The following is a 230,686-nucleotide window of genomic DNA, read 5'->3' as shown; positions in this document are numbered from 1 at the left end:
AACGTTTTAAATTTTTCTTGGTCTTTCTCATCTTCAGATTTAGCTAAGCCATCAAGCAAAGTGAGTACACGGCGTGCGTTACCTTCACGGATTGTCTTAACATCACGGCTTTCTTGCAACAACTCACGGCTGACATTAAGCGGTAAATCAGCGCTGTCCACGACACCTTGTACAAAGCGTAAATAGTTTGGAATTAGATTGTCCGCATCATCCATAATAAATACGCGTTTTACATACAGCTTAATTCCTGCTTTTGCTTCACGTGTAAAAATGTCATGAGGTGCTTTACTTGGAATATAAAGTAACTGGGTATATTCCGTACTACCTTCTACACGGTTATGTGCCCATGCAAGCGGAGCTTCAAAATCGTGAGTTAAGTTTTTATAGAACTCAACATATTGCTCTTCAGTCACTTCACTCTTGTTACGTGTCCATAGTGCACTTGCCGAGTTAATTGCTTCCCACTCATCTGTTTTGACCATTTGGCCGCCTTTAGGCTCCTCACCTTCAGCAACCTCTTCTTCTTGCCAAACTTCTTTTTGCATTTCAATTGGCAAGCTAATGTGGTCAGAATATTTATTAACGATTTGCTTAACTTTATAAGACTCTAAATAATCAAGCGCATCATCACGTAAGTGAAGAATAATGTCAGTACCGCGTGAAGCTTTATCAATTTGCTGAACTTCAAACTCACCTGTGCCACCACTAATCCAACGCACCCCTTCAGAAGCATCTAGACCTGCGCGACGTGATTCAACTGTAATTTTATCAGCAACAATAAAACCTGAGTAGAAACCAACACCAAACTGACCAATTAACTGAGCATCCGCTTTCTGGTCACCCGTCAATTTTGACATGAAATCTTTAGTACCTGATTTTGCAATGGTACCCAAGTTATCAATGGCTTCTTGTTGGCTTAAACCAATACCGTTATCAGAAATCGTTAAAGTTTTATCTTCTTTATTTAAGCTGATTCGTACATGTAAATTAGGATCATTTTCATAATATTCAGGATGATTAATTCCTTCGAAACGCAATTTATCACAAGCATCTGATGCATTAGAGATAAGTTCACGTAAGAAAATTTCAGGGTTTGAATAGAGAGAATGCGTCACTAAATGTAAAAGCTGTGCTACTTCCGCTTGGAAACTATAATTTTGTGATGCTTGTTCACTCATAAATCACTCCTTAAATTTTGAAGTCTGTTTGTTCTAGAATGCTTTATGAATGGAGTACTTCTAGAATTTTTCAATCCTGAATATTAAAAAATTTTTCTCTAATTAAAATGGTCCATGGCTTAAGACCCTATCTTGTAAAATAGTGTCTAGTTGTTTTTGTCTTTGTTGATATGCCTTAGAAATACAACTCACATTAGCTGCACAAGCATTTCTTTTTTTCAGCCATTGCTGCTGTGTATCTTTTTGATTATCACGTCCACCCATTGGTAGTGCATGTAAAACAATTTGATATGTCGTTGCCATTTTGACATCGGCATCATTTAAAGATCGGTTCTTACAAATACTGAGTTCAGTCTTTGTTTTTGCAGCATTGCAAGAGAAACTAGCAGCTTGCAAACTATGCGTAAAAGCTAAACCACTAAAAAGTGCTAGCCCCATGGCAAATTTTCTATTCATCATGTTATTCCTTTAAAAATGTATAAAAAATAGTTTAGAAATAAAGAGCGGTAAAATATGTATAAAACTGTCTATTTTATGCGTTTTTTAGTGAGAACCATGAAATAAAAAACCTCACATAAAAAGCTATGTGAGGTGCCTGAATCTAGGTTTATTATTATATTCTTTCTATTTATTATTATGCTTAGAATTTATAGCTATAACCTAAAGTGTAAACAAACGGGTTAATATCTAAGTCAAATTTAGCACCATTTGTTAAAGTAACTTCTGGACTAATATCTGCATAACGAACATCTACAAATACTCCCCAATTTTTAGCATCAGCAGGTTGGAAATTAAAACCAACTTGGCCAGCTACACCAAAATCTTCTTTTACTTTGTCAGCTACGCCTTGTTCATCCCAAGGAATAAATGCTGTTGCCCCGATACCAATATACGGTGTAAAACGAGTCGAGTTTTTAAAATGATATTTCGCGGTAATTGTTGGTGGCAATTGTTTAATACGCGCTACTTTCTGACCATCTAATAAAACATCATGATTAACCGGCGTTGCTAATAATAATTCTGCCGAAAATGGAGTTTGACCAAAAAAGTATTCTACTGATGGAGTAAATGCATATTCATGGTCTGCCTTTACCACACCTAAAGCAGTTGTTGTGTCTTCCGATGGAGCAATAACGCTACCCCCAAATTTTACTTGCCAATTACCAGCAAAAGTAAATGAAGACACCCCCATTAATGCAACAACTAATACTTTCTTGAACACTTTAATATCTCCAACCTTATTTATATTTATAATAAACATTTATTTTAAATTGATGCAACACCCATTATAAAATTATTTTTATATTTATTTTTAAATAACTGTTTTAAATAAAATTATATATTAACCAACTATTTTAATTGGTTTTTATTCCAACCTAATTAATCAGAATTGTTTTATATAACCAACCTTTTTAATAAACTTTAAATCCCGAGTATTTTAATATAGTTTATTCCAAATACATGTTTTGTTTATACCATAAAAAAACCTCCTTAATTATTATCTCTAGATAAAAACTAAGGAGGTCTTTATTTAATATTTTATAAAAATTATAAAACCATGGCTGCAATCCAACCAAAAATTAATAGCGGAATATTAAAGTGAATAAATGTTGGTATCACAGTATCCCAAATATGGTCATGTTGCCCATCTACACCTAAACCTGCTGTTGGTCCTAAGGTAGAATCAGAAGCCGGAGATCCAGCATCACCTAAAGCAGCAGCTGTCCCGATAAGTGCAATTGTCGCTAACGGTGAGAAACCGAACTGGACACATAAAGGTACATAAATAACAGCTAATACAGGAACACTTGAGAAAGATGAACCTATACCAATCGTGACAAATAGGCCAATACAAAGCATTAAAAATGCAGCAAGCGCACGGTTATCACCAATGATTTCTACCACGCCTTTAACCAATTGGTTAATATCTCCGGTATGAGTCATAACCGAAGCAAAACCGGCAGCAGAGATCATAATAAAGCCGACTAGAGCCATCATTCTCATGCCTTGTACAAAGACATCATCTGCATCTTGCCATTTAAAAATGCCTGCCGTAGAAAGCACTGCAAAGCCCACTAAACCACCCAAGATCATTGAGCCGGAATAAAGCTGCGCAACTAAAGTGAGTCCAATAGCCAGTAAAGCCATAAAAATTGTTTTTTTAGCAATAACAGGGCCTTGCTCTGCCTCATGTTTAAGTTCTTCTGCGTCTGCTTTTAAGTCTGCTGTTTCATCTTGTGCAGTTGCACGAAGAGGTTTATCTAAATCAATTGTAGTTACAGGGCTTATCGAACGGTCAGCATAAATTCGTGGCTTACGGTAACTGATAAATACCGCAACCAAGGTGCCTAGAACCATTCCCAAAACTGGAATTGCCATACCAATAGGCATCATGCCACGTTCTACATGTAAACCATAAGCAGCACCAATTTTGTTGATATTTCCCATCAAAATCTGTTCAAGGAAAATCGCACCAAAGCCAACAGGTAAGAAAATATATGTCCCAACCAAGCCTAAAGTAAGAACACAAGCTGCGGCGCGGCGGTCTAATTTTAAATGGTTCATTACCCGTAATAGAGGGGGAACCAATACGGGAATAAAGGCAATATGAACTGGGATAAGGTTCTGAGAGAAAATAGCTGCGATCAGTAAAATACCTAATAGTAAATATTTCACTTTAGTTTCTCGGCTTTTCCCCGCTTCCATTCCCAATAAACCAATCAGTTTATGGGCAAGTAAATCGGGTAATCCAGATTTTGAAAGTGCCAGAGCAAATGCCCCTAACACTGCATAGGCAAGTGCAACCTCAGCACCATCACCAAGACCAGCGTTAAAGGCTTCAACAGTTTGAGAAAGGCTTAAACCCGCTACGAGGCCGCCCACAATGGCAGAAACCACTAAAGTCAGTACGACAGAAACGCGCGCCAGTGATAATAAGAACATCACTGCAATCGCAATAACGACAGCATTCATGAATAAGTTCAGAGCAAAACAAAAGGCGATATTCTACCAGATTCACCTCTATGAAGCCGAAAATATCGCCGAATTACCAGTTTTGTATATTAAACAGTCACTTATTAGCTCTGCGAGTTAATAAACTGGCGAATATGAGCTGCCACTTTTTCAGCCTGACTCAAAATCGCCCAATGATTTGCTTCAAGCTCAACATATTCGAAGTTTTCAACCCATTTTGGCATCGCTTCTGTAATATATTCTGGGCTGACAAAAGTGTCATACTTTAAAATAATTGCTTTAACTGGACATTGCGCATAACGCTGACGAGGACGAGTTAAACGTGGAATAAAATTCGCACGATATAAGTTAATACCGTATTTCCCATCTGAGGAAATATTACTATTTAAAGGCAAATTATCTTTTCGCTCTAAGTCATTTAAGATCTTACCCCACTTCTCTGGACTAAACAGCGACCATACAGTTGGAGCAATTAGCGGTAAATGGAATGCTCCGATATACCATGATTTTGTGAGTATTTTTAGGATCTGTGCAGGTGATGTTTTAAACTTCTCTCTTAAGAAAAGTGCCGCATGATCCAAACATGGACCGGAAATTGTTGTATAAGAGAGTAAACGGCCTTTAAATTTAGGTTCTGTTGCAGATTCCCAAGACTGAATTGAACCCCAATCATGCGCAGCCATATGGAACTGTCGATTTGGGATTACCTCATCTACGACTTCCTGCAAATCTAAAGATAAACGTTCTAAACGGTAATCTCGTATCCGTTTAGGAATAGAGGATAAGCCTGCCCCACGGACATCATAAGTCACAATATAAAAATCATTGATTAAATGCTCAATGACCGATTCCCATACTTCCTGATTATCTGGATAACCATGCACTAACACTAATGGAGTATTTTTCTCATCACCCCAAGCTTTGGCACACAAGGTTTGTTGATCACTTGTCGTTACGGCATAAATCTTTGGCTGCATAATCATTTCCTATTTTGTTTTTCAATCGATCATGTCGTTAATCGGATAAAGCATTGCCATCAATATAAAAAAGATGATACTTATCTAGTATGACCAGTGTTGCAATAAAAAAAATTGACTATTATGGCTATTTTAAAAAAACTTCAGAACATTCCTTCAATTTCCAAATTCTTATTTAACCATTACCCACCTTACCGTGGAGCTGGAATTCATATTGAAGTCATGAATTTAGAGCTCTGTCATGTTCGGGTAAAAATGCCACTTACTTGGAAAAATCAAAATCTGGTAGGCACTCACTTTGGCGGAAGCCTTTATTCAATGGTTGACCCGTTTTATATGTTGATTCTTATGCATCATCTCGGATCAAAATATATTGTTTGGGATAAAGCAGCTGAAATTAATTTTTTATCACCTGGCCGAAGTACCGTTTATGCTGACATTCGAGTTGATTTAGCAGAAATCGAACAAATTCGTGAACTTGCCGAAAACTATGCTCCTGTTCTTAGAACATATCATTTAAATATTTTCGATGAATCAGGTGTGAGAATTGCTGAAGTCCAAAAGACACTTTATATCCGACGTAAAAAAGCAAAGCCTTCTACTAATAAAATAAGCGCCTGAAGGCGCTTATTTTTCATTTCACTTATTTTTATTTCTTTTCTTCAATCGCAGCACCAGCACCGCCGCCGATTGCGCCACCAATTGCAGCACCTGTATCACCACCTATGATTGCTTTACCAACGACCGAACCAATACCTGCACCAATCGCACTCTTGGTTGTAGTTTGTTTACTGCCACCTTGAGTATTAGAACCCACACCTGCACCTACCGCAGCACCTAAGCCTGCACCGATACCACCACCAACATGGTTACCAAGACCGCCACCCAATGCACCACCCGCTGCTGCTGCACCAATACGCTGGTCAGACGGACTCATATTTTGACAGCCGGTGAACATAACTGTAGATAATATGACAGTAGATATTAAACCAATTTTTTTATTCATGACCGTACTCACTCCTTTGGGCTTTAATCAAAGCATAGTCTTCTTTTATGGGGAATTTGATCAGTTTGTGTTATTGCACTGTCGTAATTAATAGATATTTTGTAAAGCCAATTTATGCACAGTGATGAGTTAAATTTTCATCTTTTAAAAACAGATAAAAAAGAAGCTCTTAATGAAATAAGAGCTTCTTTTTTAATATAGTTAGAGGTAGTTTTAGTACTTACCTTTTTTCTCTTCATAGGCTGCACCAGCACTACCACCGAGTGCTCCACCTGCAGCAGCACCAGCGTCACCACCAATCACTGCACCCCCTAAGATTGCCCCAACACCTGCACCAATCGCACTATTACGTACTGTTTTACTGCTAGAGCCTTTAGCATTAGCGGCAACACCAGCACCAAGCGCTGCTCCTAAACCTGCACCAATATTACCGCCTATATGTTTACCTACGGCACCACCTGCACCACCACCGATAGCTGCCGAACCAATACGTTTGCTTTCTGGGCTAGCATTTTGGCAACCTACAAATAGAGTAGTTGACATTAAACCAACACCTGCAATCATCATCATTTTTTTCATTAAAAGCTACTCCTCTACTCAGTTGCGCCTAGAATAGTATGCTTTCATGGAGGGTTTTCCCCCATTAAGTAATAAATTAAGAGTGCTTTAATAGACTTTTTGTAAAAATGGCTTATTTTTTCCACAAAAAAGGCGCCCTAAGGCGCCTTTTTAATGCAAGTTTAAGCTTAGAATTGTTCTGAGTTTAAAGCTTGGCTAAATGCTTGGTCTACTTCGCTGAAGTCATTGTGAAGAGCATGTTCTGCTGCTTCCGCTTCTTGACGACGACGCTCTAAGTGGTATGCAAGACCAGTACCAGCTGGAATCAAGCGACCCACTACAACGTTTTCTTTCAAGCCACGTAAATCATCTTCTTTACCTGTTACAGCCGCTTCAGTTAACACACGAGTTGTTTCCTGGAACGATGCAGCAGAGATGAATGAGTCAGTAGAAAGCGATGCTTTCGTAATACCCATCAATTGACGTTCAAACTTCGCAGGGAACTTGTTCTGCGCCAAGACAGCTTGGTTCTCTTGAACAACACGGATGTAATCCACTTGTTCACCTTTGATGAAGCTTGTATCACCACCATCGATGATATCAACTTTACGCAACATTTGACGTACGATAACTTCAATGTGCTTATCGTTGATTTTTACACCTTGGAGACGGTAAACGTCTTGAACTTCGTTCACGATGTAGTTAGTTAAAGCAACTTCACCTTTCAAGCGTAAGATGTCATGTGGATTTTGTGGACCATCAGAAATGGTTTCACCACGGTTCACATGTTCACCTTCAAACACGTTGATTTGACGCCATTTTGGAATCAACTCTTCGTAAATTTCAGAACCGTCATCTGGAGTAATCACTAAACGGTTCTTACCTTTGGTCTCTTTACCGAAGCTTACGATACCAGACACTTCTGCCAAGATCGCATGTTCTTTCGGCTTACGTGCTTCGAACAAGTCAGCAACACGCGGAAGACCACCGGTAATATCACGAGTACGTGAAGATTCTTGTGGTACACGACCGATAACGTCACCCACACCAATTGTTTCGCCGTCGCGAACAGTCACAATTGTGTTTTGTGGTAAGAAGTAGAACTGTTCACCGCCATCAGTTGTATCTAATACGATTGCTGGACGTAAATCTTTACCAGAAGCAGGACGTGCTGTTACAGGCAAGATTTCAACAGTTGTCATACCAGTTGCATCATCAGTTTTAGATGTTGCAGTTACACCATCAGCAATTTGGCTGAAACGTGCTTTACCAGCAACTTCTGTTACCAATGGATGCGTATGCGGATCCCATGTCGCAACGATACCACCAGCCTCAACAAGCTCACCATCTTTCAACAAGATGCTCGCACCGTAAGGAAGTTTGTAGCGTTCACGCTCACGGCCTAACTCATCGGCAATACCAATTTCACCTGAACGTGAAACTGAAACCAAGTGGCCTTTCGCATGTTGTACAGTTTTTACGTTATGGAAACGTACAGTACCTTTGTTACGTACTTGAACACTGTTTGCAGCAGAAGTTCGGCTTGCAGCACCACCCACGTGGAACGTACGCATTGTTAACTGTGTACCTGGTTCACCGATTGACTGTGCAGCCATTACACCTACTGACTCACCTGGGTTTACCAAGTGACCACGAGCAAGGTCACGACCATAACATTTCGCACATACACCGAATGTTGATTCACATGCGATTACAGAACGTACTTTAACTTCATCGACACCAGCCTCTTCAAGCTGAGCCGCGATTTTCTCGTCAATTAACGTACCACGAGGTAATACAACTTCATCATCAGATGCACGACGTACATCTTCAGCAGTTACACGACCTAATACGCGGTCACGTAATGGCTCGATGACATCACCACCTTGAATGAATGGAGTCATCACTAGACCACCACTTGTACCACAATCTGGCTCAGTAATTACTAAGTCTTGTGCTACGTCTACAAGACGACGAGTCAAGTAACCAGAGTTCGCAGTTTTCAATGCAGTATCGGCCAAACCTTTACGCGCACCGTGTGTTGAAATGAAGTACTGGAGTACTGTCAAACCTTCACGGAAGTTCGCTTTAATTGGAGTCTCAATAATCGAGCCATCCGGTTTTGCCATCAAACCACGCATACCTGCAAGCTGACGAATCTGAGCCGCACTACCACGGGCACCAGAGTCAGACATCATATAGATACTGTTGAATGATTTTTGCTTCTCGTCTTCACCTTGTTTGTTTTTCACAAGTGTATAAGACAAGTTATCCATCATTGCTTTAGCAACTTGGTCGTTTGTACGCGCCCAAATATCGACAACTTTGTTATAACGTTCACCAGCAGTTACGAAACCTTGTTCGAACTGTTGTTCGATTTCACGAACTTCTGTTTCCGCTTTGTCAATAATTGTGTGTTTCGTAGGTGGAATTAACATGTCTTCCATACCTACAGATACACCTGAACGAGTCGCTTGACGGAAGCCCAAGTACATTAATTGGTCAGCGAAGATAACTGTATCTTTCAAACCAAGTTTACGGTAGCAAGAGTTGATTAACTTAGAGATGTTCTTTTTAGTCATCTCAAGGTTGATCATGTCAAAGCTTAAGCCTTCTGGAACAACTTCCCAAAGTAAGCAACGACCTGGTGTTGTATCAACAATAATAGTTTGCTGTTCACGCTCACCATTTTCATTGATAACCGTTTGATGCACACGTACTTTAACACGAGCATGGATCGCAACTTGACCAGTTGCAAGTGCACGGTTTACTTCGTGAGTATCCGCAAACACCATGCCTTCACCTTTCGCGTTTACTGCATCACGAGTGATGTAGTAAAGACCCAAGACAACGTCCTGAGAAGGAACGATGATTGGCTCACCGTTTGCTGGTGACAAGATGTTGTTTGTTGACATCATCAATGCACGAGCTTCTAACTGTGCTTCAAGTGTCAATGGAACGTGTACCGCCATTTGGTCACCGTCGAAGTCGGCGTTGAACGCAGCACAGACGAGTGGGTGAAGACGGATTGCCTTACCTTCAATAAGAATAGGTTCAAATGCTTGAAGACCTAAACGGTGAAGTGTTGGCGCACGGTTCAACATTACTGGATGTTGACGAATTACAGATGCAAGAACGTCCCAAACTTCCGGGGTCTCACGCTCAACCATTTTCTTCGCAGCTTTAATGGTTGTTGCCTGACCTGAAGCTTGTAATTTCGCGAAAATGAATGGCTTGAATAATTCAAGTGCCATTTTCTTCGGAAGACCACATTGGTGAAGACGTAAAGTAGGACCTACAGTAATTACCGAACGACCAGAGTAGTCAACACGCTTACCTAACAAGTTCTGACGGAAACGACCTTGTTTACCTTTGATCATATCTGCCAAAGATTTTAATGGGCGTTTGTTAGAACCAGTAATTGCACGACCACGACGACCGTTATCAAGCAACGCATCTACAGACTCTTGTAACATACGTTTTTCGTTACGTACGATGATGTCCGGCGCTGCAAGGTCAAGAAGACGCTTCAAACGGTTGTTACGGTTAATTACACGACGATATAAGTCGTTCAAGTCAGAAGTCGCGAAACGACCACCTTCAAGTGGAACTAATGGACGTAAATCTGGTGGAAGTACCGGAAGTACATTCATTACCATCCATTCTGGCTTGTTGTTTGAGTCTTTGAATGCTTCCATCAATTTCAAGCGCTTAGACGCTTTTTTCAACTTCGTTTCAGAAGTTGTTTGAGGAATTTCTTCACGTAAACGTGAAATTTCAGCTTCAAGGTCGATGTCTTTCAACAAGTCTTGAACTGCTTCTGCACCCATTTTTGCAACAAATTCGTCGCCGTGCTCTTCTAGAGCAGTAAAGTATTCTTCATCATTAAGAAGTTGATACTTTTCAAATGGTGTCATACCAGGATCAGTAACAACGTATGATTCGAAATACAATACACGTTCGATATCACGAAGTGTCATATCAAGTAATAAACCGATACGGGATGGTAACGATTTTAAGAACCAGATATGTGCAACTGGAGAAGCAAGCTCAATGTGACCCATACGTTCACGACGAACTTTTGCTGTAGTTACTTCAACGCCACATTTTTCACAAATGACGCCTTTGTATTTCATACGCTTGTATTTACCACACAAGCATTCGTAATCTTTTACTGGACCAAAGATTTTGGCACAGAACAAACCATCACGTTCTGGTTTGAACGTACGATAGTTGATTGTCTCAGGTTTTTTAACTTCACCATGAGACCATGACTTAATCATTTCTGGTGACGCAAGACCAATACGGATACGGTCGAACTCAACTGGTGCATGACCATCTGAGTCCGTTTTCTTACGCATGATATCGAGCAAGTCTTTCAATTTTTTTCTCCGTGTGTCGGGAAGCCTCGCTTACCCGACTGGGTCACAAATATTGTTTTTACCTAAAAAATCGTGAGTCTTACGACTTAGTCACCATTTTTTAGTTCAATGTTGATACCTAAAGAACGGATCTCTTTGGTCAATACGTTGAACGATTCAGGCATACCCGGATCCATATAATGGTTACCATCTACAATATTCTTATAGATGCGAGTACGGCCTTCAACGTCATCCGACTTCACTGTAAGCATTTCTTGGAGTGTATATGCTGCACCGTATGCTTCAAGTGCCCATACTTCCATCTCACCGAAACGCTGACCACCGAATTGTGCTTTACCACCAAGCGGTTGTTGTGTAACAAGTGAGTAAGAACCAGTTGAACGCGCATGCATCTTGTCATCAACCAAGTGGTTCAATTTAAGCATGTACATGTAACCAACAGTTACTGGACGGTCAAACTGTTCACCTGTACGTCCGTCAAACAATACTGTTTGACCAGTACGTGAAATGTCAGCCAATTCAAGTAAGTCTTTAATTTGACTTTCTTCAGCACCATCAAATACAGGAGTAGCTAAAGGCACACCCGCACGCAAGTTACCTGCAAGCGCTAGAATTTCTTCATCAGTCAAGCTATCAAGATCTTCTTGCTCACCGCCGACTTTGTTATAAATCTTGTCTAAGAATTCGCGCAGTTCTAAAACTGTACGTTGTTCTTTCAACATTTTTTCGATTTTGTCACCAAGCCCTTTAGCCGCCATACCCAAGTGAGTCTCTAGAATCTGACCCACGTTCATACGAGATGGTACACCCAGCGGGTTCAATACGATATCTACCGGCACACCGTTAGCATCATGTGGCATGTCTTCAACAGGTAAGATGTTAGATACAACACCTTTGTTACCGTGACGACCAGCCATCTTATCACCAGGCTGAATACGACGTTTAACAGCTAAGTAAACTTTAACAACTTTCAATACACCAGTTGTTAATTCATCACCTGTTGCAAGCTTACGTTTCTTCTCAGCGAATTTCTCATCGATTTCTGCGCTCTTCTCTTTCAAGAACACTTGAATTTGAGTTAAACGCTCAGCGATTGCTTCATCTGCTGGTTGAATTTCAAGTAAGTCAACAAGCTCTAAACCAGATAATAAATCTTCAGAAAGTTTATCACCACGTTTAGTTGAACCACCGCCATTAGACTCTTGGCCTTTAAGCAAACGAATTACACGCTCACGAGCCGCTTCTTCGAAGATCTTGTATTCTTCTTTCAAGTCTTTACGATAAGAATCAAGCTGTGCTTTTTCAATTGCTAAAGCACGGTCATCTTTCTCTAAGCCATCACGAGTGAAGACTTGAACGTCAATAACTGTACCTTTAGTACCAGATGGAACACGTAAAGATGAGTCTTTAACGTCAGCTGCTTTCTCACCAAAAATTGCACGAAGCAGTTTTTCTTCAGGAGTTAACTGAGTTTCACCTTTAGGCGTTACTTTACCAACTAAGATGTCACCAGCAGTAACTTCAGCACCGATATAAACGATACCTGATTCATCAAGTTTAGAAAGCGCAGCTTCACCTACGTTAGGAATATCGGCAGTAATTTCTTCTGCACCTAACTTAGTATCACGTGCTACACATGACAATTCTTGAATGTGAATAGAGGTTAAACGGTCTTCTTGAAGTACACGCTCAGATAACAAGATCGAGTCTTCGTAGTTGTAACCATTCCATGTCATGAACGCTACACGCATGTTTTGACCAAGCGCAAGTTCACCCATGTCTGTTGACGGACCGTCTGCCAAGATGTCACCACGAGCAACTTTGTCGCCCAAGTTCACGATAACATTTTGGTTAATACAAGTATTTTGGTTTGAACGCGTATATTTGATGAGGTTATAGATATCTACACCTGCCTCACCTGCAACCATTTCATCTTCGTTTACACGAATAACGATACGAGAAGCATCTACATATTCAATTACACCGCCACGGTTTGCGATTACACACACACCAGAGTCACGTGCAACGTTCGCTTCCATACCTGTACCTACAAGCGGTTTATCCGCACGTAAAGTAGGAACTGCCTGACGTTGCATGTTTGAACCCATGAGCGCACGGTTTGCGTCATCGTGTTCAAGGAATGGAATAAGTGATGCAGCAACAGATACTACCTGCTGTGCAGAAACGTCCATATGCGTTACTTTTTCAGGCGGCATACGTACGAATTCACCTTGATGACGAACAGAAACGAATTCTTCTGTTAAGTTGCCATCTTTATCTACAGCAGAGTCGGCCTGTGCAATAACAGTACCTACTTCTTCAATTGCAGATAAATATTCAACATCATCAGTTACACGACCATCTACAACTTTGCGGTATGGTGTTTCCAAGAAACCGAAGTCATTCGCTTTTGCGTATACAGAAAGCGAGTTGATCAAACCAATGTTTGGACCTTCAGGAGTTTCAATTGGACAAACACGACCATAGTGAGTTTGGTGTACGTCACGTACTTCGAAGCCTGCACGTTCACGTGTTAAACCACCAGGACCAAGCGCAGATACACGACGTTTATGTGTAATCTCAGATAATGGGTTGTTTTGGTCCATAAACTGAGATAACTGGCTTGAACCAAAGAATTCTTTGATTGCAGCAGCAACTGGTTTTGCATTAATCAAATCTTGTGGAGACAAGTTATCTGTTTCTGCTTGGCTTAAACGCTCTTTAACAGCACGCTCAACACGAACTAAACCTACACGGAATTGGTTCTCTGTCATTTCACCAACAGAACGTACACGACGGTTACCTAAGTGGTCGATATCGTCGACTTCACCTTTACCGTTACGGATTTCAACCAATGTACGTAATACATCGATAATATCTTCGTGCGATAAAATACCTTCAACTTCGCGTGACTTCTGATCAGTACCAACTTCGTAAGGACGACCTAAACGACGGTTGAACTTCATACGACCTACTGGAGATAAGTCATAGCGTTCAGAAGAGAAGAACAAGTTATTGAATAAGTTTTCAGCAGCTTCTTTTGTTGGTGGCTCGCCTGGACGCATTACTTTGTAGATTTCTACTAATGCTTCTTCACGATCACGCGTCAAGTCAGCACGTAATGTATCAGCTACGAATGAACCACGGTCAATATCGTTAGTGAACAAGATATTAAATTGCTTAACACCACCTTCTGCCAACTTCACCATTACTTCATGGCTTAACAGAGTATTTGCAGCAATTACTTCACCATCACGTAGAGTAATATCTTCAGCAGTGATACGCTCATATAAGTATTCATCAGGAACTGAAAGCTTAGTTAAACCTGCAGCTTCCATTTGACGTACATGACGAGCATTAATACGTTTACCTTGCTCAACAATGACTTTACCTTCATTGTCAGTAATATCAAATTGAGCCATTTCACCACGTAAACGCTCAGGTACGAGGTCAATTTGATAGCTACCCATGTCAAGATACACAGGTACTTTTTCATAGAACAAATTCAAGATCTGTTCATTGTTATAACCTAGTGCACGTAACACAACTGTAGCAAGTAATTTACGACGACGGTCGATACGTACGTAAACTAAGTCTTTTGCATCAAATTCGAAGTCTAACCATGAACCACGGTAAGGAATGATACGTGCTGAATACAACACTTTACCACTTGAGTGGGTCTTACCTTTATCATGGTCAAAGAATACGCCTGGCGAACGGTGTAATTGAGATACGATTACACGCTCAGTACCGTTGATAACAAAGGTACCATTTTCAGTCATGAGTGGAATTTCACCCATATAGACTTCTTGTTCGCGTACGTCTTTAATTGATTTAGTTTCGCGATCTTTAATAATCAAACGAATTTTAACGCGCATTGGTGCCGCATAAGTCGAGCCACGAAGAATACATTCGCGTACATCGAACTCAGGTTTACCAAGGCTATACTCAACAAATTCTAAAGCAGCATTGCCAGAATAACTTTCGATAGGAAAAACTGAACGAAATGCGGCTTGGAGACCGATATCTTCGCGGTTTTTTGGTGATTTGCCATCTTGCAAGAATGTTCTGTACGAATCGACCTGAATCGATAATAAGTACGGTGCATCCATTACTTGGGGCAATTTACCAAAATTCTTACGGATCCGTTTCTTTTCGGTATATGAGTATGCCATCTGGAGTCCTCGGAAAGTAAACCAAGCCCGCCTGCAGAACGGGCTCAGAAGGAATTACGCAGGCCGATATGGCCACCACTGTTTACAAATGCTGCAATTTTTAGTGGTATAAAAACGCTTAACAATATTTTTAAAAATGAAAAATATTGGTAAGCATTTGAATTTATTTATTTTATTTAGGCTTTCTCTAAAAACCAAACAAAACTAACAAAAATCGAGCCGATTATTGTAACGCAAAAAGGCTGATGACCCAAGAGCCATCAGCCATTTTATGGAGCCGATTTAAAAACCGACTCCTTTTACAATTACTTAAGTGTAACTGTAGCACCAGCTTCTTCAAGTTTCTTCTTAAGTTCTTCGCCTTCTTCTTTAGAAACGCCTTCTTTAAGAACTTGAGGAGCGCCTTCAACTAAGTCTTTAGCTTCTTTAAGACCAAGACCAGTTGCTTCACGAACAGCTTTAATTACAGCTACTTTGTTAGCACCGAAAGAAGTCAACTCAACGTTGAATTCAGATTGTTCTTCAGCAGCAGCAGCAGCGCCACCAGCTGGAGCAGCAACAGCTACAGCAGCTGCAGATACGTTGAATTTCTCTTCGAAAGCAGAAATTAATTCAACAAGTTCAAGAACAGTTTTTTCAGCAACTGCATTTAAGATTTCTTCGTTAGTTAAAGCCATGAGAATAACTCCAAATGGATATTGAATGGTGTGTAAAATTGATTAAGCAGCTTCTGACTCGTTTTTCTCTTTGAGTGCTGTAATGAGGCGACCCAATTTCGAAATAGGAGCTTGAAGGACAGAGGCAAGCATAGTAAGCGCTTTCTCTTGGTTCGGAAGATTAGCAATAACGCTAACATCAGCACCTTGATAAACTTTGCCGTCAAATGCAGCAGCTTTTAATTCAAATGCTTTGTTAGTTTTAGCAAATTCTTCGAACAAGCGTGCAGCTGCACCCATGTCATCTTCAGAAGTTGAAAAACCTAGAATTGTTGGACCAACAAGGTTGTCGTTCAAGATATCAAACTGAGTACCTTGAAATGCGCGTTTAGCCAAAGTGTTACGTACAATACGTGTAGTTACACCTAACTTACGAGCTTCAACACGAAGTGTTGTTAATTGCTCTACGCTTAAACCTTGATAGTCAGCAACAACGGCTGCAAACGCTTTAGAAGCAACTTCACTTACTTCTGCAACGATCTGTTTTTTGTCTTCAATAAGAAGAGCCATTGTAAAACCTCCTAAGGTGATTTATGTACCCAATGGGCACACTCCCAGTTCGTAAGTCTTTCGACTTACACGCGGAGGAGGAACAAATCACACCACCGCGTCTACGCAGGCTGGTTTATTAAGAAAATCGCTATTCGAAAATAACGTCTTTTCGCCTGAGGTCTTTGACGCTGATAAATTCTCATTTATCAATTCAAAGTCCGCCTGATAAGTAATAGATAAAGCTTTACTCTACCGAAGCAAAAGCAGAAATAACTTTTCTGTTTTATGCTTAATCCTCATCAGGACTTTAAAATTCTTTACTTAACCAAGTTAAAACTTAGTTAGAAACGTTGTTTACATCAACAGTAAGACCAGGACCCATAGTTGAGCTCAAAGTGATCTTCTTGATGTATACACCTTTAGAAGTTGCAGGTTTTAACTTTTTCAAGTCAGCAACTAAAGTTTCAACGTTTTGACGGATTGCAGCAGCATCAAAGCCAACTTGACCAATCGCAGCGTGAATAATACCCGCTTTGTCTACACGGTAACGTGCCTGACCAGATTTAGCGTTTTTAACAGCGCCAGCAACGTCAGGAGTTACAGTACCAACTTTAGGGTTTGGCATTAAACCACGTGGACCAAGAATTGTACCGAGCTTACCAACAACACGCATAGCGTCAGGAGCAGCGATTACAACATCAAAGTCAAGGTTTCCACCTTGGATGCTTTCAGCAAGGTCATCAAAACCTACAACATCAGCACCAGCTTCTTTCGCAGCTTCTGCTTGCGCGCCTTGAGCAAATACAGCTACACGTACAGTTTTACCAGTACCTGCAGGTAATGTAGTCGCACCACGAACAACCTGATCAGATTTACGTGGATCTACGCCAAGGTTTACAGAGATGTCTAAAGATTCTTTGAACTTTGCAGCAGGCAAGCTGTTAAGAACCTGTACTGCTTCTTCCAAAGTGTAAACTTTGTTCGCTTCAACAGCAGCAGCAATGGCTTTTTGACGTTTAGTTAACTTTGCCATGTCTTATAGCTCCACTTCCAAGCCCATAGAACGTGCAGAACCAGCGATGGTACGAACACGCGCGTCTAAGTCAGCACCAGTTAAGTCTGGTTCTTTAGTAGTCGCGATTTCTTCTAATTGAGCACGAGTCAACTTACCAACTTTAGTTTTGTTAGGTACAGATGAACCCTTTTGGATACCAGCAGCTTTCTTAAGAAGAATAGAAGCTGGAGGAGTTTTCATGATGAATGTGAACGACTTGTCGTTGTACACAGTAATCACTACAGGGATTGGAAGACCTGGTTCAACTTTTTGTGTAGCAGCATTGAATTCTTTACAGAATGCCATGATGTTTACACCACGTTGACCTAGTGCAGGACCAATCGGTGGAGATGGATTTGCTTTACCAGCTGGAACTTGCAGCTTGATATAGCCGTCAATCTTCTTAGCCATTTTAAATACCTCTGGGTACAAACGCCGTTAGGCTCCCCAATTTCTACGTAACAATACTGTTACAACAACAATGCCCGATAAAATCGGGCGCTTTTCAACCAATTAAGATTAAATCGTTTTTTCGACTTGGCGAAATTCGAGTTCAACCTGAGTTGGTCGATTAAACACGTTAATCGTCAACGTTAAACGTGACTTATCGTATTGAACCTCTTCCACCACACCTTTAAAGTCTGTGAATGGACCGTCAATAACAAGTAATTCTTCACCTGGCTCAAACATCGTCTTAGGACGTGGGGCTTCACCAGTATTACGTACACGCGCAAGAATCGCATCTGCTTCACGTTGAGTGATTGGCGCAGGTTTTTCAGGTGTACCACCAATAAAACCTAATACTTTTGGACACTCTTTAACAATGTGCCAAGTATCGTCATTCATTTCCATTTCAACTAACACATAGCCAGGAAAGAATTTACGCTCAGATTTACGCTTCTTACCATCCTTCATTTCTACCACTTCTTCGGTAGGAACAAGGACATCACCAAAGCTATCGGCAACAGCGCTACGCTGGATTCGTTCTTTAAGTGAACGCATCACTTGTTTTTCATAACCAGAATAGGCATGAATAATGTACCAACGTTTCATAGCTCTTTTACCCGATAATCAACTTAATTAACCAACCCAAACCATAGTCAAAACACCATAAAACTAATGATGCAACAACTACAACCAATAGAACCTGCCACGATGTTGTGACTGTTTCTTGTTTTGTTGGCCAAGTTACTCGACGCAATTCGACTCGTGCATCTTTCAGCAAACGAACGAAGCCTTTACCTTGATGGGTGGCGTATAATAAACCTAAAGCCACAACGATACAAGCAAAAATTACCCCAACGCGCACCCAAACATCATTTGCAGGGGCCCAATACGCTGGTAAATGCTGATTCACCATGGTAGCCGAGAGCAATAATGCAATTGCTATCACCCATAGAACGATATCTAAAGGCGAACCAGAACGAACAACTTCAGCAGAATTATTTCTTTGAGGAATTGGCGCGTCGCTCAATGCGTCACGCGATTTATCATTCGACATTTTTGTACTCGTCGTAGAACTCGCGACTTATTATATGAACAACTAAGCCAGCATCAAGCTTTTTATTTCAAAATATGGCAGGTCAGGAGGGACTCGAACCCCCAACATTCGGTTTTGGAGACCGACGCTCTACCAATTGAACTACTGACCTATAAAGCAAGTTGAGAGCCAAAGCTCTCAACTTGAGACGTAATTCGTCACTATATTATGCTTATGCAGTTACTTTAGCAACAACACCAGCACCTACAGTACGACCACCTTCACGGATCGCAAAACGTAGACCTGGGTCCATTGCGATTGGGTGGATTAATTCTACTGACATTTCAACGTTGTCACCTGGCATTACCATTTCAACGCCTTCTTTCAACTGGATCGCACCAGTTACGTCAGTTGTACGGAAGTAGAACTGTGGACGGTAACCATTTAAGAATGGAGTGTGACGACCACCTTCTTCTTTAGAAAGTACGTATACTTCTGCGTCGAATTTAGTGTGCGGCTTGATTGTACCTGGTTTAGCAAGTACTTGACCACGTTGTACTTCTTCACGCTTAGTACCACGAAGTAAGATACCACAGTTCTCACCTGCACGGCCTTCGTCAAGAAGTTTACGGAACATTTCTACGCCAGTTACAGTTGTTTTAACTGTATCTTTAATACCAACGATCTCTACTTCTTCACCAACTTTGATGATACCAGCTTCAACACGGCCTGTTACTACTGTACCACGACCAGAAATTGAGAATACGTCTTCGATTGGCATCAAGAATGCTTTGTCGATTGCACGCTCTGGCTCTGGGATATAAGAGTCAAGTGCTGCTACAAGAGCAAGAACTGATTCTTCACCGTAAGGACCAGCTTCACCGTTAAGCGCTGCAAGAGCTGAACCACGGATTACTGGAGTGTCATCACCTGGGAAGTCATAAGTAGAAAGAAGTTCACGTACTTCCATTTCTACTAATTCAAGTAATTCTTCGTCATCCACAAGGTCGCATTTGTTTAAGAATACGATGATGTAAGGTACACCTACCTGACGAGAAAGAAGGATGTGCTCACGAGTTTGTGGCATTGGACCGTCAGTTGCAGCACATACAAGGATCGCGCCGTCCATCTGAGCAGCACCAGTGATCATGTTTTTAACGTAGTCGGCGTGGCCTGGGCAGTCAACGTGTGCGTAGTGACGAGTTGGAGAATCGTATTCTACGTGTGATGTATTAATTGTAATACCACGTGCTTTTTCTTCAGGTGCTGAGTCGATTTGTGAGTAATCTTTCGCTTCACCGCCGTAAGTTTTTGCACAAATTGTTGCAATCGCAGCAGTTAAAGTTGTTTTACCATGGTCAACGTGACCGATTGTACCCACGTTTACGTGTGGTTTATTACGTTCAAACTTGGCTTTAGCCATGATGATCTTCCTCGTTTACGTCGAACCACCTACAAATGGCGCTGAGCTAACTCAGTTTATCGACATATCGCCTAAAAAAAACTAGACACCTAATACTTGAAAAGCAGACTATATAGCCTGCTTTTTGAAAACTTTGTGGAAATCCACATTAAACTTTAATATCTGGAGCTCTTATCGAGATTTGAACTCGAGACCTCTCCCTTACCAAGGGAGTGCTCTACCACTGAGCTATAAGAGCGACTATCCTTCGATGGAGCGGGAGACGAGGATCGAACTCGCGACATGCAGCTTGGAAGGCTGCCGCTCTACCAACTGAGCTACTCCCGCAACGTTGGTAATAACCACTTCACTCGAAGTTTAGAGATGGTGGTGAGAGAAGGATTCGAACCTTCGAAGCTTTCGCAACAGAGTTACAGTCTGCCCCCTTTGGCCGCTCGGGAATCTCACCAATATCGCACTTATCTACAGTGCCGTTCTTTACTCAATCAACTCAACACTTTAAAATGGTGCCGGCACACGGATTCGAACTGTGGACCTACTGATTACAAGTCAGTTGCTCTACCAACTGAGCTATGCCGGCGTTTCTTAGTGTTTCGTACGTTTCGTATCGGAACGGTGTGCAGTTTAGCAAAACTTCCAAACGATGCAAGCGGTTTTTTAAAAAAAAACCGCTAAAAACTCATAAAATCAATCCGTTTGATGATAATTCAACCGCTTTGATCACTGCGCGAGCTTTTATTTGGGTTTCATTCCACTCAGATTCTGGATTTGAGTCAGCAACTAGCCCTGCACCAGCCTGTACATACACCTTTTTATCACGGATAACACAAGTACGGATTGCAATCGACATATCCATTTCACCATGCCATCCCAAATAACCAACAGCCCCGCCAAAAACTCCCCTTTTCACAGGTTCTACTTCATCAATAATTTCCATTGCACGAATTTTTGGGGCACCTGATAACGTTCCTGCTGGAAAGGTGGCTTTAAATACATCAAGTGCATCGATATCATCACGCACTTCACCTTGTACATTTGAAACAATATGCATGACATGTGAATAACGCTCGATCACCATTTGATCCGTGACTTGGACTTTACCTATTTTCGATACACGCCCTACATCGTTTCGCCCAAGATCAATCAGCATTAAATGTTCAGCAATCTCTTTTTCATCAGACAGCAAATCTTTTTCTAATGCTATATCTTCTTCTTTAGTTTTACCGCGCGGTCTAGTTCCTGCCAAAGGTCGAACTGTAGCAATACCATTTTCTAAACGAGATAAAATTTCCGGTGATGAGCCAACAATATGAAATGGTTTTTTATCAGTAATCGTTTGCCCTTGAACCAAGAATAGATAAGGTGATGGATTTAAATGACGTAATGCACGGTAAACCTGTAAAGCTTCTCCATCAAAATCAGAAACCATACGCTGCCCAGGTACAACCTGCATCACATCGCCTGCACGGATATACTCCTTAACCTTCTCTACCGTCTCTAAGAATTTTGCTTTACCAGTAATTGATTCAAAATGCGGAGGCGTATGTGGTCGCGCTTGCAAACTAACTGGAGTCGCCAACAACTGTTCTAATTGATCTAATTTTTGTTGAGCGTCTTCATAAGCATTACTCTGCTCTGTATCCGCATGCACAATTAAAAATAGCGTATCTTTAAGATTATCAAAAACAATGACTGTCTTTGAGAGCATCAACCATAAATCTGGTAGCGTAATCGGATCAGCCGCAGGTACATTCTTTAAACGTGGCTCGATGTAGCGGACAGCATCGTAGCCCAAATAACCCACCAAACCGCCCGTAAAGCTTGGTAAGTCCGGTAAGAGTTTAGCCGCAGGAACTTTAAATTGTTTTTGGAATTCACGGATATATTGGAATGGGTCTAGACAATTTTGCTGTGTTACTGATCCGTCAGCATGTTGTATAGATAAAACACCAGCGTTACAGGAAAAAACTGTTGATTCGCCTAAACCAATCATAGAGTAGCGCGCCCAGTTTTCACCCCCTTCAACAGACTCAAATAAGTAAGCCTGTGTTTGATCCTTAAAACGAGCAAAAACAGATAATGGGGTTTCTGTATCCGCTAAACGTTGACGATAAACAGGAATAGTATTGTAACCAGCAGCCTTAAGTTGCTCGAATTGCGCTAATGTTGTCATGAATCTTCTCTAATATGGTTTCGATTTAAAAGTGTGTTTTTCTAGATTCGGTTTAGACACGCCATCGAAAAACCATACGCTTATTCATTCTTATCTCCATTTTCTTCATTAGACAATTAACTCAGCAAGACTATCAACAACTTGCTGAGGTTGGCAATCATAGATATTCTCTCCATGATTATAGCCATAGCTAACCACAATACAATCAATTCCAGCACGACGTGCAGCTTCAATATCATTACTTGAGTCACCAATCATCAATGATTGTGAAGCAGATATTTTTAGGCTTTCCATGCAATGCAATAATGGTAGTGGGTGCGGCTTTCTTTCAGGTAAGCTATCTCCTCCAAGTACAACTTGAAAATAAGAAGAAAGCTCTAGCTCATCCAGTAACCCTTGAGCAAGTTTGACAGGCTTATTAGTCACACATGCCATTTTGATATTCAAAGTTTGGCAATGTTTTAAAAACTCAGGTACGCCTGGGTAAATTTGAGTATTCACACACAGCTCCGCACCATATACCTCTACAAATTTCTGTAATAAAACTTTATGTTGTTCAACATCTAATTTTCCAAATACATGAAGCAGAACACTCTCACAAAGTTTTGAAGCCCCTTTACCTACCCATTCCCGTATTTGTGCTTCTGTTACCAATGGCCAACTGAGTGATTGCAGACTTAAGTTCATAGACCGATATAAATCGGCAGCGGAGTCAACCAACGTTCCATCTAGATCAAATAAAATTAAATCGCGCTTACTTAGTTGTGCAACAGACATTTTCTTCTACTCAAAATTAAAAAGGCATGCGTTTAGCATGCCTTGATTGTAAAAGCACCAACGAATTATTTAAAGAATAACCACGCCAATACAGCTAAAATCACTAAAATAATAATGGTCACTAGACCAATAGATGCATTCTTTTGCTGCTCTTTCTCTTCAGTAACCCGAGAAACTGGCTCCTCAATAGCAACAGGAGTTTGTTCTGGCTGAGCATGAATATCCACCCCTTCAGGAATCGGTGCTGGTTTTGGCACAGAAACGCGCTGAGGCATTCCATCACGACTCACTTCAGTTTCTGCTGCACGCTCCGCAATACTTGGCATACCTTGATCGCTTAAATCTTGTGTCGGTGCAGTTTGTACTGGCTCCACCTCAATTTCAGGTAAATCAGTATTTTCTTGTGCAGGGGCGAAAACTGAAAATTTTAAACTTGCGAATTGAACAATATCACCATCATGCAACTGTTTTTCTTGCTCAATACGAATATCGTTCACAAACGTACCATTCGATGAATTAAGGTCTTGCACCCATAGCGCTTGATCTTTTAACAGCAATGCTGCATGGCGTCGTGAAATTTCAGCAGCCTGTAGTAATAAATCGGCATCTTGATGACGTCCCACCAACATATCACGATCAACATTAATTTCTTGGCCAGTAAATTCACCAGTAATTGCTTGTAATTTCCAAGTCATGCCTATGTCCTATTCATTTTTTATTAATCATAACATGCTACTACGGCGCTGTGCTTGGACGCAGTGTCGTTGTTGTTACTGTATTTTTAGTACGATTAATTTCAGGATCAGGCAACTGTAGGGTTTGCTTTTGGACGGTAGGTTCTACAGCTACCGGCGTAGTTATGGTCGAACTTTTACCACCTGATGGAACCTGTTGGTAATTTTTTGGCTTGGAGGCAATACTCGGCGGGGTCATTTTTTGGTTATAAATATCATCAACTTGCTCAGGTAATTTTGCAAAGTTGCCATTTTTATCCATAGCCAATTGCAAGCTATAAAGTTGATTATAGCGCTGCTGAGATAAACGGCGTACATCATTTGCATCGCCCACAATTGTTGGGTGAATAAAAACGAGAAGGTTACGTTTTACATTGCTTCTGTTATCTGATCGGAACAATCGCCCAACATAAGGAATACTACTTAAACCAGGTATACCTTGTCTTGAAAGCGAAGTGTCATCCGACACCAAACCACCTAGCACCACAGTCTGCCCATGCTCGGCTAAAACAGCTGTTTTAATAGCGCGTTTACTTGTCACCAAGTCAGCTGCTTGCCCACGGCTATCTTGAACAGCAGAAACTTCTTGCTCTACTTCTAAACGAACAGTACCCCCTTCACCGATATGTGGAACAACTTTCAAGGTCACACCGACATCTTTACGCTCAACAGTTGTATAGGGATTGATACCTGTACTATTGGTAGTAACCGACCCTGTGACAAATGGAACGTTCTGACCTACAACAATATAAGCTTCTTCATTATCCATCGTCACAATGGACGGTGTCGAAAGTAAGTTTGATTTAGTATTGGTTTTGAGAGCCTGAATTAGTGCACCATATGCCTTACGAGAATTATCAAAATTGCCCAATCCTAAAGTTGCACCATTACCTTTATTAGCTCCATTAGCGATAGCAGATGCAGCTCCAGCCGAACCACCCGATAAATAACCAGCAGCGATAGAAGATAAACTCGCCCCTACATTACTAAAGCTAAGTAAACCAATCCCACTAGATAAATCACCGAGTGCCCATTGAATTCCAAGTTGATCTGCATCATCTCCAGAGACTTCAATAATTGCGGCCTCAATAAGCACTTGTTGACGACGAACATCTAGTTGTTGAATCGCTGATTCAATTTCACGCATTAATTGGGGATCAGCTTTAACTACTAATGAGTTCTGAGCATTATCTGCAATAATACTCACACCGTTTTGATTAAAGCTGGTGATATTATTCTGATTACTACTGTTCGAATTACCGTTTAGGTTAATTGCAGGAGTTGAAATTGAGGCACCATTTGAACCCGATGTATTTGAACCAGAATTCTGGTTATTACCAATTAAACTATTAATCGGATTCGATGAGTTAGATGAATTATTACTATTATTCGATGAAGATACTGCCTGTCCTGTGACTAAGCCTTGCAAAATTTCAGACAAGTTTTTAGCACTGGCATACTTCAAACGGAAAACTTTTAAGCCACCTAAACGATCTGCCGAAGGTACATCCAGCATCTCAATCATATGACGAATACGTTTACGTGTTTGCGGATCACCTTTTATTAAAATACGGTTTGTCCGATTATCAGCAATAATACGAATACGGGCACCACTAAAATCTTTAGATGCGCCTGTTGCGCTCATCGCTTCAAGCTGGGTAATAATTTCTTCTGCTTGGCTCGACTGAAGCGTGATCGCTTCAATATCATTTTGCCCAGTTCCATCCAAGTTACGAATAATATTTTCAAGTTGATAAATATTCGCAGCTCTATCAGAAACAATAAGTGCATTGGTTCCTGCAATTGCCGCCATATGTGCAAATTGTGGCATTAAGGGACGGAGTGCTGGAATTAAGTCATTTGGATTAGTATTTTCCAGCCAAATCACACGTGTAACGATTTGATCACCACGGACCCTATTTCTAGAATCATAAGGAATTCCCGAGTTTTTAACATTGCTATCCGGTACAAGCTTAATGGTATTACCAGAAGGAATTGCAACCACCCCGTTTACATTTAAGACCCCAAGAAATAGGTCATAAACTTCATCTTTATTTAATGGCTTATTAGAAATAACCGTGACATTACCACGTACTCTCGGATCTACAGCGAAGTTCTTTCCTGTAATGTCTGCAACTTCATTAATAAAGGCAGTTAAGTCAGCATCACGTAAATTGATCTTCCATGTTTGGGCATAGGCACTGCTACTTACTGTCGCAATCAATGGGGCTGCTGCAAGTAATGCCCAAAGTGGACGTTGATGATTCAATAAAGCCATAACTCGCGATATTTCCTAACTCTTATGGTGACGTGTTATCACTAAAAATTTTGTTGTATGGTCATCACTTGATCACCACGTTTTATTTCTATTTTTACTTGCCCTGCTCGACGAGCCTGCTCAAGTAATTGCACATCCGTTTGCCCTTGCCCAACCGTTTGACCATTCAAAGAGACAATTCGATCGCCAGGCCTTAAACCTAACTTATTTCTAAGTGCAGTCGGTGTACGTTCTGTAACTTCATAGCCTTCACCTGAGTTACCACTTACCCCCATATCTCGGAGGTATTGCTCTCGGTTACCTTGCATCTGCTGGATCGCTTGTCCCAATGCCTGTTGGGCCGTATTCATAGGCTCTGTAGATTGAGATGGTGTAGCACTTTGTTGTGAAGCATCCGGAGTCATTGGTTGATATAAACCATTTGGCAAACCTTTGAACTGAAGTTCACGGGTACTGCCATTTCCTTGACTCAACACAACACGATCCCAATACACCTCTGCCAATTGGTAAGAAGTTGAACCAATGGTTTCACCAACTCGATAACGCTCAGCAGTATTATCAATTTTAATAACAGCAGAGGAAAACCGGTTTGGATAGCCGACCATTACACCCTGCAATTCTAAATTCACGCTTTCTTGAGCCGCATTGGCAGAAGGTTCGTTAAAAAGTGAAAAAGTACTAATATTTGGTATTTGTGGTTGTTGAGAACCGAGTTCTACCCGATCAAATTGCATCAGTTGAGGAGGCGCAATCACCAACCAAAAAAATGAAGCGAGTTTCCAGCATAACCATAAAATTAAAATGGCAAGGACCACTACACTCAGTCGATCTAATTTTTGCCATTGCAATTGCTGTAATTTATCAATCCATACTTTCATTAGTTACCACCTTGTAATAATGGTTGGCGAGAACTAATGACAAAAGTATCCAAACCAGCTTTACCGTCATATGATGGAACATTGAGTAATAAACGCTGTGTGAGCTGAACATCCAGCATCATATTGGCATCTAGTAAAAGATTGGCCATTTTTTGATTACGCTGATCACGGATGTCCACTTGTAGCTGTCCGTTCTGGTCAGTTAATTGCCCACTTAAAGAAGGCATATTCATACGATCTTGACGATCACCAATATTATAAATGAGCGCTCCACCACCCCAATGCAATTGCCCATCAACTGCCGCAAAGCCTTGCTCTTTTTTATAATTAAATTGGATATCTTTAAGTTGAATACTATTTACAGGCCATTGCCAATTTACAATTTGCTTCAGTGTTTCTGGAGCAATCTGGCCATTCATATCCCTTACAATAACTTTTTTTCCAAAACCATACGCCATAATCCCCGTTAATTGCGTATTACCACTATGAATATCAACATCTGCAGCAAAGCGTAATAAAAGTAAGTCTAGCGGTCTCGTTTTCCAGTGGATAGTGCCTCGTAACGCTCCACGGTGCCAGTCTGCCTGCCCCTGCCAGATATTGCCACTTACATTATGGACAGTTTGATTATTCTTTGAAAATTTAGAGATAAGCCAAGTCGCCGGAATCTGTAAAATAATAAAAATTAAAAATGCAATGAGGGCAAAAAACCACCACTTCCATTGCTTAGACTTTTTCTTCATTCAGCCTTACCAACATGCAAATTATCATCCTTATATGAGAGTTCCTCTCTAGTCTGACATTATGCATACTTTTTCAACATCGCCAATTCACTTCATATAAAAAAACCAAGCAATCGGGCTTGGCGTCTCGCTAAAGACTATAAGTTGAACGTATGACAAAATCATGAAATTTACGATTGATCTTGCTAAATGAAAATTTAGTCTCAACAATGCTCTTAATTAGGAATTCAAGCACCTTATCGAATATTCATATTTAAAATTAAATTTTTTTAATTCTTTTTAAAAATAAAAAAGCCAAGCAGAATCGCTTGGCTTTTTAAGAGACAATACAATTAGATTAAGAAATCTTCAAGTTTTGCACCTTTTTCAATTTCAGCAACTAACCAACGTGGTTGTTTACCGCGACCCGTCCAAGTCTCTTCAGCATTGTTTTTGTTACGGTAACGTGGTTCTACAGATTTACGTGTTGTTTTCTTACGTTTTTGAGCGCCAAATTCTAGAAGTTGTTCAACACTAAAACCTACATTTTCAGCAATCTCGATAATTTGATTATAAGCATCTTCGATTGCTTGATCTTTTTTGCTTGCAATTAAAGCTTCTGCTTCTTCTTGTAAGCGTTTTAACTCTTCAACAGATAATTCACTAATATCCGGTTTCATTAATAAATACTCCAGTCTTACTGACAATTCAAATAATACAGACAAAATTTAAAAACATTAAATCATAACCAATAGTATTTATAATCTATTCAATAAGCAATAGTTTGAAAGTCAAGTTCATCAGAATAACGCTATAAATTTACTTTTTAATTACATTAGTAATTATAATTGTAATATATTTTCTTAATATTTATTTAAGCTAAATGTATTAAATCATGCCCAACTGATTTTTCTAATTCAATAATTTTACTTTTTACTTCACTTGGTATTTCACATTTTAATCCTGTCATTTTATTCACACAAACCATAACTGCTTCACCTGTAGCAACGATTTGCTGCTGAGATTCACTCCATAATATATAAGCCATACGGAACGCGCTCTTACGTAGCTCTTCTACACGAACCCCTACTTTCAATACATCTGGATAAAACACAGGTTTTAAATATTTGCACTGACTTGAAGCAACAACAGTATATATATTTGGAGTCAATATATTTACATTTTCCATATATAAAATACGTGAGCTTTCAATATATCTATAATATTGCACATTATTGACATGACCAAAAGCATCCATATCTCCCCATGCTACTTTCTGGTCGTATATTACAGGGTAGACAGACAGTTCTTTCATTTTTACCTCAGATTTTAAATTTTAAAAAATTCGCATCATTTTCAAAGATTAGGTTTAACTGTTTGATTAACTCATCATCTTCTTTTAAGGTTGATTTAATACGTAAATAGCTCATTAAAATATTATCAGGGTATAAACTTAATAATATTTCTGCTTCAGCTTGACGACCTGTTGCCATGTAAACATGCCATTTTGCAAATGTTAAAACTGGCAAATTCATATATTGAGATTCAAATTGATTAATCTTTTCTTCAACATCGGCATAGTCAGGAACCTGCTTAAGCAATTGTTGCTGAAACCATAAGTAAAATACGTCCGGATCGAATTGCTCTTTGAGTAAATGCAAGGTTAATACTTCATGCTGAATACTCATTTCTGGCATACGGGCCAAAAGTTTTAACCATAACAATTTACTGCTATAAGGTCTGGTTTGAATTTCTGACTCTAAATCCAGATAGCGCTGTTGCAGTGCTTGTAAATCATCTATTGAAGCTTGATCAAACTGTTGAAGAAGTTGTTGTAGCCATAAATCACGATGTTCAGCGTCCAACAAACCATATTTCATAGAACGCAAGTATACCCATGGTTGTTGTAAAGCAAGCTGGCCCCAAAGCGCTGTTAAACGTTGTTGATATGCTGTCTCAATCTCTTCAAGCCATGGCGATAACTGATGCTGATATAAAAACTCAAGATGGGTTAAGGCACGTTCAGCTTCGTTTTGTGCCAAGAATATTTCAATACGCTGTAATTCTGCTAACTCAAAAGCCATTGGGGGGGATTGATCCAAGGCCTCTAAAGCTTTTTGGTAATCTCCACTTAAAACTAGAAATTTGGCATCAATAATATTTTTTAGAAGGCCTGATTGAGTAAAAACACGTTCGATAAATACCCGTTGATCTTCAGCAGCCTCTAATAACCAGACAATACCTAATTGTTCATACGGATGAAGGTTTTTAAACTGAAAAATATTCTCTCTCTTTCTTTGTTCCCGAGAAGAATAACGCTTAATCCAAAGCCATATCACCTGAGCAATAAAGCTCATCACAACAAACGTAAAGACTAATCCCCATACATTTGTTTGCAATTGCAATTGCCGCCAGTAAATATAAACATATCCCATACCATAGCCATAACTTAATAAAGCCAAGGCTGCGAAAAGGACTAAGCTAATTAAAAAGTAAACCCACAGGAGATGCTTCATGTGTCCTCCTTATGAGCCGATTAGACCAAGTGTCGATAATTTAGGAACAGGCACTACTGATAAATGTGCCACTTTAGCAATACGGTTTTTGAGTTGTTGGCTAGTCGCATCGGGTAATTCATTTAGTTTTTGCATTACTGTCTGCAACTCATTTTGATATTCAGCCATTTTTCCTTGGTTTAAAGCTTGCTCAGCAATTAATAGCCTTAATTGCACTTCTTTAAGCACTACACTTCGGTTCATTAAATTAATAGACGGCGTTTCTACTTTCTCAATACGGAACCATTTTTTCCACCATGACACAGCCTCGGATTGGTCCATCTCAAATTTAGGCTGTTGTAAGGCTTGCTGAATATTTTTATCAATATTCTGGAGTAAATCATCAATGAGTTGATGTCGCTGATTTTGAGCAAGTACAAACTGTTGAATCGCCTGCTTATCTTGCTCAAGAGCCTGATTTAAGCTGTGTTGTAATGCAGGAGCAATTCCATATTGTGGTAGGGTTTGCTGTAGTTGGGTTAGATGATCTACAGCATAAATAAATTGCTGTTGGTCAATTGCAAACTGGATTAACTCTAATTTTTGTTTAATTAATACGGTCGGTGCAATTCCGGTTTGAACAACTTCTGTCGTTGCTAAAGGCGTTGTTTTAGAATTATGACTTGGTTGATTTTGAATTTGTCTTTGCAAAGCAACCAATTGATCATTCAAATTGGCATATTGCTGTTCAGATTGCAGCAAGCTTTGCTGAAGTTCAGGGACGGTACGAGAAATTTGCCACATATCGTAGCTGAGCTTAGCCACCCAAGCGATGCCCAGCAAAATGATGATAGAAACAAGTTTTCTCATACGAATCCTTATAATGCCTGAATGTGATGAATCATCCCCGAAGGCGATAAATTTTCAAGTTGAATAATGTGAAAATGAGCTTGTTGCTGATCGCGATAGTCTTTAACAAGTTGAAAAAGGCGTGGTCCTAAAACTAAATATACGCAATCAGGTTGTGCCTTATTTTTTAAACAAAGCTCTAACCAGTATTTCCAGCTCGCCTCACTGGTAATTAAGACGAGCCATTTATCTAAATTATAATTTGAATTCTGTGTCAGATGTTTGAATGTCGAATATGAAGCTTGCGGACACTGCCGGCGATATAGAACAAAATTTAAAATCTGAATTCCTTGCTGTTGCAAAGTTTCCATCATAAATTGACGGCCGCCTTCCCCTCTCCAAAAAGCCACACTACCTGATTTTTGCATATGATGAAGAAGAGGCAAGTTAAGCATTCCCTCGGAAGTTTCAACCTCAGGAACATGCGCTTCAATCCCATAGTCGTGAAGACGATTAGCCGTCGCCTGCCCCACCGCAATCCATTGAATATGTTTTAGCTCATCTATTTTTAAACCACTTTGTGTTAAATACTGCATCCCCACATCAACAGCAGTGGGACTAACCACTACAATCGCTTGTGCGCCAGTTAACTGCTGATAGAGTTGAGAGAGTGATTCTGAAAAAGGTTGAGCAACCAGTTCTAAAAGAGGTAAAGACTCGACCTGAAACCCCTTATTCTGCAAAGCATGAGTTAATTCAGCCGCACGCGAGTCAGGTCGGGTATTAATAAACAACATAGCGTTAGTAGAGGGCCTTTAATAAATCACCAGCGCCTTGATCAAGTAAGTTCCGAGCAAGGTTTTCACCTAATTGCTGAGCATTATTCGCTTCATCTGTAAGCTCAGCCCGTAATAATGTTTGCCCATCAACACTCCCTACACGGCCTTCAATATGAATTTTTCCATCTTGGAGTGTTGCATAACCTGCAATCGGCACCTGACAACCACCTTCAAGATACGCATTGAATGCTCGCTCAGCACGTACACATACATCTGTCTCTGGGTGTAGAAGTGGCTGAATTAAAGTCAACACTTCTTGGTCATCTGCGCGGCATTCCAAACCAAGAGCGCCCTGACCAACCGCAGGCAAACTTACACTTGGCTCGATACAGTGGCGAATGCGTTCTGCCAATCCTAAACGTTTTAAACCAGCACTCGCCAAGATAATAGCATCATATTGACCATCGTCTAGCTTCGCTAAGCGGGTACCGACATTACCACGTAAATCAATAATTTGTAGATCTGGACGTTGTTTTAAAATTTGTGATTTACGACGTAAACTTGAGGTGCCAACTTTTGCTCCTTGCGGCAAATCAGCAAATTTTTCAAATTGATTCGAAACAAAAGCATCTAACGGATCTTCACGTTCGCAAATTACGGCCAAAGTTAAACCTTCTGGTAATGCCATTGGAACATCTTTCATTGAATGTACAGCAAGGTCCGCACGACCATCTAAAAGTGCTGCTTCCAATTCTTTAACGAACAACCCTTTGCCACCAATTTTTGCTAAAGGTGTATCTAAAATTTTATCGCCCTGCGTGACAAACTTAACCAACTCCACCGTTAAATCTGGGTGAAGCTCCTGTAAACGGGCACGAATATGTTCTGCCTGCCAAAGAGCAAGTGGGCTTTGTCGTGTAGCAATTTTCAAGGTTTTCATAAATTCAAGCATGGGCTGGTCAAACAATACACCCTAAACTTAACTTGATCCCTTAAAATTGCAAGTAAAATCTCACAAGCAAAAATAAGATGAATACAGGTTAAAGTTGGTGTATCCGTTCTCTAAGGGTAGATAAATGACGGCGGCTTACGGAAAGTCTTTCATCTAAGCCACGTAAGCGAACCTGATATTGGCCCGAACTTACTAGCTCCAAACCATCTAAATAAGCAATCGAGACCAATGCATTACGGTGAATACGGATGAACTGATCTGCGAACTCAGTTTCAAGTTCTTTAAGTGTTTCGTCAATCAATACGCTGCCATTTTTATGACGTACCGTGACATATTTCTGATCTGCTAAAAAGTAATAGATATTTTCAACAGGAATTAGCTCAACCCCACGATAGGTTTTAGCAGCAATTTGATGACGTTGTGTTTTTAAATCCTGTAAAAGCTCAGGTTTAGGCAAAGCGCTGAGCTGCGCTTGCGTTAGCTGGGTTAATTGCTTAAATGTCTGCTCCAGCTCTTGAGGATCAATGGGCTTAAGAAGATAAGCTTGTGCTTGTGACTTAAATGCCTCCAATGCATGCTGATCATAAGCTGTGCAAAACACTATGGCAGGTCGAGGATTAAGTTGGCTTAATTGCTCCGCACAGACGAGACCATTCATACCCGGCATCTGGATATCAAGTAAAATCACATCTGGGTGATGAAGCCGTGCCTGTTCCAAGGCATCTTGGCCATGATGAGCTGTTGCGACAACCTCATGTCCCATCTTTGAAACTAAACGTGACAATCGTTCCACTGCAAGTGGTTCGTCATCACAAATTAGCACCTTCATTCATCCTCCTTGTCACCGTTAACTTGGTCCATTTTTTTATGGTTAACTCTGACTGACTTATTATTTTGATTGGTATTGATAGCTCATAATAGTGGTATATAAAGCCTCACCCTTATATACCTGGAATCTCACTGAATTCCCATAATACGCTTTTAAGCGCTGTTTAACATTTTCAAGAGCGATTCCATGCCCTTTCCGTGAATTTATTGTATCGTGTGTATAAGGGTTGGTAATGACTATACTGACCTGATTTTGCAATATTTCAACCAATACCCCAATGGTTGCTTTACCCATCATTGGCTCTACCCCATGAAAAATACTATTCTCTAATAAAGGTTGTAATGTCAATAAAGGAATAGTGACCTGTTTTAATTGCAAAGGTTCAATTTCCACTTTCCATTCGACTTTTAAACGCTCGCCCAAACGTATTTGCTCAATCATTAAATATTGCTTACTAAGCTCAATTTCTTCATGCAAGCTCACTAATTTTAATTCTTGAAAACTCGCCCGAAACAGTCGTGACAGGCTAATTAACATACTTTCTGCTTTATCTGGATCTATCGTTATTAAACTCACCACATTATTTAGACTATTAAATAAAAAATGAGGATGAATGCGAGCCTGCATTGCCTGAATACGGGCATTTAATTCTGCATATTGTTGGTGTAACCATTGTTCTCGAACATATAAATAACGCAGACAAAAGGCCCCTAATAATATTCCATAACTTAAATATAAAGGGACATTGGTAAAATAAATGCTCCAGTCCTGCGCTATAACAGATGTTTTTTTCAAAACTCCAAACTGAAAAAAATTGCTTATTATGGTGGTTACCACAACTATCGCTTGCAGCATAACAAAGCCAATTACCAAAGCATATTTTTGCTGTAGCTGACTAAAAAAATCCTGAAAATGTTCAACCAAGGCAAAAAAAGACAAAATCACCCAGTTAATAAAAACGATATATTGTAAAAGACGTGAGCCGTTTAATGCATGCCAAGACTGCGCTTCAGCCAAAGCTAAAACCAGAGCTAAAACATTACTTGCGATAATTAATTCTAATAAATGTTGCCAACGATCAATTTTCGTAAAAAAATAGGAGGAATTTTGATTTCGATATGCTGTAGAAAACAACTTTGTTTGTTGAGCTTCGGCAAGTGATATACTCTTTTTTATTTTACTGAGCCACCATGACCACATCTTCAAATCCCCCTAATTCAGCAGCCCCAAACCAAACCTCAGGTATGTGGGGTGGTCGTTTTTCTGAAGCGACGGATGCTTTTGTAGCCGAATTTACCGCCTCTGTTCAATTTGACCAGCGTTTTTATAAGCAAGACATCGCTGGTTCTATTGCGCATGCTACCATGCTTGCGAAAGTTGGCGTACTGACAGAAGCAGAACGAGACGACATTATTGAAGGTTTAAGCACCATTCGTGCAGAAATTGAAGCTGGAACTTTTGAATGGCGTATCGATCTTGAAGATGTTCACATGAACATTGAATCACGTTTGACTCAACGTATCGGTATTACAGGTAAAAAACTTCACACTGGCCGTAGCCGTAACGACCAAGTTGCAACTGATATCCGTCTTTATCTCCGCGACGAAATTGACGACATTTTAGGCTTATTAGAGCGTTTACAAAAAGGTTTGTTGGGCTTGGCTGCCAAAAATGTAAATACTATTATGCCTGGCTTTACACACTTACAAACAGCTCAACCGGTAACTTTCGGCCATCACTTGTTGGCATGGTTTGAAATGTTAGTTCGTGATACTGAACGTCTTCAAGACTGCCGTAAGCGTGTTAACCGTATGCCACTTGGTTCTGCGGCTCTCGCTGGTACAACTTACCCGATTGACCGTGCTTATACAGCAGAGTTACTAGGCTTTGAAGCTGTATCTGAGAACTCTCTTGATGCTGTATCTGACCGTGATTTTGCTATCGAATTTAATGCAGCAGCATCTTTAATCATGATGCATTTATCGCGTATGTCTGAAGAACTTATTCTTTGGACTTCTGCACAGTTTAAATTCGTAAATATTCCTGATCGCTTCTGTACTGGTTCTTCAATCATGCCGCAGAAGAAAAACCCTGATGTTCCAGAACTCATCCGTGGTAAATCTGGCCGCGTATTTGGTGACTTAATTAGCTTACTTACGCTTATGAAAGGTCAACCACTGGCTTACAACAAAGACAACCAAGAAGATAAAGAACCTTTATTTGATGCCATTGATACCGTCCGTGGTTCACTCATGGCGTTTGCTGACATGATCCCTGCATTGGTTCCAAATGTTGAAATCATGCGTGAAGCTGCTCTTCGCGGATTCTCTACAGCAACTGATCTTGCTGACTACTTAGTGAAAAAAGGCGTTGCGTTCCGTGATGCGCATGAAATTGTAGGTAAAGCTGTTGCATTAGGTGTTGCTGAAGAAAAAGATTTATCTGAGTTAACACTTGAGCAATTACAACAATTCTCTGACCTAATTACAGCAGATGTATTTGATAAAGCTTTGACACTAGAAGCTTCGGTAAATGCACGTGATCATATTGGCGGAACTTCACCAAAACAGGTTGAAGCTGCGATTGCACGTGCCCATAAACGTCTAGAACAGTTATACGCTTAAGGATACAAAATGAGTCGACAAGTATTTTGCCGTAAATACCAAAAGGAAATGGAAGGATTGGACTTTGCTCCGTTTCCTGGTGCCAAAGGCCAAGAATTTTTTGAAAATGTTTCTAAGCAAGCATGGCAAGAATGGTTACAGCACCAAACTACGCTAATTAATGAAAAACGTTTAAACGTGTTTGAACCAGAAGCGAAAAAATTCCTTGAAGAGCAACGTGAGAAGTTCTTCAATAATGATGAGAGCGTTGAAAAAGCGGAAGGCTGGAAACCAGAATAACAGGTTATTCCAAGCCCATCATTTTAAAAAAGGCAGGTTTATATACATAGACCTGCCTTTTTTTACGTGAAACTTACACAAACATATAAAGCCTTACATAGAGCGCACAGGACTCTACATGACATGAAATGGCTGAAACTTTAATATCAATTCATAGCAAGTAAGACACGATCCCTGTCGTGTTTTTTCTTAATGCACTTGATTTTCTGTCCTGAACTTCCCCCCAAAGTTCGGGACATTTTTTTATCTATTATTTTAAAAAAATAAAAAAGCCTTGTCTGAAACAAGGCCTTTAAATATTTCAGCTCACATATTACTTTTCGTGTACTTTTGCTTCAATTTCTTCAATTTTGGTATGGCGTGCATCAAAGCCTTTTGCCATGTAAATGACTTGTTCAGCAATATTACGAGCGTGGTCACCAATACGCTCTAAAGAACGTAAAACCCACATGACATTAATCACACGAGCAATATGACGCGGGTCTTCAATCATATAAGTCATTAAAGTACGCGTTGCCGACTGATATTCACGGTCGATGTCAGCATCGGCTAAAAGTACACGTAATGCTTGATCTGCATCTAAACGTGCAAAAGCATCAAGTGCGTCATGAATCATGACCCGTACTTGGTTACCAATATGACGTGTTTCCATGTAGCCACGAGGAGAACCGCCCTCTTCACATAGATTTTGCGCAATACGGGCAATTTTTGCAGCTTCATCCCCAATACGCTCTAGGTCAGTATTGGCTTTACTCATGGCAATTACCATACGCAAGTCAATTGCTGCCGGATGACGACGTGCCAAAATCAGCGTCAGCCCTTCATCAATATCACGTTCGTATTGATTGACTGCATTATCTTTAAATTGGACATCAATTGCTAAGTTCGCATCTGTATCAAGCAAAGAATGAATTGCATTGGCAACCTGTTGTTCGACCAAGCCACCCATGGTCATAAACTTTGTGTTCACATCTTGCAAATCTTCATTAAATTGAGAAGAAATATGATGGCTTAACACCGGATTACTCGGACTCAAGGGAAGCCTCCAACATGATGGCGCAGGGATAAAATGATTGAGCATTAAAACACATCAATCATTAAATTTTTATGACAAAATTAAATTTCAGATAAAAGCATTTTTTATTACTGATACGTTAACCAGCTGTTTAATTCAACTAGATCTTTTTCCCCTAGCTGACCTACAGCCGCTTTTAAACGTAATACATTTAATAAATAGTCATACTGAGCATTAAGATAATCCTGTTTTGCTGAAAAAGCATTACGCTGCGCCAATAAAACATCGACCATACTTTTTAAGCCTTCGTTATAACTTGCTTTTGAAGCTTGAGAAACAAGTGCTGAAGAGTCCATTGCTGCCTTTCTTGCTTCAAGTTTTGCTCGGTCAGTATCTACCTGCATAAAAGCACTTTTCACATCGACATTGGCACGGCGAATGGCCGCATCAAGTTGGGCTTGCGCTTTATTTAACTCCACACTGGCTTTTTTAATAGAAGTTCGAGTCCGGCCTCCATTAAATAAGTTCCAGTTCATCTCTACCCCGACCTGATCAAACTTCCCATCAGTCGAAATCAGCGTTTCGGGCGTTTGTTTAGTATAACCATAACTCGCCACTGCATCTATCTGTGGATAAAGTGCAGCTTTTTCCACACGACGTTGATCTTCAGCATATCGCTTTTGTAAACGTGCTTGCTGAATCTTTAAATTTTGTTGTTGGGCTAATCCTAACCACTCATCGAGCTGTGCCGGATAAGGTTTTTGAAAGATAAAATCACTTCTCAATACAGCAAGCTTATCTTGATACGGACCAATATATTCAGATAGTTGCTCTTGAGCCAATAGAAGCTGCACATTGGTAGCAATACGGTTGGCTCGGGCATTTTGATATTGGGCATTTGCTTCACTCACATCACTACGTGCTACCAACCCTTCTTTAAGCTTGGCGCTCATCATATTGAGCTGTTCAAGCAAGGCTTTTTCTTCTTGTAAATATGCAGCGGTAAGTGCCTGCTGACGCAATACATTAAAATAGGCTTCAGCTACATTTAAAACATGATCTTGTTTTTGCAGTCTTAAAGTAATTTCACTAAGGGCAACCGAAGTTTTAACCTGTTTATAACCTTCCCATGCATCCATACGAAAAAGAGGCTGACGGGCAGATAAAGTAGCCTGTTTGGTAGTCGATGTATTACTTACCAAAGCATCGGAAAGTCCTTCCTGATCAACACCAGGAAAATTTGAACGCTTTACCGTTTGTCGATTACGGGTAATATTTCCAGATAATGTAACTGTTGGTAGTAACGCGCCTGTTGCTAAGCCTAAATTAAGCTGATCTGCTTCAAACTGTTGTTGATTCGCTTGCCACGTCGGATCATTTAGTTTTGCGCGCTCATAAGTTTCAACTAAATCTAGAGCAAAACTCGACGATGTAAAACTCCATAAACCCGCAACAAGCATTAATTTTATTTTCATTGTTTAAATCAACGATAAAACTTGGCTTTAAGACTAAGAAAAATTTAATTTAAACTCAAGCCAGTAAAAGTTTTCATTTTTTATGTATTTTCAGGCTTTGATAACATCAAAATACAAATGAAAATCAAAAACATGCCTGCCCACCCAATCCATGAGACACTTTCGCCAACCAAAACAATGGCAAAAATCGCTGCAACAAGAGGTTCAAATAAAGTTAAAGTGGTGGCTTGACTGGCATTTACAGTTTTTAACCCGAAACCAAAAAGCAAATAACCCAAAAACATAGGAATCAGCATCATATAGCCAGCAACAAGTAAATTTGTTGAACTTTGCAGTAGCCCACCACCTGTAATTAATAAAGTTGGAAGCAAGATGACTGCCCCACCTCCCATAATCATGCCCATTGCAGCTTTAGCTGCAATACCTCGGTCTATTAATCTTTTTGCAGCCCATGAATAAAGTGAATAGGTTGCACCCGCTACCAGCCCAAGAAAAATACCAAAAATTTTATTCCATTCATTTGTACTCTCTTGTGCTGCGTGGCTTTCGCCCATAGATAACAAACTTACCCCTACAACACCCAACACAAAACTTAGGAACCATGTTTTAGATAAAACTTTACGGTCAAAGAATCGCTCTAAAACTGCTGCAATGAGTGGAGCCGAACCAATTGAAACCACCGTACCAATCGTAATTCCGGCATAATGCATGGAAGAATAAAAAGCTAGGGGGTATATCCCAACTGCCACAACACCTAAAAGAATAATAGAAATATTTCGCCCAATAAATTGTCGGTGTTCCCGGATGGCCCGAGATGCAATCAATGCCTGTAAAAGCCCACCTCCCCCCATAGCAACCGCGCCAATTGCAAGTGGACCAAGTGTTGGGGCAAATGCTGCGGCTGTCCCCGTGGTTCCCCATAAGAAAGAGGCTACTAAAATTGCAATAGTGCCACCATAACTACTATTTTTAATAAGGCTAATCATGTTGGCATTCTCGATCTAAAACATCTTCTGCCATTTGTCTCGCTAATTGAAGTTGACGGCTACTACCCTCTAAACCAGCTCTTGCCATCGACCCTTCTAATAAAAAAGAAAGTTGTGAGGCGATATAGCTAACACGCTGTGAATCTTTTAATAAGCGATTTAAATGCTCGGCAACAATCGCCTCAACTTGTTCTTTATGCTGTCTTACAGCATTTCGCCCTGAACTATTTGCTGGGAACTCTGCGGCAGCATTTAATAGCCCACATCCTCTAAAACCCTTTTCATAAGCAAACTCGGCATGATCTTGATAGGCATCAAATACGGCCAAAATAGCTTCTTTCGCTGTTTTTGTTTTTTCTAAACGCTTTTGATAAAGGTCTAACCACTCTTGATGTCGTGCAGCAATATAGGCATCAACAAGTTCACCTTTTGAAGAAAAATTATTGTAAAGCGACATTTTAGCTACATCTGCTTTAGCCGTAACCGTATTAATTCCTGTTGCAGTAATGCCATCGTTATAAAACAGTGTTGCCGCTGCATCGAGAATTTTCTGTCTTGCTGTTCTATCATTCATAGCTTTTACTTAAGTAGACCGACCTACCTAATAATAAAGATTTCTAACAGTGATGCAATCTTTTTAAGCGTTATAATTTGAGCAATATCAATTTCGATAAAAATATAAAGATGAAAAAAATTCTAATGATGAGTATGTGCGGCGCACTACTTTTAACTGGCTGTAATAAAACATCACAGCAAGATCAAACTGTATCTAAAGAGCAAAAATCAACTGCGCAAAAGGCCACCGAACAGCGAGACAGTAGCTGCTTACAAATTATGGTAGCCATGCACACGATTAATCAGAACAGTAAAATAGAAGACTTAAATCAAATTAATGAAAAGCTTAAAACCTGTGTTCCTTCGTTAAAAAATGAGGAACAGCTTAAGCTAATTGATGCATCAACAACCATGTATCAACGTTTTATTAAACAAGACTACACTGAAAAAACAGGGAGAGCTTTTGAAGCATTTGGCTATGCTGTTTTAGAACAGAAACAAGACCTTAAAAAGGTGATTCAAAGTCAGAAAAAGCTCTTCGCCCAACTGAGCCCGCGTGATCAATATTTACTTCAACATGAAGGCCAAGCCTATATTGAGCTGCTCTATCAAGGTGAAGGTATGTTTACTTATCGTCGCCAGCCAAACTACTTAGTTGATGTTTTTTCTAAGGCTTTACCCGCTGACCAGAAAGAATTTTTATCTCGTATGGCAAAAGACAATCAAGACATTTTCTATAACGATGGTGCTTTGGCTGTTTCATGGAAAGAGCTTACTGAACGTGCTTTATTTTGGGAAAAGTTTATTCAAAAATATCCAAAGAGTTATTTTATTAATGATGCCAAATTACTCTTTAATGAATATCGATACTTCATTTTCTTTGGTCTAGATAACACACCTGTGTCGAATGAATATGCCCCGAACACATGGTTTGACCCTGATGCACTTCAGCAAATCCGCTTTTTATCAACTCAGAGCCAATCCAGCTTAGCAAAACCTGCCCAACAATTTCTGAAGTTTATTGCCACCCCTGTCGATGAGCGCAATAAGCAATTTAAAATAGATTTAACTGATGAAAATGGGCAAAAGAAATCTACCTATCAGATTGTGCATGAACAACTTGAGCAGCTATTAAAATTTGATTCGCCATGGAACACAGAAGTCTATCGTGACTGCCATATAGATGCGGTTTGTATAGATACAAATTGACAATGCCAGCCAACCTAAAACATGTTAGTCTTTAAATCGCTTGACGGAGCGCGAGTAATAGCTCGCTGAGATTGTGTAAATTTCGTGTTATCGCAACACCAGTTTGATCACAAGTACCGTTGAACCTGATCAGGTTAAGACCTGCGTAGGAATCAAGCCATCTGAAAACCTAAGCCCTCAATTTATCTAGTTCAAGATAAATCCGCCATCGTTTTTGGTCGTGCTTGATTCGTTGATGTTATTCATAAGGATCATGTGATGAACCAATTAACGAATCTCTCTTCTGCTGAAATTTCAGCACAACATGAACAAGATGCAAAAGACTTAACCCGCATCTTACCCGCTTCTAAAAAAGTTTATATTGAAGGCTCTCGCCCTGATATTCAGGTTCCAATGCGAGAAATTTCTTTAACCGATACCCCAACTGGCCTTGGTGGTGAGCACAACCCACCTATTATGGTATATGACACTTCAGGTGTTTATACTGACCCGAATGTTCAAATTGATTTAAACAAAGGTTTACCTTCAGTTCGTCAAAAATGGATTGAAGAGCGTAACGATACTGACGTTCTTTCTGGCCTAACTTCAAAGTTTGGACAGGAGCGTTTAAAAGATATTCGTACTGCTGATATTCGCTTTGCACATATTCAAAACCCACGCCGCGCTAAAGCAGGCAAAAATGTCACTCAAATGCACTATGCCAAGCAAGGTATTATCACGCCTGAAATGGAATATATTGCAATTCGTGAAAATCAGCGTCAACGCGAAGCTGTAGATATGCGCCAGCACCCAGGTCAAAACTTTGGTGCGAAAAACTTAAAAGAAATTACACCTGAGTTTGTTCGCCAAGAAGTTGCCGAAGGCCGCGCTATTATTCCTGCCAACATTAACCACCCAGAACTTGAACCAATGATTATTGGCCGTAATTTCTTGGTTAAGATTAATGCCAATATTGGTAACTCGGCGCTTGGTTCTTCAATTGATGAAGAAGTTGCGAAAATGACATGGGCAACCCGTTGGGGCGCTGACACCATTATGGACTTGTCTACAGGTAAGAACATTCATGAAACACGTGAATGGATTATTCGTAACTCACCAGTTCCAATCGGTACCGTACCAATTTATCAAGCACTTGAAAAAGTTGATGGTGTTGCCGAGAACCTGACTTGGGAAATCTTTAAAGACACGCTTATTGAACAAGCTGAACAAGGTGTTGACTACTTCACCATTCACGCAGGTGTTCTACTTCGTTATGTGCCACTTACAGCAAACCGTTTAACAGGTATTGTGTCTCGTGGTGGTTCAATCATGGCGCAGTGGTGTCTCGCTCATCATGAAGAGAACTTCTTATACACACACTTCGATGAAATCTGTGAAATCATGAAAGCCTATGATGTGTCATTTAGCTTAGGCGATGGCTTACGTCCGGGTTGTATTCAAGATGCAAATGACGAAGCGCAGTTCAGCGAACTTAAAACACTGGGTGAGCTGACTCACCGTGCATGGGAACATGATGTTCAGGTCATGATTGAAGGTCCGGGTCATGTACCAATGCACATGATTAAAGAGAACATGGACTTACAGTTAGAAGTGTGTAAAGAAGCTCCATTCTATACGCTTGGACCTTTAACCACAGATATCGCTCCGGGTTATGACCACATTACTTCTGCTATTGGTGCAGCCATGATTGGCTGGTATGGCACAGCAATGCTTTGCTATGTGACACCTAAAGAACATTTAGGTTTACCAAACAAGAAAGATGTGAAAGACGGAATTATTACCTACAAGATTGCAGCACACGCAGCCGATCTTGCCAAAGGTCATCCGGGTGCACAGGTTCGTGATAATGCCTTGTCTAAAGCACGTTTCGAATTCCGTTGGGACGACCAGTTCAACCTAAGTCTAGACCCAGATACAGCACGCAGCATGCATGACGAGACTTTACCAAAAGAAGCGCATAAATCTGCTCACTTTTGCTCAATGTGTGGTCCAAAATTCTGTTCGATGAAAATCACCCAGAATGTACGTGACTATGCCAACAATCTCACCAATAGCGATTCAGAGGTTGAAGAAGGCCTCAAAGCAATGAAAGAGGTTTATCAAGAGCAAGGACAAAAACTGTATCATAAAGTGTAAATATTCAAAAAAAACACTTGCCTAGCCATGATTCTCGGTTAGGATGAAATAAATAGATTTCGTCCTGATCGAATCATGAGTATTGTCGAGCGTCCAAGTTATACATCTAAAGATGTCGAAGTAACATCACGTGAACCTCTGTTCAGTGGTTTTATTCAAGTTGAAAAAGTCAGCCTTCGACATCGTCTATTTAATCAATCTGAATATACTCCTGTATTGCAGCGCGAACTTGTGCATCGGCCTGAAGCGGCTGGCGTTCTACTCTACAATGATCAAAAACAACAGTTTGCCCTGATTGAACAGTTTCGTGTTGGTGCTTTAGATGACTCCCATTCGCCATGGCAACTCGAAATTATCGCAGGTGTATTAGATGGCAATGAATCACCAGAAAGTTGCATTCGACGCGAGAGCCTTGAAGAATCAGGTTGCGAAGTTCAGGATTTAGAGCATCTATTTAGTTTTTACCCATCAGCTGGCGCCTGTTCAGAGTTATTTCATCTGTATGTTGCCGAAACCAATTTACCTGCTGTAGGTGGTGTTTTTGGGGTAGATAATGAGGGTGAAAATATTCAGCTGCATTTGTTTAGTTATAGTGAAATTCAAACACTACTCGACAGCGGACGTTTAAGAAATGCCCCTGTTATTATGGCATTACAATGGCTGGCTCAACACAGCAAAACGATAATAAATCCGAAGAGGTAGGACGGTGACTTTTCAAGTCTCAACACTTTCACAAAAAAATCATGTCATCATACAAATTACCGATACACATTTATTGGAGTATCCACAGCTAGAATTTGTGGGGATGAATCCTGAAGAAAGTTTCCACGCCATTATTCAACAGATACTAAAACAACATCCCGAAGCTGATGCGATTATTCATACCGGTGACCTCGCACAAGCCCCAACACCTATTACCTACAAACGTTATATCAATTTTATGCAAACCTTGGGTCTGCCTTTTTTCCAGACCCTCGGTAATCATGACAATGTCGACCACTTTCCTCTACATAACGAAAACCATCAACAACCTGTAGTTGTCGGTTTAGGAAACTGGCGTGTGATTATGCTAAATAGCGCGGTAAAGGGAAAAGTAGATGGTCATCTGTCTTCGGAACAATTAGAAAATTTAGCGAATTTACTTGAACAATTTGCAGATCATCCTGTTTTGCTGGCTTGTCATCACCATCCATTTGCCATGAAATCAAAATGGATTGACCACCATAAGCTTCAAAACTCAAATGCACTTTTAGATACCTTAAGTCCATTTCAAAATGTGAAGGCCCTAGTCTGCGGGCATGTTCATCAAGATTCCCTTAATATCTGGCAAGGTATCGAGTTTTTTTCTACACCTTCCACAAGTGTACAATTTAAGCCGTTTAGTAATGATTTTGCACTCGACCAAAATGCGCCGGGTTATCGTTACATTCGTCTGAATAACGATGGTAGTTTTGAAACAAAAGTGTTTCGCCTTGAAAATTTCAAAACCCGTATAAATACTGATATTTCAGGTTATTAGCCCTAAAGTTTATATAACCCAAAAGAATTATGACTAGGGTAAACACGTTTTGAAAATATTTACGGGACAGAATGACTATCATCTTGCAGGAAAAATCTATATGATGACGACCCGATGGAAAAATCCATCGATGGTTTTCTATAAAAACACTTGCATATCACCATATTTTTTGCGTATAGATAATACGTGTATGATGAGGAATGCCCTATTATGGCGAATGACAACCACAACCAAGTTTTGGATGAACATACAGAAGTTGTAGTAGAAGGTGATAAAGCTTCTGCAAAACGTGCACGTAAAGTGAAACCTAAAACTTCTGACGTAGGCTCAACTGCAAGTTTATTTGGTATTGCACCTTATCAACCTAAGAAAAATGAAGAGTACATGTCTGAAGGACAGCTCGAGCATTTCCGACAAATTCTGCAAGCATGGAAAGCTGAATTAATGTCTGAAGTTGATCGTACTTTAAATACGATGCAAGATGAATCAACTGCATTGCCAGACGTAAATGACCGTGCTACCCAAGAAGAAGAATTTGCAATTGAATTACGTACACGTGACCGTGAACGTAAATTAATTCGTAAAATCGAACAATCTCTTGAAGCGATTAAAAACGAAGACTACGGTTTCTGTGAAACTTGTGGTATCGAAATCGGCTTACGTCGTTTAGAAGCACGTCCAACTGCAACGTTATGTATTGACTGCAAAACTTTGGCAGAAATTAAAGAGAAGCAAAATAACGGTTAATTGTGACGGTTAAGAATTCTCCAGCCGAGCTTAGTTCGGCTCTTGCGAATCAGCGAAACGATGTTCCACTGATTCGCTACTCAGGCCGGTTTGCGCCCTCGCCAACCGGCCCTTTACATTTCGGATCACTCATTACTGCTGTTGCCAGTTACTGTGATGCCAGAGCCCATCAAGGTCGATGGTTAGTTCGTGTTGAAGACACCGATATTCCCCGCATCTACCCCGGTAGTGAAGACCATATACTCGCATCACTTGAAGCTTTTCAGTTCGATCCGGATGCCGAGATCATTTTTCAAAAAGACCGCCTAGATATTTACGAAAGTGTATTAGACCAACTTAAAAAAGAGGGTCTGGTTTACGCCTGTCAATGTACCCGTAAAATGCTCGGTTCAAACGCTATCTATGCAGGCACATGTCGAGATTTGCATCTCGACTTCCAACATCAAGCCATTCGGGTAAAAGTTCAAGATCAGCCAATCTGTTTCGATGACCGCCTACAAGGGCTTCATTGTTCTAATCTAGAGCATGACCTTGGTGATTTTGTCCTTAAACGCCGTGATGGAATTATTAACTACCAGCTTGCTGTCGTCGTAGATGATTACCTACAAGGCATTACTCATGTTGTGCGAGGTGCAGACCTGTTAGATAACACTGAGCGTCAAATCTGGCTTGGTCAGCTCCTCGGCTACCCTAAGCTGAGTTACATGCATCTTCCGCTCGCCATGAACGACCAAGGGCAAAAACTTTCAAAGCAAAACCTTGCCCATGCACTTGATTTAACTAAAGCTCCTGAGTTACTACAACAAGCCATACAAGCCTTAGGTCAACCACAGGTTGATTTAGATCGCCCCGAAGTGATGCTCAAGCAAGCGGTAGCCCAGTGGAATGTAGATTTGATTCCTCATGGACAACAACTTTGCGGAACATATCTATAAATAATAAAAAGCCCGATTTGATATCGGGCTTTTTATAACGCTTCATGGTTTAGAAGTTTGATTCTTCCCTCTCAGGGTTCACTTCTTGAGTTGAAGCATCAATCTTTAAGATCAAGCTAATCATAGCTGCACACATCATTAAAGACGTACCACCATAACTAATAAATGGCAGAGTTAAACCTTTGGTTGGCATTAAGCCCATGTTCATACCCGCATTTACCAAAATCTGGAGTAAGAAAATAATACTAATACCGTAAGCCAAATAGCCTGCGCGAAGATAATGATGTTTCAAGGCACGGTGGCCGATTTTGATACAACATGCCAGCATCAAGAAAGATAAGCCAATGACAATCGAAATACCAAAGAAACCAAATTCTTCACCTAACACAGCCAACATAAAGTCAGTATGCGCTTCTGGTAAATAGGAAAGCTTTTGAACACTATGCCCCAAGCCTGTACCAAACCACTCACCACGACCAAAAGCCATTAACGCATTTGATAACTGATAACCCACACCTAATGGGTCTGCCCAAGGGTCAGTAAACGAAATCAAACGTTGGAAACGGTAAGGTTCAAATAAAATCAAAAACACAATACCCGTGACAATTGCACCAAGCATGATTAAGAATTGTGTTGGAGGCGCACCCGCTAGAAAGAACACACCGACCATCATCATGACAATAACCACCGTCGCACCCAAGTCAGGCTCGGCAATAATTAAACCTACCGTAATTGCCATAACGCCACTTAAACGAAGTAAGCCTTTCCAGTGGGTACGGACTTCTTTGGCACGGCGTACTACGTAATCTGCGGTAAAGATGGCCATCATAACCTTGGCAACCTCTGTTGGCTGCAAGGTAAAACCACCAATTTTAATCCAACGTGTGGAACCGTTAACTTCCGAACCTACAGCCAAAGCCGCAAGTAACAAAACCATAGTTAATAACCACAGTGGAAAGGTATTTTTAAACCATGTATTGAGTGATATTCGATAGGTTAAATAAGCCACCACGCCAGCAGCAACGATTGAGATCCCATGACGAATCACATAGTGAAATGGGTTTTCATGCATATATTCAGCATAAGGCATGGAAGCAGATGCGACCATCACTGAACCGATACATAACAATGCAACCACACAGAAAATCAAGACATTACGTGGCGTCACTTCCGCTGGCCATTTCGGCAATATCCGTTCATACCAATGATTGATTTTCTGGATTGTGGTCTGAGCTAAGCCTGCCATACTACATTCCTAATCATATTTTCTTTAAACCAACGAATTGACGCAGGCAACAAACTGCTGACCACGGTCATTATAACTTTTAAACATATCAAAACTTGCACATGCTGGTGATAGCAATACCACATCTTCAGCTTGTGTTTCACGTTGACACAGCTCGACAGCTTCTTTAAGCGTTGCTGCATGTAAAATTTTAGTTGCGCCTTGAATGGCTTGCTCGATGACCGGCGCATCTTCACCAATCAATACCACAACTTTGGCATATTTTTCGATAGAAGAACGTAAAGGAGAAAAATCTTGCCCTTTGCCCTGTCCACCTAAAATAAGTGCAACCTTACCTTTTTTCACTTCAATGGCAGCACCTAAGCCATCAATTGCTGCAAGTGTAGCACCAACATTGGTACCTTTAGAGTCATTATAATAACGGACATCACGCACAGTTTTAACGTACTCACAGCGATGCTCTAATCCTTTAAATCGTTTTAAAGTTTCAAGCATTGACTCCATAGGTAAACCAATTGCCTCCCCCAATGCTAAACACGCTAAAGCATTGGCTACGTTGTGCATACCTTGAATATATAAATCCGAGCTTTTAATTAACCGCTGTAAACCACGAGCAAGCCAAAGCGTACCGTCGGCATCTCTTAAAACGCCATATTGATTTAAATCTGGTGCGTTTAAACCAAAGCTTTGCATTGGTGTCGTATCTGGAACAAGTGGGCGGCTTAAAGCATCGTCTCGGTTAAATACAACTTTTTTAGCGCCTTGGAAAATACGATGTTTTGCTTGGTGATACCCCAGCATATTTCCATGACGGTCTAAATGGTCTTCACTCATATTGAGAACCACTGCTACCTCAGCGTTTAAGTGAGAGGTGGTTTCTAACTGAAAGCTTGATAACTCAAGGACTAGTAGCTCTGGTTGATCTTTAAGTAAATCTAACGCTGGTCGACCAAGATTGCCGCCTACTGCAACTTTCTTACCTGCATCCTTAGCCATTAAGCCAATTAAAGTCGTTACAGTACTTTTTGCATTGGAACCTGTAATCGCCACAATCGGCACATCAGTGGCACGACGCAATAATTGGATATCACCCACCACAGAAATACCTTTAGCAATAGCTGCCTGAATTTCCGGTAATTGTGGTGCAAGGCCTGGGCTTAAAATAATCTCTTCTGCTTGTAATAATAATTCTTGATCAAGCTGACCAAAACTGGTTTTAACGCCAGCCGGAATCTGATCGTGTCCGGGAGGTGTGGGGCGGGAGTCCGTTACAGCAACTTGGTAGCCTTGTTCATGCAGGAAATTTACAGCAGAAACACCTGATATTCCCAAGCCTGCTACAACTTTTAATCCACCACGTTGTATTAACATTTTTGCCCCACAATTTATCAATCGACAGAATGGCAAAAATGTTAGCACTTTGCTGTTTTGAATGCTTTTTCAGATTGAACTTTATTCATCTTTTTTTGTGTCAGTGCGTAAAAAAGCCATCAATATGATGGCTTTTTATACGAAACAGGAATGGCTGAATTTATTGCCATTTAACTGGTTTAATTTCTTGAATTGTATTAGTTGGTTTATCTTCACTTGAGCAGCCACAGCCACCTGCACAACCAAAAGTCATTTTTGGTTTTAGCCATTTTGCTAAAGTTGCCCAACCCTGCTTTTCACAAAAAACGGATAGTGCTGAAAAGGCCGAGTTTGCTGTTTTTGGAAATACTTTCTTAAAAACAACAATAGCACTCCAAATCACTAAAACCGCAATAATCAGATATTGAAGCATATACAACCTCCTTTACTGCTTTAACCCCAATAGTGGGAAGCAATTTGATAGGTAACAAACGATGCAAAATAAGCTAAACCAAACAGATATGCAGTCATAGCTGCAACATGTTTCCATGAACCTGTTTCACGACGTACTGTTGCCAATGTTGCCAAACAATGCGGCGCATAAATGAACCACACTAAAAGCGATAAACCTGTTGCCAACGACCACCCTGTACCATCTGCACTAATTAAATGAGACAAACCTTGTGCTACTGCATCTTCATCAGTTGCCGACAAGGCATATACGGTACCTAATGCAGCGACCACAACTTCACGAGCTGCCATAGCCGGGATTAAGGCAATACAGATTTGCCAGTTAAAACCAACTGGAGCGAATAAAGGCTGGATAAGGTGTCCAAGCATACCTGCGAAGCTGTAATCTATAGCAGGCAATGTTGCCCCTTCTGGTGGCTGTGGGAAAGTACACAAGAACCAGAGCAAAATAGAAAGCGCAAAAATAATGCCGCCGACACGCTTCAAGAAGATCTTCGCACGATCTAACAAACCGATTCCCACACTTTTTAAATCAGGGAAACGATAACTCGGCAGCTCTAGCAGTAAAGCGTGTTGAGACTTATCTTTTTGGAAAAATTTCATTAAGAATGAAACACACAGTGCACTCACAATCCCAGCCATATACAGACCGAAAAGCACCAGTCCTTGTAGGTTAAAAATACCCCAGACCATTTTCTCTGGAATAAATGCAGCAATCAGCAAGGCATATACGGGTAAACGTGCCGAACAAGTCATTAGTGGCGCAACCATAATCGTTGTAAAACGGTCACGAGGGTCACTAATACTACGCGTTGCCATAATTCCCGGTACTGCACAAGCAAAGCTTGAAAGTAACGGAATGAAAGCACGTCCACTTAAACCAGCTTGAAACATTAATTTATCAAGTAAAAATGCTGCACGCGGTAAATAGCCCGATTCTTCTAGTACTAAAATGAAGAAGAACAAAATTAGAATTTGTGGCAAGAAAACAACTACGCCACCTGCACCCGCGATAATTCCGTCAACCACCAGACTATGCAGTAGTGGCTGTGTAATCACAGAACCTACTACTTCACCCAGCCAGCCGAAGAAGCCTTCAATACCATCCATAAAAGGTGCTGCCCATGCAAAAACTGCTTGGAACACAATAAACATCATGATGGCAAGACTAAGTAGGCCTAAGACTGGATGTAAGAAAATTCGATCGAGAAAATCAGTACGCTTGTCTTCCTGATCAACATAATGAACAACATCTTTAAAAATCATATCGATTTTTTGATGATGAGTCCCTGTTAAACCACTCAGTTCAGTTTGTGGCACACTGTATTTTTCTTGATCAAGGGCATGTAATAAATTTTCAATACCCGCATTACGGACAGCTACTGTTTCAACGACTGGTACACCCAAACGTTGAGATAACTTTTGAGTATTAATCTGGATGCCACGACGACGCGCTTCATCCATCATATTCAGTACTAGTAAAATCGGACGACCTAACTCGATCATTTCGAGTACAAGGCCTAAATGCAATTTTAAGTTGGTCGCATCAACCACACATAAAAAAGCGTCTTGTTGCCCCTCTTCCGCTATTTTTCCTAAACAGACATCACGGGTAATTGCTTCATCCGGACTGGTCGCATTAAGACTGTATGTACCCGGCAAATCGAGCACTCGAACCGAACGGCCTGAAGGTAACTGAAAATGACCAACTTTACGCTCGACCGTTACACCAGCATAGTTGGCGACTTTTTGTCGAGTTCCAGTTAAATGGTTAAAAAGAGAGGTTTTACCACAGTTAGGGTTTCCCACAAGGGCAATACGTAACGCATCACTCATGCGGGTACTCCTTCTTCTACTTGAATTTCGATTTTTTCCGCTTCTGCTTTACGTAAAGCGAAACGAGTAAAGCCAATTTGGATTAAGATCGGATCACCACCAAAAACACCCTTGGTAATCACTTCCACTCGCGTGCCTGGTACAAAACCCAGACTTTCCAAACGAATTGCGACCAAATCTTGCTGCTCGGACTCTACTTCTATCCGATTCACTTTGGTGATGGTCGCCGCTTGCTTCACTTTCAACGCTGATAAACGCACCGCATCCGATCCTAAACCTTTTTTACTAGTATACATATAAATGAGAATAATTACCAAATAAGGTTAGATTTCAATTCTTATGGAGTTTAATCGACAAACCTTAAAGTTTCTTTTACAGTACAGTGGTTTAGAGGAAGTTGTTTATGATAAATAAAAAACCGCGTATTCCGAGCCCTGTTCAAATTCCTGAACATTTAAGCTTTTTACAAGGTTTTCGCGACTATCTGGTTGCACAAACAGTCAGTCCGCATACGCGCAATGCCTATTTATCCGACCTGATCCAATGTAGTGAACTTCATAAAAAAAATAGATTGCCAGATTGGACGAGCGATGACATTTCTGACGTCCTCATTGAACTTACCAAAGTAGGGAAAAGCCCACGCTCAATTGCCCGTTGCTTATCTGCTCTACGTCAGTTTTATAAATTTCTACGTGAACAGAAATTACGAAGTGATAATCCTGTAGCTACTCACCATTCACCAAAAATTGGCCGAGCTTTACCTAAAGACTTGTGTGAAGAAGATGTAGAAGCGCTCATTCAGGCGCCAGACATTACAACGGCGTTGGGCTTACGTGACCGAGCAATGTTTGAAGTCCTTTACGCTTGTGGTTTACGTGTCTCTGAATTACTGAATTTACGCCTCGAACTTATTAATTTAAAACAAGGTTACCTGCGTATTACGGGTAAAGGTAACAAAGAACGTTTAGTGCCTTTAGGCCAATATGCCTGCGATTGGGTGGAACGCTATTTAAACGAGGCACGTCCACAACTTTATAAAAGTTCAACTGACTATTTATTTTTAACCCAGCACGGTGGAATTATGAGCCGTCAGAACTTTTGGTATGCCATTAAGCGTTATGCGCTACAGGCCAATATTCAAGCTGAACTTTCACCTCACACCTTACGTCATGCTTTTGCCACGCATCTACTTAATCATGGGGCGGACTTACGCGTAGTACAAATGTTACTGGGTCATAGTGATTTATCAACCACGCAAATCTATACGCATGTAGCACAAGTCAGAATGCAACAATTGCATGAAAAACATCACCCTAGGGGTTAAAATTTTTTAAACGAATATTTCGAAATACCTCAAACAATCGCTTGATTTCGTTCACAAAGGTTAAGAAAGTTTTAACAATACACTCTAGATTTTTTGTTATGCTTAGCAGCTTCTGACTATAAATACTGATGAAATAAGGGTTATCTATGTCCTTTACCCGATCTCAAATTTTTCTTGCCTGTGCTTTGGCTTCTAGCCTGTTGTTCAGTGCTTGTTCTAAAGAAAACAAACCACAAAAAGAAGATGCGCTCACAGCGACCGCACCTGCTACAGGGGAAGCTTCAACCATTATTGAACGCAATGCTAAACAGCGTTTAATTGAAACTTTGCAAAAACAATTTAAGAATGCAAACATCAACGTCAAAATTTTAGATATTAAGCCTACCGAAGTGCCTAATTTATATTGGGTTAACCTTGAAGGAATGACGTCGGTTTATACAACAAGTGATGGTAAATACCTGATTCAAGGTGATGTCATCCGTTTAGGTGATAAAGAACTTCATAATATCGGCGATAGCCTTCAAGCCTCAGAAAACAAAAAGCATCTTGCTGCTTTAAAAAATGAAGACTTAATTGTTTATCCAGCTAAAGGCGGTAAAGCTAAACATGTGATTTATGTGTTTACCGATGCAAGCTGTCCTTACTGCCATAAATTACATGAGCATTTAGCTGAGATTAATGAGAAAGGCATTGAGGTTCGTTACATTGCATGGCCACGCGGCGAACAGTTTATGCCAACTATGGAAGCGGTTTGGTGTAGTGCAGACCGTAAAGCTGCATTTGACCAAGCTGTACAGGGCATTAGTATTCCACCTGCTCAATGTAAAAACCCTGTTCGCGAACAATACCAACTTGGTCTAAACATGGGCGTAAATGGTACACCAGCTATTTATAATGTTGATGGTGAGTACTTGGGTGGCTACTTAACACCGGATGAATTGATTAAACGATTGGATAAATAACCCTCTCCAAGTTGATGAACAATTCCTCATCTATCTTACAAATAAAGCGCTGATATTATTGCAGCGCTTTGTTTTTTCAATAAATACTTCTTTTCATACCAGTGTTTAAAGAGTGATCTACTCTTCTTTTCCAAACATTGCACTCTAAATCACTGAACAGGCGCTAAAAGCGCTAGAGTCTGGCGTTTTTTTTAGCTATGATCTAGCTTCAATTAAATGATTCAATGATGATATGGAGTGTGACGTGAAACCAGTTCGCCTGGCAATACTCGGTCTAGGTACCGTAGGTGGAGGAGCCCTTAAACTACTACAAGAAAATGCCGCTGAAATTAAACGTCGCACCGGTCGAGAAATTCAAATTACCCACGTTGGAACACGTCGTCCTCGTCCAGATCTCGAATTGGAAGGGATTAAACAAAGCGCTGACTTACTTGATATCGTTCGTCAACCCGATGTGGATGTGGTTGTAGAAGTTATGGGTGGTATTCATCCTGCTTACGAAATCATTATGGAAGCGATCAAACACGGCAAACAAGTCGTGACTGCAAACAAAGCATTACTCGCTGAACATGGTAATGAACTATTTAAAGCAGCAGAAGATAATGCTGTACAAATTGCTTATGAAGCAGCTGTTGCTGGTGGCATCCCAATTATTAAAGTAATCCGTGAAGGCCTTGCGGCAAACCATATCGAATGGCTTGCAGGCATTATTAATGGCACAGGTAACTTTATTTTGACTGAAATGCGTGAAAAAGGCCGCGCATTTGATGATGTATTAAAAGAAGCTCAAGAACTCGGTTATGCAGAAGCGGACCCAACTTTTGACGTTGAAGGTATTGACGCTGCACACAAGCTTACAATTTTAGCGTCTTGTGCGTTTGGTATTCCTTTGCAATTCGATAAAGTCTATACCGAAGGTATCAGCAAAATTACTGCACAAGATGTGAAGTATGCTGAGGAGCTTGGTTTCCGTATTAAACATCTAGGCATTGCCCGCCGTGCTGAAAAGGGTATTGAACTACGTGTTCACCCAACACTTATTCCAGATGAGCAGCTTATTGCGAACGTAAACGGCGTTAAAAATGCTGTTTTAGTTCAAGCCAACGCAGTAGGTCCAACGCTTTATTACGGTGCTGGTGCTGGTGCAGGCCCAACAGCTTCTGCGGTTGTTGCCGATGTAATTGATATCGTTCGTGATATTTCTTATACAGAAGATGGCGCAGGCACAATTCCTCAACTGGCTTTTGAAGCATTAACAAATATGCCAATTTTAAGCCGTGAAGAAATGACCACAGGTTATTACATCCGCTTAAATGCTGAAGATCAGACTGGTGTACTTGCAGATGTGACGACCATCTTAAGCCGTGCCGGAATCAGTATTGATGCCATCATGCAACAATCTCGCTTAAAAGACCTCATTCCAATTGTGATTTTGACCGATCCAATCGTTGAATCCAAAATGGATGACGCTCTTGCGCAAATTCAAGCATTACCTGCAATTCGTGGCGAAATCGTAAGAATTCGTTTAGAATCGCTCGATAGTTAATCAGGTTGAGGGAAAGATTCCCTCTCCCGCTTCACCTCATAATTGGAACACCATCATGTCTAATGCCAATCGTTATACTGGTCTTGTAGATCGTTATCGTGACCGTTTGCCAGTTTCGGCAACTACTCGTGCTATCTCTTTGGGTGAAGGCAACACCCCTCTCATTAAACTTGAGAATATTCCACGTATTATTGGCAAAGACGTTGAAATTTATGTGAAATACGAGGGCTTAAACCCGACTGGTTCATTTAAAGACCGTGGTATGACCATGGCTGTAACCAAAGCAGTTGAAGAAGGCTCTAAAGCAATTATCTGTGCATCTACAGGTAACACTTCTGCTGCTGCTGCTGCCTATGCTGCACGCGCAGGTATCAAAGCGTTTGTTTTGATTCCGGAAGGCAAAATTGCGATGGGTAAAATGGCGCAAGCCATGATGTATGGTGCGATCACTATGCAAATTCGTGGTAACTTCGATGATGGTATGCGTCTTGTAAAAGAAGTGGCTGATCAAGCACCTGTAACGATTGTAAACTCAATCAACCCTTACCGTTTGCAAGGTCAAAAAACTATTGCTTATGAAATCGTTGAAGCTTTAGGCCGTGCACCTGATTACCACTGCTTACCAGTTGGTAACGCAGGTAACATTACAGCTCACTGGATGGGTTATACCGAAGCAGTAGCTAACCAGCCTGCTGACCAATTTGAACAAGTTGTTTATGACGCTGCGACTGATCAATTCACTGGTCCAAAACCAGAAGGCTTACCAACAATGGTAGGTTATCAAGCTTCTGGCGCAGCTCCTTTCTTACGTGGTGCTCCAGTAGAAAAACCGGAAACAGTTGCAACTGCGATTCGTATTGGTAACCCACAAAGCTGGAACCATGCAAAAGCTGTAGTACGTGACTCTAAAGGTTGGTTCGATGAACTTCAAGACAGCGAAATTTTAGAAGCTCAACGCTTACTTTCTATGTATGAAGGTGTATTTGTTGAGCCAGCATCTGCTGCTTCTATTGGCGGTGCAATCCGTGATATTAAAGCGGGTAAAATTGCTGAAGGTTCTGTCATTGTATGTACTGTAACGGGTAATGGCTTGAAAGACCCTGATACAGCAATCAAACAATGTGCTGATGCAGTGATGTTGTCAATTGATGCAACAATGGACCAAGTAAAAGATTCGATTTTATCTAATATGTAAAATCTGAGTTTTTATAAAAAACGGCTGTTTAATACAGCCGTTTTTTTATGCTTTTTAAATGGCATAAAAAAACGCTTCTAAAGAAGCGTTTTTAAAAATAATTAAATTAAATACGTTTTGGCAAATTACTTAACCAACCGAGCAAGTTAGTTGCATCGTTATTACGTGCCTGAGTACTTGGCTCACCCAATAATACAATCACTGCTGGACGTGAGTTCACAGTAGTATGCATAACTACACAACGGCCTGCTTCATTAATATAACCAGTCTTAGATAAGTTGATATTCCAACCACCATTACGGACTAAAGCATTTGTATTATTTGATTTAAGAACACGATAACCTAAATTAAAGTCATAGGTCGGTGTGGTTGAGAACTGACGAATCAAACCATATTGAGATGCTGTACTCGCCAAAATTCCCAAGTCACGCGCAGAAGATACATTACGCGGATCTAAACCAGTTGACTCATAATAATGAGTTGCATTCATACCTAAAGCACGCGCTTTAGCATTCATTGCCGCCACGAATGCAGCACGGCCACCCGGATAAGTACGCGCTAGAGCTGCTGCTGCCGGATTTTCTGACTTCATAAGAGCAAACAGAAGAACTTCTGCTCGATTCATTTTATCGCCAACACGAAGTGTTGAGCTTGAATTTTTCCCGCCAGCCCCAGCAAAATCAATTTGCTCAAGTGTAATTTCTTCAGACATGTTTAAACGGGCATCTGCCGTTACAACTGCCGTCATCAATTTGGTAATAGAAGCGATCGGCACTGATGCGTTGGTATTTTTACTATAAAGTACCTCACCTGTTTGTGCATCCATTACAAGTGCAGCACGTGCACTAACACTCGGCTGGGCGTTATAACCCACAGTATCACGGATTGGAGCAACTTTAGGGGTAGAAGTAATAACTCTCGGCGCATTACTGCCACGCAATGTTGTAGTTACAGAAGTTGAACCTTGCGGAGTCGGTTCATCATCTTCATCATTTAAAAGTTGACTAGCATCCGCTGCAGACCAATTTAAACTTGCAGTACCAGTACTCCCTGAAGACGGGTTATTGACGAGTTCTGCAAAGCTTGTTGAACTCAAACTAAGCAAAATAGACATGCTTAGCACATGCATTAAAGACTTTTTAGAATTTTTCACGGCACAATACTCGACTCAGGGTGACACACATTTGCGCTTACTATCATTATGCCTTACATTTGAGATATAAGGTATAAAGCTTTTACCGACACAATTGTGCACAACTATTCGCTCACTATAGAAGAATAGGATTGCTAATTTTGTCATTCCATTGCAAGCTTATTTTGCTTTATGTAACAAAAAACTTGTTTTTTGAAAGAAAGGAGGTCTTCTTGATTACAGTTTTAGTTGTCGATGACCATGAACTGGTACGTACGGGTATTTGCCGTATGTTAGAAGATCATGCCGATGTTGAGGTAATTGGACAAGCCGAATCGGGCGAAGAAGCAATTGCTATCGTTCGCCAACAACATCCGCAAGTCGTACTGCTGGATGTCAACATGCCAGGCATCGGTGGTGTAGAAACAACCCGTCGTTTATTACAGACGGCTCCAGAGACGAAAGTCATTGCTGTAAGCGGCCTCGCCGAAGAGCCTTACCCATCTTTATTATTAAAAGCCGGTGCAAAAGGCTATATCACTAAAGGCGCGCCAATTGCCGAAATGGTTCGTGCAATTAATAAGGTCATGCAAGGCGGTAAATATTTTAGTGCAGATATTGCCGAACAACTCGCGAGCTCATATTTATCCGACACTCAACAATCCCCTTTTGATTCGTTATCGGAACGGGAAATGCAAGTTGCAATGATGGTCGTCAACTGTATTAGCGCCCAAGAAATTGCCGATAAACTTTTTGTAAGTGTGAAAACTGTAAATACTTACCGTTATCGTATTTTTGAAAAGTTAGGAATTGATAGCGATGTAAAACTAACACATCTTGCGATTCGTTACGGTTTGATCAAACCATAACCAAATTTACATGCAATTTCCCTTAAATTCATCCTTGTCCCATACGATTTTTCGTTTGGGCACTTGGTATGGCTTATACCGTCTTATTATTGCGGTTAGCCTGAATATTATTTTGGTTTTAACCGATGCGCAAACTGATAACAGTTTGCAGCAACCTGCCTTATATTCCTACACACTACTCGGGTATTCCCTCTTAAGTCTTGTTCAGCTGTTATGCTTTAAATTTATTGCTACTCAAGCCACGCGACAGCTTATTTTATTTTTTATTGTTGATATTATTTGTTTGAGTTTACTGACTTTTTCTGTGGGTGAACCAAATTTACAACTCAGCTTACTCTATGTAATTGCCATCTTTACCTCGGCGATTTTACTTAGCGCAAGAATGTCTTTGCTGATTACATTGCTTGCGGTTATCGCTGTTATTTACCAACGATTTGTAGGTAGTCTATTTGACTATAACAATCTAAATACTATTGGTAATAGCGCTCTCTTAGCTTTCTTATTTTTTGTGGTTCACGGTATTGGCCAAATTGCTGTGCAGCGCTTTAAATTACTTGAAGCACTCACCTTTCACCAGTCAATTGAACTTTATCAACTCCAAAATATTAACCGTTATATCTTAGAACAAATTGAAGAAGGCTATTTAGTTTTAGATGAGAATTACGACATCGTTGTCAGTAATCCTGCGGCCTGTTCACTCTTGGGTATTCCCCCTCAATTTGCCAATGAAAAATATCCTTTAGCAAAGTGGCATGCCGATTTATTTGAAATTTTAAAGTTTGGCGACTTAAAAGAAGGTGACCGATTCATTTTTGAGTCTCGGCTATCGGCGTACTCCATCAACATTAAAGTGCAACATCTTTTGGTCCCACAACAAACGCTAACCCTGCTCATTTTACAAGATGCACAGCAGATTAATCAGCAAGCACAACAGCTTAAGCTTGCTGCGCTAGGGCAACTCTCAGCAAGTATTGCACATGAGATCCGCAATCCTCTCGCTGCAATCGTACAAGCAAATGAGTTACTGAAAGATAGCGATCCAGAACAACAAAATACTTTGCGTCATATGATTGGCAAACAAACCAAACGTATTGATAGTATTGTTCAAGATACCTTAGGGCTTGCTCGTAGCGAAAGAACACATCCTATCCAGATCGATGTAAAACACTTCATAGTTACATTGCTCGAAGAAGATTTATTTGACGTTAAACATTCAATTCAACTTAAAATTTCGGATAGTTCTTTAAAATTTTTATTTGATGAAAAACAATTAAGACAAGTCATGATTAATCTGGTGAGAAATGCTTTACGGCATAATGCCCCCGACTCACCGTACATTACGATCAACATTCATTCACAGACAAATAAAATTTATATTGATGTGATCGATTACGGTGAAGGTGTTTCAAAACGTGATATATCTCAATTATTTAAACCATTTTTTAGTACCGAAATTAATGGAACTGGTTTAGGATTATATTTGTCTCATAGTTTTTGTGAGGCGAACCATGCAAAGCTCACCTATGTAGAGCAAAAACAAGGGGCATGCTTCAGAATAGAATGCCCAATAATATATTGATTTTTTTATTAGGTTTTTGGGGAAATGGCAGAACAGCAACCACTGGTTTTGCTTGTAGACGATGAAGAAGATTTGTGCCTTTTAATGCAAATGACACTTGCACGAATGGGGATTAAAACACATCTTGCTTATCGGGTTGAACAGGCCAAACAACTCTTCACTCAGTTTCATTACGATGCGTGTTTAACCGACTTAAACCTACCCGATGGGAGCGGGATAGATTTAGTTAAACATGTCTCTCAAAATTATACTAATACTCCCATTGCCGTTTTAACCGCCTACGGCAATATGGATATTGCAATTGCAGCATTAAAAGCAGGCGCTTTTGATTTTGTAAGCAAACCGGTCAACCAAGTACATCTAGATCAATTATTACAAAAAGCCTTGAATCGGCAAAAAGTAGAGCATGATGCTGCTGAGAATGCGTTAGAAAATAAATTATTAATCGGCCGTTCTCTACCCATCCAGCAGCTACGTATTGCAATTAAAAAAATTGCGCGCTCACAAGCACCTGTATTTGTTACCGGTGAGTCTGGAACAGGTAAAGAAGTAGTTGCTAACTTAGTTCATCGGCTGAGTAACCGTAGTGAAGGCCCTTTTATTGCGATTAACTGCGGTGCTATTCCAACCGAACTCATGGAAAGTGAGCTTTTTGGGCATAAAAAAGGGAGCTTTACCGGAGCAACTCAAGATAAACAAGGCCTCATTTTATCGGCACACGGTGGCAGTTTATTTTTAGATGAAATTGCCGAATTACCTTTAAGTATGCAGGTCAAACTGCTCCGTGCAGTACAGGAAAAAAAGATCCGACCCGTCGGTTCAGATCAGGAAATCGATGTTGATTTCCGTGTGATTAGTGCAAGTCATCAAGATTTAGATTTATTGGTTAGACAAGGTAAATTCCGTCAAGATTTATTCTTCCGTATTCATGTTATGGACCTCATATTGCCACCTCTACGTGAACGTGGCGAAGATGTCCTTTTACTAGCCAATCACTTTATTCAGAAAATTTGTATGGAGTGGGAAACGCCACCTAAACAATTAACAGAAGCGGCCGAAACTTATCTGCTACAGCAACACTTTCCGGGTAATGTTCGCGAATTAAGAAATATGATTGAGCGCGCAATTACCTTAAGTGAAGATACCACTATAGATGTATCTCATTTACATCCTGCTCCACTAAGAGCAAATATTTCTAATCCTTTTGCTTCAGCTGCTCAAAGCATACAAACCACTGTGGCAGCTCCTCAAGTCGTAAAAAAATTACCAAGTGAAGGCTTAGAACGTTATTTAGAAAATATTGAAAAAGATATTTTACTCAATGCACTCAATATGACTCATTGGAATCGTACCTTAGCAGCTAAAAAATTAGGAATGACTTTCCGCTCTTTACGCTATCGTCTGAAAAAATTTGGCTTAGATACGGAGACAGAACAGGAAGTATAAAATTTATTTTCTTTTTAGAAGGAGATCGGCAACACGATCTAGATAAACTTCCTCTTTCATTTCTGGAGGTAAGGGATAAGTCTGGTTAGGCTGAATACCTTGCCCCTCAATCATATTACCATTTGGTGTGTAGTAATGTGAGACTGTCATTTGTAGCGCTGCCCCACTTGGTAGAGGGAAAAGCTTTTGCACAACACCCTTACCATAACTTTTTTCACCCATGACCCAAGCACGTTGATGCTCTTTCATTGCAGCAGTAAAAACTTCTGCTGCCGAGGCAGATCGGTGATTGATTAAAATACCAACTTTTATATTTTGAAAATCGTTACCTGGCAAAGCCTGAAATTGCTGATTGCCTTCTGAACGACTTTTTGTAGAGACAATAATGCCATGATTTAAAAATAAATCGGCTGACTCAACAGCAGCAGATAACAAGCCGCCTGGGTTATTTCTTAAATCAATTAACACCGCTTTTAAACGCGAAGAACTATTTTCTTCAATTAAACGCTTAATCTCATTGGCGGTATCTTGTTGAAATACTCTAATTTTTAATACCAACACCTGATTGTGCAACATCACAGGCTCAATATCGGTTTCAATCTTTTTATTACGGACTAAACTAATTGGACTATTTGACTCTTCTGTTTGTACTTGAAGCGTCGAGCCTATCGATCCATAAAGCAAACCTAGCACCTGATCATGTGTCAGATTTTTAAGTTCCTGATTATCAATCTTTAAAATAGTTTGGCCATTTCTTAAGCCTAGTTTATATGAGTCAGAACCCGTCTTAAGGTCACGAATCATCCATTTATGAACATGTGATTCGGGGCTTAGTACAAAATCAACTGAAGCAAGATCCCCTTCAGTATATTGAATGAGTTGACGGTATTCTTCAGCTGACAAATAGCGGGAGTAACGGTCTAGACCACTGACTAAACCTTTAATTGCCTGTAAAAATAAAGCATCGTCCGATTTTTCATCGACATAGTTATCACGGACGATCCCATATATTTGTACAAACTGTTGAATAGACTCAATAGGCACTTCTGCATAACTTTCTTCTGATTCCGGGGAATCAGGATGCAGAGACGATAATTTTTCTTTTACAACAGGAGCTGCAAAAGCGAGCTGGCTGCAACACATCAATACGCTAACAAAAAAAGCTTTATATATATTGTATTGCAGCATTTAGTCACCTATTGCTTAAGCAGACAATGTAATGAGATTACGACCTTGCATTTCAGCAGGCACAGGAATCTGCATTAAGTTCAGAATAGTCGGTGCAACATCAGCAAGCACGCCACCTTCTGCAATCGTTGCTTGGGTTGGACCCACATAAATAAAAGGCACAAGCTCTGTTGTATGCTGAGTATGAACCTGACCACTTTCATAATCTTGCATTTGTTCAACATTACCGTGGTCAGCCGTAATAAGCATATGGCCTTTTTTCGCCATTACAGCTTCGTATACACGACCTAAACATGTATCAACTGCTTCAACAGCCTTAACTGCAGCATCAAATACGCCTGTATGACCGACCATGTCACCATTGGCATAGTTCACAACAAGTAAGTCGTACTCACCCGAGTTAATTGCTTTGACTAGCTCATCAGTTACTTCATACGCACTCATTTCAGGCTTTAAGTCATATGTCGCAACGTTTGGTGATGGAATTAAAATACGCTTTTCACCTGGATATTCGTCTTCACGACCACCACTAAAGAAGAAAGTCACATGGGCATATTTCTCAGTTTCAGCAATACGTAATTGCGTTTTACCTAAAGAAGATAAATATTCACCAAGCGAGTTCTTTAACTCTTCAGGCATATATGCCACAGGTGCATCAATGCTTGCCTGATAACGCGTCAACATGACAAATTTAGAAAGGTTCGGTACAACTTTACGCTCAAAACCTGCGAAATCTTTTTCAACAAACGCACGCGTAATTTCACGGGCACGGTCAGCACGGAAATTCATAAATACAACGCTATCGCCATCTTGAACTTTAGCGATCTCACCAATACGGGTTGCTTTTACAAACTCATCATTTTCATTTGCAGCATATGCAAGCTCTAAGCCTTCAACCGCAGTAGTTGCAGTACGAACAGCTTCACCTTCCGTTAATAAACGGTAAGCCTGCTCAACACGATCCCAACGGTTATCACGATCCATTGCAAAGTAGCGACCAATCATGGTTGCAATACGGCCCTTGCCTTCATATTGAGCGAATAAAGCATCTAATTTTTCTAATGAAGGTTGAGCACTACGTGGAGGAGTATCACGACCATCAAGGAATGCATGTAAGTAAACTTTCGCACCGCGTTTTAAGGCAAGTTCACACATCGCCACAATATGATCTTCATGTGAATGGACGCCACCTTCTGAAAGTAGCCCCATAATATGAACTGCACCACCCGCTGCTTTTGCTTTTTCTACGGCATCAACCAATACTTCGTGCTCAAAAAAAGCACCAGTACGAATATCTTTAGTAATACGTGTGAAGTCTTGGTATAACACTCGGCCAGCGCCAAGGTTCATGTGACCAACTTCAGAGTTACCCATTTGTCCATCAGGTAAACCAACATCTTCACCAGAACCAGAAATGAGACTATTTGGATGCTTTGCTTTCATTGCAGTTAAATTCGGGGTTTTTGCTGCAAGAAAAGCATTATCTTCAATCGCTTCACGGTGTCCAACACCATCCATAATGACCAGAACGTGAGGGATCTTGCCAGCAGTTGCATCCGTCATAATCAATTTCTCTTTTGTCTACAATTTCATCGCAATATCTTACCGAATTTTCGGTGAAGACTCTATTTTTTCCTATGGCTTTCCCCAATGCTCCTCATTGAGAAAGTCATTCATATACTTTCAATTTAACGGGCCCGATAAAGCAAATAACTTCCGGCACCAAACATTAAAATAATAGGCATGAGTACAAACCAAGCTGGTGAAGGCGCGTATACCAAACTTGCGTAGCCCAAGAAGTCTTGTAAATAATAAAAGCCTAAACCAATGAAGAGCGCGATCACCAAACGGAAACCCATCGACTGTTGACGTAGTGGACCAAAAATAAAAGAACAAGCCACTAATACAAGAGTAATGAGTGAAAATGGAGAAGCGACTTTTTGCCAAAAAGCTAATTGGTAAGTTTTCGGTACTTGGCTATATTCGTCCATATAACGCATAAAACTAATCAGCTGACTTGGAGACAAGTCCTCAGGGTCTAAAGTCACCATATGTACATATTTAGGCTGTAGAGCCAAACCTAAAGACTGCTGATCATGATTATTTAGTATCGAATTACCATCTGTAAGAATGTCCATCTGGCTGGCTTTTTGTAAAGTCCATTGACCATCCTGGATAAACTTTCCTTGCTCTGCATTAATTAAAGACTGTAAATGGTAGTCTTTGTTAAAGTCTACGACCTGGATATCTCTTAAATTTCCTTGTGAGTTCGCATAATCAATATAAATAAAACGCTGCCCTTCTCGTGACCAATAGCCTTTCACTTCACCTAAAGCAGCAACTGATCGATGGCTTTTGACACTTTGTGCTTTCTCATTTGTATAGGGAACAACCCACTCACTTAGAGCAAAAGATAAAACAATAAGCAGCAAAGCTGAGCGCATAACCCAACCTACAATACGCCATAAGCTAATCCCGACCGAACGCATCACGATCAGCTCACTATTGGATGCTAAAGCGCCTAACCCAATCACAGCGCCAATTAAGGCTGAGATAGGTAAAATTTCATATAGATAGCGAGGGGCACCCCATAACACATAGATAAAAGCTTGCCATGCATTATAGTCAGGTTTTAGCTCACCTAATTCACCCAGATAAGTAAACAGGATTTGCAAAACAGACAAAACAATGGTGGTACCAAACATTGCGAGCGCAGTGGTTTTCGTCACATATTTGGCGACTATTCGACGTGCTAACATTATAATTTCACTCGCTTAATCTGTTTCTTGATTTTCGGCCCTAATTTCTGCTTACGTGAAAATAAGGCAGCTGCGATTGCATAAACCAATAAAGCCACTGGATAAGCCCAAATATCCAGTTCTCCTTTACTTATACGAGTTTTAATTGCAATCATGAGTACGATCAAACTCGCGAAAATAAAGATAGATGGAATAAGACGATAATAACGACCTTGTCGCGGGCTTACTTCCGACAATGCCACAGATAGCATCAAGGCAATAATAATGGTAAACGGACCAAATAAGCGCCAGCCCAACTCACTTCTTACGACCGGATCATTTGCTTTAGAAAATAGTTTTGATGTGGAAAGTGCTTCTACATCGCCACTCTCAAACTTAACATCTTTGTCATTTTCTAAACGTAGACGATAAGACTGGAACTCTGCTTGTGTATATTTTGGTTGTCCCGGGAATATTTCATAGCGACGACCTTGAACGAGATCAACCACATTGGCTGTATCATTCGCGACCTCAACACGAGTCGCCTCTTTTGCCAAAATCATGACATCTGGCTTGCCTTCTTTGGCTGCACGCTGATAAAAGAAAATATCTTTAAGGTTTTTTCGATCTTCCGACAATGAACCCGCATAAATCGTATAAGGTCCAGAAGAAATAAACTCTCTTGGTCGCACCAAGTCAAACCCTGTACGCACTGCTTGAGTTGTAGTTAATTTTTCGAATTCACGAAGTCCCCACGGCGTCATCCAAAGCATAAGTACGGACTGACACACCATGTAAACCAGTGTCATTGGAATAAGTAAGCGCGCTAACTGATGACGACTTACCCCACTACCATTCAATACGGCCATTTCATGGTCAACATATAAACGACCAAACACCAACATTAAACCAATAAAAAACCCAAGTGGTAAAATGAGGGTTAGAAATTCAGGTAAACGATATCCAATGATGCTAAACAAGATACTGGCATCTAGTCGCCCCTGTGCCGCCACACCAAAGTATTTGATCAGACGACCACCCATCATGATTAAGGTCAATAATGCAATGACCACCAATGAGGTAGAGACAACTTGCTTGACGAGATAACGCCGAATAATCAAATTAATACTTCCAAAAGGCTAATCGGGACGAACGCTAGTTTACCCGAATGTTAAAAATATAAAACCGCACATTGCAACGCTATGCTTGAAAGTGTTTCAATGTTTCAATCCAACATAACTTTCTATAGGCAATCACGGCAGCCATGAAATTTACAACTTATACAACTTTTCCTGAACAAACATCTAATGAATCTTTGTGGATTTTAGTTGATTCAGAACAGCTACAAAGCAATCTCAATACATATCAAATCAATAATCTAGAAAGTATTCTTACAGCAACTCAATTTAAAGCCAACTTCAATGAAACGTTGCCATTATTTGGTCAACTTAGCACTCAGCCCCATAGCCAATTACTTGGTTTAGGAAAAGCAGCTGAACTTCAAGCAGCTAAGTTAGCAAAATTGGCGCAAACCATTATCAAGTCGGCACAAAATAAATTTAAGCATATCGCAATTGATATTGCTGCGTTACCTGTCGAATACCATTATTTATTTGCATTAAGCTTAACTCAAGCAGCTTATGGTTATGATGAGTTTAAATCGAAAAAAAATGAATTTGTGTTACAACAAGTTGATTTAATTAGCTCACAAACCAGCCTTGATGAAAATCAACTCGCTTTAGTACATGCCGTACAATCTGGTCAGTCTTATGCTCGTGACTTAGGAAACCGACCAGGTAATATCTGTTTCCCTGAATATCTGGCAGAACAGGCATTAGCTTTAGCGGCAGAATTCCCAGACTTACTTAAAGTCACTGTCTTAAATGAGCAACAAATGGCTGATTTAGGCATGTATGCATTTCTTGCAGTCAGCAAAGGGTCCGAGCGTCCGGGCCGTATTGTGACTCTTGAATACCAAGCACAACTTGAACAAGCTCCTGTCGTACTTGTCGGTAAAGGCGTAACCTTTGATACAGGCGGTATTTCTTTAAAACCAGGGCTTGGCATGGATGAAATGAAGTTTGATATGTGTGGTGCAGCTTCTGTACTCGGCACAATCCGTGCTTTATGTGAGGCACGTCTTCCAATCCATGTTGTGGGTGCGATTGCAGCTGCGGAAAATATGCCTTCAGGTAAAGCAACTCGCCCAGGCGACATTGTAACAACCATGAGTGGGCAGACCGTTGAAATTTTAAACACTGACGCTGAAGGCCGTTTGGTCCTTTGCGACACCTTAACGTATATCAAACGTTTCAATCCGGCAGTTGTGATTGATATCGCAACATTAACTGGTGCTTGCGTAGTTGCGTTAGGTAAAGTACTGAGTGGTTTATTCTCTCCGGACGATACTTTGGCAGCGGAACTCCAACAAGCTGGTGAGCAGTCATTTGACCGTGTATGGCGCATGCCAGTGATTGATGATTATCAAGAACTATTGGACTCTCCTTTTGCAGACATCGCTAACATTGGTGGACCACATGGCGGCGCAATTACAGCAGCCTGCTTCCTTGAGCGTTTTACTCGTGACTATCGCTGGGCTCACTTAGATGTTGCCGGAACAGCATGGTTATCAGGCTCAGCAAAAGGCGCAACTGGTCGTCCAGTACCGCTACTTATGCAATTCTTGGCTAACCGTGTAAGTACGAATGGCTAAAGTTAGCTTTTATCTGTTTGAAACCAGTGAAGAACGGCAAGTCGATAGTGCTTGCCGTTTATGCCGAAAAATTTTACTGAAGCATTCACAAATCTGGTGGTATTGCCCAGATGTGCAGTTACAACAAACACTTGATGAAAAATTGTGGAGCTTTGATCCGACCAGCTTTATTGCCCATGGCGTTGATCAGGTAGATGCGGCAGTATGTATTTCGGCTAAACAACCTTCTGAACAAGGTTGGCTGGTATTTAATTTTAACAATCATGCACTTGAACAAGTGAATCATTTTAGCCACATTATAGAAATTGTTGAAAATAATGAAGCAGCCAAGCAAATTGGCCGAGAAAAATTTAAAATGTATCGTCGTTTAGGTATAGAACCTCGAACCTTTAAATTATAACGCGCTAAAATGTAAATACTGTTGAGCAAAGGAGAACTGTGGTGGCATTAAATGTCGGGCAAGATTTTAAAAAAAGATGGTTAAATGCGCCTGAAGCTGTCCGTCATGCTTATCAACAGGATTTGGCTCGGATTTGTGATTTATTAGAGCCTCAGACCCCTATTCAACTGTGGGTTTTAAATGACGAAAAAGCGCAATTAGAATCACAACAAAATATTGAAAAGGCATATGCTGACTTAAAGGCAGAGTTAATCGAGCAAGCGCGAATTCGTCGCCAGCTTGCGTTAGAAAAAGCTCTTGCAGATAAGCGCGCAAAGGAAGCAGCTTATGCTGCTGAATTACAAGCTGACGAAGTTCGTAAATTTAGTGAACAAACGGAAGCTTTGCAGGCTTTACGCAGTCATTTAGAACAAGAAGTTGCTGAACATACTGCACGTTATCAGAAAAACCCTGAAACGCCAGCAATTGATTATTCTTCTGGTGCAAAACTTAGCATTACTGACGATCAAATCTTATCTGAGCTTGAAAGTGTACGTGTTCGCCTAGAACTTGAAGCTGAAAGCTTAATTGAACAGGCAGTAACAGTTTTCCGTGCCAAACTGCATGCTGCGGCTCAAGAAGAAATTGAATATATTTTAAAGAATTCTAACTTTTCTGATGAAAAAATAGAAAAGTAAAGTTTTAATATTCTTCCTGTCATAAAAATGACATTTAATTGTCACAAAATGGTCATGCATAATATTCTTATGGTTCAAGCAATTATAAGAATAAGTCATGATTATTTATGAAAATTAATGAGGGTAAGAAATGGACATTCCGCATCAGATTTCAACGCAAATTGAGCAACTTAATCAAGGCGAGCAATGGACCTTCTCAGCACAAGAACTTTATATGAGTCATAACGACTTTAATTCACTTTCAATCTTACTCACACGAGCATCGGAAAAAGGCGAATTTTCAATTACTCGCACTCAGCATAATAAACCTTGGGTCGGCACACACTCAGTTACTCTCACCAAGCATTAATTTTTAAAATAAAAAAACCGGAACGTATGTCCGGTTTTTCATTTTGGCAATTTAAAAATTTATTTTAAAAAACCATTTTCAGCTAAGAAAGCCATACTAATATTTGATTCGGTTTTCTGTTCAGCAGCTTTATCACCTAGTAATAAGCGTTCGATATAACGTGCTAAAACATCAACTTCAAGGTTGACCTTGCTACCCACTTGCCACGTTCCAATATTAGTACGCTCTGCTGTGTGTGGGATTAGATTTAAACTTAAAATATTACCGCGTAAATGATTAATCGTTAAGCTAATACCATCTACAGTTACTGAACCTTTCTCTGCCAAATATTTAGCAAGTTCTACAGGCGCAGTCACTTCAAAATAAATTGAGCGAGCATCTTCACGTACTAGGGTAATTTCACCTACACCATCAACGTGACCACTTACAATGTGTCCACCAAAGCGGGTAGTCGGTAACATGGCTTTTTCCACATTGACACGTTGACCAACTTTCCAGTTACCCAAAGTCGTGCGGTTTAAACTTTCACGGGACACATCAGCCGCATACCAGTTATCACCCCACTCAATCACTGTGAGACAGATCCCGTTAGTTGCAATTGAGTCACCCAAATGTACGTCAGACATATCCAAATCGGTTTGAATACGTAAACGTACATCGCCACCTACACTTTGCAGGCTTTCTACTTTACCTAAACTTTCAATAATGCCTGTAAACATGGCTCAATCTCCAAATCTTTTACACTGCTTAAATTGCAGCGCTTACCAAAGTGCGAGCTGTGTACTATTACCTGATGTATCTACACCACCTAGCTCGGCGAAGTGGTAAAGCTGGCCTAACAATTGACGTAACGGTGGCCCTGGTTTGGCATGAGTATCTGTAATCACAATAAACTCAAGCACACGTGCACGCTCTGACTGACGTTGTTTACTTACGCGATAACGTGGAACATCTTGAGTAAGTAAAGTCACTTTTCCACGTTCCAGATTGGCCATCAGTAAATCTTTCGGCTCAATGTTACCATCGGTCGAATAACTGGTCAGAATATAACGTGCATTGATGGTCGAAAGTAATTTTTCATACGCATCTTTTGCATGTTTAGAAGAGTTATAAGGACTTGGACGTTCTTTACGCCATGCACGGTCAATACCACTCTTATAGCCTTTCGTATCTGGCGGTGGTAAATCGACTTGATCCCATAACGTCAACGCATTTAAAACGTGATAGTTACTACTGTAAGCATGCTGATTATAAGGTGGGTCAAGATAGGCTACATCTACTTCAAAACCGCTCATCTGATTTGCTAGATGCTGAGCATCTACACACCACATTTCAGCAGCAGGGCGTTTACGGTCGCCAATCTCACAGAAACGGCTCGGTGTTAACCAAAGTAGTGATTCGATACGCTCTAACGCTGTTTGTGTACGTCCGCCCCACCCTTGGTGGAAGCTTTTAAATACACCACTGGTATTACTCACAAAACTTGCTGAATAGAGTAATGGCGCAAGCAAAGCACTCATTTCTACATCATTAATTGCACCTTGCGCTTGCCATGTGGCAATTTGCTGGCGAATCGCATCGATGCGCATACCATTGCGACGTTTAAAGAATAAACGGTCACGAGATGGATCATAGACATCATCATTACGAGGGCAAAGATTGTGTGTTACCCAGCCTTTAACCTCGGGTAAGCGGTTTAAATAATCAATCGCTTTCTGATAGCCACCCAACTCTTTAAAAGCAGGTGCATCGACACACGCTAAAATTGCATGATTTAAAGCATGACTATAAGGTTCCCAGTCATTCGCAATGACACGGTATCCATTTTGACGTGCTAAACGAGAAACCACCCCACTGCCTGCAAAAAAGTCAGCAAAAATCGGGGGGTTCTTTTTCTTGCTATTCAGCGTCCCTGTGATTTCCAGAGCTTCTAAAATCAAGTGGAGCAATCGGCGCTTGTTACCCAAGTACGGGACAAGCTGATGGAAAAGATATTCGTCTGTCGTGCGGGCTGCATGACGACGTTTGTGGTATACCGAAGGCTCTGAATTCATACTTTCTCTTGCGTAGGGATTAACCTTAAGCGTATATCTTGATCAAGTTGTGTTACATCAAGAAGTTTAAAACGAAGTTGCTGTGCCATATATTCAAAATCTGCATTGAACATGGCTCTTGCACTTTGCCCCAATAAAGTTGGAGCCACATAACTGATCATTTCATCAATCAAGCCTTCTTGCAAAAAGGCACTTGATAATGTCGCGCCAGCCTCGATCAGCACATCATAAATTTGGTATTGCTTAGATAAGGTCTGTAATAGTGTTTTTAAAGGCTGAATTTCTAATTGTATCACGCCTAAGTCAGCAAGTTCCTGACGATATGGCCCCATGACCATCACAGTTTCAGGATTTTCTAAAATTTTAGCGGTGAGCGGTAAACGCCCTCTCCGATCTAGAATTACACGTTTTGGCTGAGCAACCGTTTCGATATCAACATTATGAAGTGAACGTACATTAAGTTGGCAGTCATCGGCAATTACAGTTTCAATACCTGTAATCACGGCGCCTGAAATCGCACGCCAATGTTGTACATCTTGACGGGCCGCAGAACCTGTAATCCACTTCGACTCACCAGATGCCATCGCAGTACGTCCATCAAGACTAGAAGCAACTTTTAATCGTACATATGGCATGCCGGTAGACATCGCTTTTAAAAAGCCTTGATTAAGTTGAGCTGCCAAATCTTCACAAATACCGATTTCTACTTCAATACCGGCATTTTTTAATATCTGAACACCTTTACCTGCAACAAGCGGGTTTGGATCAGGACATGCCACTACCACTTTTTTAACTTGCGCCTTAACCAGCGCCTCAGCACACGGAGGGGTTCGTCCATAATGAGCACACGGCTCAAGCGTCACATAAGCAGTTGCGCCTTGTGCCTGTTCGCCTGCCTGACGTAATGCAAAAACTTCCGCATGGGGCTGACCAGCTTTAGGGTGAAAACCTTCACCAATTAACTGATCATCTTTGACAATGACACAACCGACATTTGGATTTGGTTTTGTCGAATAGAGTCCTCGTTTGGCAAGTTCAATGGCTTGCTGCATCCAGTATTGATCTTGTTTTAACTCAGACATAAAAATCTCAAATGATTAGTGCTCACGTTGTTGCATTTGCTCAATTTGGCGGCGAAACGCTTCAACATCCTGAAAATCTTGATAAACCGAAGCAAAACGAACATAGGCAACGTGGTCAAGTGCAAATAAAGATTGCATGACAATCTCACCAATCGTTCTGGATTTCACATCACGCTCACCCAAACGACGAATTTGCAACTGAATATCGCTGAGAACCGTCTCGATCTGCTCTTGTGTCACTGGACGTTTTTGTAAGGCATGCATAAGCGAACGACGTAGCTTCGCCTCATCGAACGGTTCATTTTTTCCATTCGATTTGATCACACGGGGCATCACCACTTCATAGCTTTCAAAAGTGGTAAAACGTTCACCGCAACTTACACACTCACGACGTCGACGAATCTGACAGCCTTCTGCGGCTAGACGCGAATCGATGACTTTACTATCTGCGGCGTTGCAAAATGGACAATGCATAGCGGACTTAATAGGGTCAATTACTTTGACCTAGTGTAGCAAAATTTCTACACTTACAGAACCAGCATTCTATGAGACAAAAAACAGCCCTGTCCGAGATCAAAGCATCGCTTTGATCACAGCACAAGACTGTTTTTGATATAAGAATTATTAGTGATTATTCAATACGTTCGCCATGTTGGCTTAAGTCCAGACCCATACGTTCATCATCGGAATTAACACGAAGTCCAATGATAAGGTCAATCACTTTAAGAATAATGAAAGTTGCGATACCACTGTAAACCATTGTCGCAAGCACACCTTCGACTTGTACCCACAACTGACCAGCGAATGTTGGTGCTAATGCTACGTTGGCCGCCTTAATGATTTCATCACTATAAAATACGCCAGTTAAAATCGCACCGACAATACCACCTACAGCGTGTAAACCAAACGCATCCAAAGCATCATCGGCTTTAAGTAAGCGTTTAAGTGCCGTAATACCCCAGAAGCAGACTACGCCACCAATAAGGCCCATTACTAAAGCTCCGCCTACACCAACAAAACCAGCTGCAGGCGTAATCACAACTAAACCAGCAACAGCTCCAGACGCACCGCCCAATACAGAAGCTTTACCACGGATCATACGTTCTACTACCAACCAAGAGAACGCAGCAGCAGCGGCAGCAACTTGAGTCACTAAAATTGCCATACTTGCACGAGCACCAGCACCTAAAGCACTACCACCGTTAAAGCCGAACCAACCCACCCAAAGTAAACTTGCACCGATTACAGTTAAAGTTAAGTTATGTGGCGCCATAGATTCACGGCCAAGGCCAATACGTTTACCAAGCATATAAGCAGCAACTAGACCTGCAACACCAGAGTTAATGTGTACAACCGTACCGCCAGCGAAATCTAATGCACCTGCTTTAAATAACCAGCCATCTGCCGCCCATACCCAGTGAGTAATTGGTGCATAAACCACAAGCACCCAAATTGCAATGAATGCCATGAAAGCTGAATATTTCATACGATCAGCAATCGAGCCACTCAAAATTGCGACAGTAATGATGGCGAAAGTCATTTGGAAAATAACAAAGAGGCTTTCAGGAATTGTCCCACTTAGTGCATCAAAAGCGACGCCATTGAGCATTGCTTTAGACAAATCACCAAAGTATGCACCCGTGCCAGAGAACGCGATTGAATAACCTGCAATCACCCAGAGCAAACTTACTAAAATTGCAGCAGAAAGGCTAAACATCATAGTGCTTAAGACATTTTTCTTACGGACCATACCACCGTAAAATAACGCCAAGCCTGGAATTGTCATCAACAGAACCAAAGCTGTTGAAATTAAAATCCAAGATGTATCACCGGTATCGAGTTTTGCAGTCGGTGTCGGAGCGGCCGGAGTTTCCTCAGCTGCTGGTGCCGCTGCAATTGTTGCAGGAGCTTCAGACGTTGATGTTGCTGTAACCTCAGATGTTGGTGTTGTTACAGTCTCTTCTGCCCAAGCGGCAGTACCACCCAAAAGTGCGCCGGTTAAACTCAGCGCCATAAGCATTTTTTTCATTCGTGTCCCCCAACCTCATTTGCGAGCTATTTATTGCTCAGCAAGCTTTGTGCCAATTTAGACAGCATCTGGTCCTGTTTCACCTGTACGAATACGGATGACTTGTTCCAGATTAGTCACAAAAATCTTACCGTCGCCGATTTTTCCAGTGCTTGCCACACGTGTAATTGACTCAATTACCGCGTCGACCATTTCATCACTAATCGCAATTTCGATTTTTACTTTAGGTAAGAAATCAACCACATACTCAGCGCCGCGGTAAAGTTCTGTATGTCCTTTTTGACGACCAAAACCTTTAACTTCAGTTACGGTAATCCCTTGTACACCAATGTCAGAGAGTGCTTCACGCACATCATCCAATTTAAACGGTTTTACAATTGCAGTTACAAGCTTCATGTTTGTTTCCTTCGGCTTCTTTTCACCAGTAAGGTTTTATGTTCAATTTTCATGCCAATATTTCAAAGGTTGGAGGATATGAATCTTTTGCATGAGCTTTCTTTATAACCTATTTAGTTATCAAGATGTAGATGAGCAACTAAAAATAAAATGAATTTTCAGTCCTGTTTTTATTTCAATTTATCGTTATGACATGGCTAAAAGCCAAGAAGCCTATATCCTAGATTCAAGCAGTGTTAAACTGGCGAGCATAAGGTAATACAACAGTTTGGATATCTCATGCTAGAAACTCTATTACAGGCCATCTTGGAACAAATTGACGAGCCTAAAAAAGATTTAGAAAAAAACTTACGTGCATTATTAAATGAAACTGTCGAGAAATTAGATCTTGTCTCTAAACAAGAAATCGAAAGACAAAAAACAGCCCTTCATTTAGCCAATCAACGTTTAGAAGCGCTACAAAAACAAGTCAGTCTATTAGAAGAAGCTTTAAAGAATAAAAAATAAGCACCAACGTAGCGCACTTATACTTTACAACGATTAAAAATGAAGCACCATAATGGAACAATAAGATGTCTTTTTCTAAAATTTATACTCGGGGACTTTTAGGATTACATGCGCCTCTCATTGAGGTTGAGGTGCATGTGAGTCAAGGCTTACCCTCTCTGACTATTGTAGGCTTAGCGGAAGCAGCAGTTAGGGAAAGTAAGGATAGGGTTCGCTCAGCTATTATTAACAGTGGATTTCAATTTCCAACTAAGCGGCTGACCATTAACCTTGCTCCTGCAGATTTGCCCAAAGATGGTTCACGGCTAGATTTACCAATTGCTTTAGGCATCTTAATTGCCTCTGGTCAACTTCCGGAAAACTGCACAGAAGACTTTGAATTTATTGGAGAGTTGGCTCTAGACGGTCATGTAAGACCTGTGTCAGGCGCCTTAACTTTAGCAATGGCATGCCAGCAAGCTCAGCATAAAATCGTTTTACCAGTCGATAATAGCCAAGATATTAGCCATTTACCTAATCTTGAGTGTTATCCGGTTAATCATTTAAAAGAGGTGTGCGAGCACTTTTTAGGCACACAAAAGCTAGCTCACGCACAGCCAAGTGACCATTCAAATGAAATGCCCTATAAATTTGATCTTGCAGATGTTAAAGGTCAGCTACGCCCACGGCGTGCACTAGAAATTGCTGCCGCTGGGGGCCATTCCCTGCTCTTTAAAGGACCACCAGGCACAGGTAAAACTTTATTGGCCTCACGCCTGCCTTCCATTTTACCGCCACTTTCTACTCAAGAAACTCTTGAAGTTGCAAGTATTTATTCTATTTCAAATACACCACATACTTTTGGGCAGCGTCCATTTCGCGCGCCCCACCATACAGCATCAGCAATTGCACTGGTTGGGGGCGGTTGTCAGTTCCACAAATAAATCAGAGTTTACACAAATAAACTAGAGCAAGAATAAAAAGTATATTATCTATAAGCTTTAATTTTTCATTTTGTAAAAATATATGCCTGTTAATAATGATAAAATAACGACTATTGATTGTTTCCCAAATGATAATATTAGTCGAGTGGTTTATCGATATGGTGGACTCGTTCGAAACGAAGATAACGACTCAACTAATCCTTTTGTTGAAGTGTTATTAATTGAGATTAGAAAAAGTGATCAATGGTTATTTTTAGATAAGTGCTCAACATTCCTTGTTCCCGTACTTGATCTTGATGCTGTTCAACATGGCAGTATTTGGGACGGGAATGTTCTGACCAATTACACTTATAGATTTTCAGGAAAACTCATCACAAAACGATTTTCTTTCGACTTCAGCAATAATAAACCGAGGAACATAAAACTTTCAGACAAAATTCCGGATACGTCAGAGTACTACATTCCATTAAAAAACTATTTTCTTCCCAATAAAGTTGATTATGTTCTACAAGGCTATCCATTCACTAAATACACCAATGATTCATATCGGAAAGTGAATCACTGCTTAATGCATTCTAATGATGGAACTCAAGTCATCACTTCCTCAATCCATATTTTGCATAGCTTATTCGTCAATCGGAAGGATATTCGGGGACTCTTATTAAGCACTTCAGGCCAATCTATCATTAACCGCTTTTTAGAATCTTATACAACAGAAGTTGAGAATGATAATATTGAATATAAAATAAAAATCAGAAAGCCATATGAAGATATTGGCGAAACAGCAATTATATTTCTGGCTAATCTAGCCTTAAATCCATATGTGCAGACGATAGTCGATAAAATTCAACGAAGTATGGAAGTTACTGAGTTTCATCATCTTCAGCATGGCACAGGCATAAGATACCCCATTGTATATCCGCCACATCCTACAAAGCTTTTTCTTGAAGCAGAAGGAATTTGGCTAGATGACAATAAGACACGTTTTTTTATTACTAGAGTGAAAAAATTTGATCCTATTAACGATCACATGATTGATGTCAATAAAGACCTTACCAATACTGTTTCAAAAACTGATGAAAAAAACCCTCGTCCTCGTGAAAAAAGTCAAAATAAAAATGAGCATATCAATACACAAAAACCACCATCAAGAACAAGCGGTGAATACCGTAAGCGTTCTGATGTGGAAACTGGAAATACACAAAATATTTTGAAGTATTCTTTTAATGAACCAGCCAATGACCCAATTGAAGTTGGCACATCCAATCATCCATATTCAGATAAATCAGAGGATGTTGAAACATCATCTGATGAACCATATGGCAATAAAAATACTAAAACTAAAAAGTCTGAAACAACTGATAATCCGCCTAGCAGAGATGAACGCTTTGATATTCAATATATTATTCAATCACTTAACCATTTAACACTAGATACAACCTCTCCATTAGAACGTGTGTATTCAATTGATATATTGGGGAATGAGATACACGGATTCAACTTACTTCAAATAAAGAAACTCGTTCCTCAACCAAAGCATCCATCTTGGATTGATGCAGAATTTGGAAGGAAATTGTTATTTTTAAAACTGGAATTGAAAGATCAGCATGATCAATATTATTTAATTGATATACATAAAAATAAAAGCCATGAAGCATTCTGTGCTTTTATTATCGTGTCACCACATAAGTTAACCCGTGAGCAAATAAAAAATATATGTATAGAGCTTGAGAATGCAAAAGGAATTAAAAAATGGACGCTACGTTGTGAAAGTTTTACCAAAAAAATTATTTCGATTAAACATTCATCTGCTACTCCCGATGAGTGGAAAAATAGATTTAAAAATTTATTTTCAACATTAATTAATTGATTTTTATTAAATTACAAAAAACTGTCGTACTAAAAATAAGAAAGGTACTTCATAAAGGAGTTGCAAGAATCCTAACCTTTTTTTACAATTCAATAGTTGTTGAAATATTGAAATATTATTTCTAAAGTAACCGTGCATCGGAAGTTAATATTTCTAGTATTGTTTCCTGTCATAAGCATCAAGGTCTTAGCTAATAATATAAATTAGCTCATTTGATACTTTTCAAACTTAATCTCCGTCGATATAAATCAATTAATATCAATATCTTGAAGATAGGAAATGCATAATCAGTGTTCGTTTCAAGAATCATTAGCATTATTATTTAAGGTTTAGCTATCCTATGTACTTATCTGATTTAAACGCACAACAAAGGGAACCTCCATTGAATCGAACTAATATTTTTTTTGGTGAATCGCATTCTGACTGGTTGCCTGTCAGAGGCGGAGAATCTGGTGATTTTGTTTTTCGACGTGGTGACGGGCATGCCTTCGCGAAAATCGCACCTGCTTCCCGCCGCGGTGAGCTCGCTGGAGAGCGTGACCGCCTCATTTGGCTCAAAGGTCGAGGTGTGGCTTGCCCCGAGGTGATCAACTGGCAGGAGGAACAGGAGGGTGCATGCTTGGTGATAACGGCAATTCCGGGAGTACCGGCGGCTGATCTGTCTGGAGCGGATTTGCTCAAAGCGTGGCCGTCAATGGGGCAGCAACTTGGCGCTGTTCACAGCCTATCGGTTGATCAATGTCCGTTTGAGCGCAGGCTGTCGCGAATGTTCGGACGCGCCGTTGATGTGGTGTCCCGCAATGCCGTCAATCCCGACTTCTTACCGGACGAGGACAAGAGTACGCCGCAGCTCGATCTTTTGGCTCGTGTCGAACGAGAGCTACCGGTGCGGCTCGACCAAGAGCGCACCGATATGGTTGTTTGCCATGGTGATCCCTGCATGCCGAACTTCATGGTGGACCCTAAAACTCTTCAATGCACGGGTCTGATCGACCTTGGGCGGCTCGGAACAGCAGATCGCTATGCCGATTTGGCACTCATGATTGCTAACGCCGAAGAGAACTGGGCAGCGCCAGATGAAGCAGAGCGCGCCTTCGCTGTCCTATTCAATGTATTGGGGATCGAAGCCCCCGACCGCGAACGCCTTGCCTTCTATCTGCGATTGGACCCTCTGACTTGGGGTTGATGTTCATGCCGCCTGTTTTTCCTGCTCATTGGCACGTTTCGCAACCTGTTCTCATTGCGGACACCTTTTCCAGCCTCGTTTGGAAAGTTTCATTGCCAGACGGGACTCCTGCAATCGTCAAGGGATTGAAACCTATAGAAGACATTGCTTTTGATGCCATTTTTCTTTATACTGTCACTGAGGCAGGTTGGACATTTGATTTCTAGAGTTATTCGCATTTCTCTATTTTATCAAAATTCAACCTGCTTTGTTTCAGCATACTTTTTGAAACACCACCAAAGTTTGAAGTATTGACCCTCTATAGGGAATAAGCCATATTTTTGCTACAGTGAACCTAATTAAGATCATCTATTTACTAGGCCTCGCATTTGCGAGGTTTTTAATGCTGAATAAAAGGAAAACTTGATGGAATTGCCCAATATTATTCAACAATTTATTGGAAACAGCGTTTTAGAGCCAAATAAAATTGGTCAGTCGCCATCGGATGTTTATTCTTTTAATCGAAATAATGAAACTTTTTTTCTTAAGCGATCTAGCACTTTATATACAGAGACCACATACAGTGTCTCTCGTGAAGCGAAAATGTTGAGTTGGCTCTCTGATAAATTAAAGGTGCCTGAACTCATCATGACTTTTCAGGATGAGCAGTTTGAATTCATGATCACTAAAGCGATCAATGCAAAACCAATTTCAGCGCTTTTTTTAACAGAGCAAGAATTGCTTGCTATCTATAAGGAAACACTCAATCAGTTAAATGCAGTTGCTATTATTGATTGCCCATTTATTTCAAGCATTGATCATCGGTTAAAAGAGTCAAAATTTTTTATTGATAACCAACTCCTTGACGAGATAGATCAAGATGATTTTGAGGCTGAATTATGGGGAGACCATAAAACTTACATAAGTCTTTGGAATGAGTTAAATGAGACTCGTGTTGAAGAAAGATTGGTTTTTTCTCATGGCGATATCACGGATAGTAATATTTTTATAGATAAATCTGGTGAAATTTACTTTTTAGATCTTGGTCGTGCTGGATTAGCAGATGAATTTGTAGATATATCTTTTGTTGAACGTTGCCTAAGAGAGGATGTATCTGAGGAAACTGCTAAAATATTTTTAAAGCATTTAAAAAACGATATGCCTGACAAAAGGAATTATTTTTTAAAACTTGATGAATTGAATTGATTCCAAGCAATATCTAAAAATACTTAGTTATCTTTTTAAGTCGCTAAGTTTTAAATAAATAAGTGAAAGAAGTTAGTGGAGCTACTGATTTAAAGTTTTATATCACCAATGAATCCAAGTTTTGGTTTTTAAAATAAACTTATTTAAAATAGCTAAAGCTGTTTATTAGCTTAACTTGTGATTTAAGTTTTTTTGAATATAAAATTGTTAATTTATTAGCTTTACAAGTTTATTTAAATTTCATCGTGCAACATTTTTAACCAATTTTATTATCGATGGTATTTTTTTGTCTGCTTTTCTTTTCCTAGTCTTTTATCTATCCGTCAGCCATATAGTATTTTATTAAATTCTTATGGAAAATGACGCATGTTAAATTATCTTAAGAGCTTTAATAATATCAATACTTATTTGGTTTTATCGATAATTCTGCTGTTAATCATAATATCTCTAGATTATTTCTAAACTGAATGAATGTTTATAATGAGTGATTCATATTACTATTGAAATCGACTTCTCACTTTGAAAGAAGGCGAGGATGAGGGGCTTTTATGTTGATTTATCATTTTAAAAATGTCTTATAAAAGAAGCCTAACGTGTTTTCTTATATAGGTTTAAACATAATTTTTGGGTGGTGTTTCAAAAAGTATGCTGACATTAAATGAAGCCATTATTGATGTAAAAAAAGGTTAAGTCGAAAGCTTTAAAATGGTTTTCAATCTTTTTTGAAAAATTACAACTCCTTCTAAAACCGCGCCTAATTCGATGCCTTATTTTGCAATTATTACCTTCAATACCTACAGTAAAAAATTTACCAATACTTTGCTTGCAGTTTTTAAAAGCAGTTATGAAACTGTCCCAATGATCACTTGCAATTCGGGTGTAGTGAATACCTAATTGTTTAAGCTTTGCCTTCAATCGTTGAACTGTAGCTAAGTCTCTTTTACCCCAAACATAAGCAACAATCTCACCTGTTTCTCGATGGTAGGCGTAAATCATACGTATGTCTTTAGCGAGCTAACATCATGATTCATATGTGATTTCCAATACTTTAAAAGCCCCTGATTTTTGATCTCGCTTTACATTTACCCTCTGGCAATGTTCCGCGAGAAACGCAAAAACCTTACCCAATTCCGCAGCAATTTCAGTTATCCCTGAACAAGCCCATTTTATACAAAAGGGAAGCCACCACTGATTGGCTGTTTTGGCCCCGCTGAACATGGACAACACTCGCCGATATTTTTGCTGTGCTCCGTTGATTAACCAACGCTTGAGCGTTGCCGCCAGCAGACTTCCCCAAATCAACGTTTCGGCTATCGTTGAGTATTCCGTATTAAATTTATTCAAACTATTCAACGATTTCCATTCTTTGAACAAGAGTTCTATCTGCCAGCGCAGACGATACCATTCGCCCACTGTTGCGGCTGGGAATGTGTGCCGGTCCAAATTTGTACACAGACAAACCGGTTTGTCTTTATGGTCAGTGGAAGCAAACAAAACACAACGGTACACCGGACCATCTGGCCACTGCACATCCAAATCCAATTCGCCATGCTTAGGCAATACGGCCAGCCAGCTGCGTAGCGGCTGACAGAGTCCTGTTTGGTTGCAAGTCGCCATTGGATTCACCGAAGCGGGCATCCGAAGCACAAAGCTGGCCGCTTCGTTTTGGAGCGATTCAATGTAAGCTTTTGAAAAATAACCTGCATCGGCCATGAGCAAACAACCACGTAGACTTTGAGCTACGGGGAGATAGTCGCGTTCAGATGCAGTATCTTCGCTCAGAGAAACGCGGACAGGCTGGGCTTTTTCAAGGTCATAGGTCACGTGAAGCTCCACTGCCGCAGGAGAGTGTGTACTGAATCGCCCGGGGAAATGCAGGCTGAGGCCGTCATGAACAGCGAAACTGGTGCCATCCTGCAACAGTACCTGCTTGAAATGCCCCCGATAGGCGTCCGAAAAGGTGTGCATGGCTGGCAAATGAAGTGCCAGCGCCTGCTCAAACACTTGACGCATAAATTCAGGAGTTCCGAGCTTAACTAACTGATTATGGAATGGTTTAAGGCGTACTGACATCGAATGCAAGTGGTTAAAGTAACGATGTATATCAGCGATTGTGCGGGCATTTCCACTTCCCAGGGCACACACAAATGCCAGGCAAAGTTTTGCGGGAGTGATCAGGCGAAAGCGTTCAATCATGTGAGTTTGAACACCAAGTGAATTTAATTGTTGCTCTGAAAACAGGGCTTCAAAAATGGTTGAAAATGCGGTAATCTGATTTTGCTTCATTCGTTTTAGCCCTCTGGGCGTTCTATTTTATTCGCAAAATCAATTAGATCACGAATGAAGCACCTATTCAAATCCTAAAGATCATACGTATGAAAAGGACAATCCGATGAATGTCATTATAAAAGCTGTAGTTACTGCCTCGACGCTACTGATGGTATCTTTTAGTTCATTCGAAACCTCAGCGCAATCCCCACTGTTAAAAGAGCAAATTGAATCCATAGTCATTGGAAAAAAAGCCACTGTAGGCGTTGCAGTGTGGGGGCCTGACGATCTGGAACCTTTACTGATTAATCCTTTTGAAAAATTCCCAATGCAAAGTGTATTTAAATTGCATTTAGCTATGTTGGTACTGCATCAGGTTGATCAGGGAAAGTTGGATTTAAATCAGACCGTTATCGTAAACAGGGCTAAGGTTTTACAGAATACCTGGGCTCCGATAATGAAAGCGTATCAGGGAGACGAGTTTAGTGTTCCAGTGCAGCAACTGCTGCAATACTCGGTCTCGCACAGCGATAACGTGGCCTGTGATTTGTTATTTGAACTGGTTGGTGGACCAGCTGCTTTGCATGACTATATCCAGTCTATGGGTATAAAGGAGACCGCTGTGGTCGCAAATGAAGCGCAGATGCACGCCGATGATCAGGTGCAGTATCAAAACTGGACCTCGATGAAAGGTGCTGCAGAGATCCTGAAAAAGTTTGAGCAAAAAACACAGCTGTCTGAAACCTCGCAGGCTTTGTTATGGAAGTGGATGGTCGAAACCACCACAGGACCAGAGCGGTTAAAAGGTTTGTTACCAGCTGGTACTGTGGTCGCACATAAAACTGGTACTTCGGGTATCAAAGCCGGAAAAACTGCGGCCACTAATGATTTAGGTATCATTCTGTTGCCTGATGGACGGCCCTTGCTGGTTGCTGTTTTTGTGAAAGACTCAGCCGAGTCAAGCCGAACCAATGAAGCTATCATTGCGCAGGTTGCTCAGACTGCGTATCAATTTGAATTGAAAAAGCTTTCTGCCCTAAGCCCAAATTAACAGACTATCAGCACTATCTAAGCCGCTGACTCTGGTTGTACACTAAAGCTATGGTTTGAAATTGGAGTAGGTTATGCAGTTATTAGGTTCAGTGGCTTCCCCTTTTGTTCGTCGTTTACGTTTAGTACTGGCAGGGCAACCTTATCAGTTTGTAGCGCTTAATATTTTTGAGTCTGAAGGCCGTTCAGTGTTGGTACAACATAATCCGGCACGCAAAGTGCCTGTGTTAGTGGATGGAGAGCAGGTTATTTTTGATTCAGGCGTAATTTATCGTTATTTGGCTTCGAAACTGAAATTCAAACCATTGAGCTGGGATCAGGAAAACGGTCTGACGACCATCAATGCCTGCACAGACTCCTTGGTTGAATTACTGCTTTGTAAGCGCTCAGGTTTTGACGTGACTGAAGATAAATTGTTTTTTAATCTTCAGCATGAGCGAATTCAGGCGACGCTAGAGGCACTTCATACGTATGACCTTAACGACCTAACCCAATGATTTATTTGTGTTATTAAGCAGCTTATATACGCCACTTATTTGGTCTCGTTTAACATTTTGCCGTTGGCAATGTTGCGCTAAAAATGCCAGCGCGTTATTCATGGCTTTTGCTAAATCCGTACCACGACTCATGGCTATATCAAAGCAAAATGGTATCCACCACATATGGGCAGTTTTTGCTCCGGTAAAAAGCGACAACACCCGGTTATACTTCTTTTGTGCCGCGTTGATTAGCCAGCGTTTTAAGGTTGCTGCCAGCAAGCTACCCCAAATTAATGTCTCAACGATTGTGGCATGACCTGTATCGAATTTATTTAAATTATTCATCGACTTCCACTCTTTGAATAATAATTCTATTTGCCAGCGAACACGATAAAAATCACCCACAACAGCTGGAGGAAACTGCTCACGGTCAAGGTTAGTGCAGACCAATACATGACGTTTTTTGTGATCTAATGCTGCAAATGCAACGCAACGATAAACCGGGCCATTCGGCCACTGCACATCTAAATCCAATACACCTGCATTGGGTAATTCTTTTAACCATGTTTTCAGCGGCTTCATCTGCTGAGTCTTAGTACAAACCGCCATTGGATTAACACGGTTACACATCCGCATAATAAAATACGCGCAGGCTTCTTGAAGCTGTTGTATATAAGCTTTTGAAAAATAACCTGCATCTGCCATAAATAAGCAGCCTGATAAAGAGGCGGGTGAAGGCAAATAGTCCCGCTCGGGTGCCGTGTCCTCAGTCAGACTAACACCGTCAGGTTGCCCCTTAAACACGTCATAAGTGACATGTAACTCAACCGCTGCCGGACTATTTTCATTAAAACGTCCTGGAAAATAGAACATTAAGTCGTCATGTACAGCGAAACTGGTGCCATCTTGTAAAATAATGCGCTTGAACATGTCCTGATATTTATTCCTGATAGCAAACATATCAGGGAGATGCAGAGCCAGCGCCTTTTCAAACACTTCACGCATAAATTCAGGAGCAGCCATTTTAACCAACTGTTTATGAAAGGGTTTAAGCTTTATGTCCGTTGAGTGCATATGGTTAAATTGCCGGTGCACATCGGCAATCGAATTCGTTGTTCCTGCACCCAGCGCACTGACCAGCGCCATGCAAAACTTCTGTGGCGTCACCTGCCGCCGCCGCTTCATAAAGCCTGATTGCTTGCCAAGCGCATCAAGCTCTGCTGCTGAAAAAAATCGTTCAAAAGCGCTCGAAAATCGGGTATCTTGTTGTTGCTTCATTCGTTTTTCCTGCAAAGGTGATCTTTTTTTTCTGGTAAATCAATTAGATCACGAATGAAGCACCTCTTCAACTCCTAAAGATCATACCTATGAGGCGTAAATAAGCCATTGTTTATTATTTTTATTTCCCACAAAAGTCCAAAACTCATCAACTTCAAGAGACTCATAATGACTTTGTTTAGGCTGAATTTGGTAGGTCGATTCGGTTAAAGTACGTAAAACTTTACCGATACTGATTCGCTCAACTTCAGCGATATCTCGTATACCACTACCTCTGACCATCAACTGTAATATTTTTCGAGTAATGCCTGAATGACATCCTAGATAGCTCAGAGCATGGTCACCAATAAACTGACGTTTACAGTCTTTGCACTGATAGTTTTGTTTCCCATCTACTTTGATGCCATTTTTCTTTATACTGTCACTGAGGCAGGTTGGACATTTGATTTCTAGAGTTATTCGCATTTCTCTATTTTATCAAAATTCAACCTGCTTTGTTTCAGCATACTTTTTGAAACACCACCTCTTTTCGCAGGTTGAGCCACCTCCGCGCTTCATCAGAAAACTGAAGGAACCTCCATTGAATCGAACTAATATTTTTTTTGGTGAATCGCATTCTGACTGGTTGCCTGTCAGAGGCGGAGAATCTGGTGATTTTGTTTTTCGACGTGGTGACGGGCATGCCTTCGCGAAAATCGCACCTGCTTCCCGCCGCGGTGAGCTCGCTGGAGAGCGTGACCGCCTCATTTGGCTCAAAGGTCGAGGTGTGGCTTGCCCCGAGGTGATCAACTGGCAGGAGGAACAGGAGGGTGCATGCTTGGTGATAACGGCAATTCCGGGAGTACCGGCGGCTGATCTGTCTGGAGCGGATTTGCTCAAAGCGTGGCCGTCAATGGGGCAGCAACTTGGCGCTGTTCACAGCCTATCGGTTGATCAATGTCCGTTTGAGCGCAGGCTGTCGCGAATGTTCGGACGCGCCGTTGATGTGGTGTCCCGCAATGCCGTCAATCCCGACTTCTTACCGGACGAGGACAAGAGTACGCCGCAGCTCGATCTTTTGGCTCGTGTCGAACGAGAGCTACCGGTGCGGCTCGACCAAGAGCGCACCGATATGGTTGTTTGCCATGGTGATCCCTGCATGCCGAACTTCATGGTGGACCCTAAAACTCTTCAATGCACGGGTCTGATCGACCTTGGGCGGCTCGGAACAGCAGATCGCTATGCCGATTTGGCACTCATGATTGCTAACGCCGAAGAGAACTGGGCAGCGCCAGATGAAGCAGAGCGCGCCTTCGCTGTCCTATTCAATGTATTGGGGATCGAAGCCCCCGACCGCGAACGCCTTGCCTTCTATCTGCGATTGGACCCTCTGACTTGGGGTTGATGTTCATGCCGCCTGTTTTTCCTGCTCATTGGCACGTTTCGCAACCTGTTCTCATTGCGGACACCTTTTCCAGCCTCGTTTGGAAAGTTTCATTGCCAGACGGGACTCCTGCAATCGTCAAGGGATTGAAACCTATAGAAGACATTGCTGATGAACTGCGCGGGGCCGACTATCTGGTATGGCGCAATGGGAGGGGAGCAGTCCGGTTGCTCGGTCGTGAGAACAATCTGATGTTGCTCGAATATGCCGGGGAGCGAATGCTCTCTCACATCGTTGCCGAGCACGGCGACTACCAGGCGACCGAAATTGCAGCGGAACTAATGGCGAAGCTGTATGCCGCATCTGAGGAACCCCTGCCTTCTGCCCTTCTCCCGATCCGGGATCGCTTTGCAGCTTTGTTTCAGCGGGCGCGCGATGATCAAAACGCAGGTTGTCAAACTGACTACGTCCACGCGGCGATTATAGCCGATCAAATGATGAGCAATGCCTCGGAACTGCGTGGGCTACATGGCGATCTGCATCATGAAAACATCATGTTCTCCAGTCGCGGCTGGCTGGTGATAGATCCCGTCGGTCTGGTCGGTGAAGTGGGCTTTGGCGCCGCCAATATGTTCTACGATCCGGCTGACAGAGACGACCTTTGTCTCGATCCTAGACGCATTGCACAGATGGCGGACGCATTCTCTCGTGCGCTGGACGTCGATCCGCGTCGCCTGCTCGACCAGGCGTACGCTTATGGGTGCCTTTCCGCAGCTTGGAACGCGGATGGAGAAGAGGAGCAACGCGATCTAGCTATCGCGGCCGCGATCAAGCAGGTGCGACAGACGTCATACTAGATATCAAGCGACTTCTCCTATCCCCTGGGAACACATCAATCTTACCGGAGAATATCGTTGGCCAAAGCCTTAGCGTAGGATTTCGCCCTCTCCCGCAAACGACCCCAGGAGGAAAGGGCATGAAGAAGCCGAACCAAGACGACGAGCCGTTTTTCATCACCGAGGAGATTGCGGCCGAAATGATCGCCGGCGGCTATGAGTTCGAGCTGCCGCCCATTCCTTGCACCATCCGCCTACGCGACGTGCTGGAGCGCATGACCGATGCTGAGCTAGCATTGCAGCCGGGCGAGATCGCCGACCAGGAGCGTGAACGCTGCCGGCGCAAGCCGTGTTCAACCTCATGATCTGGTCATGGTATTTTTCATGGCACTGAGCCTGATAGTTCTTGCAAATTGTTGTCACTAAAGGGTTTTGTGTGCTTGTTTACAATCGAGTGGGAGTGACGGGCACTGGCTGGCAATGTCTAGCAACGGCAGGCATTTCGGCTGAGGGTAAAAGAACTTTCCGCTAAGCGATAGACTGTATGTAAACACAGTATTGCAAGGACGCGGAACATGCCTCATGTGGCGGCCAGGACGGCCAGCCGGGATCGGGATACTGGTCGTTACCAGAGCCACCGACCCGAGCAAACCCTTCTCTATCAGATCGTTGACGAGTATTACCCGGCATTCGCTGCGCTTATGGCAGAGCAGGGAAAGGAATTGCCGGGCTATGTGCAACGGGAATTTGAAGAATTTCTCCAATGCGGGCGGCTGGAGCATGGCTTTCTACGGGTTCGCTGCGAGTCTTGCCACGCCGAGCACCTGGTCGCTTTCAGCTGTAAGCGTCGCGGTTTCTGCCCGAGCTGTGGGGCGCGGCGGATGGCCGAAAGTGCCGCCTTGCTGGTTGATGAAGTACTGCCTGAACAACCCATGCGTCAGTGGGTGTTGAGCTTCCCGTTTCAGCTGCGTTTCCTGTTTGCCAGCCGGCCCGAGATCATGGGGTGGGTGCTGGGCATCGTTTACCGCGTCATTGCCACGCACCTGGTCAAGAAAGCGGGCCATACCCACCAAGTGGCCAAGACGGGCGCGGTCACCCTGATCCAGCGTTTTGGATCGGCGCTCAATCTGAATGTTCACTTCCACATGCTGTTTCTCGACGGTGTGTATGTCGAGCAATCCCACGGCTCAGCGCGTTTCCGCTGGGTCAAGGCGCCGACCAGCCCAGAGCTCACCCAGCTGACGCACACCATCGCCCACCGGGTGGGTCGCTATCTGGAACGGCAAGGCCTGCTGGAACGGGATGTCGAAAACAGCTATCTGGCCTCGGATGCGGTGGATGACGACCCGATGACACCCCTGCTGGGGCACTCGATCACTTACCGTATCGCTGTCGGTTCACAGGCGGGGCGAAAGGTGTTCACTTTGCAAACTCTGCCGACCAGTGGTGATCCGTTCGGTGACGGGATTGGCAAGGTAGCCGGGTCCAGCCTGCACGCCGGCGTGGCGGCCAGGGCCGATGAACGCAAGAAGCTCGAACGGCTGTGCCGGTACATCAGCCGCCCGGCGGTATCCGAGAAGCGGCTGTCGTTAACACGAGGCGGCAACGTGCGCTACCAGCTCAAGACGCCGTACCGGGACGGCACCACGCACGTCATTTTCGAACCATTGGATTTCATTGCAAGGCTGGCCGCCCTGGTACCGAAGCCCAGAGTCAACCTAACCCGCTTCCACGGGGTGTTCGCACCCAACAGTCGGCACCGGGCGTTGGTCACGCCGGCAAAACGGGGCAGGGGCAACAAGGTCAGGGTGGCTGATGAACCGGCAACACCAGCACAACGGCGAGCGTCGATGACATGGGCGCAACGGCTCAAGCGTGTTTTCAATATCGACATCGAGACCTGCAGCGGCTGCGGCGGCGCCATGAAAGTCATCGCCTGCATTGAAGACCCTATAGTGATCAAGCAGATCCTTGATCACCTGAAGCACAAAGCCGAAACCAGCGGGACCAGGGCGTTACCCGAAAGCCGGGCGCCACCGGCTGAGCTGCTCCTGGGTCTGTTTGACTGACGAGCCTGAAGGCCAACGATACCAATCAAAATGCTGCGTTCACAGCGCCGCGGCAGGGATCCGCCGTGCTGGTTGTCGGAAAAGGAGCCGCTAGTGGGAAAGAGGAGGGTAAATTTTCAGCGTTGCTGGCTCCCCGTCAGCCGGATTGGGTTGCATCGCAGGGGTGTCGAAAGAGTCAACTGCGGTCCAAAGCTGTTGGACTTGGGTGAAAAGGGCGTTTATTCTTCCTATACGTTGTCGGCAGCGGGCCAAAAAGGAATACGTCCATGCCCATCGAGGTGAAACCGGCTGTGAGCGCGGGTTCAAGCATATAGCCCGACAGGCGCGTATCCTTGCCGATCACGACACGATGGCGGTGGTCACCGCGACGAAAGACACGGCCAGCCGCCATGCCGACGCGCAAGGCGGTTTCCGCCGTCATCGCGCCTTCGTTGGCTTTGCCACGAATACCGTCTGTGCCGAAATATTTGCGCACCATAAGGTCGATTATCCTGTCGTCGGGTCGCCCTCAAAGGGGACATGCCTGCTGAACCGCGAATATAGAGAAATATCCCGAATGTGCAGTTAACGAATTCTTGCGGTTTCTTTCAGCGCCGCCAATACCGCCAGCCCGTCGCGCAAGGGGCGCGGCTCGTGTGTGCGGATGAAGTCAGCTCCACCTGCGGCGGCGGCAAGCTCTGCAGCGAGTGTCGCGGCCCCGACATCCCCCGGACCACGGCCTGTGAGCGCGCGCAGAAAGGATTTGCGCGAAACAGACAGAAGCACCGGCAAATCGAAGCGCAGCCGCAATTCATCGAACCGCGCCAGCACCGAGAGCGAGGTTTCGGGAGCAGCCCCCAGAAAAAACCCCATGCCGGGATCAAGGACAAGGCGGTTGCGTTTGATACCGGCACCCGTCAGCGCCGCGATGCGCGCGTCAAAGAACGCCGCAATGTGATCCATGATGTCGCCAGCGGGTGCCTCGCGCCGATCTGCCTGCCCGTCTTGCACCGAATGCATAACGACGAGTTTGGCAGATGATTTCGCCAATTGCGGATAGAACGCAGCGTCTGGAAAACCGCGAATATCATTGAGATAGGCCACACCACGCGACAAGGCATAGGCTTGCGTCGCGGGTTGATAACTGTCGAGCGAGACGGGAATGCCATCTGCCTTGAGCGCGTCCAGCACCGGCGCGATACGCGCGATTTCTGTGTCGGACGAAACAGGCGCGGCGTCGGGATTGCTGGATGCCGGACCGAGGTCGATCACATCTGCCCCCTCGGCCATCAGCTTACGCGCCTGCGCAATGGCTGCGTCTGGCGCCAGATACCGGCCTCCATCGGAGAAACTGTCCGAGGTTATGTTGACGATGCCGAAAATGATGAGCGATTTATTCATGGGGGCTTCTATAATAATAATCTCTGTACACGATAAAAATAGATAACTCATTGAAATAATGTCATAATAATTGTTTTCTAACGACGAATACTATGACACATCTCAATGAGTTATATCTTATCTTAAACAAATATCTAAAATGGAACAAGTCACATTTAAAGTGCTTTGCGCTCATCATGCTTGTGATTATTTTAAAGCAAACATGTAATCTTTCTTCTGCATCTAAAGCCTTGCCCATCAAGTGCTTACCACAATCATTTTATCGACGTATGCAGCGCTTCTTTGCAGGTCAGTATTTTGATTATCGTCAAATTTCTCAGTTGATTTTCAATATGTTTTCATTCGACCAAGTGCAACTGACTTTAGATAGAACCAATTGGAAATGGGGAAAACGAAATATTAATATCCTGATGCTCGCAATCGTTTATCGTGGAATAGCGATACCTATCCTTTGGACATTGCTTAATAAACGTGGAAATTCAGATACGAAAGAGCGTATTGCTTTGATTCAACGCTTTATAGCCATTTTTGGTAAAGACCGTATTGTGAATGTGTTCGCAGACAGAGAGTTTATCGGTGAGCAGTGGTTTACATGGTTAATTGAACAAGACATCAACTTCTGCATTCGTGTTAAAAAAACTTCATTGTCACCAATCATTTAGGAAAGAATCATAAAATTAGTGATTTATTTCGCCATCTTAAAGTTGGTCAAATTGAATGTCGTAAACGACGGATTTTGGTTGGTCGGGTGAAACTATATATAAGTGCACTACAGTTAGAAAATGGAGAGCTTTTACTCGTCGTTTCTCCTCAGTTTAATGCCAATGCTATTCAGGATTATGCATTACGCTGGGAAATTGAAACCTTATTCAGTTGTCTCAAAGGACGCGGGTTTAATCTTGAAAATACGCGCTTGACAGACCCTAGACGAGTGAAAAAATTGATTGCGGTGTTAGCTATAAGCTTCTGTTGGTGTTACTTAACGGGTGAATGGCAACATGATCAAAAAAAAGCGATAAAAATAAAGAAGCATGGACGACTCTCAATGAGTTTATTTCGCTATGGTTTAGACTATGTTCAAATGGCGATTCAGCGTTTAATTGGTTTTGGGAAAAAAGAAGAGTTTAAGGAAATTTTGGCAATTTTAAGAAGGCAGAACCCTGATAGGATAAGGGTTCTGTGAAATTTGTCGTGTACAGAGAATAATAATAATCGAGCATGAGTCTCATACGGATGCTCGGGTCGAAAGGGAATCCCCAGGCGAGTAACCTGTTTGCGGTGATCCATTAGCTGCAGGAGCAGAAGAGCATACATCTGGAAGCAAAGCCAGGAAAGCGGCCTATGGAGCTGTGCGGCAGCGCTCAGTAGGCAATTTTTCAAAATATTGTTAAGCCTTTTCTGAGCATGGTATTTTTCATGGTATTACCAATTAGCAGGAAAATAAGCCATTGAATATAAAAGATAAAAATGTCTTGTTTACAATAGAGTGGGCTTTCTTATAGCCAATCCACCGATCAGTGAATAATGTCTCAATCCGTTCACTATCGCTTAATTGCATGATTTCAAGTACATGCTCTGCAAGATATTCATATTTTTCCATCACATCACCTTAAATCATCAAATGCAGTTAAAGGAGTACTCCACAAATCATCACTTGTCTGAAGGCTTTCAGAAACTACAGCCTTTTTAGACTGATTCTGTTCGGATAGCTGAGTAATGGCTTTTTCATTTTCCTTTTTTCTTTGGTTTGAGCGACGTTGCTTTCGAGTCAAGCTTCGAGCCTGATTAAGCTGCTCACGTAGATGTAAAATCGCCTTGTAAATCTCATCCTGATTCTGAACATCCTGACGCCCATTCTTGAGATAGTTCTGTACCTGTCTATATTCAAATAAGCTAATCGGTGGTATCTCTCGCTTTGCAGTGGGTACTTTAAAATAGGTATTAGAAAATGGCTCATAAAACCAAATCTGTGAAATATCCCTCGGATCACGCTTAAATAAGAATTTTCTTTTGCGCTTTCGATTATTGTCGTCTGGATCAATAGAATTAACCCATTGCCTTAAACAGTCTGCAAAATAGAATAAGTTATCTTTCTGCACCCCTGTACGCTGAATGGTCGCTTCAAATTCAGGTAGAAAATCAATAAACAAGGTATCTTCATCTGATACACGTTCTTTCAAACCTGTTCCTGCTGTCGTCTTCGTTCCCCAAACACCTTCTTCCCATTTAACAATAGGTGATGTTCCTAAAGCTGAATGCTTCTTCTGATGATAAACTTTAGTAATCCAATAAACGATATAGTATTCAAGTTCCTTTAATGTCATACAGGCTTGTTTAGCGGAATCATAAGTTCCTCGCTGCTGCACATTTGAAAAAGTTGTACCATCCAGCACATGCATTTCAAGATTGACAATACCAAGCATACGTTCAATATGACCGCCAAATCTCGCCCCACCAATTGGTCTATATTCCCAATGAATCCCATATTTTAGGCAAGCTTTACTGATGTGATTGGTTCTAAAATCGGGTCCATTATCTGTATGCACCGAGTCCATAATACCTTCGACCTGCCATTCAGCATCAATATTTAGTTCGATCAACTTACGTTTTTTTGACAAAATACAAGATGCTATACACATCGCCACTGAAGTCGTACTTGGTGCTTCTAGTGATAGGTAATATCCAACAATCATCCGACTGAAAACATCGATTGCCAAGGTTAAGTGAGGTTTTCCAATCGCTTCTCTGAACTCGTCATCCACGATTTCAATATCTAGAGGTGTATGATCAATCTGCACATATGCCAAAGGGTAATCAGCATTTGGGAATGAACCCGCAGCAGCCTTAAATTTATCTATTGCAGCTTTAGATCCAAGACGTGCTTTCGTTACTTGGTAATTATTTAAAGCCTCGATTCTTCTACGAATAGAGTTTTCATGTGGTGCTTCAAGCTGAAGCCGTGAACACTCTGCTTTTACAATTTCAATCGTTTTGGAAATACTAGGTTTCTTCGCATTCAAATATTCATCATTGATAGCTTGTTTAATGATATTGCTCACTTGAGGTGACAACCTTGATTTTTCAGTTGTCCAACCTCGTTTTTTGGGAATCAACGTCATTAGAGAGTTATTTTCACGATAATCTCTAAGCCACTTCCACAATGTAGAACGATTTACATCATATTCATTCGCTCTATTTTCAACCAGTTCAGTGGTTGAATACTCAATCAAAGGCTTAATAATCTCATAACGTTGTAAAGCAATCTGCCAAGCTTCATTGCTGATATCCTTATCACCTTTGTTTAGGTTTTCAGTTAGCGTATTTTCTCCCTCAAAAACGGTCAAACTTTTAGAATTGACCTGTAAACTACGTACCGAATCAAGACTTGATATAACAATGTCATTAGCATTTAAAACATTCACAATTTTATAAGGGTTTCCCTCATAACCAACAACCACATTGGGTTTAAGTGTGATACGACTACGATCAATACTGACAGCATTAGATTCAATCATTTAGATATTCCTCACAAACGCATCATTTTGGTTAACCCATATCACAGTTTCAGCCGTTAAAGGGCAATACAAGTCACAAGCAATCATTCGCTTTGCCACTAGTGCCCAAACTTGGTGAATCCCTTTTAGAACATTGGTTTTATCTTTAAAAAGATGAGCAGGTAATTGATTAATTGTTGATTGACCTAACTTTTGTAGGGTATCGAGTAATAATTGTTGATCAACGGCATCTATATGAGAGCGTCTAAATTTTTTTAAGAAATTAATATTTTCCCAATACTGATCATATAATCTTGTTTCACTGATAATTTTGAACTTCCATCCTTTATCAGCAGCAAAACGATGAGCTGCTCTAAATTTTGGTTTTAACTTATCCCAGTCCTCAGCAAGCTTTTTCTTGGGCTTAATTTCAATAAGCATAGGTACAGGGAAATCCTCAAAATCATCACAATTCGAGCTTGAAAACTGCACCAAAAAGTCAGGGGTGTAGTTTGATTGATTACCCAATTCAGTGATGTAGGGGATAACTACAGGTTGACCGATAACATCAATCACATTGTTATTAAATTCTTGCTTAAGTATGAAATCACGCTCAAGGGTCGATTCAAACCATATGGTTTTTTCACCTCTAAAAGCATAATTTCCTGAAATACTCCCATAAACAGTTTGAGCTTTTCTAACAGGTAAGTATTCGTCACTCAATTTTTTCATAAAAAATTCACCATTCAGGCACTCGTGCTTATTAATGTAATTTTGTAAGCCACTCTTATCTATTTGTATAAATAATCTGATTTAATTGTGTGAAATTAGAGTGACAACCTATTGATTATCTATAATGCCACTCTATTCTATTGCTGTAAATGACAATTCTGATTCGGAGGTGCCTGAGTCAAAACAAGCAGTAATGAAAAGACTTGTGGAGATAAGAATACATAACTTTGAATATTTCATAGTTTAGTCCTAGATATGACAATTAAATTAGAGCATGTTCTTTTATTTAGAATCATGCATTTATTAAAAAATTATTTGCACTCATTAAGAGATTTTAAGAAAAGATTAATTACTTCATCTATAGTGTTAAATTTATGCTCCGATTTGAATTTTTCTATTACCACAATTGTTTTTAGTAAAAGATTAATTGCTTCATCATTTGAGCTCAATTTATGCTCTGATTTAAATTTTTCTATTACCTCTAAACTTTCTTTTGATAACCAAAGATCCTTACGCGTGAACCCTTTTTTTAACATTTCTTGGCGTTGTTTTGCTTTACGCTCTGCTGCTGTGCTTGCCATAATCTACCTGAAATAATGTTAATAACTTTGGCCAAAAGGATGTGGAGTAGCGATCAGAACAATTCAGCTAATGAACGTGCGTGATTTTCATGTGACATTCTATTAGTTGCAATTAGATCATCAACTTCTTTTTCCGAATTTGCGTAATACTCGCGATAAGACACCACTTTGCCTTTGCAGTATTCCTTCACCTCAGACTCGGTTTTATACAATGTTACATGCGGTGTCATACCATAACGTTCAAATTGGTCAATACTGTCCCAAAAACCACACACATAAAAAGCGAAAGCGGGAGTGTCATCACCTACATGAATTCTTTTATTCGTGGTTACTATAGAATTTACATCTGCCTTAACAACTTTTACGCCGTTAGCTTGAACAATATAACTATTACTAACTGAATTTTTCATTAATCTAAGTCTCCTAATGATATTAAGTTTTTATTTATTCCGGAATTAAAATGCCACTTCTTCCCAGTAGATCTCTAACTGGCGAACTGTCTTAACATTTCCAAAGTCACAACCTTCATGTCCGATAATGACACGAGGCTCAACTTCCTCATCATAGATTTCAATTATGCTTCCCAAAAAAATACCTTTCGGAAGTATGATGTTATGTCTCTGAAGCAATGTGGCCAATGTTGAAACAGGCGTCAAATAATTCAAAATTGATTTTTTAGTTTTAATAGTTGTTTGAAAAAGTACCTCATGCTCAATTTCTTCAAACAATTCAACGTTCTCAACAGTTAATTTATATGCTTTAACTTCATTCATTTTTAACCTCAGCTCATAGGCATTATTGTACATATTGTTATTATAAATTTTATATTGTGACCGCTCACAAAGCAAGAACTATTTTTAATCAATGTTAAGTATCTAGTCTGCTTTAAGTTGTTTCAAACTAAGAAATCTACTCCATTTAACATAATTATGAAACTTTATCCTTATCTAGTTCTTACTTATTGTGAAAATTTAACTTTTTAGTTCTCACCTTCAGTATTTTTTACGGCTCTTGGATGTGTATCCATATAAACATTTGTCATTGAAGTATGGTCCAGATCTGTATAGATCTGAGTAGTATTCAAATTACTATGGCCCAGCATTTCCTGAATTTCACGAATACCTACAGAATTATTTATTAGATGAGTTGCAAATGAATGGCGTAACATGTGTGGGTTGGATTGAATTGGATAACCAGCAAGTTTAAAAGCATTTTTAATTCTTTTATTTATTTGGACTCTTGATAGTTGAGCTCCAGTTGTGGTGACAAAAACATAATTATGTTTTTGATTGGTATCTTTATTCATAATTTCTTCTCTTAAAGGCAACCATTCTAGATACGCTTCAATAGCTTTTGAACCCAAAGGTATAATACGAGTTTTATTTCCTTTTCCTGTAACTCTTACTTGTTTGCGTTTTACCTCTACATTTTCTATTTGTAATGAGTGTATTTCTTCAAGTCTTAAACCACATGAGTATGCTATTTCAATTAGTGCTAAGTCTCTTTTAAAAATAACTGTGCTTGATGGTCGTTCAAATTCTAAATTCTTATTTGAATCTAATACTTCATTTATTACTGTGACTTCATGAAATTTAGGTAAAACTTTACTACTTTTTTTAATTTTAATATCTTCTGCTGGATTGAAATTAATTAATTTTTCTTTAGTTAAATAATGGAAAAATGTTCTTATAGCAGAGATATTTTTTTTTAGTGTAGAAACTCCTACTCCATTTTGAGCTCTATAAGCTATAAATGTTCTAATATCTGATGCTTCGATTTCCTCTAATGCTAAATTGGTATATTCAAAGAATAGATTTAAACTATTTTTAAGCGTGTATATTGTTTCATTAGATTTATTTGCTAATAAATATTCATCTAACCATTTTTTTAGAAGTATTTCTCTGTCTAGCATTAATAAATCCTATTAACAAACTGTAATGATATTATATACGTTTAAACAAAATAAGTGGTAAAATATAGCTATCGCAAGACCTGTCCTTATGGTGGTGCTTATGAATAGCAAATTTTCTGTTGATCAATCGAACAAGATTTCTCTTAAAGCAGTGCTTGAAGATCTTGGTGATCAAATGTTTGAAGCAAATAAATGTCCTGATACTCATCCTGTCTATGATCAGTTGCGTGAGCGTTTACGTAAAGATCGTCAACTTCTAGATGCCTTAGATGCTCAAGATGAGAACGCAAATACTGAAGAACGTTCTAGGAGTTTGGATATAAATTAAATGACACAAAAAAATGAACTAGACACCAAGTATGCAGTGATAGTTGCTGGTGGTAATGGAGCTGGTAAATCCACTCTGATAGACAATGTGATAATTCCAAAATTTAATAGTTTAAATCTTGATATAAATTTTATTAATGCTGATGTTTGGCAATTACAACACTTTGGTCATTTTGATAATACCAATCCTACCCATGCACGCGAAGCTCAGAAATGGGCTGAAGCTGAACGTCAAAAACATTTAGATGAAGGACGTTCTTTTATTGCTGAAACAGTTTTTTCGCATCCTTCTAAAGTTGATCTCATCAAGGAAGCTAAGAGTAAGGGATTTTACGTAGTCCTGTATCACATCCATTTAGAAAACTCAGATATCGCACTTGATCGTATTAAAGATCGAGTTCGTAAAGGTGGTCATGATGTTGATGAGGATAAGGTAAAAGCTAGATATGAGCGTGTACTACCCTTAGTTGCTGAAGCTACTCAATATGCAGATTTGACTTTTGTACTTGATAACAGCGTGAGAGATAGGCCTCATCAGCAAGTATTTAAATTAGAGTACGGGAAAATTACTGCGATTGACAACAATGTTCCGGATTGGGCCATTAAAGCTTATGAGAAGCAGCTCACTGATTATCTTGGATTGGATCAAGCAACCAAAATTTCAAATACTAATGAAGATTTAACTATGTCAAATACTAAAGAGAAACTTGGATTCGAGTATAACGCTAGACTGCTGGCTAATGATATTCAACCTCAACATCGAGAAACAGTTGTTGCTAATTATCGAAAGAATTTTGTTGAACATGTAGCGAACTCTGCTGCGGTAGCTGGTAATTCACATAAGCTTGATGATGTAGCATCTTTAATAAATGGCACCACTGTAGGTGGACACAGTGTTAAGGACCAGCGACAAGTATTAAATTTAATTGATGCGTCAAATGAACTGGTAAATATGGTTCGTAATGGAAATTTTGCATTAAATAAATCTACATATTTAAAAGTCAATGGAATTGTTGCAGATCGTGAATCGATTGAAGCTGGTGTTCTACGTGGCGAAGGAGTTGAACAATCATTTACTCCGGATGTAGGAATTAGACACTTTAGAACCCATCGACCGATGAAAACTGAAGAAGATGCTCCGGCGTTAAATAAATTCATGCAAGAAGGGTTTGATCATATCAACTCACTCAAGAACCCACTAGAAAAAGGTATTGCTACATTCCTTTATGGAAGCCTCAACCAATTCACATTTGAAGGTGAGAAAAGAACAGCTCACCTTATGATGAATGGAGTATTGATGAGTGCTGGTTTAGATGCTATTAGCATACCGGCTGATAAGGCAATTGACTTCCGTCAAAAAATGGTTCGTTTCTATGAATCAAAAAATGCGGATGAAGTGATGGAGTTTTTAGCTGACTTGCATCCGGCTCTCAATAATACGAAAAAATTAGATGCAGAAAAGGAAAAGAAATCAGAAAATGACTTTGGCCGCAGCTTTCAGTAATTTTCGTTTATCCTTTTAATATCAATACGAGAGACACTATAATTATAGTGTCTCTTTTTTAATTTAAAGTATTTTGTATTATTTATGGCCAGCCTTAATTCTGAGTTCCAGATCCCTTTAAAAGTGGTTACAACGCGCTTAAATCACATGAAAATTAATTTGCCGCAATTGGTAAAGAAAATTGAAAAGAGAGCGATTGAAAACTTAAAAAGACGTAAAGATAAGAAAGAACAAATTGATCTACTGATAACTTGGGATGATTGGATTTATGCCGCGCTTGATGCTGATCATGAACGTATACATGGAAGCGCGGATCCTCACCCACTTCCACCAACATTCAAAAATAATATGGTTAGTGGTGTATATGAAAAAGCTTTAAAAAATGTCATGGGGCATTTCGGAGTTAAAGCTACTGTTCCAGCATGGGCGGCAAATATAAAGGTTGGTGAGCATATTCCAAAGGAATTGCTTGATCGTCTGCCTGTGACCACTGGAGAGCTTGTAACTCTAGGAAATTGGATGCTCACAAAAAATATATACCGGTTCGAAGACATAGTAATTAATGAGTTAATTAAGACCGGCTTTAATGGGGTTATACCAAACCATATTTTGAACCTTCCCGATTTGTGTGTATACATTCAGACTGATAATGCTAAGGGTCTTACATTCGAAAATAGACAAGTTGTGGGTGTTCTATTCTGTGTAACTGAGCTTTGTGGCGACCGCCTTTTAGTTTCAACAATGTACCTTGATGATGGTATGCCACGCACAATTGCAATTATGTTGAATGAGGACCAAGATATTGAAGCAAGCCTCACAAATTTTGTGGACCAATTTCAACAAGACTATGATCCAGAAACAATGGCTTCAGATCTGAAAGAAAGACTTAAAATACAGAAAAAATTAATCAATCTTGTTTTATGGTTTAGTCAATCAAAACCTGAAGTGACTCCTTTAACTCCAGATACCAATAAGCCGGTACAATTTGTTGAGATTAAGAAGGAAAAGCGTTTATTTGAAGCTGGCAAATATAAGACTTTTAAAATTGGATCTGAAACAGCTAGGAAATTAACTAAATTATACGAAGAAATTGAAGTGGCCAAAGCTGAAGGAAAAGCATCTGGTAGAGAGCCACATTTAAGAAAATCACATTGGCACCTTTACTGGTATGGTAAGAAAGGTCGTTATGAACGTTATGATTTTTTATTAATTCCTGTCACAATTGTTGGCGGCGTTTCAAAAGATTAAACTTTATAAGTAGAGAAAAAATGGATAATTCAGAATCTAAAATTTTAGCTGAATACGAGAAAGCGAAGAAGTGGGATAAATACGAAAAAGTATTTTCTATTCTTGGAGTACTTTCTTTGTTTATATTTATGGTTATGATCATAATTTCAGCAATTACTTTGAGTTTAAATGATACTTCACCAACTAAAATATTTAATTCTTATTGTTGGGCTGCAATATTATTTTTGGCAGTTTTATTCACCTCACTAAGAAATATTGCTGAGCAGATTTCTTTTAAGAAATCTATGGAAATCTTAATAGACTCAAAAGATGCTGAAGATGAAAAAGATCAATTGGCAGTAGTAAGAAGGCAGCATACAATTATTTGCATAACTGCATTTTGTGCATTAATAGTTGCGGATTTTATTTTATTCTACTTTATTGCTTTTAATCTCACCCTTCCCCTAAATATACTGATTCATAAACCCTTATTTATTATTATGCTGGCTTGTTTAATATTTTTTACTATTAATTATTTGATTTATAAATATAAGTTTAATAAATTAAACAACGAAGCAATGGTTGCATTCGGTAAGCACCTTGATAATAAAAGAAAGAAATAATATAAGAAAAGGCTCATTATGATGAGCCTTTTTTCTAATCTTTAGTTTTATTAACGATGCCATTGCAGCATTTACATGTATAGATATATTCAGTAGGATCCAAAAGAATTTTAATAAAAATACTATTTAAAAAGTTATAGATTATGAACCTAACAATTCCGAGACACGCCAAAAAGCTAGAACTATTGTCAGTTCCACAAATAAATCAGAGTTTACACAAATAAACTAGAGCAAGAATAAAAAGTATATTATCTATATGCTTTAATTTTTCATTTTGTAAAAATATATGCCTGTTAATAATGACAAAATAACGACTATTGATTGCTTCCCAAACGATAATATTAGTCGAGTGGTTTATAGATATGGTGGACTTGTTAGAAACGAAGATAACGATTCAACTAATCCTTTTGTTGAAGTGTTATTAATTGAGATTAGAAAAAGTGATCAATGGTTATTTTTAGATAAGTGCTCAACATTCCTTGTTCCCGTACTTGATCTTGATGCTGTTCAACATGGCAGTATTTGGGATGGAAATGTTTTAACCGATCAATCCTATCGGTTTTCAGGAAAACTCATTACAAAACGATTTTCTTTCGACTTCACCAATAATAAACCTAAGAATATAAAACTTACGGACAGAATCCCCAATACTTCTGACTACTACATTCCTTTAAAAAACTATTTCCTCCCAAATAAAGTTGATTATGTTCTTCAAGGCTATCCATTTACCAAATATACCAATGATTCATATCGCAAAGTGAATCATTGCCTAATGCATTCCAATGATGGAACTCAAGTCATCACATCATCAATTCATGTATTGCATAGCTTATTCGTCAATCGGAAGGATATTAGGGGACTTTTATTAGGAACTTCGAGTCAATCCATCATTAATCGTTTTTTAGAATCTTATACAACAGAAATTGTGGACGATAATGTTGAATATAAAATTAAAATCAGAAAGCCATATGAAGATATAGGCGAGACTGCAATTATTTTTCTTGCTAATCTTGCCTTAAACCCATATGTGCAAACGATAGTTGATAAAATTCAACGAAGTATGGAAATTACCGAGTTTAATCATCTTCAGCAGGGTACAGGCAAAAGGTATCCCATTGTGTTTCCACCACATCCCACAAAGCTTTTCCTTGAAGCAGAAGGAATTTGGCTAGATGACAATAAGACTCGTTTTTTTATCACTAGAGTGAAAAAATTTGATCCTATTAACGATCACATGATTGATGTCAACAAAGACCTGACCAATACAATTTCAAAGCCTGATGAGAAAAATCCTAGACCTCGTGAAAAAAGTCAAAATAAGAATGAGCACATCAATACTCAAAAACCACCATCAAGAACAAGCGGTGAATATCGTAAGCGTTCTGAGGTGGAAACTGGAAATACACAAGGTATTCTGAAGTATTCTTTTAATGAACCAACCGATGATCCAATTGAAGTCGGAGCATCTAATCAACCTTATTCAGATAAATCAGAAGAGGTTGAAACATCTTCTGATGAACCCTATGGTAATCAAAATACTAAGATCAAAAAATCTGAAACGACAGATACACCACCTAGCAGAGATGAACGTTTTGACATTCAATACATTATCCAATCTCTCCAAGAACTTGCTTCTGAAATGGGTTCTCCTCTGGAACATCTGTCTGCAATTAATGAACATGGTGAAATGATAGCGAGTATTAATTTGCTTCAAATCAAAAAACTTGTGCCTGAACCCAAGCATCCCTCATGGATTGATTATGATAAAGGGCGAAAATTATTGTTCTTAAAATTAGACTTAAAAGATCAAAATGGATTTTCCTATCTCATCGATATACATAAAAATAAAAATCATGAAGCATTTTGTGCCTTTCTTATTTTTACTCAGAATAAGTTAACAAGCGAACAAATTAAAAAAATCTGTATTGAACTAGAAAATGCCAAGGGAATAAAAAAATGGGCACTCTACTGTGATAGTTTCATTCATAAAATGATTGCAATAAAACATTTATACGCAACACCAGATGAATGGAAAAATCGCTTTAAAAATTTATTCATAAGCTTACAGAAGGACAAATCCTAATTAAAGAATATTTTTTATACAATCATATGTTCATGAAATTACTTGGTATTTCATGTTTTCTATAAATTTGCGAAATAAAAAAGAGTGAAATTTTCGTTCAGTTCGCCTATACTAACAGTTCAATTTAAATTTCTATTCGTATTCACACACTTATGCTTTTGACTCCACCCTAGTTTATTTACCCATCTTTTTGTAAATAACTCATCACTGTCTAGTGATGTGGTGTAGTCGCTTGTGTGTTGTATATATCACATCACTAGCCTTTCCTAAAATTTAAAAAAATAGGCTATTTTCATGTTATCCACTATTCGAGAACAATGGTTCTCCAATATTCGCGGGGATGTTCTTGCGGGTATTGTTGTTGCTTTGGCTCTAATTCCTGAAGCAATTGCTTTCTCCATTATTGCAGGCGTTGATCCTAAAGTGGGGCTATATGCTTCATTCTGTATTGCTGTTGTGATTGCTTTTGTGGGCGGTCGTCCTGGTATGATTTCTGCTGCAACTGGTGCTATGGCTTTATTAATGGTCACACTGGTTAAAGAGCATGGTCTGCAATATTTATTAGCAGCCACAATTTTGACAGGATTTATTCAAATCCTAGCAGGCTATCTAAAATTAGGAGCCTTGATGCGTTTTGTATCAAAGTCAGTCGTTATTGGCTTTGTAAATGCCTTGGCTATTCTAATTTTTATGGCTCAATTGCCTGAACTTACCAACGTCACTTGGCATGTTTATGCGATGACAATCGGTGGTTTAGCGGTTATTTATCTATTTCCCTATATCCCAGTGATAGGGAAACTTTTACCCTCTCCCCTCATCTGTATTGTCCTACTTACGCTCTTTGCCTTATTCATTGGTTTAGATGTAAGAACTGTCGGTGATATGGGGCAATTGCCGGATACGCTTCCAATTTTCTTGCTTCCTGATATTCCTTTAAATCTTGAAACTTTAGCTATTATTTTACCCTATTCACTAGGTTTGGCAGCCGTGGGTTTACTTGAGTCCATGATGACCGCAACAATTGTCGACGATTTAACAGATACCACCAGTGATAAAAACCGAGAATGTAAAGGGCAAGGTGTTGCCAATGTCGCTTCAGGCTTCTTAGGCGGAATGGCAGGCTGTGCCATGATTGGTCAATCCATTATTAATGTGAAATCTGGTGGACGTACCCGTTTATCATCATTTAGTGCAGGGGTCTTTCTGTTAATTATGGTGGTGTTTATCAGTGACTGGCTTAAAGCCATTCCAATGGCTGCACTGGTTGCTGTCATGATTATGGTATCAATTGGAACATTTAACTGGGATTCTCTACGCAATATCCGCCAATATCCTCTCTCTAGCAATATCGTGATGATCGTTACAGTCGTCGTAGTTGTTGCCACACATAACCTGGCTTATGGTGTATTAGTCGGTGTTCTTCTTTCTGCATTATTTTTTGCCAATAAAATTGAACGCTATATGGCGATTCAATCTGTATTTGATGAATCAGAAAGCACACGTACTTATACGGTAACAGGTCAAGTGTTCTTCAGTTCAGCAGATAAATTTACTTCTGCATTTGATTTCAAAGAGGCACTTTCAAAAGTGGTGATTGATGTCAGTCAGGCACACTTCTGGGATGTTTCTGCGGTTGCTGCCGTAGATAAAGTGGTCATTAAGTTTAGACGTGAAGGAACAGAAGTCGAACTTATTGGAATGAATGAAGCTAGTAAAACATTAGTCGATAAGTTTGGTATCCATGATAAGCCAGATGCTTTAGATCGCTTAAATAGCCACTAAGAGGGATTAGTTATGTCAAAAATTATTGCATGTATTGATGGATCATTAGTAACAAATACTGTGTGTGATTATGCAGCTTGGTTTAGCGATAAACTTAATTCACCTATTAAACTATTGCATGTCATTGATAAGCCAAAAGCAAAAGCACCACAAGATTTAAGTGGTGCAATTGGTCTAGGAAGTCGAGAAACCTTGCTCAAAGAATTGGTTGAACTCGAAGAACGTAAGGGAAAAATCGAGCTAGAGCATGGCCAGATTCTTCTTCGGGAAGCAAAGAACTATTTATTGGAGAAGTTCTCTATTGATGCTCAAAGTTTTCAACGCCATGGCAGTGTTTTAGAAACAATCATGGGAATGGAAGACGACATTAGAGTTCTTGTTATGGGTAAGCATGGGAATGAAACCGAGCATGATTCCAGTAAAATTGGAACCCATATTGAAAATGTTGTTCGTGCCCTTCATAAACCCGTATTAATAACGTCTGCACCATTTAGTCCACCTAAGTCTTTTTTAATTGCTTTTGATGGAAGTCAGACTGCAAGAAAATGTGTTGAACGCATTGCGTCAAGTCCATTACTTAAAGGTCTTGCAGTACATTTGGTTTATGTCGGAAATCCGAATAGTGAAATGCAAAATCAGCTCTCTTGGGCAAAAGAGCAACTTGAATCACAAGGTTTTAATATCACCTCGAATACGTTGGATGGTGAAGTTGATAAGGCAATTATCAATTACGCTGAACAGCATCAAATCGATTTGATTGTGGTTGGGGCTTATGGTCATTCAAAGATACGTCAATTTTTTATTGGCAGCACCACCACAAAAGTGATCACAAGCGCTAATAAACCAGTCCTGTTACTACGATAATTTCATGAAGGGGTAGAATTTTGATCTATCCCTTTATTTTTAATAAGTTATAAAAGGAATCATAAATATGAATACGATGTTAATAAGCCCAACTCTAAATGTTTCTTGTTCCGAAAATGTGCTGTTAAAAATATCCTCATACTTTGGTGTATCTCATGAACAAGCTTATCGAAAAGGCGTAGATTCTCTTTTAAAATTAACAGAGATGGTTATAGCAAATAATGAACATTCTGAAATTATTAAACTTTTTTTGTGTGATTGTCATTTAAGAACATCTATCAATTTAGATGATATATCCGATATGCCTACTCAATTGATAGGCGATTGCCTTAATGTGATTGTTCTACGTTATGCATTTGTAGTTTGACAATCAGGTCGTAAACTAGACATTAATGTTCTAAACTTAAACAATATATTTGTAAACCAAAAGGTTGAATAAATGGGACAAGCTAAACAAAGGGGTACACTTGAGCAAAGAGTAAAGCAAGCTCAAGAACAAAAAGATGATTTTTATGGAACTGAAAGAAGTGTAGCAGAAGTTCTAGCTGAACTAGGCTTACCAAAAGAAAGTACAGTAAAAGGTTATGTTATCCATCTACCTGAAAAAGATGAATTTGTAGCTGCAATTAATGACAATAATATTTCTTTTTCAGTTGCTTATGCTCGGACACCTGAATTAGCGATGATATATGATGAACCACAAAAAGCGATTTCAGACGCTAAAAAGATTTCAAAACATAAGCTATTGGTTTGTGTTTTATTTGAAACTTCAAACCAATACATGATTAATGATATTTGGGCTAATTATTAGTCTGAGTTTAAATCTATTATGTCAAAAATTGCATATAGTTCTAAACTTATGTTTGATTGAGTTTAGAACTATAATGTAAATCTATTCAATTGTTTTTGTTATAAGTTATTGATTTTCATCTTTATGAGTTTAAAACTTTATTGTGTAAACACAGCATTTAAAGCTTCATTAGGTGACTTTTTAGGTGGTGGTGATAACTTAATTAACACATGGAAATCTACTCTATAAAGGTCTCACATACTACTATCTCAGAATTTTCAGCGCGTCTTTTAATATTTCATTAATGATCGGTGTGACAATTACTAAAATAATCTGCTGAAATCTCAATAATAATGATCAGCTAACTCGCTGATCATTATTTTAAGTGCTTCAACTTATTGTGTTTTTGGCAACCAATAATATTGCCCATTAAGCACAACAGTAAAACCATCCTCAATCTCAGTAATCATTTCCGTTTTAATCTTTAGAGCATCTATGTAAGGAAGTTGATGAAAATACCTAAGCCCATTTCTGGGAAGCAATTTGGCTGAACCTGTCAGACAATTATGAATTTCATCGATAATCAACATTTTTGTTTCATACTTACGCATCAAGTGTACGGCTTGATTTCGTAATTTGGCTTCAGGATCACTTGCCCGAAATGGCACAAAGAAGTGATTTAAAATATTAATATAGAGTTCTTTAACATTGGCTTTTGCTGGAGCAAGTATCGGTAAAACTGGCTTAGTTACGGACAATAAATCCATGTCAGCATCACTTACGGTTTTTGTATAATACTGTCTAGCAAACTCATGAATGATAGTTGTTTTGCCCATATTGGAGTCACCAACAATCAACAAGCATTCAGGTCTTAATTTCCTAGGGCGATTCAAAATATCGGTCAATGTGTTCATGATGGTAATGGCTTTCTTATAGCCAATCCATCTATCAGTAAATAATGTCTCAATCCGTTCACTATCGCTTAATTGCATGATTTCAAGTACATGCTCTGCAAGATGTTCATATTTTTCCATTGCATCACCTTAAATCGTCAAATGCAGTTAAAGGAGTACTCCACAAATCATCACTTGTCTGAAGACTTTCAGAAACTACAGCCTTTTTAGACTGATTCTGTTCGGAAAGCTGAGTAATGGCTTTTGCATTTTCCTTTTTTCTTTGGTTTGAGCGACGTTGCTTTCGAGTCAAGCTTCTAGCCTGATTAAGTTGATCACGTAGATGCAAAATCGCCTTGTAAATCTCATCCTGATTCTGAACATCCTGACGTTCACTTTTGAGATAGTTCTGAACCTGCTTATATTCAAATAAGCTAATCGGTGGTATCTCTCGCTTTGCGGTAGGTACTTTAAAATAGGTATTAGAATATGGCTCATAAAACCAAATCTGTGAAATATCCCTCGGATCACGTTTAAACAAGAATTTTCTTTTGCGCTTTCGATTATTGTCCTCTGGATCAATAGAATTAACCCATTGTCTTAAACAGTCGGCAAAATAGAATAAGTTATCTTTTTGCACCCCTGTACGCTGAATAGTCGCTTCAAATTCAGGTAGAAAATCAATAAACAAGGTATCTTCATCTGATACACGTTCTTTCAAACCTGTACCTGCTGTCGTCTTCGTCCCCCAAACACCTTCTTCCCATTTAACGATTGGGGATGTTCCTAAAGCGGAATGTTTCTTCTGGTGATAAACTTTAGTAATCCAATACACGATATAGTATTCAAGCTCTTTTAATGTCATACAGGCTTGTTTAGCGGAATCATAAGTCCCACGCTGCTGTACATTTGAAAAAGTTGTACCATCCAAGACATGCATTTCAAGATTGACGATACCAAGCATACGCTCGATATGACCGCCAAATCTTGCCCCACCAATTGGTCGGTATTCCCAATGAATCCCATACTTTAGACAAGCTTTACTGATGTGATTGGTTCTAAAATCGGGGCCATTATCTGTATGCACCGAGTCCATAATCCCTTCGACCTGCCATTCAGCATCAATATCGAGTTCGATCAACTTACGTTTTTTTGACAAAATACAAGATGCGATACACATCGCCACTGAAGTCGTACTTGGCGCTTCTAGTGATAGGTAATACCCTACGATCATCCGACTGAAAACATCGATTGCCAAGGTTAAATGAGGTTTTCCAATCGCTTCTCTAAACTCGTCATCCACGATTTCAATATCTAGAGGTGTATGATCAATCTGCACATATGCCAAAGGGTAATCAGCATTTGGAAATGAACCAGCAGCAGCCTTAAATTTATCTATTGCAGCTTTAGATCCAAGACGTGCTTTCGTTACTTGGTAATCATTTAAAGCCTCGATTCTTCTACGAATAGAGTTTTCATGCGGTGCTTCAAGCTGAAGCCGAGAACACTCTGCTTTTACAATTTCAATCGTTTTGGAAATACTGGGTTTCTTCGCATTCAAATATTCATCATTGATAGCTTGTTTAATGATATTGCTCACTTGAGGTGACAACCTTGATTTTTCAGTTGTCCAACCTCGTTTTTTGGGAATCAATGCCATTAGAGAATTATTTTCCCGATAATCTTTAAGCCATTTCCACAATGTTGAGCGATTCACATCATATTCATTCGCCCTATTTTCGACCAGTTCAGTCGTTGAATACTCAATCAAAGGCTTAATAATCTCATAACGTTGTAAAGCAATCTGCCAAGCTTCATTACTAATATCCTGATCACCCTTATTCAAACGCTCAGTTAGCGTATTTCCCCCATTAAAAATGGTCAAACTTCTAGCATTGACCTGTAGACTACGTACCGAATCAAGACTTGATATAACAATGTCATTGGCATTTAAAACATTCACAATTTTATAGGGTTGCCCCTCATAACCGACAACCACATTGGGTTTTAGAATGATACGACTACGATCGATATTGACAGCATTAGATTCAATCATTTAGATATTCCTCGCAAATGCATCATTTTGGTTCACCCATATCACTGTTTCAGCCGTTAAAGGGCAATACAAGTCACAAGCAATCATGCGCTTTGCCACTAATGCCCAAACTTGGTGAATTCCTTTTAAAACATTGGTTTTATCTTTAAAAATATGGGCAGGTAATTGATTAATTGTTGATTGACCTAACTCTTGTAGGGTATCGAGTAATAGTTGTTGATCAACGGCACCTACATGAGAGCGTCTAAATTTTTTTAAGAAATTAATATTTTCCCAATACTGATCATATAATCTTGTTTCACTGATAATTTTGAACTTCCATCCTTTATCAGCAGCAAAACGATGGGCTGCTCTGAATTTTGGTTTTAACTTATCCCAGTCCTCAACAAGCTTTTTCTTAGGCTTAATTTCGATGAGCATTGGTACAGGAAAATCCTCAAAATCATCACAATTCGAGCTTGAAAACTGCACTAAAAAGTCAGGAGTGTAGGTTGATTGGTTACCCAATTCAGTGATGTAGGGGATAACTACAGGTTGACCGATAACATCAATCACATTGTTATTAAATTCTTGCTTAAGTATGAAATCACGCTCAAGGGTCGATTCAAACCAAATGGTTTTCTCACCTCTAAAGGCATAATTTCCCGAAATACTCCCATAAACAGTTTGAGCTTTTCTAACAGGTAAGTATTCGTCACTCAATTTTTTCATAAAAAAGTCACCATTCAGGCACTCGTGCCTATTAATGTAATTTTGCAAGTCACTCTTATCTATTTATGTAAATAATCTAATTTAATTGTGTGAAATTAGAGTGACAACCTATTGATTATCTATAATGCCACTCTATTCTATTGCTGTAAATGACAGCGGTTCACACCCTAAACCGGGTGAAATTACTTTATCTCATTTAGGTGTTCTATTTTTAGATGAACTTCCCGAGTTTGACAGAAAGGTTCTAGAAGTCTTACGCCAACCGCTTGAGTCAAAAGAAATCATTATTTCACGTGCGGCTCGGCAAATTACTTATCCGGCGAACTTTCAGCTCATTGCAGCAATGAATCCTTGTCCATGTGGGTATGCATTTAATCAAGATAGCCGTTGTCAGTGTTCACCAGAAAGCATTAAACGCTATCAAAACCGCATATCGGGACCGTTACTCGACCGCATCGATTTACATATTGATGTACCGCCATTAAAAGCTCAAGAACTGCAAGACCCAACACCTGCAGAAGATTCTACCACTGTACGACAACGTGTGATTTATGCTTATGAACAACAAATGCAAAGACAGGATTGTTTGAATCAGGCGCTCTCACCCAAACAACTGGAACAACATGCTGTTCTCGATAGTACTTCACAGCGAATGATTGAAATGGCTCAGCAACGTTTAAATTTATCTGCTCGTGCTTATCATCGTGTTTTACGGGTTGCTCGTACTATTGCCGATTTGGCCCAAAGTGAGGTCATTCAAAGTCCTCATCTTACAGAAGCACTCTCTTATCGAGGTAATCACTCTTAAAATAAAACAGCGGATTATAAGTCCGCTGTTCTTTTATTAAGAGCTTCATTTAAGGTCTCAATTAGAGAGGTGATTTCTTTCTCTGATAAAGCTGCAAAACCAAAGCGGATACTACAATTAGGATATTCTTTCTGTTTAAACTTCTGCTCTGTATCAATGTTGAGTTCTTTTAGCTTTATGAGCTGATTTTGAGTAAATGATTTCTGAAATTTTACCCACAAAGCCATTCCACCCGCGGGCGGTTGTATCTGAATACTCTCAGCAAAAACTCTTTGAAACTCAGCTAACGCATGGTCTCGACGTAACTGATAAATCTTTTTCATTTTACGGATGTGTCGCTTGATTTCCCCTCGTTGCATTAAATCGGCTAAAGCGAGTTCCGTAATATTATTGCCCTGCCGATCAATCAATAAAATATCTTCAGTAATGGTTTGAATGATAGTTGGAGCTGCCACGATGTAACCTAACCGAATACCGGGTGCAAAAACTTTAGACAATGAACCTACATGAATAACCAACTCAGAATGAGGCAAACTTGCTAAGGGTGGCATAGGCCGGCTGTCATAGTGAAATTCGTGGTCATAGTCATCTTCAATAATGTAAAACCCCCATTTTTTTGAAAGTTCTAAGAGTTGAAGACGGCGGCTCATTGTCATGGTAACGGTTGTAGGGTACTGATGATGTGGGGTTGTATAAATTGCTGCAACCGAGTGTTCTTTTAAAATCCGTTCGAGATCTTCAATAACAATACCTTGTTCATCTAATTTGACAGAAACCACTTGAAAGCCATTTGACTGGAATGCTTTAAAAGCAGATGGGTAATATAATTCCTCAACGACGATGACACCCTGCCGATTGGGTAATGCACGAGAGGCAAGAAAAATTCCCATCTGGCTTCCACGTACAACACAGATCTCATCTTCGGCAACATTCATGAAACGTTCCATCGACAACATTTGTTTTAAAGCCTGCCTTAGTTCAGCCATACCACGTGGGTCACCATATCCCATGTACTGGTTTTGAGTAATTTTAATGAGTGCGTGCCGATAGGCCCTCGAAAACAATTCATAAGGAATAAGCCTCGGATCTGGCACACCATCGTTATGGGGCCGCTGAGCAACTTGTTGAATTATTGGTTTATCACTAACTTTTCGATCAGCTCTTGGCTCTATTTGAGGCTTTTTTTCCGGTAAAACATCTGCCACAAATGTGCCTTTTCGAGGCCGAGTCACAAGCCAACCTTGAGCCTCCAATTCTTCATAAACTGCTTGTACCGTTTTTCGATTAATTCCTAATTCTTTTGACAGGATGCGAGACCCCGGCAGCATAGTGCCCTGTACTAAACGGCCACTCAAAATTTCCTGACTAATCAAGTTGGTCAGTTTTAGAAAAACCGTTTTTTCTTCTCTTTCATCAATGCGGAAATGTATTTGCCAAGGTCTTAGCATATTCGCCCCATCTGGACCATATAACTTATAAAAACTGGATGTATTGATCCATCCAGTTGTTTTTTATTCTGCCTTCACCTACTTAATTTGGTCAACTGGACTGGAGAAGAGATGAAGACTGCTTCTGTAAACAAACACGACTTGATGCAACACGCACAGCAAGACATGCAAAAGTGGATTAGCGACTTAGATTTAACAGACCGTCAAAAGCTTGCACTGACTTGCCGTATTTTATTTGATCATGGGCATGACGCTGGTTTAGCGGGTCAAATTACATGCCGTAGTGAAAATAAAGAAACCTTTATTACTCAACGTTTCGGTTTAGGTTTTGATGAAATTACTGCTTCAAACTTGCTTGAGGTGAATCAGGACTTAGAACCCATCAATCAAGAAGGCATGGCAAACCCAGCCAACCGTTTCCACACATGGATTTATAAAGAACACCCAGAGGTGAACTGTATTATCCATACGCATCCTACCTATGTAGCGGCCCTGTCGATGCTACAGATTCCACTTATGATTTCCCAAATGGACGTCTGCGCACTTTACGAAGATTGCTCATTTGTAGGCCATTGGCCGGGTGTTCCTGTAGGCAACGAAGAAGGTATTTTGATTTCTTCTGCTCTGGGTAAAAACCGCGCTGTTTTGTTGTCTCACCACGGTCAACTGGTCACAGGAAAAACTATCGAAGAAGCCTGTAACTTGGCTCTTTTAATTGAACGCGCAGCTCAACTGCAACTTTTAGCCATGTCTGCCGGACAAATCCAGCCTATCCCCCACGCTTTGGCAGCAGAAGCCCATGATTGGGTGTCTACTGATAAACGCAACAAAGTGAACTTTGCTTACTACGCACGTAAAGCTTTGAAAAAACATTCTGACTGTATTTAAAAAGAGACCTCGACCATGAAATTAAACGGCATTATTGGCTACCCTGTTACTCCCTTTTCTGATGACAATAACATCAATCTTCCTGTTCTAAAACAAATGCTGGATTTGCTTATTGAAAATGGCTGCGACGCGATTGCACCTTTAGGCAGTACAGGTGAAAGCGCTTATCTTGAATGGGATGAATGGTGCTTAGTCGCGAAAACTTCAATTGAAAGCATTAATAAGCGCGTGCCTGTCATTATTGGAATTTCAGAACTCACGACTAATCAAGCCATCAAAAAAGCTCAAATCGCGCAAAGCTATGGTGCAGATGCACTTATGGTGATTCCTGTATCTTATTGGAAGCTAACAGACCAAGAGATTTTTGAATATTATCAAGCAATTGCCCAAGCAACGACTTTACCAATTATGATTTATAACAACCCCGCGACCAGTGGTGTTGATATGTCTCCTGAATTAATCGTGCGCATGTTTAATAACATTGCAAATATTATGATGGTAAAAGAAAGCAGCGGCGATATTCAGCGCATGCATAAAATTTATGAGCTATCAAAAGGTGAACTTCCGTTTTATAACGGCTGTAACCCTCTAGCTTTAGAAGCTTTATGCGCAGGGGCAAGCGGTTGGTGTACAGCAGCACCCAATCTGTTAGGTCAACGACCTCAACAGCTCATTGAATATGTAAAAAATGGTGAATTGGAACAGGCCCAGAAGTCATTTTATCAGCAACTTCCTCTACTACGCTTTATTGTAAAGGGTGGTCTGCCTAAAACGATTAAAGCTGGTTTACAACTAAAAGGTGTCGCTGCGGGTACACCACGCAAGCCGTTGACCAAAGCCACGGATATTGAGCTTAACCAGTTAAAACAACTACTTTCTGAAATAGAAAACTAATAAAAAAGCGGGTTTATTGACCCGCTTTTTTAAAACCCCAACTTAGAATGTTTTAGTTAAACTAAACACTAAACCTGTGTCATAAGGTTTTTTCTGAGCATCAGTCATGCCAGAAGTACTAATATCTGTACCGACAACATCTAGCTCAGCAACAATACCCAAGATGTTATAGTTTACGCCGACTTTATAATCAATATAGCTATCATCTTCACCAGGTCCACCTGCAACTACAAGTAAAGAATCTTTATTTTTAAGCTTGTTATAACCAACTGAAGCAAGTCCAGTAAATCCGGTGTCTGCAATTGGTGCCGAATAACCCACGTTAAAATACCAGAACTCGTCAGAGTGGCCCCAGTAATCGTTAGAATAATTCACGCCCACACTGAGTGCATCACCTTTAAATAAAGAATCTGCAAACGTTAATTTTCCATAAAACTCGGTAAAGTCAAAACCAGTGTCCCCATTGTATGGATTAGTGAATTTTGAGTCAGAGCCAATGTAACCATAACGGATCACACCAACATCATAAGTCGGTGCAAGTGTATCTGACAGTTTTAAGGTGTTGGTATAACCTAACGAGATATCAGTTTCAGTTGAAACACCAGGTGTATTAAAGTCTACGCTTGACCCCCAAAGCGCAACATAAGCACCTGACTTATGAGAGAAAGTGAAGCCACCTTGAATAGCTGGATTATTTGAAGACTGCGTAATACCACGGAAGCGATAATCTGTGGTTGCTGCCACACTACCAGTTGCGGTGATGCCGTAAAAAGATGGAGCATCTTCAGCCATAACCATGGTTGAACCTGCCGTGAGTACGCCGAATGTTACTGCTTTAAGTGCAAACTTCATCATTTTGATCTCCCCCACAATGAACGCACGATTTATATGACTTAAACAAATTTTGTTACTTAAGCTTTAGCAATTGCTGTGCCAAGTTCATATTTGGTATCGCTACACTTCATTAATTTAGAGACTAAAAAACTTATATAACGCGAAAAATAAAAATCTTCCAAATAATTATCTTTATATATAACAATAAAGTATGAACATTTTGTTTGCGTAAAATATAAAGAAAACATGAGAAAACACCTTATCGGAAATAAACAAGCCGAGATCGGTAGTATTGAATGGTAGGGCGTAAAGTCTCTATTTCATTTCTATATAAAGAGATAAAAACTCCATAAATTTATTAGTACAGAGCCTCTTTATTTAACCCTTATTTTTATTTATGAACCATTTTGGGCTTTTTCCGCACAAAAATATAAATGAAAAACAAATTGCACAAATTTCATGCAAATTATCGCACTAAATTTGATCGATAGAGTCTAGGATTTTTCTGACATCGCTTTCGTCTCTGTTTTAAACAATTTTTTGATATAAAAATGTTATAAAGTAACAATATAGAGTGAGATTACTAAAAATTGCTCAAGAAAATTGCTTAAGAAGAGATTAAAAAGTAAACATATCAAACAAAAAAGAGTAAAAATTGAACACAAAAATCAAGTATTTTTAAAATTTTCACATAAGAAAAAATGGTAAAATTCAACTAAAAAATAAATTACTTTTTTTATTTTAAACAATAAATTAACTATAAAAATCTAAAAATAAATCTAGTTAAACTTCCCTACCACATTAATCAAATCCTGCATAGCATATATAAAATAAAATGAACAAAAATATATCTTTTTTATAGATTACTTATACAATTGATGGAAATCCTAGGCCCTGAACAATAACAAGGCACAGGATTTATCGTTTTTATGAGGTTCTTTAAATATGCTAAAAGCACAAAAACTTACATTAGCAGTTCTCATTTCTGCGGCAATAATTTCCTCAGCTCAGGCAAGCGAGCAAAGTGAGGCAAAAGGATTTGTTGAAGATGCGAACGGTTCTATTCTCTTCCGTACAGGTTACATCAGCCGTGACAAAAAACAGGGCGCGAAAGATACCAGCTCAGTTGCTCAATCAGCAATTGTAAGTATCGAATCTGGCTTTACCCCTGGTATCGTTGGTTTCGGTGTAGGCGTTGTTGGTGATGGATCATTTAAAATTGGCGAAAACAAAAACGCTGGAAACCAAATGATTCCAAAACACAACGATGGTTCAGCTTACGACCACTGGGCTCGTGGTGGTGGCAGCGTTAAGGCACGTTTCTCGAATACAACAGTACGTTACGGTACTCAAGTACTCGACTTACCAGTCCTTGCAAGTAATACAGGACGTATGGTTCCTGAATACTTCACAGGTACTTTATTAACTAGCCATGAAATCAAGAACCTTGAGGTTGTTGCTGGTAAATTTACTAAAGACCAAATGTCTGACCAAATCAATACCGATGCGGATGCTTCTGGCAGAGGTCTTGACCGTGCAATTGTTTGGGGTGCTAAATATAAGTTTAATGATAACTTAAATGCATCTTATTATGGCTTAGACAGCAAAAATGCTCTTGAACGCCATTATGCTAATGTTAACTTTAAACAACCTTTAGCAAATGACAGTTCATTAACTTATGATTTTAGTGGATACCATACTAAGTTTGATGCAAATGCACACACTTATTCAGCAACTGGAACTGTAGCACCAAATTATGCTGCGGATGGTATAGCTGGCGAAGAAAAGACCAATAATATTTGGGCTATTTCAGGTACTTATGCGACTGGTCCACATAGTGTGATGTTAGCATATCAACAAAACACTGGTAATGTTGGTTACGACTATGGCCAAAATGCTGATGGTTTCCAAAGTATTTATTTGCCAAACTCTTATATGTCTGATTTCATCGGTAACCACGAGAAATCTGCTCAAATTCAATACAATGTTGATTTTGGCAAGTTAGGTGTATTACCTGGTTTAAACTGGACCACTGCATTTGTATATGGTTGGGACATCAAGGTTAGAAATGTAACTGATGATGCTCAAGAACGCGAATTCTTTAACCAAGTGAAATACACAGTTCAAAGTGGTTTTGCTAAAGATGCAAGCCTTCGTATTCGTAACTCTTACTACCGTGCAAGTGATGCTTACCAAGGCGCTTACATCGGTGATACCAATGAATGGCGTATTTTCTTAGATATTCCTGTGAAATTATTCTAATTCACAGATTTATCAAGCATAAAAAAAACTACCTCTGGTCACACAGGTAGGTTTTTTATTAAGCCCAGAATATCAATTGCGACGCTCTAGGCTTAAAAATTAGAGCTTATTTTTTAGCAGCTTCGATTGCTTTCAATACTTCCGCTTTAGCAACGTCAGCACCTTCCCAACCGCTGATTTTCACCCATTTGCCTGGTTCTAAATCTTTATAGTGGCTGAAGAAATGCTCAACTTGGCTAATCAACAATGGAGGAAGATCTGTATATTCCTGAACATCTTTGTAAAGCGGAGATAATTTTTCGTGTGGAACAGCGATTAATTTCGCGTCGATACCACCGTCGTCTTCCATGTTTAATTTGCCCACTGGGCGGCAACGAATTACAGAACCGGCAGCAACAGGATGTGGAGTTACAACAAGTACGTCTAATGGGTCACCATCTTCAGACAAAGTATTTGGTACATAACCGTAGTTTGCTGGATAGAACATTGCTGTACCCATGAAACGGTCTACAAACAATGCATCAGAGTCTTTGTCAATTTCATATTTAATTGGCGCTGCATTTGCAGGAATTTCAATGATGACATAGATGTCATTTGGTGCATCTTTACCTGCTGGGATATTGCTGTAACTCATATCAATACTCTTTCGTTATGAAGTCAGATGTAAAATCCACTCGATTATAACGTGGATATCATCAAAATGATGCCGATTATACAATGCGCACACGCGAAAGTTGATATGAATGGTGACAGAATGACACTCAAGTCAACTTAATTGTCACGATCAACAAGAATATTGGGCATAACAATGATAAAAACCAGACAATAGAGCGTAAAGTTGCCCAATTGCTTAAGTAACAAATGCCATAAATCACACGTAAAATAATATAGGCCCAGCCCAATCTTAAAATAAAGTATTCAGGAACCACCATATATTCAGCCATCAAAATAGCTGTTAAAAATAAAGGTAAGCTTTCAAAACTGTTTTGTTGTACTGCATTTGCCCGAGCAGCAATACCCTTTGTATTAGCAAGAAAATCTCTTGGGTTCTGATTATCGACGGGCTGAAAACCACCGGTAAATTTTGCAATCACGGTAAATGCGTATGGCAGCAAACATGCCACTAAAATAATATAGATAATGCTGCTGATGCCGTGCATAGTGCCATCCATCACTGAAAATACTGTTGATCATGCTATCATAACTCATCGTTTTTACCTGAAATTTTATGCAACCGCATGTCATCACTGATTTATAGGGCTATGTATGCAACAACCTGATCAAAAAGAATTATTCGAGGTCTTAGAAAAGCAAAAGAAGAACCAGCTTCAGGTAGATCGTATATTCAAAATTGTATTACCGATCGTCGCTTTTTTATTAAGTGTAATTTGTGCGAATTTTAATTGGCAATCTACACTGGGTACCTTCGTGATCTTAACAGTGACCTTTATTGCTGTGGGTGTCAAAAGACTTCCTTTGTGGCACTGGCTCATTGTGATTACCATATATTGTCTTGTAGATAATTACCTCAGTTATGGTCAACTTGATGTAACTCACTTACGTCTACAACTCGGTACCATGTTAGTTTTTGTCGGTATGGTCGGAATTGGTCGCCCTTATGTAGATCGTTGGTTTATGAAAAACCATTAAAATAAAAAAAGCGCCTTACGGCGCTTTTTTATTCATCATTACGCAGGCTTACGTAAATCTTTACGTAAAATTTTGCCTACATTTGATTTTGGTAATTCATCCATAAACTCAACATAACGAGGGCGTTTATAGCCTGTTAAGTTTTCTTTAGCAAAGTTCAAAACTTCTTCTGTAGTTAAGCTTGGATCTTTTTTCACAATAAAGAGTTTTGGCACTTCACCTGATTTTTCATCTGGAACACCAATTGCAGCAACTTCCAATACTTTTGGATGTTTAGCAATCACTTCTTCAATTTCACTTGGATAAACGTTAAAGCCAGAAACCAAAATCATATCTTTTTTACGGTCTACAATTTTGACGTATCCACGGCTGTCCATTACACCAATGTCACCGGTACGGAAGAAACCATCTGCTGTCATGACTTTAGCAGTCTCATCTGGACGGTTCCAATAGCCTTTCATTACTTGAGGACCACGAATTGAGATTTCCCCTTGTTCACCTAAAGGTACTTCTTTTCCGTCATCATCTAAAATTGCAACCTCAGTTAACGGTAATGGAATACCAATGGTGCCACTAAATTCAGTAGATGCAGGTGGATTCGCAGTTGCAACTGGTGAAGTTTCTGATAAGCCATAACCTTCAATAATAGTTGTACCAGTAATTTTCTTCCAAGCTTCTGCTGTAGATGGAAGAACTGCCATACCACCGCCCATCGCCATTTTTAAGTTGCTATGGTCAAGTTGCTTGAACTCTTCATTATTCACCAAGGCATTAAATAATGTATTTACTGCAGGGAAGAAAGAAGGTTGATATTTACGTAATTCCTTAATCACAGCCGGTAAGTCACGCGGGTTCGGAATTAAGATATTTGCCTGCCCTTTGTACATACCGTACATCGCACAAACCATGAACGCAAAAATATGGTAAAGCGGTAATGCACAAACAATACGATCGCCTTTAGCACCATCGTTTGCACCGAATTTGCTTTGGAAAATACCATCACACTGTAAAAGGTTGGCAACCAAATTGCGGTGAGTCAGCTCAGCACCTTTTGAAACACCCGTTGTACCACCGGTATATTGAAGCACGGCAGTATCACTTAAAGTTAAAGTCGGGCGTTTATAATTGCTTGGATTTTCTTTATTTAATGCACTGTTAAATTTAACATGCCCAGGAATATTCCAAGCTGGAATTTGTTTACGGACTTTACGTAAAACAAAGTTCACCAAAGTACCTTTCAGTGTACCTAGCATATCTCCGACAGAAGCAACAACTACATGCTTCACTGGAGTTTTACCCAAAATGCTTTGGTAAACACTTGCAAAGTTCTCGATAATAACGAGCACTTCTGCACCTGAGTCATTTAACTGATGCTCAAGTTCACGCGCAGTATATAGTGGGTTAACATTCACTAAAACCAAGCCTGCACGTAAGACTGCCAATGCCACTACAGGATACTGCAGCACGTTTGGCATCATTACTGCCACACGCGTACCTTTTGCTAACCCCAAATTTTGCAAATAGGTCGCGAACTTACGGCTTGCAAGCTCCAACTCGTTAAATGACATGGCTTTATCCATAAAGATAAAGGCATCACGAGAACCAAATTTTTGGAAATTACGCTCAAAAATATCAACAAGTGAGGTATTTTCTGCAGGCAATGCTACTGTTTCTGGAATCCCTGTCTTTTGGTATTCTGCAAACCAAATCTTTTCCATAATGCCATTATCTCCGATTCGTAATCCTTAGTAATAACTGTTATTCAATGCCCCAGCTATTCTTTAGCTTCTTGGTGCCAGAACATATTTAAAACTTATTGGCACATTCATAACACTTTCGAACAAGATTATGAGACAGAAGTTTTGACAATTTAAGCCTGCCAAATTTTTTGCATGGAGTACAAATTACGTACTCCAAATTGCTGCCCTTTTAATCATTATTCAATACCAACAAGTTCAGTTCATTGCTTGAACATGTTGCCATATATAGCGTATTTATGTTGCCAGACGCTAGCTTTATCTCTGAATCAACAGTTTATTTGCTTTTTGATATCCACGTGGTAAGAGCTGACCTTTCGAAGCACGTTTACCCATGTATTTTTGTAGATCATCACCTTTTAATTTGAGATGTTGTTGACCTGCAACCACCTGAATTATTTCATCTAAGTTCAGGGTTGTCATGGATAAAATTTGCTCTTTTCCTTCAAGTTGTATCAACTTATTACCTTTACCTTTATTTAAATTTGGTAGTTCTGCCAAATCTAAAATTAACAAACGCCCTGCTGAGCTCAGTACAGCCAGATGCGTCATGTTTTGGGCAGAAATGAGTGGTAAAGCCTTTGCCTTATCCGGAACCGTTAAGAATGTCTTACCGGCTTTCGCATTGGTATCTAATTGCTTGGTTTGCGTTTTAAAACCATAACCTGCCGAACTTGCAGCAATCAATTCAGACTCATCATCATCTAAATAAACCTGAATAAACGATACGCCACTTGCTGGTGATAATTTAGAACTTAATGGATCCCCCAAGCCTCTCGCTGAAGGTAAGTTACTAATTGGCAAGGCATAGCTGCGCCCTGTTTCATCAAGGAAGTAAACTCGCTGATTGGTTTTCCCGACAGCATGACTTAAATATTGGTCCCCAGCACGGTAGTTCAGATTTTCAGCATCCACATCCGCACCTTTTGCCGCACGAACCCAGCCTGCTTCAGACAACACGACTGTTACCGTTTCGGCTGGCATTAAATCCTGTTCTTTAATTTGAACCGCTTCAGCACGTGCAACAATTGGAGAACGGCGCTCATCACCGAACTTTTTCGCATCTTCTTTTAATTCGCCAATAATCAAATTTTTTAAAGATTCAGGATTTTCGAGTTGTTCACGAATAATGGCAGCTTTCGCGGAAAGCTCATCTTGTTCATGACGAATTTCCATCTCTTCAAGCTTTGCCAAATGACGTAATTTAAGCTCTAAAATCGCCTCGGCCTGTATCTCATCAATATTAAAGTGTTCCATCAAGACTGGCTTAGGCTGGTCTTCTTCACGAATAATACGAATGACTGTATCAATATCGAGATAAGCAATTAAAAGACCTGCCAAAATATGCAGGCGCTTTTCAATACGGTTTAAATGGTACTGCAAACGACGAGTTACCGTTTTTTTACGGATCTCAATCCATTCCAGCAAAATACGACGAATTGATTTCACCTGAGGACGGCCATCTTCGCCAATCATGTTTAAATTGACACGATAGCTTGATTCTAAATCGGTGGTCGCAAATAAGTGACTCATCACTGCTTCCGCATCAATACGGTTAGAGCGCAGTACAATCACGAGTCGTGTCGGGTTTTCATGATCCGACTCATCACGCACATCGACGACTAATGGCAGCTTTTTAGCCTGCATCTGGTCAGCAATTTGAGTAATTACCTTAGAACCAGAGACTTGATATGGCAGCTCAGTAATTACGATTTCATTTTTCTCAATGGTATATACCGCTCGCATACGGTAACTGCCACGACCAGTGGTCTGGATTTTGAGTAATTCTTCTGGCGGGGTAATAATTTCAGCTTTGGTTGGTAAATCCGGAGCTGGAATATATTCAGCTAATTTTTCGTCCGAGGTTTGCGGATTACGGATTAAAGCAATTGTGCCTTTTACAACTTCACGCAAATTATGTGGCGGGATATCAGTTGCCATCCCGACAGCAATACCTGTCGTACCATTAAGAAGAATATTAGGTACACGTGCAGGTAAAGTGATCGGTTCTTTTAAAGAACCATCAAAGTTATCTTGCCATTCGCTAGTGCCCTGACCTAATTCGCTCAGCAATAATTCACTATAAGCCGAGAGTTTGGCTTCGGTATAACGCATCGCAGCAAAAGATTTAGGATCATCTGGTGAACCCCAGTTCCCCTGACCTTCGATTAAAGGATAGCGGTAACTAAATGGCTGAGCCATGAGTACCATGGCTTCATAACATGCCAAGTCACCATGTGGGTGGTATTTACCAAGTACATCACCCACTGTACGCGCTGATTTTTTTGGCTTGCCACTGCTTTTTAAGCCTAGCTCGCTCATAGCATAGACAATACGGCGCTGTACGGGCTTTAAGCCATCACTGATATGCGGCAATGCACGGTCCATAATGACGTACATGGCATAATTCAAGTAAGCCTGTTCAGTAAATTCGGCTACAGAGCGGTTTTCTGTCGCATGATGCGCAAGGCTGGTCATAGTCAGCTTATCTTCCAAATCAGTCGTTATTTTAAGTGTGTATTATGCTAAGTGGGCTATGTTACAGACACAAGGGGGACTCTGTCACCTGAGCGTCAAATTGTGTCTTATCTCTCTATATTTTTAGTTACTTGCTATAAAGTTAGGCAAAAACTATAGCCCAATTGACTCTAGCCTTTTACCTTGAGTCTCTTCACCTAATATCAAAATCACTAAAGCTACGGCAAGTAAAACCACAGTAAACATCATAAAAACGTGATTAAAGCCGTTTTTAGCAACCATCATATGTGTCACGACCATTGGCGCGACAATTCCACCGATACGCCCCATTGCCGATGCCCAGCCTGACCCGAAAGCCCGAATATTGGCCGGATATTGTTCTGGTGTATAGGTATATAACACTCCCCATGCACCCAAATTAAAGAATGACATGAGACAGCCCCAGAACATAATGCTATTTACACTGTCGGCTTGTCCAAAGAAATATGCCGACAAAGCACAAAAACCGATAAATGCGGCAAGTGTAATTTTTCGACCTAAACGCTCGACAAACCAAGCAGCCGCCAAGTAGCCCGGTAACTGCGCCAAAATCATAAGCAATACATATTCAAATGATTTGACAATGTCATAGCCTTGTTTCACCAATAAACTCGGCAACCACGTAAAGATGCCGTAATAGGAATACACAATGCCAAACCAGATTAGCCAGAGCATTAAACTTCTACGAGCAAATTGACCACTCCAGAGCTGTTTAAATGAAACTTTTTGTCGCATCGCCACAGGCACGACTTCAATATGGTGAACAATTTGCACACATGCTTCGGTTTCTAGTTTTTGTACCAGTGCATGTGCTTCTTCAATACGACCACGGTTAATCAAATACGGTATCGACTCAGGAACTTTTTTCCAAATCACTAAAATATAAATAAGTGGAAGTCCACCTATAAGAAAGGCAATATGCCAGCCAAATTTAGGAATAATAAAATAAGAAATGAGCGCAGCAACCAACCAGCCTAATCCCCAAAAACTTTCAAGTAGAACGATAAATCTTCCACGAACATGAGCAGGCACATATTCACTGACCAGCGTGACTGCTACAGGTAATTGACCACCTAGCCCCAACCCAACAATAAACCGAAAAATTAATAGCCACTTTAGATCAGGGGCAAAAGCACATAACGCAGTCGCAATACTATAAATTGCCATTGTCATCGCAAAGACAGTTTTACGGCCAAAACGATCTGCCAAGGCACCAGAACAAACTGCGCCTATAGCCATGCCTACAAAGCCAATACTGACAATCCAACCGCTTTCAGCAGGTGTTAATGACCAGTCTTTAACAAGGGTTGTCATAATAAAAGCGATAATGCCGGTATCCATCGCATCAAACATCCAGCCTAAACCCACTACCCATAAAAGCGTGTAGTGAAATTTGCCAATTGGAAGATTTTGTATACGTGAAACCAGATCCATAGGATTAACTCTACTGGAAAGAATAAGTGGACAAGACCATATATAGAATTGTTATATCATGCCCACATGAAATTCTGCATGATTAATGTTCGTCGGTTGAAGAAGCCGACTCTGCATCATCATCTTTATAAATAAATTTAGGCATTTCCAAACCAAAATAAATGGCAATTAAACGAAGCGTAAAACCGAATACTAAGGTTGAAATAACGGTAAGTTCTAAACTCAAACCTAAGTCTAGACAGACCCAATAGCAAATGACTGCAACAAAAGAAATACTAGCATACAGCTCACGGCGGAAAACAAACGGGACGTCGTTACATAAGATGTCACGTAAAATACCACCCGAAACTCCCGTTAAAACGCCTGCTACCGCCGACACAACAAAGCCATGTCCCATTTGTAAGGCAATCTGACAACCAATGATGGTAAATCCAATTAGGCCTAAAGCATCGAGCACCAAGAAAATGTTATGTAAATGACGCATCCATTTAGCAATAACGATGGTAACAAATGCAGCACAACACGTTAAAACTAAATATTCAGGATGTTTTACCCACGTTAAAGGATAGTGTCCAAGTAGTACATCACGTACAGAGCCACCACCCAAGGCCGTCACACAGGCAATTAGTACAACACCGAACCAGTCCATACTCCGTCGCCCAGCAGACAATGCACCAGTCATGGCTTCGGCAGTAATCGCAATAATATAAATAACGGTGAGTAACATTGCCCTTTCCCTCAGGCCAAACGGTGGGCGTATTTTAAGATAAAGTTATAGGAATTGTGCACAGCATTGCTTAAATTTTTTTCCTGAACCACATATACAAGGTTGTTTCATGGTGACCTGCATATCGACCGTCGGATCAAGGAAAAACCATTGTTGCTGATGAAATACAAAATGTGAAACTTCATGATGAATTTGAGCGCTTTTACCATCATGATAATGGGCCTTGAACTCCACCTGTGCATGGGTTTTATCTAATTTTTCGTTGGCATTAACCACCTCTAAACCCAACCATTGATTTTGTTTGCTCCATTCCGCAATAGCCTCTTTATCAAGAGCAGTTTGCTGACCTAAAGCCGTCGTTTGCACAATATAATCAATTTCCTGCAATGCAAATGCACTATAACGTGAACGCATAAGCTGCTCTGCCGTGAGTGCTTTTGCTGTGCCTAAATGTAAAGGCTCACAACATTCTGCATAGCTGCCTTTTCCGCATGGACAAGTTTGTTGGGTCATTTGGTACTTCTCAAATAAAAAATAGCTCAAAGTTGAGCTATTTTATGATGTTTCTAAATCTGACACACAATTTAATCTTTCGATTCATCTTGTTCGATAGAAACAATATGAACTTTCTCGATTTTATGGCCTTCCATGGTTACAACTTCAAAGCGATAACCATCCGCTTCAACAGTTTCACCATTTTCAGGTAAACGACCTAAATGGAATAATAAATAACCCGATAAAGTAGAATATTGTTCACTTTCATCAACTAAGTCACGACCAAGTAAAAGCGATACATGACGAATATCGGTTGAACCTTCAAGTATTAACGATCCATCTTCCAAACTTTCTGCTGCTGCATCTAGTTCGTCTTCATCCGGGAACTCACCCGCAATTGCTTCTAAAATATCAATTGGTGTGGCAATACCTTCAATTGAACCATATTCATTTAGAACAATCGCCATTTGTAAAGGAGCCTGACGTAATTGCTCCATCACCATAAGCACTTGAGCATTTTCATGCACAATAACTGGCTCACGTAAGTGCTTTTGAAAATCGATAACGCCTGTTTCAATAAAGCCATTTAAAACTTTATGTGTAAGCGCAATACCTTCAATATTATCAAGTTCACCACGAGCAACAATTAAACGTGAATGTGTCATCGACATTAAACGTTCTTTTAAAACTTCTGGTTCTTCGTCTAAATCAATCCATTCAAGCTCAGGTCTTGGTGTCATCACTGACTTTACTGGACGTTCAGATAAACCAAGTACGCCTTGTACAAGCACACTATGGTAAGCGCCATTTTCTTCATCAAAGACTTCATCAGCAAAAGCTTGAGTTGCCAATACATCTTCTTTATCAGCCGTTTGAGCGTCTGCAGTAGAACCGCTATTTTTACTGCCTAACATACGTAAAACCGCAGAAGCTGTGCGATAACGTAAATCTGTAGTAGTCACTAGCTTCTCTTGGTTGCGACGCATGGTTTGGTTGATCATTTCGACTAAAATCGAGAAACCAATCGCAGCATATAAATAACCCTTCGGAATATGGAAACCAAAACCTTCCACCACCAAAGAGAAACCAATCATCATCAAGAAGCCAAGACATAGAATAACCACTGTTGGGTGTTTATTGACAAAGTCCATGAGGGGTCTTGAAGCCCACAGCATAATACCCACAGCAATCACAACAGCAACCATCATGACTGACAGCTCTTTCACCATACCTACAGCAGTAATTACGCTGTCTAATGAGAATACGGCATCAAGTACAACAATCTGAACGATGACCATCCAGAACGCAGCATGAACAGGATTATCTTCTTTATGAAGTTGTTTACCTTCCATCCGCTCATGCAATTCCATGGTGCCTTTAAAGAGCAAGAACACACCACCGAACAATAAAATCAAATCACGGCCAGAGAATGGATGGCTAAAAATATGGAAAAGTGGTTGGGTGAGTGTCACGACCCAAGCAATTGAAGCTAAGAGGATAAGACGCATTCCCAAAGCGAGTATTAAACCCACTATACGTGCCTTAGTACGTTGTTCTGGTGGCAGCTTTTCAGCCAAAATGGCAATAAAGACGAGGTTATCGATCCCTAGTACGATTTCAAGAACAATTAATGTCGCTAGGCCTACCCAAGCAGACGGATCAGACATCCATTCAAAGATCATTGATCCTGCTCCTGTGCTGGGTGGATTTTATCTTTATTGGGCAACGCAAAAGGCATGCCTAGACAAAGGGGGAATAATGTTTTTTTAGGACAAGAAATTAAAACGGAGCGACTACAACCACTACCCATATTTGTTCATATGTTGTTAAACGAATTTTCAGTATAGGCAAGATTTAACATAAATTCATCATTTTTATTTGATCATTATATGTATTCACCAAACCCATACAAAACATGAATCTTTCCTATAAAACTGCTTATAAAGTTGTCATATTTTTTGCTTAGTGTAGACAAGAAATATGAACGTGATAAGGTGAAAATAAAGCAATGAATAGCGTATTAACAATGGCAGTAAATGATTCACCAATAACATCTGTAAAAACAACACAACCTCTTATTGCATTATATTGTGGCTCACGAGCAGGAAATAACCCGATTTATCGCGAAAAGGCAATTGAATTAGCCAGCGGAATTGCTGAACAAGGTTTTGGTTTGGTGTACGGCGGTGCCAGTATTGGTTTAATGGGACAAGTCGCAGAAAGCGTACTTGCACATGGTGGAGAAGCTGTAGGGGTCATTCCTGAATTTATGCTTGATTATGAAGTGGCGCATGCAGGACTGACCGAACTCCATGTGGTAGAAACCATGCATGAGCGTAAAGCCATGATGGCAGAGCGCGCGAGTGCTTTTATCGCGCTACCTGGCGGTTTAGGAACATTCGAAGAAATTTTGGAAATTGCGACTTGGGGTCAACTCAACCAGCACCAAAAACCCATGATTTTATATAACGTAAATGGTTTTTATAATGCGTTAATTGCTCAGTTAGACCATGCTGTACAAGAAGGCTTCCTTCCTCTTCAGCATCGAGCTAAATTAATTGTATGTGAAGAAATCGACCAAATTTATAACGTCATTAAAAACTTAAAAATGCCAAAGAGATTTGTTGTTTAAGCTCTCTACCTCAACAAAAAAGCGGATTCTTCCGCTTTTTTTATTTTATCTATTTATACTCATTCACTTGAAAGTCCGGTTATATAGCTGCTCTAAATAATAGAAGTTAAACTTACAAAGCGTTTATTCAACATTGACTTACTTTTTTTAAATTCAATTTGTTTTACACTAGACGAAAACGTTAATTTTCAAATGTTATGAATGCCACGCCAACCCATCAAGCCTTGCAACCCGAATATCGCCTATTGGTTCTTTTGGTTTCCATTGGCTTTTTTATGCAGGCATTAGATACAACAATTGTAAATACTGCCATTCCTGCAATGGCACACCATTTAAATGAAGATCCATTACGTATGCATAGCGTAGTGGTGGCTTATGTTTTATCTGTAGCTGCCTGCATTCCTTTAAGTGGATGGTTGGCTGACCGCTTTGGTGTTAGAAATACGTTTTTATCAGCAATCATTATTTTCACGCTTGCTTCCTTAGGTTGTGGTCTTTCTCAAAGCCTAAATCAGCTTTTATTTTTCCGTGTCATTCAGGGTATTGGGGGGGCGTTATTACTCCCTGTTGGTCGTTTATCACTTTTAAAAATTATTCCCCGAACTCAGTTTTTAGCTGCCATGAGCCTTATGAGTCTGGCAGGTTTACTTGGTCCTTTGGCAGGTCCAACACTCGGTGGTTGGCTCGTTGAAGTTGCAACGTGGCATTGGATCTTTCTTATTAATATTCCAATGGGAGTATTGGGCATATTAATGACATTAAAGGTCATGCCAAATGTAAAAGAGCCTACCGTTAAAACATTTGACCTTATTGGGTTTGTGCTCTTAGTCGTCGCAATGATTGGCTGGTCTTTGGGTATTGAACATCTTGCCTCACCTGAATATTCCAAATGGTTTAGTATTTCTTTATTAGTGGTCGGGGTAGTCGCAACCCTTTGGTATGCCTACCATTCACATACCCATCAAAATGCATTGTTCCGCAGCCGACTCTTTAGAAACAAGATTTACGCGATTGGTATTTTAGGTAATTTCTTTGCCCGCTTTGGTGGTAATGCCTTACCTTTTGTTTTACCGCTCATGCTACAGGTCGCTTTTGGTTTTGAGCCATTCATTGCGGGATTAATGATGATTCCGCTAGTGTTAGGGTCGCTTTTCTCCAAGCCGATTGTTAGACCGATTATTCAGAAAATGGGTTATCGCCGCTTTCTGTTAATTAACACAACTTTAGTTGGTCTATGTATTGCTTCTTTTGCCATTATGACTGTCGACACCCCAACTTGGTTTAGAGCCTTACACTTTTTCTTATTTGGTACATTAAACTCATTACAATTTGTGGGAATGAATACACTTACCTTAAAAGATTTGCCTCAACAAGATGCAAGTAGCGGTAATAGTTTCTTATCAATGATTATGATGCTTTCAATGAGTATTGGTGTTGCACTGGCAGGTACCCTCATTAATTTATTTACCGATTACTATGGTACAGCACATGTAACCACTGCATTCCATGTCACCCTCATTTGTTTAGGTTGTATTAATATCATTACCGCACTGATCTTTTGGCAAATTCCAAAAAATACGCCTGTGTAAGCAGTTGCATTTTTAGCGTGGTTTCTCGCTCGCGAATCACGCTATGATGTGAACTTCATATTAATACTGAGTTTTGCATGACCAAGCTGGCAAAAACCTTTTCTGCACCACGCTACAATACCCTTATTGGGATTGTTTTAGCTTGTGTTATGGGGGTTCTCACCTACTTCGGTCTGTTCTACCAGCAAAAAGCTATTGCTCAAGATTACCCAGTTCAAGGCTTTGATGTCTCTCACCATCAAGAAAATATTAACTGGAAAAAAATATCACCCAAAAAATTCCAGTTCGTCTATTTAAAAGCGACTGAAGGCGGTGATTATAAAGATCCAAAATTTCAAGAAAACTGGTTAAAAGCACGCGAACATGGCTTTCATGTCGGGGCTTATCATTTTTATCGTTTATGTCGTGATGGCAAAACACAAGCTGAAAATTTTATTTCAACCGTACCCAACAAAGCTGATGCCCTTCCTCCCGTTATTGATCTGGAATATGACAGCAACTGTATTAATTCTCATACCAAAGAACAATTACTTAAAGAAATAGGCATCATGCATGACAGCTTAAAGCATCATTATGGTAAACAGCCTATCTTTTATATTTCCAAAACTTTTTACCATATTGTATTAATAGGTAGTTTCCCTCATACACCTCTTTGGGTCAGAGATTACGAAGGGAAACCTGAGCTGAAAGACAAGCGAAAATGGCTCTTTTGGCAGCATAGTAATCAAGGTAAAATTGAAGGCATCACCAAGCCAGTAGACTTAAATGTTTATGAAGGTTCAGTCAAAGAATGGCACCAATTTTTACAGCAGCAAGGCATCGTGAAAGCACAATAATATGCGCAAAATCATTCATATCGATATGGATGCCTTTTATGCATCGGTCGAATTGCGAGAACGTCCTGATCTAAGGCATCTCCCGGTAGTTATTTCATCGCATCACCCGCGCGCCGTAATTGCAGCTGCTTCTTATCCTGCTCGTGAGTTTGGTTTACGCTCTGCCATGTCCATGAGCCAAGCAAGAAAACTATGCCCTCAAGTTGTTATTATTGAGCCGAATTTCGAAAAATATCGTGCCATCTCGGCTCAAATTCATAGTATCTTTCAACAATACACCACTCTTATTGAGCCTTTATCTTTAGATGAAGCCTATCTTGATGTCACTGAAAATTTAAAACAAATCGCGAGTGCGACCGAAGTAGCTATGCATATTCGGGAAGATATTTTCAGGCAAACCGGACTGACAGCCTCGGCTGGTGTAGCACCTAATAAATTCTTGGCAAAAGTTGCGTCCGACTGGAATAAACCGAATGGCCTGTTTGTTATAAAACCTTCTCAAGTAGCCAGTTTTATTCAGGACTTGCCCTTAAAAAAAATTCCAGGAGTAGGCAAAGTTACCCAAGAAAAGCTCCAACAGCTTGAGTTGCATACGCTAGGTGACTTACAAAAAATTGAAGAAGCTGTTTTAGTTCACCACTTTGGTAAATATGGCCAACAGCTTTATTTATACGCTCAAGGTATCGACAACCGCCCCGTTCAAGCTGAACGTGCCCGACAGCAAATTTCGAAAGAAACCACATTTGATAGTGACTTTACTTTAGCCCAGTGCCAACCCTACTGGCATGGTCTAGCCGAAAAAGTCTGGCAAAGTTTAGAGAAAAAGCAACTGAATGCCCGAGGTGTAAATATTAAGCTCAAACTTAAGAATTTCCAGACTTTGCAACACAGTAAAAGTTTTAAAAACCCAATTCATTCTCAACAAGACCTGATTCAAGTTTTATTCTTACTTTTAAATGAGATGCATATTCCCGAAAACTTCCAATTTCGGCTCATTGGTATTGGAGTTTATCAATTACAAACTAAAGCTGACGACTTTCAGTTGTCCTTATGGTAAGTGTTGTTTTTTTATACAAAAGAACAAGTTTTAAACAAAAACAGTTCCCTTTTGCTTAAAGTTTGAAGTAATCTAATCAGCGCATATTCATTACCCATGTATTTGCAACATGCCAAAGCAACCTTTACTTTCGGCATATCGTCCTGTGATTGGCGTGACGACCAAATCCGAATATTACAGGGCACTTAAAGTACATGGAGCTTGCCCGTTCTTATAAATCACAACAATAATCTACTGAAATTCTTTTGCACTTGCTTGCACCTGCCTACGAACTCTTCATAAAATCGAACTATTCAATAAAGACACTTTAGAGCATTTTTATGACGGTAAAACGCTTACACGTAACTTCAAGATATTGTGAAGTGGCGATTTCGGGTAATTTAGTCCATTTAGCAGGGCAGCTCGCTGATGACACCAGTGTAGACATTACGGCGCAAACTCAACAAACTTTGGACAATATTGATCGCTTACTTGCTGAAGCCGGAACTGACAAAAGTCATATCCTGTCTGTCATGATTTTTCTAAAGGATATTGATAAGGACTATGCAGCCATGAATGCAGTGTGGGATGCATGGATTAGCAAAGAGCATCCACCTGCTCGTACTTGTGTTGAATCTAAACTTTATGCACCTGATGTACTTGTAGAAATGACCGTTGTTGCGGTACTTCCTTAATTCTTATTAATTTTAATCAATAAAAACTGAGCAATATTGATCATGATAGTGCTCAGTTTTTTATATTTTTAAAGTTGATAATATCAGCATTTTTTAAAAGCTTATTTAATGAGGCTTAAAATTAAATTACTGTAAGACCTAATTTTTAAGACTTCACAAAAGCATTTGAAATTCTTTCTAGCTGAGGCGTTGCATGTAAAGTCGCCATCTCTGATTCAGGAGTTAATAAGTCTCTTCTTAACTCATGATAATCTGGCACAGTGCTGTAACTTAATACACGATAGCCCGCAAGCTGTAATAAACGGCGCTCATATTGTTGATGTGCTCGGCGTAAACCACTTTCCTCAAGCATAACCACTACGACAACCTGATAATTTTGATCAAGCACAACAAAGTCAGCTGTCATATTTTGATATTTGCGACGAGTGTGAGCATATTTCGTTGTTAATAATGCATCAAATGAAACATGAGCTAACACAGTAAATTTAGGCAATACTGTCTGTAAACGAGTTAATGTCATTTGTTCATGACTACTTAACACGGCACGGCGCTTTAAAGCACTGTCTTGTTGATGCTTTCTTGAGAGGCTTTTCGCCGCCATAACAACGGTCAAAAATAGTAATAAGATTGTAATTAAATAGTACATGGGTCCATCCTTTAAGTTTTTTATAATGATTTTGCTAGATCACGCTTTGTTTTAATTGATAACGACACAGCCGTTCTTTAAAAGGTTCACTTAGTAATTTCACTTGTAGTTATCAAGCTTGGCTTAAATTTAGCCACCCTCTCATTATTTATAAACACAGACTCAGTAACAATCAAGTGCAGCTCGTCAGATTTTTAGGATTTATCATTTTTCATTACACTTTTTACATAAAAAATGCTCATAAATCTCACCATATGATTTATCCACTCACTTTAAAAATAAAAAAGGCTCTTAAACAGAGCCTTTTTTATCGTTATCCACGAGCTTTTGATTTTGGTTTACTTTTACCACCAAATGGTCTCTTTTCACCTGTTTCACGAGGTGGTAGACCCGTATGTTGAGTCAGTACCTGCCCTTTTTGCGGCCGTTTATGCTGATTTTTATTTTGAACTGTTTGACCTGAACGCTTCACTGAATCGCCCGCAACAGTCGAGTTCTTCTTACGTGCAGATTTATATTCTCCTTCCGCCCCTTTCGGTTGATAAGTTGGAATTAAATGTTGCTTTGAATTACCAATTAAATCAGCGCGGCCCATTTCTTTAAGTGCTTCACGAAGTAATGGCCAGTTATTTGGATCGTGGTAACGTAAGAATGCTTTGTGCAGACGACGGCGTTTTTCACCTTTTACAATGTCTACATTTTCAGTGTAACGCGCCACTTTTGCGAGTGGGTTTTTCCCTGAATAATACATGGTTGTCGCAGTTGCCATCGGTGATGGGTAGAACGTCTGTACCTGATCGGCACGGAAACCATTCTTCTTCAGCCAGATCGCAAGATGCATCATGTCATAATCAGAAGTACCTGGGTGTGCAGCAATAAAGTAAGGAATTAAATATTGCTCTTTTCCTGCTTCTTTACTAAAGCGATCAAACATTTGTTTGAAACGGTCATACGTACCAATACCCGGTTTCATCATCTTAGATAAAGGGCCTTGTTCAGTATGCTCTGGTGCAATTTTTAAATAACCGCCAACATGGTGTTGTACCAGCTCTTTGACATATTCAGGATTCAATACTGCAAGGTCATAACGTAATCCCGATCCAATCAGAATCTTCTTCACCCCTTTAATCGCACGGGCTTTACGATAAAGCTGTACTAAAGGTGCATGATCGGTATGCAAGTTTTGACAAACACCCGGATATACACAAGAAGGTTTACGGCAGTTCTTCTCAATTTCAGGGTCTTTACAATGCAAACGGTACATGTTTGCTGTTGGACCACCTAAGTCTGAAATAATACCGGTGAAGTTCGGCGCTGTATCACGAATTTTCTCGATCTCACGTAAGATCGAATCTTCCGAACGGTTTTGGATAATACGACCTTCATGTTCTGTAATCGAACAGAATGTACAACCACCAAAACAGCCACGCATAATGTTGACCGAGAATTTGATCATATCAAATGCAGGGAAACGCGCATCTCCATATGCAGGATGCGGCAAACGTGCATATGGCAAATCAAATACATAATCCATTTCCTCTGTAGTTAGAGGAATTGGAGGTGGATTGATCCAGACATCACGCTCACCATGACGTTGAACCAAAGCACGTGCATTACCCGGGTTGGTTTCAAGGTGCAAAATACGGTTTGCATGTGCATAAAGTACTTGATCATTCGCCACTTCTTCAAAAGAAGGTAAACGAATTACAGCCAATTCTCGCGGAGGTAACTTGTGTTTAATCGCTTTTGACTGAGCAGGCTTTAGCTGAACAATCTGAGTATTTTCATCAAGTTGGTCGCCTTCACGTACAATCGGATTTGCAACAATTTCTTTTTGAAAACCTTGATACTGAGCTAGTGTGTTGCCTTTATCTTTCTCAATTTCACAACCATCAATATCTTCAGTCATGACATATGGGTTAATAATTGGGTCAACACGCCCAATCGTATCTACATCATTACTGGCAATTTCAACAAATTTTGCTTTAGCCGCTTTGTTATGTTTATTAATAATAAATGCTGTACCACGAACATCTGTAATTTCGTGGATTTTTTCACCTTTTGCCAAACGGTGCATCACATCAATAATGGCACGTTCACCATTACCATACATAAGCATATCGGCTTTTGAATCCATCAAAATTGAACGACGGACTTTGTCTGACCAATAATCATAGTGCGCAATACGACGTAAACTACCCTCAATACCACCTAATAGTACAGGTACATCTGGGAATGCTTCACGACAACGTTGGCAATAAACCGTTGCCGCACGGTCAGGACGTTTATTTGGTTCGTTATTAGGAGAATATGCATCATCCGAACGGATTTTACGATCTGCCGTATAGCGGTTGATCATCGAATCCATATTGCCCGCAGTCACTCCCCAAGCAATCGTTGGCTTACCCAATACACGGAAACTTTCAACATTGGTCCAGTCTGGCTGTGCAATAATACCGACACGGAAACCTTGCGCTTCCAATACCCGTCCAATCACACCCGATACAAATGATGGATGATCAATATAAGCATCGCCACAGACTAAAATAAAGTCACACGCATCCCAGCCGAGTTGGTCCATTTCTTCTCGTGACATCGGCAAAAATGGCGCTGGTTCAAAACACGACGCCCAATATTTGTCGTAATCAAACAACGCTTTTGGCGCAGTTTGCATAGTATAAGCGGTAGACATGGCTTGCGAATCTCGGCTAGCAGATGGAGGAGAGACATCTAAAGATGAAAGCCGATCATTTTAACATGAATTTCATTCATTTTCCTTGTTTATAAAACACGCGAAAACAACAATATAGAAATTAATTTGATTAAAGTTTACTCAATATTTTATTCTTAGATTAAATACGGCGGAATAAAATCCGCCGCAGATCGAACTCATTTATTTATATGAATTAGAAGAGAGCTTTTGGTAAACGAATCTGAATAATCTCGTTATCATCGGCTAACTTTGCATTACGTCCTGTCGACCCAGGGAAGTTATTATCATTGAAAACCGTCAGTGTTGTACCATTTTCAATAATTACATCTTCAATGGTTTCAAATGGGAAGGCAAAAACCTGTCCCGTACCAATATCCCCTGCTCTAGCTGTGCCATACAACATATTCGGGTTAGCAATTTTAATTAAATCGACTAAGTCTTCGCGGCTGACCAACTGGCCTGACTCATTTAATTTAATACGGATTAATTTTTTATAGCCGCCTAAATTATTCTGCGTGGCATCACGTTCAATAATGATCCCTTCTTTATCATTAAAGAGTTGGAAATCACCAATATTGGTAGCTTTACTGTCTAACTGGAACCAATAATATTTTCCTGTATACGCTTTTTTCTTAATATCGAATTGGGAAATCAACAGTTGTCTTTCTGTTTCCCGAATTGATTTAATTGGCTTTTCTATAAGCGGATAGAGATATTGACCATCTGGTGAAATCGCCATTCCTTCAAAACCGCCACTTTGTTGAACAAGAGGTTCCACAAAATTAATTTGTGCTTTATTAAATTGATTTTGTGGTGAACGTAATTCTTGAGTTGGATTTAATGGATTTGGTAAAGGAATCGGAGCGTCTAAAAGTACACCATCTGCTGAGAAATGGAGTAAATATGGACCAAATTCATCTCCAATCCAGTAAGTCCCATCACTAGTACGCTGCATCGACTCTGGGTCAAAATCAGCACCCGTTAATAAACGCTCAGGCGTATTACCATTGATGATATTAAATGGAATTAATTTATTCGGATCACGCAGTTGGATAAAACTTTGTACAGTAACTTGACCGGTGCCTTTAGTTTTAGTTTTGAAATCAGGCTTTATTTTATAAATACGAAGTAAAAAGTCTGATGAATTATCTTGAGTTCCAAAACCGTTATCGGCCATTGCCATATAACTGCCATCTTCATTTTTTAATGCAGCAGAAAATCCCTGTACAGGTTGACCTTTAAACGGAGGATAAATTCCATTTGCACCTTCCACATATGCCCCTGAGTCTGGTCCAGCAGCATAAGTTTCTACAGGTAACTTAGCAAAAGAAATTAGAGTTGGTTCGGTAACGTTTTCAGTAGGTGAAGTTTGATCTTGATCGTTATCATCGTTACATGCCGTCAATCCTAAACTGGCACAGCATAATAATGCGACTAAAGTTTTTTTGCTCATGATTTTATACAGTTGGTAAAAAATTAAGCAAATTTAATCAAGCTTGTATGAAGTTTTTGCTTCAAAAATATGAAATCTTTATGGCGAAAATATGACAAGCCTATTGTTTAGCACCCAATACAAAACTGAACTTATTAGTAAAGCTAATTAAAGTTTTGTTGGCTGATATTCTCCAGCAATTGCTGCTTTTAAAAATTTTTGGAAAGTGGGACATTCCATATGATTTTCAGCAGGACATACAGCAGCGTGTTCTAATCCCTGACTGATAAAATGTAATCGCTTTGCCATTTGCTCTAATTGTTCAGCTTTATCTTTTAGTTTTTGACGGTCAAGATCAGGCTTACCATCTTGCCCAAACATTGTGGCAATTTCATTTAAAGAAAATCCTGCAGCACGACCTAAAGCAATTAATGCCAGTTGATCAATTACTTGTTTGCCATATTGTCGACGTAAGCCTTGCCGCCCTATCGATTTAATTAGTCCTTTCTCTTCATAAAAACGTAGGGTAGCCGTTGTGACTTTTGCCTTCTTAGCGACTTCACTAATATCCATAATACCCTCTTGACTTCAAGTGAACTTTAACTTGCACAATAAATTTATCACGTTTCATACGTATAAAAGCAAGGTGTAAAAATGAATACCTCCACTCTGTTCTTCCAAGCTTTATGTCTTGGTATTGGTGCAACCATCGTTATGGATATATGGCTGTTAATACTAAAAATATTTAAGGTCCCGACTCTAAACTTTGCCTTTCTTGGACGTTGGGTGGGCTGGATATTTCAAGGAAAACTCGTCCATCAATCTATTGCTAAAAGTACCCCAATGAAAGGGGAATATTTATTAGGCTGGATTGCTCACTATAGTGTCGGGATTATCTTCGCATTGAGCTTTCTTTTAATTGTAGGTTCGACTTGGCTCGACCACCCTCAGTTTTACTCAGCACTACTGTTTGGTTTGGTCACCGTTCTCATTCCTTTTTTTATTATGCAACCAGCTATGGGTAGTGGTTTTGCCTCATCAAAAACACCTCATCCTTTTTTGAACTGTCTGAAAAGTTTGCTGAACCATAGTGTTTTTGGCTGTGGTTTATATCTCACTGCAAAACTATTTCAAATTTAAATAAAGGGAAACTTCCATGAAAACTGTTGCCATTATTTACCATAGCCGCCAAGGCCACACTCAATTTATTGCTCAGCAAATTCAAATTGGCGTCTTGAGCCATCACAATATTAAAGCAGATTTACTCAATGCCGAGGATCTTATCGAGAGCTCAGGAATTCTTATCCAATATGACGGATTAATTTGGGGATCTCCCACTTATTTAGGTGGTGTATCTTCCAAGTTAAAACAGCTCATGGATATAACTGGTCCATTATGGAAAAAACAAAGTTTTAAAGGAAAATTAGCGGCTGGGTTTACCGTTTCATCTCTTCCTGCTGGTGATAAACAATCCACACTAATTTCAATTTTTACTTTTTGCATGCAACACGGCATGTTATGGGTAGGTAACCCAATTCTACCAGAACAGCATCAAGGTGTTGCCTATACACAAGCAGCTAACCGACTCGGTTCATGGTCAGGTTTAATGGCTCAGGCTGAACATGCTAGTAATGCAGATGGTTTTGATGAAGGAGATATTAAAACTGCTCAACAATTTGGTGAAAATTTTGCATTGACCTTAAATGCTTATCAAGGGACTTAACACCATAGTTGAAAAATACCTGTAAGTTAAAACGTACAAAATTTGGGGTCATTAACGGATATTCAACTTGAGTATTTTTTCATAACATATAAATCATAGAGAGACAGGAAGTCTCATTGAAGAAGAATAAGAACGCAGGAAGCGGTAGTTGACAGGAGTTAGCTACATAAAGCTGAATACGAAGAAACCTCGACAGGATGTCGGGGTTTTTTCATTTCAATAATACAAAAATCTTACTTTCTGGTTGGGCTGAGCAACAGAACTTATATTGATCCGATAAATACGGCTGAATACCATCATTTCATTTGAAATTTGATTATTGGTTTTGTATTTTGCTTACCTCATCTTTAGCTCAAGATCATTTTGCACCATCACAATTACAGCGCCTTAGTCTCAGATTCTTTATTATTGCGTTGATGACAATAATGACGGGATGTACAAGTTTAGGCCCTAATAGCGGTTCATTTTCTTGGCGCTCAAGTAAGCTTTCGTCTGGCTTACAAAAAGCTTATTCCGTTCCGCCAAGTACAGCAAATCGCCTATCTCCAATGATTATTCAAAGCGCTGATAGATATAATGTTCCACCGCTTTTATTGGCAGCTGTGATCAGGCAAGAGTCTAGCTATAATAGTAATGCTCGCTCTCCCACCGGGGCTATTGGGTTAACACAAATTATTCCCAGTTATTGGCAACAAACTTGTGCTGGTAACTTGTATGATGAATCTACCAACATCCAATGTGGTGCTTATATTTTAAATCATTACTATCAGACAGCAGATAGCTGGTTCAAAGCGACAGCATATTATAATGTTGGTCCAACAGGATATGAACGAAGTTTCTGGACACGTCACAAAGCAAAAAAATATGCTCGGTCTGTGAAACGTCATCAGAAAACTTTAAAAAGTGCTTTATAAATTAAGATTAAATAAAAAAGCCCATGTATTCATGGGCTTTTTTATGTGGTTAATTTTATTCGTCAAATAAACCTTCAAATAAAACAGAAGATAAATAGCGTTCCCCACTATCTGGAAGAATAACAACAATTGTTTTACCTGCATTTTCAGGACGTTCTGCAATTTTAGCCGCTGCTGCCAATGCAGCACCGCTCGAAATACCCACTAAAATACCTTCTTGGGTGGCACAGTTTCTTGCCCATTGAATTGCTTCTTCACTACTCACTGGTATGACTTCATCAACCAAATCTAAATCAAGATTCTTTGGAATAAAGTTTGCTCCAATTCCCTGAATTTTATGCGGTGCGGGTGTAATGTTCTCACCTTTTTTTGTTTGAGTAATAATTGGAGACTCAGCAGGTTCAACTGCTACTGAGTACAATGGCTTATTCTGAACTTGTTCAAAATAACGAGAAATACCCGTAATCGTACCTCCTGTACCTACACCAGCTACCAAGATATCAACTTGCCCACCTGTTGCTTGCCAGATTTCTGGTCCCGTCGTATCAACATGAATTTGTGGATTAGCTGGGTTTTCAAACTGTTGTGGCAAGAAATAAACTTCTGGCTGTTCAGTTGCTAATCGCACAGCTTCATCAACTGCACCTTTCATTCCCTTCGCTGGTTCGGTTAGGACTAAATTAGCACCGAGTGCTTTTAACACTTTTCTACGCTCAAGGCTCATGCTTGCAGGCATAGTTAAAGTAATGGAATAACCTTTTGCCGCCGCTACGAACGCCAATGCAATACCAGTATTACCACTGGTTGGTTCAACAATATGCATGCCTTCTTTCAACGCGCCTCTTTTTTCTGCATCTGCAATCAGCGCAGCTCCAATACGGCATTTCACAGAAAAGGCAGGATTACGACTTTCTACTTTGGCTAATACGGTTGCGCCCGTTTTAATCAAACGATTAATACGTACTAAAGGAGTATTACCAATAGCTTCGGCATTATTTGAATAAACTGCGATACCTAAATTATTGGGTGTTGGGAATTGTGGATCAGTAGACATGTTATATCCTTATTAGATTTGGAATGATTCTGAATCATTATAGGCTTGTCAGTTAAACAGAAAAGTAGAAAAAGTGAAGTAAAATAAAAAATGGAATTTACATTAAAAATAAAAAGATATAAAAATAGTAAAATCAAATACTTAAAATATATAGCATCCAATCTAAAGTAAACTTTCGCTGCAGCATTAAAGCCCAGGCATAATTACTACCAAAGTTCACCTTCTCGCCAATCTGCACAAATAGCGTCCTCTTCTGAACTATTTGATAGCTGGTCTTTCATCTGAATATTTAAAGGATATAGCATAATTTCATACTCATCCGTTAGATAACTACAAGTGTTTTGTTTGATAGATAAATTTCCTTTCCAAACAGTCCATCCTAATTTTTCATAAAATGCTTCATCTTCTGGTTGTAATGCAGCAAGCTCATATTCCAGATGAGTTAATGTCTCTACTAAATATTTTAATAATTGTGATGCAATCCCCTTACCTCTCATCGTGTAATCAGTGGTCACATACTCTACATAAGCAGTTTTCACATCGGAACTACCATTTATGGTAAAAACTCTATCCGTCCATAAGGCATGTGAGACAATTTGATTGTTTAATATACCAACGACATGAATAGCTTTTTGCATAAAAGCATATTGAGTCCAAGGATCTTCATCAAAAGCAGAAAAACATAACTCAGCAATCTGATGACGTTGATTTCTATCTAGATCTTGGGCTGCGATAATTTTGAACTGCATAGATGAAAACTCAATTTGAACTATTTATAGATTAAGCAAATATTGGAATATTATGAAATTATTCTTTATTCCATTATTTTAGTTTTAATAATTCTTCAAATAATTCTTTATTGATTGCTTTCTTGCTATAAAAAAACACCCCAACCTCTTTTGAGATTGGGGTGTTTAGAATAATGAGCTGGCGATGACTTACTCTCACATGGGTAATCCCACACTACCATCAGCGCTAAGAGGTTTCACTTCTGAGTTCGGGAAGGGATCAGGTGGTTCACTCTTGCTATGGTCGCCAGCACAACTGTTTATGGATACTTGCTTAGGTCTTATTTGATGCCGAAGCGTTTTCCAAATCTGTAACAGACTGGGCTGAATTGAATCTTACTTTAGATGTTCATTTTAGCTAGAGGTATAACTAAATCAAGTTGTCTTGCATATTTAAGAATCGATTGATGCTTCATATACAACTGCTTGGGTGTTGTATAGTCAAGCCTCACGAGCAATTAGTATTGGTCAGCTTCACATATCACTATGCTTCCACATCCAACCTATCAACGTCCTAGTCTCGAACGGCTCTTTAGAGGACATAAAGTCCTAGGGAAATCTTATCTTGAGGTAGGCTTCCCGCTTAGATGCTTTCAGCGGTTATCCCTTCCGAACATAGCTACCCGGCGATGCGACTGGCGTCACAACCGGTACACCAGAGGTTCGTCCACTCTGGTCCTCTCGTACTAGGAGCAGATCCTCTCAAATTTCCAGCGCCCACGGTAGATAGGGACCGAACTGTCTCACGACGTTCTAAACCCAGCTCGCGTACCTCTTTAAATGGCGAACAGCCATACCCTTGGGACCTGCTTCAGCCCCAGGATGAGATGAGCCGACATCGAGGTGCCAAACACCGCCGTCGATATGAACTCTTGGGCGGTATCAGCCTGTTATCCCCAGAGTACCTTTTATCCGTTGAGCGATGGCCCTTCCATACAGAACCACCGGATCACTAAGACCTACTTTCGTACCTGCTCGACTTGTGGGTCTCGCAGTTAAGCGCGCTTTTGCCTTTATACTCTACGCGTGATTTCCGACCACGCTGAGCGCACCTTCGTACTCCTCCGTTACTCTTTAGGAGGAGACCGCCCCAGTCAAACTACCCACCAGACACGGTCCTCGTCCCGGATCACGGGACAGAGTTAGAACCTCAACATTACCAGGGTGGTATTTCAAGGACGGCTCCACTGGAACTAGCGTTCCAGCTTCAAAGCCTCCCACCTATCCTACACAAGTAAGGTCAAAGTTCAGTGTCAAGCTGCAGTAAAGGTTCACGGGGTCTTTCCGTCTAGCCGCGGGTACACTGCATCTTCACAGCGATTTCGATTTCACTGAGCCTCTGCTGGAGACAGCGCCGCCATCATTATGCCATTCGTGCAGGTCGGAACTTACCCGACAAGGAATTTCGCTACCTTAGGACCGTTATAGTTACGGCCGCCGTTTACTGGGGCTTCGATCAAGAGCTTCGCTTACGCTAACCCCATCAATTAACCTTCCAGCACCGGGCAGGCATCACACCCTATACGTCCACTTTCGTGTTTGCAGAGTGCTATGTTTTTAATAAACAGTTGCAGCGGCCTGGTTTCTGCGGCTGTCGTCAGCTCAGGAAGCGAGTTCCATCACCAACAACAGCGTACCTTCTCCCGAAGTTACGGTACCATTTTGCCTAGTTCCTTCAGCAGAGTTCTCTCAAGCGCCTTGGTCTACTCGACCTGACCACCTGTGTCGGTTTCGGGTACGATTCCTGTGTAACTGAAGCTTAGAGACTTTTCCTGGAAGCATGGCATCAACCACTTCGCTGTACAAGTACAGCTTGCTATCAGATCTCAGCATAGAGTACCCCGGATTTGCCTAAGATACATGCCTACATCCTTTCACCTGGACAACCAACGCCAGGCTGATTTAGCCTTCTCCGTCCTCTCATCGCATTACACAGAAGTAATGGAATATTAACCATTTTCCCATCGACTACGCCTTTCGGCCTCGCCTTAGGGGTCGACTCACCCAGCCCCGATTAACGTTGGACTGGAACCCTTGGTCTTTCGGCGAACGGGTTTTTCACCCGTTTTGTCGTTACTCACGTCAGCATTCGCACTTCTGATACCTCCAGCATGCTTCTCAACACACCTTCATCGGCTTACAGAACGCTCCCCTACCACGTATACAAAGTATACATCCGCAGCTTCGGCACATAGTTTTAGCCCCGTTACATCTTCCGCGCAGGCCGACTCGACTAGTGAGCTATTACGCTTTCTTTAAAGGGTGGCTGCTTCTAAGCCAACCTCCTAGCTGTCTATGCCTTCCCACATCGTTTCCCACTTAACTATGATTTTGGGGCCTTAGCTGGCGGTCTGGATTGTTTTCCTCTTGACTACGGACGTTAGCACCCGCAGTCTGTCTCCCGGATAGTACTCATAGGTATTCGGAGTTTGCATCGGTTTGGTAAGTCGGGATGACCCCCTAGCCGAAACAGTGCTCTACCCCCTATGGTATTCGTCCGAGGCGCTACCTAAATAGCTTTCGGGGAGAACCAGCTATCACCAGGCTTGATTAGCCTTTCACCCCTATCCACAAGTCATCCCCTGGCTTTTCAACGACAGTGGGTTCGGTCCTCCAGTTAGTGTTACCCAACCTTCAACCTGCTCATGGATAGATCGCCTGGTTTCGGGTCTATACCCAGCAACTAAACGCCCTATTAAGACTCGATTTCTCTACGGCTCCCCTATACGGTTAACCTCGCTACTGAATATAAGTCGCTGACCCATTATACAAAAGGTACGCAGTCACACCACGAAGGTGCTCCCACTGCTTGTATGCATGCGGTTTCAGGATCTATTTCACTCCCCTCACAGGGGTTCTTTTCGCCTTTCCCTCACGGTACTGGTTCACTATCGGTCAGTCAGGAGTATTTAGCCTTGGAGGATGGTCCCCCCATATTCAGACAAGGTTTCACGTGCCTCGCCCTACTCGTCATCATTATGTGTGCCCTTTCGTGTACGGGAATATCACCCTCTACGTTCGCACTTCCCAGAGCGTTCCACTAAAACACACATAACTTAATGGGCTGATCCCCGTTCGCTCGCCGCTACTGAGGGAATCTCAATTGATTTCTTTTCCTAAGGGTACTGAGATGTTTCACTTCCCCTCGTTCGCCTTGCAACACTATGTATTCATGTTGCAATACCTACCTTAAAGTAGGTGGGTTCCCCCATTCAGACATCTCCGGATCAAAGGATATTTGCCGCCTCCCCGGAGCTTTTCGCAGGCTATCACGTCTTTCATCGCCTCTGACTGCCAAGGCATCCACCACATGCACTTAATTACTTGACTATACAACCCCAAACAGTCGATGTTACCTACAAGTTAGTAACTTCAACATTTCAGTTTAGAGCACTGTGCACTTAAGCACTGTACAGCTTCAATCTAAATTCACATACCAAAACGCTTGATTCAGTTAATTTGCTAGTTCTCAATTCATCTAGATTAATTGCTTAACCTAAACTCTTGAGTGAACAATTTATTTCAGACTCAATTTTGCCAATCTGTTAATGAGTTAATGTGTCTTCGTCAGATCACACTAATTACCGTGATAATGAAATCACAGAAGTTAATAAACCAAGATCTTAATCTTTATTTACTAATTTCTGTAATCCGAACTTATCTTAAGTTCTGGTGGAGACTAGGAGAGTCGAACTCCTGACCTCCTGCGTGCAAAGCAGGCGCTCTACCAACTAAGCTAAGTCCCCAGCTTACATCATCAATCATGTATCTTTTATCTATAACTTCAACCAGTCAAAGTCATGGTGGGTCTGACAAGACTTGAACTTGTGACCCCACGCTTATCAAGCGTGTGCTCTAACCAACTGAGCTACAGACCCTCAGATACATCTATGAAGAACAACTTGTTGTGGATTCTTACCAATCGTCAATCTTTCGTTAAGGAGGTGATCCAGCCGCAGGTTCCCCTACGGCTACCTTGTTACGACTTCACCCCAGTCATCGGCCACACCGTGGTAACCGCCCTCTTTGCAGTTAGGCTAGCTACTTCTGGTGCAACAAACTCCCATGGTGTGACGGGCGGTGTGTACAAGGCCCGGGAACGTATTCACCGCGGCATTCTGATCCGCGATTACTAGCGATTCCGACTTCATGGAGTCGAGTTGCAGACTCCAATCCGGACTACGATCGGCTTTTTGAGATTAGCATCACATCGCTGTGTAGCAACCCTTTGTACCGACCATTGTAGCACGTGTGTAGCCCTGGCCGTAAGGGCCATGATGACTTGACGTCGTCCCCGCCTTCCTCCAGTTTGTCACTGGCAGTATCCTTAAAGTTCCCATCCGAAATGCTGGCAAGTAAGGAAAAGGGTTGCGCTCGTTGCGGGACTTAACCCAACATCTCACGACACGAGCTGACGACAGCCATGCAGCACCTGTATCTAGATTCCCGAAGGCACCAATCCATCTCTGGAAAGTTTCTAGTATGTCAAGGCCAGGTAAGGTTCTTCGCGTTGCATCGAATTAAACCACATGCTCCACCGCTTGTGCGGGCCCCCGTCAATTCATTTGAGTTTTAGTCTTGCGACCGTACTCCCCAGGCGGTCTACTTATCGCGTTAGCTGCGCCACTAAAGCCTCAAAGGCCCCAACGGCTAGTAGACATCGTTTACGGCATGGACTACCAGGGTATCTAATCCTGTTTGCTCCCCATGCTTTCGTACCTCAGCGTCAGTATTAGGCCAGATGGCTGCCTTCGCCATCGGTATTCCTCCAGATCTCTACGCATTTCACCGCTACACCTGGAATTCTACCATCCTCTCCCATACTCTAGCTCACCAGTATCGAATGCAATTCCCAAGTTAAGCTCGGGGATTTCACATCCGACTTAATAAGCCGCCTACGCACGCTTTACGCCCAGTAAATCCGATTAACGCTCGCACCCTCTGTATTACCGCGGCTGCTGGCACAGAGTTAGCCGGTGCTTATTCTGCGAGTAACGTCCACTATCTCTAGGTATTAACTAAAGTAGCCTCCTCCTCGCTTAAAGTGCTTTACAACCATAAGGCCTTCTTCACACACGCGGCATGGCTGGATCAGGGTTCCCCCCATTGTCCAATATTCCCCACTGCTGCCTCCCGTAGGAGTCTGGGCCGTGTCTCAGTCCCAGTGTGGCGGATCATCCTCTCAGACCCGCTACAGATCGTCGCCTTGGTAGGCCTTTACCCCACCAACTAGCTAATCCGACTTAGGCTCATCTATTAGCGCAAGGTCCGAAGATCCCCTGCTTTCTCCCGTAGGACGTATGCGGTATTAGCATCCCTTTCGAGATGTTGTCCCCCACTAATAGGCAGATTCCTAAGCATTACTCACCCGTCCGCCGCTAGGTCCAGTAGCAAGCTACCTTCCCCCGCTCGACTTGCATGTGTTAAGCCTGCCGCCAGCGTTCAATCTGAGCCATGATCAAACTCTTCAGTTAAAATCATTTTGCACCTTATTATAGACAAGGTGCCAATTCCGGCTCATCAATTACTGACTTAAATTTCGCTCAAATAAACTTCGAGTAATTTAAACCAATCAATCAATAAAAATTATTTCGATTAATCAATCAGTAAAAATCCACACAAGTTGTTCTTCAATTCTCTTAATGATCTTCTTACTGGTTCGTCACCAGCAAGCTAGGTCGGCTATATTACTCTTAATCTCTTAAAAGTCAACAGGTAATTTCGATATTTTTAAAACCTAGTCTCTAAACCAACTTACCATCAAATTCATTACTTAAAGCAATCAACCCAATCACAAGTAACTGTTTTTCAACAAGTTTCTATCTGCATCACCGCCGATGGATGTGCATTATAGACCATTAATAACCCTTTGCAAGCGAAAATTAAAATTTAATGACTCGAGCGTTTATTTTTAAATCAATACCAATATTAAACCTTTGTTTTATATTGATAATTATTTTAATTTTTTATTTTTGACTTAAATAAGCCAGTATCATGCTCGATAATTCTCGCTTAAGTTGTTGTTCTGAGATAAGAAAATTGTTTTGGCTTACATAACGCATCATCGTAAAAAGCGTACTATTAATAATTACAAAGGACTTATGCTTCACCTGTTCGAAGTCCCATTGATGAGGATTTCTACTGAATGTATATAGCCCTACTTCAAAAAAATGCTTTTCTAAAATCTGAGCAGCTTGCGAATGACTATAGTCATGCCAGTGTTTCAGCACTTCTATAAAAAATCCATGATCGGCTTTTAATGCATTAAATCCCAACTCTATTGCTAAGGGAATGAGCAGCTCTAAAGGAATATTTCCTTGTCGCACAACTAATTCTTTAAGTTGTTGCCCCAGCAATTCGCTTTTACGGCGCAATAGTTCTTCTATGATTTGATCTTTATTCTCAAAGTATTGGTAAATCGACCCAACACTTACTCCAGATTTCTCTGCAATTTTAGGCGTCGTCGTATGTAGTAATCCATACTGGGCGATACACTGCTGTGTCGCCTCTAAAATATGGTCAACAATAATTTTTGAACGCTGTTGCTGTGGGACTTTTCTCATCGTTTTTTATTCGTTAAATGCGAATTGAATGCGAATAATTATTCATATTAGCCTATTTATTATTCAGTTCAATAAGTAAGTAACGATATGCAAATGATTAGCCCGACTCGACTTGCTTCTTTTAATGACATGCAAGACAGTAATTTCTTTACTCAGTTTTTACATATCTGTTGTGGAAAACCTGTACAACCAAACTATAAAGAATATGTGTCTTTACAACATGCCCTTTATGAAGGGGATATTGAAATGGATAAGGTGATTGATTGGGTTATGCAAAGTCCCAAAGATCACCGAATAATTTTTGAGAAGATATTATTTCAAGGCCGTGATGAACTCTCTGAGCTTATACCTACTGAGTTAGAAAATTTCTTTAATTACATCGAACAAAAGCCTGAATGGTTAGATCAGCGCCAAATCGATGAGGCTGTTAAATTTACCCATCGTTTAGGAATAAATAATGGTTTTATTCTTAGAGATTTATCCTTAATGGCGGGATATTTATATCCGGGATTTAATCAACCCCTAATTTTAACGGGTGCATTAAAGAAAGAAGCGGGAACACGTTTAGCAGAAACCACAAAATGGTGGGTAGATATTACTGAACCCCAAGGGCTTTCTCGTTTGAGTGCAGGTTTTACGTCAACGATTTATGTTCGCTTTATTCATGCACTCGTTCGCCGGCAATTAAAAAAGTCTGACCGTTGGGATAGTGAGGTTTGGGGAATTCCTCTTAATCAATTTGATTTAGCAATGACTAATTTGGCTTTTAGCAGTGTCGTTTTACTCGGTATTAGAGCTTTAGGTATATGGCCAACAAAACAAGAGGCAAAGAGTTTTTTACATTTCTGGCGTTATGTTGGTTGGTTAATGGGTATTGATGAAAAATGGCTTATTCAGTCTGAACCTGAGGGTTGGAGGTTACTTTATTGGATGCAGTTTGCTCATCCTCGCTCCGATCACAGCAGTATTGAATTAGGATTGAGCTTGTCGAAAGAACCTTTTGAGAGAAAATATCTGCATTTACGCTCTTTACAGCAGAAACTTGCTTATCGACAACATTTAGAACTTACCCAATTTTTTATTGGTAAGAAAAGAATGAAACTACTCGGATTGCCTCAGCAATCTGCCTCATGGTTTGCTTATTATTTAATTGTGCGTAATTTACTACTTTATAATGGCGCAAAGCTTTCACCAAAAGTTGAAAAGTTTTTATCTAAATCAGGCCGTAATATACAAAAACTTGGCTTAACGCTTTATCAGAATCAAGGTAAGGCAAAAACCTTAGCAAGTATGCATCAATAATTCTGGAATCTAAAAAAGCAAAAAATGGAAGCCCGTTATCCAGACTTCCATTTTCAACTATTAAGAACCTTATTGAGCTGATGAACTATGCATTTCAGCGTGATTCATTTGCTCATGTGACTCCATCATCTGCTTCTTTTTTTGACTTGGCATGTAGTCAGGCTCATTGTTGATGGCCAAGTAAAAAATAATCATAAACAATACACTCAAGATAGAAGCCACAATAAGTAACTTCCATCCCCACCAAGACTGTTCAGGCGATAATTTATTAGTCATTTCATTTCTCTCATTAAATTAATAATTTCAGTTCTTTAATTCGCTAAAGCTTATTAAAACTTCATACTCATACGAACCCAGTAATTTCTTCCGATATTGTTAAACTGCTCTTCGCTCGCAAATCCAAAGCCTGCACTACCCGCTTTATTTAAGTGTTCGGTATAGGTCTTATCTAATACGTTATCAATGCCAACAGAGACATCAATATCTTTACGAAGGTTATAACTTCCGTTTAAAGAAAGTGTTGAAAAACCTTTACTTGGTTTTAGGTCATATCCCACGATATTACCTTGATGTAGACTCACACGGTTTTGCTCAGCAACAGCTCGCCATAACAGACCTAAGTTATATTTGTCAGCCACATAGCGAATATTTAAACGACCTTCTAAAGGTGAAATTTGAGGTAGAGGTTTGTCATCTGTGGTGTTTTTGCCCCACGCATACATCGCACTCAAATCTGCCTGAATACGGTCAGTGAATTGGTACCCAATACCCGCTTCTGCACCAGCGATGGTTGCATCGACATTTTTGGCTCCCGCAGTAATATCATGGCTCATATCATGTCCATCCATTCCCATACTTGGGTGATGGTGGTAACTCATTAATATGTAGTCATCTACTAAACCTGCATAGGCAGAAGCCCATGTGTTTAAAGCACCATGTTGTTGCTGAAAACCCAGGTCCAACTGTAGTGTTTTCTCAGGATTCACACCGTTAAAAGTATTGGTTGAACCCGCATTACCATGTTTAGGCGAGAAAAGTTCCCAATAATCAGGCATACGCTCTACATAACCTAAACCAATATAACTTTTTAGGTCATGCTCAGGATGTTGATTTTCCCAGCGAACAAATGCGCTTGGCAAAGTCTTTTCAAGCTTCGTGTTAAAGCCTTTTGCTTGAGAATCAGCACGTTCATCTTCAACTGTGACTCGATCTAAACGTGCACCTGTAACCAGCTTATTTTGATCGTTCCATTGATAACCAAGTTCACCAAAAGCGCCGTATGATTGAAAACGCATATCTTGACGATATGGAACATTCATAGAAGGCATTGTTGGCGATGACATGCTGCCACCATGTTTATTAAATTGAGAGTCAACGCCTGTGATCAAACTCCATTTGTTCCATTCAGAAGTCATTGCCAAACGTGAGTTTAATGTACGGCGTGTCACTTGCATGGCCATTGCATTTGGCATCAGCATGGTCATACCACCATGATTCATTTCAACTAATGGTGGTGTACGCAAGCTAAAGTTATCCATAATATGGTCGTTATAGCTATAGTTCACCTGCCCTTCAATTTTCTTGATCACATCAGTGATATTTTTCTTTTCAAAACGAAGCCCTAAACTTTCACGCGCAAACTGAGAACCATCCATTGAACGTCCAGCATAAAGCGATTCACCATCAGATTTTCCACCCGTGATTTCGACCCACGTGTTTTCATCTGGAGTAAAGCCAAGCGCTACATCAGCATTCCACTTTTTCCATGCTGATGGCACGGTATTGCCATCACCATCTTGATAACTATTCGATTCTGAACGGTTGGCATTTAAACGGATATATTTTTTCTCATCGCCAACAGCCGCTTCAATATTATGGTCAATACGCCCATATGAACCTAGCAAGACACTCGCTTGACCGCGATAGGGTTTTTCAGAGGTAAGCTTTTCAGGCTGACGTTCAAATAGAACTGTTGCAGCTGAACCAGTATTGGCATATTGAACCGTTTGTGGTCCCTTAATCACAGAAATCCGGTCATAACTTTCTGGTGAAATATAAGAAGTTGGAGCATCCATTCGGTTTGGGCAGGCACCCAAGTTCTCTGTGCCATCCGTTAGAATTTTAATACGTGAACCAAACATACCTCGGAATGTCACATCACCATTTGTTCCACCGCTTTGAATTGAATTAAAACCCATAATACTTTGCAGATAGTCTGCGCCATCTGTAGCAGGTACTGGCTGAATCGGTTGCTTTGGGTCTGCATGTACGATCAGACCATTTGCATCATTGCCTTGCTGTGCTGTAACAACAATAGGTGCTAATGAATGAAGTGTGTTGGTTTCGGCATCATTTTTTTCTGATTCGGCAAACACTAGGCCCGAATGAGAGACAGCAAGCATCGCAACCCATAAAGGTTGTAGTAAAAATTTAGAATGTGGCATTTTTTATACGCTCTAAAACATAAATAAAGTGATATCGAAGTCAGTTAAGACCCCAACAAAAATTGCTTTTATTTATGCAAATAGAGGCGGCGCACGTCCTTGCGGGAGTAGGAAAAGTCGCTGTAGCGCAAAGTAAACATGCCGGAAAGCTTGTTGATACGCGACTAAGCGAACTTGTATACGAACAAGCACCTCTTTTACGCCGAATTCAGGTGGTAAAACCAAATTGGCATAAACGGTACAATATTGACACTGATGGTTCGCATCATGGTGATCATGATGGTCAGGTACTTGCGCCTGTTCGATATGATGCTGGTGATGTGAATGGTGCATGGCATGTGACATGGCTTCCGTCTGTGCTTTAGGTTTAAGCAAAGCACGGGTAATAGTTTCACAGACCGGAGCAATTTGATATTGCTTCGGTAATAGCGGCTGTAGAAATACCGCAATCTGTAAAAATACTGCTGCACAGGCAAGCAGCAAACCACTACGAAAAACCAAAAATCACATCCACACTATATTGGTGTTTGAAAAATATTAACGTTTTACCGCAACTTTTTCACGTTCGCGTTGGCGAACAATTTTTTCGACTTTTTCACGCGCACGCTGACGCTTAAGTGGCGACAAATAATCCACAAACAATTTGCCATTTAAGTGATCCATTTCATGTTGGATACAAACAGCGAGAAGTCCGTCAGCTTCTATCTCAAATGCTTGACCTTCAAGGTTAATTGCCTCAATTTTCACGCGTGACGGGCGATCAACTTTGTCGTATATTTGTGGCACTGATAGACAGCCTTCTTCGTACGGCTGCGTCTCTTCAGTCAACGGAGTTACTTTGGGGTTAATGAAAACCATAGGTTCATCTTTAGATTCAGACAAATCCATGACGATAAGCTGAATATGACGATCGACCTGAGAAGCTGCTAAACCGATACCTGGTGCCGCATACATGGTTTCAAACATATCTGCTGCAAGTTGACGAATTTCATCAGTAACTTCTTCAACAGGCTTAGCAATGGTACGAAGACGGGGATCAGGAAAACTTAAAATAGGTAATAAGGCCATACTGTCGTCCTCACTTATGCCATTGATTGAAAAACCAAATGAAGGAAATACTTCATCGAAAAATTGTGTGTAAGCCGCCCATTATAACGCAACTGCACACATAATTTTTAGGAATTATCATAATGAAAAAGGTTTTTAACGGCATGGTTAATTTTCATGCCTTGGGGATAAAGAAGCATTTACTTGCCTTGGCGCTCTGTACAGGTGTCGCAATCGGTACGATAGCAGAGGTTCATGCAACCAGTCCGAACCATAATCCACCCTCACTTAAAAGTAATGCACCCAATGTATATGTTGTAAAACGTGGGGATACTTTATGGGATATTTCAGGACATTTTCTAAATAAACCATGGCGTTGGCCTGAAATCTGGGCGAGCAACCAACATGTTAAAAATCCACACTGGATCTATCCGGGTGACCGATTACTATTATGTAGCCTAGATGGGCGTCCTTTAGTCGGTAAAGATGAGGGCGATGGTTGTGTAGGTATTATTCGCCGCTACACTGGGCAAACCACTCACTTACAACCTCAAGTTCGCGTCGAAGCATTAAATAATAGTGTTCCGGTTATTCCACTTGAACATATTAAACAGTGGTTAGAGAACAGTACTATTTTACCAGCCGACTCAATTACCAACACACCTTATATTGTTGGTACAGCCGATCAACGTGTACTTGCAGGAAAAGGCCAGACTATTTATGCACGAGGACAAGGCTTAATTAATGGGCAGCGTTATGCAGTCTACCGAGAAGGTGAACCTTACTATTTCACAGACAATAAAGGTAAAAAGCATAGTTTAGGGATTGAGCTACTACAGGTTGCTTCAGGTGTTGCGGTCTCTTCTGAAAAAGATATTACTACATTAGAACTAACAGATAGTTATAACGCTGAAGTACGTCGTGGCGATCGTGTTATGCCTGAAGAACAAGCTACTTTGCCAACATTATTTTACCCAGTAGATGCGAAGCAAGTGACGGATGGTGGCAAGATTATTCGTGTCATGGGCTCAATTGGTAGAGCTGCAAAAAATAGTGTAGTGACTTTGGATCGCGGTACAACTCAGGGCATTCAAGTAGGTCAAGTTTTTGATATTACTCAACAAGGTGAATCAATTCGCGACCCTAAAACCAAAGAAGTGATTCAACTTCCTGGCCAACAAATTGGCAGTCTAATGGTTTTTAGAACTTTTGATCAGCTAAGTTATGCTTTTGTTTTAGAGAGCGATTTACCAATTAAGGTTGGTTCAAGCATTCAGCCACCTCAATTTAATGATTAATGCTGGATGTACCTTTTACAATGCTCACTCAACTTTCTTCACACCACTACCACACACTTAAAGTGTGGTATTTGGTGCAGCACTCTTTAGTCAGCTTTAAAAAAATTATTGATTATTTTGGAAATTGTGAAAAAGCCACTCGACCTGATGGTTTAGCAAAGTGGTCCTCTCTGGGGCTACATGCTAATCACTTAAAACGTGTAAACGAATTTCAAACGCCCCAAGGTCAAACGCAGTTTGAACAACTTGTACAACAAGTTTGTCAGTATACGGATTTTATTTTAACGCCGGATGACTCAGGCTATCCCACTCAATTACTTCCTTATACAGATCACCCACCTATTATTTTTGGGAAAGGTCAAGCGCAAGCTTTATTGCAACCTCAAATTGCGATTGTCGGTAGCCGAAAGCCAAGCCCACATGGACGACAGGTCGCTTATGATTTTGCCTATTACTTAAGTGAAAAGGGCTTTTTCATTAGTAGCGGTCTGGCTTATGGCATTGATGAAGCCGCTCATCAAGGTGCATCTACTCATCAACGTACCATTGCAGTGACGGGTACGGGCTTAGACACTACTTATCCAGCTCAAAATAAAAAACTTGCAGAATATATTTTGGCTAAAAACGGCGCCATTATTACTGAGTTTTTACCGGGTACACCACCATTACAACAACATTTTCCACGGAGAAACCGAATTGTCAGCGGTTTGAGTTTAGGCGTTTTGGTGGTAGAAGCGACATTAAAAAGCGGCTCACTCATCACGGCCAATAAAGCTGCTGAACAAGGTAAAACCGTATTCGCGATTCCGGGTCATATTTATAGCGAGTTTCATCAAGGATGCCATCAACTTATTCGTGAAGGTGCAATTTTAATCGACCATCCTGAACAAATTATTGAGGATCTTGCTTTACCAACCCAATGGCAAAGTCAGCAACAAAATCAAACTGAAGAAGCTAATACGAATACTCCAGAAATTCCTGAGCACTTGATTGATCTTTATCAGTCTTTAGACTGGGTGGGACAAAATATTGACCAACTTGTAGTTCACCATAATATTCCAGTTTCTGAACTGACCTCTTCACTAATGGAACTAGAACTACTCGGTTTATGTATGCAACAATCAGGGCTGTATTTACGTTGTCGTTCTTAGTATTAGAGCGCACAATAGCGATTCTGTTTGATTGAAAGGAAAGTATTACCATGATTACGACCTCAGTGACCGAAGCAGCCGAATGTTTACAACAAGGTCAAGTTTTGGCATATCCAACTGAGGCAGTCTGGGGACTAGGCTGTGATCCATTTAATGAACAAGCTTTTCAAAAAATTCTTGAATTGAAACAGCGCCCTATTGAAAAGGGCGTCATTTTATTGGCTGGCCATATTAGTCAAGTAGAACATCTACTAACTTCCTTACCGCAAACTACTCAGCAAGAAATTATTGATTGCTGGACGAACCATCAGCCCTCAGAAAGAGCCACAACTTGGCTATTACCTGCTGATCAACACATCCCCTCATGGATTAAAGGCGAGCATCCTCTTGTTGCGGTACGTGTAACGACACATCCTTTATGTGTCGCTTTATGCAATGCTTTTCATGGTTTTATTGTATCGACGAGCGCCAACCCTAGTGGACAAGAACCTGCACATTCTTTACAAGATGCCTGCCAATACTTTGGTTCACAATTAAACTATCTCAATGGTGATTTAGGCCAAAGCCAACAGCCAAGCCGCATCATTAACGCCTTAACTGGTGAAGTGATACGTCCTTAATTCCAGACAAAAAAAAGCTCAGTTATATAGGGATAACTGAGCATAAAAAAGGATGGGTATATACCACATCCAGAGGGTTTGGATATCTCTGGAACGAAAGAAAAATTGCTTAAAAGAGCATCTTTCGTAGTGGTCGCTATTATGTGGCAAGAGTCTTAATGTGAGAAATATATTATTTCTCTAAAAAAAGCATGAAAAGTGTAGGGAATTTGGCGTTTTTAGCAGTTGAATTAAAATTATATTAATATTTTTATTGGCCTTTTTTAATATTTATGTTACACAATCTTTTCATAAATATATTTATAAATCATATAGAAAAGCTTAGATTGATAAAAAACTGGCATATTTTCATCACTTTTTTTAAAAATATGCCATAGTTTTTTTATGATTCTTAATTTTGCTCTGGCAAAAGATCTGATTTTTTAGAATTAACCTTCTTTTGTGCCATGATAATGCCCACCAGAATCATAATTCCGCCGAAAGTGTGATATATCGTCCATTGTTCAGATAACCAGATACTTGCAATAATGGCGGTGAACACTGGCACAAGATTCATAAAGATACTGGTTCTATTTGGCCCAAGTTGTTGTACGGCTAACATCCAAACTAGCGGCGCAATGAGTGAAGCAAATACACCGGCATAAATTGCACTTGGCGCATTTTGTGCATTTAAGGCATCCAGACCAAACCAGAAAATTAAAGGAAGATGGAACAGCACGGAAAACCCAATCTGAACGTATAAGCTTGTCATAATTGGAAGTGGGAGCTGCCATTTCTTTAAGAAAACTCCATAAAATGCATAGAAGAATACGGCAATAATCATCAATGCATCGCCAAGGTGCCCGCCACCACTTAAAAGCTTATTAATATTTCCTTGGGACATAACGTATAGCAGACCAGCAAAAGACAAAATACTGCCAAAAACTGCAAAGCGATTAGGCACATCTTTTAAAATGGCAAGCGAAACAAAGATCGTAAAGATGGGAATAAATGCATTCACAATCCCCATATTGGTTGCACTAGTATAATGGGCAGCCGTATAAGCCAAGCCTTGATAAAGCACCATCCCAAATGCACTTAACACAGCAAGCTTAGGTAAATAGGGTATTACTAGTCGTCTTTGTCTCCAAACAGACAAAAACATAAATGGAGTCAAAATAATAAAAGCGATTAACCACCGATAAAAGCTGATACTTACCGGAGAAATATAGTCCGAGACATAGCGGGTGACTACAATATTTAAAGACCAAATCAGTACTGCCAGAATGGGAAAAATAAATGCCCATTTGTGATATTTCATGACCTGACTCATAGTAATACACCAACTACAAAAGAGACTTTATTTTGAAGAATGTCTTAATAAATTGAAATATCGTATTTCCGACATTGATATTGAACTTAAGACATCATTTATTTTTTAAAATAATGTCCAAGCTTTCATGGCATGTTCTACCACTTTATGTAATTGTTCGGTACTTGCACCATCTCTGGCCTGAATGGTAAGCCCCTGAATAACAGTCGCATAAAAATCAGTCATTTCTTGTAGAGGGGCATTAGTAGGCAAATCGCCCTGCTCTACACCTTGTTCGAGACGTTTTAATAATTTTTCTTTGGTCTTTATTCGCTTATCTAAAAGATTTTGCTGTACCTCTTGTGTGGCATCAGAACAGTTCATAGCAGCAACTACCAACATACAACCTGCTGGCTTATTGGGTTGAACCAATCGTTTTACATTGTCATAAAGATATAACTCAAAAGCAATTTTTGCAGTTTTTGCTTCTAAAAATATCGTTTCAATAGGACATGCTTCATGAGCGAGATAGTAGTCAATACTTTTGTAAAACAAACCTGCCTTATCGCCAAAAGCACTATATAGGCTCGGCGCTGTAATTTCTAAAGCATGTGTTAAGTCACTAATAGAGGTGGCTTCATAGCCATGTTCCCAAAAAAGTAACATAGCTTTCTCTAACACTTGCTGCTCATCAAAGCATTTAGGGCGTCCACGCTTCTTTTTTAACGTGTCCTCATTAACAAGATCTGTTTCATGCCTATTTGTCATAAAGATCACATCTATTTTTATAACAATCGTTATTAAATTAATTGACGTTCAAATTTTTATCAACTATTTTATTTTCATAATGATCGTTAGTTAATTATAAATTTGCCTTTCTTCACTTCGAATTTAGCAAAGTAAGGATTTCTTTATGGACCAATCTACTACCTCTAAAGCACGACCCATGACTTCCACACAAGGGAGCTGGTTTGCTATTTTGGCTGTTGCCATCGCAGCCTTTGCCTTGGTAACGAGTGAATTTTTACCTGTTGGTGTCTTAAATAGCGTTGCAGCCGATTTACACATTTCTGTAGGTACAGCAGGTCTTATTATTACAGTACCCGGCATTATGGCAGCAATTGCGGCCCCTCTATTACCCGTTTCAGTAAAGCAACTTGACCGCCGTTATGTGCTTATTTTACTGACTGCTATTATGGTGATTGCCAATACCATTACGGCTTTTGCAGAAAACTTTCATGTTCTATTGTTGAGCCGTTTGATTTTAGGGATTTCAATTGGTGGCTTCTGGGCAACAGCAATTGCCTTAAGCGGTAAGCTAGCACCTGCAAATTTACCTATTGCCAAAGCAACTGCTGTAGTAATGGCTGGTGTAACTTTCGCCACTGTACTAGGTGTACCGATTGGAACATGGTTAAGTGAGTTTTATGGGTGGCGCAGTGCCTTTGGAATTACAGCTGCTATCGGTCTTGTTGTATTAGTGCTTCAGCTTATTTTCTTACCAAAACTTTTACCAGAGTCAGCAATACATATTCGTGATTTACCTGCATTATTACGCACACCTAAAGCACGTAGCGGCATGCTTATTGTTTTATTAATTGGGCTTGCTCACTTCTGTGCATATAGTTATTTAGCCCCTTTCTTTAAAAATGTAGCCGGGTTTAATGGGACAACTATTAGCTCATTATTATTGCTTTATGGAATAGCTGGTATTTTTGGAAATGCATTTGCAGGGTACAGTGGTAATTTAAATGTTCGGTATACCTTAGCTTTCGTTGGAACATGTTTTGCCATTGTATTCTTTGGCTTCCCAATCTTTGCTATCCATGAGTTTGGTGCCATTGTCCTTACTGCATTATGGGGCTTCGCATTTGGCGCATTCCCTACCTCTGCCAATATTTGGATGTTTGTACACGCACCTCATGCTGTAGAAAAAGGTATGCCGCTTTTTGTTGGTATGTTCCAAGTCATGATTGCTACAGGATCATTATTAGGTGGTTATGTAGTTGATCATTTTAATGAAAATACTTTAATTTATGGGGTATTAAGCTTCGTTGCCTTAGCTTTAATTAGTACATTTACCTTAGCCAAAGGTTTAAACAATCCCAAAGCAACATGTGAAAATTAGAATATTACTTAGAGTAGACCCATGAAAAATGAGGACCAACAATTTTCTTTATTAGAGAGTATAGAAGTTCATGAATTTCTATACGAAAAAGAAGATATTGTTCGTCCTCATGCTTCACTATGGGGAGATTTTAATTTTAGTTTAAATGGTATTTTAGAAATACAGGTAGAAGAGCAAATATACTTGTCTCCTCCAAGCTATGGGCTTTGGATTCCCCCTCAAACGGTTCATCAATCTACCCATATCGATCATGAAATTCATTATATCTGCATTCGTTTACACCCTCGGCTTTGCTCTATTTTAGGAGATATCTGCCGATGCTTTAGTATTCAGCCCTTCTTTCGAACCTTAGTTTTACAAATATTGGAACAGCAAAAACAAACGGAAAAGCCTGAATATTTAGAACATCTTTTACAGGTTTTATTCGATCAATTACAACAAGCACCCGCCTATTCTCATTATTTACCACAAACAAGGCATCCTGTTTTACTGCCAATTTTAGAAAAGCTTTCAGACCCATTACTTTTTAATCTCTCTTTACAGCAGCTACTTCAGAACTTTTCTGTCAGTGATCGTCATTTATTACGCTTAAGCCAACAAGAACTACAACTTTCACTATCCGAATGGCGTAATCGAGCCAAAATTGTTTACGCCATTCATCAGATCCGTCAAGGAACACCGATTAAACGCCTAGCATACGATTTAGGTTATCAACACAGCTCAAGTTTTATCGAATTTTTTAAAAGATATACAGGCCAAACACCTGTTCAAATCAGAAATAATTAGATAGTAAAACTGCTTTTGTATATCTTTTTATTTTTTGAACACGAATATTATTGCACTACTCAAGAATAGCAGTTAAAACAAATGCGTTACTTGATATCAATTACAATCTTCAGGAAAGACTCATGACTCAATCTGTATATCATATTCCAGTAAAAGCTATTTCAGGCGAAACGGTTGACCTTGACCAATATAAAGGGAAAGTTTTATTAATCGTAAACACAGCGTCTAAATGTGGTTTAACTCCACAATACGAAGGCTTAGAAAAGCTGTATCAAGCAAAGAAAGATCAAGGTCTTGAAATCTTAGGCTTCCCTGCAAACAACTTTAAAGAACAAGAACCTGGTTCGGATGAAGAAATTCAACAGTTCTGCTCATTAAACTACGATGTTCATTTCCCACTTTTCTCTAAAATCTCTGTAGCTGGCGAAGATAAACATCCACTTTATCAAGCGCTAACAACAGCTCAACCAGAACGTATTGGAGAAGGCCCTTTCCGTGAGCGCTTAGAAGGTTTAGGTATTCCTACTAACCCTGCCCCTGAAGTGTTATGGAATTTCGAGAAATTCCTAGTAAATAAAAACGGTGAAGTTGTTGCGCGTTTTGCACCTAACTTAACAGCAGACGATGAACAAATTGTAAAAGCAGTTGAAGCAGAATTAGCTAAATAATTTTTGCATCAAACTAATAAAAGGAGCGCTATAGCACTCCTTTTTATTGTCTACTCAAAATGTTGTTCATTTGCAACAATACCTTATTTCTACATATTTTATGCATATAGTACCTACTTGCTTCAGTTGGTATTGTTTGTAGTTATGAAAAAAGTTTTACAAGGTGCATTTTTCCCATTTGTGATTTTTGCTTCAGGTATGTTGTTACTTGGATGTGATCAGACACAAGACCACGCAAAGGAACAAGAATCCGTTCAGACTAACGATCAAATATCAGACCAAGCTGATGACTCTCAACAAGAAATCACAGCTACACAAAATAAAACTGAATTAAAAAATGGTAATGTTTTTTATATCGTTCGTGATGCCGCTAATTTACAGTTAAAGGCTGGCGACTATATCGAAAAGCTCAAGGACACTCAACTTGACGTTGAACAAGCTATTCAAGATAAAGATCAGCATGAGCTAAAAACAACTGTGACGACTTTGAAAGCACAGTTAGAAGGTTTAAACCAAGCTTTGCTTGGTTTAGATATCAGAAGTCAGGAAGTTGAAAATATCCGTCAAAGCCTACTACAGGCAAACCAGCAAGCTTTAAGCATGCCTTTATTAAATGGGAAATTAGAGCAAATTAATTTCGACCAAATTGAAAAGCAACTTAATACCATCCAAATGGATATGGTCAAGCTCGCTGCTATGATTATGGCAGGAGATGAAAAATCAGATTCAAAAACTGATTCTTAATTTTCTTTTTAGCAATAAAAAAAGCCACCTTTCGGTGGCTTTTTCAATCTCGAACCGCGTCTTATTGAGCGCGGTTTTTGATTTTACGGATAGTTTCAAGCTGTGCAGCGGTTTCTGCCAAGGCAGCCAACGCAGCAGCTGAGTCCAAATCACTCTTTTGGTTTGCAAGCAATTGTTCAGCATTTTTACGTGCCTCTAAAATTGCAGCTTCATCCAAATTGTCAGCACGGATTGCAGTATCTGCAAGAACCGTCACAACATGAGGTTGAACTTCTAAAACACCGCCAGATACATAGACGATTTCTTCTGTACCATTTTCCAACAGAACACGAATCGGGCCCGGTTGAAGCAAGGTTACAAGTGGAGCATGCCCTGGCAAAATACCAAGTTCACCACCTGCACCTTTCGCGATTAACATCGTCACTGCGCCAGAGTAAATTGACTCTTTAACACTTACGACATCACATTGCATAGTCGCCATGAGATGATCTCCTTAAATTAGAGTTTCTCAGCTTTAGCAATCACTTCGTCAATACCACCAACCATATAGAACGCTTGTTCTGGGATGTGATCGTATTCACCAGCTAATAGACCTTTAAAGCCACGAATCGTTTCTTTAAGTGGTACTAATTTACCAGGAGCACCAGTAAATACTTCAGCTACGTGGAATGGTTGAGAGAAGAAACGTTGGATTTTACGCGCACGGTAAACAACCAATTTATCTTCTTCTGCCAATTCATCCATACCCAAGATTGCGATGATGTCTTTAAGCTCTTTATAGCGTTGCAATACGTTTTGTACTGCGCGCGCAATTTCATAGTGCTCTTGACCAACAACTAATGGGTCTAACTGACGTGAAGTTGAGTCAAGTGGATCGATCGCTGGATAGATACCAGAAGATGCGATGTCACGGCTCAATACTACTGTTGCGTCTAAGTGAGCAAATGTAGTTGCAGGCGATGGGTCTGTTAAGTCATCGGCAGGTACATATACTGCTTGGATCGAAGTGATCGAACCAGATTTAGTAGATGTAATACGCTCTTGAAGAACACCCATTTCTTCTGCAAGTGTAGGTTGGTAACCTACCGCAGATGGCATACGACCTAACAATGCTGATACTTCAGTACCTGCAAGTGTATAACGGTAGATGTTGTCGACGAATAATAATACGTCACGACCTTTACCGTTTTCGTCTTTTTCATCACGGAAGTATTCAGCCATAGTCAAACCAGTTAACGCTACGCGTAAACGGTTACCTGGTGGCTCGTTCATCTGACCGTAGACCATTGCTACTTTGTCAAGAACGTTAGAATCTTTCATTTCGTGATAGAAGTCATTACCTTCACGAGTACGCTCACCAACACCAGCAAACACAGATAAACCTGAGTGTGCTTTCGCGATGTTGTTGATCAATTCCATCATGTTAACGGTTTTACCAACACCAGCACCACCGAATAAACCAACTTTACCACCTTTCGCAAACGGGCAAAGTAAGTCAATTACTTTAATACCAGTTTCTAAAAGGTCAGTAGAAGCTGCTTGTTCAGCATAAGAAGGCGCTTGACGGTGAATCGGCAAACGTTCTTCAGTCGCAACAGGACCTGCTTCATCGATAGGACGACCTAAAACGTCCATGATACGGCCAAGAGTGGCTGTACCAACTGGAACAGAGATCGGTGCGTTTGTGCTAGTTACAGTAAGACCACGTTTAAGACCTTCTGTAGAACCCATTGCGATGGTACGAACAACACCATCACCAAGTTGTTGCTGAACTTCTAAAGTAGTTTCAGTACCGTCAACTTGGAGAGCGTCATAGATCTTTGGAACGCTTGTGCGCTCAAACTCGACGTCGATAACCGCGCCGATGATCTGAATGATACGACCGCTACTCATTGCTGTCTCCTCAATTCAAACTTAATAATGTTAAACGGCAGCGGCACCACCAACGATCTCAGAGATTTCCTGAGTAATCGCGGCTTGACGCAGCTTGTTATAGATGAGTTGTAAGTCTTTGATAAGCTGACCTGCGTTATCTGTCGCTGCTTTCATTGCGACCATACGTGCAGATTGCTCACATGCGACGTTTTCAATCACACCTTGATAAACCATAGACTCGATATAGCGAACTAATAAACCATTTAGCAATTCTTCTGCTTCTGGTTCATAGATGTAATCCCAACCATAAGTACGGTTGAGGTCATCGCCTTCTTCTGCTGGTGCTAAAGGAACAAGTTGCTCAACTTTAGGCTTTTGTGTCATTGCATTGACGAAACCATTTGATACGAGATAGATACGATCTAATTCGCCTTTATCAAATGCATCAAGCATAACTTGCACTGAGCCAGTTAACTGTTCCAAACTAGGGGCATCACCAATTTGAGTGGTTGCACCCAGCACTTTACCGCCGTAATTCTTAAAAAACGAAACCGCTTTTTGACCAATCAAAGCAAATTGAACTTCAATTGACTGCTCTTGTTGTGCTTTGACATGCTGCACAACTTTCTTGAACAAGTTAATGTTCAAACCACCTGCCAAACCGCGATCTGAAGATACAATGATGTAACCAACACGCTTAACTGGGCGGTCCACCATATAACGGTGTTTGTATTCAGGGTTTGCTTGTACCAAGTGAGCAATTACACGGCGCATATTATCGGCATACGGACGGCCCTGAGCCATGCGCTCTTGCGCACGACGCATTTTTGAAGCAGCTACCATTTGCATCGCGCGAGTAATCTTTTGCGTGCTCTTGATACTAGCTACTTTGGCGCGAATTTCTTTTAAATTTGCCATACGCTTAACCTAGTATTCGAAAGCCCTTTCGAGCTTCCGAAGGTTGATCCGTGAACCAAACTTAACTAAAACTGAACTTAGTAAGTTTGAGTCGCTTTAAAGCTTTCAATACCAGCTTTGATTGCTGCTTCGATGTCTTTGTTGTAGTCACCAGTTTCATCGATTTGTTTCATCAACGGAGCATATTCTGAACGGAAGTAAGCAATTAACGCAGCATCAAAGTCTACGATTTTCTTAACTTCTACGTCAGCCATATAGCCTTCGTTAGATGCATAAACAGAAACAGCTTGGTCAGCAATTGAGTAAGGAGCATATTGTTTTTGCTTCATTAACTCAGTTACACGTTGACCATGTTCAAGTTGTTTACGAGTTGCTTCATCAAGGTCAGAAGCAAACTGAGCAAACGCAGCCAATTCACGGTATTGCGCTAAAGCGGTACGGATACCACCAGACAATTTTTTGATGATCTTAGTTTGAGCAGAACCACCAACACGAGATACAGAGATACCCGCGTTCACAGCAGGACGGATACCTGCATTGAATAATGATGTTTCTAAGAAGATCTGACCGTCAGTAATCGAAATTACGTTTGTTGGTACGAATGCAGATACGTCACCTGCTTGAGTTTCAATAATTGGCAATGCAGTTAAAGAACCAGTTTTACCAGTTACTGCGCCATTAGTGAATTTCTCAACGTATTCAGCAGATACACGTGAAGCACGTTCAAGAAGACGTGAGTGAAGATAGAATACGTCACCTGGATACGCTTCACGACCTGGTGGACGACGTAAAAGCAATGAAATTTGACGGTAAGCAACAGCTTGCTTAGACAAATCATCATAAATGATAAGAGCGTCTTCACCGCGGTCACGGAAGTATTCACCCATTGTACAGCCAGAGTACGGAGCTAAATACTGCATTGCAGCAGGATCAGCAGCCGCAGCAGCGACAACAGTTGTATACGCCATAGCGCCAGTTTCTTCTAGCTTACGTACAACGTTTGCAATTGTTGATTGTTTTTGACCAATCGCAACGTATACACATTTAATGCCAGAGTTTTTCTGAGCGATAATCGCATCGATCGCCATTGCTGTTTTACCAGTTTGACGGTCACCAATAATCAACTCACGCTGACCACGACCCACAGGAATCATGGTATCAACTGATTTATAACCAGTTTGAACAGGTTGGTCTACAGATTGACGCCAAATTACACCTGGTGCTACTTTTTCAACAGCATCAGTTAATTTTGCATCAATTGGGCCTTTACCATCAATTGGGTTACCCAAAGCATCTACGACACGGCCAAGAAGTTCAGGACCAACTGGAACTTCTAAAACACGACCTGTACAACGAGCTTTTTGACCTTCTTGAAGGCTTAGGTAGTTACCTAAAACAACGGCACCCACTGAATCCTGTTCTAGGTTCAGTGCCATACCAAATAAGCCGCCGTCGAATTCGATCATTTCACCGTACATTGCATCAGCAAGACCGTGAATACGCACGATACCGTCGGATACCATAACAATGGTACCTTCGTTTTTAGCGGTCGCGCTGGTGTCCAGATCTCCGATACGCTGTTTAATGAGCGCACTGATCTCGGATGGATTCAGTTGTTGCATTGCGCTATTCCTCAATCTTTTATTAGTTCAGTCTTCATCATTTGCATTATGCAAGAAGACGAGTACGCATTTTTTCAAGCTTGTTAAGCGCAGAATCATCTATCACTTGATCGCCTGCACGAATTACAACACCTGCAATAAGCTCAGGTTTAACTTCAACTGAAACAGTTACTGTGCTGTTAAAACGCTTTTCTAAAGCAGATTTCAACAGTTGCTCTTGTTCAGCAGTTAACGGGAAAGCCGATTCAATCACGACATCCACATTGTTGTTATTCTGTGATTTAAGCTGTTCATATTCTGCTGCAATTTCAGGTAACAACACTAATCGATCGTTATCTGCAAGAAGTGTCAAAAAGTTAGACACTGCTTGAGACTGATCTTCACCTAAAACTTTAGCAAAAAGCTTCACTTGCTCCGCAGGAGTAAGTTCAGGGCGATTTAAATAAGCGGAAAATGCTTCGTCTTGCACCGCAGCACTGAGCACTTGTAACGCATTCGACCAATTGTCTGTTGCACCTTGCTCAGAAGCATAAGCAAATGCTGCTTTGGCATACGGACGTGCCAACGTCAAGAGTTCAGCCATAATTCGCCTCGCTTAAAGTTTAGCAGCCAGCTGAGACAGCATGGCGTTATGAGCTTCTGCATCAACTTGTTGGTTCAGGATCTTTTCTGCACCAGTTACTGCCAAGGCAGCTACTTGTTGACGTAATTCTTCGCGAGCAGAATTGATTTCTTGATCAACAGCTTCTTTAGCCTGTTGACGAATACGCTCACCTTCAGCCGCAGCTTGAGTACGAGCTTCTTCGATCAATTGCGCTGCACGACGGTTCGCTTGTTCGATCAATTGAGCCGCTTGTGCTTTAGCCGCATCAAGCTCTTGCTTTACTTGCGCTTGTGCATCGGCAAGGTCAGCTTTCGCTTTTTCTGCTGCATTTAAGCCATCAGCGATTTTGCGCTGACGCTCACTAATCGCATTGATTAGTGGTGGCCAAACAAACTTCATGCAGAATGCGACAAAAAACGCAAACGCAATCGCTTGACCAATCAATGTGAGGTTGATATTCATTGCAATTCCTCAAATAGTGGATTTAGGAATTAAGCTGATTAACCTACAAATGGATTAGCGAAGATGAAGAACAAGCCAATACCAACACCGATCATAGGCACAGCATCAAGAAGACCCGCGATTAAGAACATACGAGTTTGAAGTTGTGGAGCTAATTCTGGTTGACGAGCAACAGCTTCTAAAAAGCGACCACCCAAAAGACCAAAACCAATCGCAGTACCCAAAGCACCGAAAGCGATCAAGATAGCAGATGCAATTGCAACTAGACCTAAAGTGAGTTCCATGAAAAATTCCTCAGAGGTTAGGTTATTACCAAATTAAATTAAAAAAATTCAGCCCAACCATCGTTTGACAGTTAGGCAATACCATTAATGTTTTTCGCTTGCCATGCTCAAGTAAACGATGGTAAGCATCATAAAGATGAATGCCTGCAACGTGATTACAAGAATGTGGAAGATCGCCCAAGGCACAGATAACGCCCATTGAATCCAGAACGGCAATAATGCGATCAGGATAAAGATCAACTCACCGGCATACATGTTACCGAATAGTCGGAGAGCCAATGAAATAGGACGAGCAAGGAATGTTACCAATTCCAAAATCAAGTTCACTGGAATAAGCAACGCTTTTGCAACTGGATTACTTGGGTTAAATGGGTTAAGTGCCAACTCGCCTACGAAACCGCCAACACCCTTTTCGCGGATGCTGTAGAACAAGATAAGTACAAACACAGATAAAGACATACCAAGGGTAATGTTTGGATCTGTAGATGGAACGATCTTGAAGTAAACGTGGTGAGGGTCCATACCAAATACGTTAGCACCCACAAATGCAGCAACTTGAGGAATCCAGTCAACTGGGATCAAGTCCATTAAGTTCATGAGGAAAATCCACACGAAAATAGTGAGTGCAAGTGGAGCGATTAAACGTGATTTGCCATGAAAAGTATCACGGACACTTGAGTCAACAAACTCAATGATCATTTCAATTGCAGATTGGAATTTTGTTGGAACGCCAGCATTTGCAGCTCTCGCAACTATCCAAAATAACAAACAGAAAATCACACCAAGGCCAATTGACCAACCCATTGAATCCAAGTGAATTGCAGTGAACCCCATCGAATGAGCTTCTTCAGCAGTCTCAGCCAATTTCCATGTACCATCTGGCATTTTGCCATAGGTCATATTGGTCAAGTGATGCTTGATATACTCTGTCGAAGTGAGGGCATGTTCTTCAGCAGCCATAAATCACACCTGGTCAATGTCAATTACTAAAAAGAAGGGAAACGAACATCGGCGTACTGTCGATATCTCGCCACCCTCCAAAAAATCTTCAATTCTTCTTGTTTCTATACCCGTTTTTGTAGACGTGACACCCAAAAAGGAGCAACCCACGACATCGCTTGAACGAGAATAAAACCAAACAGCAATGCTAACGGTGATAAAGGTTTAACATTGCTCAAAATCAAAATAAATCCAACGATCATGATTGCAAATTTGCCTAACATGCCCCTATACATGTTAGACAGCACTTGTTTAGATGCTCTCGCACCTGCAGTTCTGAAGGATTGCCACGCAAAATAGCTCGTAGCAAGCCAGCAGACCAATGCACCAAGTGCCGCACTTAATGCTGCTGTCATGTCTTTTATGCTCCACGCCACAAGTGCGGAAACAGGGATCATGCATGCTTGTAAGAAGACCAAAGCTTTTGCTAATCGTCGGTCAATCAAGCGACTAGTTTGGCTCATTTTTATCCACTCACAGCATAAATGCTTGACAAGTTTAGCTGATGATCGCTTTTAATCGCAGGCATTATAGAGTTACACCCCTGAACATGCAATCTTTTCCCGACTTTAGTCGGGGTTTTTCGTGACAGGTGGTGCTGACGCTACAGTCAGCCTTTGTTTACTTTTTATCTCACTTTTGCGTATTTAATACACATTTATCGGTTTTTATCGCCAGTTTCTTCCATGCTGTTACAAAATTATCTTCATTATTCATACTTTCATCAACGGGTTGGAAGGTAATACTACCCAGTTTTTGATATTGCCCTTTTGTTGTAAAACTTTCAGCAAGTAAACACATCTGAGCTTTTGGTCGACTATCATTAAGGTACTTTATTTGTGCCGCTGTAGGAGCTACATGCGGATCATCCGTTAAGGCACCCGCAAACTTTAAGTTTAGCGAACGCTCCAAATATTGATAAGCATCATGATAAGACCAATACGGTTTACCGTTGCTTGAGCTATCGTAAGCTTGAGCCGCCTGCAACATATTTCGTGCAAATGTATTCGCATTATTCCAATACTTCGCTTTGTTTTCAGGATGCTGTTGTGATCGTAAAGCTGCAATAAAAAAGCCAATACGTACTGCATTGTTTGGTTCTAACCAAACATGCGTATCCACAGTATTTGGTAAAGCAGCCCCACGTGTATTGCGCTGCGGCAAAATAGAAAGAATACCGCTATCTAACAAAGCAATTGCTTTCTTATTGTTACTTAGTAATTTGTTGAGCGGAGCTTCATGAGCTTTTCCTAACCAGATCACTAAAGAAGCATCATTAATTGCTTTACGGTGTGCCGGTGTTAACTGTACATCATGCCCACTTTGCCCTTGAAGCAATAACTGGGGTTCTTCAACTCCTTTGGTAATTTCTTTTGCAATCAAATAGATTGGGTGCGTAGAGACAACCAAACCCTGACTCCAACCTAACGTACTCATAAGAGAGAACAGACTGAAAACAAAAACGCGGAACATGACAGACCATCAATTAGTAATAGCTCGAAGCATGTTATAATATAACAAAGTTACAAAAATACCTAAGATTAATCGAATGAAGCACCGCTTCATGCTAATATTCCATTAAAAATTTGAGGTTATGTCTATGAGTTCTTGCATGCATGAACATCATGATTCTTTGCATGGTGTACATGATCACCATAATGTCGCAAGTCGTTTAGCTGAAGCAGAAACTTTATGTACTGCGGTCGGTGCACGCCTTACGCCTTTGCGTAAAGAAGTTCTTGAACTCATTTTAAATGCTTCAGGTCCTATGGGTGCCTATGACTTATTAGCACGTATTAAAAGTCAAACAGATCGCCCTGCCGCCCCTCCTACTGTTTATAGAACTTTAGACTTTTTATTAGAAAAGGGTCTTATTCATCGCTTAACATCTATTAATGCTTATATACCATGCTGTCACCCACGTGAAGGTCATCAGGCTGCATTCCTGATTTGTACCGAATGTCACACGGTTAAAGAAGCATCTTCACAAGGTCTAACCCAACAACTTGACCAACTTGCAGCTTTAGATGATTTCGCAGCACAACACAGCATTATAGAAATTTCGGGGAAATGCCAGCAGTGCCGCACAGCTCGTTAAATCCTGTATTGATTCAACTTGAACAGGTCTCTGTTCATCGTGATCAGCGGGATATATTAAAAAAAGTTGATTTTGCTCTGCATGAAAATGAAATTGTGACCTTAATTGGTCCCAATGGCGCAGGTAAATCAACTTTAATTAAAGTTCTACTTGGTATTTTAAAGCCAAGTAGTGGACGCGTCATAAGCAATAAAAAACTAAAAATGGCTTATGTGCCTCAGAAATTTAATCCATCTCATAGTCTTCCTTTACGGGTACAAGATTTATTAGATCTTGAAAAGTGTAGCCCTGCCCTTCGTCAGGAAATTATTCAAGACACCGGTATTGCCAAACTACAACAATCAAAAGTTCAGCAACTTTCTGGTGGAGAGCGCCAACGTGTACTGCTCGCACGTGCTTTACTTAGAAAGCCAGATATCCTCGTTCTTGATGAACCCATGCAAGGCTTAGATATTCAATCAGAAGCTGAGCTTTATGAATATGTACGTAGTCTGCCGGAGCGTTATGGTTGTGCTATTTTAATTGTTTCCCATGATTTACAGTGGGTCATGCAGGGAACTCAACGCGTTGTCTGTTTAAACAAGCATATATGCTGTAGCGGCTTACCAGAAAGTATTCAGCAGCATCCTGAATACCAAGCAATATTCGGTACTCAGCGAGTTTTCTATCAACATCATCATGATCACTGTGCGCATGGTGACGCTGCTCACCCCTGCCCTCACAATAGCAGACCTCACATTCACCCGGAACCGGAAGCTTAAGCCATGATGGAATGGTTACAATTATTGTTACCCGCATGGATTATGGGAACCTTATTAGTCTTTTTGACTGCACCACTTGGTTGTCTCATGCTATGGAGACGTATGTCTTTTTTTGCAGACACCATGGCACATGGAACCTTACTTGGTGTAGCAATTGCTGGTGCTTTAAGCCTTCCTCTCTGGCTTGGCGTAGCAGGTACTGCAATTTTATTAGTCGCTATTTTGTGGGCACTACATGACAATCGTTTACCAAACGATGCTTTGCTTGCCCTATGCTCAGCAACATTACTATGTAGTGGCCTCCTGTTTATTCAACATGTTCCAAGTTTAAGACCGGAGCTTTTAAGTTATTTGTTTGGTGACTTACTAAGTATTGATTGGCCAGACCTACCTGTTTTCACATTAATTATTGCAGTATCACTGGCAATTCTTTATCGCTTTTGGCAGCCTCAAATTCAAATTGCCATTGATCCGGATATTGCAATTAGTGAAGGGGTAAATGCGAAATGGCAACGTCTCATTTTTATGTTATTACTAGCCTTATTTACAGTACTAGCTTTACGTGCAGTAGGTTCACTTTTAATGGGGGCACTACTGGTTATTCCAGCATTGAGCGCTCGATTACTCGCTCACTCACCAAAGCAGATGGTTATTTGGGCCTTTGTTTTAGCTCAACTCGGTGTCAGTGTTGGCCTATGGTCAAGCGCAGCACTTAATATCTCGACTGGTCTCAGTATTGTTTTATGTATGGCGTTGAGTTTTGCACTTATCTTTATGGTTCAAAAAATCAAAAATCAAACTCAAGCGGCCTAAATCAGGCTGCTTGATGGACCGTACTTAGCAATAACGCTGCACAACTAAACATGACAGCAAAACCACGGTTCAAATATTTTTGTTGCTTAGGAGAACGTAGCAATCTTAAAACTTTTGAAGCTAGCCCTGTATAACCAGCCATTACAATCAAATCAATCGTAACCATAGTAGCTGCCATAATCAGATATTGTATCCATTGAGGTTTGCTTAAATCTAAGAACTGAGGCAAAACTGCCAATAGAAATACAATCGCTTTAGGATTACTGATATTGACCACAAATCCATTTAACAGCAGAGCAGAAACAGATTTATCCTTTTTTTCGTGTTGAATTTCTATGTCTTTTACAGGTGCTGTCCACTGCAAATAAGCTAAATACAATAAATAGGCTACCCCGAACCACTTAACGGCTTGAAAAGCCAACGGGGTCGTTGCGAATAGAACACCTACACCCGCAGCTACAATCATGATTTGAATTAACAAGGCGATTTGCAAACCGATCGCATTCCAATAGCCATGTCTAAAGCCATAATTTAAGCCGCTCGACATAGAAGCAATTGCCCCTGCTCCCGGAGAAATACTAATGACCCAACAGGCCAACATATAAGCAAACCAAACTTGCAAAGACATAGCGAAAATAGACAATAAAAGTGAAATTATACCGTTTTATAAAACTATCGTGGCGATAATTCAAACAATAAAATCAATAAATAGACTACTAACAGCTCTTCGCATCAGGCACAATAATTGAAGCTCATACTAAATTATAATTGAGGAGAGATCTTCTAATGACTGCTCAATCTGTCATTTTGCCATTACCATCAGATCATGCCCGTTTTATTGTTCTTCGTTTAAAAGATTTAACAATTGCTGAATTAAAAGAACAACTCGAAGCTTTATTCGAAACACGTGACCGTCTCATTACTCAACATTCAGACGCACAAATTAAAACAGCAGTCGCTTTTGGTCCAGAACTTTGGAAGCAGCTTTACAGCCAATCTCCTGCTGGTTTTAAACAACTTGAACCAGAAAATGGCGCATTCAATATGCCAGTCGTACCAGCTGATGTGCTTATTCACATTGCCAGTATGCGTTCTGATATCTGTTTTGCTTTAAGCCAAGCATTTTTTGAAGGGATTAAAGATAAAGTTGAAGTTCTGGATGAGCGTGTATGCTTCCGTTATTTCGATGGTCGCGATATTACTGGCTTTATAGATGGTACTGAAAACCCTCAATTTCCAGATGACCGCGCAGAAACTGCTCTCCTCCCAGAAAGTGCTGGAGTATTTGCAGATGGTAGTTTCATATTTGCGCAGCGCTATGCACATGACTTGGAAAAATGGAAAAAACTTAAAGTCGATGCACAAGAAAATGTCATGGGCCGTACCAAGCTTGAATCTATTGAATTAGATGATGATGTTAAACCGGAAAATGCCCATGTCGCTCGTACTGTCGTTGAAGATGAGGAAGGCGAAGAAATGGAAATCCTACGTCACAGCTTACCTTATGGTGACGGTCGAGGTGATCAAGGTTTATTCTTCATTGCTTACACTAAAGACCTGAGCATTATTGATGCGATGTTAAAGCGCATGTTTGGTACAAGTGGGGATGGCATCCATGACCGCTTATTGCACTTCGTGACACCACTTGACGGGGCATATTACTTTGCACCAAGTGAAGAACTATTAGAAGAAATTTTAGAAGAGTAAAGTAAATTTTTTAAAAAAGTAGCTATCACGGTAGCTACTTTTTCTTTAAGACCAAAGAGTAAATATAAATCTTTTGCCATTTATAAAGATATTATGCTTCACCTTCATAAATTAATAAAAATTACTTTTAAATAAAAATTTAAGGCGCATTAGCATTTCTTACTTCGAGCATTTCATTACAATCCTTAGAAGTTGAATAAACGAAAATTCGTTTATCTTGATTTTCTAGCAAAATAGCATCTTTACTTGCACCAAAGGCATTCTTCGAAATATCACACTTATAAGCTTTCAATTGAAAGTTCTTTACAACCTCACATTTAGGCTCAGCAATATTTTCATTGAAACCATACCATTGGGTAATATTGGGATTTGAACAAGAGAATTGAGCTACTTGATCAGCTTCTTTCGTTTTAACCGTCTTATCTGTATTCTCTTGATTTTCACCTACAACAGACTGTGATTTGTTTGTTTCCGTCTGCACCACGTCTAATTTATGATTAGAATTATGCTGGTTTTTATCTGTGCCTTTATCACTACAAGCTATTAAAGCGCCTATAAAAATTAAAATATAAATATTTTTCATAAAAAAGTACTCATAATTATGTGTTATTTAAAAACTAATCTTGATTAAAGCCATTACCCAGCAATTATATATAAACTTAACCATAGAAAAACTTATGAATAACTTATGATCATAGATTTATGATATGTATTTTATAAAAGGTGAATCATCTACTTTATATTTTAGAAAATTTAAAAATTATTTTAGCTAAATTAAGTTAATAAAAAAGGGAGTAATTTACCCCCTTTTTATATGTCCAAACTTTTAGAAAGGAATACGTTTATATTTACGGTATTCTGGTTTCCAGAACGATTGATCAATCTTCTGCTTAAGCAAATCATCACTAATAGTTACAGCCACACCATCTGCCATTGCAGCTTTTGCCACTTCAAATGCAATTACTTTAGACACTTGTTGAATTTCGCCTAAAGGTGGCAATAAGTCAGCTTGTGGATCTTTCAGCAACGGTGAACAGTCTGCCAAAGCACTACTTGATGCCATAAGCATGTTTTCTGTAACGCGTTTAGCACCTGATGCTACTACACCCAAACCAATACCAGGGAAGATATATGAGTTATTGCACTGTGAAATATTATAAAGCTTGCCGTGATGATTTACAGGTGCAAATGGGCTACCCGTTGCAATTAATGCTTTACCTTCAGTCCATTCCACAATATCCGCCGGTACTGCTTCTACACGCGAAGTCGGGTTAGATAACGGCATCACAATTGGTCGTTCACAATTGGCAGCCATGGTCTTAATGATTTCTTCAGTAAATAGGCCCGGCTGACCAGAAACACCGATTAATACTGTAGGCTTGGCATTTTTAACAACATCAAGCAGTGAAATCACTTCTTCAATATTGCCCCATTGGTCTACTACTTCAGCTTTTTGAGCTAACTTACGTTGGAAGTCTAATAGGTTTGGCTGATTTTCAGTAATCAAACCAAAACGATCTACCATGTAAACACGAGCACGTGCTTCAGCATCGGTTAGACCTTCTGAAACCATTTGTGCAACGATTTGCTCTGCAATACCACAACCAGCTGAACCTGCACCTAAGAAAGCAATTGTTTGGTCTTTTAATTGTTTACCTGCTGCACGGCTTGCAGCAATTAAACTACCAACAGAAACCGCTGCTGTTCCTTGAATATCATCATTGAAACAACAAATTTTATCGCGATATTTTTCTAAAAGTGGCATCGCATTTTTTTGTGCGAAATCTTCAAACTGGATGAGCGCTTTTGGCCAACGACGCTTTACAGCTTCAATCACCATATCTACAAAGTCATAATACTCATCACCACTAATACGTGGTTGACGCCATCCCATGTAGATCGGGTCATTTAATAATTGAGGGTTATTCGTCCCTACATCGATTGTGATTGGCAATGTGTAAGCAGGGCTAATACCACCACATGCGGTATACAGCGAAAGTTTCCCAATTGGAATACCCATGCCACCAATGCCTTGGTCACCAAGACCTAAAATACGTTCACCATCTGTAATCACGATGACTTTGACATTATTTTTATTAACGTTTTGCAAAATATCATCAATCACATCACGATCTGGATATGAAATGAAAACACCACGATGACGGCGATAGATATCAGAGAAACGTTGACATGCCTCACCCACAGTTGGCGTGTAAATAATTGGCATCATCTCTTCAAGATGATTTTCAATTAAGTGGTAGAACAGAGTTTCGTTGGTATCTTGGATATTACGTAAATAGATGTGCTTATTAATATCATCATTGAAAGCACAATATTGCTGATAAGAGCGTTGGCTTTGCTCTTCGATAGTTTCAATAATATGTGGAAGTAACCCGTGTAAGTTAAAGTTACTTCTTTCCTCTTGAGTGAAAGCGGACCCTTTATTCAAAAGGGGTAACTCTAAAAGTGTATAGCCTGCATAAGGGATATAAAGGGGATGTTTACTTGGGTGACCTGATATCATTGCCTATCTCATTTTCCAGCTTAGAACTCAGAAAAGTACAGTTTCAGCACTCTCTAAAGCTCATTGTATGCGTAAGCTTAAGACTATTTAATACAAAATAGGTATTTTAAACTGTGATATTGAAATTGAATACTATTTAGAAAAAACATATAACAAAATTAATATTAAAAATTAATTACTTACATTTTTATCTTTTTTTAAATTATTCTTTCTTAACTCTATATCTGACTTAGAATCTTATATTTTTACCCTGTCTTACATTTCCATAAAAAATACCAAGTGTTTTACTATCTTATAATTTCAAAAATATTACCTAAAAAGCCTGTATTTACGTATTTTTAGAATTTTACTAATTTTATTTTTTAATATTTACAAAAAAAATAGTTCCATGAAATTTCAAGAAAGAAATTAAATGAAAGCGTTAAATGCACTCCCCTAACTCATAGGAAATTTGCTATATTTGACGTTTTTCTGCGACATCTATTTTCGATTGATATGAATACGGCAATACAAGCAGCTCTCGACCATGCAGTGCAAACCCTTCAGCAAGAAGGTGTGCTTCCTTCGGATTGGAATAATTCAAGCAATTTAACACGCACCAAAGACCGAAGCCATGGCGATTTTGCTTCTAATATTGCCATGATCGGCTCTAAAGCTGCTGGTATGAAACCACGCGATTTAGCTGAGAAAATTCTAGCAGCGCTACCAGAAGTTGCAGACATCAGCAAAGCTGAAATTGCAGGCCCTGGTTTTATCAATTTCTTTTTAAATGCAGATCAACGTTTTGCAATTCTTGACCAGATTCAAGCTCAAAAAGAAAGCTTTGGTCGTAGCCAATCAAATGCAGCTAAAAAGATTCAAGTTGAATTTGTTTCTGCAAACCCGACGTCTAGCCTACACGTAGGTCATGGCCGTGGTGCTGCTTATGGTATGACTGTTGCAAACTTGCTTGAAGCAACAGGTGCTAAAGTTGACCGTGAGTACTACGTGAATGATGCTGGCCGTCAAATGGATATTTTGGCGACTTCTACTTATTTACGTTATTTGGAATTACTTGGACAAAACCTTGTATTCCCTAAAAATGCATATCAAGGCGATTACGTTAAAGAAATCGCACAAGGCATCATTGATAAAGATGGCGATGCTTACGTTCGTGAAGTTGCGAATGTTTATAAAGATGTACCAGAAGACGTGCAATATGCTGAAGAGCTAGATAGCGAAGGCAACAAAGTCGTATTATCTGGTGATAAAGAAAAACACATTGACGGTCTTATTGCCAACTCACAACAATTATTAGGTGAAGGCTACCGCGTATTCCATCAAGCAGCACTTCATGCCATTTTAGATGATATTAAAGATGATCTTGCTGACTTCGGCGTAACCTTTAACCAATGGTTTAGTGAAGCATCTCTTAGCGCAAAAATTGACGAAGCGTTAGAAACACTTGATCAACGCGGCTTCTTATATGAAAAAGATGGCAACATCTGGTTTAAATCGACTGAATTTGGTGATGAAAAAGACCGTGTTGTGAAGCGCCGTAATGGTCAAACGACTTACTTTGCATCTGACATTGCATATCACTTAAATAAACTACAACGTGGTTATACTGACCTTGTTGATATTTGGGGTTCTGACCACCACGGTTATATCTCTCGCGTAAAAGCTGCGATTGATGCAATGGGTTATGACTCGAAAAAATTAACTGTTCTTTTAGTTCAGTTCGTAAGCTTATGGCGTGGTGGTGAGATGGTTCAAATGTCATCTCGTTCAGGTCAGTTCGTGACTTTACGTGACTTGCGTAAAGAAGTCGGCAATGATGCAGCTCGTTTCTACTACGTGATGCGTAAAAGTGAACAACACATTGACTTTGACCTTGACCTTGCTGTTTCACAAAGTAAAGACAATGCGGTGTATTATATTCAATACGCTCATGCACGTATTTGCCGTATGCTAGAAAAAGCAGCAAGCACTGGCTTACAATTTGAAGTAAGTGCTGCTCGTTCACATGCTGCACGTTTATCACTTGATGCAGAAACTGAAATTCTTGCTAAACTGGCTGCATATCCAGACGTTGTGTTACGTGCTGCTAATGCATATGAACCACACCAAGTAGGTAACTACTTAAAAGAATTAGCTGCGCTATTCCACGGTTGGTACAATGAACACAAAGTTTTAAGTGATGATGCTGAACTTACACAAGCACGCTTATTACTTTCAATCAATGTACAGCAAGTATTGCGCAATGGCTTAGAATTACTCGGTGTTTCTGCACCTGAAGCCATGTAAGTTAGTGTTGGGGTGTTTGGTCAAAGCCATATACCCCTTCATGTTGTAAGAAATAACGCTTTGCAAGGAAATCTATCTATGCGAAGCGATGTTTTAAAGTAAACGAGAACTAAACTCGAAATAAAACAATCAAAATACAGAGGAATAATCCACGTGTTTGGCAAAACGCAACGCGGTGTATCTGAAAGACCTAACAAGCCTAAAAAGCCTTTAATTCCTAAATGGTTAGGGACACTTGTCGCTATTTTAGCGGTCTTATGTATCGCAGTAATGCTCATGCTTTGGAAACCGTGGCAACCTGTTTCCTCAAAAAACCAGATTACTTCTGAGCACTATAAAGAAGAAGAAACCAATAAAGATTACCGCTTTTATGATCTATTGCCTCAACAGCAGGTCACTCCTATTCCGGAACAGGCAATTCCAGAAAGTAAAAATCAGGGTACTGCTATGATTGTAGAAGCACCTAGTACAGCTCAACCTGCCGCTTCTGAACCTGCAAGTGTAAGCACTGACGACACGACTGACTCAACAGCTGCTATACCTCAACAACCAAATTATATTTTACAAGTTCGAAGCTATACTGACCCCGATCAAGCAGATGCTCGACGTGCAGAAATCATTTTAAATGGCTTATCGGCTGATGTAATTAAAAGCTCTGAGAATGGAAAAACTTGGTATCGTGTTATTTCTGGTCCATATGACACTCAAGAAGCTGCTCTCGCTGCTCAACAAACATTGCAGCATAGCGGTATTGACTCTATTGTGATTAAACGCAAATAAAGATTAAGTAATAAAAAAGGAACAAATATTTGTTCCTTTTCTTTTATATATCAGCACAATTTCTTTCGTTTGACCCTAAACCTTTCTGTCTCGCTTTTTGAAAAGCTGGTCTTTGTTGAATCCGATGTAAGAATGCTTGAATATGCGGATATTTACCTTGAAGACGTGACTGTAAAGCCTCTAGTGGAAAACTCATTTGAATATCTGCAAATGAAAAATCCCCCGCAAAATATTCATGCTCAGCCAAATAATTTTCTAAAAAACTAATATGGTCTTTCATACGTGGACGAACAAAATTTGCTTTAACCCCTTCTGTAATTTTCTTTGCCACAGGCTGAATTAGCCAAGGTACATGTTTATTGACGTTGTTCATGACCAAAGTCATCACTAATAACGGCATAAGTGAGCCTTCGGCATAGTGCATCCAGTAAATATACTGCTGTAAATCCTGAGCTTGCTTAGGTTTAAACTGCTGCTTTTGATCATATCGCTGCTGCAAATACTCTAAAATAACAGCCGATTCCGCGATAACTTGCTCATCATCTGTCAAAATAGGTGCCTTGCCAAGCGGATGAATACATTTCAATGTTTCTGGTGCTGAATAGTTCGGAAGACGCTGATAAAAATGAATATCATAATCCAAGCCTAACTCTTCTAAAGCCCATAAAATCCGAAACGATCGCGAACATTCCAGGTGGTGTACACTAATCATGGTATTGCCTACTTTTATTTTTCTTTTTTACATAAAAAACAGCATGTGAACATGCTGTTTTATTCCATTTGTGGGATGGATATAAATCATCCACCGCAACAAAATAGCATTTTTATGCTGTAACAAGCACAGTATGAATGTCTAAACTACGTAACAAAGTTTTAGTGACTGGAGTTTTACTGCATATCGTTAAGATTTTTTGCTGAAGTTCTTCGTTTGGAAGTTCTTTAAAAACAATACGACGCTCGATATGTTCTTCATGCTCTCGGTTGGTATGAAAATCAATTTCAACCGAGTACTCACCAAAATCATAACCCTTATGTTTTGCATACATTCTTAAAGTAATAAGTGTACATGCTGCTAGACTTCCGGTAAGCAAATCATAAGGTGCAGGCCCTTGGTCATGCCCTTCTAGCTTTTCAGGCTCATCACAAAAGTATTGATGACGGCCGCTGGTAATTTCACCTTTCCATTGTTCTGCAAGAGGCTTTGCTTTACTGCTCGCAATTACTGCTGTCATTTTGATGCTCTCATTTGATCTGGAAGAACTGGTGCTTCTAAGCGGGCACCCACATAATCTGGAATTTCACCAAAACGCACGTCATGATTAACCCATTGCTCACGTGCTTCTTTTAAATCGTCCATCGTACGTGCAACGAAATTCCACCATAATAAGATCGGAGTTTCAAAAGGTTCACCACCGATTAATAGCACACGGTTCCCTTTCTTTACTTCAATCTCAATTTCGTTCAAACCTGTATCTAATACAACCATATTGTCAGCAGTAAGTTCATGGCCATTCACATGAGCTACGCCATCTAATGCCATAAAACCATATTCAAATTCAGGATTTAGTGGAATACGTGTTTTAGTATCTTGGGTAGCAATGAGATCAACCCCTACTAACGGTGTATGAACCACAACTGGAGAAGTCGTCTCTAAATATTCACCCACCAGTACAGTAAATTCCAGACCGTCTTTTTCAACAACAGGAAGATCGGGATAATGTTCAAATTTCGGATCCATGTTGCGCTTATGGTCCGGTAAGGCGATCCAGAGCTGTGCCGCATGCATTTGAGTTTCAGTATCAGGTGCAACCTCGGTATGAGAAATACCATGTCCTGCTGTCATCAAATTTACCTGTTTAGGGCGAATTAATTGCTTTGACCCTAAACTATCGGTATGCATCATGGTCCCTTCAATCATCCAAGTGAAGGTTTGCAAACCAATATGTGGATGAGGTCCTACATCTAAACCATTGCCGGCAGGAAATGTTACTGGTCCTGCATGATCTAAAAAGCACCATGCCCCAATCATTCTTTTTTGTCGACTAGGTAAAGCCCGCTTAATCACCGTCCCCTGTCCAATTTCGGCAGAGCGAATTGGAAATTCCTGAATAAATTGATTGGCAAATTTTTCGCAATCCTTTGAATCCGAAATATCGTAATCGTTATTATTGCTCATGATATTACTCTCTTTTACCTATGCTTTTGCAATGAGTCGTTATACTGATCTTAACAATACACTCATTATTCAATATAGTCTTTTAGTAATACACAGGGTGCTATGAATGAGACAATCAATTTTTAACAATCGAAAATTTAAAGGTATATGGCCAACTTAAGGTGATTGAGTCTTAACTTGTTGTTTTAAATTTTTCATAAATTGTCCAAACTGTGGCAAGAATTCTTGAAACAATGGATGGTCTCGATTCTCTAACATGACTTCACTAAATAACTTTAGACCGACTGCAAAAGACTTTGTGGTTTGATCATCAAAAAATTCTGCTTTCTTTAACTTTTCAACAATCTCAAAAATATCGTCATGATTACCAGTATAGAACTCGAGCCTTTCCGTATAGGTAGAAACTTCCCCTTTGGCATCTTTTAAATGTTGTACCGTAACGTGATATTGATGCTGTTTCATACATAAACCCTCTATTAAAGTTGATAGTTTTTAGATAATTTCAACCTGTTTAAGACCCACCTATAGGCGCCCAATCGCAACAGCAGCCTGATCAATTTTTTCAGCAATTTGATAGATCTGCTCTTGCTTCAACTCAGTGGTATTCAATTTCAAACGTAAAGCCGTCTTTAAGTTTTCCATGGCACGGTGAATTTCGATTAATTGATCATTACTGTGAATTTCACGTCTCAAACGCAATTTCTCTAACAACCCACTTAGCTTGTCTTGGTGTTCATTTAAATAAGCTTCCCCAAATTCCGTAATTTGATATTGTTTACGCTCTACATCTAGCAAGTTAATGAGGTTCATTTCTTCCAGGCTGGTTAAAGTCGGATAGATTGTTCCTGCACTTGGTGTATAGCCATCGCCTACCAAATCACTTATTTCTTTAATAATTTCATAACCATGCTTAGGACTTTGCTGAATAAGATGAAGGACTAAAAGTTTCATACGTCCAGCTTCAAAAAGTCTCCCACGACGCCCCGAACGGTGATGGGCGTGATGATGGTCATTATGTTCAGCATGATGATGTTCTGATTGTTGTCTCATCTTTGGAGGTTCCCTGATATACTAATTTATAACCATTAAGATATATCTTAATATATCTTTTATCAAGAAAAAGTAATAAAAGCCAACCTATTGCTTTGATAATTATTAAAATTAATATTATTTTCTTTAAACACTAAGTAATAAAAAAAGAGTGCTTAAGCAATCTTATATAGCCGTATGTTTAGTAAAGTCGGTAAAAAAAGCCAGAATCTAAAAAATTATTATGTGATCAAATTTCTTTTCTGCTCAAACTGCTCTTCAATTTTTGAACTCAGAAAATTAACAATAGGCTGCAAAGCATAATGTTCCTCTTGCCAATTTTGCTTGCCGATTTCCCCTCTATATTCCTGTATAAGCCGCTGCAATACGAATTTCTGCTCAGGAGGAAGCTGAGACTTAACCCATCGTGCTGCATTGTCTTTTGAAGCAATATCCTTCATGACTAAACTAAAATAGATCCGGCATAAAGCTAAAATCTGGTTTCTTTCATCTGCATCTTCATCCCAATGCGCTACAATTTCAGGGTAAGTGTCAGACATTGCTTGCCATAGTTCTTGATCAGAAATTTCAGGTGCCCATTGGTCTAAAGCTGGACCAAATAAAACTGCATGATGAAATCTCGCTTTTCTAAGCAATATACTAATATCTGGGTCTTTCTGCGAACTTAATGTTCCACCTTCTTTAAGTTCTTCACGTAGCCATTCACCAAACTGCATTTCATAACTTAAAGGATAATTTCCAGACTGAATCTCGTCTTTTAATAAAATAGTAACTTCTAATGGTCTTTGTAATTCTCCAACAGGCTGTGAAATTTTTAGTAATTCTTGTGCAAGCTGCTCGCGTAAAGCAGATGTTAATGGTTGAGTAACCACGACCAGAACATCAAGGTCACTTTCTGGCCCTAAGCCACCATCAACAGCTGAACCATAAAGATAGATTGCAAATAATGATTCCGCTAAAAGTTGCTGTAATTTTTCTTGTAGATATTCTAACTGAATGAAATCAGACATCTCTCACCTCCTTCGGAAGAAACAGATATAAAAAACGCAGGATTTAATCCTGCCTTTTCATTTGATTATTCCCACTCAATCGTTGCTGGTGGTTTAGATGACACGTCGTATACCACACGTGATACATCTTTAATTTCGTTCATAATGCGTGTTGAGATTTTATCAACCAATTCGTATGGTAAATGTGCAAAACGAGCTGTCATAAAGTCAACTGTTTCAACTGCACGAAGCGCAATCACCCATGCATAACGGCGGCCATCACCGACTACACCCACTGATTTAACAGGTTGGAAGACAGCAAATGCTTGAGCTGTTTTATCATACCAACCGCTGTCACGAAGCTCTTGCATAAAGATATCATCAGCAAGACGAAGAATATCTGCATATTCTTTTTTCACTTCACCCAAAATACGAACGCCTAAACCTGGGCCCGGGAATGGATGACGGTAGATCATGCTATGTGGCAAGCCAAGTGTAGTACCTAATTTACGTACTTCATCTTTAAACAAGTCACGTAAAGGCTCAACCAATTCAAATGCTAAATCGTCTGGTAAACCACCCACATTGTGGTGAGATTTAATAACGTGTGCTTTACCTTGTTTGCTTGCAGCAGATTCAATTACGTCTGGGTAAATTGTACCTTGCGCCAAGAATTTCACGCCATCAAGTTTACGTGCTTCTTCAGCAAATACTTCAATAAACTCACGACCAATAATTTTACGCTTCGCTTCAGGATCGGTAACGCCAGCTAGAGCATTTAAGAAACGTGCTTCTGCATCTGCACGAATAACACGAATACCCATGTTTTCAGCAAACATTTGCATCACTTGGTCACCTTCGTTTAAACGAAGCAAACCATTATCAACAAATACACATGTTAATTGATCACCAATCGCTTTGTGTAAAAGTGCAGCAACAACAGATGAGTCAACACCACCAGAAAGGCCTAAAAGTACTTTCTCGTTACCAATTTGCTCACGTAACTGCTCTACACGCAAATCGATGATGTGTTCAGGTGTCCAAAGGCCACCACATCCACAAATTTTGTGAACGAAATTAGAAAGTAGCTCTTCACCTTTTGCCGTGTGTGTTACTTCTGGGTGGAACTGAACACCGTAAAAACGGCGTGTTTCATCACTTACAGCAGCAACTGGACAGCTTGGTGTGCTTGCAGTAATCGTAAAACCTTCTGGAATCTGGCTCACTTTGTCGCCGTGGCTCATCCAAACGTGTAGTTGGTTTTCGCGGTCTTGTAAGTTGCCAATAAGTTGGTCACGTTTAACGATATCAACTTCAGCATAACCAAACTCATGTACAGTACCCGGCTCAACTTTACCGCCTAACTGTTCAGACATGGTTTGTAAACCATAGCAAATACCCAATACTGGAACGCCTAATTCAAACACCACTTGCGGTGCGCGAGGGCTGCCCTCTTCATGCACACTCTCAGGTCCACCTGATAAAATGATACCGTTTGGCTTAAAAGCACGGATGTCTTCTTCAGACATATCAAAGGCATACATTTCAGAGTAAACACCAGCTTCACGTACACGACGTGCAATGAGCTGACTATATTGAGAGCCGAAATCCAGGATCAGGATACGATCTTCAGTAATTTGAGTATTGGTAGTCATGACAAACCACTAAATGGCAAAAGAATTAAGCGCGCCATTTTAACATTTTTCACGCTTCGACGCACCGCAAATCATCATATATCTTATTTTTTTCATATTAGAATCATTTTAATAGTTAGAATAATCGATATAAAATATTATTTATTTATATTTATCAATACCCTAAAAGTTACTTTAGAACTTCATGCACATTGATAAATTCATCACATTCTATGCAACATCATAATGAATTTGATGTTAAGATGACCCGATAAAACAGGCATTACCATGGAAAGGTAAATACCATTAAGCGATATTTGTCTGACCTTAAACAGTTATCCGTTTTTTATGGCTTGTTGCCCCATATCAAAATCAATAGAAATCTAAGGAACAACAATGCTTCAAACTATGATTGCAGATTTCCAGCAACATTTTTGGTTGTATGTCTCTATTCCTTTCATGAGTGGTTTAATTGGCTATGTCACTAAAGTGATTGCCATTCAAATGATGTTTTCACCACTTGAATTTAAAGGTATTAAACCGTTTTTTGGCTGGCAAGGTATTGTGCCTCGTAAAGCCGAAAAAATGGCAACGACTGCTGTAGAGCTTATGACGGCTAAGCTCATTAAGCCCGAAGAAATTTTTGCTCGCCTTGACCCAAAGCGTATTGCTAAAGAAATTGAAAAACCATTAATGGCAGCAGCAGAAGATATTACCCGTGAGGTTGCTCAAGAATATCAACCAGGCTTATGGGAAGGCATGCCTGAGTTTGCCCGCCAAAGACTGATCCGCAGAGTGCAATCAAAAGCCCCGGAAATTGTCGAGCACATCATGAGTGAAGTGCAACGTGACGTAAATCGATATTTTGATATTAAACATTTGGTCATTAGTAATTTACTTAAAGACAAACGCCTACTGAACAATATTTTTAAACGTGTAGGCAAACAAGAGTTTAAGTTTTTCAGTAACGTTGGTTTTGTATTTGGTTTTGGTATTGGTGTGATCCAGATGCTCTGCTGGATTGTCACACAAGGAAAATATCCTTGGATGCTACCTCTGTTTGGCGGATTTGTAGGTTTTTTTAGTGACTGGATTGCCCTACAAATGATGTTTAGACCCCTCTATCCGAAAAAAATATTGGGCTATACATGGCAAGGTCTATTTATTAAACGTCAAAATGAAGTGGCAGCTGACTATGCAGCTTTAATTTCCAAACAACTTTTGACTTCACGCCATATGATGGAAGAGTTGTTTTCAGGGACTCACTCTGCACGTGTTATTGAGCTGGTTAACCGTCATGTCAAACAGGAAATTGACATGCAAGCAGGTGTAATCCGCCCCCTCGTTGTTTATGCAATTGGTGGAGAAAAATACCAGAATATGAAAACTCAGGTTGCGGAACGTATCATGCAGCAACTTCCAGAGACCATGAAATATGTTGAGTCTTATGCAGAAGATGCCATGAATATTCGCAATACCCTGATTGAGCGTATGCAGAAATTAACGCCTTCGGAATTTGAAGGTATGCTACGTCCAGCCTTTAAAGAAGATGAGTGGGCACTCATTGCAGTAGGCGCAGTACTTGGTTTTGTTGTTGGTGAGCTACAAATCCAGTTTATGCTTTAATTTTTAAATATAAAAAAACCGGATGAATGAATCATCCGGTTTTTATTTTGCTTTAGATATTATTTTTCAATTGCATGGTCGAGGCTAATACGTCCAGCACCGTGAAGCATCAAGAAGAATAAACCACCTGCCATTGCAAGATTTTTCATAAAGTGGATGCCATTGTTATATTGTGCTGCTGCATCAGCCCCACCTTGGTGAAATAAGAACGCAGTTAAGATGCTAAAGATTCCAAGACCAAAAGCTGCGAAACGTGCTTGGAAACCAAATAACAACGCTAAACCACCACCGAACTCAACCAGAATAACTAATGGTAGAAGTCCACCTGGAACGCCCATTGCTTCCATATATCCTGCAGTTGCTGCATAACCGGTAATTTTCCCCCAACCAGCAGCAAGAAAGATATAAGCGATAAGAAGACGAGCAACAAGGCTAATAAAACTGTCTGCGCCTAGTTGCGTCACGATATTTTTGACCACCACATTTGGATTAAACATATTGCCACCTTTATTTAATGCTTATTTGTTGATGAACTCATTCTAGGTTTGGGACATTGATAATTAAATACTCAAAATCCATATATATCGTTGCACAAATAGGATGATCAATTTGTATATTTTTGATGTTTTATACTGACTTTCTATAGGCTCGCTGCTAGGATTTGAGCACGGTTTACCACTTAATCATCTCATGGAACTTCTTGATTTTATTCTACACGTTGATCAGCATCTCGCCGAATTTATCACAAATTACGGGACGTGGATTTATGGCATTTTATTTTTAATTATTTTTGTCGAAACCGGTTTAGTGGTTATGCCGTTCTTACCGGGTGACAGCTTACTGTTCGCAGCAGGTGCTTTAGCAGCTTCTACAGGCACAATGGACCCTTGGTTACTGGGCATTCTACTCTTCATTGCCGCGGTTTTAGGCGATACAGTGAACTATCATATTGGACGTTTTATCGGTCCACGTGTATTTGAGATGAATTCACGCTTTATTAATAAGCAACATTTAATTAAGACTCAAGAATTCTTCGCCCGTCATGGTGGCAAGACTATTATTTTTGCACGTTTCATTCCATTTGCTCGTACCTTTGCACCTTTCGTTGCTGGCGCTGGCAGCATGAATTATAAGTTTTTCTTAACTTATAACATAATTGGCGCATTCTGTTGGGTAGCTTCTTTTGTCACTTTAGGCTATCTCTTCGGTGGACATCCACTTGTAAAAGATAACTTTACCCACCTTATTTTTGGCATCATTATTATTAGTATTTTACCGGGTGTGATCGGCTTCATACGTCAAAAGCTAAAAAACCGAAAAGCTAACGTTTAAAGACCAATTAGAAAAAACGGAATACCACCGGAAGCATACATAAAATAAGTAACATGGCCGATCCTTTATATAGATGATCGGCCTTTATTTTTTTCATTGATCCCGTCAATAAAGCACGTCCGAAAAACATCCAGAAACTTGCTGCTGGAATAAGAATCAAAGTAAAAGCAGCCAGAACCATGAGAAAATTTTCAGGCGAATTCCATGTTTCAGTGGGGAAAATACCTGCGGCAAAAAGTAAAGACTTAGGATTTTTTAAAGTTGAGAAGAATAATTGACGTGGGCGAATATTACGATGATTTTGGCTAAATTGTTGTAAATGCTTAGTTTTCCATAAACGGAATGCCATCCAGAATACATATAATACGCTAGTGATGTGCAAAATAAGCAGTAGTGCAGGCCAAACCGGATCTGCCAAATGAATGAACACTGCCCAAAAACTAATGCCATAAGCGTAGCCCAACCATTCCATTGGAATAAGCCAGAATGTTTTAGATAAACCTTGTGAGTGAGCGGCGGTTGCAAGTAATGCGTTTGTCGGGCCCGGAATAAGTAAAACAGCCAACATTGCTAATACAAAAAACCAGCTCTCAATCATATAATTTCCACATTAGTAAAGATGCGGCAACATTAAACGAAATGGGCAAAATATAGCAAGTTTAGAGCGTATTCTGATTAGAAAGAATACAAGTTATTCTAAGGCTTATATTTAAAAAATTATTGATTTATAATAATTTTATTATGAAACATTTTGCTAAACTTTATTCATCACAATATGCAATTAGTTAGCATATTGTGATGCAAAACCGATGATTAATTCGTCTTTTTCCGAACAATAATTGGACAATTCTTAAACTGAGCAGCCTGAACAATGGCTTCTTGTTGACCTAATACACGTGAAAGTTCGGTGTTTTTGGTTGAAGAAGATTGTCCCATATTGACAGAGATGGATGGGCCGAATCCCCAACCGCCTCGTCCCCAGCCACCGCCAAGCCCGAGTCCAACACCCATACCTGTACTTTTTGGTGTCTGTACACCATTGTCGATATATTGTTGAATACGGTTATATTCACTTTGTAGTTGCTGGCAACTCAAAGATTGATACTGCGTCGGAGACACATAAGTCGGTTTTACCGTTGTAGCACAAGCGCTCAATAGTAAAGTGGCCGCTGCCAAAGGCACAATATATAAGCCTTTCATCATTTTTCTCTTATCGTTTTGGTTCAATTTCGCTGAACAATGCCTCATAAGACTGAGTCAATTTGTGTTCTGGCGCTAAGTGAGCCAAAGGTAAATTTTTCTGATGTGATTCTTTCATCAAAATCGAAGGCGGTAACATGCTATTGAGCACGGGTAACCCTTCATCTTTTAACTGTTGAACCACTTCCCGAGGTAGTTTTGCTTGGGACTGGAACTGATTCACCACAATTCCTTCAATTTCCAAGCGATCATTATGATCATCTTGCGTTTCGAGAACATTTTCAATCAATGTTTGTAAAGCACGCTTTGAAAAGACATCACAGTCGAAAGGAATCAGAACCTTATCTGCTGCAATTAATGCAGACAATGTGAAAAAGTTAAAGGCTGGAGGTGTGTCAATATAAATGCGGTCATAGCGCCCAACCAAGCTTTGAATAGAGTCACGCAATTTATAAATTTTATGTTTGCTTTCAAGTGCATGTTCAAGAGTACCGAGCGTAGGGCTAGCCGGAAGCACATCTAATTTTGCAAAGGATGTAGAGTGTACAAAACTGTCGAGATCTTTGTTGCGTGGAGCTTTTAGAATTGAGCCCAGTGCGTTCCCAATTAAACCTTTTTGTTGATTATTTCCCAACACATCTTCAAAGAAGTTTTCAATATTTGGTTCTAAAACTGCTTTATCAGCAGCGTATGTTGCTTCTTCGCCTAAAAGGTATTGGCTTGAGTTGGCTTGAGGATCAAGATCGATAACCAAGGTCCTTAAGCCATGTTTGGCGCTAATGGCAGCCAAATTTACAGTAATACTTGATTTCCCTACACCGCCTTTTTGGTTAAACACCACACGAGTTAGCATGTTTCCCTCTACATATTTTTTTACTGTATGCAGTTTAACCTAGAGCTTACGCAAAAAGGCAAAGAATGTAGAACAATTAAGCAAAAACAGGTTTCACTATCACCAAAATAATAATGGCAACAAATGCGATTGCACTAATGACTAAACCCGCACGGCGCTGAGCTAGTAAAATAGTGTCATCCTTTTTAAAGGCTTTCATTAAAGATGATAAAAGCACTAAAAATAAGATAATTTTAGCGTAGAACCATGGCTGTACCTGAAAGTTCTTCATCACCAGTAAAATTGCTCCGGTAATGAAAACCACGGTAAATGACAAATGCTGTAAAGCAACTAAAACTTTACGCCCTGCTGGGTTAGGTTGTTCACCTTGTACACCAATAAATAGTGTTGAAGCGCGTAATACAAAAACCATAAGTGCAGCTGCTACCGCAGTCATATGGATAATTTTAGTGAGTAAATGTGCATCCATAAACTAAGCCCTTAGCTTTTAGCTTTTAGGTGCATGTGCACATTCTGGACTCGCTGGCGCTTGGCCTTGCCACTCACTTGGTAAATAAGCGTGGATTGCTAAAGCATGAATTTGTCCTGGATTCATTAAATCAGAAGCCAAGGCATAAACTTTTTGATGACGCTGAACCAAACGCAAGCCGTTAAATTCTTCACTCACCACAATCACTTTAAAGTGGGATTCTTTACCAGGAAAATAACCACCGTGGCCGGCAGACTCATTAATGACTTCTAAATAGCTAGGTGCAAGGGTCTGTAACCGTTCAATCAACTGTTGTTCAAGGCTCATAGCTTTTCCTTTTACGATTATTCGTATATTTAGACCTAGTATACCCTGTCTACACACAAACAAAAGTTGCTCTTGTACGCTTTAACTTCAAACAAAATGTCTATTTATTCGGCAACTTATCAATAAAAATAACTCTAAATGCTCATTTCTGTTTTTATTTTATGCAATCAGCATAATTATTTGCATAAAGTTGTTGACCCTTGTTTTGCTTAATGTATTATAAGCGGCACGCGGGAATAGCTCAGTTGGTAGAGCATAACCTTGCCAAGGTTGGGGTCGCGAGTTCGAGTCTCGTTTCCCGCTCCAGATTGGTTTTTTTTGAGAAAGTTTTAGTAAAAACTGCTCATATATGCGGGAATAGCTCAGTTGGTAGAGCATAACCTTGCCAAGGTTGGGGTCGCGAGTTCGAGTCTCGTTTCCCGCTCCAAATTCAAAAGGCACTTATCGGAAGGTAAGTGCCTTTTTCTTTTGATCTGTTTATATATTTAGAATTTCAAAATCACTCATTGCCTTGATTTAAGTTAGTTATGTTCGCAAGGTTCTAGAGTTATTCGATGTGTAGATATATAAGGTAATAATTGAAAACAATCTATATTAAAGCTTTCTAGGCAATGACTCTGCTGTAAACATAGGGAAAAGATAAAACTATAATTGTAGATATAACTTTTAAAATGATACTGCTCGGTTCTTTGCACATCATTATTGGTTAAATCGAAAAATTGTATATGTTCAGGTGATACATGAAAGTTGAGCTTCTTTAAATGACGGCTCATTCCTTCACCAGTACATTTAATATAGGATTCTTTTAAGGTCCATATTTGAAAAAAACGCTGATATACACTAGTTGGATTAGTCCATTCATTTTGCTGAATCCATTCAATTTCACTTGGCGCTAACACGCTATCGACACGCCTCCATTCGAACTCATGGTCCATTCTTTCAACATCGACTCCTATTTCTCCTTTTTCTGTCACAGCAAAGACAATAAAGTCCGCTGAGTGACTAAGATTAAAATAAATAGCCTTATTGCCTCGTACAAAAGGTTTGCCGTTAGGTTGTAATTGAATGATGACCTCATGGGGCAAGATACCCAACTTATCTGATAAAACAGACTTCATTAACACACGAGAAATTAAGAAAAGTCGCGCTACATGAGGATGATATTGATCATATCTCAGCTTTTCTGCCGCATTGAGAAAGCTGAGATAATGACTCAATATGAGATGGTTGTTTGGTACCCGTGAAATGGGGCAAACATAAACCTGTACGTTCGCTACATCAGACATCACTAAGCTGTGCTGTAGTGCTGATGTACTTTGTCAGAACTGGTGTAAGGTGATCATAAACCGCTTCTACATGGGTAACGTGTGGATTATGACCTGCACCAGCGATGATATGTACCGGGATATCTGGACTGATTGGGGTAACAATTGGATCTTTCTCTCCCACAATAATCTCGATTTTAGATCGAAGCTCAGAAAGCAAAGCTGTCTGTGCTGCGCGCTGCTGCGGCAAATTAATGTGGTGCATGTACTCACTAATATGCTTAGACACTGACATGCGACGTAGTGAATCCATCGCATATCTCACTGACAGATTTTGTTGCCCCTCTGGATGTAAATCTTTAGCAATCACATCTTTCGGCACAAAACGGAAAATGAGTTTAGATATCGCTTGTATCTGAAACATTTTTGCAGCCTGTGCCTGAACAAAATAAGGCGATATAAGGATAAGGCGTGCAACTTTATCTGGATATTTCTTTGCAAGATTTAATGCAAAAAGACATCCTAATGAGTGGGCAATCACTACACTATTTGGTGCCAAAAGCTCTGCCGCAGTATCAATAAATTGATGGTTATTATCTTCCATCATTTCATAACTACCTGAACGCCCAAGTCCCGGTAAGTCCATCATAGCGACCTGATCATAAGTAATTTTATTGATGATTGGAGACCAACATGCACTATCAAATGGAATGCCGTGTAAAAATAATGCAGAAACTTTTTCTGAACCAACTGGCTGGTTAGTATAAATTTCTGTCCAATAACGGTTCTGATAGCTAAAAGAATTAGGTGTTGGTACTTGCATACGACCAAAACGTGTAAACACCAAGCGATCAATCCAACGAGAAAAATAAGGCATGATACTGATCAAGTCTGCGATGCCCATCTTCGCCGCCATCGCCTCTGCCCCAGCAACATGGTAGTGCTCGGTAGAAATGAAAGAAAGTTGCTCTTTAGAACCGTCAAGTAATACCTCTGGTAATTTCTCGAGCAAAACTTTAGGTATTTGTAAATGTGGTGAGCTAACTCCCAAATGCTCAGCAGCTAGGTGAACTAGGCGATGAAATTTGGGTGTCGCAGGATCAAGCAGCATATATTCCTGAGCAATAGTTTCAGGATAAGACATCGTTCGGATCAAAAAGCTCACGATATACTGCATATTGCATAGAGGTAGGAATGTGTCACGACCACCTGGTAATGCCAGTAAACGTCCCTGATAGAGCTTACCAATCATGTCAGCAATACCAATATATTGCATATCGCCATAATTATAAAAACCATCAATGACTGTCGCCGGATTTATTGCAGTCCATGGCACATTTAAACGCTTACAAGCCTCGATGAAAGCTTGATGCCCTAGAATTTTAGAAGCCTCATAACCACCATGTTTGCAATACAATTCATCAGCCGATTCTTGCGGCGGCGCAGCCACACGATACCCACCAATCCAGATAAATCGCTCAAGCTGCTTCAATGTTGCAGCCCACTCAATCAAAGCAAGCCCTGATTTAATATTGGTACGCTCAGCTTCAGCTTTGCTAATGCCCCAATTAAATGATGCTGCGAGATGATAAATTACATGGATTTTTGTCTGGGCGTCCGATAATAGAGAGTCCAGCTTAAAATCGCGGCTTAAATCATATTCAACAAAAGATATAGATGGATCAGCCAGCCCTTGGGTTGCAATGAAACCTAATAGCTTATCTTTCTTGGTTGCGGCATTACGCAGCGCAGCAATCACCTGATGACCTTCACGCAGAAGTTCAACGATCAATCTGCTACCAATAAAACCTGCTGCACCTGTTACTAATATGGTCTTCCGTGAAAAATTATCTTTTTTTGCGTTATTTAAATTATCCATAAATCACCTTATTAGGTGCTGGGCACTCCAGCATTGTTTTTGAAGCGAGTTATCTTAAAAGTTATATCGAACCTGGGCATACACCAGACTGTTATCTCTAAATTGTCCTAGTACCGTATCATTTCTGCCCCAGAAGCGATCTCCACCTGCATTTAACTGCCAGTGATCATTGAGGTTGTAGTTAATACGTACTCTCAACAATTCATTAGGCTCTGGTGCAAAATAGAATCCTGTAAACTCTAACTTTAAATTGTCATTCAATAGGTTAAGCGCATAACGCAGCATAGCTCCATACTGATCTTGCTCATATTGATCACTAATCGTTTGCTGATAACGGTAGACTGTACTCAATGATGGATTTGTTAGGCTATCGGCAGATTTAAAGTCTTCTGTATGCTTATACACGCCTACTAAACTCAGCGTAGAATTTTTTAATGACCATTCCGGCCCCATAACTATAGTTAAATTATTTTTCTTATGGGTAAGATCTTCGCTGCCATTCGAGTCAGTCTTTGTATATGCAGCTTCACCGCGCCATACGAGATCGTTATGGTTATAACTGAAATCAAACCCATAGACAGACATAGGATTATTTTTCAGTTGCAATGTGGCCTCCCCTGTTGGAGACGCTGAAAGAACTGACAGATCAGGCATATGATCTAAACCTGAGAAATACGATGCCCCTACATCTAGACCATCTACGGAATAATCCCAACGCATTGCAAATGCAGGACGGCTCTTACGGTCTATGTCATACTGAACACCAGCAATCTGACGCAATGGAATCACATCTGAACGACTACGCGGATACCACAATGCCGTCCATTTATTGGTTCCAGATTCAGGAATATACGTCAATTTGATTGCATCATTTCCTAGACGTTGATCTGTCTCGTCTGGTACTAGACGCGTATAGTCACGGGGCGATAGGTTATCCGTTGGGTTAATTCCATCCGCTCTCCCCCAGACGACAATCTGACGACCAACATCGACATAGACGGTCTGGTCCCAATTATATGACGCATACAACTCACGTAAGTTACGATTTACCTTACTCACCTGATCTGGGTTTACAGTGTGGTCCGTTTCGTCTGAAACCACTATGTCGTAATGCAGCTTAAATGCAGGGTTAAATTTGAGTGTACCATTGGACCAGAAACTTGCTTGCCCAATGTTTTTTAACGAACTTAAATCACGATCTGATGACCACACATCGAGTCTAGCTGAGTTTTGGCTCACAAAACTCATTTCGCTGTCATCTGCATAAGTATGCTGCAGTAGCATAAAGCTACTGCAGCATACAAATACCCAATAGGCACCTTGCGTCATTTCTCAAGACTCTGCGGTGAGAAAAGCTTATCGGACAAGGTTTTTTCTGCCGCAAAATCATTGACGATCACTTGCGTCATATGTTGAGTTTGCAGATTCTTCGCCATAGATTTCATGGCCTGCCATCTTGGTTTCACTTTGCCGTAAGGACGGATATCGGTGAATTCAATATGTTTTAATGGTTTGCCTGCTGTATCCCAAATGTCGATGGTTGCTGTAACAAAGTTGTCTTTGAGTATGCACATACGACGTTTGCTATAACCAAAGTCACTCTTCACCGTATTATTGATTGGTGTTGCTTCAATCATGTAGCAATCTTTGCCATTAAATTTGCCATCTGCAAGTTTCGTGTATTTCCAGTCACTGAGCTTATAGCCAAGGACATCACCATAACTAAAGTCCGTACCAATAAAAGCATCACCCTTATTCGCTGATGCAAGACGGCGTACTTTTTTCAATGCAGGCAAATAGACAAACATACTATCGCTGCCTTTTGCATTTTCAATTAACAGCGTCGTGGTTCCTTGGACATCTGCTGGCGAGATAAACTCAGTCAAACGCATGTTGTTCTGAGTATTTCCAGCAAGCTTGGTCATATTTTTAGTTAAACGTACACGTTGCTCGCCATTTTTAGAGGTCAAAATAAATTTGGCGCTAGCTGTTGAAGACAAGAACTTAGAGGCATCATCACTACGATTAACAATATCTTGAACTTCATCTGCATGAGATGTTTTAGGCATCGACATTGTGAGCACTGTACCCAACAAAAGGCTTGTCACCACAGTTTGTGCAACAGGTATGCTCTTCTTCTTTGAAGAAAAGATAAAACGAGGTTTTAATATTAGAATCATTGTAGGTACCATAATTAAGGTTGCAAATACACTGAAAAGCATCGCAATCACAATAAACATTGCGAGCCATTGATGGACGTGAAAGCCTTGTGATAAGGACAATACGCCATACCCACCAGCAACCGCAGTCGCGACAAAAAGAGAAGCCTTACCAGCAGTACTTAAGGTTTTACGGATAGCATCTTTGATATCGCCGCCTTCTTCGCGCAAGATTTCACGCAAGCGATAGAGGAAGTAGATGGCATAATCCGCACCAATACCTACAGCCATGGCCGAGATGAGAGAGTTCGGAATATTGAGCGGAATGTCGAGCCAGCCCATCACACCAAAGATGGCAAGAATTGAGAACAGAAGTGGTGTAAGAACAATCAGTCCCGCTGAAATCGAACGGAAGACCAGTGCTGAAATAAAGAATACGGCAAATGAAATTTGTAGAATGTTCATGAGCTTGCCGTGAACCATCGTTTCAGTTAAGGCAATGGTTTGCGTCACGTCACCACCAAAACTTACTACAGCCTTGTCGCCCAACTGACCCGCCATATATGTTTTTAGCGACTCAAGGATTTCTTTGATGCGGTGATTACTACCTGTTTTTAGCAGAATCGTGATCTTGGCATAACGCTGAGTTGTATCAATGTAAGATTCAAAATCAGTCGGCTCACCAGACATTGAATACAACAGCAGATACTGAGCAACAATATCTTTGGTTGCTGGAACCTGAAAGGCCTGTGGCTGATCAGCATTCATTGCCTGATTCATTCGTTTGATATAGTCCACGATAGAGATGGTTTTACCGACCTCTGGAATTGAGTTCGCGAACTTTTCTGTATTATCAATCGCTTTTAGGATTTCAGGGTTTTCAATACCATCACGAACTTTGGTATCAACCATAATGTAAAGGCTGTTTGTGCCACCGAGAGACTGATTCAAGAATCTGTCGTCTTGTTGCATTGGTAAGTCGCGAGAGAAGAAATTACGGCTATCGTTGTCTACCACAATACGGCTCGTGCCGATAGCAAGTAAGATGCCCATTGCCGCAATCGCAGTCATTAACATCATTCGCGGGCGAACTGACAAAATGACATCACCAATACGGTTTGGAATCCAATCCCAAACTGGCAAGCCTTTGCGTTTGACCTTCACAACCGAAGGTGGCGGCAACATTGAGCGGAGTGCCGGAATAAAAGTCATCTCAATCACCAGCGTACTGATGATCCCAATTCCTGTAAAAATACCAAATGAACGAATCGTGGGAATGTTGAAGGTCAACAGAGAGAAGAATCCAGCCGCTGCAATACCACCAGCCAACACCATAACCGGACCAACACGAACCAAAGACTGCACTACAGCTTCGCTATTGGCAGCTTTAGGCTCCATCCCTTGAGCAATCAGGCGATCAAAATCTTCATAGTAGCGCTTGAGCAACTGCACGGCATGCCCTGCCGCGATGGCCAGAATCAGAATTGGCGTAGGCGAGTTAAAGATATCCATTGGCTGTTTGAACAAGCCCATCATGCCCATACCCCATGCCACAGCCAACAAAGCTGTAACGAGCGGCAGAATCAAACCTTGCTTGCTGCGGAATGCTTCAAAGTGCAATAAACCAATCACTAATACGGCAATCGGGAACAAGATATTGATACGCTTAGAGTAGTCTTCAGCTTTATCCAGATACACAGGATTGCCACCGACACTGATGGTCATATCTTTAGATTGTTCGCTTTCTACGATTTTATTAATCGGGCCCATCATTTTCTGGAAGCCCTCTGGACTTTCCTCAAGCTCAAGCAAAATCGCAGCAGTGCGTTGATCTTTAGATACCACTGAATTCATATAGGTTGGATTCAGTGCCAGCAGTTTTTTCAGGTGATCGATATCTTCTTGAGTGACTGAACTACTCGGCAATAGTTTCTTGGCATCGAACCCTTCTGCATTCGCCTCGATACCTTTTGCCTGACGTGCAGCCAGACTCATCATCGTGGAACGGACCACGCCCGGTGCATTATCAACTTCTTCGGTAATGCGTTTGACTTTCTCCAATACTTGCGGCTGATAAATATCACCCTGCTTCGGAGTAATACCAATCACGACCATATATTTGGAGCCGAATTTCTTTTCAATCAGCTTGGTCGAGGTGATGTAGGGATGCCCTTTAGGTGCAAGTGCATCTGGGTCAATAATAATTTTTACACCAGATGCCAGATATGCCAGAGCAAGTGTTAAGAGCATCACCACAGTCAAGACAATACGGCGGTGGCTAAGAATCCAACGCGCGTATCTCTCCATCATTTGTTGAGTCTTATGAGGTGGTTTATTGGTTTCGAGAGTTGGTTTATTTTCATTGCCAACTGACTCATAGGCTTCACCCTTCTGAGCCAATGCTTGAAGATTGTCGACATCTTTTTTGAACTGGGCGAGCACCATCTTTTTTAGCAGTGCTGGCGGCAATACACCAAAAAAACTACCTGGTTCAGCTTCAAACACCCATTCAATCCATGTACCTTCCGGATGTGGTTTGAAACGGTAAGTACCTGTGTAGTGAAAGGGTCCCTCCACTACTTTAAACGCATACAATTCGTTCGGTACTAGATGTGTAATTTCACCTTTAAAGGACATTTCACGACCAATAAAGCTAAAACCAATCTCGTACTTACTGCCCACACGCGGAGTACTGTCTAGCAGTTCAGAATGTTTACACGATAATTGCCAACCTGCATCATTGGCTGGGTTTGCAAGGTAGTTGAAAATCTTGTCAATCTTGGCCGGTATGAGGAAAGCATGTTCTATGGTCACCATAGTGGTTCTACCTTCTTATATTTCTTATGCAGGAATTGGGTACATCTGATCAATTGTCTGGGCTACAGCTACGACATTCTCAGCGTACATAATTGATGAGTGGTCACCAGGCAAATCGACTTGTGTCAACGTGTCTTTGACTAGTTGATCCCAACCTAAGCTTTCCCCAAAATCCTCTGGCTCATCTTTGGCCTTAACCAAAAGGATTGGAAAATCTTCTGGGTCTGGGAAATAGGTCTGGAGTGCGATGCCATTCGCCAAATAGGTATCAAAGTAAAGTCGGAAATCTGATGGGTCTGCATCGAGAGGCAGAACATTAATGGCCTTAGCTTCTTTAAGTACATGATCAAACATTTGATCTGGACTCAACTCACGCAAATATTGCGCTGGAATCGTCAACTTTTTGCCATAAGGCGCAGCCAAATCACGGGCAAACCAAGACAAAAGCATGGCATCATCGGCATCTTCAGGTACATTTTCTGGAATTGGAGCACGCGTATCAATCATGACAATTCCTGTGACCTGTTGTCCCATTTGACGCAACTGACGGCTAATCTCGTAGGCAATCGCCCCACCGAAACACCAACCACCGAGGAAATAAGGCCCTTGAGGCTGCATCTTTCGCATTTCAGCAATATAGAGCGTCGCCATTTCTTCAATCGCCACTTCCGCAGCATCTGCTTCAATCAGTCCGGGAGACTGAATAGCACGTAGGGTACGGTTCGGATTAAGATGACGCGAAAGCTCCATATAACAGAAGGTACTGCCACCAATCGGATGGAACAGCCACAGCGGTTGTTCATAGGTTCCACGGCGGAGTTCAATTACGATGGACGGCTTGATTTCTTTATTTTCACGAATGATCTCACCCAGACGTTCTACAGTGGAGTACTGTGCTAATAAAGCAACTGACAGTTCAGTACCGAAAGCCTTTTTGAGATGATTGACAAGCTTCACAGCTAATAGTGAATGCCCACCTAATTCAAAGAAATCATCATGTATACCAACTCTCTTGACAGACAAGATCTGCTCAAAGGTAGTACACAGTTCGATTTCAATCGGATCACGCGGTGCAACATAATCATTGCTCTGCTCAAAGATCGGCTCAGGAAATGCCTTACGATCCAACTTATTGTTAGCCGTCATTGGAAACTCATCCAATCGGATAAACGCACTTGGCACCATATAAACTGGAAGATGGATTTGTAGGATCTTTTTTAAACCAGCAATATCAAGCTCTTGTCCAGTTACATACGCCACCAGTTTCTGGTCGTTGTCAGCTGTAGTTTTAACTAGCACTACTGCGTCTGTAATACCGTCGATTTGTTTGAGAACATTCTCGATTTCACCTAGTTCAATACGGAACCCACGAATCTTGACCTGAAAATCCAGACGTCCGTGATGAGTCAAGCGACCATCTGTACGCAGGCAGACTTTATCCCCTGTTCGGTAGAGACGGCCGGCATTTGGTAGAGATGGCAATGTTCTAAATTGGGCATCTGTCAGTTCAGGGCGATGCCAGTAATCAACTGCCAGACCATCACCGCCAATCCAAAGCTCACCCATAACGCCTGGTGGGACTAAACGCTGCTGTTCATCAAGGACATAAAGCTGAGTGTTCGCCAGTGGTTCACCTAAATCAATATACTTTGCATCAGTGATACGAGCCGCACTAGACCACACTGTAGTTTCGGTCGGACCATAGACATTCCATAGACAACCGACTTTACCGAGTAGTTTTTCTGCCAGAATAGTATCTAGCGCTTCGCCTCCACAGAGTGCCGTTAACCCCGCATTGCCGCTCCATTCGCTGTCTAAGAGCATTTTCCAAGTAGCCGGTGTTGCCTGCAGAATATTGATAGGCTTAGCATTTAGATAATCCACCAATTGATTGCCATCTTGTGATACCTCACGTGGGCAAACATGGACCACACCGCCGTACATTAGCGGAATGAGTAATTCAAGAATTGAAATATCAAATGCATACGTGGTGATTGCTAACAACTGAGTTTCAGCAGTTACTTGCAATCTATCATTCATGGATAGCAAGAAATTGATAATTGAAGGATGCCCAATACGGACACCTTTAGGCTTACCTGTCGAGCCTGATGTATACATCACATAAGCAATGTCACCAAAGGCAAGCGTCTCGCGCACCTGTTCAAGTGCCACAACACCAGCTTGATTGATATCTAAGCAAGGCATAGAAACGTTAAGAGCATCCATTAACTCGGTTTGAGTCAAGATGACTTTAGGTTCGGCATCCTCAATGATGTTCTGTAGACGTTCAGTTGGGAAATTAGGATCCAGTGGCACATAAGCTGCACCTGCCGCCCAGATTCCAAGGATTGCTGCTGGCAATAACGCTGTGCGGTCTAACATTAGACCTACACGATCACCTTGAGTAATACCGTGTGCACGCAAATATTCAGCAATACCCGCAATATGTTGACCTAACTCACGATAGCTAACCGTATGATCGTTTGAGGTCAAAGCATGATTGTCACCACGCTCATCAATCTGCTTGAGAATCATTGCGAATAGATCATGCTGAGCATAATCAGTCACCTTTCCACGGAGAGCCTCGAACTGAATGCCATCTTTATAATCAGGAGCGATATCTAGCTCAACGATCTTACGTTCAGGGTGAGCCACCATCTCTGATAGTACAGCTTGCAGCAGTTGCACCATATTCTCGGCAGACTGCGCAGAAAATAGATCAGTGTTGTATTTCAATACACCAACGAGTTCACCTTGATATTCACCGCCCATTTCCAGCGTAATATCCAACTGTCCTTCTTGCTGGCGAACCGGAAAACTTCCTAACGTCAAATCTTGTCCAACCAAAGTGGCCGGAGTCTGGATTGGTAGGAGTAGTTCTTTAAACTCATCCATACCACCCAGACGTTCCCAGAACATTCCTATCTGAGCCAATGGATTAATACTTCCATCACGTTTTGGTGCGACAGCTTCAACTACTCTAGAAAAGGCAACTTTTTGATGTTTGAGGCTTTGTCTTAATTGTTCCTGAACCTGTTGCGTAAATTGACGTAAAGTCTGATCAGCATCGATGTCTATGTGAATAGCAATCGTGTTGACAAACTGACCCAATGCATTACGTAAAGAACGTTCAAGTCGACCTGCTACGGGCGTAGCAATCACTAGATTATTTTCATTAGATAGTTTGTGCAGCAAAATATAAAAGCCAGATAGCACAAGCCCGAACAATGTGATCTCATAATCTTTTGCTAAGTTTACAAGACCAGATGACACTGACTCAGGCACACGGAAAACCAGTGAACTACCTTTATGTTGCTGTACGGCTGGACGGGGGTAATCAAGCGGAATGCTATGCACATGTGGTGCATGCTTCAGTGCATTTTTCCAGAAAATTAAGCTCTCATCAGTATCATCAATCACGCTGCTCTGCTGCTTATCGGCATACTGTGCAAACTCGATTCCGTTCACTGCATCCGACTCTGCAACGAGTCCAAAACGTTTGCTAACGTCTCGCAGCAATAGACCAATTGACCAAAAATCCATGAGCGCATGATGAATCACAAATGCGATTACATAATGATTTTGACCGCGTTCATAACAATGAATACGCCATAACGGTGGCTGAGTCAGGTCAAATGGCTGCTTGGTGTCCTGTTCAACCAATTGCGTCAAATCAGAAGTTTCAATATGACGAGCATCAGAAAAGATGATATTCGGGTACACGCGATCCCAGATGAGTTGCTCAATTCCCTGATCATTGGCTGGCATGCTTACGCGCAGTAGCGGATAATCATGCATTACCGCTTCTAGTATTTCTATTGGCTTGTTACCTAATGGTTGGTTAACCTTCACATCAAAGGCCACCACCATATTGTAGGCACTGCAAGTTGGCTCAAGACGTTGGATATACCAAATGCCAAGCTGCTCTGCAGAAATCGCATGACGCGACAGAACTTCCGGTTCTAGTCGTGCAAGGTTGTTCATGAAGCAACTCCCTGCTGCAACTCAGAAACAAGATATTCAGCCAACGCATTGATTGTTGGGTAATCCCATAATAGTGTTGGCTCAAGTTCTAATTTCGTCAGATCTTCTAAATCCCCAGACACAGACAAAGCAACAATCGAATCAAGACCATAACTGGTAAATTTTTGATCTGGATCAATCGTCTCAGGCTCTACGCGCATCTCTTTAGCGACTAGCGTACGAATGATTGCGCTCCAGTAAGCTTTATCTTTATTCATGGGGTAATCTCCTTTTTAACCGGTTTGGCATCACGCGGTGCCAGTGCAAAATCGATGACAGATAACATGTGATTGGTTGAAATTCGGTCCAGCAGATCTGCCAATGTGCTTTCACGTAGTGACGTCATAGGAGGAGCTGTCTGCCCTTCAGCAGCATTTAAGAAAATGATCAGCCATGCACCATTCTGTAAAGCAGGCCTTAAACCATGGCGGTTAAAAACCCAGAAACCCAACACAGCAATACGAGCGAATAACTCGGCATAGTTACGGGCAAGACTGAAGCGCATCGTTTCAAACTCCTTGCTTTGCTCAGAATTTGAAAAGTAGTCCTGAATTTTTTGATCCAATGAACGCTGTTCAACAAGAAGCTGGTTTGCTCGCTCATGTAGCGTAGCTAGCGTCTCAGCAGACAACCCAACTGTGACATTAGAGTCGTTGAGCATTTCGATGATTGTTTCGAGTGATTCCATCACCAAGTCACCATCTCGGTTGAAAATCTCAAGCTCACGGAAATCAATAGCACCTGTCTCTACCTGTAAGTCATATAACTGGCGATAGCGTGCTTTCGCTTCAGCTTGATTGAGATGGTCGGCTTTTTTACTGCGCCCTTTATTGGCAGATTTGAGCTGAAAACTCAGACTGTCTAGACAGACGGTGCTACTACCGTCAAACACACTGACAATCAGATGGTCCCTGAATGCTTTCTGGAACATTCCATCTGCATATGCATTTCTTAAGAAAAAACGTGACCCAAGCACTGAGGATGTGATTTTGGCAAGCGACTCTACATATTCAGGCACCAGTACCTTGACGATTGGTGACCATGTACTGAACTGATTGATACAAACGTGTAACCCTCGCGCACCAACAAGTGATAACACCTCCGCTGCTAAAAGGTAGGCATAAGCTGTAGCGAGTTGCTCACGTACCAACGGTATGCTGATTACTTTTTTGTTATATAACTCGCGTTCAATCGCAAACTCGGTTGCGATGCGTAGCATCGTATCGCCAGCGCCTAGAGAGAAACTACTGCAATATGCACGTGTTACCTGTAGAGTTTTGAGTCCAAGTTCTAACCCCTGGCCTTCTTCACCGATCAGGGCATCTTTATGAATTTCAGCGTTATTAAAACCAATACCGCTGATATCTAAACCACGCATGCCCACTGTTGGCAGGCGGTTCAGGCTATACGTACCTTTAGAAGCCATATGACGCTTATCGAGCCAGAATGCACTTAAACTACGTGGTCCACGATCGTTCGATGTTTTAGCGATTAGACTTAAAGAGTCACCTAGAGTGGCGCGATTGATCGACCATTTCTCGCCATTTAAGACGTACTTACTGTCGGAAGGTTGCGCAGTCACTTCACTAGATAACAGGTCAGCACCATGCGCTTTCTCACTATAAGCCAGCGCTGGAGCAGCACCACTTAAAATTCGGTTAGCGATGTTTTGGCATTGGCTCTCATTACCACCGATCCATACGATCACAGACCAAGCATTCGTGCTATAGGTCGAATTGATGGTCAGATCGCGTCGTGCCAACACGCGATGCAGATATAACAACTCTTCACCAATTTCCATACGGCCTCCAAGCTCTGAAGGCACATAAAAACGGTTCATACCCACAGCATTCAGAAAATCAACAGCTCGCTGAGGGTATTGCTCTTTCTCATCGCGCTCGATAGCTGCGGACCAAGAAAAATCATTATTGGTATCATGTACGGAGCCTAAAATTTGCTCCAGACGAGCAGCAGATTGAAACTGCCGCAAATTGGACGTAAGTGACATGGATTTTCACTCAAAGATTTAAAAGATAAGGGTTAAAACAAAGCACTTTTCAGACGATTAAAAATCAGCGTGCGTACTTCACGTTCCTTGATCATTGAGTTGAGTAGATTGGAGCTATAACGAATCAGCTGCCCCCGCTGCTCACGATCACGGATGACGTCTAAGCCGTTCTTGACATAGTTTCGAGCAATCACCGTTCTACGGTTTGGATGGGTTAAACAGACCAGTTGACCGCGTTCGATCTGCTCTTTAATTTTTCTTCTTCTAATTTTGCCGCTAGTGGTCTTATTTATTCGGCCTTGGTGCAGTAAATAGACACCGTCTACAGGCAAGCCAATATCAGCCGCCACTTGTTCTTTAACTTGAGTTCTGATGGTTTCAAAATTAAGTGTTTTATCTAAGGACTTTTTCTTAATCTCAAGTACAACCGTAACCCCTTCAGAATCAGCAAAGTTCACTGCCGCAACACAACCTTTACGAACAGCAGGATGTGCCATCTCAACAGAGCATTCGATATCTTGCGGATAATAGTTTTTGCCACGAATGATAATCACATCCTTAAGGCGGCCGGTTATATAAAGGTCTCCGTTTTTGATAAAGCCCATATCACCCGTTCTTAAGTAGTGTACTTGGCTAGGTTGTCCCGCCTCATCAAGGATCGTTGCTTCAAAGGTTTCCCGATTAACTTCCGGCTTTTGCCAGTAACCTGCAGTGACACTCTCACCTGCTAGCCAGATTTCACCGACTTCATGAGCCGCTACCTCTTTACGGGTATGAGGATTAACGATACGACAATCAATATGTTTCGAGATCTTGCCACAACTCACTACTTGCACGGCTGTCTGATCTTGGCTGGTCTGTACCAAATGGGCATTTAACTTGTCACGATCAAGTGAAATTGCATTGAGAGGGCCAGTTACGCCACTGACTAAGAGCGTCACTTCTGCCAAGCCATAACATGGCAAGAAAGTATCAAGTCGGAGCCTTGATTGTGTATTGAACTTCTCCATGAAGCGTTGCATAACATGGGCCTTGATCGGCTCGGCACCATTAAACAGCACACGCACACGGCTTAGATCAAGCGCTGCAGCCTCCTCATCAGTGATGCGATGTAGGCACAATTCATAGGCAAAGTTTGGTCCACCACTAATCGTGACGCCTTTTTCACTAATAAATTGTAGCCATTTAAGAGGTTTTCGAATGAAGTCCAGCGGCGACATGACATAACAAGTCAGTCCCACATATACGGTTTGCAAAACCGAGCCAATCAACCCCATATCGTGGTAAACAGGCAGCCACGTCAGGCCAACATCTTCTGGTTGTGTACCAAAAGCTTCGGCAATCATGACTTCATTGGCCATAATATTTTTATGAGTAACAATTACGCCTTTAGGCCAGCCTGTTGAGCCTGAGGTATATTGAAGGAAGCAGATATCTTTTTCAGTAATAAGCGGAAAATCTTTTTCCACCAAGTCACGCTGCAATTCGGCATCAACAGCATGTAATATCAAATTTTCATTTTGAGCTTTTAGTGTGATAAGACCTGCGAGCTCAAGAATCTTTTTTGTCGTGAGTACAATCTTAGGCTCACAGTCATTCATAATATTCAAAATATTAGAAAAACCATTACGGTTAAACGGTAAGCTGACTGGTACTGCAATAATTTTAGCTTTCAGACAGGCAAAGAACGATACGATAAAGTCCAACCCAGGTTCGAACAGCAATACGGCACGGTCACCACTGTCTACAATACTCATTAATATTTGGGCTTGATGTTGAACTCGCTCATTCAAATCTGCATATGTCAGAGATTGAATACCACCAGACTGGCGTCCCAAATACTCAAAAGCGATCTTATTTCCATTTAATTTTGCGTGGGATTCCAAAGTTGCAATGATATTATCCGTACACATTACAGCCATAACTTACTCCGATTAATTATAATTAACCTTTAAAATCTGCTAATTCAGAAACGACATTTCTTGCTAGGTTTCTTAATAAAGAATAAATATACTTTTTATTTAAAATATAAATTCACATTATATTTTATGTGTGAGTGTTATTTATTACACCTGTAAGTGTTTACAGGTTAGTGGTCTCTTATCGAAAATTAAGAAGCTAAATCCTTTATATGAATCATTTTTTGTTCAGTTATATATTTTCAATTTCTTATCATTATTTAAAATTAGCGTCCCACCTATTCTTAATTTAGATACGCACAAGCCAAGATTTTGAAGGTTTTTACTCTTAAACAGTTTCTTTTTTATTACTTTTAACTATAGAGTAAATATTTTCAAAAATTTATAAAAAAATATAGATTAAAAATCAAACTATTATATTTATATAGGCACATATAAAAAATAAATATTTAAGAATACAGCATAAACATAAATAAAAAATTTTATTTTAATATTGAGATATACTTATTATATTTCCTTAAATCTAAAATATTTAATTAACTTAAATCAATCATATAAAACTTAAAATTATTTATTTCTTTTAATTTTAATATTAAAGTCCTGTGTTATTTATACTCTCTACAAAAGCCCTAGCATTACAGCTCGAATAGCTGCTGAAATTTTATTATTTACATTTAACTTTTGCATGGAATTACTGAGATGGAAATTTACGGTTCTTTCAGTTACCCCAAGAATCTGAGCTATTTCTGCTGACGTTTTGCCTTCGGCAGTCCAACGTAATGCCTCTTTTTCCCTGTTCGTTAAATAAAGATTGAATTTAGCAAACTCTACATCATTTACTATTTTAGCAATGCTGGAATGCACTGTTTGAGTTAACCAGTACATATTCGTATATTGTGCTTTTTGCTCTTTTTCTGATAACTGGTCGTTGGATCTTGCCAGTGTTAGCATTCCTCGGGTCCCAATAAAATCACGGCTTGACTGAGCCCAACCGACATTTAAACCATAAGAACGCGCTTCCTCCCAAAAATCTTTTTCTGCCTGTGTCTTTGCAGATTGACTCGACCAAACAAGAGGTTGAAGTGATACCATACAATGCTGCACAGTTGGATCTATCTTCACATATTGCCGTTCCACATAACGTTTCTGCCATGCTTCTGGATAATTATTCAACATAATCGTTTTTGGTTCAGCAATAGATAAGGGTGATTGCATACCATAAGCGCAATAGTCAAATCCGAGCCTTGATGCGGTAGATTTAACGATCTCAAACAACTGGTATTCATTTTTTACCACCAAAAATGCTGATAATAAATCCTCTTGCCAACTTTCCATTTGCTCTCATTAGACTCCATTCACAGACTATTTTTTATTCGGTTGCATATTGTGAATCCAAGCAATCAAATTGAAGTGTAGGTCTAATCTTTTACCGTAATTTCAATAAAGTCCTTCAAAAATCTAAAAGATTCTGAAGTTGCTAAATATATTTTCGGTGCCTACTCTTCTATTAGAGCTCTCAATTAAAGATTTTGAATTCATCATCCAATTAACAACACTTTTAAGCCCGAAATGGTTGCAAATTATTCAGATAAACTAGATGTCTGAAAGCTTTCAAGGTTGTTATATTTCATGCGCAGATTATGCTTTAAAAATTAAAATTTACACGATGCATTTTATTCCAAAATATATATTTTTTTAATTTATAAAGAGGTCGACCACTTAATCTTTATAGTATGCTTTTATTAATTTAATTAAATAATATTGTCTATCAATTATTCGATATCTCCAATTTTCTTATTTTTTATATATAAAAACTAAAAATAATTATAATATTTTAAAAACCAATCAATTACTGTAGAAATCCCTATACTTGTAATTATTATTTGAGTAGTAGCAATATTGACTATCTAATAAGCTCCAACGAAGGAGTCTCTTTAAAAAAAATAACTTTTTACCCGAAAATTTCTCTAATAAGAAGAGCTTAAAGATGTGCTAACAAATTACAGTTAACCTGTTAAATATAACAGTATTTTATTGGCAAAAATTTATGTTATTTATTCATTAAATCTTAATTTAGGGTACTTAAGCAGGTAGCATGGTTAGCATACCCCCTCATTTCTCTATCTCAATAGATGGTTTTATTCGAATGAATGAAAACCAACTCATGAGTTATCCTCTCCAACACATCATCTCTACCGTTGAATCTAGACATACTGAAGCGTCTCAAATTTTCTATTATGGTTTTACTGAATGGGCAACTTCACAAACTCCAGCTATAAGTACCGGATGGGATTGGGAACTCATTGAGAATAATGGCATCACTACCGTAAAACGAGTGGGGTTACCTCGAAGCAATATCATGATTGTTGATGTATCTGGTATGGATATCGGATTTGATATTAATGAAACATTACTCGAGAAAAAAATAGATACTTTGTTCTGGGAACCGTTTATTTATGCCCAAATCAATACGTCCTTAACCGAGTCTTCATTAACTCAAACCTTCTCTTAGAAACCTGTAAATTCTTACAGTTACCGCCTTTCCAGCTGTTCAGTAAAGTCACTTGAAAAATAAGTGGAAGCACTTGTAATGAATATTATTGCTGGATTTCAAAACAATTTTTCAGAAGGCCTATATACCAAATTTAAAAGTTACCGCTACAGGGTATTTGTTGAATATTTGGGTTGGGAGTTGAACTGTCCAAACAATGAAGAACTAGATCAATTTGATAAAGTCGATACAGCTTATGTCGTGGCTCAAGACAGAGAATCTAATATCATTGGTTGTGCCAGATTACTACCCACCACACAACCCTATTTACTCGGGGAAATATTTCCCCAACTTCTCAATGGAATGCCTATTCCCTGCTCACCAGAAATTTGGGAATTATCAAGGTTTTCAGCCGTAGATTTTTCAAATCCGCCTTCCTCTAGCAGTCAGGCTGTGTCATCACCTGTCTCAATTGCAATTCTGCAAGAAGCAATCAACTTTGCAAGAGAACAAGGCGCAAAACAACTCATTACGACTTCTCCTCTTGGAGTAGAACGTTTATTACGTGCTGCGGGTTTTCGTGCCCATCGTGCAGGTCCACCAATGACGATTGATGGATATTCGATGTTTGCATGCTTGATTGATATCTAATTTCTTATATAAGACTCATGCCTATCCATGGGGCATGAGTCCTAATTTTTACATAGCAATCTATACATATGACCGAGCAAGATGAGTGCATATCAATCAATCTTGGTTTTTAGATTTAGGTTTGCTTTCTTATAATAAGTCTCATCCTTTTTATAGCTCCAATCACGCGGCATAAATGATGTCGATATAATCGCAACTACAGCCATACTTCCGATATAAAACATAATTAAATATGGATTGCCTTGCCCAATACTGAGCAGTTTAGTGGCAATCATAGGAGCTAAACCACCACCCAAAACACCTGCCAACTGTACCGAAATCGAAATACCGCTATAACGAATTTCAGCAGGAAATTGACGAGCAAAAAGCTGAGCTTGTGGCGCATACATAATCGGGAACACCACACCAATTGCCAAAACAATTGCCGTCCAGACCAGTACCGGATCTTTGGTATTGAGCATGCTAAAAAATGGATAAGAATAAAGTGCCAATACACATAGACCAAACATAAACATATTGCGTTGACCGACTTTATCGGACAAATGTCCGCATAACGGTGTCATAAATAAAATCACGGCTGCACCGCAAATAGTGGCAAATAAAATGTCTTGTCGTGGAATACCTAATTGTGTGGTGGTGTAAGCTAACGTAAAGGTTGAAGCAATATAGAACCATGCATTTTCAGCAGCTCTCGCCAAAATAATAGTGATAAGTTGTTTTGGATGGTTTTTAAAAACCTGAAAGGCCGGAACTTTGACTTCTTCGGACTGTTGTTTTACTTTCTCAAAGTCTGGTGACTCAGGCACTTTTACACGAATATACCAACCCACTGCCAGTAAAATAATGCTGGCAAGAAATGGTAATCGCCAGCCCCAGCTAAACAATGCTTGCTCAGGTAATAATGACACCAGTCCTAGTGCGATTGAGGCGAGCATTAAGCCCCCACCGGTACTGGCTTGAGGTAAACTTCCCCAGAACCCTTTACCACCTTCAGGTGCATGTTCTACTGCCATAAGCACGGCACCGCCCCACTCACCGCCCATGGCCATACCTTGAATAAATCGCAAGATCACCAAACCAATTGCAGCCCAATATCCAATTGATTCGTAAGTCGGTAATAGGCCAATCAATACGGTTGGAATTCCCATGAGCATCAGCGTTAGCAACAACATTGACTTACGGCCAATCTTGTCACCGAAATGGCCAAAGACTAAACCACCTAAAGGCCGCCCAATAAACCCAACAGCATAGGTTGCAAATGCTGCAAGCACACCTGTAAGTGGGTCCAGATTTGGGAAAAATAACTTGTTAAAAATGAGGGCTGCTGCTGCACCATAAACAAAAAAGTCATACCACTCAATCGTGGTGCCGACCATGCTAGAGATGCCTGCTAATCGATGTGACGACTTTTTAGGATGTGAACCGTTTCCATGTATTGTTTGCATCGTAATGTCCTTTTTAGATTTTCTTGTTTTGTCTTTTTATGCTTATGATCTGTCCTGACCATAAGCATGTTCAGGTCTCGCTTGATCTCCTTAAGCTTTTTATATGTTTGAAAAATGGTTTAGCTTAGTTTTTCTAAAATTTGTTCCAGCTCAGGATTACGTTCTTGCCACCGTGGTTGTCTATCTTTATCAACAATGAGCGCACGAACGCCCTCAATAAAGTCACCATGCTCAAACCAGATATCCTGTAAGTCACGCTCAAGCTGCATACACTGCTGTAGTGAAAGTCCACGGCCTAAATGTTGCAGTTTCAAGCTGGTTTGTTTGGCAATAAATGAACGCTGCTGCAAAATACTAAGCATTTTACTCGCCCAAGTCTTTAAGCTCTCATCCTTTTCATTTTCAAGGCTTTGTTCGATCTCATCTAAATGCTGATATCCGAAGTGTTTACGGATACCTTCTGCCAACTGTTTGAGCTCACTTTCGGCAGGACGAGTAATAAATCGGGTAATGATGTGTTCAATTCCCTCTTTGCTTAAGCTTGGCGCTTCGACGAGAGCGTCTTGTAAAGCTTGTAACTGCTCGCTTGGCACATGGTAGTCAATTAAGTCGAGATAGAGCGCATCACTACTGCTGATCTGCTCACCCGTAATTGCCATATAAACGCCAATATCATCAAGGCGAGACAGGAAATGAGTTGCGCCAACGTCCGGGAAAAAACCAATCGCTGTTTCAGGCATGGCAAATCTGGACTTTTCACTGCTTACCACAATGTGACACGCCTGAGCCAAGCCAAAACCACCACCTAATACATAGCCATCAAGCACAACGATGATTGGCTTTTCATATTCGCGCAGTGTATTGAGCATTTTATATTCGGCACTAAAGTAGCCTTTGTAATCGGCTGTGCCATTTTTATAACTGTCGTAGAGATAGCGAATATCGCCACCTGCACAGAAGGCTTTTGGGCTATTTGATTTGATTAAGATCGCCTGAACAGCAGCATCATTTCGCCACAACTCCAATTGGGCGCCAATTCCTTCAATCATATCTAACGACAATGCATTAAGATGAGTCACACGATCTAAGGTGATCACGCCAAGCTTACCTTGTCGCTCAATCATTAAGTGATTTTCTGTATTCATTTTATTGATCTCTTACTGATTTTTAAAATTTGCCTGCCGTTTTTCAACAAATGCCTGCATGCCTTCTTTTTGGTCCGTAGTTGCAAAAATGGAGTGGAACATGCGACGTTCAAAACGTAAACCTTCGGTGAGATTCACCTCAAAAGCTCGGTTAATGGTTTCTTTGAGCATCACGTTTGCAGTTAAAGACCGTGCTGCGATTTTTTCAGCGGCTTGTAAAGTTTGTTCAAGTAATTCTTCTTTACTAAACACACGTGCAACCAAACCACTTTGTTCTGCCTCTACTGCGCCCATTTGACGAGCGGTAAGGCACATTTCCATTGCTTTAGCTTTACCAATGGCATGGGTTAATCGTTGTGTCCCACCAATACCCGGAATTACCCCTAAAGTGACTTCGGGTAAACCAAACTTGGCGTTATCAGCACAATAAATAAAGTCACACATGAGTGCTAATTCACAGCCACCACCCAATGCATAGCCACTCACCGCAGCAATTAAAGGTTTACGGCGCTGTGCAATACGGTCTGCAAGATGAAAAAAGTCATCTAAATAAATATCGGGAAATGCCAAATCGGCCATTTCTTTAATGTCGGCCCCTGCGGCAAAAGCTTTTTCTGAGCCGGCTAATACGATGCAGCCAATTTCGCGATCTTTTTCGAGTTGATCTAATGCCTGATTAATTTCGCTAATTAATTCACTATTTAAGGCATTGAGCGCTTGAGGGCGATTTAATGTAATCAATCCAACCCCATTACGCTTTTCTAATAAAATACTTTGCCACTGCATTATTTATTCCTTGTTCTGATTTTATAGACTACGTGCAATCACTAAACGTTGAATATCACTGGTGCCTTCGTAAATTTGACAAATACGCGCATCACGATAAATACGTTCAATTGGAAAGTCTCTGAGATAGCCATAACCACCAAACACTTGTAGCGCACTCGAGCACACACGTTCCGTCATTTCTGAAGCAAATAGCTTGGCCATTGAGGCTTCGTTGAGACACGGTTGACCTGCTTCTTTGAGACGTGCAGCGTAGTGAACCAGTTGTCTCGCTGCTTCGATTTCTGTTGCCATGCTAGCAAGACGAAATGCGATGGTTTGATGCTCAAAAATTGGTTTTCCAAAAGTAATACGCTCTTTGGCATAGCGAGTTGCTTCTTCGAGCGCCGCACGTGCTAGACCGACTGCTTGTGCAGCAATACCAATACGTCCACCTTCTAAATTGGCGAGAGCAATTTTCAGGCCTTCACCTTCTTTACCCAGCATGAGACTTTTATGGATGCGTACATCTGTCAGCGCAATTTGGCAGGTATCTGAAGCATGCAGACCCAGTTTTTCTTCAACGCGAATCACTTCATAACCCGGTGTCTCGCGAGGAACTAAAAAGGCACTAATGCCCTTTTTACCTGCGCTCGGATCGGTCACAGCAAACACGATAATGACGCCGGCATTATTACCCGAGGTAATAAATTGCTTGGCACCATTTAAAATGTAATCGTCACCATCTTTTACCGCACGGGTCTTGATGGCTGCTGCATCTGAGCCAGTATGCGGTTCGGTTAAGGCAAAAGCTCCAATCATTTCACCTTGTGCCAAAGGTTTTAAAAAGCGCTCTTTTTGCTCGTCAGTCCCAAATTTTAAAATAGGCACACAACCAACCGAGTTATGTACACTCATAATGGTCGAGGTTGCACCATCCGCTGCTGCAACTTCCTCGAGTGCCAGTACATAGGCTAAGTTACCCGTGTCTGAACCACCCCATTCCTCTGAAACAAGCATTCCCATAAAACCGAGTTGTCCCATTTGAGTCAGAGTTTCTTTTGGAAAAGTTCCATCTCGATCCCAATCACTGGCATTAGGCTTGATTTGTTCTTGGGCGAAACTTTTCGCCATATCACGAATGAGTAATTGTTCTTCGGTAAATTGCATTATTATTTCCTTTACCCTGCTTTAGCTTGTTGTTTAGCAATTTCTTGATTACGCAATAAAAAGCGCTGAATTTTGCCACTTGGAGTTTTAGGTAATTCACTCACAAATTCAACTAATCGTGGGTAAGCATGAGCAGAAAGTCGTCTTTTAACAAACTGGCTGAGTTCTTCAGCAAGCGCATCTGAAGGTTGTATGCCCGCAGCTAAAATTACAAAAGCCTTAACCACTTCAGTGCGATCCGGATCAGGCACGCCTATTACTGCGGCTTCAATCACAGCGTCGTGTTCAAGTAGTGCGCTTTCTACATCGAAAGGTCCAATACGATAACCCGATGTGGTGATCACATCATCGCTACGGCCGACAAAGCTCATACTGCCATCGGCATGTAGCTCGGCAGTATCACCCGTTAAGTAGTAATGACCGATGAAAGGTGATTTACGACTTTCTTTATAGCCACCAAACCACATCATTGGAGATTGGCTAATGTCGACTGCTAAAATTCCCGGTGTGTCTGGCGGAAGTTCTTCACCTTGTTCATTAACAATCGCAACACGATAGCCCGGACTTGGAAAACCTGCTGAACCAGCATGAATTTCATGTTTTAAACCATGATGATTACACACCACCATGCCCACTTCAGTTTGCCCATAGTGGTCATAAATTGGAGCATCAAGGACCTGTTTAAACCAACGAATTACTTCTGGATTTAGCGGCTCTCCTGCACTACTCACCACACGGAATTGTCCTTTTAACGGCGCCATTTGTGCTGGGTCAGCTGCCATCATCATGCGGTAAGCGGTTGGTGCACCTGCCAAGTTGTTAACTTTATAATCTTTCACAATTTGGCATAGACTATCGGTACTAAAACCGCCTTCATAGAACAAAGTGGCATGGCCTAAAAATAACGGTCCAGTAATCGCATAGTACAACCCATACGCCCAACCCGGATCTGCAATATTCCAGAATGAATCCTCTTCGGTTAAACCAATGGCATCTTGCATATATCGACCAAAAGCAATCAATGCTTTTAGTGGCACTTCCAATGGTTTCGCTGGTCCTGTAGTGCCAGACGTAAACATAAGCAAGAAAGGATCTTGGATGCTGCGCATGACTAGATCACATTGATCAGACTGCTGCTTCACTTCATTCCAGAAATTAAAATCACCTGCTTTAAGCGGAGTACCTTGTGCATCAGCCACTGTCATAATTGCAGGGCACTTTTCAATTTCGTCGAGCTTGCTACGGTTGCCCATATCGGTCACCACTAGCTTACTTTGAGCAAGTTGAATACGGTGCTCAATCGCTTTGGGACCAAAGGCAGTAAATAGGGGTTGATACACCGCACCAATTCTCCAAGCCGCCAAAATAGTCACAATCAGTTCAGGTGTTCTTGGCAATAAGCCTGAAATACGGTCACCCGCTTTTACACCTTGTGATTTTAAAAAGTTAGCAAACTGACTCGACCATTCTTTTAGTTCACGGAAGGTATATTGTTCTTTGCGACCGTCTTTTCCTTGCCAGTACAGCGCGATCTTGTCGCCATCTGCATGTCTATCACAACATTCATAACATGCGTTCAGTGCATCGAGTGAACCTGACAACATCTGTTTAGCAGTGCTTTCCAAATCGAAAGCCTGTACAGCATTTTGATAATCCATCATATCTTTTCCCTCAGTCCGGATTTGTTGTTATTCACGACAGGGTTTGATTTATTCGTTTAAAGCCATCCTTTGGCTTTACCGTTATGCCTCTTGTGGCAGGTATTGTTGAATAATGCTCGAGAAATCGAGATGAGCATTACCACGCATACACATTTGCTGATAAAGCTGTTGCACCATACCACCTAACAAAACCGGCTGTTTCACTTGGCCTGCGGCTTCTACAGCGAGTCCTAAATCTTTTAGCATTAGCTGTGTCGCAAAACCGTCTTGATAGCCTCGAGATGCGGGCGCATTTTCATTAATATGTGGCCATGGGTTACATACATCCGAACTCCAGCAACGGCCACTTGAAGTATTAATTACACCTGCCAATGCTTGTGGGTCGATGCCTAACTTCACACCGAGTGCCATGCCTTCGGCCACCGCAGCCATTGAAATTCCTAAAATCAGGTTGTTGCAGATTTTGGCAATTTGACCTGCACCGACATCACCACAGTGAACAATATTTTTGCCCATGTGGCTGAGCACAGGTTTCACCTCATTAAAGGTTTGTTCATCAGCACCAACCATGAAGGTTAAGGTTCCTGCTTGAGCACCAATGGTTCCACCAGAAACTGGTGCATCACAAATTTTAATATTTTTACTCTGTGCAACAGCAGCAATGTCTTTAATGGTTTGCGGGTCAATGGTGCTGCTATCAATGCATAAGCTACCTGCTTTTAGCACTTCCAAGACACCATTTTCACCCAAGTAAACCTCTTTAACATGCTTCGCCGCAGGCAACATGGTAATGACCACATCTGCTTGTTTAGCTGCATTCTGTGGGCTGTCGCAGACCACACCACCTGCCTCGGCGAAGTGCTGAATAGCAACTTCACTGAGGTCGTAACCATAAACTTTGAGTCCGGCTTTTAGTAGGTTTTGGGCCATTCTGCCGCCCATATTACCTAGACCGATAAAGGCGATATTCATCCGTGATCCCCTTAACGTAAACTAATGGTTGTATTTACACCGCCAACTTCATGGCTATCTTCAAACCAGCGACTGGTAATCGTTTTGGTTTGGGTATAGAACTGCACAGCCTGTTTGCCGTATGGTCCTAAATCACCTAGTTTTGAGCCTCTTGAGCCGGTAAAACTAAAGAAAGGCACTGGTACAGGAATTGGAATATTGATACCGACTTGGCCAATATCGATGAGGTTTTGGAAAGTACGTGCAATGGCACCGCTTTGTGTGAATAGACCTACACCGTTACCAAATGGATTGGCATTGATCAAAGCAATCGCTTCATCGAGTGTATCGACACAAATAATTGAAAGTACCGGGCCAAAGATTTCTTCTTTATAAATACGCATGTCGGTATTTACGCCACTAAAAATCGTGGCACCCACAAAGTTACCTGACTCATAACCTTGTACTTGAACATTGCGACCATCGAGTAGTAACTCTGCACCTTGCTCAACACCGCTATTAATCAAGTCAATTACACGCGCTTTGGCACGTTTTGAAATCACTGGACCAATGTCAGTATTTGGTTCATGACCTGCATTTACTTTTAGAGTTTTGGCTTTTTCAACTAACTCTTGAATCCACTGTTTACTGTCACCAACCATCACTGCAACCGACAATGCCATACAACGTTGTCCCGCTGCACCGAATGCTGCACCTACTAAAGCGTTTAAGGTTTGTTCCTTATTGGCATCCGGCATCACAACTACATGGTTTTTTGCACCCATCATGGCTTGCACACGTTTGCCATGCTGCCCTGCAAGGTTATAAACATGTGTTCCAACCGCTGTTGAACCTACAAATGAAATCGCTTTAATGTCTTTATGCGTACATAAACGGTCAACCACTTCTTTACCGCCATGCACAACGTTCAGCACACCTGCCGGAATACCTGCTTGAATCGCAAGCTCAACCAACATCATGGTCGATAATGGATCTTGTTCTGATGGTTTTAAGACAAAAGTATTGCCGCACACGATTGCCATTGGGAACATCCAAAGCGGGATCATGGCTGGGAAATTAAACGGCGTAATACCCGCACAAACACCCAAAGGTTGTTGCAAGGTATACGTATCTACACCACGTGCTACACCTTCAACATATTCACCCATTTGTAAAGTACCAACTGAGCAGGCATGTTCAACCACTTCTAGACCACGTTGAATATCACCTTCGGCATCTGCCAAGGTTTTACCTTGTTCAGCCGTCAATACTTGTGCAATGTCTTTCATGTTGGCACGGATCAAGTCTTGTAGCTTGAGCATGATGCGCATACGTGCCTGAATTGGAGTCTGGCGCCACGAAGCAAAAGCATCTTGTGCAGCCTGAATAGCAGCGTCGACTTCTTCAACCGTTGCAAAAGGCACGCGGCCAATCACTTCCTGAGTTGCAGGATTAACAATGTCTTGCCATTCTTGTGTTTTAGATTCGATAAACTGTCCGTTAATAAGTAATTTAGCGGTGTCCAATTCGATTTTCTGGATTGTGTTCATAACCTCTCCGTAGGTCATATTTTTATTGTGTTCAGTTATTAGAAAATACTTTTCTATGTATTTTCTTTATTCAGGTTTTATTTGAGACTAACAAAGAAATCTTTGACCACCAACGCAAATTCATGCACGATTGTTGTGCAAATATGCACAGGGACAATAACAAAAATGAAAGTGGATTGGGATCATCTACAGTTTTTTCTGGTTTTAGCACGCACTAAAACTCTAACCAATGCTGCACGTATTATCGGTGTCGAGCACAGTACGGTGGCTAGACGGATTCAGGCTCTAGAACTTGCTTTGGGTACCACGCTATTTAAGCGTGAAGCAACGGGCTATGAGTTAACTCTCGAAGGGATGGCACTTGTCCCTCGAGTTGAACAAATGGAACAAGCTTTCTTACAAATTGAAAAACCACATCAACCTTTGCAAGGTCGTGTGCGAATTGGCACACCTGAGGGTTTTGGAACTGCATTTTTAGCCCGCTTACTGGCTGAGTTCTCCATCCAGTATCCTCTGCTTACCATCGACCTGATACCCGTACCAAAAATGATTAAGCTCTCGCACCGTGAGGCAGATATTGTGGTATCGATTGAACGCCCAACCTCAGGGCCTTATATCATTACGCGCTTATCTGATTACTGTTTAAAAATTTATGGTAGCCAAAACTATCTAGCGCAAAACCCACCAATTCGCCGTCTGGAAGATTTAACCCAGCACCGCTTTGTGAACTATATTGATGATCTGGTGTATAGCCCCGAGCTATATTGTCTAGAACGCTTACCTTTAAAACTTAACGCGAACTTTCGCAGTAGCAGCATTTTGGCGCAACAAATTGCGGTCAGCGCAGGCGCAGGTCTTGCAATTTTGCCCAAGTTTTTGGCAGATGATAAGCCTGAGCTTGAAGAGGTGTTAGAACAACAAGTTCGTTTTACCCATACCTTCTGGATGCTGACCTTTGTTGATTTACAACATGAGCCGCGCATTAAACTGGTTTGGGATTACTTGCGTAAACAAGCCGATAAATACCAACATTTACTGGTTGATTAAATAATAAATAAAAAGCCAATCATATGATTGGCTTTCTGGTAAATCGAGACAGGTTAATTAAAAGATTTCTTGACCTAATTTTCTCATACGCGGCTTATAGAACGCATAATAGGTCACACTTAAAACTACTAACCATACTGGGCTAACGTATAACGCTTTTAAGGTATCTGGCTCTAATGCCAAAATCACCAAGGTAAACAAGAAGAATGCAATAACGGCATAAGCCATCAACACACCGCCCGGCATTTTGAAGGTAGATGCTGCATGTAACTCTGGGCGAATTTTACGATAACGTAAATAACACGCCATGATTAAAATCCACACGCTAATGAATAAAATCACACAGAGCGAACTTGCCAAAGTAAATGCTTCCATTGTGTTTGGAACAAAGTACTGAAGCACCGCTCCGCCCATAATGAAAATACATGAGAAGATTAAGCCATTTGACGGTACAGCACGTTTTGATAAACGTCCCAAGACACTCGGTGCCTGACCATCTTTTGATAAACCAAACAACATACGGCTCGTTGAAAACACGCCACTGTTCATCGAAGACATGACCGAAGACAGCACAACCAAGTTCATGATAATTGCTGAAATCGGAATACCTGCATTTAAGAACAATTCAACAAACGGGCTTTTATCTGCACGGATATGATTCCAAGGCGTCACTGACATCACGACAAAAAGTGCCAGCACATAAAACAGAATAATACGTACCGGAATCGCGTTAATTGCTTTTGGTAAGTTAGTTTGCGGATCTTTCGTTTCAGCCGCTGTGGTACCAATCAACTCAACACCAATAAAGGCAAACACTGCAATCTGGAATCCGGCTAAAAATCCACTTACACCTTTTGGAAACAGACCACCATGCGACCAGACATTACTGATGCTGACAACGTCACCATGAGGAGCTTGGAAATGAGTGAGAATCATGTAGCCACCCACACCAATTAAGCCAATAATTGCCAAAATCTTAATGAGCGCGAACCAGAATTCTACTTCACCAAACAACTTGACCGTAAGCAAATTAAGTCCTAAAACGAATAGTACGCAGCCCGCACTAATCATGGCCTGTTGCATTGGTGAGAAACTGGCACCCTCGGGCAACCAGAAACTTAAATAATTAATAACTGCTGATAGATCGGCAATACCGACCAATACCCAGCCTAGCCAATAGGTCCAGCCAATATAATAGCCAGCCCATGGGCCGATTAAGTCATATGCCATATCAACAAATGACTTGTAATGTAAATTAGCAAGCAGTAATTCACCTAATGCACGCATAAGGAAAAAGAACATACCGCCAATTAACATGTAAATAACGAGAATCGAAGGACCTGCGAGGGAGATGGTTTTGCCCGAGCCCATAAATAGACCGGTACCGATTGCACCGCCAATTGCAATAAGCTGTAAATGGCGATTACTTAATTTCCGTTGTAAATGATCAGGGGAACTTGCCTCATCTGAATGATGAACCATTGTCATATTAGAAGTCCTTTTTATATTTGCTTAATTTCAATCAGCAACATATAGGGAGAAAACGAACCGTATATCGTGGGTTGCTGAGTCTATACATCGGGACAAGATGTTCAAGTATATTTTTTCCTTAATTGATCTATCTTTTATCCCTATTTTTTTAAATTGCATTATTTATGTACTGCCTTCACGGCAATTTTAATTATCCAATCTCAATTCACCAGATGAGCCGAAGTGTAGCATGCGATATTGTTCGATGTCGCTTTACCACCCCCTCCAAAACTGCACTGATGACTCAAAAATAAACAATATTATTCCGATAAAAAACCTAAAGAAAATAAAAAAAGCCAATCATGTTCGATTGGCTTTTTAATAAAACTTAATGGTCGTTGACGAGTTCACGTCCTAGTCTTTTCATGCGCGGTTTATACAGCACATGATAAGTCACACCTAAAATGATCAACCATACTGGACTGACATATAGCGCTTTTAAGGTATCAGGCTCTAATGCCAAGATCACCAAAGTGAAAAGCATGAATGCCAAAACAACATAACTCATCCAAATGCCGCCCGGCATTTTGAATGTAGATTTTTCATGTAATTCAGGACGTAATTTACGATAGCGTAAATAGCACACCATAATGAGACTCCAGACACTAATGAATAGAATCACACAGAGTGAACTTGCTAATGTAAATGCCTCCATTGTGTTTGGAACAAAGTACTGAAGCACTGCCCCGCCCATAATGAAAGTACAAGAGAAAATCAAACCATTTGAAGGGACTGCGCGTTTTGATAAACGTCCAAATGCTCCCGGTGCCTGACCGTCTTTTGATAAACCGAACAGCATACGACTGGTTGAAAACACACCGCTGTTCATTGAAGACATGACCGAAGACAGCACCACCAAGTTCATGATGATCGCAGAAACCGGAATACCCGCATTTAAGAATAACTCAACAAACGGGCTTTTATCTGCACGAATGTGATCCCACGGTGTTACCGACATCACAATAAATAACGCCAATACATAGAACAAAATAATACGTACAGGAATCGCGTTAATTGCTTTCGGTAAGTTCTTCTGCGGGTCTTTCGTTTCAGCAGCTGTTGTACCAACCAACTCAACCCCGACAAACGCAAAAACGGCAATCTGGAATCCTGCCAAGAAGCCTTCTGTACCTTTCGGGAATAAACCACCATGTGACCAGACATTACTAATGCTGGCAACAGCGCCTTGCGGAGCTTGAAAATGGCTGAAAATCATATAGCCACCCACACCGATCAGGCCAATAATTGCCAGAATCTTAATAAGGGCAAACCAGAATTCAATTTCACCAAATAGTCGTACTGTAAGGAGGTTAAGACCCATCACAAACAACACACAGCCTGCACTAATCATGGCCTGCTGTATTGGTGAGAAGCTTGCACCATCGGGTAGCCAGAAGCTCAAATAGTTAATAACTGCTGAAAGGTCCGCAATACCCACCAGTACCCAACCTAACCAATAGGTCCAACCCAAATAATAACCAGCCCAAGGACCAATCAGGTCATGAGCCATATCAACAAAAGATTTGTAATGCAGATTTGCAAGGAGTAGTTCACCCATTGCACGCATTAAGAAAAAGAATATGCCTCCAATAATCATATAAATAAAGAGAATTGAAGGACCTGCGAGGGAGATGGTTTTACCTGAGCCCATAAATAGGCCAGTTCCAATTGCACCGCCAATAGCAATCAGTTGTAAATGACGGTTAGACAGTTTTCGTTGCAGATGATCGGGAGAATTTTCCGTATCTGAATGACGAGCCGTTGTCATATTAAAATTCCTTTTTGAATTCCTTTGTTAAGATCAGCAACCTATGGCGAAAATTGAACCGTATGCCATAGGTCACTGAATCTGTTCACCAAAAAACGACTGGTTAAACCGTATCTATCTTCCTTCTGTTAGATACATCATCGTTTTTGGAGTAAAGCCGAATTACTTTTGTGCTGCCGTCACGGCAATTTCAATTAACCAATCTGGATTGACCAAATCGGCCTGAATTGTGGCACGCGATGGAGCAACACACCCTTTTAACCAGTCAACCCAAATTGCATTTACGGTTGAAAAGTCAGAAAGATTTTTCAAATAGAGCTGCGCAGAGAGCAAGCGAGATTTATCGGTATTGGCTAATGCCAAAAGTTCATCAATTGTTGCAAGAATTTCACGGGTTTGTCCTGCCACGTCTTGCTCGGTATTTTTAGGCACCTGACCTGACAAATAAACCACTTTGTTAAAAACAGTCACGGCGCTCATGACTTCGTTAGTGTTAATCTTTTGTATATCTGAATTAGACATTCGGATTTCCTTATACCTGATTAATAAATTGAACACGGGCGGTGACGGCACACATCAGTTCATAACCCACCGTACCGGATGAAACTGCAACATCGTCAATAGGTAGAACGACGCCTGTACTTGACTGACCCCAGAGCACCACTTCACTACCAACTTTGGCACTCTCAATACCCGTTAAATCGACTGCCAACATATCCATACTGACGCGGCCAACTGTACGCGTGCGTACTGAGTCCACTAAAACTGGAGTACCTGTTGGTGAAATACGCTGATAACCATCGGCATAGCCGCAAGCCACAATCCCAATCGTCATGGGCTGCTCTGCGACAAAGTTTGAGCCATAACCTACGCTTTCATTCGGTTCTAAATGCTGAACGGCAATAATTTCGCTGCGTAAGCTCATAGTCGGTTGTAAGCCCCAATCCGCAATACTATGCGTCGGGTAATCTGGCGAGCTGCCATAAAGCATGATGCCGCTACGTGCATAATCTGATTTGAGCTGGTCTTGATAGCGCAGAATTGCCGCGCTATTACTTACCGATCTTTCACCCGGTAAATCCCTCACAATTTCTTCAAAGGCAGTAATTTGATAATCAATGCCTTGCTGCCCAAAACGATCGGCATCTGCATCTGAAAAATGCGTCATGTGCGTAATCTTGGACACATTTGCCAAGTTATTTAAACGTTCCCAAGCCTGAACATAGTTTTGTGGTTTAAAACCAAGACGGTTCATACCACTGTTCATTTTCAAGAAAACATCAAATTGAGCAGGATAAGGATGCTGTTCTACCCACTCAATTTGCGCTTCACTATGAATGGTGAAACTAAGTTGATACTGCACACAATCAAATAAATCTTGAGGAGAAAAAACTCCTTCAAGCAATAAAATTGGACCTGTCCAGCCTAGAGCACGAATTCGTTTTGCTTCTTCAAGATCCAGTAAGGCAAAGCCATCTGCTGCTTTAAACGCTTCATAAACACGTTCAATTCCATGTCCATAAGCATTGGCTTTTACAACGGCAAAGACCTTACTGTTTGGCATAGCCTTGCGTACCACCGCCAAGTTATTTTGTAAGGCTTGGCGGTGGATCACTGCGGTAATAGGACGAGGCATGATTACTTTCCTAACGTCCGTTATGCAGCATGCGCGTGTGAATAACGCTGAATTGAAAGGCCATCGGTACTGATATCAGTCTTATGATTCAATACGATGTCACTGATTAATTTTCCTGAACCGCACGCCATGGTCCAACCTAAAGTGCCATGACCTGTATTCAAGAACAGATTTTTAAAGCGAGTCGCACCAATAATTGGAGTACTGTCTGGTGTCATTGGACGTAAACCTGTCCAAAAAGATGCTTGTTCCATATCACCACCCGGGAACAAGTCTTGAGTCACCATTTGCAAGGTTGCACGGCGGTCTTCGTTTAGACCTAAATTGAATCCACTTAGCTCAGCCATACCACCTACGCGAATACGTTGGTCAAAACGAGTAATCGCGATTTTGTAAGTTTCATCCAACACGGTAGATTGTGGAGCAAAAGCAGGATCGACAATAGGAATCGTCAACGAGTAACCTTTTACAGGATATACAGGTAACTGTAGATCAAGCGGTTTCAAGAAATCACGTGAATAGCTACCAAACGCTAGAACATAACGATCTGCAGTTAAAACCTTGCCATTTACCTGTACGCCTTTAATTTGATCGCCTTCGACAATCAATTTTTCTACGTTCTGATTAAACTGGAAATTAACGCCTAGCTCTTTAGCAATTTGAGCTAAAGCATTGGTAAATAAATAGCAGTCGCCTGTTTCATCATTTGGTAAGTGTAAACCACCCACAAGTTTATCTTGTGCATTGGCCAAAGCTGGTTCTACACGACCAAGTTCGTTGCCATTTAATAATTCGTAGCTTACGCCGCACTCTTCAAGCACGCTAATGTCGCGTTGAACCGCTTCCATTTGTGCTTCTTTACGGAATAGCTGCAAAGTACCTTTGGCGCGGTTTTCGTAGTGAATACCCGTATCTTTTCTGAGTTCACGTAAGCAATCACGGCTGTATTCAGCCACACGCATCATACGTTCTTTGTTCACAGCATAACTTTGTGGATTACAGTTTTTCAGCATTTGCGCCATCCACTGTAATTGCCACATGCTGCCATCTAAATTAATCGCAAGCGGTGCATGATGTTGAAACATCCATTTCACAGCTTTAAAAGGAATTCCTGGTGCTGCCCAAGGGGTCGAATACCCAGGCGAAATTTGACCTGCATTACCAAAACTTGTTTCTTCAGCAGGACCTGACTGGCGATCGAGAACAGTAACCTCGGCTCCTTGTCGAGCCAGATAATAGGCACTTGCCACTCCAATAACGCCGCTACCTAGTACAATTACGCGCATTTCCATTCCCTCACGCACACCAGTTTATTTCACTAGTATATTTCTGCTTCAATAGTTTATTTCACTGTTTTTCAGGCTATAATCTAGGTAAATTTATGTTTTTCTCGCGAGAATTTTAAAAAAAGAGGAAATATCTATGCGCCCCTTAGATCGTATAGATCGCATGATTCTGGATATTTTGCAGCGTGAAGGACGAATTGCGATTAGTGAATTGGCATCAAGAGTCAACCTATCTACCACCCCTTGTTCAGAGCGTGTAAAGCGCCTTGAGCGCGATGGCATTATCATGGGTTATTACGCACGGCTAAACCCCGCCTACGTTGACCGTAACCTGCTTGTCTTTTTAGAAATTAAGTTATCTGCCAAATCTGGCGATGTATTTGATCAGGTGGCTAGAGACTTAGTTGAGATTCCTGAAGTGCTCGAATGTCACCTCATTTCAGGTGAATTTGACTACCTTGTAAAAGCGCGTTTAAAAGAAATGAGTGCATATCGTCGCTTGTTAGGAGATCTATTAAAGAAACTCCCAGCTTCGGCATCTTCACACAGTTATGTGGTCATGGAAGAAGTGAAAGAAACTCTGTATTTAGATGTAAGCAAGTAAAGCGAGCATTATTGAACTCGCTTTACCCACATTTTAGAAATTAGAAATATTTTAAAATCGAAATATGTTTATTTTGATGTTTAAATTTCGAGAACCATTTAACCGCTGGATAGAGTGCAAAAGACAGTACAATCGTAATTAGCCACAACATCCATACATGGTTGACCGACAAATAGTTTCCGTAGTTAGCCCCCCACACACTGAGTGCCAACACATACATCAGTTTCAACACATATAAGTGCAATAAATAAAAGAACATAGGTACCGAACCAAACACGACCAATGGTTTTAGAAATGAATATTGCTGCATATGTTCAAAAGCAACGAGCACAAGCAAACCAATTCCAACATTTAGCAAAATAAATAATAAAGACGGTGGATACTTGGTGAGGTTAAAAAAGCTCATGAGACTCAGTTGTAATGACTCAAAATGTTGCCACGGCTGGTCACCATAGGCATTGATAAAACGCAGTAAAACAAATAACCCGATACTTACTAAACCAAGGCTGAGTAAAGCGCGGCTTCTTTGCTTTGCTGTATATTTTGAACTAAAGAACTGACCTAAAACGTAGCCTAATAAAATCACACCAATCCAAGGTAAAACCGGATAACTTGTACGAAGCTTGATACCTGCAATCTCAATCCAACCACGTTCGTGTAAAACGAACCATATATTCTGTAGGATGCCTTGTGAGAAGTGCACAGAATCTAGAAAGTTGTGCCCAAAAATAATCACCAACGCTACACCTGCAAGAACAGGCAAAGGCAAACTTACACAACAAGCCAGCACCACCATGCTAATACCAATCGCCCAGATCACCTGTAAGTAAATGACTTCAGGCGGAAAAGTTGCCGTCCATGCAAAGTTCACAAGGGTAAGCTCTAACACAATTAAAAATAAGCCACGCTTTAATAAAAAAGCACGTGTTTGCTGTAAATCTTGTTTTTTTGACTGAAATAAAAAAGCAGAAATACCGGTTAAAAGTACAAAAACCGGAGCACAAATATGGGCCAATAATCGACTGCCAAATAAAGCCGGTTCTGTTACTGTTACGTCCATTGGGTCGGTAACCTGTTTATGTAAATAGAAAGTTTCTCTTACATGGTCGAGCAACATAATGATGATCACCAAACCGCGCAATGCATCAATCGACTGTAAACGTTCAATATTCTTTTCTAAAGACATAGCAGTAATCAACAAAATAATGTAACGTTATACTATTACATTTAATTCCTTTTGTCTTTTTATGGCTGATTATTTATGCGACACAAATTAGGATTGTTGTCTTCGTTAGGTCTATCATTTATATCGACACTCACTTGGGGAGAGGAAACGTCAACGGTACTTGAAACCATACGTGTTCAGGCCGAAAGTACTCGAGAAGATGTGAGCCAAAATAGCTCGGCAACTAAATTTACTCACGATGTTTTAGATGTCCCTTTTAACCGTGCTTATCTTTCTAAACAAATAATGGAACAGCAAGACGTGCAACGGATTGATGATGCATTAACTTTAGTCAGTGGGGTTTTTCATCAAAATAGTTTTGGTGGTGGTTTTTGGGATAACTACTCATTTCGTGGCTTTAGTACCGACCCCAATTTAGGTGCGGCTATGATCCGTAACGGTTTGAGTGTTAACCGAGGAATTAGCGCTCCAAAAGATGTCGTAAATATTGAATCTTTAGAGTTTTTAAAAGGACCAATGGCGGCGCTATATGGTCGCGGCGAAACAGGAGGTTTGCTGAACCTCAACAGTAAAAAACCACAGTGGGAAAGCGAAAGTGAACTTAACCTACGC

General features: G+C 40.5%; 207 protein-coding genes, 9 tRNA genes, 3 rRNA genes, 9 pseudogenes and 1 riboswitch (2 of these 229 running past the window's edge). Of the genes and pseudogenes, 78 read left to right on the top strand and 150 right to left on the bottom strand.

Annotation, left to right across the window (positions count from 1 at the left end; genetic code table 11):
- From htpG to EG365_RS09745, 5 genes are all read right to left on the bottom strand, one after another.
- A protein-coding gene (htpG, locus tag EG365_RS09765; protein ID WP_001294942.1) for a molecular chaperone HtpG crosses the window boundary here: on the bottom strand, window positions 1-1,178 show its 5' portion. It extends 742 nt beyond the left edge of the window; 1,178 of the gene's 1,920 nt are visible here — the first part of the coding sequence; the start codon lies at window positions 1,176-1,178; its stop codon lies beyond the left edge, outside the window.
- 102 nt (window positions 1,179-1,280) lie between these two features.
- Window positions 1,281-1,634, bottom strand: a complete 354-nt coding sequence (locus tag EG365_RS09760) for a lysozyme inhibitor LprI family protein (RefSeq protein WP_001080202.1) — start codon at window positions 1,632-1,634, stop codon at window positions 1,281-1,283.
- A 184-nt stretch (window positions 1,635-1,818) separates the two neighbouring features.
- Window positions 1,819-2,400 carry an OmpW/AlkL family protein gene (locus tag EG365_RS09755; RefSeq protein WP_000475285.1) on the bottom strand — a complete coding sequence of 194 codons (582 nt, stop codon included), beginning with the start codon at window positions 2,398-2,400 and terminating at the stop codon, window positions 1,819-1,821.
- A 326-nt stretch (window positions 2,401-2,726) separates the two neighbouring features.
- Complete coding sequence (locus EG365_RS09750; RefSeq protein ID WP_000994938.1) at window positions 2,727-4,151, bottom strand: Na+/H+ antiporter family protein; 1,425 nt, start codon at window positions 4,149-4,151, stop codon at window positions 2,727-2,729.
- A 104-nt stretch (window positions 4,152-4,255) separates the two neighbouring features.
- Window positions 4,256-5,134, bottom strand: coding sequence for an alpha/beta fold hydrolase (locus tag EG365_RS09745; protein WP_001987811.1), 879 nt, complete (start codon window positions 5,132-5,134; stop codon window positions 4,256-4,258).
- A 117-nt stretch (window positions 5,135-5,251) separates the two neighbouring features.
- Between EG365_RS09745 and EG365_RS09740 the strand changes: the two genes are divergently transcribed.
- Entirely contained in the window at window positions 5,252-5,749 is a 498-nt protein-coding gene (locus EG365_RS09740; RefSeq protein WP_000996189.1) for a DUF4442 domain-containing protein, read from the top strand.
- Between the two features lie 28 nt (window positions 5,750-5,777).
- Here the strand turns inward: EG365_RS09740 and EG365_RS09735 are convergent, their stop codons facing one another.
- From EG365_RS09735 to EG365_RS09590, 30 genes are all read right to left on the bottom strand, one after another.
- On the bottom strand, window positions 5,778-6,134 hold the full coding sequence (locus tag EG365_RS09735; protein ID WP_001034851.1) for a YMGG-like glycine zipper-containing protein: 357 nt from the start codon (window positions 6,132-6,134) through the stop codon (window positions 5,778-5,780).
- Window positions 6,135-6,347: 213 nt separating this feature from the next.
- Complete coding sequence (locus tag EG365_RS09730) at window positions 6,348-6,713, bottom strand: hypothetical protein (protein ID WP_000738603.1); 366 nt, start codon at window positions 6,711-6,713, stop codon at window positions 6,348-6,350.
- Between the two features lie 167 nt (window positions 6,714-6,880).
- On the bottom strand, window positions 6,881-11,074 hold the full coding sequence (gene rpoC, locus EG365_RS09725) for a DNA-directed RNA polymerase subunit beta' (protein WP_000653927.1): 4,194 nt from the start codon (window positions 11,072-11,074) through the stop codon (window positions 6,881-6,883).
- Window positions 11,075-11,160: 86 nt separating this feature from the next.
- Window positions 11,161-15,249, bottom strand: coding sequence for a DNA-directed RNA polymerase subunit beta (gene rpoB / locus EG365_RS09720; RefSeq protein ID WP_000331899.1), 4,089 nt, complete (start codon window positions 15,247-15,249; stop codon window positions 11,161-11,163).
- A gap of 305 nt (window positions 15,250-15,554) precedes the next feature.
- A complete protein-coding gene (gene rplL / locus EG365_RS09715) occupies window positions 15,555-15,926 on the bottom strand; it encodes a 50S ribosomal protein L7/L12 (RefSeq protein ID WP_001229360.1) in 372 nt (123 codons plus the stop codon).
- 42 nt (window positions 15,927-15,968) lie between these two features.
- Window positions 15,969-16,475 carry a 50S ribosomal protein L10 gene (rplJ, locus tag EG365_RS09710; protein WP_001196213.1) on the bottom strand — a complete coding sequence of 169 codons (507 nt, stop codon included), beginning with the start codon at window positions 16,473-16,475 and terminating at the stop codon, window positions 15,969-15,971.
- A gap of 319 nt (window positions 16,476-16,794) precedes the next feature.
- Window positions 16,795-17,490, bottom strand: coding sequence for a 50S ribosomal protein L1 (gene rplA / locus EG365_RS09705; protein WP_001096694.1), 696 nt, complete (start codon window positions 17,488-17,490; stop codon window positions 16,795-16,797).
- 3 nt (window positions 17,491-17,493) lie between these two features.
- Window positions 17,494-17,922, bottom strand: coding sequence for a 50S ribosomal protein L11 (gene rplK / locus EG365_RS09700; protein WP_001074682.1), 429 nt, complete (start codon window positions 17,920-17,922; stop codon window positions 17,494-17,496).
- Window positions 17,923-18,030: 108 nt separating this feature from the next.
- The gene (nusG, locus tag EG365_RS09695) at window positions 18,031-18,564 is read right to left on the bottom strand and encodes a transcription termination/antitermination protein NusG (protein ID WP_000832994.1); all 534 of its coding nucleotides are present in this window, start codon (window positions 18,562-18,564) and stop codon (window positions 18,031-18,033) included.
- Between the two features lie 7 nt (window positions 18,565-18,571).
- Entirely contained in the window at window positions 18,572-19,012 is a 441-nt protein-coding gene (secE, locus tag EG365_RS09690) for a preprotein translocase subunit SecE (RefSeq protein ID WP_000063880.1), read from the bottom strand.
- A gap of 75 nt (window positions 19,013-19,087) precedes the next feature.
- Window positions 19,088-19,163: transfer RNA gene (locus EG365_RS09685), tRNA-Trp, on the bottom strand.
- Window positions 19,164-19,223: 60 nt separating this feature from the next.
- Window positions 19,224-20,414, bottom strand: coding sequence for an elongation factor Tu (gene tuf / locus EG365_RS09680; RefSeq protein WP_001029610.1), 1,191 nt, complete (start codon window positions 20,412-20,414; stop codon window positions 19,224-19,226).
- A gap of 163 nt (window positions 20,415-20,577) precedes the next feature.
- Window positions 20,578-20,652 (bottom strand) — tRNA-Thr (locus EG365_RS09675).
- A 13-nt stretch (window positions 20,653-20,665) separates the two neighbouring features.
- A tRNA-Gly gene (locus EG365_RS09670) sits at window positions 20,666-20,741 on the bottom strand.
- 37 nt (window positions 20,742-20,778) lie between these two features.
- Window positions 20,779-20,862 (bottom strand) — tRNA-Tyr (locus tag EG365_RS09665).
- Window positions 20,863-20,918: 56 nt separating this feature from the next.
- A tRNA-Thr gene (locus tag EG365_RS09660) sits at window positions 20,919-20,994 on the bottom strand.
- A 99-nt stretch (window positions 20,995-21,093) separates the two neighbouring features.
- The gene (trpE, locus tag EG365_RS09655; RefSeq protein ID WP_000209084.1) at window positions 21,094-22,587 is read right to left on the bottom strand and encodes an anthranilate synthase component I; all 1,494 of its coding nucleotides are present in this window, start codon (window positions 22,585-22,587) and stop codon (window positions 21,094-21,096) included.
- Window positions 22,588-22,695: 108 nt separating this feature from the next.
- Window positions 22,696-23,364 (bottom strand): phosphoglycolate phosphatase, encoded by a 669-nt coding sequence (locus EG365_RS09650; protein WP_000109464.1) that lies wholly within the window; start codon window positions 23,362-23,364, stop codon window positions 22,696-22,698.
- Between the two features lie 65 nt (window positions 23,365-23,429).
- The gene (locus tag EG365_RS09645) at window positions 23,430-24,059 is read right to left on the bottom strand and encodes an FHA domain-containing protein (protein ID WP_000219967.1); all 630 of its coding nucleotides are present in this window, start codon (window positions 24,057-24,059) and stop codon (window positions 23,430-23,432) included.
- Window positions 24,060-24,099: 40 nt separating this feature from the next.
- The gene (gene gspD / locus EG365_RS09640) at window positions 24,100-26,376 is read right to left on the bottom strand and encodes a type II secretion system secretin GspD (RefSeq protein ID WP_001196426.1); all 2,277 of its coding nucleotides are present in this window, start codon (window positions 26,374-26,376) and stop codon (window positions 24,100-24,102) included.
- Window positions 26,377-26,417: 41 nt separating this feature from the next.
- Window positions 26,418-27,254, bottom strand: coding sequence for a type II secretion system protein N (locus tag EG365_RS09635; RefSeq protein ID WP_000870033.1), 837 nt, complete (start codon window positions 27,252-27,254; stop codon window positions 26,418-26,420).
- Window positions 27,254-27,997, bottom strand: coding sequence for a type II secretion system protein N (gspN, locus tag EG365_RS09630; protein ID WP_000730343.1), 744 nt, complete (start codon window positions 27,995-27,997; stop codon window positions 27,254-27,256). Before gspN ends, EG365_RS09635 begins: the two co-directional genes overlap by 1 nt.
- A 332-nt stretch (window positions 27,998-28,329) precedes the next feature.
- On the bottom strand, window positions 28,330-28,656 hold the full coding sequence (locus tag EG365_RS09625) for an H-NS family nucleoid-associated regulatory protein (protein WP_000801427.1): 327 nt from the start codon (window positions 28,654-28,656) through the stop codon (window positions 28,330-28,332).
- A 194-nt stretch (window positions 28,657-28,850) separates the two neighbouring features.
- A complete protein-coding gene (locus tag EG365_RS09620) occupies window positions 28,851-29,291 on the bottom strand; it encodes an acyl-CoA thioesterase (RefSeq protein WP_000661569.1) in 441 nt (146 codons plus the stop codon).
- Between the two features lie 7 nt (window positions 29,292-29,298).
- A complete protein-coding gene (locus tag EG365_RS09615; protein ID WP_000681783.1) occupies window positions 29,299-30,492 on the bottom strand; it encodes a hypothetical protein in 1,194 nt (397 codons plus the stop codon).
- 9 nt (window positions 30,493-30,501) lie between these two features.
- The gene (locus tag EG365_RS09610; RefSeq protein ID WP_001230204.1) at window positions 30,502-31,341 is read right to left on the bottom strand and encodes a hypothetical protein; all 840 of its coding nucleotides are present in this window, start codon (window positions 31,339-31,341) and stop codon (window positions 30,502-30,504) included.
- Window positions 31,342-31,349: 8 nt separating this feature from the next.
- Window positions 31,350-32,117, bottom strand: a complete 768-nt coding sequence (locus EG365_RS09605; protein WP_000897421.1) for a uroporphyrinogen-III synthase — start codon at window positions 32,115-32,117, stop codon at window positions 31,350-31,352.
- A gap of 4 nt (window positions 32,118-32,121) precedes the next feature.
- A complete protein-coding gene (gene hemC, locus EG365_RS09600) occupies window positions 32,122-33,039 on the bottom strand; it encodes a hydroxymethylbilane synthase (protein ID WP_031944971.1) in 918 nt (305 codons plus the stop codon).
- Between the two features lie 100 nt (window positions 33,040-33,139).
- Window positions 33,140-33,880, bottom strand: coding sequence for a LytR/AlgR family response regulator transcription factor (locus tag EG365_RS09595; RefSeq protein WP_000865993.1), 741 nt, complete (start codon window positions 33,878-33,880; stop codon window positions 33,140-33,142).
- Between the two features lie 60 nt (window positions 33,881-33,940).
- A complete protein-coding gene (locus EG365_RS09590; RefSeq protein WP_000269799.1) occupies window positions 33,941-35,080 on the bottom strand; it encodes a sensor histidine kinase in 1,140 nt (379 codons plus the stop codon).
- On the opposite strand from EG365_RS09590, the gene argH reads away from it, so the two are divergent.
- On the top strand, window positions 35,071-36,504 hold the full coding sequence (gene argH / locus EG365_RS09585) for an argininosuccinate lyase (protein ID WP_000213740.1): 1,434 nt from the start codon (window positions 35,071-35,073) through the stop codon (window positions 36,502-36,504). The two genes, EG365_RS09590 and argH, sit on opposite strands and share 10 nt — an antisense overlap.
- Window positions 36,505-36,513: 9 nt before the next feature.
- Complete coding sequence (locus EG365_RS09580) at window positions 36,514-36,783, top strand: oxidative damage protection protein (protein WP_000089996.1); 270 nt, start codon at window positions 36,514-36,516, stop codon at window positions 36,781-36,783.
- Between the two features lie 313 nt (window positions 36,784-37,096).
- Here the strand turns inward: EG365_RS09580 and phoU are convergent, their stop codons facing one another.
- The 4 genes from phoU to EG365_RS09560 all read right to left on the bottom strand — a co-directional run bounded on the left by phoU (window position 37,097) and on the right by EG365_RS09560 (window position 40,833).
- On the bottom strand, window positions 37,097-37,819 hold the full coding sequence (gene phoU, locus EG365_RS09575) for a phosphate signaling complex protein PhoU (protein WP_000075183.1): 723 nt from the start codon (window positions 37,817-37,819) through the stop codon (window positions 37,097-37,099).
- Window positions 37,820-37,926: 107 nt separating this feature from the next.
- The gene (locus EG365_RS09570) at window positions 37,927-39,258 is read right to left on the bottom strand and encodes a TolC family outer membrane protein (RefSeq protein WP_000959179.1); all 1,332 of its coding nucleotides are present in this window, start codon (window positions 39,256-39,258) and stop codon (window positions 37,927-37,929) included.
- Between the two features lie 95 nt (window positions 39,259-39,353).
- The gene (locus tag EG365_RS09565; protein WP_000624470.1) at window positions 39,354-40,259 is read right to left on the bottom strand and encodes a DMT family transporter; all 906 of its coding nucleotides are present in this window, start codon (window positions 40,257-40,259) and stop codon (window positions 39,354-39,356) included.
- Window positions 40,252-40,833 carry a TetR/AcrR family transcriptional regulator gene (locus EG365_RS09560; RefSeq protein ID WP_000999896.1) on the bottom strand — a complete coding sequence of 194 codons (582 nt, stop codon included), beginning with the start codon at window positions 40,831-40,833 and terminating at the stop codon, window positions 40,252-40,254. The genes EG365_RS09565 and EG365_RS09560 overlap by 8 nt, the downstream gene beginning before the upstream one ends.
- A gap of 110 nt (window positions 40,834-40,943) precedes the next feature.
- Between EG365_RS09560 and EG365_RS09555 the strand changes: the two genes are divergently transcribed.
- From EG365_RS09555 to gluQRS, 6 genes are all read left to right on the top strand, one after another.
- Complete coding sequence (locus EG365_RS09555; RefSeq protein WP_000722619.1) at window positions 40,944-42,023, top strand: hypothetical protein; 1,080 nt, start codon at window positions 40,944-40,946, stop codon at window positions 42,021-42,023.
- Window positions 42,024-42,057: 34 nt separating this feature from the next.
- A riboswitch (TPP riboswitch) is annotated at window positions 42,058-42,192 on the top strand.
- An 89-nt stretch (window positions 42,193-42,281) separates the two neighbouring features.
- Window positions 42,282-44,159, top strand: coding sequence for a phosphomethylpyrimidine synthase ThiC (gene thiC / locus EG365_RS09550; RefSeq protein WP_001072861.1), 1,878 nt, complete (start codon window positions 42,282-42,284; stop codon window positions 44,157-44,159).
- A gap of 75 nt (window positions 44,160-44,234) precedes the next feature.
- A complete protein-coding gene (locus EG365_RS09545; RefSeq protein WP_000029221.1) occupies window positions 44,235-44,861 on the top strand; it encodes an NUDIX domain-containing protein in 627 nt (208 codons plus the stop codon).
- A 4-nt stretch (window positions 44,862-44,865) separates the two neighbouring features.
- Window positions 44,866-45,678 carry a 3',5'-cyclic-AMP phosphodiesterase gene (gene cpdA / locus EG365_RS09540; protein ID WP_000143915.1) on the top strand — a complete coding sequence of 271 codons (813 nt, stop codon included), beginning with the start codon at window positions 44,866-44,868 and terminating at the stop codon, window positions 45,676-45,678.
- 210 nt (window positions 45,679-45,888) lie between these two features.
- Entirely contained in the window at window positions 45,889-46,425 is a 537-nt protein-coding gene (gene dksA / locus EG365_RS09535; protein WP_001262524.1) for an RNA polymerase-binding protein DksA, read from the top strand.
- Between the two features lie 2 nt (window positions 46,426-46,427).
- Complete coding sequence (gene gluQRS / locus EG365_RS09530) at window positions 46,428-47,360, top strand: tRNA glutamyl-Q(34) synthetase GluQRS (RefSeq protein ID WP_000216739.1); 933 nt, start codon at window positions 46,428-46,430, stop codon at window positions 47,358-47,360.
- A gap of 49 nt (window positions 47,361-47,409) precedes the next feature.
- On the opposite strand, the gene ftsW is transcribed toward gluQRS, so the two are convergent.
- The 5 genes from ftsW to EG365_RS09505 form a co-directional block, all read right to left on the bottom strand.
- On the bottom strand, window positions 47,410-48,606 hold the full coding sequence (gene ftsW / locus EG365_RS09525; protein WP_000907680.1) for a putative lipid II flippase FtsW: 1,197 nt from the start codon (window positions 48,604-48,606) through the stop codon (window positions 47,410-47,412).
- A 24-nt stretch (window positions 48,607-48,630) separates the two neighbouring features.
- The gene (gene murD, locus EG365_RS09520) at window positions 48,631-49,977 is read right to left on the bottom strand and encodes a UDP-N-acetylmuramoyl-L-alanine--D-glutamate ligase (RefSeq protein WP_000908243.1); all 1,347 of its coding nucleotides are present in this window, start codon (window positions 49,975-49,977) and stop codon (window positions 48,631-48,633) included.
- A 160-nt stretch (window positions 49,978-50,137) separates the two neighbouring features.
- Window positions 50,138-50,389, bottom strand: a complete 252-nt coding sequence (locus EG365_RS09515; protein ID WP_000942498.1) for a DUF6587 family protein — start codon at window positions 50,387-50,389, stop codon at window positions 50,138-50,140.
- A 20-nt stretch (window positions 50,390-50,409) separates the two neighbouring features.
- Window positions 50,410-52,263: a ferrous iron transporter B gene (gene feoB / locus EG365_RS09510; RefSeq protein WP_001278225.1), complete on the bottom strand. Its 1,854-nt coding sequence runs from the start codon at window positions 52,261-52,263 to the stop codon at window positions 50,410-50,412.
- Window positions 52,260-52,523, bottom strand: coding sequence for a FeoA family protein (locus EG365_RS09505; RefSeq protein ID WP_001991212.1), 264 nt, complete (start codon window positions 52,521-52,523; stop codon window positions 52,260-52,262). The genes feoB and EG365_RS09505 overlap by 4 nt, the downstream gene beginning before the upstream one ends.
- 143 nt (window positions 52,524-52,666) lie before the next feature.
- On the opposite strand from EG365_RS09505, the gene xerD reads away from it, so the two are divergent.
- The 4 genes from xerD (at window position 52,667) to thrC (ending at window position 57,290) form a co-directional block, all read left to right on the top strand.
- A complete protein-coding gene (gene xerD / locus EG365_RS09500; RefSeq protein WP_000608731.1) occupies window positions 52,667-53,587 on the top strand; it encodes a site-specific tyrosine recombinase XerD in 921 nt (306 codons plus the stop codon).
- Between the two features lie 146 nt (window positions 53,588-53,733).
- On the top strand, window positions 53,734-54,549 hold the full coding sequence (locus EG365_RS09495) for a DsbC family protein (RefSeq protein ID WP_000011159.1): 816 nt from the start codon (window positions 53,734-53,736) through the stop codon (window positions 54,547-54,549).
- Window positions 54,550-54,793: 244 nt separating this feature from the next.
- Entirely contained in the window at window positions 54,794-56,095 is a 1,302-nt protein-coding gene (locus EG365_RS09490; protein ID WP_000805827.1) for a homoserine dehydrogenase, read from the top strand.
- 55 nt (window positions 56,096-56,150) lie between these two features.
- The gene (thrC, locus tag EG365_RS09485; protein ID WP_000063593.1) at window positions 56,151-57,290 is read left to right on the top strand and encodes a threonine synthase; all 1,140 of its coding nucleotides are present in this window, start codon (window positions 56,151-56,153) and stop codon (window positions 57,288-57,290) included.
- A gap of 106 nt (window positions 57,291-57,396) precedes the next feature.
- On the opposite strand, the gene pbpG is transcribed toward thrC, so the two are convergent.
- The gene (pbpG, locus tag EG365_RS09480) at window positions 57,397-58,443 is read right to left on the bottom strand and encodes a D-alanyl-D-alanine endopeptidase PBP7/8 (RefSeq protein ID WP_003384760.1); all 1,047 of its coding nucleotides are present in this window, start codon (window positions 58,441-58,443) and stop codon (window positions 57,397-57,399) included.
- Window positions 58,444-58,655: 212 nt separating this feature from the next.
- On the opposite strand from pbpG, the gene EG365_RS09475 reads away from it, so the two are divergent.
- The 3 genes from EG365_RS09475 to EG365_RS09465 are packed head-to-tail and all read left to right on the top strand — an operon-like array spanning window position 58,656 to window position 62,316.
- Window positions 58,656-59,291, top strand: a complete 636-nt coding sequence (locus tag EG365_RS09475; protein ID WP_000633799.1) for a response regulator — start codon at window positions 58,656-58,658, stop codon at window positions 59,289-59,291.
- Between the two features lie 10 nt (window positions 59,292-59,301).
- The gene (locus tag EG365_RS09470) at window positions 59,302-60,870 is read left to right on the top strand and encodes a sensor histidine kinase (RefSeq protein ID WP_001160333.1); all 1,569 of its coding nucleotides are present in this window, start codon (window positions 59,302-59,304) and stop codon (window positions 60,868-60,870) included.
- Between the two features lie 24 nt (window positions 60,871-60,894).
- A complete protein-coding gene (locus tag EG365_RS09465; RefSeq protein WP_000840549.1) occupies window positions 60,895-62,316 on the top strand; it encodes a sigma-54-dependent transcriptional regulator in 1,422 nt (473 codons plus the stop codon).
- Between the two features lie 3 nt (window positions 62,317-62,319).
- On the opposite strand, the gene EG365_RS09460 is transcribed toward EG365_RS09465, so the two are convergent.
- The 4 genes from EG365_RS09460 to lptF all read right to left on the bottom strand — a co-directional run bounded on the left by EG365_RS09460 (window position 62,320) and on the right by lptF (window position 67,363).
- On the bottom strand, window positions 62,320-63,504 hold the full coding sequence (locus tag EG365_RS09460) for a S41 family peptidase (RefSeq protein ID WP_000942504.1): 1,185 nt from the start codon (window positions 63,502-63,504) through the stop codon (window positions 62,320-62,322).
- Between the two features lie 15 nt (window positions 63,505-63,519).
- Window positions 63,520-65,067, bottom strand: a complete 1,548-nt coding sequence (gene gpmI / locus EG365_RS09455; protein ID WP_000128749.1) for a 2,3-bisphosphoglycerate-independent phosphoglycerate mutase — start codon at window positions 65,065-65,067, stop codon at window positions 63,520-63,522.
- A gap of 125 nt (window positions 65,068-65,192) precedes the next feature.
- Window positions 65,193-66,263 carry an LPS export ABC transporter permease LptG gene (gene lptG, locus EG365_RS09450; RefSeq protein ID WP_000881094.1) on the bottom strand — a complete coding sequence of 357 codons (1,071 nt, stop codon included), beginning with the start codon at window positions 66,261-66,263 and terminating at the stop codon, window positions 65,193-65,195.
- Window positions 66,263-67,363, bottom strand: a complete 1,101-nt coding sequence (gene lptF, locus EG365_RS09445; protein WP_000586912.1) for an LPS export ABC transporter permease LptF — start codon at window positions 67,361-67,363, stop codon at window positions 66,263-66,265. The genes lptG and lptF overlap by 1 nt, the downstream gene beginning before the upstream one ends.
- A gap of 143 nt (window positions 67,364-67,506) precedes the next feature.
- On the opposite strand from lptF, the gene EG365_RS09440 reads away from it, so the two are divergent.
- From EG365_RS09440 to EG365_RS09425, 4 genes are all read left to right on the top strand, one after another.
- Window positions 67,507-68,955 (top strand): leucyl aminopeptidase, encoded by a 1,449-nt coding sequence (locus EG365_RS09440; protein ID WP_000673449.1) that lies wholly within the window; start codon window positions 67,507-67,509, stop codon window positions 68,953-68,955.
- Window positions 68,948-69,355 (top strand): DNA polymerase III subunit chi, encoded by a 408-nt coding sequence (locus EG365_RS09435; protein WP_001151592.1) that lies wholly within the window; start codon window positions 68,948-68,950, stop codon window positions 69,353-69,355. Before EG365_RS09440 ends, EG365_RS09435 begins: the two co-directional genes overlap by 8 nt.
- Before the next feature lie 38 nt (window positions 69,356-69,393).
- Window positions 69,394-70,032 carry a hypothetical protein gene (locus EG365_RS09430; RefSeq protein WP_001988710.1) on the top strand — a complete coding sequence of 213 codons (639 nt, stop codon included), beginning with the start codon at window positions 69,394-69,396 and terminating at the stop codon, window positions 70,030-70,032.
- Between the two features lie 130 nt (window positions 70,033-70,162).
- Window positions 70,163-70,381, top strand: a complete 219-nt coding sequence (locus EG365_RS09425) for a hypothetical protein (protein WP_000354154.1) — start codon at window positions 70,163-70,165, stop codon at window positions 70,379-70,381.
- 59 nt (window positions 70,382-70,440) lie between these two features.
- Here EG365_RS09425 and EG365_RS09420 read toward each other — a convergent pair whose 3' ends face one another.
- The 6 genes from EG365_RS09420 to glnK form a co-directional block, all read right to left on the bottom strand.
- The gene (locus EG365_RS09420) at window positions 70,441-71,100 is read right to left on the bottom strand and encodes a riboflavin synthase (RefSeq protein ID WP_000493866.1); all 660 of its coding nucleotides are present in this window, start codon (window positions 71,098-71,100) and stop codon (window positions 70,441-70,443) included.
- A 42-nt stretch (window positions 71,101-71,142) separates the two neighbouring features.
- On the bottom strand, window positions 71,143-72,435 hold the full coding sequence (locus EG365_RS09415; protein ID WP_001083669.1) for a DNA adenine methylase: 1,293 nt from the start codon (window positions 72,433-72,435) through the stop codon (window positions 71,143-71,145).
- The gene (ribD, locus tag EG365_RS09410) at window positions 72,432-73,517 is read right to left on the bottom strand and encodes a bifunctional diaminohydroxyphosphoribosylaminopyrimidine deaminase/5-amino-6-(5-phosphoribosylamino)uracil reductase RibD (RefSeq protein ID WP_001292506.1); all 1,086 of its coding nucleotides are present in this window, start codon (window positions 73,515-73,517) and stop codon (window positions 72,432-72,434) included. The genes EG365_RS09415 and ribD overlap by 4 nt, the downstream gene beginning before the upstream one ends.
- Before the next feature lie 15 nt (window positions 73,518-73,532).
- Window positions 73,533-73,991: a transcriptional regulator NrdR gene (gene nrdR / locus EG365_RS09405; protein WP_000543541.1), complete on the bottom strand. Its 459-nt coding sequence runs from the start codon at window positions 73,989-73,991 to the stop codon at window positions 73,533-73,535.
- A gap of 157 nt (window positions 73,992-74,148) precedes the next feature.
- Window positions 74,149-75,546: an ammonium transporter gene (locus tag EG365_RS09400; RefSeq protein ID WP_000738520.1), complete on the bottom strand. Its 1,398-nt coding sequence runs from the start codon at window positions 75,544-75,546 to the stop codon at window positions 74,149-74,151.
- A 57-nt stretch (window positions 75,547-75,603) separates the two neighbouring features.
- Window positions 75,604-75,942, bottom strand: coding sequence for a P-II family nitrogen regulator (glnK, locus tag EG365_RS09395; protein WP_000780326.1), 339 nt, complete (start codon window positions 75,940-75,942; stop codon window positions 75,604-75,606).
- A gap of 279 nt (window positions 75,943-76,221) precedes the next feature.
- On the opposite strand from glnK, the gene EG365_RS09390 reads away from it, so the two are divergent.
- The 5 genes and pseudogenes from EG365_RS09390 to EG365_RS09370 all read left to right on the top strand — a co-directional run.
- Complete coding sequence (locus EG365_RS09390) at window positions 76,222-76,449, top strand: accessory factor UbiK family protein (protein WP_000894500.1); 228 nt, start codon at window positions 76,222-76,224, stop codon at window positions 76,447-76,449.
- Window positions 76,450-76,514: 65 nt separating this feature from the next.
- A pseudogene (locus EG365_RS09385) lies at window positions 76,515-77,354 on the top strand (YifB family Mg chelatase-like AAA ATPase); the annotation flags it as partial.
- Window positions 77,355-77,454: 100 nt separating this feature from the next.
- A complete protein-coding gene (locus tag EG365_RS09380) occupies window positions 77,455-79,242 on the top strand; it encodes a hypothetical protein (protein WP_001144971.1) in 1,788 nt (595 codons plus the stop codon).
- A gap of 382 nt (window positions 79,243-79,624) precedes the next feature.
- Window positions 79,625-80,428, top strand: a complete 804-nt coding sequence (aph(3'')-Ib, locus tag EG365_RS09375; protein ID WP_001082319.1) for an aminoglycoside O-phosphotransferase APH(3'')-Ib — start codon at window positions 79,625-79,627, stop codon at window positions 80,426-80,428.
- Window positions 80,428-80,577: pseudogene (locus EG365_RS09370) on the top strand (aminoglycoside phosphotransferase family protein); the annotation flags it as partial. The gene aph(3'')-Ib (EG365_RS09375) and the pseudogene EG365_RS09370, both read left to right, overlap by 1 nt.
- Here EG365_RS09370 and EG365_RS19600 read toward each other — a convergent pair.
- A pseudogene (locus EG365_RS19600) lies at window positions 80,545-80,646 on the bottom strand (IS1 family transposase); the annotation flags it as partial. The pseudogenes EG365_RS09370 and EG365_RS19600 overlap by 33 nt on opposite strands.
- Before the next feature lie 187 nt (window positions 80,647-80,833).
- Here EG365_RS19600 and EG365_RS09365 point away from each other — a divergent pair.
- Window positions 80,834-81,613, top strand: a complete 780-nt coding sequence (locus EG365_RS09365) for an APH(3')-VI family aminoglycoside O-phosphotransferase (RefSeq protein WP_000422632.1) — start codon at window positions 80,834-80,836, stop codon at window positions 81,611-81,613.
- A 654-nt stretch (window positions 81,614-82,267) separates the two neighbouring features.
- Here EG365_RS09365 and EG365_RS09360 read toward each other — a convergent pair.
- Window positions 82,268-82,609: pseudogene (locus tag EG365_RS09360) on the bottom strand (IS1-like element ISPa14 family transposase); the annotation flags it as partial.
- A gap of 24 nt (window positions 82,610-82,633) precedes the next feature.
- On the bottom strand, window positions 82,634-83,899 hold the full coding sequence (locus EG365_RS09355) for an IS4-like element ISPa12 family transposase (protein WP_000812657.1): 1,266 nt from the start codon (window positions 83,897-83,899) through the stop codon (window positions 82,634-82,636).
- A 106-nt stretch (window positions 83,900-84,005) separates the two neighbouring features.
- Between EG365_RS09355 and EG365_RS09350 the strand changes: the two genes are divergently transcribed.
- Window positions 84,006-84,932 carry an inhibitor-resistant extended-spectrum class A beta-lactamase PER-1 gene (locus tag EG365_RS09350; RefSeq protein WP_001100753.1) on the top strand — a complete coding sequence of 309 codons (927 nt, stop codon included), beginning with the start codon at window positions 84,006-84,008 and terminating at the stop codon, window positions 84,930-84,932.
- Between the two features lie 73 nt (window positions 84,933-85,005).
- Window positions 85,006-85,428, top strand: a complete 423-nt coding sequence (locus tag EG365_RS09345; protein ID WP_001176354.1) for a glutathione S-transferase family protein — start codon at window positions 85,006-85,008, stop codon at window positions 85,426-85,428.
- On the opposite strand, the gene EG365_RS09340 is transcribed toward EG365_RS09345, so the two are convergent.
- Window positions 85,417-86,688 (bottom strand): IS4-like element ISPa13 family transposase, encoded by a 1,272-nt coding sequence (locus EG365_RS09340; protein ID WP_000813355.1) that lies wholly within the window; start codon window positions 86,686-86,688, stop codon window positions 85,417-85,419. The two genes, EG365_RS09345 and EG365_RS09340, sit on opposite strands and share 12 nt — an antisense overlap.
- Before the next feature lie 93 nt (window positions 86,689-86,781).
- Window positions 86,782-87,153 (bottom strand): annotated as a pseudogene (locus EG365_RS09335) (IS1-like element ISPa14 family transposase); the annotation flags it as partial.
- Between the two features lie 115 nt (window positions 87,154-87,268).
- On the opposite strand from EG365_RS09335, the gene aph(3'')-Ib (EG365_RS09330) reads away from it, so the two are divergent.
- The 4 genes from aph(3'')-Ib (EG365_RS09330) (at window position 87,269) to EG365_RS09315 (ending at window position 90,956) form a co-directional block, all read left to right on the top strand.
- A complete protein-coding gene (gene aph(3'')-Ib, locus EG365_RS09330) occupies window positions 87,269-88,072 on the top strand; it encodes an aminoglycoside O-phosphotransferase APH(3'')-Ib (RefSeq protein WP_001082319.1) in 804 nt (267 codons plus the stop codon).
- Window positions 88,072-88,908, top strand: a complete 837-nt coding sequence (locus EG365_RS09325; protein ID WP_000480968.1) for an aminoglycoside O-phosphotransferase APH(6)-Id — start codon at window positions 88,072-88,074, stop codon at window positions 88,906-88,908. The genes aph(3'')-Ib (EG365_RS09330) and EG365_RS09325 overlap by 1 nt, the downstream gene beginning before the upstream one ends.
- A 119-nt stretch (window positions 88,909-89,027) precedes the next feature.
- Window positions 89,028-89,252 carry a hypothetical protein gene (locus EG365_RS09320; RefSeq protein WP_000743213.1) on the top strand — a complete coding sequence of 75 codons (225 nt, stop codon included), beginning with the start codon at window positions 89,028-89,030 and terminating at the stop codon, window positions 89,250-89,252.
- A 210-nt stretch (window positions 89,253-89,462) separates the two neighbouring features.
- Window positions 89,463-90,956: an IS91-like element ISVsa3 family transposase gene (locus EG365_RS09315; protein WP_001120888.1), complete on the top strand. Its 1,494-nt coding sequence runs from the start codon at window positions 89,463-89,465 to the stop codon at window positions 90,954-90,956.
- Window positions 90,957-91,131: 175 nt separating this feature from the next.
- Here EG365_RS09315 and EG365_RS09305 read toward each other — a convergent pair whose 3' ends face one another.
- A complete protein-coding gene (locus EG365_RS09305) occupies window positions 91,132-91,434 on the bottom strand; it encodes a phosphoglucosamine mutase (protein ID WP_000251875.1) in 303 nt (100 codons plus the stop codon).
- Window positions 91,435-91,520: 86 nt separating this feature from the next.
- The gene (gene sul2 / locus EG365_RS09300; RefSeq protein ID WP_001043260.1) at window positions 91,521-92,336 is read right to left on the bottom strand and encodes a sulfonamide-resistant dihydropteroate synthase Sul2; all 816 of its coding nucleotides are present in this window, start codon (window positions 92,334-92,336) and stop codon (window positions 91,521-91,523) included.
- A 92-nt stretch (window positions 92,337-92,428) separates the two neighbouring features.
- Here sul2 and EG365_RS09295 point away from each other — a divergent pair.
- Window positions 92,429-93,519, top strand: a protein-coding gene (locus tag EG365_RS09295; protein ID WP_085940413.1) for an IS4-like element ISAba1 family transposase whose coding sequence is annotated in 2 segments (ribosomal slippage) — window positions 92,429-92,969 and window positions 92,969-93,519 — 1,092 coding nt in all. Because the reading frame shifts where the segments join, the coding sequence is not laid out codon by codon here.
- Between the two features lie 291 nt (window positions 93,520-93,810).
- On the opposite strand, the pseudogene EG365_RS09285 reads toward EG365_RS09295, so the two are convergent.
- From EG365_RS09285 to EG365_RS09255, 7 genes and pseudogenes are all read right to left on the bottom strand, one after another.
- Window positions 93,811-93,936, bottom strand: a pseudogene (locus EG365_RS09285) (transposase); the annotation flags it as partial.
- A gap of 4 nt (window positions 93,937-93,940) precedes the next feature.
- Window positions 93,941-95,851 carry a Mu transposase C-terminal domain-containing protein gene (locus EG365_RS09280; protein WP_000573066.1) on the bottom strand — a complete coding sequence of 637 codons (1,911 nt, stop codon included), beginning with the start codon at window positions 95,849-95,851 and terminating at the stop codon, window positions 93,941-93,943.
- Window positions 95,852-96,562 carry a heteromeric transposase endonuclease subunit TnsA gene (locus EG365_RS09275; RefSeq protein WP_000736393.1) on the bottom strand — a complete coding sequence of 237 codons (711 nt, stop codon included), beginning with the start codon at window positions 96,560-96,562 and terminating at the stop codon, window positions 95,852-95,854.
- Window positions 96,563-96,873: 311 nt separating this feature from the next.
- Window positions 96,874-97,143: a hypothetical protein gene (locus EG365_RS09270; RefSeq protein WP_000168733.1), complete on the bottom strand. Its 270-nt coding sequence runs from the start codon at window positions 97,141-97,143 to the stop codon at window positions 96,874-96,876.
- A 53-nt stretch (window positions 97,144-97,196) separates the two neighbouring features.
- Window positions 97,197-97,553 (bottom strand): hypothetical protein, encoded by a 357-nt coding sequence (locus EG365_RS09265; protein WP_000798673.1) that lies wholly within the window; start codon window positions 97,551-97,553, stop codon window positions 97,197-97,199.
- Window positions 97,554-97,598: 45 nt separating this feature from the next.
- Window positions 97,599-97,916 (bottom strand): hypothetical protein, encoded by a 318-nt coding sequence (locus tag EG365_RS09260; RefSeq protein WP_001006517.1) that lies wholly within the window; start codon window positions 97,914-97,916, stop codon window positions 97,599-97,601.
- Between the two features lie 206 nt (window positions 97,917-98,122).
- The gene (locus EG365_RS09255) at window positions 98,123-99,055 is read right to left on the bottom strand and encodes a site-specific integrase (RefSeq protein ID WP_000886984.1); all 933 of its coding nucleotides are present in this window, start codon (window positions 99,053-99,055) and stop codon (window positions 98,123-98,125) included.
- A 100-nt stretch (window positions 99,056-99,155) separates the two neighbouring features.
- On the opposite strand from EG365_RS09255, the gene EG365_RS09250 reads away from it, so the two are divergent.
- The 9 genes from EG365_RS09250 (at window position 99,156) to EG365_RS09210 (ending at window position 108,276) form a co-directional block, all read left to right on the top strand.
- Window positions 99,156-99,383, top strand: coding sequence for a hypothetical protein (locus EG365_RS09250; RefSeq protein WP_001085038.1), 228 nt, complete (start codon window positions 99,156-99,158; stop codon window positions 99,381-99,383).
- Window positions 99,384-100,886 carry a zeta toxin family protein gene (locus EG365_RS09245; RefSeq protein ID WP_000192314.1) on the top strand — a complete coding sequence of 501 codons (1,503 nt, stop codon included), beginning with the start codon at window positions 99,384-99,386 and terminating at the stop codon, window positions 100,884-100,886.
- An 84-nt stretch (window positions 100,887-100,970) separates the two neighbouring features.
- Window positions 100,971-102,134 (top strand): hypothetical protein, encoded by a 1,164-nt coding sequence (locus EG365_RS09240; RefSeq protein ID WP_000157684.1) that lies wholly within the window; start codon window positions 100,971-100,973, stop codon window positions 102,132-102,134.
- 20 nt (window positions 102,135-102,154) lie between these two features.
- Window positions 102,155-102,736, top strand: coding sequence for a hypothetical protein (locus EG365_RS09235; protein WP_000370460.1), 582 nt, complete (start codon window positions 102,155-102,157; stop codon window positions 102,734-102,736).
- A gap of 286 nt (window positions 102,737-103,022) precedes the next feature.
- Window positions 103,023-104,819, top strand: coding sequence for a hypothetical protein (locus tag EG365_RS09230; protein ID WP_001144964.1), 1,797 nt, complete (start codon window positions 103,023-103,025; stop codon window positions 104,817-104,819).
- A gap of 294 nt (window positions 104,820-105,113) precedes the next feature.
- Window positions 105,114-106,601 carry a SulP family inorganic anion transporter gene (locus EG365_RS09225; protein ID WP_000953322.1) on the top strand — a complete coding sequence of 496 codons (1,488 nt, stop codon included), beginning with the start codon at window positions 105,114-105,116 and terminating at the stop codon, window positions 106,599-106,601.
- Between the two features lie 12 nt (window positions 106,602-106,613).
- The gene (locus EG365_RS09220; RefSeq protein ID WP_000034564.1) at window positions 106,614-107,465 is read left to right on the top strand and encodes a universal stress protein; all 852 of its coding nucleotides are present in this window, start codon (window positions 106,614-106,616) and stop codon (window positions 107,463-107,465) included.
- A gap of 67 nt (window positions 107,466-107,532) precedes the next feature.
- On the top strand, window positions 107,533-107,832 hold the full coding sequence (locus tag EG365_RS09215) for a hypothetical protein (RefSeq protein ID WP_001095006.1): 300 nt from the start codon (window positions 107,533-107,535) through the stop codon (window positions 107,830-107,832).
- 72 nt (window positions 107,833-107,904) lie between these two features.
- A complete protein-coding gene (locus EG365_RS09210; RefSeq protein ID WP_000529372.1) occupies window positions 107,905-108,276 on the top strand; it encodes a hypothetical protein in 372 nt (123 codons plus the stop codon).
- Between the two features lie 374 nt (window positions 108,277-108,650).
- Here the strand turns inward: EG365_RS09210 and EG365_RS09205 are convergent, their stop codons facing one another.
- Genes EG365_RS09205 through EG365_RS09195 form a run of 3 tightly spaced genes read right to left on the bottom strand, consistent with a single transcriptional unit; the run spans window position 108,651 to window position 111,915 of the window.
- Entirely contained in the window at window positions 108,651-109,289 is a 639-nt protein-coding gene (locus tag EG365_RS09205) for a TniB family NTP-binding protein (protein ID WP_002020149.1), read from the bottom strand.
- A 4-nt stretch (window positions 109,290-109,293) separates the two neighbouring features.
- Window positions 109,294-111,204, bottom strand: a complete 1,911-nt coding sequence (locus EG365_RS09200; RefSeq protein ID WP_000573060.1) for a Mu transposase C-terminal domain-containing protein — start codon at window positions 111,202-111,204, stop codon at window positions 109,294-109,296.
- The gene (locus tag EG365_RS09195; protein WP_000736396.1) at window positions 111,205-111,915 is read right to left on the bottom strand and encodes a heteromeric transposase endonuclease subunit TnsA; all 711 of its coding nucleotides are present in this window, start codon (window positions 111,913-111,915) and stop codon (window positions 111,205-111,207) included.
- A 148-nt stretch (window positions 111,916-112,063) separates the two neighbouring features.
- Here EG365_RS09195 and EG365_RS09190 point away from each other — a divergent pair.
- Window positions 112,064-112,723: pseudogene (locus EG365_RS09190) on the top strand (ATP-binding protein); the annotation flags it as partial.
- A 14-nt stretch (window positions 112,724-112,737) separates the two neighbouring features.
- Here EG365_RS09190 and EG365_RS09185 read toward each other — a convergent pair.
- Entirely contained in the window at window positions 112,738-114,171 is a 1,434-nt protein-coding gene (locus EG365_RS09185) for a PLP-dependent aminotransferase family protein (protein WP_000945958.1), read from the bottom strand.
- Between the two features lie 111 nt (window positions 114,172-114,282).
- Here EG365_RS09185 and EG365_RS09180 point away from each other — a divergent pair, with 111 nt between their 5' ends.
- Window positions 114,283-115,059 carry an aldolase gene (locus EG365_RS09180; RefSeq protein WP_000845026.1) on the top strand — a complete coding sequence of 259 codons (777 nt, stop codon included), beginning with the start codon at window positions 114,283-114,285 and terminating at the stop codon, window positions 115,057-115,059.
- Between the two features lie 15 nt (window positions 115,060-115,074).
- Window positions 115,075-115,953 carry a dihydrodipicolinate synthase family protein gene (locus tag EG365_RS09175; protein ID WP_000772971.1) on the top strand — a complete coding sequence of 293 codons (879 nt, stop codon included), beginning with the start codon at window positions 115,075-115,077 and terminating at the stop codon, window positions 115,951-115,953.
- Window positions 115,954-115,995: 42 nt separating this feature from the next.
- Here the strand turns inward: EG365_RS09175 and EG365_RS09170 are convergent, their stop codons facing one another.
- Complete coding sequence (locus EG365_RS09170; protein ID WP_000975212.1) at window positions 115,996-116,808, bottom strand: TorF family putative porin; 813 nt, start codon at window positions 116,806-116,808, stop codon at window positions 115,996-115,998.
- Between the two features lie 56 nt (window positions 116,809-116,864).
- Window positions 116,865-117,035: a hypothetical protein gene (locus tag EG365_RS19470; RefSeq protein ID WP_000492275.1), complete on the bottom strand. Its 171-nt coding sequence runs from the start codon at window positions 117,033-117,035 to the stop codon at window positions 116,865-116,867.
- 697 nt (window positions 117,036-117,732) lie between these two features.
- Here EG365_RS19470 and EG365_RS09165 point away from each other — a divergent pair.
- Window positions 117,733-119,049, top strand: a complete 1,317-nt coding sequence (locus EG365_RS09165) for an OprD family outer membrane porin (RefSeq protein WP_000910004.1) — start codon at window positions 117,733-117,735, stop codon at window positions 119,047-119,049.
- 106 nt (window positions 119,050-119,155) lie between these two features.
- Here EG365_RS09165 and ppa read toward each other — a convergent pair whose 3' ends face one another.
- Both ppa and EG365_RS09155 read right to left on the bottom strand, forming a co-directional pair.
- Window positions 119,156-119,683, bottom strand: a complete 528-nt coding sequence (gene ppa / locus EG365_RS09160) for an inorganic diphosphatase (RefSeq protein WP_000122443.1) — start codon at window positions 119,681-119,683, stop codon at window positions 119,156-119,158.
- 127 nt (window positions 119,684-119,810) lie between these two features.
- On the bottom strand, window positions 119,811-120,209 hold the full coding sequence (locus tag EG365_RS09155; RefSeq protein WP_000546045.1) for an MAPEG family protein: 399 nt from the start codon (window positions 120,207-120,209) through the stop codon (window positions 119,811-119,813).
- Window positions 120,210-120,315: 106 nt separating this feature from the next.
- On the opposite strand from EG365_RS09155, the gene EG365_RS09150 reads away from it, so the two are divergent.
- A complete protein-coding gene (locus tag EG365_RS09150) occupies window positions 120,316-120,699 on the top strand; it encodes a hypothetical protein (protein WP_001187001.1) in 384 nt (127 codons plus the stop codon).
- A 38-nt stretch (window positions 120,700-120,737) separates the two neighbouring features.
- On the opposite strand, the gene EG365_RS09145 is transcribed toward EG365_RS09150, so the two are convergent.
- The 6 genes from EG365_RS09145 to EG365_RS09120 all read right to left on the bottom strand — a co-directional run bounded on the left by EG365_RS09145 (window position 120,738) and on the right by EG365_RS09120 (window position 129,311).
- The gene (locus tag EG365_RS09145) at window positions 120,738-122,417 is read right to left on the bottom strand and encodes a long-chain-fatty-acid--CoA ligase (RefSeq protein ID WP_000411991.1); all 1,680 of its coding nucleotides are present in this window, start codon (window positions 122,415-122,417) and stop codon (window positions 120,738-120,740) included.
- 297 nt (window positions 122,418-122,714) lie between these two features.
- Window positions 122,715-124,934: a DNA topoisomerase IV subunit A gene (gene parC, locus EG365_RS09140; protein ID WP_000202252.1), complete on the bottom strand. Its 2,220-nt coding sequence runs from the start codon at window positions 124,932-124,934 to the stop codon at window positions 122,715-122,717.
- Window positions 124,935-125,087: 153 nt separating this feature from the next.
- Window positions 125,088-126,407 (bottom strand): MFS transporter, encoded by a 1,320-nt coding sequence (locus tag EG365_RS09135; RefSeq protein WP_000366683.1) that lies wholly within the window; start codon window positions 126,405-126,407, stop codon window positions 125,088-125,090.
- 82 nt (window positions 126,408-126,489) lie between these two features.
- Window positions 126,490-127,134, bottom strand: a complete 645-nt coding sequence (locus tag EG365_RS09130) for a trimeric intracellular cation channel family protein (protein ID WP_000927792.1) — start codon at window positions 127,132-127,134, stop codon at window positions 126,490-126,492.
- Window positions 127,135-127,179: 45 nt separating this feature from the next.
- Window positions 127,180-127,647, bottom strand: a complete 468-nt coding sequence (locus tag EG365_RS09125) for a YchJ family protein (protein ID WP_000193994.1) — start codon at window positions 127,645-127,647, stop codon at window positions 127,180-127,182.
- Between the two features lie 71 nt (window positions 127,648-127,718).
- Window positions 127,719-129,311: a TerC family protein gene (locus EG365_RS09120; RefSeq protein ID WP_000575776.1), complete on the bottom strand. Its 1,593-nt coding sequence runs from the start codon at window positions 129,309-129,311 to the stop codon at window positions 127,719-127,721.
- A 326-nt stretch (window positions 129,312-129,637) separates the two neighbouring features.
- On the opposite strand from EG365_RS09120, the gene EG365_RS09115 reads away from it, so the two are divergent.
- The 4 genes from EG365_RS09115 (at window position 129,638) to dinB (ending at window position 133,743) form a co-directional block, all read left to right on the top strand.
- Window positions 129,638-130,261, top strand: coding sequence for a TIGR00730 family Rossman fold protein (locus EG365_RS09115; RefSeq protein ID WP_001089658.1), 624 nt, complete (start codon window positions 129,638-129,640; stop codon window positions 130,259-130,261).
- A 197-nt stretch (window positions 130,262-130,458) separates the two neighbouring features.
- Entirely contained in the window at window positions 130,459-131,850 is a 1,392-nt protein-coding gene (mdtD, locus tag EG365_RS09110; RefSeq protein WP_000994596.1) for a multidrug transporter subunit MdtD, read from the top strand.
- A 77-nt stretch (window positions 131,851-131,927) separates the two neighbouring features.
- Window positions 131,928-132,686: a GH25 family lysozyme gene (locus tag EG365_RS09105; RefSeq protein ID WP_000163500.1), complete on the top strand. Its 759-nt coding sequence runs from the start codon at window positions 131,928-131,930 to the stop codon at window positions 132,684-132,686.
- Between the two features lies 1 nt (window position 132,687).
- Window positions 132,688-133,743 (top strand): DNA polymerase IV, encoded by a 1,056-nt coding sequence (gene dinB, locus EG365_RS09100; RefSeq protein WP_001226142.1) that lies wholly within the window; start codon window positions 132,688-132,690, stop codon window positions 133,741-133,743.
- 58 nt (window positions 133,744-133,801) lie between these two features.
- Here dinB and EG365_RS19465 read toward each other — a convergent pair.
- Window positions 133,802-133,864, bottom strand: a pseudogene (locus tag EG365_RS19465) (hypothetical protein); the annotation flags it as partial.
- A gap of 199 nt (window positions 133,865-134,063) precedes the next feature.
- On the opposite strand from EG365_RS19465, the gene EG365_RS09095 reads away from it, so the two are divergent.
- Entirely contained in the window at window positions 134,064-134,417 is a 354-nt protein-coding gene (locus tag EG365_RS09095; RefSeq protein ID WP_000216804.1) for a RidA family protein, read from the top strand.
- 145 nt (window positions 134,418-134,562) lie between these two features.
- Here EG365_RS09095 and EG365_RS09090 read toward each other — a convergent pair whose 3' ends face one another.
- The 4 genes from EG365_RS09090 to EG365_RS09075 all read right to left on the bottom strand — a co-directional run bounded on the left by EG365_RS09090 (window position 134,563) and on the right by EG365_RS09075 (window position 139,781).
- A complete protein-coding gene (locus tag EG365_RS09090; RefSeq protein ID WP_000291528.1) occupies window positions 134,563-135,063 on the bottom strand; it encodes a DUF2726 domain-containing protein in 501 nt (166 codons plus the stop codon).
- 313 nt (window positions 135,064-135,376) lie between these two features.
- On the bottom strand, window positions 135,377-137,755 hold the full coding sequence (locus EG365_RS09085; protein ID WP_000102049.1) for a YgiQ family radical SAM protein: 2,379 nt from the start codon (window positions 137,753-137,755) through the stop codon (window positions 135,377-135,379).
- A gap of 214 nt (window positions 137,756-137,969) precedes the next feature.
- Entirely contained in the window at window positions 137,970-139,229 is a 1,260-nt protein-coding gene (locus EG365_RS09080) for an esterase-like activity of phytase family protein (RefSeq protein ID WP_000039527.1), read from the bottom strand.
- Window positions 139,230-139,376: 147 nt separating this feature from the next.
- Complete coding sequence (locus EG365_RS09075) at window positions 139,377-139,781, bottom strand: helix-turn-helix domain-containing protein (protein ID WP_000355089.1); 405 nt, start codon at window positions 139,779-139,781, stop codon at window positions 139,377-139,379.
- Window positions 139,782-139,862: 81 nt separating this feature from the next.
- Here EG365_RS09075 and EG365_RS09070 point away from each other — a divergent pair, with 81 nt between their 5' ends.
- The 3 genes from EG365_RS09070 (at window position 139,863) to EG365_RS09060 (ending at window position 141,845) form a co-directional block, all read left to right on the top strand.
- Window positions 139,863-140,348 carry a DUF2938 domain-containing protein gene (locus EG365_RS09070; protein WP_001098177.1) on the top strand — a complete coding sequence of 162 codons (486 nt, stop codon included), beginning with the start codon at window positions 139,863-139,865 and terminating at the stop codon, window positions 140,346-140,348.
- Window positions 140,349-140,364: 16 nt separating this feature from the next.
- On the top strand, window positions 140,365-140,931 hold the full coding sequence (locus EG365_RS09065; protein WP_000859334.1) for a flavodoxin family protein: 567 nt from the start codon (window positions 140,365-140,367) through the stop codon (window positions 140,929-140,931).
- Window positions 140,932-141,236: 305 nt separating this feature from the next.
- Entirely contained in the window at window positions 141,237-141,845 is a 609-nt protein-coding gene (locus tag EG365_RS09060) for a lytic transglycosylase domain-containing protein (RefSeq protein ID WP_000667182.1), read from the top strand.
- Window positions 141,846-141,900: 55 nt separating this feature from the next.
- Here EG365_RS09060 and cysK read toward each other — a convergent pair whose 3' ends face one another.
- The 8 genes and pseudogenes from cysK to EG365_RS09020 all read right to left on the bottom strand — a co-directional run bounded on the left by cysK (window position 141,901) and on the right by EG365_RS09020 (window position 150,250).
- Entirely contained in the window at window positions 141,901-142,899 is a 999-nt protein-coding gene (gene cysK / locus EG365_RS09055) for a cysteine synthase A (RefSeq protein WP_000102364.1), read from the bottom strand.
- A gap of 206 nt (window positions 142,900-143,105) precedes the next feature.
- Window positions 143,106-143,648 carry a GNAT family N-acetyltransferase gene (locus EG365_RS09050; RefSeq protein ID WP_001159743.1) on the bottom strand — a complete coding sequence of 181 codons (543 nt, stop codon included), beginning with the start codon at window positions 143,646-143,648 and terminating at the stop codon, window positions 143,106-143,108.
- Window positions 143,649-143,824: 176 nt separating this feature from the next.
- Window positions 143,825-143,939, bottom strand: a 5S ribosomal RNA gene (rrf, locus tag EG365_RS09045).
- Window positions 143,940-144,124: 185 nt separating this feature from the next.
- Window positions 144,125-147,017, bottom strand: a 23S ribosomal RNA gene (locus tag EG365_RS09040).
- Between the two features lie 340 nt (window positions 147,018-147,357).
- Window positions 147,358-147,433, bottom strand: a tRNA-Ala gene (locus EG365_RS09035).
- Window positions 147,434-147,488: 55 nt separating this feature from the next.
- Window positions 147,489-147,565, bottom strand: a tRNA-Ile gene (locus EG365_RS09030).
- A gap of 59 nt (window positions 147,566-147,624) precedes the next feature.
- Window positions 147,625-149,161 (bottom strand): 16S ribosomal RNA (locus EG365_RS09025).
- Together the 16S, 23S and 5S rRNA genes with 2 tRNA genes alongside form the textbook arrangement of a ribosomal RNA operon.
- Before the next feature lie 518 nt (window positions 149,162-149,679).
- A pseudogene (locus EG365_RS09020) lies at window positions 149,680-150,250 on the bottom strand (TetR/AcrR family transcriptional regulator).
- Between the two features lie 87 nt (window positions 150,251-150,337).
- On the opposite strand from EG365_RS09020, the gene EG365_RS09015 reads away from it, so the two are divergent.
- The gene (locus tag EG365_RS09015) at window positions 150,338-151,552 is read left to right on the top strand and encodes an oxygenase MpaB family protein (RefSeq protein ID WP_001177946.1); all 1,215 of its coding nucleotides are present in this window, start codon (window positions 150,338-150,340) and stop codon (window positions 151,550-151,552) included.
- Between the two features lie 69 nt (window positions 151,553-151,621).
- Here the strand turns inward: EG365_RS09015 and EG365_RS09010 are convergent, their stop codons facing one another.
- The 4 genes from EG365_RS09010 to def all read right to left on the bottom strand — a co-directional run bounded on the left by EG365_RS09010 (window position 151,622) and on the right by def (window position 155,064).
- On the bottom strand, window positions 151,622-151,828 hold the full coding sequence (locus EG365_RS09010; RefSeq protein ID WP_000182542.1) for a hypothetical protein: 207 nt from the start codon (window positions 151,826-151,828) through the stop codon (window positions 151,622-151,624).
- Between the two features lie 53 nt (window positions 151,829-151,881).
- Complete coding sequence (locus EG365_RS09005; RefSeq protein WP_001120679.1) at window positions 151,882-153,996, bottom strand: TonB-dependent copper receptor; 2,115 nt, start codon at window positions 153,994-153,996, stop codon at window positions 151,882-151,884.
- Between the two features lie 72 nt (window positions 153,997-154,068).
- Window positions 154,069-154,497: a DUF2946 family protein gene (locus tag EG365_RS09000; protein ID WP_000231981.1), complete on the bottom strand. Its 429-nt coding sequence runs from the start codon at window positions 154,495-154,497 to the stop codon at window positions 154,069-154,071.
- A gap of 36 nt (window positions 154,498-154,533) precedes the next feature.
- On the bottom strand, window positions 154,534-155,064 hold the full coding sequence (def, locus tag EG365_RS08995) for a peptide deformylase (RefSeq protein WP_001196539.1): 531 nt from the start codon (window positions 155,062-155,064) through the stop codon (window positions 154,534-154,536).
- Window positions 155,065-155,186: 122 nt separating this feature from the next.
- On the opposite strand from def, the gene EG365_RS08990 reads away from it, so the two are divergent.
- Genes EG365_RS08990 through EG365_RS08980 form a run of 3 tightly spaced genes read left to right on the top strand, consistent with a single transcriptional unit; the run spans window position 155,187 to window position 158,112 of the window.
- On the top strand, window positions 155,187-156,341 hold the full coding sequence (locus tag EG365_RS08990; protein ID WP_000755275.1) for a LysM peptidoglycan-binding domain-containing protein: 1,155 nt from the start codon (window positions 155,187-155,189) through the stop codon (window positions 156,339-156,341).
- A gap of 20 nt (window positions 156,342-156,361) precedes the next feature.
- Complete coding sequence (gene dprA, locus EG365_RS08985; protein WP_002018389.1) at window positions 156,362-157,492, top strand: DNA-processing protein DprA; 1,131 nt, start codon at window positions 156,362-156,364, stop codon at window positions 157,490-157,492.
- Window positions 157,493-157,542: 50 nt separating this feature from the next.
- On the top strand, window positions 157,543-158,112 hold the full coding sequence (locus EG365_RS08980) for an L-threonylcarbamoyladenylate synthase (RefSeq protein ID WP_000633612.1): 570 nt from the start codon (window positions 157,543-157,545) through the stop codon (window positions 158,110-158,112).
- A gap of 391 nt (window positions 158,113-158,503) precedes the next feature.
- On the opposite strand, the gene EG365_RS08975 is transcribed toward EG365_RS08980, so the two are convergent.
- Together EG365_RS08975 and EG365_RS08970 are read right to left on the bottom strand one after the other, a co-directional pair.
- On the bottom strand, window positions 158,504-159,424 hold the full coding sequence (locus EG365_RS08975; protein ID WP_000084546.1) for a DMT family transporter: 921 nt from the start codon (window positions 159,422-159,424) through the stop codon (window positions 158,504-158,506).
- A 105-nt stretch (window positions 159,425-159,529) separates the two neighbouring features.
- Window positions 159,530-160,180, bottom strand: coding sequence for a TetR/AcrR family transcriptional regulator (locus EG365_RS08970; RefSeq protein WP_001984979.1), 651 nt, complete (start codon window positions 160,178-160,180; stop codon window positions 159,530-159,532).
- Window positions 160,181-160,316: 136 nt separating this feature from the next.
- On the opposite strand from EG365_RS08970, the gene EG365_RS08965 reads away from it, so the two are divergent.
- The 4 genes from EG365_RS08965 (at window position 160,317) to EG365_RS08950 (ending at window position 163,729) form a co-directional block, all read left to right on the top strand.
- Window positions 160,317-161,531: an MFS transporter gene (locus tag EG365_RS08965; RefSeq protein WP_000372838.1), complete on the top strand. Its 1,215-nt coding sequence runs from the start codon at window positions 160,317-160,319 to the stop codon at window positions 161,529-161,531.
- Between the two features lie 21 nt (window positions 161,532-161,552).
- On the top strand, window positions 161,553-162,317 hold the full coding sequence (locus EG365_RS08960; RefSeq protein ID WP_000786954.1) for an AraC family transcriptional regulator: 765 nt from the start codon (window positions 161,553-161,555) through the stop codon (window positions 162,315-162,317).
- 122 nt (window positions 162,318-162,439) lie between these two features.
- Entirely contained in the window at window positions 162,440-162,985 is a 546-nt protein-coding gene (locus tag EG365_RS08955) for a glutathione peroxidase (RefSeq protein ID WP_000194676.1), read from the top strand.
- A 144-nt stretch (window positions 162,986-163,129) separates the two neighbouring features.
- Window positions 163,130-163,729 (top strand): hypothetical protein, encoded by a 600-nt coding sequence (locus EG365_RS08950; protein ID WP_000757152.1) that lies wholly within the window; start codon window positions 163,130-163,132, stop codon window positions 163,727-163,729.
- A 61-nt stretch (window positions 163,730-163,790) separates the two neighbouring features.
- Here EG365_RS08950 and EG365_RS08945 read toward each other — a convergent pair whose 3' ends face one another.
- From EG365_RS08945 to EG365_RS08900, 10 genes are all read right to left on the bottom strand, one after another.
- Entirely contained in the window at window positions 163,791-164,210 is a 420-nt protein-coding gene (locus tag EG365_RS08945; RefSeq protein WP_000224542.1) for a F0F1 ATP synthase subunit epsilon, read from the bottom strand.
- A 17-nt stretch (window positions 164,211-164,227) separates the two neighbouring features.
- The gene (gene atpD, locus EG365_RS08940) at window positions 164,228-165,622 is read right to left on the bottom strand and encodes a F0F1 ATP synthase subunit beta (protein WP_000094481.1); all 1,395 of its coding nucleotides are present in this window, start codon (window positions 165,620-165,622) and stop codon (window positions 164,228-164,230) included.
- Window positions 165,623-165,652: 30 nt separating this feature from the next.
- Window positions 165,653-166,522 (bottom strand): F0F1 ATP synthase subunit gamma, encoded by an 870-nt coding sequence (atpG, locus tag EG365_RS08935; RefSeq protein ID WP_001284971.1) that lies wholly within the window; start codon window positions 166,520-166,522, stop codon window positions 165,653-165,655.
- A gap of 77 nt (window positions 166,523-166,599) precedes the next feature.
- Window positions 166,600-168,144 carry a F0F1 ATP synthase subunit alpha gene (gene atpA, locus EG365_RS08930; RefSeq protein WP_001186635.1) on the bottom strand — a complete coding sequence of 515 codons (1,545 nt, stop codon included), beginning with the start codon at window positions 168,142-168,144 and terminating at the stop codon, window positions 166,600-166,602.
- Between the two features lie 46 nt (window positions 168,145-168,190).
- Window positions 168,191-168,727: a F0F1 ATP synthase subunit delta gene (locus EG365_RS08925; protein ID WP_000818995.1), complete on the bottom strand. Its 537-nt coding sequence runs from the start codon at window positions 168,725-168,727 to the stop codon at window positions 168,191-168,193.
- 12 nt (window positions 168,728-168,739) lie between these two features.
- A complete protein-coding gene (locus EG365_RS08920; RefSeq protein ID WP_001024691.1) occupies window positions 168,740-169,210 on the bottom strand; it encodes a F0F1 ATP synthase subunit B in 471 nt (156 codons plus the stop codon).
- A 38-nt stretch (window positions 169,211-169,248) separates the two neighbouring features.
- Window positions 169,249-169,494 (bottom strand): F0F1 ATP synthase subunit C, encoded by a 246-nt coding sequence (gene atpE / locus EG365_RS08915; RefSeq protein WP_000424060.1) that lies wholly within the window; start codon window positions 169,492-169,494, stop codon window positions 169,249-169,251.
- Between the two features lie 84 nt (window positions 169,495-169,578).
- On the bottom strand, window positions 169,579-170,454 hold the full coding sequence (atpB, locus tag EG365_RS08910; RefSeq protein ID WP_000718586.1) for a F0F1 ATP synthase subunit A: 876 nt from the start codon (window positions 170,452-170,454) through the stop codon (window positions 169,579-169,581).
- 104 nt (window positions 170,455-170,558) lie between these two features.
- Window positions 170,559-170,957, bottom strand: a complete 399-nt coding sequence (locus tag EG365_RS08905; protein ID WP_000084237.1) for an ATP synthase subunit I — start codon at window positions 170,955-170,957, stop codon at window positions 170,559-170,561.
- A gap of 169 nt (window positions 170,958-171,126) precedes the next feature.
- A complete protein-coding gene (locus EG365_RS08900; RefSeq protein ID WP_000490203.1) occupies window positions 171,127-171,966 on the bottom strand; it encodes a metal ABC transporter solute-binding protein, Zn/Mn family in 840 nt (279 codons plus the stop codon).
- A 127-nt stretch (window positions 171,967-172,093) separates the two neighbouring features.
- Between EG365_RS08900 and EG365_RS08895 the strand changes: the two genes are divergently transcribed.
- The 3 genes from EG365_RS08895 to znuB are packed head-to-tail and all read left to right on the top strand — an operon-like array spanning window position 172,094 to window position 174,165.
- Window positions 172,094-172,591, top strand: coding sequence for a transcriptional repressor (locus EG365_RS08895; protein WP_000093118.1), 498 nt, complete (start codon window positions 172,094-172,096; stop codon window positions 172,589-172,591).
- Window positions 172,564-173,352, top strand: a complete 789-nt coding sequence (gene znuC, locus EG365_RS08890; protein ID WP_001112013.1) for a zinc ABC transporter ATP-binding protein ZnuC — start codon at window positions 172,564-172,566, stop codon at window positions 173,350-173,352. The genes EG365_RS08895 and znuC overlap by 28 nt, the downstream gene beginning before the upstream one ends.
- A gap of 3 nt (window positions 173,353-173,355) precedes the next feature.
- On the top strand, window positions 173,356-174,165 hold the full coding sequence (gene znuB / locus EG365_RS08885; RefSeq protein ID WP_000970834.1) for a zinc ABC transporter permease subunit ZnuB: 810 nt from the start codon (window positions 173,356-173,358) through the stop codon (window positions 174,163-174,165).
- Between the two features lies 1 nt (window position 174,166).
- On the opposite strand, the gene EG365_RS08880 is transcribed toward znuB, so the two are convergent.
- A complete protein-coding gene (locus EG365_RS08880; protein ID WP_000058354.1) occupies window positions 174,167-174,793 on the bottom strand; it encodes a LysE family transporter in 627 nt (208 codons plus the stop codon).
- A 158-nt stretch (window positions 174,794-174,951) separates the two neighbouring features.
- Between EG365_RS08880 and EG365_RS08875 the strand changes: the two genes are divergently transcribed.
- A complete protein-coding gene (locus EG365_RS08875) occupies window positions 174,952-175,872 on the top strand; it encodes a Dyp-type peroxidase (protein ID WP_000126808.1) in 921 nt (306 codons plus the stop codon).
- Window positions 175,873-176,011: 139 nt separating this feature from the next.
- Here the strand turns inward: EG365_RS08875 and EG365_RS08870 are convergent, their stop codons facing one another.
- Both EG365_RS08870 and EG365_RS08865 read right to left on the bottom strand, forming a co-directional pair.
- Window positions 176,012-176,455 carry a hypothetical protein gene (locus tag EG365_RS08870; RefSeq protein ID WP_000790522.1) on the bottom strand — a complete coding sequence of 148 codons (444 nt, stop codon included), beginning with the start codon at window positions 176,453-176,455 and terminating at the stop codon, window positions 176,012-176,014.
- Window positions 176,456-176,698: 243 nt separating this feature from the next.
- On the bottom strand, window positions 176,699-178,396 hold the full coding sequence (locus EG365_RS08865; protein WP_000623101.1) for an NAD-dependent malic enzyme: 1,698 nt from the start codon (window positions 178,394-178,396) through the stop codon (window positions 176,699-176,701).
- Between the two features lie 495 nt (window positions 178,397-178,891).
- On the opposite strand from EG365_RS08865, the gene argS reads away from it, so the two are divergent.
- Complete coding sequence (gene argS / locus EG365_RS08860; RefSeq protein ID WP_001090284.1) at window positions 178,892-180,682, top strand: arginine--tRNA ligase; 1,791 nt, start codon at window positions 178,892-178,894, stop codon at window positions 180,680-180,682.
- Window positions 180,683-180,835: 153 nt separating this feature from the next.
- Entirely contained in the window at window positions 180,836-181,462 is a 627-nt protein-coding gene (locus tag EG365_RS08855) for an SPOR domain-containing protein (RefSeq protein WP_000467261.1), read from the top strand.
- A gap of 43 nt (window positions 181,463-181,505) precedes the next feature.
- Here EG365_RS08855 and EG365_RS08850 read toward each other — a convergent pair whose 3' ends face one another.
- From EG365_RS08850 to guaA, 7 genes are all read right to left on the bottom strand, one after another.
- Complete coding sequence (locus EG365_RS08850) at window positions 181,506-182,174, bottom strand: glutathione S-transferase (protein WP_000626445.1); 669 nt, start codon at window positions 182,172-182,174, stop codon at window positions 181,506-181,508.
- A 112-nt stretch (window positions 182,175-182,286) separates the two neighbouring features.
- Window positions 182,287-182,694, bottom strand: coding sequence for an OsmC family protein (locus tag EG365_RS08845; protein ID WP_000127662.1), 408 nt, complete (start codon window positions 182,692-182,694; stop codon window positions 182,287-182,289).
- Window positions 182,691-183,638: a pirin family protein gene (locus EG365_RS08840; protein WP_000069626.1), complete on the bottom strand. Its 948-nt coding sequence runs from the start codon at window positions 183,636-183,638 to the stop codon at window positions 182,691-182,693. Before EG365_RS08840 ends, EG365_RS08845 begins: the two co-directional genes overlap by 4 nt.
- Before the next feature lie 156 nt (window positions 183,639-183,794).
- Complete coding sequence (locus tag EG365_RS08835; protein ID WP_000809281.1) at window positions 183,795-184,100, bottom strand: DUF3861 domain-containing protein; 306 nt, start codon at window positions 184,098-184,100, stop codon at window positions 183,795-183,797.
- A gap of 60 nt (window positions 184,101-184,160) precedes the next feature.
- Window positions 184,161-184,688, bottom strand: coding sequence for a PadR family transcriptional regulator (locus EG365_RS08830; protein ID WP_001249774.1), 528 nt, complete (start codon window positions 184,686-184,688; stop codon window positions 184,161-184,163).
- Window positions 184,689-184,909: 221 nt separating this feature from the next.
- On the bottom strand, window positions 184,910-185,698 hold the full coding sequence (locus EG365_RS08825; RefSeq protein WP_001279061.1) for an ANT(3'')-II family aminoglycoside nucleotidyltransferase: 789 nt from the start codon (window positions 185,696-185,698) through the stop codon (window positions 184,910-184,912).
- A gap of 65 nt (window positions 185,699-185,763) precedes the next feature.
- Window positions 185,764-187,332 carry a glutamine-hydrolyzing GMP synthase gene (guaA, locus tag EG365_RS08820; RefSeq protein ID WP_000210750.1) on the bottom strand — a complete coding sequence of 523 codons (1,569 nt, stop codon included), beginning with the start codon at window positions 187,330-187,332 and terminating at the stop codon, window positions 185,764-185,766.
- A gap of 387 nt (window positions 187,333-187,719) precedes the next feature.
- Between guaA and EG365_RS08815 the strand changes: the two genes are divergently transcribed.
- Window positions 187,720-188,937, top strand: coding sequence for a DUF445 domain-containing protein (locus EG365_RS08815; RefSeq protein WP_169518027.1), 1,218 nt, complete (start codon window positions 187,720-187,722; stop codon window positions 188,935-188,937).
- Between the two features lie 59 nt (window positions 188,938-188,996).
- Here the strand turns inward: EG365_RS08815 and EG365_RS08810 are convergent, their stop codons facing one another.
- Complete coding sequence (locus EG365_RS08810) at window positions 188,997-189,434, bottom strand: DoxX family protein (RefSeq protein WP_000483005.1); 438 nt, start codon at window positions 189,432-189,434, stop codon at window positions 188,997-188,999.
- A 193-nt stretch (window positions 189,435-189,627) separates the two neighbouring features.
- Here EG365_RS08810 and EG365_RS08805 point away from each other — a divergent pair, with 193 nt between their 5' ends.
- Window positions 189,628-190,269: a DedA family protein gene (locus EG365_RS08805; protein WP_000421342.1), complete on the top strand. Its 642-nt coding sequence runs from the start codon at window positions 189,628-189,630 to the stop codon at window positions 190,267-190,269.
- A 7-nt stretch (window positions 190,270-190,276) separates the two neighbouring features.
- Here EG365_RS08805 and EG365_RS08800 read toward each other — a convergent pair whose 3' ends face one another.
- The 5 genes from EG365_RS08800 to EG365_RS08780 form a co-directional block, all read right to left on the bottom strand.
- Window positions 190,277-190,867 carry a LysE family translocator gene (locus EG365_RS08800; RefSeq protein WP_000573138.1) on the bottom strand — a complete coding sequence of 197 codons (591 nt, stop codon included), beginning with the start codon at window positions 190,865-190,867 and terminating at the stop codon, window positions 190,277-190,279.
- 215 nt (window positions 190,868-191,082) lie between these two features.
- Window positions 191,083-191,469: a hypothetical protein gene (locus EG365_RS08795; RefSeq protein WP_000677531.1), complete on the bottom strand. Its 387-nt coding sequence runs from the start codon at window positions 191,467-191,469 to the stop codon at window positions 191,083-191,085.
- A gap of 10 nt (window positions 191,470-191,479) precedes the next feature.
- On the bottom strand, window positions 191,480-192,322 hold the full coding sequence (locus EG365_RS08790) for a ParA family protein (protein ID WP_000957992.1): 843 nt from the start codon (window positions 192,320-192,322) through the stop codon (window positions 191,480-191,482).
- Window positions 192,323-192,398: 76 nt separating this feature from the next.
- Complete coding sequence (locus tag EG365_RS08785) at window positions 192,399-192,791, bottom strand: SirB2 family protein (RefSeq protein ID WP_000338677.1); 393 nt, start codon at window positions 192,789-192,791, stop codon at window positions 192,399-192,401.
- Window positions 192,792-192,809: 18 nt separating this feature from the next.
- A complete protein-coding gene (locus EG365_RS08780) occupies window positions 192,810-193,118 on the bottom strand; it encodes a BolA family protein (RefSeq protein ID WP_000051231.1) in 309 nt (102 codons plus the stop codon).
- 230 nt (window positions 193,119-193,348) lie between these two features.
- Here EG365_RS08780 and EG365_RS08775 point away from each other — a divergent pair.
- Window positions 193,349-193,424 (top strand) — tRNA-Gly (locus tag EG365_RS08775).
- A gap of 45 nt (window positions 193,425-193,469) precedes the next feature.
- Window positions 193,470-193,545 (top strand) — tRNA-Gly (locus EG365_RS08770).
- Between the two features lie 94 nt (window positions 193,546-193,639).
- On the opposite strand, the gene EG365_RS08765 is transcribed toward EG365_RS08770, so the two are convergent.
- From EG365_RS08765 to abaR, 9 genes are all read right to left on the bottom strand, one after another.
- Entirely contained in the window at window positions 193,640-194,404 is a 765-nt protein-coding gene (locus EG365_RS08765; RefSeq protein ID WP_001286029.1) for a 4'-phosphopantetheinyl transferase family protein, read from the bottom strand.
- Window positions 194,397-196,262: an alpha/beta fold hydrolase gene (locus EG365_RS08760; protein ID WP_000369418.1), complete on the bottom strand. Its 1,866-nt coding sequence runs from the start codon at window positions 196,260-196,262 to the stop codon at window positions 194,397-194,399. Before EG365_RS08760 ends, EG365_RS08765 begins: the two co-directional genes overlap by 8 nt.
- Window positions 196,263-196,316: 54 nt before the next feature.
- Window positions 196,317-197,591: a DUF1302 family protein gene (locus tag EG365_RS08755; RefSeq protein WP_000191723.1), complete on the bottom strand. Its 1,275-nt coding sequence runs from the start codon at window positions 197,589-197,591 to the stop codon at window positions 196,317-196,319.
- Window positions 197,588-201,238, bottom strand: a complete 3,651-nt coding sequence (locus EG365_RS08750) for an outer membrane lipoprotein-sorting protein (RefSeq protein WP_000256263.1) — start codon at window positions 201,236-201,238, stop codon at window positions 197,588-197,590. The genes EG365_RS08755 and EG365_RS08750 overlap by 4 nt, the downstream gene beginning before the upstream one ends.
- A 24-nt stretch (window positions 201,239-201,262) precedes the next feature.
- Entirely contained in the window at window positions 201,263-205,222 is a 3,960-nt protein-coding gene (locus EG365_RS08745) for a non-ribosomal peptide synthetase (protein ID WP_001060980.1), read from the bottom strand.
- Window positions 205,219-205,479, bottom strand: coding sequence for an acyl carrier protein (locus tag EG365_RS08740; protein WP_001030690.1), 261 nt, complete (start codon window positions 205,477-205,479; stop codon window positions 205,219-205,221). Before EG365_RS08740 ends, EG365_RS08745 begins: the two co-directional genes overlap by 4 nt.
- Complete coding sequence (locus EG365_RS08735) at window positions 205,476-207,251, bottom strand: acyl-CoA dehydrogenase (RefSeq protein ID WP_002000465.1); 1,776 nt, start codon at window positions 207,249-207,251, stop codon at window positions 205,476-205,478. Before EG365_RS08735 ends, EG365_RS08740 begins: the two co-directional genes overlap by 4 nt.
- Before the next feature lie 50 nt (window positions 207,252-207,301).
- Window positions 207,302-209,191, bottom strand: coding sequence for a fatty acyl-AMP ligase (locus EG365_RS08730; RefSeq protein ID WP_000279942.1), 1,890 nt, complete (start codon window positions 209,189-209,191; stop codon window positions 207,302-207,304).
- A gap of 615 nt (window positions 209,192-209,806) precedes the next feature.
- Window positions 209,807-210,523, bottom strand: coding sequence for a LuxR family transcriptional regulator AbaR (gene abaR, locus EG365_RS08725; RefSeq protein ID WP_000446790.1), 717 nt, complete (start codon window positions 210,521-210,523; stop codon window positions 209,807-209,809).
- 760 nt (window positions 210,524-211,283) lie between these two features.
- Here abaR and EG365_RS08720 point away from each other — a divergent pair.
- Window positions 211,284-211,700 (top strand): DUF4902 domain-containing protein, encoded by a 417-nt coding sequence (locus EG365_RS08720; protein ID WP_000253656.1) that lies wholly within the window; start codon window positions 211,284-211,286, stop codon window positions 211,698-211,700.
- Window positions 211,701-211,763: 63 nt separating this feature from the next.
- Window positions 211,764-212,330 (top strand): acyl-homoserine-lactone synthase AbaI, encoded by a 567-nt coding sequence (abaI, locus tag EG365_RS08715; protein WP_002023245.1) that lies wholly within the window; start codon window positions 211,764-211,766, stop codon window positions 212,328-212,330.
- A 92-nt stretch (window positions 212,331-212,422) separates the two neighbouring features.
- Here the strand turns inward: abaI and EG365_RS08710 are convergent, their stop codons facing one another.
- The 7 genes from EG365_RS08710 to EG365_RS08680 all read right to left on the bottom strand — a co-directional run bounded on the left by EG365_RS08710 (window position 212,423) and on the right by EG365_RS08680 (window position 221,017).
- Window positions 212,423-213,775 (bottom strand): MFS transporter, encoded by a 1,353-nt coding sequence (locus tag EG365_RS08710; RefSeq protein ID WP_001193289.1) that lies wholly within the window; start codon window positions 213,773-213,775, stop codon window positions 212,423-212,425.
- Between the two features lie 119 nt (window positions 213,776-213,894).
- A complete protein-coding gene (locus tag EG365_RS08705; protein WP_001091042.1) occupies window positions 213,895-214,920 on the bottom strand; it encodes an enoyl-CoA hydratase/isomerase family protein in 1,026 nt (341 codons plus the stop codon).
- Between the two features lie 12 nt (window positions 214,921-214,932).
- The gene (locus tag EG365_RS08700) at window positions 214,933-215,706 is read right to left on the bottom strand and encodes an enoyl-CoA hydratase (protein ID WP_001198686.1); all 774 of its coding nucleotides are present in this window, start codon (window positions 215,704-215,706) and stop codon (window positions 214,933-214,935) included.
- Between the two features lie 21 nt (window positions 215,707-215,727).
- On the bottom strand, window positions 215,728-216,855 hold the full coding sequence (locus EG365_RS08695) for an acyl-CoA dehydrogenase family protein (protein ID WP_001160766.1): 1,128 nt from the start codon (window positions 216,853-216,855) through the stop codon (window positions 215,728-215,730).
- An 11-nt stretch (window positions 216,856-216,866) separates the two neighbouring features.
- On the bottom strand, window positions 216,867-218,516 hold the full coding sequence (locus EG365_RS08690; protein ID WP_000969579.1) for an AMP-binding protein: 1,650 nt from the start codon (window positions 218,514-218,516) through the stop codon (window positions 216,867-216,869).
- An 81-nt stretch (window positions 218,517-218,597) separates the two neighbouring features.
- The gene (mmsB, locus tag EG365_RS08685; RefSeq protein WP_001017308.1) at window positions 218,598-219,488 is read right to left on the bottom strand and encodes a 3-hydroxyisobutyrate dehydrogenase; all 891 of its coding nucleotides are present in this window, start codon (window positions 219,486-219,488) and stop codon (window positions 218,598-218,600) included.
- 11 nt (window positions 219,489-219,499) lie between these two features.
- Window positions 219,500-221,017, bottom strand: coding sequence for a CoA-acylating methylmalonate-semialdehyde dehydrogenase (locus EG365_RS08680; RefSeq protein WP_001092383.1), 1,518 nt, complete (start codon window positions 221,015-221,017; stop codon window positions 219,500-219,502).
- A 165-nt stretch (window positions 221,018-221,182) separates the two neighbouring features.
- Here EG365_RS08680 and EG365_RS08675 point away from each other — a divergent pair, with 165 nt between their 5' ends.
- The gene (locus tag EG365_RS08675; RefSeq protein WP_000861801.1) at window positions 221,183-222,064 is read left to right on the top strand and encodes a LysR family transcriptional regulator; all 882 of its coding nucleotides are present in this window, start codon (window positions 221,183-221,185) and stop codon (window positions 222,062-222,064) included.
- A 57-nt stretch (window positions 222,065-222,121) separates the two neighbouring features.
- On the opposite strand, the gene EG365_RS08670 is transcribed toward EG365_RS08675, so the two are convergent.
- The 5 genes from EG365_RS08670 to EG365_RS08650 all read right to left on the bottom strand — a co-directional run bounded on the left by EG365_RS08670 (window position 222,122) and on the right by EG365_RS08650 (window position 228,284).
- Window positions 222,122-223,552 carry an amino acid permease gene (locus EG365_RS08670; protein ID WP_000178999.1) on the bottom strand — a complete coding sequence of 477 codons (1,431 nt, stop codon included), beginning with the start codon at window positions 223,550-223,552 and terminating at the stop codon, window positions 222,122-222,124.
- A 370-nt stretch (window positions 223,553-223,922) separates the two neighbouring features.
- Window positions 223,923-225,362, bottom strand: a complete 1,440-nt coding sequence (locus EG365_RS08665) for an amino acid permease (RefSeq protein WP_000205431.1) — start codon at window positions 225,360-225,362, stop codon at window positions 223,923-223,925.
- 162 nt (window positions 225,363-225,524) lie between these two features.
- Window positions 225,525-225,884 (bottom strand): RidA family protein, encoded by a 360-nt coding sequence (locus EG365_RS08660; protein ID WP_000071347.1) that lies wholly within the window; start codon window positions 225,882-225,884, stop codon window positions 225,525-225,527.
- 10 nt (window positions 225,885-225,894) lie between these two features.
- Window positions 225,895-226,998: an alanine racemase gene (gene alr, locus EG365_RS08655; RefSeq protein ID WP_001137879.1), complete on the bottom strand. Its 1,104-nt coding sequence runs from the start codon at window positions 226,996-226,998 to the stop codon at window positions 225,895-225,897.
- Window positions 226,999-227,018: 20 nt separating this feature from the next.
- Window positions 227,019-228,284, bottom strand: coding sequence for a D-amino acid dehydrogenase (locus EG365_RS08650; RefSeq protein ID WP_001263981.1), 1,266 nt, complete (start codon window positions 228,282-228,284; stop codon window positions 227,019-227,021).
- A 136-nt stretch (window positions 228,285-228,420) separates the two neighbouring features.
- Here EG365_RS08650 and EG365_RS08645 point away from each other — a divergent pair, with 136 nt between their 5' ends.
- On the top strand, window positions 228,421-228,888 hold the full coding sequence (locus tag EG365_RS08645; RefSeq protein ID WP_001247568.1) for an Lrp/AsnC ligand binding domain-containing protein: 468 nt from the start codon (window positions 228,421-228,423) through the stop codon (window positions 228,886-228,888).
- 40 nt (window positions 228,889-228,928) lie between these two features.
- Here the strand turns inward: EG365_RS08645 and EG365_RS08640 are convergent, their stop codons facing one another.
- Window positions 228,929-230,074 (bottom strand): DUF1624 domain-containing protein, encoded by a 1,146-nt coding sequence (locus tag EG365_RS08640; protein WP_000051106.1) that lies wholly within the window; start codon window positions 230,072-230,074, stop codon window positions 228,929-228,931.
- Between the two features lie 75 nt (window positions 230,075-230,149).
- Here EG365_RS08640 and EG365_RS08635 point away from each other — a divergent pair, with 75 nt between their 5' ends.
- Window positions 230,150-230,686 carry the beginning of a TonB-dependent receptor gene (locus tag EG365_RS08635; RefSeq protein ID WP_001216156.1) on the top strand. The gene runs 1,554 nt beyond the window's last position, so the window shows 537 of its 2,091 coding nt (coding positions 1-537); the start codon lies at window positions 230,150-230,152; its stop codon lies beyond the right edge, outside the window.

Origin of the sequence: Acinetobacter sp. FDAARGOS_494, from assembly GCF_003812225.1 — a bacterium.
Lineage (GTDB): Bacteria > Pseudomonadota > Gammaproteobacteria > Pseudomonadales > Moraxellaceae > Acinetobacter > Acinetobacter baumannii.
Note: the sequence above shows the minus strand (reverse complement) of the source record. Positions and strands in the feature narration are given on the sequence as shown.

Bases quoted from the DNA above. Each gene is read 5' to 3' on its own strand.
- EG365_RS09625 (WP_000801427.1), bottom strand. From the start codon at position 28,656: ATGAAACCGGATATTAGTGAATTATCTGTTGAAGAGTTAAAACGCTTA.
- EG365_RS09240 (WP_000157684.1), top strand. From the start codon at position 100,971: ATGGCCAGCCTTAATTCTGAGTTCCAGATCCCTTTAAAAGTGGTTACA.
- EG365_RS08695 (WP_001160766.1), bottom strand. From the start codon at position 216,855: ATGCAATTTACCGAAGAACAATTACTCATTCGTGATATGGCGAAAAGT.
- EG365_RS08920 (WP_001024691.1), bottom strand. From the start codon at position 169,210: ATGAATATCAACCTCACATTGATTGGTCAAGCGATTGCGTTTGCGTTT.
- EG365_RS09210 (WP_000529372.1), top strand. From the start codon at position 107,905: ATGGGACAAGCTAAACAAAGGGGTACACTTGAGCAAAGAGTAAAGCAA.
- EG365_RS09250 (WP_001085038.1), top strand. From the start codon at position 99,156: ATGAATAGCAAATTTTCTGTTGATCAATCGAACAAGATTTCTCTTAAA.
- atpA (WP_001186635.1), bottom strand. From the start codon at position 168,144: ATGCAACAACTGAATCCATCCGAGATCAGTGCGCTCATTAAACAGCGT.
- EG365_RS09090 (WP_000291528.1), bottom strand. From the start codon at position 135,063: ATGTACTATTTAATTACAATCTTATTACTATTTTTGACCGTTGTTATG.
- EG365_RS09185 (WP_000945958.1), bottom strand. From the start codon at position 114,171: ATGCTAAGACCTTGGCAAATACATTTCCGCATTGATGAAAGAGAAGAA.
- EG365_RS09420 (WP_000493866.1), bottom strand. From the start codon at position 71,100: ATGTTTACAGGCATTATTGAAAGTTTAGGTAAAGTAGAAAGCCTGCAA.
- EG365_RS08730 (WP_000279942.1), bottom strand. From the start codon at position 209,191: ATGGCTGTAATGTGTACGGATAATATCATTGCAACTTTGGAATCCCAC.
- znuC (WP_001112013.1), top strand. From the start codon at position 172,564: ATGCCAGCAGTGCCGCACAGCTCGTTAAATCCTGTATTGATTCAACTT.
- EG365_RS09760 (WP_001080202.1), bottom strand. From the start codon at position 1,634: ATGAATAGAAAATTTGCCATGGGGCTAGCACTTTTTAGTGGTTTAGCT.
- atpB (WP_000718586.1), bottom strand. From the start codon at position 170,454: ATGGCTGCTGAAGAACATGCCCTCACTTCGACAGAGTATATCAAGCAT.
- EG365_RS09050 (WP_001159743.1), bottom strand. From the start codon at position 143,648: ATGCAGTTCAAAATTATCGCAGCCCAAGATCTAGATAGAAATCAACGT.
- EG365_RS09620 (WP_000661569.1), bottom strand. From the start codon at position 29,291: ATGAAAGAACTGTCTGTCTACCCTGTAATATACGACCAGAAAGTAGCA.
- EG365_RS09320 (WP_000743213.1), top strand. From the start codon at position 89,028: ATGAAGAAGCCGAACCAAGACGACGAGCCGTTTTTCATCACCGAGGAG.
- EG365_RS09175 (WP_000772971.1), top strand. From the start codon at position 115,075: ATGAAATTAAACGGCATTATTGGCTACCCTGTTACTCCCTTTTCTGAT.
- EG365_RS08710 (WP_001193289.1), bottom strand. From the start codon at position 213,775: ATGCAAACAATACATGGAAACGGTTCACATCCTAAAAAGTCGTCACAT.
- EG365_RS09130 (WP_000927792.1), bottom strand. From the start codon at position 127,134: ATGTTACTCACCGTTATTTATATTATTGCGATTACTGCCGAAGCCATG.
- EG365_RS08950 (WP_000757152.1), top strand. From the start codon at position 163,130: ATGAAAAAAGTTTTACAAGGTGCATTTTTCCCATTTGTGATTTTTGCT.
- feoB (WP_001278225.1), bottom strand. From the start codon at position 52,263: ATGAGTGATGCGTTACGTATTGCCCTTGTGGGAAACCCTAACTGTGGT.
- EG365_RS08650 (WP_001263981.1), bottom strand. From the start codon at position 228,284: ATGCGCGTAATTGTACTAGGTAGCGGCGTTATTGGAGTGGCAAGTGCC.
- EG365_RS09260 (WP_001006517.1), bottom strand. From the start codon at position 97,916: ATGAATGAAGTTAAAGCATATAAATTAACTGTTGAGAACGTTGAATTG.
- EG365_RS09125 (WP_000193994.1), bottom strand. From the start codon at position 127,647: ATGACCCAACAAACTTGTCCATGCGGAAAAGGCAGCTATGCAGAATGT.
- EG365_RS09150 (WP_001187001.1), top strand. From the start codon at position 120,316: ATGCAACAACCTGATCAAAAAGAATTATTCGAGGTCTTAGAAAAGCAA.
- argH (WP_000213740.1), top strand. From the start codon at position 35,071: ATGACCACATCTTCAAATCCCCCTAATTCAGCAGCCCCAAACCAAACC.
- alr (WP_001137879.1), bottom strand. From the start codon at position 226,998: ATGCCTCGTCCTATTACCGCAGTGATCCACCGCCAAGCCTTACAAAAT.
- parC (WP_000202252.1), bottom strand. From the start codon at position 124,934: ATGACCAGCCTTGCGCATCATGCGACAGAAAACCGCTCTGTAGCCGAA.
- EG365_RS08955 (WP_000194676.1), top strand. From the start codon at position 162,440: ATGACTCAATCTGTATATCATATTCCAGTAAAAGCTATTTCAGGCGAA.
- EG365_RS09180 (WP_000845026.1), top strand. From the start codon at position 114,283: ATGAAGACTGCTTCTGTAAACAAACACGACTTGATGCAACACGCACAG.
- EG365_RS08750 (WP_000256263.1), bottom strand. From the start codon at position 201,238: ATGGTGACCATAGAACATGCTTTCCTCATACCGGCCAAGATTGACAAG.
- EG365_RS08865 (WP_000623101.1), bottom strand. From the start codon at position 178,396: ATGATATCAGGTCACCCAAGTAAACATCCCCTTTATATCCCTTATGCA.
- EG365_RS08880 (WP_000058354.1), bottom strand. From the start codon at position 174,793: ATGTCTTTGCAAGTTTGGTTTGCTTATATGTTGGCCTGTTGGGTCATT.
- xerD (WP_000608731.1), top strand. From the start codon at position 52,667: ATGATAAATAAAAAACCGCGTATTCCGAGCCCTGTTCAAATTCCTGAA.
- EG365_RS09750 (WP_000994938.1), bottom strand. From the start codon at position 4,151: ATGAATGCTGTCGTTATTGCGATTGCAGTGATGTTCTTATTATCACTG.
- argS (WP_001090284.1), top strand. From the start codon at position 178,892: ATGAATACGGCAATACAAGCAGCTCTCGACCATGCAGTGCAAACCCTT.
- EG365_RS09730 (WP_000738603.1), bottom strand. From the start codon at position 6,713: ATGAAAAAAATGATGATGATTGCAGGTGTTGGTTTAATGTCAACTACT.
- EG365_RS09070 (WP_001098177.1), top strand. From the start codon at position 139,863: ATGAATACCTCCACTCTGTTCTTCCAAGCTTTATGTCTTGGTATTGGT.
- EG365_RS08835 (WP_000809281.1), bottom strand. From the start codon at position 184,100: ATGAAACAGCATCAATATCACGTTACGGTACAACATTTAAAAGATGCC.
- EG365_RS08780 (WP_000051231.1), bottom strand. From the start codon at position 193,118: ATGAGCCTTGAACAACAGTTGATTGAACGGTTACAGACCCTTGCACCT.
- EG365_RS09340 (WP_000813355.1), bottom strand. From the start codon at position 86,688: ATGAAGCAACAACAAGATACCCGATTTTCGAGCGCTTTTGAACGATTT.
- EG365_RS09220 (WP_000034564.1), top strand. From the start codon at position 106,614: ATGTCAAAAATTATTGCATGTATTGATGGATCATTAGTAACAAATACT.
- EG365_RS09010 (WP_000182542.1), bottom strand. From the start codon at position 151,828: ATGACTAATAAATTATCGCCTGAACAGTCTTGGTGGGGATGGAAGTTA.
- EG365_RS09560 (WP_000999896.1), bottom strand. From the start codon at position 40,833: ATGAATGATAGAACAGCAAGACAGAAAATTCTCGATGCAGCGGCAACA.
- EG365_RS09545 (WP_000029221.1), top strand. From the start codon at position 44,235: ATGAGTATTGTCGAGCGTCCAAGTTATACATCTAAAGATGTCGAAGTA.
- hemC (WP_031944971.1), bottom strand. From the start codon at position 33,039: ATGAAAACCTTGAAAATTGCTACACGACAAAGCCCACTTGCTCTTTGG.
- EG365_RS08960 (WP_000786954.1), top strand. From the start codon at position 161,553: ATGAAAAATGAGGACCAACAATTTTCTTTATTAGAGAGTATAGAAGTT.
- EG365_RS08875 (WP_000126808.1), top strand. From the start codon at position 174,952: ATGACTGCTCAATCTGTCATTTTGCCATTACCATCAGATCATGCCCGT.
- ftsW (WP_000907680.1), bottom strand. From the start codon at position 48,606: ATGGCAGGCTTAGCTCAGACCACAATCCAGAAAATCAATCATTGGTAT.
- atpD (WP_000094481.1), bottom strand. From the start codon at position 165,622: ATGAGTAGCGGTCGTATCATTCAGATCATCGGCGCGGTTATCGACGTC.
- secE (WP_000063880.1), bottom strand. From the start codon at position 19,012: ATGTCGAATGATAAATCGCGTGACGCATTGAGCGACGCGCCAATTCCT.
- EG365_RS09195 (WP_000736396.1), bottom strand. From the start codon at position 111,915: ATGAAAAAATTGAGTGACGAATACTTACCTGTTAGAAAAGCTCAAACT.
- EG365_RS08645 (WP_001247568.1), top strand. From the start codon at position 228,421: ATGCGCCCCTTAGATCGTATAGATCGCATGATTCTGGATATTTTGCAG.
- nusG (WP_000832994.1), bottom strand. From the start codon at position 18,564: ATGAAACGTTGGTACATTATTCATGCCTATTCTGGTTATGAAAAACAA.
- EG365_RS09565 (WP_000624470.1), bottom strand. From the start codon at position 40,259: ATGATTAGCCTTATTAAAAATAGTAGTTATGGTGGCACTATTGCAATT.
- EG365_RS09065 (WP_000859334.1), top strand. From the start codon at position 140,365: ATGAAAACTGTTGCCATTATTTACCATAGCCGCCAAGGCCACACTCAA.
- EG365_RS08765 (WP_001286029.1), bottom strand. From the start codon at position 194,404: ATGTCTGATGTAGCGAACGTACAGGTTTATGTTTGCCCCATTTCACGG.
- EG365_RS09275 (WP_000736393.1), bottom strand. From the start codon at position 96,562: ATGAAAAAATTGAGTGACGAATACTTACCTGTTAGAAAAGCTCAAACT.
- EG365_RS08720 (WP_000253656.1), top strand. From the start codon at position 211,284: ATGGTTAGCATACCCCCTCATTTCTCTATCTCAATAGATGGTTTTATT.
- murD (WP_000908243.1), bottom strand. From the start codon at position 49,977: ATGTTAATACAACGTGGTGGATTAAAAGTTGTAGCAGGCTTGGGAATA.
- EG365_RS09465 (WP_000840549.1), top strand. From the start codon at position 60,895: ATGGCAGAACAGCAACCACTGGTTTTGCTTGTAGACGATGAAGAAGAT.
- EG365_RS09590 (WP_000269799.1), bottom strand. From the start codon at position 35,080: ATGTGGTCATGGTGGCTCAGTAAAATAAAAAAGAGTATATCACTTGCC.
- EG365_RS08790 (WP_000957992.1), bottom strand. From the start codon at position 192,322: ATGCTAACTCGTGTGGTGTTTAACCAAAAAGGCGGTGTAGGGAAATCA.
- EG365_RS08840 (WP_000069626.1), bottom strand. From the start codon at position 183,638: ATGAGCAATAATAACGATTACGATATTTCGGATTCAAAGGATTGCGAA.
- ppa (WP_000122443.1), bottom strand. From the start codon at position 119,683: ATGAGTTACAGCAATATCCCAGCAGGTAAAGATGCACCAAATGACATC.
- gspD (WP_001196426.1), bottom strand. From the start codon at position 26,376: ATGGCTTTATTGAATCATCAACGTCCACTTTGGGCATTACTTGCAGCA.
- EG365_RS09215 (WP_001095006.1), top strand. From the start codon at position 107,533: ATGAATACGATGTTAATAAGCCCAACTCTAAATGTTTCTTGTTCCGAA.
- ribD (WP_001292506.1), bottom strand. From the start codon at position 73,517: ATGTCTGAGTTAAAACAAGATCAATACTGGATGCAGCAAGCCATTGAA.
- EG365_RS08990 (WP_000755275.1), top strand. From the start codon at position 155,187: ATGAAAAAGGTTTTTAACGGCATGGTTAATTTTCATGCCTTGGGGATA.
- glnK (WP_000780326.1), bottom strand. From the start codon at position 75,942: ATGAAGCTTGTAACTGCAATTGTAAAACCGTTTAAATTGGATGATGTG.
- EG365_RS09460 (WP_000942504.1), bottom strand. From the start codon at position 63,504: ATGCTGCAATACAATATATATAAAGCTTTTTTTGTTAGCGTATTGATG.
- EG365_RS09380 (WP_001144971.1), top strand. From the start codon at position 77,455: ATGCCTGTTAATAATGATAAAATAACGACTATTGATTGTTTCCCAAAT.
- EG365_RS09155 (WP_000546045.1), bottom strand. From the start codon at position 120,209: ATGCACGGCATCAGCAGCATTATCTATATTATTTTAGTGGCATGTTTG.
- EG365_RS09080 (WP_000039527.1), bottom strand. From the start codon at position 139,229: ATGAGCAAAAAAACTTTAGTCGCATTATTATGCTGTGCCAGTTTAGGA.
- EG365_RS08805 (WP_000421342.1), top strand. From the start codon at position 189,628: ATGGAACTTCTTGATTTTATTCTACACGTTGATCAGCATCTCGCCGAA.
- EG365_RS08845 (WP_000127662.1), bottom strand. From the start codon at position 182,694: ATGACAGCAGTAATTGCGAGCAGTAAAGCAAAGCCTCTTGCAGAACAA.
- EG365_RS08945 (WP_000224542.1), bottom strand. From the start codon at position 164,210: ATGGCGACTATGCAATGTGATGTCGTAAGTGTTAAAGAGTCAATTTAC.
- EG365_RS08905 (WP_000084237.1), bottom strand. From the start codon at position 170,957: ATGAGCCAAACTAGTCGCTTGATTGACCGACGATTAGCAAAAGCTTTG.
- EG365_RS08870 (WP_000790522.1), bottom strand. From the start codon at position 176,455: ATGAAAAATATTTATATTTTAATTTTTATAGGCGCTTTAATAGCTTGT.
- EG365_RS08675 (WP_000861801.1), top strand. From the start codon at position 221,183: ATGAAAGTGGATTGGGATCATCTACAGTTTTTTCTGGTTTTAGCACGC.
- abaR (WP_000446790.1), bottom strand. From the start codon at position 210,523: ATGGAAAGTTGGCAAGAGGATTTATTATCAGCATTTTTGGTGGTAAAA.
- EG365_RS09495 (WP_000011159.1), top strand. From the start codon at position 53,734: ATGTCCTTTACCCGATCTCAAATTTTTCTTGCCTGTGCTTTGGCTTCT.
- EG365_RS09120 (WP_000575776.1), bottom strand. From the start codon at position 129,311: ATGATCTTTGAATGGATGTCTGATCCGTCTGCTTGGGTAGGCCTAGCG.
- EG365_RS09415 (WP_001083669.1), bottom strand. From the start codon at position 72,435: ATGAATTCAGAGCCTTCGGTATACCACAAACGTCGTCATGCAGCCCGC.
- def (WP_001196539.1), bottom strand. From the start codon at position 155,064: ATGGCCTTATTACCTATTTTAAGTTTTCCTGATCCCCGTCTTCGTACC.
- tuf (WP_001029610.1), bottom strand. From the start codon at position 20,414: ATGGCTAAAGCCAAGTTTGAACGTAATAAACCACACGTAAACGTGGGT.
- rplL (WP_001229360.1), bottom strand. From the start codon at position 15,926: ATGGCTTTAACTAACGAAGAAATCTTAAATGCAGTTGCTGAAAAAACT.
- EG365_RS09200 (WP_000573060.1), bottom strand. From the start codon at position 111,204: ATGATTGAATCTAATGCTGTCAATATCGATCGTAGTCGTATCATTCTA.
- cysK (WP_000102364.1), bottom strand. From the start codon at position 142,899: ATGTCTACTGATCCACAATTCCCAACACCCAATAATTTAGGTATCGCA.
- EG365_RS09365 (WP_000422632.1), top strand. From the start codon at position 80,834: ATGGAATTGCCCAATATTATTCAACAATTTATTGGAAACAGCGTTTTA.
- dinB (WP_001226142.1), top strand. From the start codon at position 132,688: ATGCGCAAAATCATTCATATCGATATGGATGCCTTTTATGCATCGGTC.
- EG365_RS08755 (WP_000191723.1), bottom strand. From the start codon at position 197,591: ATGACGCAAGGTGCCTATTGGGTATTTGTATGCTGCAGTAGCTTTATG.
- EG365_RS08830 (WP_001249774.1), bottom strand. From the start codon at position 184,688: ATGAGACAACAATCAGAACATCATCATGCTGAACATAATGACCATCAT.
- znuB (WP_000970834.1), top strand. From the start codon at position 173,356: ATGATGGAATGGTTACAATTATTGTTACCCGCATGGATTATGGGAACC.
- EG365_RS09005 (WP_001120679.1), bottom strand. From the start codon at position 153,996: ATGCCACATTCTAAATTTTTACTACAACCTTTATGGGTTGCGATGCTT.
- EG365_RS09440 (WP_000673449.1), top strand. From the start codon at position 67,507: ATGAAATTTACAACTTATACAACTTTTCCTGAACAAACATCTAATGAA.
- EG365_RS08670 (WP_000178999.1), bottom strand. From the start codon at position 223,552: ATGACAATGGTTCATCATTCAGATGAGGCAAGTTCCCCTGATCATTTA.
- EG365_RS09075 (WP_000355089.1), bottom strand. From the start codon at position 139,781: ATGGATATTAGTGAAGTCGCTAAGAAGGCAAAAGTCACAACGGCTACC.
- EG365_RS08810 (WP_000483005.1), bottom strand. From the start codon at position 189,434: ATGTTTAATCCAAATGTGGTGGTCAAAAATATCGTGACGCAACTAGGC.
- EG365_RS08680 (WP_001092383.1), bottom strand. From the start codon at position 221,017: ATGAACACAATCCAGAAAATCGAATTGGACACCGCTAAATTACTTATT.
- EG365_RS09515 (WP_000942498.1), bottom strand. From the start codon at position 50,389: ATGCTTCAATATCTGATTATTGCGGTTTTAGTGATTTGGAGTGCTATT.
- EG365_RS09570 (WP_000959179.1), bottom strand. From the start codon at position 39,258: ATGCTTGTTGCGGGTTTATGGAGTTTTACATCGTCGAGTTTTGCTCTA.
- dprA (WP_002018389.1), top strand. From the start codon at position 156,362: ATGCTCACTCAACTTTCTTCACACCACTACCACACACTTAAAGTGTGG.
- gspN (WP_000730343.1), bottom strand. From the start codon at position 27,997: ATGAAGAAAAAGTCTAAGCAATGGAAGTGGTGGTTTTTTGCCCTCATT.
- mdtD (WP_000994596.1), top strand. From the start codon at position 130,459: ATGAATGCCACGCCAACCCATCAAGCCTTGCAACCCGAATATCGCCTA.
- lptG (WP_000881094.1), bottom strand. From the start codon at position 66,263: ATGTTAGCACGTCGAATAGTCGCCAAATATGTGACGAAAACCACTGCG.
- EG365_RS08900 (WP_000490203.1), bottom strand. From the start codon at position 171,966: ATGTTCCGCGTTTTTGTTTTCAGTCTGTTCTCTCTTATGAGTACGTTA.
- EG365_RS09735 (WP_001034851.1), bottom strand. From the start codon at position 6,134: ATGAATAAAAAAATTGGTTTAATATCTACTGTCATATTATCTACAGTT.
- EG365_RS09145 (WP_000411991.1), bottom strand. From the start codon at position 122,417: ATGGAAAAGATTTGGTTTGCAGAATACCAAAAGACAGGGATTCCAGAA.
- EG365_RS09305 (WP_000251875.1), bottom strand. From the start codon at position 91,434: ATGGTGCGCAAATATTTCGGCACAGACGGTATTCGTGGCAAAGCCAAC.
- EG365_RS08850 (WP_000626445.1), bottom strand. From the start codon at position 182,174: ATGATTAGTGTACACCACCTGGAATGTTCGCGATCGTTTCGGATTTTA.
- EG365_RS09265 (WP_000798673.1), bottom strand. From the start codon at position 97,553: ATGAAAAATTCAGTTAGTAATAGTTATATTGTTCAAGCTAACGGCGTA.
- EG365_RS09435 (WP_001151592.1), top strand. From the start codon at position 68,948: ATGGCTAAAGTTAGCTTTTATCTGTTTGAAACCAGTGAAGAACGGCAA.
- EG365_RS09745 (WP_001987811.1), bottom strand. From the start codon at position 5,134: ATGATTATGCAGCCAAAGATTTATGCCGTAACGACAAGTGATCAACAA.
- EG365_RS08925 (WP_000818995.1), bottom strand. From the start codon at position 168,727: ATGGCTGAACTCTTGACGTTGGCACGTCCGTATGCCAAAGCAGCATTT.
- EG365_RS09400 (WP_000738520.1), bottom strand. From the start codon at position 75,546: ATGAAAAAAATGCTTATGGCGCTGAGTTTAACCGGCGCACTTTTGGGT.
- rplA (WP_001096694.1), bottom strand. From the start codon at position 17,490: ATGGCAAAGTTAACTAAACGTCAAAAAGCCATTGCTGCTGCTGTTGAA.
- EG365_RS09595 (WP_000865993.1), bottom strand. From the start codon at position 33,880: ATGAAGGTGCTAATTTGTGATGACGAACCACTTGCAGTGGAACGATTG.
- EG365_RS09165 (WP_000910004.1), top strand. From the start codon at position 117,733: ATGCTAAAAGCACAAAAACTTACATTAGCAGTTCTCATTTCTGCGGCA.
- EG365_RS09115 (WP_001089658.1), top strand. From the start codon at position 129,638: ATGAATAGCGTATTAACAATGGCAGTAAATGATTCACCAATAACATCT.
- EG365_RS09205 (WP_002020149.1), bottom strand. From the start codon at position 109,289: ATGGAAAAATATGAACATCTTGCAGAGCATGTACTTGAAATCATGCAA.
- EG365_RS09170 (WP_000975212.1), bottom strand. From the start codon at position 116,808: ATGATGAAGTTTGCACTTAAAGCAGTAACATTCGGCGTACTCACGGCA.
- EG365_RS19470 (WP_000492275.1), bottom strand. From the start codon at position 117,035: ATGTTTTCTTTATATTTTACGCAAACAAAATGTTCATACTTTATTGTT.
- EG365_RS09615 (WP_000681783.1), bottom strand. From the start codon at position 30,492: ATGAAGCATCTCCTGTGGGTTTACTTTTTAATTAGCTTAGTCCTTTTC.
- EG365_RS09225 (WP_000953322.1), top strand. From the start codon at position 105,114: ATGTTATCCACTATTCGAGAACAATGGTTCTCCAATATTCGCGGGGAT.
- thiC (WP_001072861.1), top strand. From the start codon at position 42,282: ATGAACCAATTAACGAATCTCTCTTCTGCTGAAATTTCAGCACAACAT.
- EG365_RS09390 (WP_000894500.1), top strand. From the start codon at position 76,222: ATGCTAGAAACTCTATTACAGGCCATCTTGGAACAAATTGACGAGCCT.
- EG365_RS09270 (WP_000168733.1), bottom strand. From the start codon at position 97,143: ATGGCAAGCACAGCAGCAGAGCGTAAAGCAAAACAACGCCAAGAAATG.
- EG365_RS08975 (WP_000084546.1), bottom strand. From the start codon at position 159,424: ATGAGTCAGGTCATGAAATATCACAAATGGGCATTTATTTTTCCCATT.
- EG365_RS09740 (WP_000996189.1), top strand. From the start codon at position 5,252: ATGGCTATTTTAAAAAAACTTCAGAACATTCCTTCAATTTCCAAATTC.
- EG365_RS08795 (WP_000677531.1), bottom strand. From the start codon at position 191,469: ATGAAAGGCTTATATATTGTGCCTTTGGCAGCGGCCACTTTACTATTG.
- EG365_RS09230 (WP_001144964.1), top strand. From the start codon at position 103,023: ATGCCTGTTAATAATGACAAAATAACGACTATTGATTGCTTCCCAAAC.
- EG365_RS08760 (WP_000369418.1), bottom strand. From the start codon at position 196,262: ATGGATAATTTAAATAACGCAAAAAAAGATAATTTTTCACGGAAGACC.
- EG365_RS09425 (WP_000354154.1), top strand. From the start codon at position 70,163: ATGGACATTCCGCATCAGATTTCAACGCAAATTGAGCAACTTAATCAA.
- EG365_RS09325 (WP_000480968.1), top strand. From the start codon at position 88,072: ATGTTCATGCCGCCTGTTTTTCCTGCTCATTGGCACGTTTCGCAACCT.
- EG365_RS08660 (WP_000071347.1), bottom strand. From the start codon at position 225,884: ATGTCTAATTCAGATATACAAAAGATTAACACTAACGAAGTCATGAGC.
- EG365_RS08700 (WP_001198686.1), bottom strand. From the start codon at position 215,706: ATGCAGTGGCAAAGTATTTTATTAGAAAAGCGTAATGGGGTTGGATTG.
- EG365_RS08895 (WP_000093118.1), top strand. From the start codon at position 172,094: ATGAGTTCTTGCATGCATGAACATCATGATTCTTTGCATGGTGTACAT.
- EG365_RS08690 (WP_000969579.1), bottom strand. From the start codon at position 218,516: ATGATGGATTATCAAAATGCTGTACAGGCTTTCGATTTGGAAAGCACT.
- EG365_RS09135 (WP_000366683.1), bottom strand. From the start codon at position 126,407: ATGGATCTGGTTTCACGTATACAAAATCTTCCAATTGGCAAATTTCAC.
- EG365_RS08745 (WP_001060980.1), bottom strand. From the start codon at position 205,222: ATGAACAACCTTGCACGACTAGAACCGGAAGTTCTGTCGCGTCATGCG.
- EG365_RS08785 (WP_000338677.1), bottom strand. From the start codon at position 192,791: ATGGATGCACATTTACTCACTAAAATTATCCATATGACTGCGGTAGCA.
- EG365_RS09235 (WP_000370460.1), top strand. From the start codon at position 102,155: ATGGATAATTCAGAATCTAAAATTTTAGCTGAATACGAGAAAGCGAAG.
- guaA (WP_000210750.1), bottom strand. From the start codon at position 187,332: ATGACTACCAATACTCAAATTACTGAAGATCGTATCCTGATCCTGGAT.
- EG365_RS09605 (WP_000897421.1), bottom strand. From the start codon at position 32,117: ATGTTGTTTATTAATACCCGACCTGACTCGCGTGCGGCTGAATTAACT.
- EG365_RS08800 (WP_000573138.1), bottom strand. From the start codon at position 190,867: ATGATTGAGAGCTGGTTTTTTGTATTAGCAATGTTGGCTGTTTTACTT.
- EG365_RS09350 (WP_001100753.1), top strand. From the start codon at position 84,006: ATGAATGTCATTATAAAAGCTGTAGTTACTGCCTCGACGCTACTGATG.
- EG365_RS09635 (WP_000870033.1), bottom strand. From the start codon at position 27,254: ATGAAAGTATGGATTGATAAATTACAGCAATTGCAATGGCAAAAATTA.
- EG365_RS08980 (WP_000633612.1), top strand. From the start codon at position 157,543: ATGATTACGACCTCAGTGACCGAAGCAGCCGAATGTTTACAACAAGGT.
- EG365_RS09580 (WP_000089996.1), top strand. From the start codon at position 36,514: ATGAGTCGACAAGTATTTTGCCGTAAATACCAAAAGGAAATGGAAGGA.
- EG365_RS09470 (WP_001160333.1), top strand. From the start codon at position 59,302: ATGCAATTTCCCTTAAATTCATCCTTGTCCCATACGATTTTTCGTTTG.
- EG365_RS08705 (WP_001091042.1), bottom strand. From the start codon at position 214,920: ATGAATACAGAAAATCACTTAATGATTGAGCGACAAGGTAAGCTTGGC.
- atpG (WP_001284971.1), bottom strand. From the start codon at position 166,522: ATGGCAAATTTAAAAGAAATTCGCGCCAAAGTAGCTAGTATCAAGAGC.
- EG365_RS08740 (WP_001030690.1), bottom strand. From the start codon at position 205,479: ATGAATAAAGATAAAGCTTACTGGAGCGCAATCATTCGTACGCTAGTC.
- EG365_RS09345 (WP_001176354.1), top strand. From the start codon at position 85,006: ATGCAGTTATTAGGTTCAGTGGCTTCCCCTTTTGTTCGTCGTTTACGT.
- EG365_RS09280 (WP_000573066.1), bottom strand. From the start codon at position 95,851: ATGATTGAATCTAATGCTGTCAGTATTGATCGTAGTCGTATCACACTT.
- EG365_RS08665 (WP_000205431.1), bottom strand. From the start codon at position 225,362: ATGACAACGGCTCGTCATTCAGATACGGAAAATTCTCCCGATCATCTG.
- rplJ (WP_001196213.1), bottom strand. From the start codon at position 16,475: ATGGCTCTTCTTATTGAAGACAAAAAACAGATCGTTGCAGAAGTAAGT.
- atpE (WP_000424060.1), bottom strand. From the start codon at position 169,494: ATGGAACTCACTTTAGGTCTAGTTGCAATTGCATCTGCTATCTTGATC.
- EG365_RS09355 (WP_000812657.1), bottom strand. From the start codon at position 83,899: ATGAAGCAAAATCAGATTACCGCATTTTCAACCATTTTTGAAGCCCTG.
- nrdR (WP_000543541.1), bottom strand. From the start codon at position 73,991: ATGCATTGTCCATTTTGCAACGCCGCAGATAGTAAAGTCATCGATTCG.
- mmsB (WP_001017308.1), bottom strand. From the start codon at position 219,488: ATGAATATCGCCTTTATCGGTCTAGGTAATATGGGCGGCAGAATGGCC.
- EG365_RS09245 (WP_000192314.1), top strand. From the start codon at position 99,384: ATGACACAAAAAAATGAACTAGACACCAAGTATGCAGTGATAGTTGCT.
- EG365_RS09610 (WP_001230204.1), bottom strand. From the start codon at position 31,341: ATGAGAAAACTTGTTTCTATCATCATTTTGCTGGGCATCGCTTGGGTG.
- trpE (WP_000209084.1), bottom strand. From the start codon at position 22,587: ATGACAACATTAGCGCAATTCGAGCAACTTAAGGCTGCTGGTTACAAT.
- dksA (WP_001262524.1), top strand. From the start codon at position 45,889: ATGGCGAATGACAACCACAACCAAGTTTTGGATGAACATACAGAAGTT.
- EG365_RS09105 (WP_000163500.1), top strand. From the start codon at position 131,928: ATGACCAAGCTGGCAAAAACCTTTTCTGCACCACGCTACAATACCCTT.
- EG365_RS09095 (WP_000216804.1), top strand. From the start codon at position 134,064: ATGACGGTAAAACGCTTACACGTAACTTCAAGATATTGTGAAGTGGCG.
- EG365_RS09255 (WP_000886984.1), bottom strand. From the start codon at position 99,055: ATGCTAGACAGAGAAATACTTCTAAAAAAATGGTTAGATGAATATTTA.
- rplK (WP_001074682.1), bottom strand. From the start codon at position 17,922: ATGGCTAAGAAGATTGACGGCTATATCAAGCTGCAAGTTCCAGCTGGT.
- rpoB (WP_000331899.1), bottom strand. From the start codon at position 15,249: ATGGCATACTCATATACCGAAAAGAAACGGATCCGTAAGAATTTTGGT.
- EG365_RS09555 (WP_000722619.1), top strand. From the start codon at position 40,944: ATGAAAAAAATTCTAATGATGAGTATGTGCGGCGCACTACTTTTAACT.
- EG365_RS09650 (WP_000109464.1), bottom strand. From the start codon at position 23,364: ATGTCTGTTGCACAACTAAGTAAGCGCGATTTAATTTTATTTGATCTA.
- EG365_RS08965 (WP_000372838.1), top strand. From the start codon at position 160,317: ATGGACCAATCTACTACCTCTAAAGCACGACCCATGACTTCCACACAA.
- EG365_RS09645 (WP_000219967.1), bottom strand. From the start codon at position 24,059: ATGACTTGGAAATTACAAGCAATTACTGGTGAATTTACTGGCCAAGAA.
- EG365_RS08640 (WP_000051106.1), bottom strand. From the start codon at position 230,074: ATGTCTTTAGAAAAGAATATTGAACGTTTACAGTCGATTGATGCATTG.
- EG365_RS09085 (WP_000102049.1), bottom strand. From the start codon at position 137,755: ATGTCTACCGCTTATACTATGCAAACTGCGCCAAAAGCGTTGTTTGAT.
- thrC (WP_000063593.1), top strand. From the start codon at position 56,151: ATGTCTAATGCCAATCGTTATACTGGTCTTGTAGATCGTTATCGTGAC.
- gpmI (WP_000128749.1), bottom strand. From the start codon at position 65,067: ATGACGGATGCAACTGCTGGCAAGATCCCTCACGTTCTGGTCATTATG.
- EG365_RS08825 (WP_001279061.1), bottom strand. From the start codon at position 185,698: ATGTCTGATTTCATTCAGTTAGAATATCTACAAGAAAAATTACAGCAA.
- EG365_RS09315 (WP_001120888.1), top strand. From the start codon at position 89,463: ATGCCTCATGTGGCGGCCAGGACGGCCAGCCGGGATCGGGATACTGGT.
- EG365_RS09015 (WP_001177946.1), top strand. From the start codon at position 150,338: ATGCAAATGATTAGCCCGACTCGACTTGCTTCTTTTAATGACATGCAA.
- sul2 (WP_001043260.1), bottom strand. From the start codon at position 92,336: ATGAATAAATCGCTCATCATTTTCGGCATCGTCAACATAACCTCGGAC.
- EG365_RS08815 (WP_169518027.1), top strand. From the start codon at position 187,720: ATGATTGCAGATTTCCAGCAACATTTTTGGTTGTATGTCTCTATTCCT.